The sequence below is a fragment of the Azospirillum thiophilum genome (genome assembly GCF_001305595.1).
GTDB classification, from domain to species: Bacteria; Pseudomonadota; Alphaproteobacteria; order Azospirillales; family Azospirillaceae; genus Azospirillum; species Azospirillum thiophilum.
Genome location: NZ_CP012407.1, coordinates 57,672 through 288,357, shown reverse-complemented (window position 1 = coordinate 288,357; position 230,686 = coordinate 57,672). Strand labels below are relative to the sequence as shown.

Sequence of the window (230,686 nt, the reverse complement as noted above, 5' to 3'; positions counted from 1 at the left end):
CGCCGCTTCTCCCCCGCCGGCCAGAGCACCCAGATGATCGTCGGCGCCGACGCCTCCACCGACCTGTCGGTGCTGGAGACCAGCGACACGCTCTATCGCCGCTATGGGCTGCGCCGGGTCTATTATTCGGCCTTCAGCCCGATCCCGGAGGCAAGCTCCGCCCTGCCGGCCAAGCCGCCGCCGCTGCAGCGCGAGAACCGGCTGTACCAGGCCGACTGGCTGCTGCGCTATTACGGCTTCACGGTGGAGGAGATCGCCGCCGGCGGCGAGGGCGGGATGCTGGATCTGGGCATCGATCCCAAGCTGGCCTGGGCCCTGAAGAACCGCGGGCGCTTTCCGGTCGACGTCAACAGCGCCGACCGCGAGATGCTGCTGCGCGTGCCGGGGCTGGGGGCGCGGGCGGTCGACAAGATCGTCGAGGCGCGGCGCCACACCACCCTGCGGCTGGAGGATGTGGCCCGGCTGTCGTCCGGGCTGAAGCGGGCGCGCGCCTTCCTGATCGCCGCCGACCATCATCCGGGCGGGCTGACCGACCGCACCGACCTGCGGCAAAGGCTGGTGGCGCCGCCCAAGCAGCTCAGCCTGTTCTGAACATGCATCGCGTGGACCTGAAGGACGGCGCCGACCTCGACGGCTTCCGCCGCGCGCTGCGCGGGCTGGTCGCCGCGGGCGTGGAGCCCGATGACGTGGTTTGGAGCGGCGGGGCGGCGCCGTCGCTGTTCGGGGATGCGGCTCCGCTGCCGGCCGATGCGCCGCCGGTTCCGCTGCCCCGGCCGGTGGGGGCGCTGATCGGTACCGTGGTATGCCACCGCGATCCGGAACGCTACGCCCTGCTGCACCGGCTGGTCCGGCGGGTGGTGCGGGGGGAGCGCGACATCCTCGACCACCATGCCGACCCGCTGGTCCATCGGCTGGCGCTGCTCGACAAGGCGGTACGGCGCGACCTGCACAAAATGCACGCCTTCCTGCGCTTCCATGAGGTCCACGATCCCGATGGAGCCGAACGCTACGTCGCGTGGTTCGAGCCCGGCCATTTCATCGTCGAGGCCACCGCCCCCTTCTTCGTCGAGCGCTTCGAGAGCCTGGTCTGGACCATCCTGACGCCGGTGGGATCCCTGCAGTGGGACCGGCGCTCGCTGACCGTCGGGCCGGCGGCTTTGAGGCCGGAGGGGCTCGACCGCGACGACCGCTTCGCCGAGGGCTGGCAGCGCTATTACGAGAGCACCTTCAACCCGGCGCGGGTGAACCCCACCGCGATGCGGGCGGAGATGCCGCGGAAATACTGGGCCAACCTGCCGGAGGCGGCGGCGATCCCGGCGCTGATCCGCTCCGCCCCCGCGCGGGTCCAGGCGATGATCGAGGCCGAAGCCGCCGCCCCCCGCCGCCGCACCCCCGACAGGGCCGTCGCCGCCATGGCCCGGCAGGAGCCGGCGAGCCTCGCAGAACTGAACCGCATCATCCTGGCCGCGGATCCATTGGTGCCGGGAGCGACGAAGGCGGTGCTGGGCGAGGGGCCGGAGGGGGCCGCCATCGCCATCGTCGGCGAGCAGCCGGGCGACCAGGAGGACCTGGAGGGCCGTCCCTTCGTCGGTCCGGCCGGGCAGCTGCTGACACGCGCGCTGGAAGAGGCCGGCATCGAGCGCGGCGGCGCCTACCTGACCAACGCGGTGAAGCACTTCAAGTTCGCCGCCCGCGGCAAGCGCCGCCTGCACCAGTCGCCGACCGCCGGCGAGGTGAAGCATTACCGCTGGTGGCTGATGAAGGAGCTGGGCTTCGTCCGCCCGCGCCTGGTGGTGGCGCTGGGCGCCACCGCGGCACTCGCGCTCACCGGGCGCAGCGTCTCGGTGCTGCGGGAACGCGGGCCGATGCGGTTCTGCCGAACGGGATCGGAGGGGTGGGACGGCTTCGTCACCGTCCACCCCTCCTACCTGCTGCGCCTGCCGGCCGGTGACGGCGCGGAGCAGGCCTGCCGGGACTTCGTCGCCGACCTGCGGCAGGCGCGGGGAATGGTGGAAGGACCGGGGTGATGCGCCCTGCCGGCGTCAGTCCACGGTCCAGCGGCTCATCTGCGGGAAGGGGGGCAGGCCGTTGTTCCAGGCGGCGCCGACGATTCCGGAAAAGCCGGTGATCCCGGCCTGGGCCAGCATCACCGGGCCGAAATGGGTGCCGCTGTCCAGCCAGACATGGGTGGGATGGTCCCCCTCGTAAGGCTCGTGATAGTAGGAGCCGGGGAAGAACACGCAGGCCGGCGAATAGCCGAGATGCAACGCTGCGGCATAGGACCAGGCCTGCGCCATCAACTCCCCGCTTTCCGCCGCCCGCCGCAGATGGACGGCGGCGGGATCGCCGGCCTGCTCGGCCGCCGCGACCTGGGCCCGGGCGTCGCCCTGGAGATCCCTGTTCAGCCGCGGCCAGTATGCCCGCGGCACAACGGCGATGTGTCCCGCCTCGTGCAGCACGTCGCCCGACCCGACCAGCGTGTCGGGATCGACGTGGATCACCCCGGCATGGATATTGACGCCAGGCAGGAAGCCCTCCTTCGCCCCTTCGCCATACTCGACGCCGATGCCGATGCTGCGCAGGAAGCCGACCATAGGCTCCAGCGCCTCCACGTAATACATCCACCCTCTCCGATTGCATGATCTCCTGAAAAATCATCGCGAAACGGGAGGGAAGAGGCAATAGAATGCTTCATATGTGCGGCATCATGAGCATCTTCATCGCCGGGGAGCCGGAGCGGGGACGGCACGATCAAATCACCCCCCGGCGCCGCAGTTCCCCGATCACCTGGGCGAGCATCTCGTCGGTGCCGTGTTCGCCGCCCTTCAGCGTGATCTCCGGCGCTTCCGGCGGCTCATAGGCGCTGTCGATGCCGGTGAAGTGGGGAAGCTGGCCGGCACGGGCCTTCTTGTAGAGCCCCTTGGGGTCGCGGGCCTCGCAGACCTCCAGCGGCGTGTCCATGAAGATCTCCAGGAACTCGCCGTCCTCCACCAGGGAGCGGGCCATGCGGCGCTCCTCGCGGAAGGGGGAGATGAAGCTGACCAGCACGATCAGCCCTGCCTCCACCATCAGCTTCGACACCTCGGCGACGCGGCGGATGTTCTCCACCCGGTCCTCGTCGGTGAAGCCCAGATCCTTGTTCAGGCCGTGGCGGACATTGTCGCCGTCCAGGATCATGGTGCGGCGGCCCTGCCGGTGCAGTTCCTGCTCCAACCGGTCGGCGACGCTGGACTTGCCGGAGCCGGACAGGCCGGTGAACCACAGCACGCAGGGCTTCTGCAAGTCCCCCGCCCGCGCCGCCTTGTCCACCTTCGAGGCGTGGCGGTGGATGTTGGAGGCCCGGCGCAGGGGAAAGCGGATCATGCCGCAGCCGGCGGTGGCGTTGGTCAGCCGGTCGATCAGGATGAAGCTGCCGGTCTCGCGGCTGTCGGCATAGGCGTCGAACGGGATCGGCCGGTCGAGCGCCAGATTGCAGAAGCCGACGTCGTTCAGGTCCAGATGCTTGGCGGCGGCATGCTCCTGGGTGTTGACGTTGATGGCGTGCTTCAGCTCGGTCACCTGGGCGCCGACCGTCGCCGTGCCGGCCCGCAGCAGATAGGAGCGGCCGGGCAGCAGCGGTTGCTCGTCCATCCACACCACATGGGCCGCGAACTGGTCGGCGACCTCCGGCCGGCCGGCGGCGGCGGCGATCATGTCGCCGCAGCTGGCGTCGACCTCGTCGGCCAGCACCAGGGTGACGGCCTGGCCGGGCACCGCCACCTCCAGCTCGCCGTCCATGGTGACGATGCGGGACACCCGGCTGGTCCGCCCGCCGGGCAGGATGGCGACGGCATCGCCCGGGCGCAGCGGGCCGCCGGCAACCGTGCCGCAGAAGCCGCGGAAATCCTGGTGGGGTCGGTTCACCCACTGCACCGCCATGCGGAAGGCGCCGAGCGTCTCTTGCGCCGCGGCGTCCACGCTCTCCAGATGGCCGAGCAGGGTCGGGCCGCCGTACCAGCCCATGGAATTGGATGGCTTGGTGACGTTGTCGCCGGTCAGTGCCGAGACCGGGATGCAGGTGACGCCGGCGATGCCGATGCGCTGGGCGAACACGCGGTAGTCGGCGGCGATGCGCTCGAAGGTCTCGCGGTCCCAGCCGACGGCGTCCATCTTGTTGACCGCCAGCACGACATGGCGCACGCCCAGCAGCGAGACGATGGTGCTGTGGCGCCGGGTCTGGGTCAGCACGCCCTTGCGCGCGTCGACCAGCAGTACCGCGGCATCCGCGGTCGAGGCGCCGGTGACCATGTTGCGGGTGTACTGCTCGTGGCCGGGCGTGTCGGCGACGATGAACTTGCGCCGTTCGGTGGTGAAGAAGCGGTGGGCGACGTCGATGGTGATGCCCTGCTCGCGCTCCGCCGCCAGCCCGTCGACCAGCAGCGCCAGATCGAGCTGGCCGGCGCCGGTGGTGCCGAAGCGGCCGGAGTCCGTTTCCAGCCCGGCCAGCTGGTCCTCGAACAGGCAGTGGCAGTCGTAGAGCAGCCGGCCGATCAGCGTCGACTTGCCGTCGTCCACCGACCCGCAGGTGATGAAGCGCAGCAGATCCTTGCCGTCGTGGCGGGCCAGATACGCCTGCACGTCCATGGGAGCATCGGGAGGGGCAGGGAGGTCGGGATCCTTCGGCATCAGAAGTAGCCTTCCTGCTTCTTCGCTTCCATCGAGGCGGCGGCGTCCTGGTCGATCACCCGGCCCTGCCGTTCCGAACTGGTGGACAGCAGCATCTCGCGGATGATCTCGGGCAGGGTGGCGGCGGTGCTGCGCACGGCTCCGGTCAGCGGGTAGCAGCCGAGCGTGCGGAAGCGCACCCAGGCCATCTCCGGCGTCTCGCCGGGCCTGAGCGGCAGCCGGTCGTCATCGACCATGATGAGGGTGCCGTCGCGCTCCACCACCGGGCGGGGCTTGGCGAAATAGAGCGGCACCACCGGGATGCCCTCCTGCTGGATATAGTGCCAGATGTCCAGCTCGGTCCAGTTCGACAGCGGGAAGACGCGGATGCTCTCGCCCTTGCCGATGCGCCCGTTGTAGAGGTTCCACAGCTCCGGCCGCTGGTTCTTCGGCTCCCAGCGGTGGGTGGCCGTGCGGAAGGAGAAGATGCGCTCCTTGGCCCGGCTCTTCTCCTCGTCGCGCCGCGCCCCGCCGAAGGCGGCGTCGAATCCGTGGGCATCGAGCGCCTGTTTCAGCGCTTGCGTCTTCATCACGTCGGTGTGGACGGCCGAACCGTGGCTGACCGGGCCGATGCCCCGGCGGACCCCCTCCTGGTTGACGTGAACGAGCAGGTCGAGCCCGAGATCCCGCACCATGCGGTCGCGGAAGGCGATCATCTCCCGGAATTTCCAGGTGGTGTCGACATGCAGCAGCGGGAAGGGCGGCCTGGACGGGTGGAAGGCCTTCATCGCCAGATGCAGCAGCACCGAGCTGTCCTTGCCCACCGAATAGAGCATGACCGGCTTGCGGAACTGGGCCGCCACCTCGCGCATGATGTGGATGCTCTCCGCCTCCAGCCGCTGGAGATGGGAGAGGGGGGAGGGAATGATCTGCACGGGCGCCAGGCTCTCCGTTAGGGACGGGACGGGGCGGGGGGCGGGAACACCACTCACCATATGGATGAAAGTCTTTATAAGACGTAACGCTTGCTGATTGTGGAGCGGGACTTTCGCTTGAACGGTGCCGGAGCGGGGGTTATGGTCGGCCGGCCGCAGACGGGGAATACTTAAAATTGCTCAGCTCTCAGTCGGGAAACCCTAAGGTGGCGGGTTTCGGCGCCGGTCCCTTTGCCCTTTTCCAGGCCGCCTGGCACCACAAGTCGCTGATCATGCGGCTCGCCCGGCGGGAGATCGACGCCCGGTACCGCGGGTCCGTGCTGGGCATCGTCTGGGCGGTGCTGAACCCGATCCTGATGCTGGCGGTCTACACCTTCGTCTTCTCGGTGGTGTTCCAGGCGCGCTGGGGGGCAACGGGGGGGAGCAACACCGAATTCGCCCTGCTGCTGTTCTCCGGCCTGATCCTGTTCAACGTACTGGGCGAATGCCTGAACCGGGCGCCCGGGCTCCTGCTGGAGAATGTCAGCTACATCAAGAAGGTGGTCTTCCCGCTGGAGATCCTGCCGCTGGTGTCGCTGGCGGTAGCATTGTTCAACGCCGGCATCGGCTTCGTCATCCTGCTGGTCTTCCATCTGCTGGTGGCCGGGCTGCCGCCGCCGACGGCGCTTCTGCTGCCGCTGGTGCTGGTGCCGCTCTGCCTGACTACGCTGGGCTTGAGCTGGTTCTTCGCCGCGGCCGGGGTGTTCCTGCGCGACATCCGGCAGGTGGTCGGGGTCGGCGTCACCGTGCTGATGTTCCTCAGCCCGATCTTCTACCCGATGACCGCGATCCCGGAGCGCTTCCGCGCCATCCTGCACCTGAACCCGATGACCGCGATCCTGGAACAATCCAAGGATCTGCTGTTCTGGGGCAACATCCCGTCGCCGGTCGACTGGGGGCTGGCGACGCTGGGCTCCTGGGTGGTGGCCTGGCTCGGCTATCTCTGGTTCATGAAGACCCGCCGGGGGTTCGCCGATGTCGTCTGAGACCGATACCCCTGTCGTCATCTGCGCCGAGGGGCTGGGCAAGGCCTACGCCATCTTCAAGCGCCCGCAGGACCGGCTGAAGCAGATGCTGGTGCGCGGCCGGCGCAAATATTACGACGAGTACTGGGCGCTGCGCGGCGTCGACCTGGAGGTCCGCCGCGGCGAGACGGTCGGGTTGATCGGCCGCAACGGCTCGGGCAAGTCGACCTTCCTTCAACTGCTGTGCGGCACGCTGACGCCGACCTCCGGCCGCATCACGGTGGACGGCCGCATCGCGGCGCTGCTGGAGCTGGGCGCCGGCTTCAACCCGGAGTTCAGCGGGCGCGAGAACGTCTATCTCGCCGCCTCGGTGCTCGGACTGTCGAACGAGCAGATCGCCGAGCGCTACCAGTCCATCGCCGAGTTCGCCGGCATCGGCGACTTCATCGAGCAGCCGGTGAAGCTCTATTCCAGCGGCATGTACGCCCGCCTCGCCTTCGCGGTGGCGGCCCATGTCGATGCCGACGTCATGATCGTCGACGAGATCCTGGCGGTCGGCGACGCGTCCTTCACCCAGAAATGCATGCGCTTCATCCACCGCTTCAAGGAGCGCGGCACCCTGTTCTTCGTCTCGCACGACACCGGACAGGTGGTGAACCTGTGCGACCGGGTGGTGTGGCTGGACAACGGCTCGGTGCGGGCGATCGGCCCGGCCAAGGAGGTCTGCCACGACTATCTGGCCGCGCTCTACAGCGACCAGGACACCTCGCGCGGCTTCCGCATCGGCGGCGCCCGCCAGGCGCTGCCCCAGACCAGGCGCGAGGAGCCGGTGGAGGACGCCCGCGCCGAACTGCTGAAATCCTCCCAGCACCGCAACACCATCGAGCTGTTCGACTTCAACGACAGCGGCCCCTGGTTCGGCAACCGCGGCGCCACCATCACCGGCGTCTCGATCCTCGATGCGGAGGAACAGCCGCTCGCCGTGCTGGAAGGCGGCGAGGTGATCGTCCTGAAGGTCGATTGCCGGGCCGAGCAGGAGGTCCACCGCCCCATCATCGGCTTCTACGTCAAGGACAAGCTGGGCCAGAACCTGTTCGGCGACAACACCTTCCTGACCTACCAGCTCGCCCCCGTCACGGTGCCGGCCGGCCAGGACTTCGCCGCCCGCTTCCGCTTCCAGATGCCCTATCTGCCCAGCGGCGACTTCTCCATCACCGTGGCGCTCGCCGAGGGCACGCAGAACGACCATGTCCAGCATCACTGGGTCGAGGACGCACTGATCTTCAAGGTCCACGCCAGCCATGTCGTGCGCGGGCTGGTCGGCATGCCGATGCTGGCGATCACGCTGGAGGCGGAGGGGGCCTCCGCTCCCCGCTCCACCCCTGCGACAAAATAGAGCCCGCCTTCCGGCAAGCGCCCCGGCCCTCCAACAAGCCCGGAGTGAGGCAGGAAAACCGCACCGATGGCTATTGTGAAGCCCCGCCGGACGGCCCGGGGTCAGCGGCTTGCATTCCGCCGGGGTGTCAGCGTATGTGTGTCGGCGGCTGTGACAGGGCAGTCCGGCGCTCTGCAGTCCGGAAGCCCAGGCTTCCGGACAGGATCGAAGCAGCAGCCGGAAGCCCGGAACGGTCCCGGTGCGGAGGCAGGCAAGACAAGAGGCGACAGGTGGATTCGTTTTTGCAGGACGCAGGTTCCGATACTCTCCGTCGTCTCTGCCGGCCGATCAGCTTCCTTACCCCGGATCTCATCGTCGCCCCGTCGTCCTGGCTCGGCCACACGCCCTTCGCGCTGTGGATCACCGAGGCGCTGCGCCCGCGGGTCCTCGTCGAGCTGGGAACCCACACCGGCAACTCCTATTCGACCTTCTGCCAGGCAGTGAAGCAGCTCGGCACCGGCACCGCCTGCTTCGCGGTGGACACCTGGCAGGGCGACCCGCAGGCCGGCTATTACGGCGACGAGGTCTACCAGACGCTCGCCGACTTCCACGATCCGCGCTACGCCGCCTTCTCCCGCATGATGCGGATGACCTTCGACGAGGCGGTCGTCCATTTCGCAAATTCCAGCATCGACCTGCTGCACATCGACGGGCTGCACACCTACGAGGCGGTGCGCCACGATTTCGAGACCTGGCTGCCGAAGATGAGCGGCCGCGGCGTCGTGCTGTTCCACGACATCAACGTCCGCAAGGGCGATTTCGGCGTCTGGAAGCTGTGGGAGGAGCTGACTGCCCGCTACCCGGCCTTCGGCTTCCTGCATTCCAACGGGCTGGGCGTGCTGGCGGTCGGCGACGATCTTCCGGAGGAGGTCCGCTGGCTGTTCGAGGGCGGCCGGGACGGCCAGACCGCCCAGCAGATCCGCGCCTTCTTCGACCGGCTGGGCAGCGGCGTCATCGAGACCCAGCAGGCCCAGGAACGTGCGCGGCGCATCCTGGATCTCGAACAGGACATCGCCGGCCTGCATCAGGCCGTCCGCGACCGGGTCGAGGAGATTCGCGGGCTGATGACCACGGTGGCCGACCGCGACGGGTCGATCGCCACGCTGCAGGGCTGGGTCGCCGACCGTGACGCCCACATCATCGAACTGGGCGGCAAGATCGGGCAGCTGAACGGACGGATCGCCGCGCTGCAGGAAGAAGGCGACGCACTGCGCCGCAGCCTGGAGGAGGCCCGTGCCGAGGCCGCGCATCTGCACGCCGCCAACGACGAGTTGCATGGGGTGGTGCGCGCCCGCGACCATCACATCCACTCCCTGGTCAATTCCACCTCCTGGAAGGTCTCGGCCCCGGTACGCAAGCTCGGCCGGCTGACGACCGAGCTGCGCCGATTCCACCGCTCGCGCCGCCACGCCGTCACGCTGGAGCCGCTGCACGACGTCGCCCGGCTGGAGGACGGCCGCTTCGAGACGCTGGGGGTCGACCCCGCCTTCCGGCTGGTCTCCGGCCAGGGCCGTTGCCCGGCCGGCTGGTGCATCATCCGCTACCGCGTCGCCGACGCCACGGTGCCGCTGGCCCCGATGCTCTACATCGACTGCGGCGCCGGCTTCGGCGAGGGGGGCATGCTGCGCCTGCCGCCGGTGGTCGATGGCGAGGCGGAGGCCCTGGTGCTGCTGCCCTACGAGACCAAGGCCCTGCGGCTCGACCCGACCGACCGGCCGGCGCGCTTCCGACTGGAGGATGTGACGATCGAGGAGATCGGCAAGCTCCAGGTGCTGCAGCGGGCGCTGAAGACCTATCAGGGCCAGGCCTTCCGCGGGCTGACCTACCTGCGCCAGCACGGTCTGGCGGCGACCAAGCACAAGCTGCTGCAGGATCTGCAGCCGAACACGCTGGTCACCGATTACGAGAGCTGGATCCGGCTCTACGACACGCTGACCCCCTTCGACCGCCAGTCGATCGCCGAGGCCATCGGCCGGATGGCGCGGCGGCCGCTGATTTCCGTCGCCATGCCGGTCTACAACACGCCGGAACCCTATCTGCGCCGCGCGCTGGACACGGTGCTGGCCCAGCTCTACCCGCATTGGGAACTGTGCATCGCCGACGACGCCTCCACCGCCCCGCATGTGGCGGCGGTCTTGGCGGAATACGCCGCGCGCGATCCCCGCATCAAGACGGTGCGGCGCGAGGCGAACGGGCACATCTCGGCGGCCAGCAACAGCGCGCTGGAATTGGCGTCGGGCGAGTTCGTCGCCCTGATGGACCATGACGACGAGCTGCCGCCGCATGCGCTCTACATGGTGGCGGAGGAGATCGACCGGCACCCGGACGCCGACGTCATCTATTCCGACGAGGACAAGATCGACGAGAACGGCCGGCGCTACGACCCCTATTTCAAGACCGACTGGAACCCCGACCTGTTCCACGGCCAGAACATGGTCAGCCATCTGGGCGTGTTCCGCCGCAGCCTGCTGGTGGAGATCGGCGGCTTCCGCGTCGGCTACGAGGGCAGCCAGGATTACGATCTGGTGCTGCGCGCGGAGGAGAAGACCACGGCGCCGCGCATCCGTCACATCCCGATGATCCTCTATCACTGGCGGGTGTTCTCCTCCTCCTCCTCCTTCTCGACCGTGGCGCTGCCGACCGCCACCGACGCGGCGCGCCGGGCACTGCAGGACCATTTCCAGCGCACCGGCCAGCCGGTGCGGGTGGAGCCGGCGCCGGGGGCGGAATGGTACACCCGCACCGTCTATCCGGTGCCGGAGCCGGCGCCGCTGGTTTCGCTGCTGGTGCCGACCCGCGACAAGGTCGACCTGCTCCGCCAGTGCGTCGAAGGACTGCTGACCGAAACCGACTATCCCAACCTGGAAGTCATCGTCCTCGACAACAACAGCGAGGAGAAGGAGACGCTCGACTATTTCGCCTCGCTGCAGGGGCGGGAGCGGGTGCGGGTCCTGCGCTATGACGGGCCCTTCAACTTCTCCGCCATCAACAACTTCGGCGTGCGCGCGGCGCAGGGCGAACTGATCGGCCTGATCAACAACGACATCAAGGTGATCCATCCGGACTGGCTGACCGAGATGGTCGCCCACGCCCTGCGGCCGGAGGTGGGGGCGGTCGGCGCCAAGCTCTATTACGGCGACGACACCATCCAGCATGCCGGCGTCATCACCGGCATCAACGGGGTGGCCAACCACATCCACAAGCATTTCGCCCGCGAGCATCCCGGCCATTTCGCCCGGCTGATGTTGGCGCAGAACATGTCCTGCGTCACCGCCGCCTGCATGGTCATGCGCAAGGCGGTGTTCGACGAGGTCGGCGGGCTGAACGAGGAGCATCTGGCCGTCGCCTTCAACGACGTCGATCTCTGCCTCAAAATCCGCGACGCCGGCTATTTCCTGGTGTGGACGCCGCATGCCGAGCTGTACCACCTGGAATCGGCCTCGCGCGGGTCGGACATGGCGCCCGACAAGATCGCCCGCTTCAGGCGCGAGATCGCCTACATGCAGAAACGCTGGGGCCGGTCGCTGATCGAGGATCCCTTCTACAACCCGAACCTGACCCTGGATGCGTCCGACTTCGGTCTGTCCTTCCCGCCGCGCACGGTCAGGCCCTGGCTGCGCAAGGAGCAGCCGGCGGCCCGCAAAGAGCTTCAGAAGGAAAGCATCTGAGCCATGGACGTCGTCTCCCTCGACATTCCCGACGTGAAGATCATCCGCCCGAAGAAGTTCGGCGACCATCGCGGCTTCTTCTCGGAAACCTACAACAAGAAGACGTTCGAGGCGGCCGGGCTTCACTACGACTTCGTCCAGGACAACCAGTCGCTGTCGGCCGAGGTCGGCACGGTGCGCGGCCTGCATTTCCAGCTGCCGCCGTTTGCCCAGGACAAGCTGGTGCGGGTGGTGCGCGGCGCCATCCTGGACGTGGCGGTCGACATCCGCAAAGGCTCCCCCACCTTCGGCCGGCATGTCAGCGCGGTGATCAGTGCTTCGGAGTGGAACCAGATCCTGGTCCCGATCGGCTTCGCCCATGGCTTCTGCACCCTGGAGCCCGATACCGAGGTCATCTACAAGGTGACCAACTATTATTCGGCCGAGCATGACCGCGGCCTGCTGTGGAACGATCCGGAACTGGGCATCGACTGGCCGGTGCCGGCCGACAAGGCCCGGCTGTCGGACAAGGATCATAAGCATCCGACCTTCGCCCAGCTTGGCGACTGGTTCTGACGGCGCTATTGGATTTCGGCTCTTTTTTGCCCGGTGGGGCTTTGTGCCCCGTTTTTGGCGGTAAGGTGGTTTGATGACGCGCATTCTCGTCACCGGCGGCGCCGGTTTCATCGGCTCGGCGGTGGTCCGCCAGCTTCTCGCCGAAACCGACTCCTTCGTCGTCAATGTCGACAAGCTGACCTACGCGGCCAACCTGTCCTCCCTGCCGGGGGCCGAGGGCAATCCCCGCTACGCCTTCGAGAAGGTCGACATCTGCGACGCCGCCGAGTTGCGCCGTGTCTTCGACACCCACCAGCCCGACGCGGTGATGCATCTGGCCGCCGAATCCCATGTCGACCGCTCCATCGACGGGCCGGGCGAGTTCATCCAGACCAACGTGGTCGGCACCTTCCGCCTGCTGGAGGCGGCGCGCGGCTACTGGTCGGCGCTGCCGGCGGAGGCCAAGGACCGCTTCCGCTTCCACCACATCTCGACCGACGAGGTGTTCGGCACGCTGGGCGAGGACGGCTTCTTCACCGAGACCACCGCCTACAGCCCCAACTCGCCCTATTCGGCCAGCAAGGCGTCGAGCGACCATCTGGTGCGCGCTTGGCACGAGACCTACGGGCTGCCGGTGGTGCTGACCAACTGCTCCAACAATTACGGCCCCTACCATTTCCCGGAGAAGCTGATCCCGCTGATGATCCTCAAGGGTCTGGCGGGCGAGAAGCTGCCGGTCTACGGCAAGGGCGACAACATCCGCGACTGGCTCTATGTCGAGGACCATGCCCGCGCGCTGCGGCTGGTTCTGGAGAAGGGCCGGATCGGCGAGAGCTACAACATCGGCGGCCACAACGAGCGCACCAACCTGGAGGTCGTCCGCGCCATCTGCGCGCATCTGGACGAGATGAACCCGGCCGGCGCCCCGCACGACCGCCTGATCAGCTTCGTCACCGACCGCCCCGGCCATGACAAGCGCTATGCCATCGACGCCGGCAAGATCGAGCGCGAGCTGGGCTGGACGCCGCAGGAGACCTTCGAGAGCGGCCTGCGCAAGACGGTCGCCTGGTATCTGGAGAACCGCGACTGGTGGCAGGCCATCCTGAACGGCTCCTACCAGGGCGAGCGGCTCGGCCTGACGGAAGAAGGAGCCGCGCAATGACGGCGCCGATGAAGATCCTCGTCCTCGGCAGCAACGGCCAGCTCGGCTTCGAGCTGATGCGGGCCGGCTGGGCGCCGGGCACCGATCTGGTCGGGCTGCCCTATCCGGAGTTCGACGTGACCCGGCCGGGCGACGTGGAAAAGGCGGTCGCCACCCACGCGCCGGACCTGCTGGTCAACGCCACCGCCCACACCGCCGTCGACAAGGCCGAGAGCGAGGTCGACCTCTCCTTCGCCATCAACCGCGACGGGCCGGGCGCCATGGCGGCGGCCTGTGCGGCACGCGGCATCCCCTTCATCCATGTCTCGACCGACTATGTCTTCGACGGGACGAAGGACGGGATCTACAGCGAGGACGACCCGATCAACCCGCTGGGCGTCTATGGCGCCAGCAAGGCGGCGGGCGAGGAGGCGGTGCGGGCGGCGACGCCGCATCACGTCATCCTGCGCACCTCCTGGGTCTACAGCGCCTACGGCAACAACTTCGTCAAGACGATGCTGCGCTTCGGCAAGGAGCGCGAGGAGATGAGGGTGGTCGCCGACCAGCACGGCTCGCCCACCGCCGCCGCCGACCTCGCCGCCGCCATCGTGCAGATCGCCGGAACGATCGAGCGGACGGGCGCCGCCGCCTGGGGCACCTACCACCTGACCGGTAGCGGCTACACCACCTGGCACGAGTTCGCCGAGCACATCTTCCAGCGGCTGGAAGAGCGTACCGGCAAGCGGCCCCGCCTGACCGCCATCGGCACGGCCGACTACCCGACCCCGGCGCACCGTCCGGCCAACTCGCGGCTGGACTGTTCCCGCGCCGGGGAGATGCTCGGCGTGTCCTGCCCGCCCTGGCGCGAGAGCGTCGACCGCGTGATCGATGAGCTGTTCACCAACCCGCCGCAGGCATGAGGGCTTTTGAGACCATGAAGGGCATCATCCTGGCCGGCGGCTCCGGCACCCGGCTCTACCCGGTGACGCGCGCGATCAGCAAGCAGCTGCTGCCGATCTACGACAAGCCGATGATCTATTTCCCGCTCAGCACCCTGATGCTGGCGGGCATCCGCGACATCCTGGTCATCACCACGCCGCACGACCAGCCCCTGTTCCAGACGGTGCTGGGCGACGGATCGCAGTGGGGCCTGAACCTGACCTACGCCATCCAGCCCTCGCCCGACGGGCTGGCCCAGGCCTTCATCATCGGCCGCGACTTCGTCGGCAACGATGCTTGCGCGCTCGTTCTCGGCGACAATATCTTCTACGGCCACGGCCTGACCAACATCCTGCGCGCCGCCGGCGAGAAGGCCGACGGCGCCAGCGTCTTCGCCTATGCCGTGCGCGATCCCGAGCGCTACGGCGTGGTCGAGTTCGATGGCCAGGGCCGGGCGCTGAGCATCGAGGAGAAGCCGGTCCAGCCGCGATCCAAATGGGCGGTGACCGGGCTATATTTCTACGACAACGACGTGCTGGACATCGCCGCGGCGGTGAAGCCGTCGGAGCGCGGCGAGCTGGAGATCACCTCGGTCAACGCCGCCTATCTCGAGATGGGCAAGCTGTCGGTCGAGCAGATGGGCCGCGGCTATGGCTGGTTCGACACCGGCACCCACGACAGCCTGCTGGAGGCGGCCGAGTTCGTCCGCACCATCCAGCACCGCCAGGGCCTGCAGATCGCCTGCCCGGAGGAGATCGCCTACACCTCCGGCTGGATCGACGCCGAGCAGGTGCGCCGTCTGGCGGAGCCGCTGAAGAAGAACGACTACGGCCGCTATCTGCTGGGGCTTCTCGGTTGAGTTAATCCTCCTTGACCAGCCGTTCCTCCCAGGCGAGCGCCGAGGCGACGATGGTCTCCAGGTCGTCGTGGTGCGGGGTCCAGTCCAGGGTCCGCCGGATCCGCTCCACGCCCGCGACCAGGGCCGGGGGATCGCCGGCACGGCGCGGGCCGATGCGCATCGGCAGCGGCCTGCCGGTGACCCGCTCCACCATCGCCAGCACTTCGCGCACCGAATAGCCGCGGCCGTAGCCGCAGTTCAGCACCTCCGACGCGCCGCCGGCCTCCAGGTGGCGCAAGGCTGCGACATGGGCGTCGGCGAGGTCGCTGACATGGATGTAGTCGCGCACGCAGGTGCCGTCCGGCGTGTCGTAGTCGTCGCCGTAGATCTGCAACTCGGCCCGCTGGCCGGTAACGGTCTGGGCGGCGATCTTGATCAGATGGCTGGCGACGCGCGACACCTGGCCCGAGCGACCCTGCGGGTCGGCGCCGGCGACGTTGAAATAGCGCAGCGCCACATAGCGCAGCCCGTAAGCGGCGGCGGCATCCCGCAGCATCCACTCCGTCATCAGCTTGGAGGAGCCGTAGGGGTTGATCGGCATCAACGGCGTCCGCTCGTCGATCGGCAGCCGGTCCGGCATGCCGTAGACGGCAGCGGTGGAGGAGAAGATGAAGCGGCCGATCCCGGCCTCCACGCAGGCCTCGATCAGGGCATGGCTCTTGACCGTGTTGTTGCGGTAGTAGGCCAGAGGCCGCTCCACGGACTCCGGCACCACGATGCTGCCGGCGAAATGCAGGACGGAGCCGATGCCGTGGCGGGCGCAGGTGTCGGCCAGCAGGGCCTTGTCGCCGACGTCGCCCTCGACCAGCGGCACACCGTCGGGCACTGCCGAGCGCCGGCCGGTAGACAGATCGTCCAGCACCACGACCGCGCGGCCCCGGTCGCGCAGAGCCAGCACCATGTGGGAACCGATGTAGCCGGCACCGCCGGTCACCAGCACGGTCGCGTTTTCGCTCATGGTCATGGTCATCTCCGCTTGCCCGCAATCGGTTGGTCCAACGCCGCAAGATAGTGGCTCACCCATGCCACAGCTTGGGCTTTTCCGCAGAATGAGCTGCCCCATTCGAACAGCTTCAAATGCATCCACCAGGATCCGTCCGGTCTTATACGGGATGGCAACAGGATTGATCGCTTCCAGAGAAGCCCTAAGTGAATAATATATATTATTAATACCTGGGAAAGAGTCCAATTATAGAAAATAGCTCGGAGTAAATTTATTCACAAACTTCAATTACGGCCGGTTCCAGACAGAACTTCACAACCGATCCGCCCTGCCTGCGGCATCCACGGCCTCCAATCACACCGGTGACTTGGCAGCGCTCACTGGACTTCGCCAGCAGAGGCATTGTAATCCTTCCCCCATTGAAGGGCAGCGGCCATTCGAGGGAGACGACCATTCGTATCGCAATGATCGGCACGGGCTATGTCGGACTGGTGTCCGGAGCCTGTTTTTCGGAATTCGGCGTTCATGTCACCTGCATGGACAAGGATTCGAGCAAGATCGACCAGCTCCTGAGGGGAGAAATCCCGATCTACGAGCCGGGTCTCGACGATCTGGTGGCGAAGAACGTCAAAGCCGGCCGGCTGAACTTCACGCTCGACCTGGAAACGGCGATGAAGGGGGCCGACGCCGTTTTCATCGCGGTCGGCACGCCGACCCGCCGCGGCGACGGCCATGCCGATCTGTCCTATGTCTATGCCGCAGCCGAGGAGATCGCCGCCAACCTCGACGGCTACACGGTGGTGGTCAACAAATCGACCGTGCCGGTCGGCACCGGGCGCGAGGTCGAGGCGATCATCCGCAAGGCGCGGCCCGACGCCGAATTCGACGTCGCCTCCAATCCGGAATTCCTGCGCGAAGGCGCGGCCATCAGCGATTTCATGCGGCCCGACCGGGTGGTCATCGGCGCCGAGTCGGAATGCGCGCGCGAGACGATGCGCCAGCTCTACCGGCCGCTCCACCTGATCGAGACGCCGATCGTCATGACCAACCGGGAGACGGCCGAACTGACGAAGTACGCCGCCAACGCCTTCCTGGCCACCAAGATCACCTTCATCAACGAGATCGCCGATCTGTGCGAGAAGGTGGGGGCCGACGTCCATGACGTGGCCAAGGGCATCGGGCTGGACGGGCGCATCGGCAAGAAGTTCCTGCATCCCGGCCCGGGCTATGGCGGGTCCTGCTTCCCCAAGGACACGCTGGCGCTCGTGCGTACCGCGCAGCAGCACGCGGCACCGGTGCGCATCGTCGAGACGGTGGTGGACATCAACGACAAGCGCAAGAAGTCGATGACGTCACGCATCGCCGCCGCGTGCGACGGTTCGCTGGCAGGCAAGACGGTGGCGGTGCTGGGTGTGACCTTCAAGCCGAACACCGACGACATGCGCGACGCCCCGTCGCTGGACATCGTCCCGGCCCTGCAGGCGGCCGGTGCGCATGTGCGCGCCTTCGACCCGGCGGGCATGCATGAGGCGGCGAAGCTCCTCGGCGGCGTCGACTGGTGCACCGATGCCTACCAGCCGCTGGAGGGTGCCGACTGCGTGGCGATCCTGACGGAGTGGAACGAGTTCCGGGCGCTCGACCTGAACCGCTGCAAGGCCCTGCTCAAGCGGCCGGTCATGGTCGACCTGCGCAACATCTACAATCCCGAAGACATGGCGAAGGCCGGCTTCGCCTATTCCTCCATCGGCCGGGGCACCGGCCAGGGAAACAGCCGGGAAAGCGCGCCGGCCGGCTGATCGGTTCCCGTTCGCCGACGACCCATCCATCCTAGAAGAGAAGCCCCGATGATTTCGCCACGCGGTTACAACAAGCGCATTCTCGTCACGGGCGGTGCCGGATTCCTCGGGTCGCATCTGTGCGAACGGCTGCTGGCGGCCGGGAACGACGTGCTGTGCGTCGACAACTACTTCACGGGTTCCCGATCGAACATCGCCCACCTCCTCGACAACCCGCATTTCGAGCTGATGCGCCACGACGTGACGTTCCCGCTCTATGTCGAGGTCGACGAGATCTACAACCTCGCCTGCCCGGCCTCGCCGGTCCATTACCAGCATGATCCCGTCCAGACGACCAAAACCAGCGTCATCGGCGCCATCAACATGCTGGGGCTGGCCAAGCGGCTGGGCGCGCGGATCATGCAGGCCTCGACCTCGGAGATCTACGGCGACCCGGCGGTGCATCCGCAGCCGGAGGAATATTGGGGCAACGTCAACACCATCGGCCCGCGCGCCTGCTACGACGAGGGCAAGCGCTGCGCCGAGACGCTGTTCTTCGACTATCACCGCCAGCACAAGCTGTCGATCAAGGTCATCCGCATCTTCAACACCTACGGCCCGCGCATGCACCCCAACGACGGGCGCGTCGTGTCCAACTTCATCATCCAGGCGCTGAAGGGCGAGCCGATCACCATCTACGGCGACGGCCGGCAGACCCGCTCCTTCTGCTATGCCGACGATCTGGTCGACGGCTTCATCCGCTTCATGGCCACGCCGGCCGACGTCACCGGACCGATCAACCTCGGCAACCCCGGCGAATTCACCATGCTGGAACTGGCCGAGAAGGTCATTCGCCTGACCGGCTCCTCCTCAAGGATCGAGCACAGGCCGCTGCCTCAGGACGACCCCAAGCAGCGCCGGCCCGACATCGCCAAGGCCAGGGCCCTGCTCGACTGGGAACCGAAGGTGCCGCTCGACGAGGGGCTCACCCGCACCATCGACTATTTCAAGACCCGCTTCTTTTCCTGAGGAAGACCGATGAGCAACAGTTTGGCGTCGGCGCCCGCCCGAAGCGACGCGGCCGGGGACATGGTGGTGTCGGCGCGGATGGGGCAGGAAGGCGACAGCGTCGTCCTGCTGCGCATGCCCGGATCGCTGGTCCGGCGGATGTGGAAGGCGGCGCTCCTTCTCACCGTGCTCATCAGCATCGTCCTGACGGCCCAGTCGGTGTATGTATCCTTCCGCGACATGCACATCTTCCCGTATTGGGACATGATGTCGTTGCAATATCGCTATTTCCTTGATTCCCTTCCGGATTTCCTGCTCTACCGCGACAACGAACATCTTCCCTTCGTCGCGATGCCCTTCTTCATCGCGGACAACCTTCTGTTCAAGGCGCGCGGAGTCTTTCTGATCGCCGGCCTGCTGGCCCTGAATGCGGTCATCGCCGGCCTGATCCTGGACGAGATGCGGCGGGCCTGGGGAAAGCTCCAGCTGCTATCCTTCGCTGCAGCGGGGACGCTGGTCGTCCTGTCCCTGTTCTGGCTGATCCATTACGAGAACCTGCTCTGGCCCAAACAGATCCACATGTATCTGTCGGCGGCCTTCTTCCTGCTGGCCAGCCGCCTGCTGGCCGGCACCGAGGAGCGGATGAAAGCGGGTTCACCGCCGGACTTGACTGGAGTGCTGACGGCGGGGGCGCTGCTCAGCGCCTCGATGTTCTCGTTCGGCTATGGCGCCATCGGCTGGATCGCGGCCCTGATCGTCGCGGTGAGCGGCCGGTGGCCATGGCGGGCGACCGGAAGCCTGCTTGCCATCTTCGCCCTCAATGCCGCAATCTATGCCCTGTTCTACAAATACGCCACCGCAACGCAGCATTCCAACCCATTGGAATCGTTCGGCTCCCCCTTCAAGCTGGCCGAGTTCACGGTTGCCTATTTCGCCAACCCGGTCTTCAGACTGCTCCACCCCCTGCTGACGGAATGGCTGGCCCGTGGCATAGCGATGCTGACATCCCTGGCCGCCTGCATGGCGGGGCTGTGGTTTCTGCTGCGCATCCTGCTGCTTGGCCGCCGCAGCGCCGGCCGGATCGAGCTGTTCGCAAGCCTGCTGATTCTGTTCGCCTTCGGCTCCGCCCTGATGACCGCCCTGTCGCGCCTGAAGTTCGGGATCGAGACGGCCGGATCGTCACGCTACGCCATCGCGCAGATGCCGTTCTGGATCGGGCTGTGGATGATCGCCATGGCATCGCTGCGCAAACGCCCGGTGCTGCGCGATGCCCTGGTCGCGGTCGCCGGCGTGTCGCTCACACTCCTGCTCGTACCGTCCCAACTCCTCTACGCCCGCGAAACCGAAGCGCTGTCGCGCTACCATTGGCAAGGCGTGCTGGCCATCGTCAATGGCGTGAACGACGACGAGGTCGTTTTGAAGGCTGTCCATCCGATCCGCGAGGAGCTTGCGGTCGTCCCCCCGAAACTGGCCGAACGGCACTGGTCTGTCTATGCCGATCCGCAGCCCTGGTGGCTGGGACAGCCTGCCCGCGATCTGTTCCGTGTCGAAGCGCCCGACCGCTGCCACGGCAGCCTCGACCTGGTCAGCGACCTCGGTCGGCTGAAGGGCCAGAGCTATGTCGCAGGATGGGCCTGGGACAAGAACGCCGGTCACACCCCGGACTGGGTCGTGCTGGTGAACGGTGCCGGCATCGTCCGCGGGCTGGCCCGCAGCGGCCTGACGCGCCCGGATGTGGAACGCGCCCTCTCCGCAGCGGCCGGCAGCGCTCCCGGCTGGCACGGCTATGTCGCCGCCCCGGCGCCGCTGGCGGGAACGGAGGCCTATGCCGTGCTGGCCGATGGCTCCTCGATCTGCCAATTGACCCGCAATGCACCGGCCAAGGCCGGCGATGGAGTCCACTGACATGGAAAAGCCGACGCTCCGGGAAGACGGGCAGGCGACGCTCGCCATCGTCATTCCCGTGTTCAACGACTGGGAATCCGTGGCGATGCTGATCGGCGGACTCGGCCGCTCGCTGGGAAGCGACGAGCGCGCGGTCCATCTGGTGATCGTCGACGACGGCTCGACCGAGCCGGAGGCGGGGCTGAAGGAGGCGGTCGCCGAAAGGCCCTTCACGGGAACCCTGCTGCGGCTGGTGCGCAATGTCGGCCACCAGCGCGCCATCGCCATCGGCCTGTGCCATGCGGTCGAACTGGCCGCCGACAGGGTTATCATCATGGACGGCGACGGCGAGGACCGGCCGGAGGATGTGCCGCTCCTCCTCGCCGGCCTTCGCGACAATCCCCGCTCCATCGTGGTCGCCGACCGCCGCAGCCGCAGCGAGGGACCGAGCTTCACCCTGTTCTACCGGGTCTACAAGAAGGTCTTCTCGCTGCTGACCGGCACGCCGATCTCCTTCGGCAACTTCAGCGCCATGGGGCTGGCGACGGCAACCCGGCTCGCCTCCATGCACGAGCTGCTGCTGCATGTCCCGGCGACCATGATCCGCTCGCGCTGCCCCATCGTCCGGGTGGGCACCGACCGGGGGCATCGCTATGCCGGGCAGTCGAAGATGAACCTCGTCTCGCTGGTGGTCCACGGCCTCAGTTCGATCGCCGTGTTCAGCGAGCGTACCTTCACCCGCATCCTGCTGTTCTCGGCGGCGATCTTCTTGCTGTCAGGGCTGGCGGCGGTCATCGCCGTGCTTCTCAAGATGCTGGGCATGGCGACGCCCGGCTGGACGACGACGGTGGCCGGCATCGTGATGATCGTCCTGGTCCAGAATGCCGCCGTGTCGCTGGGCGGCCTGTTCGTCGTCCTCAACAACAAGCGCGACTTCGCGCTGATCCCCAGACAAATCGCCCCGATCTTCCTGGCGGAAGCCGTCACGCTCGGTGGACGTTCCGAAACACGAAATGCTGGTTCAGAAGAAACGTCAGAATTGGCGATATGACCAGGGTGAGGAACAGCGGGGCCAGATAATGGAGGCCGAGAGTGCCTTGCATTATGTACATCGCCCCGCCGTTGAAGCCCATGATGAGGGAATAGACCAGCAGGAAACGGGGAAGATGGTGGGCGTGCCCGCCCCGGGCACCGAAGGTCCAGGCCCAGTTCCCAAGGTAGGATGTGGCGATCCCCACCACCGTCCCCAGGACGGTGGCGAGCGTCGGGCTCGCCATGCCGATGCCGTCGACCAGCAGGATCGTCGTCCCGGCATGGGCGGCGGTGGCGGTTCCGCCGACAAGGATGAAGCGGACGAGGCGTTGTGCCAAAAGCGCGCGGACGGCTTCCACGAGACGGAGCCTGAGGGGGCGGGAAGCGGTGGACGGCATGATGGAAGGCTCCGGAGGACCAAAGAGGGAAGCGGGACCGCAGGCTCTCCGGCCTGTGGGAACGGCGATCGCCTCATCGCCCCCTGTCCGACCCCGGAAAAGGCTCTACTGCATCGCTCTTTCCGCCGCAACGCGATGTGAGGCGGAAGGAGCGCTTTTCCCCGGCGCTTCCCGGCCTGCGCTGTCCCCTCAGGGCTCGCGGATGCCCTCGTCCAGGACGCGGATGACCGGGTAGAGGAAGTAGGACAGCACCGAGCGGGTGCCGACCCGGATCTCGGCCGTGGCGACCATGCCGGGGCTGAGGCGCGTACCCTCCGGCACCGCCTCCAGCAGCGTGTCGCGCAGCCGCACCCGCGTGCGGAAGACGGCGCCGCCGCCCGGCTTCCGGTCGTCGGCATCCATGGCGGCGGCGCCCCCCCGGGGGGCGTCGTGGGTGAAGGCATCGGCGCTGATGGTTCGGACCTCGCCGGGCAGGGTGCCGTGGCGCTGGAAGGGAAAGGCGTCCAGCTTCACCCTCACGACATCGCCGACGCGCACCAGCCCGATGTCGCGCGACGGGATGTCCGCCTCCACCTCCAGGGCCACGTCGGCGGGGACCAGGGTGACCAGCGGCTCGGCCTCCTTGATGACGGAGCCGACGGAGCGTTTGGCGACCTCCAGCACAATGGCATCGACCGGGGCGGTCAGGGTGACCAGGGAACGGCGGCGCTCGGCCTTGGCGAGCTGCTCGACCAGGGTCGCCCGCTGGCGGGTCTGCTCGACGAGATCCTCCGCCGTCTTGCGCCGCCATTCGTCGATGAAGGCGGCGCGGTCGGCCTGGATGCCGCGCAGCTCGTGCTCGCTCGTCCGCTCGCGGTCCTGCAATGCCACGAGCTCGTCGCGCAGGCGCAGGCGCTCGATGCGCGCCTCCAGCCAGGTCAGACGGGATCCGGTCTGGCGTTCCTGGAGCTGGCGGCGGATATCCTCCACCTCACCGACCACGGCGAGGCGTTCGGCGAGGCCGGCCTGGGCGCGGCGGCCGGCGGCGATGGCGCTGTCCAGCTGGCCGGCCTTCTCGTCCAGCGAGGCGAGGCGGGAGCGGTACTCGGCGCGGCGGCGCTCCAGGATGGCGGCCTGCACGGCGGCATCGGGGTTGCCGGCGGCGGGGGTGAAGTCGCTGCCGTCCAGCTCGGCGCGCAGCCGGCCGATCTGGGCGTCGGTGCCGGCGAGCCGGGCGGTCAGGTCGGCCAGATCCGCCGCCGCGAAGGTGGGGTCGAGCGTCGCCAGCCGATCGCCGGCCCGCACCCGGTCGCCGACCTGGACGTCGACGCTGCGCACCACCGCGGTCTCCAGCGGCTGTGCCACCACCAGCGGGGCGGTGGTCACCAGCCGGCCGCCGGCAGTGACGATGCGGTCGACCTGGGCGAGCGCCGCCCACAGCACCAGCGCCACCAGCAGCCCGGCCAGCACATAGAGGGTGGAGCGCGCGAGCCAGGGCAGCGGCGCATGCTCGATCGCCGCCCCGTCCGGCAGATAGTCGAGCGCGAAGCCGGGCGGCAGGGACGAGGGCGCCGGCAGGGCGGTCCGCCGCCGGGCAAGGGGAGGGGAGGGAGGCGGAACGGGGGCAGGGGGAGTGGTGGGTTCGGCCTTGGCCGGGACGACCTCGCGGCCGATCGCCGCCCGCCCCGTTTCCTGGTCCACCATTTCCCGATCCGGTCCGGGCATGGGGGCGTCGGGCATGGCTCAGCGCCCCCGGTTCTGCTGCTGCCACAGATGCCGGTATTCGGCGCAGCGGTCGAGCAGGGTGGGGTGGGGGGCTATGTCGAGCAGGCGGCCCTGCTCCAGCACGGCGATGGTGTCGCAGCCGGTCAGGGTGGACAGCCGGTGGGTGACGATCAGAACGGTGCGGCCGCGGGCGATGCGGCGCAGGTTGGCCATGACGATGGCCTCGCTGTCGGGGTCGAGCGCGCTGGTCGCCTCGTCCAGGATCAGGATGCTCGGCTGGGGCAGCAGGGCGCGGGCGATGGCGATGCGCTGCTTCTGGCCGCCGGACAGGTTGCTCGCCCCCTCCTCGACCAGCGTGTCGTAGCCGTCGGGCAGGCGGTGGATGAACTCGTCGGCACCGGCCAGCCGGGCGGCCTCGACGATCTCCTCGCGGCTGGCTTCGGGCATGGTCATGGCGATGTTGTCGCGGATGGTGCCGCGGAACAGGAAATTCTCCTGCAGCACCACGCCGATGGAGCGGCGCAGATGGCCCAGATCCAGCTCGCGGATGTCGAGCCCGTCATAGCGGATGGTGCCGTCCTGCACCGGGTAGAAGCCCTGGAGCAGCCGCATCAGCGTGCTCTTGCCCGAGCCGCTGCGCCCGACCAGCCCGACGACCGATCCGGCCGGCACGGCCAGGGTGACGCCCTCCAGGGCCGGCGGCCGGTTGCGGTCGTAGCGGAAGCCCAGCCCCTCGATCTCGATGCGGCCGATCAGCGAGGGGCAGGCGCCGCTGCCCTCGCGCCGCGGCTCGGCCGGGTGGTTCATCACCTCGCCCAGCATGCGCACCGACAGGGCGGTCTCCTGATACTGGTGGATCAGCGAGACGATCTGCACCAGCGGCGTCACCACCCGGCCCGACAGCATCTGGAAGGCGATCAGCGCGCCGACCGACAGCTGGCGGTCGAAGACGTCGAAGGCGCCGACGGCGACCACCGCCACCATCATCGCCTTCTCCAGGAACTCGGTCACCGTGCGGGCGGCGATGGAGATGCGGCCAACCCGGTAATGGCTGGTCACCGCGCGCGCCGCCTTGCGGTCCCAGCTGCGGCGCTGCTGCGGCTCCAGGGCCGACGACTTGACGGTGCGCATGCCGTGGATGGTCTCCACCAGCATGGCCTGCCGCTCGGCGTCGGCGTTGTAAAGCTCGCTGAGCCGGCTGCGGTAGACCGGCACCAGCGCCACCACCACGCCGGCGATGAGGGCTGCGAACAGCAGCGCCACCAGCGTCAGCTTGACCGAATAGAAGAACAGCACCGGCAGGAAGACCAGCAGCACCAGACTGTCCAGCACGGTGGACAGCAGGTTGCCGGTCAGGAACTCCCGGATGCGCTCGACCTGCTGCATGTGCCGCACGGTGACGCCGGCCGAATGCCCGTCGAAGAAGGTGATCGGCAGGTCGAGCAGATGGCCGAAGGTGCGGTTCAACAGGCGGATGTCGATGCGGTTGGCCGCCGCCAGCAGGATGAACTGGCGCAGGAAGCGGAAGGCCGCCTCGAACAGCAGGGCGGCCAGCACGCCGACGGTCAGCACCTGCAAGGTGGCGACGGTCTCGTTCACCAGCACCTTGTCGATCACGATCTGGAAATAGATCGGGACGGCGAGGGCAAGCGCATGCAGGACCAGCGCCGCCGCCACCACGTCGCGGAAGGCCGATTTCTGGCGCAGGATCTCCGGCACGAACCAGCGCAGGCCGAAGGGCTGGTGCGGATCGGCGAGGCCGTGGCGCGGCTTGAGGAAGACCAGTTCGCCGTCCCAGCGCTCCAGGAAGCGGTCGCGCGGCACGTCGATCACGTCCAGCCGGTCGGCCAGCGGATCGACGACGCCGACCATGGGCTCCCCGGCGGGGTCGGCCGGGCGCGACACCCCGACCAGGATGACCGTGTTGCCGTTGACGAGCCGGGCCAGCAGCGGGAAGACGGGGGGAAGGGCGCACAAGGCCTCCCAGTCCAGCCGGCGGGCGGTGGCCTTGAAGCCGGTGGCGGCGGCGATGCGCAGCAGGTCGCCGGTGTCGGGCTCGCCGCGGCCGGGGGCGACGCGGGCGCGCAAGGCGGCCGGCGAGGCCGACAGGCCATGGTGGCGCGCCACCAACGTCAGGCAGCGCAGCGCGGTGCTCTCATCGGCATCGGGAACACCGGGGGAAACCGGGGCGGAGGCGGGACCGGCGGCGTCCGGCATGGCGTCAACCGAAGTTCGGCGAACGCGGCGGGCCGGGCCGTGCCGGAGCCGCAGGGGAGGCCGGCTGAGCCGGGGGCTGGGCCGTCGTCCGGAAGGCCGGAGCCGCGCCGGGCAGGGGCGGCGGGGCGGAGCCCGCCGGCTGCCCGGCACCGCCGGCCCCCGCAACGCCGGCCGGTGGCAGTACGCCCGCGGCCTCCAGCCGCTGGCGCATGCCCTCCAGGGCGGCGAGGCTGGCGAGGAAGCCGGGCAGGCTCATCACCACCCGCTGGCGGATGGCCGGCAGCGGCTGGCCGTTGTCGTCCTTGCGCAGGGCCGACAGGCTGAACAGGTCGATGCGGACCATCCCGTTGCCGAAGCCGATGTCGAAGACCCCGTCGGCATAGAGTTCGGGGATGCGGTCGTCCGGCGGCGGCTCGATGGTCATGATGGTCCCGGCAGCAGAAGGCGGGACGCCGTTGCGGCACCCTCGCATCCTTGTTTTACCGGAAGGCGGCGACCGCGACCAAGCCGCCATTGTCCAAAACCGCAGGAAGACACAGGCGCCGCTTGCGCTTCCCATCTCCTTGCGGTCGATGGGCGGATCAGTTGCGGCCGTAGACGTCCTCGAGCCGGACGATGTCGTCCTCGCCGAGATAGGAGCCGGACTGCACCTCGATGATGGTCAACGGCACCTTGCCGGGGTTCTCCAGCCGGTGGACCGTGCCGATCGGGATGTAGATCGACTGGTTCTCGTAGACCATCACCTGCTCCTCGCCGCGGGTGACCAGCGCGGTGCCGTTGACCACCACCCAATGCTCGGCCCGGTGATGGTGCTTCTGCAGCGACAGGCGCGAGCCCGGCGCGATGGTCAGGCTCTTCACCTGGAAGCGGTCGCCGGTGTGCAGCGACTGGTAGGAGCCCCAGGGACGGTGGACCCGACGGTGGCTGACCGACTCGCTGCGCCCCTCCGCCTTCAGCCGGTCGACGATGCGCTTGACGTCCTGCGCCTGGGACCGGTCGGCGACCAGAACGGCGTCGTCCACCACCACCACCACGGCATTCTCCACCCCGACCACGGCGGTCAGGTGGTTGTCGCTGCGGACGTAGCAGTCGCGCGCGCCCTCCAGCAGCACGTCGCCGACGACGACGTTGCCATCCCCGTCCTTGCTTCCCACGTCCCACAGCGCCGACCAGGCGCCGACATCGGTCCAGCCGATCTCGCAGGGGACGACGGCGGCGCGGTCGGTGCGCTCCATCACCGCATAGTCGATGGAGATGGCGGGCGCCTTGGCGAAGGCATCGGCGTCCAGACGGAAGAAGTCCAGGTCCCTGGATCCATTCTCCAGCGCGGCGCGGCAGGCGGCGAGCACCGCCGGGGCGTGGCGCTCCAGCTCGGCCAGCAGGCGGCCGACCGGGAACAGGAACATGCCACTGTTCCAGGCATAGCCGCCCTCGGCGAGGTAGCGCTCGGCCACCTCCAGCGACGGCTTCTCGACGAAGGCGGCGACATTGTAGGCGCCGTCGGCCTCGTCCATCGCATGGCCGCGGCGGATGTAGCCGTAGCCGGTCTCCGGCCGGGTCGGGTTGATGCCGAAGGTGACCAGCCGGCCGGCGGCGGCGGCGCGGGCGGCGATGCCCACCGCATGGCGGAAGGCTTCGGCGTCGCGGATCTCGTGGTCGGCCGGCAGCACCAGCAGCAGCGCGTCCGGATCGTCGGCCCCGACCGCGAGGGCGGCTAGCGCGCAGGCCGCCGCGGTGTTGCGGCCCGTCGGCTCCAGGATGATGCCGCGCGGATCGCAGCGCGACTGGCGCAGCTGCTCGGCGGCGAGGAAACGGTGCTCCTGGTTGCAGATCACCAGCGGCGCCGAGAAGACGGCCACGCCGTCCGGTCCGCCCGCGGACCGGGCGTCGACCCTCAGCGCGGTATCCTGCAGCATCGTCCGGTCGGAGCAGAGCGGCAGGAACTGCTTGGGATAGAGTTCGCGCGACAAGGGCCACAAGCGGGATCCCGTACCGCCGGACAGCAGCACCGGGACGATCTTCTGCGCGGAATTGCCGTTCATCCTGCCGCCATCTGTTGTGTGGACATCGTCGAAGGCACCGGAAAATTCCGGGGGAAAACCGCCGGCCGGCGCCATGGCGGTTCGTTATAGACCGCGCTCTCCGCGCTCCACAAGCACCCCTCCGAGACCCATCCAACCGTAGCGCCCCTTCCGGGAGAAGCCGGGGGAGGGGGCCAAGGGAGGGGCCGGACAGGAGACCGAGACAAGAGTCCAAACCGGCCCCCCGTTTTCCCTCTTTTCGCCCCCCGGCAGCCCCGCCCGAGCTTGGAGTCTTGTCGCGCCCCCGGGCGGGGCGGGGCAGCAAGGACGCGCGAAACCGCCGGCAGCCGCCATATCCCAGGGCGGGGCGGGGCGGAAGGAGCGCGACAGAACTCCAAATCCAGCCCGCCACGGCGCGCCATTCCGCGATGCCTCCCATCCCTGAAGGGCAAAAACAGGGGCGGGCGAGGTCCGATTCGCCTCCGCGACTCGAAAAAAGCCGATTCGGAAGCGATCCGGCCCCGAAACGGAAATCTCTCCACTGGAGTCTTGTCGCGATGCCTCGGAAATCCACAGGCAAGGCGGACTATCCGCTGGAGTCTTGTCGCGGCAATTCTGGAGTTTTGTCGCGCGACTCGCGATTCTCTACTGGAGTCTTGTCGCGCAAACTATTAACTGAATCAAATAACCGTACAAATAGTTTGAGCGACAAGACTCCAAATTGCTGACACTAACCGGCCGTGATATAGGGTTTTTCGTAAAGTCGTGCCAAGGTCAACTCGCTATGGGACAGATACACACCCTGATCACCCAGCTTGGACGCGACCAGGCGAAGGCGCTCCAGACGGATCCGGATCAGCGTTCGCTAGTCGACGTCGCCGCTGCCGTCCTGGAAGAGGAGCGGCAGGAGCTTGGCATCACCTATTCGGGTTTTGCCCTGACCGCACTTCCTCATCGTCGTCTTCCCGATGACCAGCCCTGGGAACGGCGCGGACATAAGATCCGCTTGCTGATCGAACCTGGACGACTGCCGATCCGTAACGGCGGCTTCAAGCTATACGGCGTTCCGTACGGCAGCCGCGCGCGCATGATCCTGCTCTATCTGCAGACCCGGGCAATCCAGACCGACAGCCGCGAGGTTGAGCTGGGCCGCAGCATGCACGAGTGGCTCGATCGCATGGGCCTGTCGGTGGGTGGACAAACCTACCGCGACATCCGCGAACAGGCCTCGCGCATCGCCGCCTGCAACCTGACCTTCGCCTGGGAAGACGCCCACAGCATCGGGTTCGAAAAGGGCTCGATCGTCAAGGGCGGCATCCATTTCTCGACGAATGCCGGACCGGAGCAGAACCAGGGCTCGCTCTGGGAAGACCGCGTGCTGCTGTCAGAGGCCTTCTTCCGCGAGCTGAAGGCCCATCCGGTGCCGATCTGGGAGCCGGCCCTGCGCCACATCCAGAACAACAGCACCAGCATCGACATCTATATCTGGCTGGCCTACCGGCTGCACAGCCTGAACCGTTCGACCCCCATCACCTGGCCGGCGGTATTCGAACAGTTCGGCGCCGGCTATAGCCGCCTGCGCGATTTCCGCAAACGCTTCATCGAGGCCCTGCAATTGGCGCTCGCCGTCTACCCCGACGCCCGGGTCGACGTGGAGGAACAGGGCCTGATGCTGCATCCCTCGCCGCCGCCGATCCCGGAACGCAAGTTCGCCCAGCTCTGCCGCTGAAACCGGCGGCACCGATCGCAACGACGCTCCCGCATGGGCACCCCCTGTGCGGGAGCGCTGCTTTTCGGGAAAAGCTCCGACCCTGCCGCGACATCGCCTCCCCTGCGACAAGACTCCAAACGCCATGCCCCGGGGCATGGCTCAGGGGCATGGTTCAGGGATTGGCCCGCAGCGCCCGCGCCAGCGGGTCGAGCAGGCGGCCCAACGCCGCATCCAGGGACGCTTCGTCCAGGCTTCCGGCGATATGCAGCGCCTGGGGCGGCGTCACGAAGAAGGGCGGGGAGGCATCGGATCCGGCGCGCTGGAGCGTGGCGGCGAGCGCGAGCAGCCGCTGGCCATCCTCCGCCCGCAGGGTGGCATGGATCAGCAGCAGCAGGGTGGCCGGGGCGGCGATGCGCGCATCGTTGGGGGCAAGCGCCATGACCGCCGGCCGGGAAGCGGTCAAGCCGGACAGCACCGCGGCGGCACGGCCGCAGAGCTCGCCTTCGCCGAGATCCGCAGCAGGCACTCCGCCGGCAACGTCCACCGCGCAGAGCAGACCGACGCGCTCGACCCGCTGGAAGAAGGGCAGGGGCGACATGGCATTGGCCTCCGGGGCATGAAGCCCGATGAAGAGGAGGGCGGCTAGCCGCAACGCCGGACGGATCCGCATCATCGCACCTCTTCCCGCAGGTTTCCCGGCACATCGCCGGCCGGCACGGCGGATTCGTCCGGCAGGAAGCCGCCGACCTGCCGCCGCCACAGCCGGGCATAGGGGCCGTCGCGGCGCAGCAGCCCGGCATGGTCACCATCCTCCAGGATCCGGCCCCCCTCCAGATAGAGGATGCGGTCCATGCCGGTGACGGTCGACAGTCGGTGGGCGATGGCGATCACGGTGCGCCCCTCGAACAGGCCGAGCAGCGCGTCCTGGATCAGGTGTTCCGTCTCGGAGTCGAGGGAGGAAGTCGCCTCGTCCAGCACCAGGATCGGCGCATCCTTCAGGAAGGCGCGGGCGATGGCCACCCGCTGGCGCTCGCCGCCCGACAGCTGGATGCCGCGTTCACCCACCATCGTCCCATAGCCGCCGGCCCGTTCTTCGATGAAGCGGTCGCAATGGGCGCGCGCCGCAGCGGCCCGGACCGCCGCGTCGTCTGCCCCCTCGCTGCCATAGGCGATGTTGTCGCGGATGGAGCGGTGGAACAGGCTCGGCAGTTGCGGCACCTCGGCGACCGCGCGATTGAGCGAGGCGAGGGAGACTCCGGCGATGTCCTGCCCGTCGATCAGGATGCGGCCGCCCTGCAACGGAAACTGCCGGCGCAGCAGCCGCACCAGCGTGCTCTTGCCCGCGCCCGACGGACCGACCAGCGCCACTCGCTCCCCCGGCCGGATGGTCAGCGACAGGCCGTCGAAGACCGCTCCCGTCTTGCCGGAGTTGGGGCCGGCATCGGAGCCGGGATGGGCGAAGCGCAGATCCTCGAAGCGGATGGCGCCTCCGGTCACCACCAGATCGGGGCGGCCGGGCGGATCCGGGATCCCGTGCGGGCGGACAATCAGCTCCAGCGCGCCGGACAGGATGCCCAGCTGTTCGAAGAAACCCAGCATGCGGGTCGACAGGCCCCAGACATTGGCGCCGACGATGCTCGCCAGCGAGAAGACCATGGCGAAGTCGCCGACGCTCATCCGGCCGGCCGTCGCATCCGACACGGCGATGCCGATCAGGGTGATCTGGAAGACCAGCAGGACGTTGAACAGCCAGAACCACATCTTCGTCAGGAACCAGCGCAACTCCTTGGAGCGGGCGATCTCGCCGGTCAGCGCATCGGACAGGCCGGCCAGCTCCTGGCGGCGGCGGGCGAAGGCGCGCACCAGTTCGGCATTGGCGATGATGTCGACCATGCGGCCGGTGGTCGACGACACCTCCTCGGAGAAGGCGTGCGACAGCCGCAGGCAGCGCCGCGCCAGCAGCGCCGACACGGTCAGGTGGGCGGCGGTCCAGCCGACCAGCAGGACGGCGAACAGCGTCTGCGCCGAGGCCAGCAGGGTCAGGCCGATGGCGAGGATGACGACGATGCGGATGATGTCATTGGTCAGGATTTCCAGCAGTTCGATGGAGCTTTGCCCGGCCTGCTTGACCTTCTGGCCCAGGGTGCCGGCGAAATTGTCCTGGAAGTAGCTTGACGAATGGTCGATCAGCTGGTCGAACAGCCGGACCTGGACGGCATGGCGCAGGGCCGGCGAGGTGTGCAGATCCACCAGCTCGCGCAGGCGGTTGAACAGGGCAGACGCGATCCACAGCCCGCCCAGCAGCAGGAACCAGGGCATCACCTCGGCGGTCCAGCCCGCTGTGCCGGCGGAGGTGCCGGAACGCTGGTTGTCCGATAGCCCCGCAAGCGCGTCGACCAGCCCGCGCATCGCAACCGGCTCCAGCCCCATCAGCCCGATCCCGCCAGCGGCGGCGAGGTTCAGCAGGATGACGCGGCAGAGGAAGCCTTCGCGCACGAACATCCACAGGAAGCGCCAGGGGGAGGAGGGCAGGGAGGGAGAGGGGGCGGAAGAGGACAAGGGGCGTCGGCGCTCCGTCGCGCGGTGGGCCGGGCGGTGCCGGCGGACGGAGACCTTATAGGCGCAAGGCGGCGTGGGCGGAACGGATCCTTACTGGGACTTGGAGTGCGATCGGTTCAAGCAAGTCCGCTTGAACCGATCGCGTGGAGAACCAAAAGCTTGGACTCCTTCAGGCAGGCACCAGCTCCCGGTTCGCCAGCAAGCTGTTGACCGCCTGCTCTCCCAAGGCGACGCGAAGCGCCGGCTGGCCGTACAGATCCGGCGGGGCAAGGGAGCGGGCACGTTCGTCGCTGACCACATCCACCAGCAGGACGATCCGCTGCTCGTCGGGAGCGTTCTCCACCTGATGGGGGAAGGTGAAGTCGCCGGCCCACGGCGTGCCGGCCGGATAGGCGGCCGGGCTGTCGCCTATCCACGTCACCGCGGCGGGCGGGGCGATGATCGGCACGATCAGCCGCGCTTCGGGCTGGTGCAGGCCGGCGCCGTCGAAATGCCAGCGGAGCAGGCCGCCCGGTTCCTGCCGGTGAACGTAACAGGACAGGATACGGCAGCCCAGCCCCTCCAGCAGGGCGCGGGCGCTCGGCATCCGGTCGAGCGCCGGAGTCGGCCGGCCGATGGCGCGTCGGCTGTCCGGACCAAGCCCCTCCTCGATCAGGGTGATCGACGACCAGCTGCCGTCGCTGGCCATGAACATGCGCCCCTCCTCCCCCGTTGCCGCGTCGAGGGCGGCGAACTCGCGCTGGAGCCGGGCCGCGTCGGCGCTGACGCTCAGCGGCGCGTGCAGCATCAGACCGCTGCCGACGGTGACCTGCTGCCAGGGATGCAGGGGACGCAGCGGCATCGCTGGCTGCACGGGGAGCTGCATGGAGGACCGATCATCCAGTTGTGTCTGCCTGTGGTCATTAAACTTTTTTGCGGGGATATGCCAGCCGGCTCCCTCATGGGGTTCCCCGATGGGGCAGAGGGGGAGTAAAGGGCGGCCCGCGTCCGCGGGCCTTGGCTTCGCGGGCATGAGCCCGCTCGGCTGCCGTCGCGGCCGATACCAGGTTCAGAAGTCAAAACTTTCTGACCCTGGTCTTATGCATCGACAGCGGTGCCGGATGGTTGCAGGCTGTCGCTCCTTTCTCCGTTTCCCGGGCATTGTCGTTCCATGCGGATCCTGTTCGTTCACCAGAACATCCCCGGCCAATACAAGCACATCGTCCGTCATTTCGCGGCCGACCCGGCCCATCAGGCCGCCTTCATCGGCAAGGCCAAGCGCGAACTGCCGGGGGTGCGCACCGCGCTCTACCGGCCGGCCCGCGAGCCGGGCGACGCCACCCACCCCTATATCCGCATGTTCGAGGGGCAGGTGCTGCACGGGCAGGGGGCGGTGCGTGCCGGGCTGGCGCTGCAGAAGGACGGTTTCACCCCCGACGTTATCTGCGCCCATCCCGGCTGGGGCGAGGCCCTGTTCCTGAAGGATCTGTTTCCCGACGCCCGGCTGATGCTCTATTGCGAGTTCTTCTATCGCGCCGACGGGTCAGACGTCGGCTTCGACCCGGAACGGCCGGTGACGCTGGAAACGCGCTGCCGCATCAGAGCCAAGAACGCCGCGCTGCTGGCCGGACTGGAGGCGATGGACTGGGGAGTCAGCCCGACGGACTGGCAGCGGCGCCAGCATCCGGTCCCGTTCCGCCCGCGCATCTCGGTGATCCATGACGGGGTCGACACCGATGTCTGCCGGCCGGATCCGGCAGCCACCGTCACCCTGCCCGACGGCCGGACCCTGTCGCGCGGGGACGAGGTGGTGACCTACGTCGCCCGCAACCTGGAACCCTACCGCGGCTTTCCCACCTTCATGCGCGCGGCGGCGGAGCTGCTGCGGCGCCGGCCCGGCCTGCACATCCTGGTGGTCGGCGGGGACGAGGTCAGCTACGGCGCCCCGCCCGAGGGCGGCGGCTCCTGGCGCGAGGCGATGTGGCGGGAAACCATGCTGGACGCCGCCGGCGCCCCCCGCCCGGAAGCGGAGCGGCTGCATGTGCTGGGGAAGCTGCCCTACGACCGCTACCTGTCGATCCTGCGCGTCTCGCGCGCCCATGTCTACCTGACCTATCCCTTCGTCCTGTCCTGGTCGATGCTGGAGGCGATGGCCTGCGGCGCCGTCATCGTCGGGTCCGACACGCCGCCGGTCGCCGAGGTGATCGAGGACGGGGTGAACGGCCTGCTGACCGGCTTCTTCGACCCGATGGCGCTCGCCGACCGGGTGGAGACGGCGCTGGACGACCCGGATCTGCGTGCCGCCCTGTCGAGTGCCGCAAGGCGGACGGCGGTGGAGCGCTTCGATCTCGCCGCCGTCTGCCTGCCGGCGCAGATCCGCCTGCTGGAGGATCTCCATGCCGGCAGGCTGCCCGCTCCAACTTCCGAGGGCTGGGAAGAGGAGGATCCGCGCGCCGTCCGTGCCGGCGGATCCCCTTGCCGACAGGCCTTGCATGGGCGTTCATCCTGAATTAACCCGATCCTCAGAAAGCCCCGGTTACGATCGGGGTTCATTTCGGCCCCGATGCGGCGCCCGGCCCGGACCATCCGGCCTGCGGTGCCGGCGGTTTCGAGCGATGCGGCTTCAACGGACGGAACCGGCGGTGACGACACATTCCAGCAAGGCCAGCGATCCCGGAGCACGGCACCCGGCCGCCGGGACCGGTACGGATTCCGCCGCCGGCACCGGGCTGGAGGCGGGCCTGCGCATGCTGGACGGCCGGTCGGTCCTGGTGACCGGCGGCACCGGCTCCTTCGGCCGCCGCTTCGTCGAGACGGTGATGCGGCACGCCAGGCCGCGCCGGGTCATCGTCTTCTCGCGCGACGAGTTCAAGCAGTACGAGATGCAGCAGCGCATGCCGGCGGAGTGGACCTCCACGCTGCGCTATTTCATCGGCGACGTGCGCGACCGCGAGCGGCTCGAACTGGCGATGCGCGGGGTCGATTTCTGCGTCCACGCCGCGGCGTTGAAGCATGTGCCGGCGGCCGAATACAATCCGATGGAATGCATCCACACCAACGTCTACGGGGCGGAGAACGTGATGCGCGCGGCCCTGTCGATGGGGGTGCGGCGTGTCGTCGCACTGTCGACCGACAAGGCGGCCAACCCGATCAACCTCTATGGCGCCAGCAAGCTGGCGTCGGACAAGATCTTCATCGCCGCCAACAACCTGTCGGGCGCGCTCGACACCCGCTTCGCGGTGGTGCGCTACGGCAACGTGGTGGGGTCGCGCGGCAGCGTCGTGCCGCTGTTCCGCAAGATGATCGCGGACGGCGCCGACCATCTGCCGGTCACCGACGACCGCATGACCCGCTTCTGGATCACGCTGCAGCATGGCGTCGATTTCGTGCTGTCCTGCTTCGCCATGATGCAGGGCGGCGAGATCTTCGTGCCGAAGATCCCCAGCATGCGCATCTCCGACCTCGCCCGCGCCATGGCGCCCGACCTGCCGCAGAGGATCGTCGGCATCCGGCCGGGCGAGAAGCTGCACGAGGTGATGATCACCGAGGATGATTCCCGCCAGACCTACGAGCTGGACGACCGCTACGTCATCGAGCCGGCCTTCGCCTTCTGGCAGCACGCCCCCTATGAGCGGCTGAATGCCCGCGCGGTGGCCGACGGCTTCCGCTATGCCAGTGACGGCAACGACGACTGGCTGGACGGCGAGCGGCTGCGCACCCTGCTGGCCGAGGCACCGTGACGGGAGGGTTGCCCTTCCTTCCCTACGGCCGCCAGTCGGTCGAGGAGGAGGACATCGCCGCGGTGGCGGCGGTGCTGCGCGGCGACTGGCTGACCCAGGGGCCGGCGGTGGCCGCCTTCGAGCGGGCCCTGGCCGCGCGGGTGGGGGCGGCCGACGCGGTGGCCTGCGCCAACGGCACCGCGGCGCTGCGGCTGGCCTACACGGCGCTCGGGCTCGGACCGGGCGACGCGGTGGTGGTGCCGTCGAACACCTTCCTCGCCACCGCATCCGCCGCCCGCCATGCCGGGGCGGAGGTCGCCTTCGCCGACGTCGATCCCGACAGCGGCCTGATGGGCGTGGCCGAGGCCGAGGCCGCCATCGCCCGCGCGGCCAAGGCCGGCTGGCGCGTCCGTGCGCTCGCCCCCGTCCATTACGCCGGCCAGACCGCCCCGATGGCGGAACTCGGCGCGCTCGCCCGCCGGGAAGGGCTGGCGGTGGTCGAGGACGCCTGCCACGCCATCGGCACCGTCGAGCTGTCGGGCGGCCGGGAGACGCCGGTCGGTGCCTGCGCCGACAGCGCGCTGACCGTCTTCTCCTTCCATCCGGTCAAGACCATCGCCGCCGGCGAGGGCGGGGCGGTCACCGGCAACGACCCGGCGCTGATGGCGCGGGTCCGCCGCCTGTGCAACCACGGCATGATGCGCAGCCCGGAGCCGGGCGAGGGCTTCGCCGATCCCGGTGCCGCGCTGGACGAGGGGGGGGCGCCCAACCCCTGGTACTACGAGATGGCCGAGCCGGGCTTCAACCACCGGCTCTCCGACATCCATGCGGCCCTGGTGCTGAGCCAGCTCGGCCGGCTCGACCGTTTCGCGGAGCGGCGGCGCAGGCTGATGGGCCTCTATGCCGACCGCATGGCGCCGCTGGCGCCGCTGGTGCTGCCGCCGGCCGCCGTGCCCTGGTGCCGGCCGGCCTGGCACCTGTGCGCCGCGCGCATCGACTTCCACGCCGCCGGCCGGACCCGTGCCGCGGCGATGGCCGCCCTGCGCGATCTCGGCATCGGAACCCAGGTGCATTATATCCCGGTCCATCGCCAGCCCTACTGGCGCAGCCGCTACGGCGATCTCGCGCTGCCCGGCGCGATGGCCCATTACGCGCGGACGCTGTCGCTGCCGCTGTTCCCGGCCATGGCCGACAGCGATGTCGACCGGGTCGTCACCGCGCTGGAGCGGGTGCTGTCCTGACGGGCAGCTCGCCGCCGTTCGGGGTGCCATGCCGTTGCGTCCACGCGAATCCGTTAGCGTTTTGCACAGGATGGACGGATAACAATGACTTCGCCGGGACGGCATAGGCCTAGGTCGAACGGCTCCTAAGCCGAACGGCCGGCTCCGGTCGTCTCCATCACGCCGTTCCCCAGTGTTCCGCGCACGGATCCCCGATTTTGCTTCGCAACACGCTCTGGAATCTGCTCGGCGAAGGGCTACCGATGGTGGCGGCCCTCCTGTCGATTCCGTTGCTCATCTCCGCGGTCGGGATGGAGCGCTTCGGCGCGCTCACCCTGATCTGGGCGCTGCTCGGCTATCTGGGCGTGCTGGATCTCGGGTTGGGGCGGTCGCTGGTGCAGGTCGTCGCCGACCGTATCGGTCATGCGTCCGATCCTGGGAAGGGGAAGGCCAACCCCGGCACGGCGGGCATCGCCGGGCCGGCCATCGCCCTGATGGGCGCGATCGGGCTGCTGACCGGCGGAGCGGTGGCGCTGGGCGCCGGGTTGCTGGCCGATGGTTTCCAGCTGGATACCGGCACCTCGCCGCAGGAGATCCGGCTCAGCCTGCTGGTGGCGGCTGCCATCGTGCCGGTCGCGCTGGTCTCCGCCGGCCTGCGTGGCGTGCTGGAGGCGCACCAGCGCTTCCGCCCGATCAGCCTGGTGCGGATGACGGTGGGGGTGCTGAACTATCTAAGCCCGCTGTGCGTGCTGCCCTTCAGCCAGAGCCTGGTGCCGGTGATCGCCGCCATCGCGGCCGGGCGGCTCATCGGGCTGGTCGGCTACGGGATCCTGGCCGTGCGCCAGGAGCCGGACCTGCTGCACCCGTCGCGCTGGGGCCGCCCGTCCTTGCGCGGGCTGTTCACCATGAGCGCCTGGATGATGCTCAACAATCTGGTCGGCCCGGCGATGCTCTATGCCGACCGCTTCATCCTGCTCAGCCTGGTGCCGGCGGCGATGGTCGCCTTCTACACCACCCCGTTCGAGCTGCTGTCGCGGCTGATGGTGATCCCCGGCGCCCTGTCTCTGGCGCTGTTCCCGCTGGCGTCCAGCCTGTTCCGGCGCGATCCCCCGGCCCTGGCCCGCATCCTGGACGCCGGCGGCCATCTGACGCTGGCAGTGTTCCTGGCGATGCAGGCGGCGACCATCGTCGGCGGCGAGACGGCGCTGGAACTGTGGCTCGGGCCCGCCTTCGCCGCCAACAGCGCGTCGGTGCTGTCGATCCTGATGCTGGGCGTCTTCTTCAACGCCACGGCCTATGTCCCCAACACCCTGATCCAGAGCGTCGGGCGCGTCGACGTGACCGCCCGGCTGCAGTTGGCCGAGCTGCCGGTCTATCTGGGCGTGCTGTGGCTGCTGGCCGAGCGGTACGGCGCCGTCGGCGCCGCCGCGGCCTGGAGCCTGCGCACCGCCGTCGATTGCGGACTGCTGCTGGTGCTGCTGCCGCGGCTGGCGCCGGGCACGGGAGCGGTGGCGCTGACCATCGGGCTGCGTGCGCTGCTGGCCGGGGCGGCCGGGCTGGCCGGCCTGCTGGTCGGCGGACCGGTCGGGGCGGCGATCAGCCTGACCGGCCTGCTGGCGGTCGGGCTGGGGGTGGCCGGACGGCTGCTGCGCAACCGCCCGTGGGAGAAGCTGTCGGGTCCGCTGCGCAAGACCCGTCCGGCACCGCTGATCGACGGGGCCGGGATCGACGGGGCTGCGGCCGATCGTCCGTAACATCCCATCCGGGCGCGGCCGGGCCGTCCGGCCGCGCTCGACCGTCACTCATGCGCAGGTGGTTCCTTTGCCGCCGGAAATGCGCTATGTGAGCGGAAACTCTGTGCAACGCTGGTTGGAGTTCGAAGGCCATGGCCGAGGGTACTGTGGACTATTACGCGATGGTCGAAGAGGCGTGGCAGCTCAGCGACACCGCGCGCGACTATGTGAAGAACGCCGGTCGCGAGGTGGACAACACCGAGCTGTGGGAGAAGATCTTCGCCCCGTCGCCCCTGATCGACCTGGAGCGCACCCGCGCCGAAGGCGGCCAGCCGCTGCAGAAGATCTTCTTCAAGAACCCCTACGGTCTGCAGTATCGCGCCGACCATAAGGACTGGATCCCGTTCCGCCACGGCGCGCTCGATCCGGCCTATCTCCAGGTCATCTGATACCAGGGTCGGAGAGTAAGGCCTTGCCGACGCGGGGCGCCCGGATCTGCGGGCGCCGGCCGCATCCGGCAGCAGCGCCCTTATGACCGTGTGACCGCCGGCCCCGCCGTTCCGGGCCGGCCTTGGTGCCGTTGCCTGCGGCAGGGGTAAGGAGGCGTGCATGGCGCGGCTGGTGGCGGGGCCGGGTTTCGCCCTCGATCTCGACGAGGCCCGGCTGGCGAACGGTTACGTCGCCGATGCCTTCACCACCCGGCCCGACGCGGTGTCGGTCGCCGCAGGATCCGGCAGCCTGACCGTCGCCCGCACGGTCGCCGGACGGGCACACGGCACCATCCTCGATTATGCCGCCACCGGCAGCGGACCGGGCGCCGCCGTGCGCTTCACCGGCCTGACCGACCGTGACCCGGCCGGCGCCCTGCGCTACCGGATCGAAGGACTCGACGTCGCGCTGACCGGCGGCACGCTCGACCGGCTCGGCGCCCGCATCTTCCAGCAGATCGACGGCTTCGCCGGGGCGGACGCCGCCGACAGCGTCTATCTGGGGGTGCCGGGTGGGCGCAGCTTCGACGGCGGCGGCGGGATCGACCGCGCCATCTATGCCGGCGACCCGCGCCGCTATGCCCGGCAGGATGGCGGCTACCGTGCGGAGACGCCGGTGGTGGTGGCGCTCGATGGCAGCGGCCGCCGCTATGCAATGGTGTCGAGCCGCAGCACCGATACGCTGACCGACGTCGAACTCGTCACCATCGACGGCCGCACCGCCGCACCGGCGGCCCTCGCCTTCGATGCCCGCAACTATCTGGCGGCCAACCGCGATCTGGCCCTCGCCTTCGGCACCGATGCGGTCGCGGCGGCACGCCATTACGCCTGGAACGGCCGGAACGAGGGGCGCAGCCTGGGCGGCTTCGACGCGCTTGGCTATCTCGGCGCCAATTCCGACGTGCTGCGCGCGGTCGGCGTCGACACCGATGCGGCCTTGCAGCATTACCTGGCCTATGGCGCGCGCGAAGGCCGCACCGCCGGCTTCGATCCCTACCGCTATCTCGCCTCCAATCCGGACGTGCTGGCGGCAGTCGGCGCCGATCCGGTGGCGGCGCTGACCCATTATGCCCGCTTCGGCCTGGGCGAGGGGCGGTCGGCGACCGGCTTCGATCCGCTCGCCTACATCGCCTCCTACCCCGACCTGATCGCCGCCTTCGGCACCGACGGCAGCGCCGCGACCCGGCATTACCTGACCGACGGGTGGCGGGAGGGGCGCAGCGCGACCTTCGACGCGGCGGCCTATCTGGCGGCCAACCCGGACGTGGCGGCGGCCACCGGCGGCAACATCCAGGCGGCGCAGGGCCACTACATCGCCTTCGGCCTGCGCGAGAACCGGCCGCTGCGCGCCGCCGCTGCGCTGCCGGCCGCAGCGTTTCCGTTCCAGCTTCTGCCCCAAGGGGCGCCGGTTGGTGCGCCGGTCGCGCTGACCGGCACGGCCGGCAACGACACGCTGAGCGGCAGCGCCGCCTATGACGCGCTGGGCAATCCGGTGGCGGATGCGGTCGACGGGCTGGGCGGCATCGACAGCTTCGTGCTGACCGGCGCTCTCGCCTCCTACACCCTGGCCATCGATGCCAACGGCAACCTGCTGGTCAGCGGTCCCGACGGCACCGATACGCTGACCGGCATCGAGATGCTGCAGGCCACCGACGGGCTCTATCCGGTGGGATCCCTGGTCGGCTTCTCGCAACCGTCGCTGACCGGGCTGACGGCCTCGGCCTCGACCGGCGACGACTATCTGGCCGGGACGCTCCAGGGCGATGCGATCGGCGGCGGCGGCGGCAACGACACCATCGCCGGGCTGGCCGGCAACGACACGCTGTTCGGCAATGCCGGCAACGACGTGCTTCTGGGCGGCGACGGATCGGATTCGCTGGAGGGCGGGGCAGGCGGCGACCTGCTGTTCGGCGGGGCGGGCAACGACCTGCTGCGGGGCGATATCATCGACGTCACCGGCAACGACACCTTGCTGGGCGAGGACGGCGACGACTGGCTCGATGCCGGGGCCGGCAACGACTGGCTGGACGGCGGGGCTGGCAACGACACGCTCTATGGCGGGCTGGGCAGCGACGTGCTGCGCGGCGGCAGCGGCGACGACTGGCTGTTCGGCGACGTCTATTCCGACCGCAGCCATGAAATCTCGGTCAATGCCGGCGATACCGCGACGACCTATGGCGACGTGCTGCTGGGCGGGACCGGCGGCGACACGCTGATCGGCGGCTACGGTGCCGACCTGATGGACGGCGGAGGGGGGGCCGACCTGTTCTCGGTCCGCAACATCAACGAATCGACCCTGGACGCCCCTGACGCCATCATCAATTTCAACGGCGCCATCGTGGCCGAGGAGGCGCTGCAGGGTCTCGCCAGCTACGCCACCATCGGCGCCGAGGGCGACCGCATCGACGTCTCGGAGATCGACGCCATTACCGGCACCACCGACAACGACTCCTTCACCTTCGTCGGCACCGCCGGCTTCAGCGCGGCCGGCCAGCTGCGCTACCAGGCCTCCGGCGCGGTGACGCTGATCGAGGGCGAGGTGAACGGCGACGGCACAGCCGACTTCCGCATCCAGGTCAACATCGCCAATTATGCCTTCTCGGCCTTCGACTTCGTGCTGTAGACGGCCATGTTCACTCTCACCAAGGCGGAGCAATTCGGGCAGGAGATCAGGAAAAGCCGCTTCCTGGCCTGGGCCGGGCCGGCCGGCAGCGAGGAGGAGGCACGCCGCTTCATCGTCGGACACAGCAGCCAGGATGCCGGTCACAATTGCTGGGCGTTCCGGATTGGCGACATTTATCGCTTCAGCGACGACGGCGAGCCGGGCGGGACGGCAGGGCGACCGATCCTCCAGGCCATCGAGGGCCGGGAGCTGGACCGGGTGGCGGTGGTGGTCAGCCGCTGGTTCGGCGGCATCCTGCTGGGGGCGGGCGGGCTGATGCGCGCCTATGGCGGGACGGCGGCAAGCTGCCTCGGGGCGGCGGAGCGGGAGCCGATCGTCGTCTGCACGGCGCTGTCCGTCGCCTGCGCCTTCGCCGACGAAGCGCGGATCCGGTCGGGGCTCGGCAGCTTTCCCGGCACCCTGATCGAGACCAGGGGCTTCACGCCCGACGGCGTAGAGCTGCACGTCATGCTGCCCCGTGACCGGATGGACGATTTCATCCGCATGGTGACCGACATCTCCCGCGGTCAGGCGGTCGTCGGGCATCTCGACGACTGATGGCGCCGGGCGACAGCGGTTATTTCCATAACATTCCTTATGCGTTTTATATTTGTAAGCGCAAAGCTAAAATGTCAGTCCCTCGCAACATAGAAGTGTCAGTCTTCCGTCAGGTTTTCGACGGCTGGGAGGCTGGCGATGGGCTGGATCACGATGAGCGAACAGGACTTGCAACGGGTCGAGGTTCTCGGCGAGGTGCTGAGCGGTCGCCGTGGAATCGGATCGGCGGCGTCGGTTCTGGCTTTGAGCGAGCGTCAGGTGTGGCGACTTCTGGCGCGCTACAAGGCTGGTGGCGGCGGCGCTTTGGTTCACCGGGGGCGCGGCCGTCCGTCGAACCGGCGGCTTGGCGATGAGGTGCGGGAGCAGGCGTTGGAGCTGGTTCGCAGCCGGTACGGCGATTTCAGCCCGACCCTTGCGGCGGAGATGCTGCGGGACACGCATGGGCTGACGGTGTCGCGCGAGACGTTGCGCCAGTGGATGGCGGACGCTGGCCTTTGGCTGTCGCGCCGGCAGCGCCGGCAGTTCCACCCTCCCCGGCTGCGCCGCGAGCGGTTCGGCGAGTTGATCCAGATCGACGGCAGCGAGCACCGCTGGTTCGAGGGTCGCGGCGATCCCTGCACGCTTCTGGTGTTCATCGACGATGCGACGGGCCGGCTGATGCAGCTTCGCTTCGCCGTCTCGGAGAGCGCCTTTTCCTACTTCGAGGCGTTGGAGGGCTATCTGAATGCCCATGGCCGGCCGCTGTCCTTCTACTCGGACAAATACTCGGTGTTCCGGGTTTCGCAGCGCAAGGCGAAGGGCGGCCAGGGCATGACGCAGTTCGGCCGGGCCTTGGCGGAATTGAACATCGAGATCCTGTGCGCCAACTCCAGTCAGGCCAAAGGGCGGGTCGAACGGGTGAACCGGACGTTGCAGGACCGGCTAGTGAAGGAATTGCGGCTGGCCGGCATCACCGGCATCGAAGCGGGCAATGCTTTCCTGCCCGGCTTCATCGAGCGCTTCAACGCCCGCTTTGCCCTGCCCCCTGCCCGGCCGGACGATCTGCACCGGCCGTTGAACATCGCGCCGGATCGGTTGCGCCAGGTGCTGTGCTGGCGCGAACAGCGCCATGTCGGGCAGCAGTTGACGCTGTCCTACGAACGCAAGCTTATCATGCTGGAGGAGACGGAGCTGACGCGGGGACTGGTTGGCCAGTATGTCGACACCTACGCCTTCGCCGACGGCCGTCTGGAGGTGCGATGGAAAGGGGTGGCGCTGCCTTATCGGGCCTTCGACAAGGACCAGCGGGTCACCCAGGGCGACGTCGTGGAGAACAAGCGGCTGAGTGCGGTGCTGGCCCAGGTGAAAGAGATGCAGGAGAGCCGGCCGCCACCGCGGGTGAAGACCAACAGCGAGAAGAACGGCTACCGCAAAACAGGCCGGCGCAAGCGGGACAGCGGGCTTCCCGATGGCGCCTGCGCGGCTGATTGACCGCAGGCACTTGCCTCCTATCCGCAAAGCCCCGGTGCGGCCGGCATGTCTGGCAGCAGGATGATGGCTCGGCGATCGGCGTTGCCGTCAAGCCCTGCGCCTGCGGCGCACCGCAAAGCGGCTCCGGGGCTTGACCGCGCCGCCGAGCCGAACCCCAACGCATCCATGCCAGATATGCCGAAGAAGCCCGACAGCCAAACTACACGGCCAAGCCGAAGCTACCTCTCTGACATTCCTATTTTGCGCAATCCACTGACACTTCTACCCGGTCGCAACACATATCATGAAATCATTTTTTTATATGATGATTTCATGCTTTGTAAGCTTGTCGTGCCCTCCCCCTTCGATCCTGCCGCCGATCTGGCGAGCCATCCCGACGTGGCCGCGGCGTTCGCCACCAGCGATGCCGCGATCGAGCTGGCCTATATCCGGCGCAGCACGTCGACCGAGGCGGCAGGCATGGAGATGGCGGGCTTTCCGGCCGAGCGCATGGGAGCTTGCCGTCTGATGCGGGTGGGGGGACTCCGTCGGCCGGTCAGCGTCCCTTGCGGTCGGCCTTCGCCATGGAAGGCAGCGCCACGTCGATCACCAGACGATGGCCGCGGTCCTTGTCCGGAGCCAGGGTGGAGACGGCGAGCAGGCGCAGGGGACCGTCGTCCCCCCTGCCATTCCCCCTGGCCTCCTCGTCGCTGAACAGCAGGCGGGTGCCGGCGCCGCTCCGCTCCACGCTGTAGCCGAGCGTCGTCGCCGGCAGGCGGCCGGACGGAGCGGCCTGCCACAGCGTGCCGGGCAGCGTCACCTCCAGCCGGCCGTCGGGGCGCCGCCCCTGCGTCTCGAACCGCGGCGCCCCGTCGAGGTCGAGCACGACGCGCACCCCGTCCCCGCCATTGGCCGTGCGGATCCGCTCCACATGGCGGGGGGTGGCGGAGGGGGCGGCCTGGAGCCTCGCCGGTACGGCAGGAGCAGGAGCAGGAGCAGGAGCCGGGGGCTCGGGAGCCGGTTTCACGCCGGGCCGCGGAGCCTCCACGGCCGGCTCCGTCCGGATGGCCGGGGCGCCGTCCTGCGGCTCCGGCTTCGTCGCCGGGACAGGCGCGTCCTGGTTCGGAGTTGCCGGCAGCGGAGCGGGTGCAGGGGCGGAGGCGGCTTCCGGCTTGGCCGGTTCCGCAAGGCCGCCACCGCGGCCTTCGGCGCGGCCGTGCTGGACGTAATGGGCGTAGCCGCTGGAGACCTGTCCGTTGCGGACGGCGGCGGCGACATCGGGGTTGGCGGCCAGATAGGCCCGCTCCCGCCAGCCGCTCGGCGGCGCCAGGGTGGTATCGGCGGCGGCGGGGGTGCGCCGCCAGTTCGACAGCAGCGACGACCCGTGCAGGCCGATCCCGTCGGCCGCCAGCGACAGCCAGAAGGGCGTCAGCAGTAGGAGCAGAAGGCGCAGGAGCTGGGGGATCGGCGTCAAGGCGGGGCGGGTCCGGCGAAGGAAGGAACGGCACCGGTCCGGCGGTGGTCCGGCGGTTTCCGCATGCCTACTCCCAAGCGCGGCGTCCGGTCCAGGAAAAGCCGCCTGTCCATTCCCGCTCCCCGCCCGCTCCGGTGGACGGCTATGTCCAGCAGTTCGCCGTTCATACGGGTGGGGGGCGGGGTGACGACAGCCCAGCCGCTGATGGTCATCGTGCCGGAGGACAGCCGGCTGGAGGTCGAGGTCTTCTCCTTCACCAGATACGGCCTGATCCCCGGCCGGCATCGCCGACCCTCTTCGGTCCCCCCTCTCGCGCAGCGCCCAGGAGGCCATGCATGAGCGGTGAGAGCGCGCGGGAGGGGCCCCGGGGCTACGCTGCCAGACCGTGCGTCATGTCGTGGGCATCGGACCAGGGGGACAGACCGTGGGCGGCGTCCTCGACGGTCGGGAGCGCATCCGGCATCCAGTCGGTCATGGAGGTCATGGAGGTCGCGGCGTTGGCGGCGGCGTTGGCCGACACGGCGTGGCCGAGCAGGCCGGCGTCCGCCTGAAGCTGGGCTACCTGCGCCTGCGCGGCGAACAGCCCCTTGTCGGCGGCGACCACCAGCGTACCGTTCCACCACATCCCGCTCTGGCCCTTGACCGTGTCGCGTCCGTCGAGCGCGCCCTTGTCGTAGGTCACCGCCGCGTCGGTGGCGGCATAGCCGTGGCCGTTGACGCTGATGCTGTCGACGAACAGGTTGCGGTCCTGTCCGCCGGCGAAGCCGTCATTGTCGTACCGGATCTGTACCGTGTGGGCGCTGTCGGCGGCGACGGTGGTGGAGAAGGCGTAGGTCTTGGCCGCGGTGCCGACTGTGACGCCGCCGACCGCATGGCCGTCGACCAGCAGGGTGAAATGGGCGTTGACCCCGGCCGCGGCGGTGCCCTTGGCGTTGACCAGGATGGTGGCGGCCGTGACGGCGGGCGCGCCCGTCCCTGCCCCTGCCCCTGCCCCTGCCCCGGTGTCGGTCGTCGTCGGGTTCGGGGTCGCCGTCGGGCCATAGAGATGACCGATCTTCGCCAGCAGCGCCTGGGTGTCGAGGTCGGTATAGCCGGTGCCGCCGACCGGCGTCCCGGTCTCGCGCGCCAGCGACAGGAACTCGTCCTGGGTCAGGGCGCTGCCGCGCAGGGCCACCGCCTCCTGCTGGGCGAGCGCCACGGCGGCGGTCACCGCCGGGGCCGCGAAGGAGGAGCCGTTGGCCGTCACCGTCCGTCCCGCCAGATCGGTCAGCCGGATGTCGGTGCCGTCGGCGCAGAGGTCGGTGATGCCCGGGTTGCGCTGGGACCAGCCCGGCAGCGTCCCGTCGCCGGTGGAGGCGGTGACGCAGATCGTGTTGTGGTCGGCGGCGAAATAGGACACGTCGGCCGCCGTCCCGTTCTGCCCGGCATTGCCGGCGGCGGCCGAGACCAGCACGCGCTGGGCGGCGAGGCCGGCCAACTCGTCCGACAGGATCGTCGTCGCCTCCGACGAGGCGGATCCACCGGCCAGCGACAGGTTGACGCCGACGATGTCGTAGTCCGACGCATGGGCGACGACCCATTGCAGCGCCTGCTCGATCGCGGCGCCGGACGCGGTGGTGGAGCCGTCCGGCATCACCTTCAGCGCGATGATCCCGACATCCGGCGCCTGCGCCAGGATGCTGGAGGTCACCAGGGCGCCGTGGCTGTCGGCAGCGGGGTTGCGGGCATCGGCATCGTTGTCGGCGAAGTCGTGCTGGTAGACCACGCGCGCCGCGCTCTCCCAGGTCGCCGACCAGCCGCTGTCGATGACCACGACTGTCCCATCTTTGCCGCTGTACGGGCTGTTCGCCATGCTGTCCGTCCCTGTCCTGCGCTGCCTGTCGCCGATGAACTTGCGGGGCGGAGTATGACGGGGGACGGTGTGGCCTTCGGATGATAAGGAAGGGGTGGAATGCGGGCAGGGCAGCGGGGGACCATGTCCGCCACGCCATATCACAGCAGCCCCCGACCGGGGCGAGCCCTACCGCCGGCTCAGCGATGCCGTGCTTGCCATGGAGCGCGGCCTTGTGCCGGCGATGATGCTGCTCCGTGGCATCCGGGCCGATCCCCTGCCCGGTCAGAAGGCGGCTCTGCCGCCGCTGGCCCTGGCCCTGGCGCGGATGCATGATCGGAACGGCGAGGCCGGGCGCGCCCTGGCGGTGCTGCGGGACACTGGGTAGGGGACAGGAACCATGATGCGGCTTTATCGGCGGGGCCGGGCCCCGAGGGCTTTTCCCGGCCATTTCCTGCCCGTCCTTCTTCTCGCCGCTCTGCCGGTCGCCGCTCCCGCCCAGGAGCGGGCCGGCGCGCCGGTGCTGGAATTGCCGGTGCGCTGCCGGATCGGGACCGACTGCTTCGTGCAGAACTATGTCGATGCCGATCCGGGGCCGGGAATGCGGGACTTCGCCTGCGGCCGGCTGACCTATGACGGGCATGGCGGGACCGATTTCCGGCTGTCCGACCTGGAGGCGATGCGGCGCGGGGTGGCGGTGGTGGCCGCGGCACCCGGCACGGTGGCCCGCGTGCGCGACGGCATGGAGGATGTCAGCATCCGGCAGAGCGGCGGCGCGCCGGCCGGCTATGACGCCGGCAACGCCGTGGTGGTCGACCATGGCAATGGTTGGGAGACCCAGTACAGCCACCTGAAGCGCGGCAGCGTCGCGGTCAGGCCGGGCGTCCGGGTGGAGGCAGGCACGGTGCTGGGGCAGATCGGCCTGTCCGGCAGGACCGAGTTCCCCCATGTCGATTTCGGCATCCGCCATGACGGCCGCACCCTCGATCCCTATACCGGGACAGAGACGGGTAAGGCGGATGCCTGCGCGGCGGATAGCCGGGCCGTCCCGCCGAACACGCTGTGGAACGCCGACGCCAGCCGGATCCTGGCCTACCGGCCGAGCGCGCTGCTCGGTGCCGGGCTGGCGCCCGAGGCGCCGAAGGCGGAGGTCGCGCGAAACGGCGGTTATGGCGGGGAGCGCCTGCCCGCCGACGTGCCGACGCTGGGCGTCTGGGCCGAGCTGATGGGCGGGCGGCAGGGCGACCGCCTGACCTTGGAGGTGACCGGTCCGGACGGCCGCCGCCTCCACCGCAGCGAGGGCGCGGTGCCGCGCCCGCTGGCTGTGGTGTTCTTCGGCACCGACGTGAAGAAGCCGGCCCCCGGCCCCTGGCCCGCCGGCCTCTACCGGGTGACGGTGACCCTGCGTCACGGTGACGAGACGGCGGTGCGGGAGGAGCGGCAGGTGGAGTTGCGTTGAAATCAGCGAAAACAACGTTGGGGGATGCAAGTGACAACTGCGATGATCCAGGCATTTGTCACCGAATGAACACAGCGCTTTCGCACGAACGCGCATACCAGGAAGGATATCGGCTACCTCGTTATTAAGTATTTCAGCCGTTTGATCGTCCCCGTATGGGCAAGGCGATCCGGCAATGACAGACAGCACGCAGCAGGCTTTCTACGTCGCGACCAACGGCAACGATTCCTGGTCGGGGCGTCTGGCGGCACCCAATGCCGATGGGACCGACGGGCCCTTCGCCACGCTGGACCGTGCGCAGGGCGCGATGCGGGCGACCGGCATCCGCGACACCTATGTCCGCGGCGGCACCTATGCGATGTCGCATGCGGTCACGCTGACGGCAGCCGACAACGGCGTCCGCATCATGGCCTATCCGGGCGAGACTCCGGTCTTCAGCGGCGGCGAGCGGGTCGGCGGCTTCACCGACATCGGCGGCGGGCGCTATGCGGCGGCGGCCTCCGTCACCGGACTGGATCTCTTCATCGGCGGTGTCCGGCAGAAGGTGGCGCAGACCGGCGACTGGACTGCCGGCGACGCCAGATCCGGCTGGTCGATCCTGGAGGCGGCGGCGGGCGGCGCCAGCAAGACCGGCCTGCGCTACGGGGCCGGCGACGGGGCGATGGCGGCGGCCCTGGCCGGCGGTGCCCAGCCCGGCATGATGGTGCAGACCTTCGACACCGAACGGCTGTCCGACACTATCGTCGGCGTGGCCGGGATCGATGCCGCCAGCCGCAGCATCGGCTTCACCCAGGGGGTGAAATACGCCCTGCGCAGCGGCGGCACCTACCGCCTGCTGAATGACGAGTCCTTCATCCGCGACGCCGGCGAGTTCGCCTGGCAGGCCGAGAGCGGCCGGCTGGTGGTGAAGCCGCAGGATCCCGGCACCCTGCTGGGCCAGGGGGCGGTGGTGGCGCGGCTGGGCACGCTGCTGGCGCTCGACGGGGCGAGCGGCGTCACCATCCAGGGACTGACCTTCGCCGACACGAGCTGGGACGGTTCTGCCCTGACGCTGACCAACTCGTCCGGCAACAGCATCGCCGGCAACCGCTTCGTCAATGCCGGTACCGCGATGACGCTGACCGGCTCATCCGCCAACGTGATCGAGGCCAACCGGCTGGAGCATCTCGGGGCAAGCGGGATCAAGGTCACCTACGGCAGCAACGCCAACCGGATCAGCGCCAACAGCATCTCCAATATCGGCGAGGTGCTGAAGGACGTCGCCGGCATCCAGCTGTACGGCGCCAACGACACGCTGATCTCCGGCAACGACATCCGCAACAGCACCCGCTACGGCATCTCGATCAAGAACTGGGACGGCGCCACCGTCAACACCGGTACGGTGGTGGAATACAACCGCATCTACGACACGATGACCGAGACCGCCGACGGCGGCGCCATCGAGATGCTGGGCCGCTCCAACGTCGACACCCGCACGGTCATCCGTGGCAACGACATCCGCACTGTCGGCGGGCTGGCGACCGACGGCTCCGGCTGGCTTGACCGCCACAAGAGCTTCGGCATCTATCTGGACGACATGGCCAACGGCGTCACCGTCCAGGACAACTTCATCCAGAACACCGGCTGGGCCAGCGTCTTCATCCATGGCGGCGATTCCAACAGCGTCACCAACAATCTCGCCGTCCTGTCCAACCCGCGCGAACGCTTCATCCGGCTGGAATGGGTGCCGAGCGCCGGCAGCATCGGGCTGCTCAACAACAACAGCGTCACCGGCAACGTCATCTCCTCCACCACCGGCGTGGATTACTGGGAGTTCTGGACCCCCGGTTCCTACAGCGTCACCGGCAACCTGCTGCAGGGCATCCGCGGGCTGAACGGCGGCGACACGGTCTCGTCGGGCCTGTTCGTCAATCCGGCAGCCGGCGATTTCCGGCTCGGCGGCGGTGCGGCGGCGCTCGGCATCCATGATCTGGACTGGGCGCGGATGGGCAGCGCGCCCCTGACCGTGCCGGCGGTCCCCAGTCCCGGCGGCGGCTCATCCGAAGCGGGGGCTGGAGCGGGGGCGTCGTCGGGACAGCCTTTCTCGCCGTTGGCCTACATCGCCTCCTACGCCGACCTGTCGGCGGCCTTCGGCACCGATGCCGCGGCCGGGGCTGCGCATTACCAGTCCCTCGGCCGGGCGGAGGGGCGGACGGTCAGCTTCGACCCGCTGGCCTACATCGCCTCCTACGGCGATCTCGCCAACGCCTTCGGGGCCGACGGCGATGCGGGAGCCGCCCATTACATCGCCATGGGCCGCCGCGAGGGCCGCGCCATCACCTTCGATCCGTTGGCCTACACCGCGTCCTATGCCGACCTGTCGGCCGCCTTCGGCACCGACCGGACAAGTGCGGACCTGCATTACATCGCCAACGGCCGGGCGGAGGGGCGGACGGTCAGTTTCGACCCGCTGGCCTATCTCGCCTCCTATGGCGACCTGGCATCGGCCTTCGGCACCGACCGGACGGCGGCGGCGCTGCACTATATCGCCAACGGCCGGGCGGAGGGGCGGACGGTCAGCTTCGACCCGCTGGCCTATCTGGCGGTCAACGGCGATCTGGCAGCCGCCTTCGGTACCGACACCACCCGGGCGGAGCTGCATTACCTGACCACCGGCCGCGGCGAGGGGCGGACGACCGGCTTCGATGCCCCGGCCTATCTGGCGGCCAACCCGGACGTGGCGGCGGCCACCGGCGGCGGCCTGGCGGAGGCGATGCGGCACTATGTCGTGTTCGGCCGGCTGGAGGGCCGGGCGCTGAGCCCCGCTGCCTCCACCGCTACCTCCGCTGCCCGTGCGGCGGGCCTGCGGCCGGCCGACGGCCTGCTGGCTGCCGCCGGTATGGGATGAGGGATGGGGTGGGGCGTCTTCCCCTCTTCCGCCTGATCGGGTGACAAGCCGGGCGCGAGCCGTTAAAACGGCCCGTTCGGCGCCGCTGCCTTGCGGCACCCGGAACTCCATGCGGGGATGATGTCTCAGGCTCTTCTCGACCCCCCCTTCGCCCAGCCGGTCCAGTCCGCCGCAGGGCCTGCTCCTGGGGCTGACCTGGGACCGGATCCGGGGCAGGCCGGTCCGGGCAAGCCTGCCGGACGGCGATGGCCGGTGCTGGTCAAGCTGGCGGTGACGGTCGCGATCCTGGGCGCGCTCGCCGCCGGGGCCGACTGGCCGGGGATCGCGGCGCGTCTGTCGGCCGCCGATCCCCTGCTGTTCGCCGCCGGCTTTGCCGTGAAGGCGCTGACCCTGCCCTTCGCCTCGCAGCGGTGGCGGGCGGTCTGCCGTGCCGCCGGCGTCGCCTTGACCCGCTGGACCGCCTTCCGCCTGCAGATGGCCAGCGGCTTCCTGGGGCAGATCCTGCCGGGATCGGTCGGGGCCGACCTGCTGCGCGGCTGGTTCACCTGGCGGCTCGGTCACCCGGCGGGACCGGTGATGCTGGCCTTGCTGGTCGACCGGCTGATGGCGCTGCTGGGCGTCGTGCTGATCGGGCTGGCCGGGCTGCCGCATCTGGCGGCGGTGGCGCCGCCTGCCGTCGCCGGCACCGTCCTGGCCGGGGCGGTGGTCCTGGCCGTGGCCATGGGGCTGTTGCTGCTGGCCAGCCGCATCCCGCGCGACCGGCTGCCGATCCCGAAGCGGCTGCGCGACGGGGTGCCGGTGCGGACCGCCTGGGGAGCGGTGGCGCAGCTGCGCGCCATGGCTGGCAACCCGGCCGCCTGGGCGGCGCTGGGCCACAGCGTCGCCGTCCATCTCGCCACCATCGCCGCCACCATCCTGTTCGCCCGCTCGGTCGGCCTGCCGCTGGGCTGGCTCGACGGGCTCGCCATCGTGCCGGCCGCCATCGTTGCCGCGGCACTGCCCGTCTCGCTCGGCGGCTGGGGCGTGCGCGAGGGGGCGATGGTCGCCGGCTTCGCGCTGCTCGGCTTCGATGCCGACGCCGCCCTTCTGGTCTCGCTGCTGATCGGGCTGTCGATCGCCGTCCTGTCGCTGCCCGGCGGCCTGTTCTGGCTGCTGCTGCGCAACGAGACCGCATCCCTGCCCGGCCCTGCCATGCCCGCCTCCGCCCGGCCCGACGCCTTCCCGACGGATCCTTCCCGATGACCGACCAGCCCCTTCCGACGCTCGACCGGACCGCCACCATGCCGGATGACCCCGCCACCGGCCCTGCCGCCGGAACCCGTCCGCTGTCGCCGCGTCAGCAGCGCATCCGCGGGCTGTTCGATGCCATGGCGCCGCTGCGCGACCGCTGGGCCGAGCGCAACCGCGCCTTCCACGAGGCCGACCGCGCCTACCTGCGCTTCCTGATCCCGGAAGGGGCGACGGTACTGGAGATCGGCTGCGGCGTCGGCGACACGCTGGCGGCGTTGAAGCCGGCGCGCGGCGTCGGCATCGACCTCAGCCCGGCGACCATCGCGGCGGCGAAGGCCCGCCATCCGGAGCTGGAGCTGATCGCCGCCGATGCCGAGGATCCGGCGACGCTGGATGCCATCGCGGGGCCGTTCAGCCACATCCTGCTGTCGGGCACCATCGGTTTCCTGGACGACATCGAGGAGACGCTGCGCCTGCTGCGCCGGGTCGCCACGCCCAAGACCCGCATCGTCGTCAGCTATCACTCCCGTGCCTGGGAGCCGGTCCTGTGGGTGGCGGAACGGCTCGGCATGCGCATGCCGCAGGGCCAGCAGAACTGGCTGTCCACCAGCGACATCGTCAACCTGCTGGATCTCGCCGGCTGGGAGCCGGTGCGCCGCGAATGGCGCCAGCTGGTCCCGAAGCGGCTGCTGGGGCTGGGCACGCTGGTCAACCGCTATCTGGCGCCGCTGCCGGGCATCCGCCGGCTGTGCGTGCGCAACTATGTCGTCGCCCGGCCGCAGCCGGCGGCGGACGGCGTCACCGTGGACGGCAGGCCGGCGTCGGCGACGATCCTGATCCCCTGCCGCAACGAGCGTGGCAACATCGAGAACGCCATCCGTCGCCTGCCCCGCTTCGCCCCCGACATCGAGGTGATCTATGTCGAGGGCAACAGCCAGGACAACACCTATGAGGAGTGCCTGCGCGTCCGCGACGCCTATCCCGACTGGGACATCAAGGTGATGAAGCAGCCCGGCAAGGGCAAGGGCGATGCGGTGCGCGCCGGATTCGCCGCGGCGCGTGGCGATATCCTGATCATCCTGGACGCCGACCTGACGGTGCCGCCGGAAACCATGGGGAAATTCTATCAGGCCATGGTGTCGGGGCGCGGCGAGTTCGTGAACGGCACCCGGCTGGTCTACCCGATGGCGCCGGAGGCGATGCGTTTCCTGAACTTCCTGGCCAACCGGGCCTTCGCGCGCATCTTCTCCTTCCTGCTGAACCAGCGCTTCACCGACACGCTGTGCGGCACCAAGGTGCTGTGGCGCAAGGACTACGAGACCATCGTCGCCAACCGCCACTATTTCGGCGACTTCGACCCGTTCGGCGACTTCGACCTGATCTTCGGCGCCGCCAAGCAGAACCTGAAGATCGTCGAGGTGCCGGTGCGCTATGCCGACCGCAGCTATGGCGAGACCCAGATCTCCCGCTTCACCCATGGCTGGCTGCTGGCCCGCATGGTGGTCTTCGCCTGGAAGAAGCTGAAGGCGTTCTGAGGTCGCAAGCCCGGGGCCGGCCGCTTCAGCGCAGCGTCGACAGGGCGATCTCGAAGGCCCGCCGGTTGATCGCCCAGGCCTCGAAGGCAGGGACGCCGGCATCCCCGTTGGGGGAGAGCAGGATCAGGCAGACCGGCAGGGCACGTGAAGCTTCGCCCAGGACGATGCGGGCCGACAGAACGGTCATCGGGGTGCCGGCGCGGCCGGCCTTGCGGCGGTGGACGGCGATGGCGCGCTCCGCGGTCCGCTCCTCGGCGACCAGCATCGCTTCGGGGGACAGGGTGAAGCCCTGGTTGGCCAGCTTGGCAAGCGTGGTGCGCTCGATCTCCGCGGCCGATGCGGCTGCTGCTTCCCCGGCGGCTTCGGCGGCGCCCAGCACCGCGATCAGGCTGCCGCGGCCCGCAGCGCCGTCCGGTCCGACATGGTCCAGCACCAGCGAGGCACCGTCCTGCGGGGCGTCGCCGCCCGGCGTCACCCGCCACAGGCCGGAGGCCAGGAAACGCACGCTGTCCGCTCCATTCAGCTCGGTCCACTCGAAGCCCTCGGCGAAGGTCTGGCCGGTCGGCTCCGCCAGCCGGAAGCGCATCGCGGCGAGCAGGACGATCTCCTGCATGGCGCGATGGTCGGTGCGTCCGCCCTGCGGCATGCGGCCGTCGATCAGGAACAGGAGGTCGCCGTCCTTCACCGTCAGCAGCCGGTGCAGGCGCAGGACCCCGTCATGGCGGCCGACGGCGAGCGCGTCGCCCATCATGCCGGTCGGCGAAGGGGCCTGGCGGAAATCCAGCTCGCGGTAGTCCTGCGAGCGCATCCAGGCGCGCAGCCAATCCGCGCCATGGATCTCGCGCGGCAGGAAGGCGGCCCAGACCACCAGCTCGATCCCATCCCCGGCCCCCTCTCCGGCCCCCGGTGCGCCGGGTTCGCCGGGGTGGAAGCGGGCCAGCGGGACGATAGGCGCGTCCGGGCCGGGGGCGACGGGCGGGCTGGTCCGCTCCACCGCCCAGCCCCTGGGCAGCGCGATGGAGAAGCCGGTTCCCGCCGGCAGGCCGTCGCGGACCAGGACGTCCAGATAGGTGGCTTCGATCACCGGGCGCGGCGACACCGGTGCCGTCAGCAAGGTCGGCAGTCTGGGGTCCATGGTCTGTTCTCCCGTCACAAGTCCCACCGGGCTCAGGGCCCGGCGCTCCGCTCCCGGCCGGTGTAGCGGGGGCCGATGCTGAGATCCAGATCGGCCTTCAACCCCAGGAAGGCGGCGGCCTCGCCCCCCGCCCCCATATGGTAGCGGCCGGTCTCCAGATCCTTGAAGGCATAGGCCGCCGCACCGGCCCCGACCGATCCGGCCGACGCGCCGCCCTTGCCGCGCAGGCTGAGGGTGTAGTCGGTGAAGGGGATCGGGATGTTGATCTCGCCCTTCAGGTCGCCCGACGCCGCCGCCGCACCGGCCTTGGCGCCCAGCGCGATGCCGGCCCGCCGCCCGTCGGAGCCGATCAGCCCGTCGGCCTTGGCCTCGGCCTGCATCAGCGAATATTCGCCGCCCGCCTCGGCCCAGGGGTTGTTCTGGTCGGTGCCGGCGAACAGCGTCGCCTCTTCCGAGACCATCACCGCCTTGGCCGAGGCGGTGCCGCCGGCGCCATGGACGATGCCGCCGGCGGCCTTCGCCTCGGCGGTCAGGTTCTCCATCTTGTGCGAGCCGCCGACATAGGGATTTCCCAGATGGCCGGCATGCTCCATCTTCACCATGCCGACGCCGACCTCACCCTTGGCCTGACCCAGCAGGCCCTGCCGCTTCGCCTCGCCGTCGGCCATGGCGTAGAGGACGCTGACATTGTCGTCGCCGCCCGCCCGCTTCAGGAAGGCCGGTTTCTTCGGGCAGGGAGCGACCGGCGCGCCCGGCGGCGCGGGGGCGGTCGTCCTGGCCGCGGCCTGCCCGGCCTGTGCGGTGGCCGGTGCCGGCGGCGGGGCCGGGGGCGGAGCCACGACCAGCCGCTGGCCCGACGCGATCATGTTCGGATTGGAGAGGCCGTTCAGCCGCTGCAGCTCGGCCACGGTGGTGCCGTTGCGCCGGGCGATGGCGGACAGCGTCTCGCCGCGCTGGACGGTATGCACGGCAGGATGTCCGATAGCAGGCTGTCCGGTCATGGTGCTGCCTTCGCCGTCAGGGCGGCGGTGATCTGGTCGAGCCGCGTGTCGGCATCGCCCGGCCCCTCCAGCAGGAGGCTCAGCCAGGCGAATTCCTCCCGGTGGGCATGATCCGCCGGGAAGGCCGCCAGGATGTGGGTGTAGCGGGTGATCTGGCGCTCGGTCTCCATGCCGTGGGCCGGTGCCCGGGCAAGCGCCGCGTCGATCCGGACGGCGACCTCGGCGGCCGGGATGTCCGGCGCCGCCTCGGCCATCGCCGCCGCCACCATGCGGCGCAGGCGGGCATGGAAGGCCGCCGCACGGGCGGCCTGGAGCTGGACCTTCTGTCGGTCGGAGATGCGCAGCATCGTCAGCGCTCGCCCGGCCACAGGATGCCGGCCCAGACCAGCGCCGCCGCGACCATGGCGGCAAGCGCGAACAGGGCCATCAGGGTGAAGCCGGCGGTCTGCGCCTGATCGAGCGTCCGGTCGCGCAGGATGGCGTCGGCAACGGCGCCCTTGGCGTCGATCCGGGCGAAGAGGGCGCGCAGCCGGTCCACAAAGCCGGTGACCAGCGCCGGGACCGCAAGGCTGAGCATGCCGCCGCCCAGCCCGACATACAGCGTCTTGTAGGCCCGTTTCGCCAGCTCACGGTCGCCGCCGAACAGCGGCAGCGTGCGCTCCCCAAGGATGGAAAGGCCGATCAGGATCAGGAGGACGAGAAACGCTGCAAGGAGCAGGCGCCCTTCGGTGGAGGACGGAAGCGGTTCCATAACCCTTTGGCCGGTCGGAGTGGAAACGGGCAAGCGGGAGCTTCACAAAAGCAACTGGGCCTGTCCATACCGTTCGCCCGACCGGACGGTCCGGCATCGGGTCGGGTTGGGCTCGGCCTTTCCGCGTCTTATCGACACATAATTGCGTGGTGCAGATAATTTTGTTCCGGTCCGGAGGGTTGCTATACTTTTCCAAACCATAAGGAAGACGTGAGGAGGGTTTCCCTTGTCCCTGGTCTTTTCCGAAGAGGCCTATCTGGCCCGCTATCCGGATGTCGCCGCTGCGGTGCAGGCGGGAGTGCTTTCCAGCGGCCGGCAGCATTGGCTGCAATATGGCGTTTCCGAAGGGCGGATCGGCGCTCCTCGCACCATGGTCGATTCGACCTGGTATCTGGCCACCTATCCGGATGTCGCCGCCGCCGGCATGAATGCCGAAGCCCATTTCCTGACCTATGGGCGGTACGAGAACCGCAACCCGAACGCCTACATCGATCTGGGATTGTACAAGCAGTTCAATAGCGATTCCACCAGGAGCGGTACGAGCGTCTACGATCACTTCATCGCTTTCGGCCAGACCGACAACAGGGCGCTCGGGATCAATTACTCCGAGGATTACTATCTGGCCAACAACAGCGACGTGGCCGCCGCCGTGCGCAACGGCACCTTCATGTCCGGCTGGGACCATTACGTCCAATATGGCCATTCCGAGAACCGGACCTTCAGCCAGGGCTGGGTGTACGACAATATGAGTCTTCGCAAGCTGCTGTTCGGAACCACCGGCAACGACACGCTGCGGCCTGCGTCCGGCGGGGCGGACAATCTTCTGGGGCGTGAGGGCAGCGACACCCTGTATGGCGGGTACGGTTCGAACACCCTGACGGGCGGGGCCGGGGCCGACCTGTTCGTGCTGGGGGCGGGGGGCGGCACCACCACCACCTTCTCCGCCATCACCATCACGGACTTTCAGCAGGGCACCGACCGTATCCAGCTGCCGAGCCTGTCCGGCAGCATCGACAGCGTGCTCGCGACCGCCCGCGACGTGGGGACCTCCACCATCCTGACCTATTATCCGGGCTCCGGCGGGACTGGCAGCGGGACGGTGACGCTGACCGGCTATTCGGGGAGCCAGCTGCACAGTTCCGACTTCATCCTGGCCAGTGCCTGAGCCTTGCCGGCCTCAGACCGCGATGGCTGCCGGAAGGGTCGTCAGTGCCTGATAGCCGTCGCGCTGTTCGGTGAGATTCAGCAGCAGGTCGGTCAGGCTGTCGCGGGCGAAGGCATTGTCGGTGACGGTCAGCTTGCGGCGCACGACGCCGATGAACTCCTCCAGCACTTCCAGATGCAGTGTGGCGGAGGCGAGGACATCCTTGGCGATGGGGGCGGTCATGATGCTGGTCTTTCGCGGAAGAGGGGGCCGGGGTCGGATCAGGCGGCGAGCGCGGTGATGGGCTGGACGGTCGCGAGCACGGCGCGGTAGGTCTCGCGCTGCGCGGTCAGGCCGGACAGCAGGTCGGTCAGGCTGTCGCGGGCGAATTCGCTGGTGGCGCTGTTCAGCTTTGACTGGGCAATTGCGATGAACTCATCGACAATATCCAGGTGCAGAGAGGAGGAATTGAAGATCTCTGCGGCATAATCGGTCTTTGACATGGCGGTGATCCCTGTATTCGTGGTGATGTTTTGCCCGTTTTTGATGGCCTTATTGAGCCACTCTGCCAGTTAACGAGGTGTTAAGATCGCCGATTTGTCCTATGTCGATTGGTGATTACCACTTCCAAGAAGAACGAATTCGGAGGATTTGACAGTCGGAGTACTTCTTTCGATGAGGACATGAAAAAATGCGGCCGGTTTCCCGGCCGCGTCCTTCATCACCCATTCCGTAGAAGGGTTACACCGCCTGCGGCAGGCCGTGGATGTAGCCGACGCCGCCGCTGCGGCGGTTGCGGTAGGCATCGTCGATCAGGGCGGCGACGCTGTCCTTGACCTTGTCGTGCAGGCCCTTCTCCCAGTCGCCGGGGTGCTGGAAGTTGCTCATGATGTAGGAGAAGCCGTTGAGGTCGTCGGCCGCCTGCAGGCCGGTCGACTCCGCACCCACCGGGCAGGACAGGATGCGGGCGAGTTGCTTGCTGTCGACGTTGTAGGCCCACAGGAAGTTGTTGACGTGGGTGCCGCTGTCCTCGCCGATGAACAGCGTGCGCAGCTTCTCGGAGAATTTCAGGTTGTCCGGATTGGCGACCCGGTCGGCGTCGGCAGTGTTGCCGAGCGCGTCCGGCGTGGCGAGGTCGCGGCCGACCAGGGCCGGGACGGTGCTGAAATGCACCGGCACCCAGTCGCTGGCGATGGTGGCGCCGCCCAAGTCGACCTGCCCGCCCTTCATCGGCAGCTGGTAGACGGCGCCGGCGTTGATGGTGTCAACCTTGATGCCGCTCTTGCCGTCGCTCATCGACTTGTACATGTAGGCCACCGCCATGTAGGCGGTCTTGTCCTTGATGTTGACGGTGACGCCTTCCAGCTTCGACAGCGCGAGCGTGGCGCCGGCGACGGGGGCGTAGCGGTGGGTTTCCAGGAAGGCGGCGGCCTTCTCCATGCCCGGCTTGAACTTGACCCACTGGGTCTTGCCGTTGAAGCCGATGGCGGTGAAGGACGGATCCTTCGGGTCTTCCTTCTTCACCTCGACGATGTCGGCGGCTTTCAGGCTGTCGGCCAGCTTCTCGACCTCGGCGCTGGTGGCATGGCCCAGCTTGACCCACTTGAGCGCGAAGGAGCCGCCCTTGTCGAGATCCTTGCCGGGCTCCTGCTCCATCTTCGCGGCGTAGAGGGTGCCGGCCGACAGATCCTTCGCGTGATCGGCGATGAACATGAACAGGCCGCCGTTGGTGGCGTCGTCACCCATCAGCACGGTGCGGTCGTCGGGCATCACCTGCACCAGCTCGTGCGAGATGCGGCCCATGCAATAATGCTTGGTGATGCGGCCGGTGCCGTCCGGGTTCACCGTCACTTCCGGCATATGGCCGTAGTGATAGGGGTTGGCCTTGTCCGGAGCGCCGTACAGGTTCTGGCTGAAGGCGCGGAACTGGTCGTCGATCGCGGTGGCGTCCGGCTCGTATTCCTCGCTCGACAGGTGGGTGTTCCAGGGCGACAGGCTGGCGCCGCAGGTGATCCACAGGCCGTGCGCCGGGCTGGTGTCGACGGTGTGGTACTTCACCAGCTTCAGGGCGCCCGTCTCCTTGTTCTGGTCCAGCGTCAGGACGGCGATCGGCGACGGCAGCTTGCCGTACATCGAGGCATCCTTGGAATCGCGGGTCGCATATTCGAACTGGACGACGGCGAACAGGGTGTTGCCGGTGACGCCCGGCACGGTGGCCGGCATCGGGTTCAGCAGGTTGCAGCCGTCCGGGCAGTCGGAGAAGAAGGGCGCCGGCGTCGCCATCGACCCGTCGAGGATCGGCTTGCCGGCGATGTCGTAATAGCCGCCGGCAAGCGTCGTGCCGCCCTTGCCGTCCGGCACCATGTCGCCGGTGATGAACAGCGGCTGGTAACCCAGCGCGAAGCTCTGCTTGGAGCCGTCGGCCCAGGTCACGACCATGCTGGACTCGACCACGGTCTTCGCCTGCGCCGCGGCGGTGGTCGGGGCGGCCATGCCGACGAACTCGACGGCGACCGGCGCACCCTTGGCGGATGCCGCCTCGGCGCCCGAGGCGAACAGCAGCTCGCCCGCGCCGATGCCGGCGACCGGCAGCAGGGGCAGGCCGGCGAGCGCGCGGAGCACGGAGCGGCGCGACGTTTCAGGAAGATTGGCGGACAGGTTGGTCATGACTGGTCTCTCCCGAACCCTCAACAGGGCATGCGGCTGGCGTGGCCGCATGCCCGGGTGTTCCGGGCGACGCGGCCTTGTTATTGGCGAGCGCCGGGAGGCTACCGCGGGGATGTTACGGTTTGACGGTCGGTCCCCGTCCGAGAGGGACGCTTCTCTCCGATCAGCGCGCGCTGAGCATGCAGGTGCGGTCGGACGGCATGGGCAGGACCACCGGCTTGCCGTCGGCCCCGGTGCCACGCACCTCGCGCCCGCCGGCCTTGCCGCCGGTGCCGGAGCGGTCGGCGATCTCCGGATCGGTCACCTGTCCGGCGACGGTCCATTGCCGGGTCTGCGGGTCCTGGCAGCGCAGTTCGTAGCGCCCCTTCATCGGCTCGGCGGCGGCCGGGGGAGCGGCAGCCGGCAGGATGAAGGCGGCCATCAGGGCGGCCATCGTGGGGAAAGGGGCGAAACGGGCCATCGGGCTTGTCCTCAGATGGTGGTGTGCGGAGAGGCCGTGTCCGGGGTGTGGGGGCGGGACAGCACCCGCGCGATGTCGGCCTGCCAGATCATGCTGACCAGGGCGATCTGGGTCAGCAGGTGCATCTCGCCCCGGCCGATGGCCTCCAGCAACTCCTGTCTCGTCAGGAACAGGATCTCGGTGTCCTCCAGATCGTCGGAGATCGCGGCGGCCACCGGATCGGCGACGCTGCGGCAACCGGTGGCGTGGAACATGTGCGACCAGGCTCCGCCCTGGTTGGCGTTGACGATGTAGGCGCCGAGATCGGTCCAGCCGTCCGCCTCCATCCCCGTCTCCTCCATCAGTTCCCGCTTGGCTGCGGCCAGCGGCTCCTCGCCGGGCGACAGGTGGCCGCCGGGGAAGACCAGGCCGACCTTGCGCGGGCCGTGGCGGTATTGGCGGTAGGTGACGATCCGCCCGTCCGCGGTCTCGGCGAAGATGCAGGCGAAGGAGGGCTGGTCGAACTGGTAATAATCGTCGATCCGCCGCCCGTCCGGTAGCTCGACCGTTTCCACCCGCACCTTCAGGAAGGGATCGGCGTCGAGCAACTCGCGGCTGCCCAGTACGGTCCAGGGGCGGTGAAGGCGGTAGGGGCGGTGTCCGGGCATGGGAGGACCTGTTCTGTGACGGGACCGCGTTCGGCGGCGGGGTGATCGTCGGGGAGAGGCCTACCAGTAGCCGTCCGTCTTCGTCCAGTCTTCCTCATGGGCAGGGATAAAGGGCTGCAGACGCAAGGTAGGAATGTACATTTCCCGGCATTGGACAGGGTATTTCATCCCTGCCGGGTATCGACACACCAAATGCGAGAACATTTTTCAAAAACGCTTCTGAGGCGTGTGTGAAATGAAACAAGATGTGACCAGTTTTTACCAATCATCCATTTTCATTGAGCTGCTTCGGCAAAATGCTTATCGGTTCGCTTTCCAGTTCCATCAAGCTCCATGCAGACCGAAGTCAGCTCCCCCATTCCGCGCCTGATCCATCAGACCTGGAAGACCCGCGATGTCCCGCCGGAATTCCTGGCCCTACAGCGCAGCTGGACCGGGCGCAATCCCGGTTTCGCCTACCGGTTCTGGACCGACGAGGACATCGGGCGCTTCGTGGCGGAGGAGCATCCGGCATTGCTGCCGGTCTTCCAGGGCTATGCCGACCCCATCGCACGCATCGATCTGGCGCGCTATCTGATCCTCCGCCGCTTCGGCGGGGTCTATGCCGACCTCGATCTGGAATGTCTGCGCCCTGTCGATGGGCTGCTGGAGAGCCGGAGCTTCCTTGTCGGGCAGGAGCCGGAGGAGCATGGCCGGCTGGCGAAGGCGGCGGAGCGCGGATTGCCGCGGATACTCTGCCCGTCCTTCCTCGCCTCCGTTCCCGGCCATCCCTTCTGGGATCATCTGCTGTCCCGGCTGGTCGAGGCGCGGCACTGCCCGGACGTGCTGGATGCCACCGGTCCCTTTCTGCTTACCCGCGCCCATGCCACCTATGAGGGGGAAGGCCGGGTGACGGTGCTGGCGCCGGAGCGGCTCTATCCCGTCACCAAGGACGATTGCTGGAGTGGTCGTCTGTTCGATCCGGTCTTCTGGGAGCAGGCGACGCGCGAAGCCTATGCCGTCCATCGCTGGGAGGGGACATGGTTCCGCGGCGCTGCGGAACGCGGCGCCGGGCCGGGCGCCGAACTGCCCCGGCAGATCGCGGCGGTGGTGACCGACGGCCGGTCGGAAGGGGACCGCCCGACCGTGGCCCCTTCTTCCGTGGCGGCGGAGGGGCCGCCGCTGATCTCCTGCCTGATGGTCACCAGGGGGCGGAGCGGCCTGCTCCGCTTCGCCATCGAGGGCTTCGCGCGCCAGACCTATCCCAACCGCGAGTTGGTCGTCGTCTGCGACAGCCCGGCGTTGCCGCAGGACGACCCGCTGGAGCGCGCCATCCACGACGCCGCCTGTCCGAACATCCGCCTGATCCGGGTGGAGACCGGCGGCCTGACGCTGGGCGATCTGCGCAACATCGCCGTCGACCGGGCGGACGGACGCTATGTCTGCCAGTGGGACGACGACGACCTCTACGATCCCTGCCGGCTGGAGATGCAGCAGCGGGTGCTGGCCGCCACCGCCTCCCAGGCCTGCCTGCTCGGCCGCTGGATGATCTGGTGGCCGGTGGAAAACCGGCTGGCGGTGTCCTGCGAACGGGACTGGGAGGGCTCGCTCCTGTGCGAGAAGGCGGCGATGCCCCGCTACCCGGCCCTTCGCCACGGCGAGGACACGCCGGTGGTCGAGCAACTGCGCCGCAGCGCCCGGGTCGTCCGCATGGACCTGCCGCGGCTCTACATCTATGTCGTCCATGGTGGCAACACCTTCACCGCCCCCCATTTCGAAGCCCACTGGCAGGCCGCCGCCGCCCGTTTCGACGGCGGGCGCTGCCGGGCCCTGCTGGAGGAGATGGGCAAGCGCCTGCCGGTGGAGCCATACCGCCGGGTCGTTGTTTCCCCCTCCCCCGTTCCCGCCGCCGCGGCGCGGCAGGAGAGCGTGCTGGTGCTGACTCCGGTGAAGGATGCCGTCGCCCATCTGCCGCGCTACCTGGAGCTGCTCGGCCGGCTCGACCATGATCCGTCCCGCCTGTCGCTCGGATTTCTGGAAGGGGACAGCCGCGACGGAACCCATGACTGGCTGGCCGGATGGCTGCCGGAGCTGCGGCAGCGTTATCGCCGGGTGACCCTGCTGCGCCACGATCACGGCTTCCGGCCGGACGGCCCGCGCTGGGCGCCGGCGATCCAGCGGCGGCGGCGGGAGGTGCTGGCGCGCGTGCGCAACCGGCTGCTGTCCGGGGCGCTTGGGGACGAGGACTGGGTGCTGTGGCTCGACGCCGATCTGGTCGATTACCCGCGCGACCTGCTGGCCCGGCTGCTCGCCGCCGGGCGCGACATCGTCGTCTCCCATTGCGTCCTGCCCGACGGGCGGACCTTCGACCTCAACAGTTTCCGCCTGGATGGGCCGGTGGCGAGGGAGGAGGACCCGCGCCATCTGGTCGACGGCATCTTCCAGCCGCCGCGCGGCGCCGGACGCCGCTATCTGGACGACTTCCCCGGCGAGGAAGCCGTGCCGCTGCACGGGGTCGGCGGCACCGCCCTGCTGGTCCGTGCGGATCTGCACCGGGAGGGCCTGTGTTTCCCGCCCTACAGCCATCGCGGTTACATCGAGACGGAAGGGCTGGCGGCGATGGCGGGCGACATGGGCGTCAGCGCCTGGGGCCTGCCGGGTCTGCGCGTTGTCCATGCCGATCACTGACGGGCGAAGCATCATGTCGACACCCCACTCCCCGACTCCCGGCGGTCCGGAGATCACGGCCAGCATCGTCATCTGCACCCATCGGCGGCCCGAACTGCTCGGCGCCTGCCTCGACAGCCTGATCGGGCAGCGGATGGGGCCGTGGGCTGGCGGCGGCTCTCCCGGTCTGGTTCACGAGATCCTGGTGATCGACAATTCCGCCCTGGCGGAAGGACGGCCGGTCGTCGAGAGCCGGCAGGCCGCCTTCGCCCTGCGGGGCGTGCCCCTGCGCCATGTCCTGGAGGCCCGGCCGGGTGTCAGTTTCGCCCGCAACCGTGGCGTGGCCGAAGCGGCGGGAGCGCTGATCGCCTTCATCGACGACGACGAGCGGGCCGGCGACGGGTGGCTGGAGCGGCTGCTGGAGCCGTTCCAGCGGCTGGGCGATGCCGTCGACATCGTGGCCGGCGAAGTTGAACCGGATTTCGGCGCCCTGCCCAGGCCCGACTGGCTGGCAGACGACATGATGCATTTCTTCTCGTGTCGCTGGGGGTGGGACAGCGAAGCCCGCTTCCTGCGTGAGACGGAATGGTTCGGCGAGGGAAACTGCGCCTTCCGCAAGCGGCTGATGGCCGGCCGTTCCTTTCCGACCGATCTCGGCCGCAAGGGCGACGGGCTGCTGACGAACGAAGGCATCATCTTCATGGAGATGCGCAGCGAGGGAGCAGCCACCTATTACGTGCCGTCTGCGACAGTGTCCCACCTGATCCACCCCGATCGGCTGACGCGACGATGGCTGATGCGGCGGATGTTCTACCAGGGGGTTTCCAACCGCCTGACGCAACGGCGCTATGGGGTGGCGGAGCAGCGCTGGGACTTCAACGTCAATCTGGCCAAGCTGGCCGACGTCGATGTCGAGACACTGGAAGGGGAGAATCTGCGGGCGATGATCCGGCTGTATTACCAGCTCGGCTACGCCTCGGCCCTGGCGATGAACTGAGGCGGCCGGGCTTTCAGGACGCATCCGTTTCTCCATCCCGTTATGCTGCCGGGGCACGTCGTCGTCGTGCGGGCTGTTGTCCTCGAGGATGGGCGGTCCGTTCAGGAAGCAGGGAGGCAGGGGAAAGCCGATGGCCATGACCGGTATCGAACATCGCGTGCTGTATCGCGATCCGCGTTTCTACGCCTCCTTCCCGTCGCTGACCCCGGTGCCGGACGGTTCGGTGCTGCTCGCCTTCCGGCGGGCGCGGGACCATCGCTGGCTGCGCGGGGCGGAATACCGGGCGGGGGAGGCCGGCTTCAACCATGTCGACCATCTCGATTCCCGCTCCCAGACCGTTCTGCTGCGGTTCGGCCTCGATGCGGAGGTGCTGGGGGAGGCCGTCGCCCTGCCCCCCGACCCGCAGGCGGCCGACCAGGACGCCAGCCTGCTCACCCTTCGCGACGGCCGCATCCTGCTGACCGGCTTCCGCTGGTATCCGGTGCCGGCGGCGGAGGGAGAGGCGTTGCGCGCGCTGGGCTTCGGGCTGGCGGGCAGCCCGCAGAAGACCGGCGACCTCTACCTGTTCTGGGGTGGCTACAGCCGGCACAGCGACGATGGCGGTCACAACTGGACTCCACACCGCGATCTGCCCCCCCTGCCCGGCCATCCCGACCTCGTGCCGGGCCGGCGCCCCTTCCATGGCGGTGCGGTGCGCGGCCGGGCGGTGGAGGCGCCGGACGGCACCATCCTGCAGACCGGCTACACCCATCATCCCTCCACCGGCACCTATGCCAGCCATCTCTTCGCCTCCACCGACCGGGGGGAGAGCTGGGTGCACCGGGCGATCGTCGCCATCGATTCCGACGCCAAGGCCGGCTTCTGCGAGACGGCGCTGCATCTGGACGCCGACGGGGTGCTGCACGCCTTCCACCGCACCACCGGGCTGGACGACCATCTGGCGACCTCGCGCTCGACCGACCTCGGCCACAGCTGGGAGCCGTGGCGGCGCCATGCGCTGGTCGGCCATCCCTATGACGCCTGCCCGCTGCCGGACGGCCGCCTGCTGCTGGTCGGCGGTTACCGCCATGCGCCCTACGGCGTGCGCGCCCGCCTCTACGACCCGCGCCGTCAGCAGCCGGACGAGGTGCCGGAACTGGTGCTGCGCGACGATGGGCCGGCGCCGGATCTTGGCTATCCCTGGGCGGCGCCGCTGCCGGACGGCCGCGCCATGGTCGCCTATTACATCTGCGACGCCATGGGCCTGCGCGGGATCGAGGCGACGCTGTTCCGGCCCTGACGGCAGGTGCATCCTGCGACCCGCTGTCCCCTGGACCGGGCGGCGGGGCGCGGGCTACCCTTCGCGACCATGGAAAAGACCTTGCCCTTCGCTCCGGTGAAAGCCGCCCCCGGCATTCCCCCCGCCGCCTACCACGACCCGGAGATCTTCCGGGCGGAGGAGGAGCGGATCTTCCGCCGTTCCTGGGTCTTCGCCGGCTTCACCGACGAGCTTGCCCGGCCCAACGACTACCTGACCCGGCGGATCGGCGGGCTGGACGTGCTGGTGCAGAATTTCGACGGGGAGTTGCGGGGCTTCCGCAATGTCTGCACCCACCGCTTCGCCCTGATCCACCGCACGCCGCGCGGCAATGGCATGCTGCGCTGTGGCTATCACGGCTGGACCTTCGACCGCGACGGCGTGCCCTATGGCATTCCCGGCAACGAGGCGAATTTCGGTCTCGATCGGGAAGGCCGCTGCGGCCATGCCCTGACGCCGGTGGCGGTGGGGGTGTGCGGGCGCTTCGTCTTCCTGCGGGTGGCGGCGGAGGGGCCGGCTCTCGACGACTGGCTGGGCGTCTATGGCGACGTGCTGCGCCATGCCTCGAAAATCTTCGTCCGCCCCTTCGACGAGCAGGCGATGGAGTGGGCCGCCAACTGGAAGATGGGGGTGGAGAGCGTGCTGGAGGTCTACCACGCCGACCTCACCCACCCCACGACCTTCCGCAAGCTGGTAAAGGGCGACTGGCGCTGCGACTATGACGGCGCCCATTCCCGCGGCGTCACGGCGGTGTCGGACAAAAGCGCCCGCTGGTGGGATGGCGTGTCGGAGCGGTTGGGCTTCCGCCCCAGCACGGTATTGCGCGAGTACGACCACCTGCACATCTTCCCCAACCTGGAGATCGGCTTCACCCGCGGCGCGGTGATGAGTGTCCAGACCTACGACCCGCTCGGTCCCGACCGCTGCGCGTTGAACCTCCGCCTGTTCCTGGCCGATCCGGAAGGCGACTCCGGCAAGGGCGGTCCTGCCGCCCGCCGGCTGATCGAGGAGGGTGCGCGGGATCTCAACGTCGCCCTGCTGCGCGAGGATCAGGAGGCATCCGAGCTGGCCTTCCGGGGCTGTCGCCAGACGGAGCGCCCTGCCCTGCTCGGCCTGAACGAGGAGCGCATCCAGCAGTTCCACGCGGTGTGGCGGGGGATGGTGGGGGTGTAGAGCCGTTACGGCTGCGTCGCGGCCGGCGGGACGGTCTTGAACAGCCGCGGGTCGAAGGGAACCTCCTGCACATCGGCGATCCGCAGTTTCCCCGCATCCGGGTGCAGCGGGTTGAGCAGGACATTGTGCACGTCGGGCATGATGGCGCTCGGCACCCGCAGCAGGGCCGACCGGCCGTTCGCCAGCCACGCATCGCCGACGGCGCGCGTCGCCTCCGTCCGCTCTGCCCAGTCGGGGGGAAGCGGCGGCGCATCCAGGGGAACCAACCCGTCCTCCGCCGCGACGGTCAGCAGGCGGTAGCGGTCCGGCAGGGCGGCGGGAGAGGCGATCTCCTGATGGACCAGGATCTCGATCAGGGCGCCGGGCGGCGATTCGGCGAGATAGACGATGGGGCGCCCCCGAGTGTGCCAGCGGGCGCCGGCGCGCAAGCCCCCCACACCCTGCAGATCGGCATGGTTGCTGATCCGCCAGAGCCTCACGCGAAATAGCCCTCGTCGATCTGGATCAGAGCCTCTTCCACCAGACGGGCGCCGATGTCGGTATCGATCAGGGCGATGGCCGCCTCACCGTCGAAGCGGCTGCGGGGGGCATGGAGCCAGGACAGCGCCTTGTCGCGGTTGCCGAACACCGCCTCGGCCAGGGCGACGATGCTGGCGGCGCGGTAGGCGCGCTCGCTCTCTTCCAGCGACAGCGCCTCCCCCTTCTGCCGGCGGTGTTCCAGCGTGCGCCGGGGGATGATCCGCCCCAGGGTGCGGGCATCGAGCCCGGCCGCCTGCAAGGCGCCGACGGCCTGGGGGGACAGCCGGCGCCGCACCATCCGCAGCACATCGAGATCGTCGGCAGGCGGGTGGTCCAACCCCAGGAGGGTGGCGGCGAGCACCCGTTGGCGCTCGGCCAGAGCCGCAGGCGAAACGGGATTCTCCATGTCCAACCTTCCTTGCGCAAATTGTCACCATCAATCTGGCATCTTGCGCAAAAGCTATCAAGTCATCCTATTGGCCTCGTCTGGTCGGCTCCTTTCAGGACGGCAGCCTCAACTCTCCCACGGGTTGACGATCGGAATCCCGCAATCCAGGAAATCAGCCACGTTCCTGGTTGCTAAGGCAGCGCCACGGGATGCGGCGATGGCGGCGATCTGCGCATCGAAGGCACCGGTCGGCCGGCCCTGTTGCCGTCGTCCCGCCGCGATGGGCGCGAAGGCTTTTGCCGCCATGCTGTCGAAGGGCAGCACCCGGCCGTCGAGGTCTTCGGCAAACATTTGCTCCGCTGCCATCAGAAGATCGCTGCGACGCCGCCCCTCCGGCAGCAGGGCGAGGCCGTACAGGATTTCCGCCTGGGTGATCGTCGTCGTGAACAGGGTGGCGGCGGAGTGCCCGGCGAACCAGCGGAGTACGGCTTCGGACGGGGTTGGGCGCATCAGTTCCGAGAGCACGTTCGTGTCGAGGACGATCATCAGTCGAAGCTCGGCGGTGGCCGTAGGGCTTCGCGCCTCACCTCCGCCACCTCGACGCCGCCGAGTCGTGCAAACCGCTGGTGGATGGCCACCCCAAGATCCGTCACCGGTTGGTTCTCTTCCGTGAGTGCCGCGCGCAGAATGTGGCGGACTTCATCCTCCATCGAGCGGCCGTGATGGGCGGCACGGATGCGCAGTCGGGCTTTCAACGGATCCTCCAGGTTCCGGATCGTGATGCTGGCCATCGGTCGCTCCTGAGCATGTCGGGAGGAGAAGGTTAGACAATGATTGCATCGATTTCAATGACAGCGGTCTGGTCTCCATGCGTCGGGATTGGAAGCCGGTGAGGCTCCCACCCCTACATCCACTCCCGCCCGTCCATGTCCTGGTAGACCCCGAACCGGCCGCGCACCTTCAGCCAGTCCTCGGCCAGCATCTCGAAGATGTGCAGGTCGATCTCCTGCCCGTCCTTCACCACCTGGCGCTTCAGCACGCCGACCGGGCGATAGCCGATCATCGGCTGGCCTTTCAGCAGGCGGGGGCTGTTGGTGCCCAGGATGTGGTTCACCACCTTGCGCAGCCCCATGGTGAAAAAGACATGATTCAGCATGTAGGCGAAGTTCAGCGGGGCCGCCCCCATCCGTCCCGCCCGCTCGCCCATCAGCACGCCAATGGTGGCGATCTTCCAGACGGGCTCGGTCACGGTGATGGAGACATGGCCGGCCGGCACGCCGTCGACGCAGAGGATGCGGTGGACATAATCGTCGCGCTCCGCACAGCGGCGCAGCCACGCCTTCTGCCGCTCCACGTCGTAGGCCACGCTGGTCAGCATCTGGCCGGCGATGTCGGGCCGGGTGCGCCAGTCGAGCAGGAGCTGGGCATGCTCCTCCGTCGGCTCGATGAAGGTCAGCGTGCCGCTCACGCTATTTCCCCCAGCTGCCGCAGCATCGCCTGATGGAAGTCGAGAATGCGGCGCTCGCGTCGGCCATAGATGCCGGTGATGTGGGGAAGATCGGCTATGCCGGGCCGGCCCTGCTGGACCGCCTCGCAGACCGGTCGGTCCTCGGCGATCACGGTGCCGGCGGATTGGATCAGGTAGGTGGCGGTGGAGCGGTGGAAGGCCTGCTCGCGCGCCGTCTCCAGCCGGGTGGTGGGCAGGAACAGCTGCCACCGCAGGACCGCGGCGTCGGGGGCGACCGGGTCGACCCGGTGCGGGATCACCGTGGCGCCGTAGAAGGTCGCCAGATAGAAATTCGGGAAGATGAAGGTGTGGCGGTAGAAAGGCTCGTCGGCGAAGCGGCGCATGCGCAGCTTGGCGTCCAGCTTCGCCCACCAGCCGGCGGTGCCGTCGGCCAGCAGCCAGCGGGAATCGCTGTTGGCGCCGTGGCGCTCGGTGACGAGGTGGGTCTGCCAGTCGGGATGGACCGCGGGGTGGATGGTGTCGGGATGGACGGTCGAGCCGTGAAAATCGTCCATCGTGTTCTCGACCAGCGCCTTCCAGTTGGCCTGGAACGGGATGCCGACCGGGGCTTCCGGGTTCAGGAAGTTGGCCGACATCATCGCCAGCCGCTCGCCGTAGGGCGCCAGATGCCGGGCCAGGGTCGGCCCGCCCTCTTGCGCCATGCGGGCGAAGACCAGGGCGCCGCAGCGGTCGATCTGCAGCGGCCGCACCCGCTCTCCGTCGCGGCAGACGCCCTCCATAGCCTCTCCCCTGCGCTGCAGTTCGAAGCGCAGCCCGGCCATTTCGGCGGTCAGGAGGTTGGTGTCGTCGAACACGCCCATATAGAGCCAGCAGCGGCCGAAGACCCGCTCACGCTCCTGGGCGAAGGCCTCTTCGGTCCAGAAATGGCTGTGCGGCAGGAAGGCGCCGTCCTCGGGGATGACAGCGTGGACGTGGGGGGCCGTCATCCAAACCTCCGGGAGAAACCCCTGCCTTTGGGGATGAGGCGAAATAGCCGTTCCATGCCATCAGAACAAAACTTGAACATTGTCATAAGCCCTTCTACATGACAGGAATGCTGAAGCCCGTCGAGGCTGCCTATCGGTTCCGCATCTATCCGACGCCCGAGCAGGAAAACCTGCTGAATCGGACGTTCGGATGCGTGCGTGTGGTCTACAATCGTGCCCGTGCTCTGCGGGAGGCGGCGTGGACGGAGCGCAAGGAGCGGTGCGGCTTCACCCAGACGAACGCCATGCTGACGGCGTTGAAGAAGCAGCCCGAGTTCGTGTGGCTGAACGAAGTGTCGAGCGTCCCGCTTCAGCAGGCGCTTCGCCACCTTGACGTGGCTTATCGCAACTTTTTCCAGCGGCGGGCGCGCTATCCGAAATTCCGCCGCAAGGACGGGCCGCAGTCGGCGGAGTTCACCAAGTCGGGCTTCACCTACCGTGATGGCCGGTTGAAGCTCGCTAAAATGGCTGAGCCGCTGGATGTGGTGTGGTCGCGTGACCTCCCCAGCGAACCGACCACGGTGACGGTGACGCGCGAAGCGGACGGGCGCTGGTATGTTTCCTGCCGCGTCGTCGCCACTGTCGAGACGCTGTCCGGCGGCGGCGACGTCGGCATCGACCTCGGGCTGAAGGACTTCGCCACCCTGTCCACGGGCGAAGAGATCGCCAATCCGTGCCACCTCGCCAAGCGCCAGAAGCGGCTTGCCCGCCTTCAGCGTCGGCTGTCGAAGAAGGAAATAGGATCGCAGAACCGGGCAAAGGCCAAGCTGAAGGTGGCCCGCGCCCATGCCTCCGTGCGTCATGCGCGGAGCGATTTCCTGCATCAACTCAGCACTCGACTGATCCGTGAAAACCAAACGGTTTGCGTCGAGACCTTGTCGGTGAACGGCATGCTGCGGGCAAAGCTCCATAGCCGGTCCATTGCCGATGCGGGCTGGAGTGAGTTCAGCCGCATGCTCGCCTACAAGGCGGTGTGGTATGGGCGGAAAGTGGTCAAGATTGATCGCTTTTACCCCTCCACCAAGAATTGCAGCGAATGCGGTGCCACAGGACATGTGCTGACGCTGGATGATCGTAGATGGAGGTGCCCAGATTGCGGGAGCTTCCATGATCGTGACCTCAACGCAGCGCGCAATATCTTGGCCGCCGGGACTGGCGGTGTCTGCCTGCGGAGCGGGTGTTAGTCTTGGAGTGCTTCGGCATTCTGAGCAGTCCGCTGTGAAACAGGAACCTGTACTGCGAAGTTCAGGAATCTTCCGGCTTTGGCCGTGGGGAGGATGTCAAGCCGGCAGCTCCGCGTCGGCTGTGGCGGGATAAAGGGTGACGGTGCGGGAGAAGCGCTCGCCGGCGCCGGGCGGGGCGGCACTGTGCATAACCAGCATGCCGTCTGGCGCCAGATGGAGGCGCAGGTTGGCCGCCTCGACCCTCTCCCAATCCTCGGCCGGTTCCAGCGCGTCGCCGCGCCGGGGGAAGGCGTCGGACAGGGCGGCCAGCCGGGCGAAGAGGGACGCACCCAGCTCCTCCTCCAGCGACGGACCGTCGGAGGCCACCCGGACGAAGACCAGCCGGCCGCAGCGGGCCAGCGAGGCCGGGTGCAGGGCCAGCCGCCGGCGCCCCTCGGTCTCCAGCTGGAAGTCGGTCGGGTTGAAGGGCAGACCCACCGGCACGCCGTCGGCGTCGAAGCTCCAGCCGTGATAGGGGCAGCGCAACGGGCCGCAGCCCGACGGCTCGCCATGGATCACGGCGAAGCGGTGGGTGCAGACGTTGCGGAAGGCGACCACCCGTCCCTTGATGTTCTGCGCCACCAGCGGCACCGCCCCCACCCGCGTGGTGACGAAGGCGTTGGGGCTGGCGAGATCATCCTCCATGCAGAGATGGAACCAGCGGGTTTCGGGGCGGGTTTCGGGCGAGCCGTTCTGCATCGCAGACCTCAGGCGGTGCGGCCGCCGTCCACCGTGACGATGGATCCGGTCATCCAGCGGCTGGTGTCGGCGAGCAGATAGGCGATCATGTGGGCGATGTCGTCGGGATGGCCGAAGCCCAGCGGCTGCAGCGTGCGCAGATGCTCGTACTGTTCGGCGGTCAGCTTCTGCTTGCCGCGCTCGATCAGCTCGGTCTCGACGATGGAGGGGACCACGCAGTTGACGCGGATGCCGTCGCTCAGCAGCTCCACCGCCAGCCCCTTGGTGGCGGCGATGATGCCGCCCTTGCTGGCGGCATAGACGACGTTGCCCGGCGAGGCCGCCGTGGCGGCGGTGGAGGAGATCAGCGCGATGGCCGCCCGGTCGGCATGGCAGCCCTTCTGCCGCAGTCCGCGGGCGAGCGCGAGCGCGCTGCCCAGATTGGCCCGCATCACCTCGTCGAAGAAGGCGGCGGAGAAGATGCGGATCGGCCGCAGCGTCTGGATGCCGGCGCAATGCGCGATGCCGTCGAAGGGCTTATCGTCGGCGCACAGCCCCTTCACCCAGCCCGGCACAGCTTCCAGATCCGACAGGTCGAAGGGGGCGATGGCGTGGTCCTCGCCCTCCAGGCGATCTGCTGTTTCGGCCAGCCGTTCCTCGTCGCGGCCGTTCAGCACCAGCCTTGCACCGAGCTTCGCCAGCACCACCGCCGTCGCCCGGCCGATCCCGGCCGACGCCCCGGTCACCAGGATGCGGCGTCCGGTCAGGTCCATGGGATTGTAGGCGGCTGTCATGGCGGGAGGGTCCTGGTTGGTGGCGTATCGGGACGTGGACCATAGCACGATGGCCGGCCGACATCAGCGCGTCCAGGGCTGCGGCCTTTTGGTGCGGGGCGTCCGCCCGCATCTCAATCGGCGGAAACGGCGTCGTCGATGTCGATCCTTCGATAAAACATACCATTTCATTGGTGCTTTATTCGAGAAAACCTGTATAAACGCTCCATTGAAGTGGAATGCTTCTCTGAGGCAAGCTGCCATGGGCGACGGTGCAAGCCTGATCGTTCAGATCCATCATCACGGTGCCTGGCACGATGCCGCCGATCTGGCGGTCGCCGATACCCGGGCCGGGATCCGCTCGCCCACCCGGCTCGAGTACGACCCTTTCTATTTCATCGCCTTCGGCAATGCGGAGTTTGCCGCCGGGTGTCCGGTGACCGACTGGCGGGCGGTGTCGGTGCGCGACCGGGTCGATATGGCGGCGCATTGCCGGGACCATTGGCCGCCCTTCCTGCTCGACCTGCTGCCCCAGGGCCATGCCCGCCGCCGTCTGGCGGAGGAGATGGGGTTCGGTCCCGATGACGGGAGCTTCGCCTTCCCACTTCTGCTGCGCGGGGCGGGGAGCCCCATCGGCAATATCCGCGTCAAACAGGCGTATGAGGCCGAGCGGGAGCGTCTGAGCGGTGAAGCGGTGCCCGGTGTGACGCTGGACGAGGTCTTCGACCGCTCCCCCGCCTTCCAGGACATGGCCGGTCGCTTCGCCCTGATCGCTTCGGGGTCGAGCGGCGTCCAGGGCGCATGGCCGAAGCTGCTGCTGACCTGCAAGGACGACGGGCTGTGGTATCCCGATTCCCTGGTCGGGGATGACGAGGCCCGCGACCACATCATCGTCAAGATGTCGCGGGCGAAGGGGCCGGAGGATCGCCTGATCCTGGCCTGCGAGGCGCCCTATCTGGAGATCGCCCGCGGTTTCGGCCTGCGGGTCGGACGTCCGCTTATCCACCGCGGCGACACGCTGGCGATCCCCCGCTTCGACCGCACCGTATCGGCGAACGGTGTGTCGGCGGAGGGCGTGACGCGGTTGGGCCAGGAAAGCCTGGTGTCCGCGGCCGGCGTCGCCGCCTTCGGCCACCAGACGACGCATGAGGCCTACATCGCCGTGCTCCACGCCGTCTGCACCGAGCCGGCCGGGGAGATCGTCGAGTATGTGCTGCGCGACCTGCTGAACCGGGCGATGGGCGACACCGACAACCATGGCCGCAACACCGCCCTGCAGAAGCGCCCCGACGGCTGGATCGGCCTGACCCCGCGATTCGACTTTGCGCCGATGGTGCTGGATCCGGGGGTCATCGCGCCGTCGACCCGCTGGGAATGCTTGCGTGGCGGCGGCTTCCCCATCAGGTTCGAGCGGATTTGCGAAGCCGTCGCCGCCGTCACCAAGGACGACGGGCTGGGCCGGCGGCTGGCCGGGGCGCTGTCGGCGAAGGCCGATGCGGTGGCCGCCCTGCCGGAGGCGGCGCGCGCCCACGGGGTGCCGGAACCGGCGATCGCCCGCGCCTTTGCCGCCTGCGGCGAGCTTGCCGCCGCGCTCGCATCCCTGCCTTCCAGCGATACCGGACTCGAGGACGGCGATGCCGCGCCGTAAGCCACCCAGCCGCGAAGCGCTGCTCGAGGCGCGCCATGCCCTGCTGCGGATGGCGGAGGGGGGCGAACTAGTCTGGGCCGAGGGGGTGCGCGCCATGCGCCGCTGCTTCGGCATGACCCAGGCGGAGTTCGGGCGAAGCTTCGGCCTCACCACCCGGCAGGTCTCGCAACTGGAGACCGGTGCCGCCAACCCGACGGTGGCGACGTTGGAGCGGCTGGCCCTGCCCTTCGGGCTGACCGTCGGCCTGATCCCGGAGCCTGCCGTTTCGGAGCCTGCCGCAAAGGAGCCGGAGCGGTGACGGCGGGGCGATGTGCCGCAATCAATCTTCCGGAAACCAATCCGGCGTCACTGTGCGCTATGGTGCCGGCCACCGATTTCCGAAGAGGCCCCCGCCGGGCCCTTGAACACGCGAAGGACAGGACTGCCATGAAAGCCATCATCGACGGCATCCGGATCGCCGGCCTGCGCGCGGTGGTGCCGCCACAGCGCCATTCCTTCGTCGAGGATCCGGGCCTGTTCACGGTGGAGGAGGCGAAGAAGCTGGCCGCCACCATCGGCGTCCAGGAGCGCCGCGTGCTGCCGCCGCCCTATTGCGCGTCGGACCTCTGCCTCGCCGCGGCGGAAGGGCTGATGCAGCAGCTGGACTGGGATCCGGCGACGGTGGAGGTGCTGGTCTTCGTCTCGCAGGACGCCGACTATGTGCTGCCGGCGACCGCCTGCATCATGCAGCACCGGCTGGGGCTGCCGACCAGTGCGGCGGCCTTCGACGTGCCGCTGGGCTGCTCGGGCTATGTCTACGGTCTGTGGATCGCGGCGAAGCTGCTGGGCGGGTCGACGGCCAAACGGGCGCTGGTGCTGTGCGGCGACAACCCGACCCGCCACCTGCACCCCGAAGACCGCGCCACCCTGCCGCTGTTCGGCGATGCCGGATCGGCCACCGCGCTGGAGGTGGATGCCGCCGCCCCGCCCATCCCGGTGGTGATCGGCACCGACGGCGCCGGCGCGCCGCACATCTTCGTCAAGGCCGGCGGCAAGCGCCATTGCCTGATCCCGCCGGTCGGCACCGCCGGCCGGATCGCCGACGAGGAGGCCGCCGCCCAGCTGGAGCGCGACTCGCGTCTGACCCTGAACGGGGCGGAGGTGTTCTCCTTCACGCTGCGCGCCGTGCCGCCGCTGCTGCGTGAGGCGATGGAGCATGCCGGCACCGACGTCGAGGGCATCGACCGCTTCGTCCTGCACCAGGCCAACGCCTTCATGCTGGAGCATCTGCGCAAGCGCGTGAAGGTGCCGGCCGACCGCTTCGTCATCGACATGCAGGGCTTCGGCAACACCAGCTCCGCCTCCATCCCGCTGGCGATCTGCCACAGCATGGGGGTACAGCTGGCGGCCGGGCCGGTGAAGACGCTGATGGCCGGCTTCGGGGTGGGCTGGTCCTGGGGGGCGATGGTGGCGGAGCTGGGGCCGATGCCGGAGCCGCAGGTGGTGGATCTGCCCGAGGGCTATCCGGTGCTGGCGGTCGGGTAAGGGGGCGGAGACGTAAGCGCTGCCGGTGGGGCTGGCTGGGAGCATCATGACACTCTCTGGCGCGCCAACCATCTGCAGCACGGTCTGGTTTTAGGTAAAGGGCGCCGATGTCGGATGCGCCGAAGGCGAAGCGAATGAGAGGAACCAGATGCAGGTGTCGCTGCGTAAGGATGGTCAAATGATGAGCCGTTGGCCGTGAGCCTCCGCATTGCCCTGTTCCAACCCGAGGGCGCTCCGTTTCCAGATGAGCTTGTGCCGCTGTGCGATGGAATGTGTGCCGCCGGCTGGGAGCTGCGTTCCTGCCGGCTGACGCGGGATGTGGAAGCATGCCGGCCGGACGTGGTGCTGTCACTGGCGGCGGAGACCGGCAAACGCACGGGCCATCCCTGGTTGGGCGTGCTGCATGACGATCCCGGCAGGCTTCGCCGCGACAGGCGGCGGCTGGATGCCGTGCTGTCGCAGGACGGCTGGCTGACACGAACGGCGGAACAGGCCGCTTTTCTGACCGACAGCCTGGTGCCCACGGACCGGCCTGCCCATCTGCTGCCGCTCGACGGCTTGACGCCCCCGGCTCTGGCCGGTTTGCTGGAGGCGATGTGTGACGCGGCCGGCTTCGCCACCCCGGCATCGGGACCGTCGGTCGACTACATCGTTCGTGTGGGCGGGCGGAGCATCGATTTTGTTCGCCGCTGCCTGGACAGCCTTGGCGCCCAGACGGCCCCCGGCGTCGGTGCCATCATCGTCCGCCATGCACCCGTGCCGGGGCTGGATGCGGAACTTGAACGGCTGCGCCCGCGCTTGCGCCGTCTGATTCTGATCGACGGTCCCGCTTCGGCGACGCGCAGCGCTTGCCTTTGGGCCGGGCTTACCGCCGTCGAGGCCGATCTGTTCGGCATGCTGGACGATGACGACGCGCTTCATCCCAACCATGTGGCCAGCCTGGCTCCCTTCGCCCTGGCCGGGTCGCTCGCCATCACCGGGGCGGTGCAGGTTTGGGACGATGCGAGCGGCCCGGTTCCGCCTGCCGATCCAAGGAGCGAACATCGGACTTTCCATGCCATGCCGCCGCCCGACCGCGGAGCCTTGTTCCTCTCACGCATAGCCATCCACTCCAGTGCCTTCCTGGCACCTTCGGCCCTGCTTGCGTCGATCGGTCCCGATCCAGGGCTTGATTTCGCCGAGGACACCTGGCTGATCCGCCGTTTGGCCCGCCTGGCACCGCTGGCCTCGTCCTGGCGGGTTAGCACCGATTTCCACTGGCGTCAGGGCGGGGCGGACAACACGGCCTTCCGGGCTGACGGCCGAGAGGAAGCCATGACCCGCATCGCCGACCGCGAGCGGCTCGATCCCATCATCGCCGCCCTGCGCTGGGGCGGTGGCAACGACCAACCCCTCCCCCTCCCCCCGGCTTGGGGGCAGCCGGCCGACAGGCCTGATCTGCCGTCCCTGTCCCGGCCGCAAGACTTCCATGCCCTACCTGGAGGGCGGCCGCTTTATGTCTATGGCAGCGGCGGCGGTGGCCGGATCGTGTTAGGTGAGGTGTCGAAACATCCGCACCTGACGGTAACGGCTGTGCTGGACAGCAGCCGACCGGGCCTGGCGTTCGGACTGCCCGTGCTGCGTCCGGCCGATTTGCCGCCAGACCATCTGCGGGATGGACTCTTCATCATCGCCAGCGAACATGTGGTGGCGATGACGGCGACCCTGCATGCCCTGGGGGTGAAGCACATCTATGATGCCGGTCCGCATATCCGCCTTTACACCGAGCTGCGCCAGGGCTGAGAGGCTTTCCCGGCCGTCATCACCCGGCACGTCTCGGGCCAAGGCGGTGTCAGGGCAGCGGGGGGTCGGCCTGTCGCCTCGCCATCGCCTCCTGGCGGGCCGCGATGTAGGGATAGGCGTTCACGATACGGGCCGGAGCTATCTGTCCGCGCCGCAAGGTCAGCAGGATGTCGGACACGTATTGCGCGGCGATGATGATGGTGGTTGCCGCCATCTCGGCCGGATCCAGGTCGCTGGGACGCAGCAGGGGCAGGCCTAGCATTTCCCCTTGCCGGCGGCTGTCCAGAAATCCCCGCAGCCGGGTACGGGCGGCCGCAGGCAGCCCGTCATGCACCAGCTCGCCCCCCTGCCCCGCGCCGTAAAGCCACAGGGGCCCCACGGCCGGCAGTTGCTCGAAATCACCGGGGCGCCAAAGGAAGGGCACGCTGGCTGCCAGGGCCGGGTTCAGGTCGTTGATCCCCGTCAGCCGGGGCGGCCGGTCGCGGCTTTCCGGTTCCTTCGCGCCGGGCCAAGCGCGCAGCGCCGGGACGAGGGTGGGAGCGGGCAGACGGAGCAGGGTCAGACTCGGCACGGGCGGCAGGGACAGTTCGCCGGCTTCGGCCAGAGCGGGAGGCAGGTTGAGCGCCAATGTCAGCCAGTCTTCGCTTTCCGCCGCCAGTCCGTCCAGCCGTTCCACCCGGCAATAGAACCCTCCGGCCCGCAACCAGGCGCGGGCCAGCCGCCGCCCTTCCGGGATCAGTCCGTCGTCGGGCGGAGGCAGCGCCAGGGGCTCGGCCGGATCGATGGGAAAGCCGGTCGGCTCCTCGGGAGCTGGCCAGATGCCGGCGGCGATGGCGCCTCCCTCCGCCTCCGCCGCGGCGGCAAGTCCGGCCAGATGCCCCTGATGCCACTCGATGCCTTCCGGCAAAATGGCCAGGGCGTCGATCCCGTCCAGCGCCGCCTGCAGAGTCGCCGGTCCGGCAGGCTCCGCCAGAGAACGGATCGTCAGTCCCGTCGGTCCCGGCGCAAGGTGCGTGCTGTCGGCGCAAAGCTGGGCAGCCGGGATCAAGGCGGTCAAGGACAGGCAGCCTTCGTCTTTTTGTCGGTTCAGGCTTTTCAAACGTTCAGCCAGGTCGCCGGTGCCAGGCAGCAGAACTCCGACATGGACGGGTCGGGATCGGGGGTGGGACCGGTCCCGCGCCAGGGCGGCCAACAGGCCGGGCAGCGGTTCCAGCAGCCTTTCCAGGCAGAGATGGCGGTTGAAGATGGATTGCGCGGCGGCGGCCATGGCCCGGGCTTCGGCCGGATGGGAGCGGATCCAGGCAACGCGATCCAGAATGCGGGCGGCGGTCTCTTCCTCCCCTCCGTCGGTATCGATATACAGCACGTTGTCGGCGAACCAGTGCTCGATGAAGGGGTGGCGGTCGGCGATGATGACGGCGCCGGCGGCAGCCAGTTCGAAAACCCGCATGTTGGGCACGCCGTAGGCGCGGTGCTGGGGCAGATGCAGGCACAGGCCCATGCCCCAATGGTGGGCCGCCCCGATCACCGACCGCCCATCGAAGGGCAAGGGACCCTGGTAGGCCTCGGGAAGGTGCGACCAGCGTTCCTGCGTGCCGTGCAGGGCCAGGGCGTCCGCCTCGGCCAGCCGGCGCAGCAAGGTGGGATAGCGTTTTCCATCCCAGTTGGAGCCGACATAGAACAGGCGGCTGTGCGGCCCCAGGTTGGGCGTCAGGGCGGAGCGGGGCGAGCTGACATGAAAGGGCAGGCAGGGGGGGGATCTCGCCCCAGCTCCGCCATCAGCCCGGCCAGATGGCTCTCCAGCCCGGAGCCGGAGACGAGATAGGCATCGAAGGTCAGCTCGAACGCCTCGCCATGAACCCGGGCCGTGTCGCTCGCCCCCTTCAGCAAAGAGGGAGGATTCCAGTAGCAGGCCAACCAGGGATGATGGGTCAGCTTGGCGGTGACTTGCGGATGCAGGCACAGCACCCCGTCCGGATCCATGGTTTCCACCTGCAAGGATCGGCTGAGGATGGCCGTCTCCCAGCCCAGGCCTTCGATGGCCCGGGCAATGCGCAACGCCAGTTCGCGCTCTGCGACGGGATGGCTCGGATCAATGGGGTTCAATATGGCCAAGCGCGGCCCGGTCCGGCGATCACTCACGGTTCAACTGTAGCTGTTATGGCTGAACTCCGGCCGGTCCGCCCGGACGAAGAACAGATCGACCTGCCACAGCGCCTGGTCATGCTCGCGCCAGAGCGGCTCAGACATGTCGATGACCCGGAACCCCCGTTCGGCCATATAGGCACACATCTCGTGGAATAGCATGGCATCGGGATGGATGTGGAAGACGTAAGTCTCGATGACCACCAGGTTGGTCCGGTCCAGGATGGAAGCCGCGCCTTCCAGGATCGGCCGCTCGAATCCATGCGTGTCCAGCTTGATCAAATAGGGGCCGGGCAAGTCGAGCCGCGCCACTTCTCCGGCCAGAGATACCTGCGGTACCGACCAGGACCCTTTTCCCGGCTCGCTGCTGGCCGCTCCGCCATAGGGGGCGCCGGGATCATTGGTGAACCAGATCTCCCCCTCCTCGGCGCCGGCAGCGGCGATGACATGGCTGAATTGCGGCTCGGCCCCGCACAAAGTCTCCAGCTTTTCCCGCCAGTGGCCAAAGGCTTCCACCAGATGGTAGCGGGCCTGGGGCCAGCAGGGCCGGGCCTTCAGCGACCAGGATCCATCCGAGGCACCGACGTCCAAAACGGTTTCCACCTTCAGCCCGCGGGCCTCGATACGGGCAAGAGCCGAGGGCGTGTCCAGCGTCTCGTCGCGCAGCAGCCAGCGTAGCCGGTTCAGCGCGGCGTGGGCCTTGGGATCGATGCCCACAGCCCGGCTCATGGACCGGATGGCACCCAGGCGATCGCCTTGCCGGTTCAGGCAGCGGCCAAGTTCGACATGACCTTCAGAATTCTCTGGCTCTGCATCCACGGCACGGGCAAACCAGCGTTCTGCCGCCGCTTCGTCTCCCCGCGCCACTGCTGCCCGACCTTCGATCAGCAGACCTGAGAATGTTTCCCTGCCCATCGCACTTCCTTCCGCCCGCCCACGCTAGTTCTACTGTGTCATAAAATCTGGAATGGTACAGAGGTTCGTTGTAATAAGGGGATTCATGCTTCGTTCATGAGAGGCGGTATGGCTCGCCTTGGCACCGCAGACGGCATTGAATCACGGTTCGCGGCGTATGTCGAGCGCTTGGCGCCGGCTTTAGGTCACGCTGATCGCGCGGCGCCATTTCGTGCCTATTGCACCGGATTGATCCTTCCAGGCGAGCGCAAGAGCGTCGAGCCGATGGCGGCGCGGGTGGAGCCGGAACGTGTCGGCGCCGCCCATCAGTCCTTGCACCATTTTGTTGCCAAGGCGGCCTGGGACGATGCCGCTGTGCTGGCCGGGGTGCACGATCTGGTTTTGCCGGCGCTGTTGGAACGCGGCCCGGTCCGCGCCTGGATCATCGACGATACTGGCATGCCGAAGAAGGGGCGCCATTCCGTTGGCGTGACGCGCCAGTACTGCGGCCAGATCGGCAAGCAGGACAATTGCCAAGTCGCCGTGTCGCTGTCGCTGGCAACCGACCACGCCAGCCTTCCCGTCGCCTTCCGGCTGTACCTACCGGAGACATGGGCCGGCGACGCGGAGCGCCGGGTGCGGACCGGCGTCCCGGACGGGGTCCTCTTCCAGACCAAGCCCGCCATCGCGCTGGACCAGATCCGCACGGCCATGGCGGCGGGTCTGCCGCCGGGCGTGGTGCTGATGGACGCAGGCTACGGCAACGACACCGCCCTGCGCGAAGGCGTGACCGCGCTGGGGCTGACTTACGTCGCCGGAGTCCAGTCCTCGCTGACCGTCTGGCCGCCCGGTGTGGAGCCGCTGCCGCCCAAGCCGTGGAGCGGCAAAGGGCGGCCGCCGAAGCTCCTACGCCGCGCCCCTGGACATGAACCGATCTCGGTAAAGGCTCTGGCCGAAGGGTTGGCGCCGGAGGCTTGGCGCTCCGTGACGTGGCGGGAAGGCACGAACGCGCCGCTGACCTCCCGTTTCGCCGCCGTTCGCGTTCACGCCGCGCACCGCGACGAGGAACGGGCGGAGCGTCGCCCGGAGGAGTGGCTGCTGATCGAATGGCCCGAGGACGAAGAGAAGCCGACCAAGTCCTGGTTGTCGACACTGCCGGAGACAATGTCGCTCGACGACTTGGTAGAGACCGTCAAGTTGCGGTGGCGCATCGAACGCGATTACCTCGAACTCAAACAGGAACTCGGCCTCGGCCATTATGAGGGCCGGGGCTGGCGCGGATTCCACCATCACGCGACGCTGTGCATCGCCGCCTACGGATTCCTGATCAGGGAACGGGCGGCGATTCCCCCCTCAGCACCACCTCGCTCCGGGCGCCTCCAAGCGCCTAACCTTCCCGAAAGCTTCCGACCCCGCGGGGCCGCCGCCGACGCGCCCTGAGCGCCACGTCCCGACCTCAATCGCCACCCTGCGCATCGCAATCGCCAGAATGCTCGCCAGAACCCTCCAGCGATGTCCATGCTGCCATCAATCGCGAGCTTTATGACACAGTAGAACTAGGGGGCTCTCGGTAAATCCATGCGTATTTGCGCAAACTTGTCAACGAACCCGCACGCATTGGCCGACCCGTGTCGGCACACCCTTGCGCCCGTCAGGGCACCGTCTTCACGCCGATCCGGCCCGTGTAGTCAATGCGGTTCAGCAGTATGGGGGGGTGAGTGCTGAAGTACTCGTCAACAGCTTGGCGTGCCCCCCGCCAGTGACCGTAATCATCGACGATCAGCACGCCGCCAAGCGCCAGTAACGGATACAACTGCTCCAACTCATGCCGGGTCGATGCGTACCAGTCTGTATCGAGCCGAAGCAATGAGATGCCGGCAGGGGCCGTTGCCGGTATGGTATCCTCCACCCGGCCCGGGACGAAGTGGAATCGGTCTTCCGGATAGCCGGTTGACAGGACGTTGCGCCTGACCTCGTCGAGGCTAGCCAGGCACCAGACGGACTTCGGATCCTGCGGATCCTGTGTCTCCAGCAGGTGGGCTGCGGATTCATTCAGAAGGGACACATCGCAGTCCGACGGCGGCGACATGCCCTGAAACGTATCGAACAGATGGATGGTCCGATCTGTGACCCCCCGTTGCAATAATGCAAGGGCCATTACCATTACGGAGCCGCCACGCCACACCCCGCACTCCACGAAGTCACCTGGAATGCCGGCATCAACAACGTGGTGGACTGCCTTGTACAATGCATACATGCGTGAAGACGAACTCATGGTCGCTTCGCGCGCGACATCGAACACCGGCAGGAACGCCGCATCATAATCCGGTGGCAAGTCCACGGGTCCAGCTCCAGAAGCCATGGGTGGCGCGTGCGGCGAGATGCCGGGTATCGGCATCCGCGGGAATTACCTCACAGTGCCGTTTGAATGGCAAGCTGGGAGGCGTGTGCCCGTCCGGTAGTGGTGTCTTTGGCGGACGGGCTCATGCCCGCGAAGCCAAGGCCCGCGTCCGCGGGCCGCCCGGCGATTGAGGGTCCAGAAAGTACCGACCACAGGTCGGTACTTTCTGGAATTGGTATAAGACCTTGACGGCGATGGCCGTCATCACACTCCGAGGAAATCTCCCGTTTTCCGTGCATGGCGCAGAACGGTCTGGGTGGCCGGGTAGAAGCTCACATAGGAATCCAGGATGAAGCGGCGCACGTCGTCCACGCTGGCCGCGTCATCGCAGCCGTGAATGTCCTGGATCAGCGCCGCCAGGTCGGGGGAGATCGCGACGTTGTCGGTTACGGTCGGAATCAAGGCGCGGAGACGGGCGGACTTCGGCCGGTTGTAGTCTGTCGGACTCAACAGCGGTTTGCCGAGCTTATCAGCAATGGCCGCGTGCTCGGCCGCACCGGCTCCCGGTCGGTAAAGCGGTTGCGGGCCGGAATGGAAGTACGGGATGCCCATCTCCAGCGATAGGATGGAGTGGGTTCCGATCTCGTTGCCGGTGGTGAAACGGGCTCGACGCAGGAAGTTGTACAACCGGGTGGTGAATTCCGGGTCGGCCATGTGGCCGGCGGAGAGGATCGGCAGACCTGCCTCCAGATAGGGCATGTGCCGCCCCTTCAGCAGATCCAGGGCGTAGATGCACACCGAAACCGGCTGAAACCGCTCCGGCAGGGTGCGGAGTTGCTCGGCATAGGCGCTGTGGTCGAACTCCGTGTCAATGTGGTGGGTGGAATGGCAGGGAAAGGCGATTGTACCGCAGGCATCGGCGTCCTGAACGATGCCCTGGTAGCGGCGGTAGCGGACCTGAGGCGCCCCCAGTACCATGATCTTGCGCCCCGGCTGCCCTTGAAGGGTTTTGGCGAAAGCTTCGTGGCAGATAAGGATGGGCAGCCGCGACTCCGTGTACATTCGAAACGGTTCCGGGTCGATCATGGGGCCGTGATGCACCTGGAAGCGCAGTGGGAAGGTTGCCGGCAGCTCGCACATGTCGAGGATGTGGTACCCCAGCCCATACCAGTAAGGCTCGTCGGGCAGGGGTTGGGCGGCAAGCGCTTCAATCTGGCGAAACGCCGTGTCCAAGTCGAATCCCGTGATGCTCATGCCCGTGCTGTGCCTTTATTGTCCGCGCCGTCGTGTCACCGACCGTGATGCATCATCGCCACAGCCAGCCCGCCATTCATCTTCGACATCGAAGTGGAAAGAAAGCGTTGATCGTGACAGTGCCGGGAGGCAGCGTGTTGCATGGAGGTGGAAGAGGCAAAGGAGGCCTCAGCTTCCTCTGGTCGGTCAGGCGATGAGAACGGATCGCGGCGTCCGAGATCGAGCCACCTCGATAGCAGCCCTCTGCCTAGGGCATCCCTCCCATACGTCCAATATGCTGGCTCCGGAACCTGATCTATCGGGTCGCCGACCGCCAACCTGACAGCACCCGTGCTGCCCATCGGTACACAGTCAACGGAGCCCGCCCGCCCGTTCTCTCTCTTGGCGGGCTGAAATGCCTAAGCTAGGATCGATCCCGCAACGCGGGCGACGGCAGTCGCACGAAAGACGATGAAGGTAGGAGCGATGCAAGCTGGGCAGTGGGCACCGACGACGGACGCACAAGGGGCTGAGGGTGCCCTGCCCGATGATCGGTCGCTCGACAGGTGGCGGCAGCGCATCCGCGAAACGACCTTCGGCAACTACCATCTGTGCATGGGGCTGGCCATCGAAGCCCAGGGAGAGCCGCAGGCCGCCGAGGCCCATTACCGCGCAGCACTGCACAATGATCCAGGCTGTTCCGCCGCGTTCATGAGACTGCAAGGCTTGCTCGAGCATCAGGGACGATCGGCCGAGGCGCAGGCCATAGCTGCGCAGGCCGTGGCCATCAATCCTGCCTATCTGGCTGAGGCCGAGTTGGAACTGGCCCGGATCTACCTCGACCTGTCGGATATCGCGGCCTGCGAAGCCCAGTTGAAGTCCTATTTGGGGCGGCCAGGCGCGGTGCCGCTGCCGGCGGCGGCGCTGTTGCAGCGGATCGGAGAACTGCATGCCACGCATGGCCGGTTGGAGGAGGCGAAGCGCTACACCACCCAGGCGATCGCTCTCGCCCCCGACTTGGTCAGGCACAGCCTGACGCTTGCCCGGAAGCTCGTCGAGGATATGCGCATCGACGAGGCGGCGGCGGCGCTTGACTTCTATCTGAAGCAAAATCCCGGCCATGCCATGGCGTGGCATTTCGCCGCCATCGCGGCGCAAATGCAGGACCGCCTGGAAGACGCAATAGCCGCCTCGCGCGAATCCCTGCGCCTCCTGCCACAAATGCCGCCCAAGGTCCTGCTCGGTCTCTCCTTGCTGGCGACAGGGCGGTTGGAGGACGCGGAGGCAACCCTGCGCAAGGCAACCGCGGAGAGCGGCAATCAGTCCTGGGTGACCGCGATCCTCCAATGGTGCCTGATTGCCATGAACCGCCTTGACGCCGCAGCGGCCATTCCCGTCACGACCGAGCGGGATCGCTCCAACATGGCCATTCTGCATCTGCGGGCCGGACGGAAGGAAGAGGCGGTACGGGTTTTGAGCCAGATCTCCGACAGCGACGTCATTTCCTGGCACCGCATCTGGATCCACGTGAATCGGTGCCATGTGTACCTGGAGACCGGGCGCCTTTCGGAGGCCGAGGAGGCCATGCGCGCGGCGGTGTCTATGTCACCCCAGGTTACGCGCTTCTACATCCGTTGCCGGCCATGGGTGGCGGACCAGTTGATGGCTGTGGAGCGCAAGATCACGCGCTGAGCGCCAGAGGCCGGCCACCGGACGAATTATGATTTTGTTAGCAATAGCGTCGTATTGATCGGAGCGCATCGGCAGCGTCGTCCCCGGCTCGCCCGGTCGATCGCTTCCATCCCGCGGAATACATGCAAGAAACGTCATCGATGCGTATTGCCGTTCTGTGCCGTGGCTCCGTTGGCGAAGGGCTGGGGCACCTGTACCGCAGTTTCAGCTTTGCCCAGACGGCGGAGAGGACGGCCTTCGTTCGGGTTTTCGCGATCGCCGACAGCCTCTTCGCCTCCGTCTTTCACGGCTTGAGCCACCCGCCGGCGTTTGAGGCGCGGGAGGAAGACGCCATCAACCGGCTGGTCGCCTTCGCCCCGGATGTGGTGGTGACCGATCTGGTGGAACTGGAGGACCGCTCGTTCGAACGGGTTCGCCGCTGTTGCCGGTTGCTCGCCTCCATCTCTCCTGTGTTTCGGCACGCCGCGCAAACCGACCTCTTCTTCACCCGTGGCCACCCGCCGACCGGTCTGTCGGGACCGCGGGTCTATTCCGGCCTGCGCTACGCCATCCTGAACGCCCGGTGCCGGCCGATCGATCCAGATCGCTTCGGCGAGGCGGTGGCGGCCCCGGTGCTGTCGGTGATGATGTCGTTTGGCGGAGCCGACGCCGACAACCACTCCCGCGCGGTGCTGGAGGTGCTGCGGGATATCGAGCGGCCGCTTCTGCTCTGGGTCATGTTAGGCAACGGTTATCTGCATTCGCAGGACGAGCTTGCGGGCGCGGTGCGCGACAACCACCGCCATGAGATCATCATTGCCCGCACCAACCGCTCGATGTGGAGCGTCGCGTCCAACTGCGCCCTGGCCATCCTGTCCAGCGGGCTGTCCACCTTGGAAGCGATCTATGCCGGGCTTCCCGTCATCTCCATGCACCGGCTGAACGATCCCTCCCGCGAGGTGGTGACCGACTATGATCATCTGTGCCTGGAGGGTGGCCGGTTCGACAATGACAGCCATCTTGGCTTGAAGAAGATCGTTGAAGACCTGTTCGACGATCGCCAGCAATTGCTGCGCATGCGGACCCGGCAACAAGGGCTGCTTGATGGGCGTGGGGTCGAACGGGTCCTCGACGTTATCCTGGAGCATGCCCATGCGGCCGTGACGGAGAGCGCATGGACCGCGTAGGAGCCATCATCCTGGCACGGATGGACTCCCGGCGGCTGCCGGGCAAGGCACTCGCCCGCATCGGGAATCGATCCTTGCTATGGCATGTGGCTTGCCGGCTGCCCCGCCCGCTGTTCGATGCGCCGCCGGTCCTCGCCACGACGAACCGGGCAGTAGACGATCCGTTGGCGGCGGAGGCGGCAGCATTGGGCTTGACGGTGTTTCGTGGCGCGGTGGAGGATGTCGCCGGCCGCCTCCTGGCCGCGGCCGATGCCCAGAGGTTGGACGGTGTCCTCCGGGTCAACGGCGATTCTCCGTTTCTGGACGCCGGCCTGATCCACCGGGCGATGGGGATCTTTCGCCAGGGCCGCGCCGCCTGCGTCACCAACCTGCGGCCGCGCCGCCATCCCTACGGCGTAAGCGTCGAGTTGTTTCGGCCGACGGCCCTTCGCGTCTGCCTGGCGCGCAGCCTGAATCCGACCGACCGCGAACACGTCACGACCTGTCTCTACGCGCATCTGGACGCGACCGACCTGCATGCTCTGGACGGCGCGGACCAGAACCTCGGGCGCGACGACTGGCGGGTACGCCTGACGGTGGACGAACCGGCGGACCTGGATGCCCTGCGCTGCTTCGCCCTCAGTTGCTCCGTTCCATGGGATCGGGTCACTTATAGGCAGGCGGTCGCGAGCGGTCTGTTCCGCCTGCTTCCCGACGATTGGCCAGTCAGCGGTTTGCCCGGAGCGGCGCCGTCGCCCGCGCTGCCTCAGACACTTCGAACGCCCGCACAGCCCGACGGCAAGGTTCAATGATCACCCTATTCAACATCCGCCCCCGCGCCCTGAACGTTGGCAATGACATCATTGCCCTTGGCCTGCGCGCCTTCGTGAAAGAGGCGTTCGGCGACATGGTAAACCTGATCTCACTGCCGGCGACCGCCAAGTATGAGGCGCACGCCAAGGCCGGGCTCGACGCGGCGACCATCTACGAGATCAACCAGTACGGGCACGGCGTCATCGTGGGTGGCGGAAACCTCTACGAGAATGGCGAGTTGCAGTTCGATCAGAACGCACTGGCGGCCCTGGACGCGCCGCTGATGCTGTTCAGCCTGTCTATGGGGCGCATCTATGGACGCCTCGACCGGCTGGTGCGCCGGACCAACGCCATGCCGGACGACCGGGTCCGCGCGCTCAACGAAAAGGCTCTGGTCAGTTTCGCCCGGTGCGGCGCCACCCACGATTACCTGAAGGGGCTGGGCATCACCAAGGCGGCGCTGGGGGGCTGCCCGACCCTGTTCCTGGACGAGCTGGCCGATCGCCTGCCGGATATCCCCGAACCTAGCCGCGGCCAGGTTCTGCTGTCCATCCGCAATCCCGCGCTGATGAGCATCCCCTTGGACGCCCGCTCCCGCGTACGGGAAGACATCTGCGCGATCGTCGATCTGCTCGTGGCGCGGGGCTGGGGTCAACCCCGGCTGCTCTGCCATGACTACCGGGACATCGAGTTCGCTGCGTCGTTCAACGGCCTTGAGTTCATCTATGCAGACGACGCCGCCACTTTCCTGACCTTGCTTCGGTCGGCCCGACTTAACGTCACCTACCGGCTGCATTCCGCGCTGCCCTGCTTTGCCTTCGGCACACCGTGCGTGAAGATCTCCTACGATGAGCGCGCGCTCAGCTTGATGGAGACGGCGGGCTACGGCGACTGGAACATCGACATGGTGAAGACACCCCATGTTGCCGCCGCCGTCGCCGACCGACTGGACCGTTTGAGTGCGTTGCCTGCCATCCGCGCGGCGGCGCAGCCCCGGTGGGCCGCCTTGCGCGGTTCGATGCGCGCCGGCTTCGCCGATTTTGCCGCGGCCGTGCATACCTACCGGGACCATGGAGAAGGAAGTGTTCCGTTCCACGCCCCTCGGTCCTGAGCACATGGCGGCGCAGGACGTCAGCCCACGGCCCGAAGGCCGGAGACTGGCGTTTCGGGGAACTCTCCCAGGACAGGAACGAATCCGCTCCGCTATAGTGAGGCTACGGTGACTGGCGATTCCAAGGATACGGGCATGACCTCTGCCGTTCACATTGTTGCCGAGGCGGGCACCACCCACGAAGGCGACGTTGACACGGCCTTGCGGTTGATCGCGGCGGCGCAGGGCGCCGGCGCGGACTCGGTGAAATTCCAGTTCATCGATCCTGCCGGCCTCTATCTAACCCGTCTGCGCCAAGACGGCGCCCTGGTGGACAACCCGGTGGTGGCGGCTCGGGAGGCACAGCGCCTTTCCAGGGACGAATGGCACAGGGTCGCCGCGTACGCAGCCGAGCAAGGCATTCCGTTCTCCGCCTCCGTGTTCGACGTGGCGTATCTGCGCTTCCTGGAGACGCTGAACCCGCCCTACATCAAGATCGCGTCCACCGACACCAACAATCATGCACTGATCGAAGCCGCGTGTGCCGGTGGCCGGACAATCCTGCTGTCCACGGGGATGTCTGCGCTGGGAGAGATCGAGGCGGCGGTCGAGGTCGTCACTCGGGCCGGGGGAGACTTGGTTCTGATGCACTGCGTGTCGGCGTATCCCTGCCCGGCGGAGATCGCCAACGTCGGTTTCGTCGGCGTGCTGAAAGGGGCGTTCGACGTGCCGGTCGGTTTCTCCGATCACACGGAAAGTTCGGTGGCCGCGGTCGCTGCGGTGGCGTTGGGAGCAACCTGGATCGAAAAGCACATGACCCTGGACCGTGCGGCCAAGGGGTTCGATCACGCCTACGCCATGGAACCGGCGATGTTGGCGGCCTACATCGGCGACATCCGCGCGGCCGAGGCGGCGCTCGCCCCCCGGCACCCAAAGGTGGGGCCGCAGGAGAACGCAGTACGGACGCGGGCGCGCCGGTCCTTGTGGGCTGCTCGCGACCTGCCTGTCGGTCATGTCCTGAGCGCGGAGGACATCCTGGTGGTCCGGCCGGCCGGTCCCCTGGCCCCATCGGACCTTCCGCATGTCTTGGGGCGGCGGCTGGCGCGGCCCGTGATGGAGTCGACCGCCGTCCGGTTCGAGGATCTGGAATGAACCCCTACGGTCCCCTTCTTCCGGGTGGCGGGCACGGGGCACGCTTCGACCCGGCTCCCTTCGCCACCCCTGGGGCATTATCCACAGGGCTTGCGCCCTGCGGTTCTCAGCCAGCCGGCCCCGCGGTTTTGGCGATGGTCGAGCGTGTGGCCGAAAGCTACCGCGCCATGAAGCGCGACCAAGCCGGTCTTCCATTGGCTTGGTTGCCGGCCGGCGAGTGGGCGATCGCGCTCAGAAGTCGGACAGACCTGTACGACGCCTTGTCCGAGGACCGGATCGAGCCTGCCGCCGACATCCTCAGCGGGTTCTGGCGCAATGAACTGGCGCCCATAGTCAAGGAATACGCCACCCACGCGGCCCTGGCCGCCGGCGACGACGAGGCCGCGCGCCGCTTCCTGCACAACGTGGTCCGCAATTGGCTGATCTGGCGCGCCCTGACCAATGCCCCGACAGCCGCCCTGGCTACCCCGCCGGTGGGCAATCCCTGGGGCTGCATGATCGAGGGCACAGTGGTGGCGCCTAAGGCCTCGCGCTACCATCTGATGGCCCGCGAACTCGCTGGAATGGTCGGGTCACTCTCCACCCCGGTCGTCGCCGAAATCGGCGGCGGCTATGGTGGGCTGGCGGAGTTCTTCCTGCGCGATCAGCCCCATGGTGTGTGGCTGGACTACGACCTGCCGGAAACGGCGGTCATCGCGGCGTTCTTCCATCTGGGCAGCCGCGGCGGCGACCGGGTGGTCCTGTACGGCGAGGGACCGACGCCCACCCGGCGCGACATGTTGCGCCCCGGTCTCACATACATCATGCCAAACTACGCCATACGCGACTTGGCGCCGTTATCGGTCGATGCGGCGGTCAATATGTTCAGCCTGTCGGAGGTGGGGCGGGAACCGCTGGCCGCCTATCTCGAGCGCATCGAGGCCATCACCGCCGGCTGGTTCGTCCATCACAACATGGATAGGCCCGGCGTCGTTCAGCATGGCCATGAACGCATTCCGGCATCCACCTTTCGTCTGGATCCGCGTGCGCTGCCCCTGGTCGCCACCGGCTTCGATCCGTTCCACGGCCCGGACGGCGACTATCGCTGGTTCATCCATCGCCGGTCCGAACGCCCATGAACATGCGCGAAGCCGATATCCGCCCGCAGCAGTTCGACGATCTGCGTATGGAGGCGCGCGCGCGGGATGTGGCATGGCTGCGGTCGCGCCACGCCACTTTCGCTGCCGCCAACTGCCCGGCCTGCCAAGGCCGGGCCGACCGCGCCGCCTACGAGAAACTGGGATTCCGCTGGGACCGTTGCGGCGTCTGCGCGACCGCGTTCATGAATCCGCGGCCCTCGCCCGAAACTCTCGCCGAATTCTATGCGCGGTCCGAACTGTACCGGGTCTGGAACGACGTCATTTTTCCAGCCACCCGGGATGTGCGGCGAACGCGCATCTTCCGGCCACGGATGGACCGGCTGCTGGACCTGTGCGTCCGTCATGGCCTCGCGGGCGGTTGCTTGGTGGAGGTCGGCGCCGCCCACGGAATCCTCTGCGAGGAAGCGGGCCGTACCGGGCGTTTTTCCCGGGTGATCGCGATCGAACCATCCGCGGTCCAAGCACAGACCTGTCGCGACCTCGGGATCGAGACACTCGAAGCGCCGGTAGAATCGGTATGCGGCCTCGACGGCGTGGCGGACGTCGTCGCCGCCTTCGAGGTGGTGGAGCATCTGTCGGATCCTGCCGCCGCGGTCCGAGCCATGACCCGGCTTTTGAAGCCGGGCGGGCTGCTCATGCTGAGTACGCCAAACGTCGATGGTTTCGAGATCGCCACCTTGGACTCTGCGTCGGACTCCGTCTATCCCGAGCATGTGACCCTGTTCACCCCCATTGGAATGCGGCGGATGGTGGAAGACGCGGGGCTGGCCCTGGTGGAGTTGTCGACCCCCGGCCAGTTGGACGCCGACATCGTGCGGGGAAAGGCAATGTCCGGAGTCCTCGACCTGTCCACCCAGCCCTTCCTGCACCGGGTGCTGGTTGAACGGTGGGAGGAACTTGGCGGCCCCTTCCAATCCTTCCTGGCCGCGTCCGGCCAATCATCGCACATGTGGTGCGCGGCGCGGCGCGTGGTGTGAGGAGCAGTACGGCATGCGCGTCGCGGTGATCGATTACGGCATCGGAAATGTCCAGTCGGTGCTGAACGCTTGCCGGCGACTGACGGCGACGGCCGAGCGGGTGACCGACGGAGTGGCCCTCATGGCATTTGCTCCCGACCGCATCATCTTGCCCGGTGTCGGTGCCATCGGAACGGCTTTGCAACGCCTGCGTGAGACCGGTCTCGACACTGCTCTGGCCGACCGGGTGCTGGGGGGCGGCACCCCGTTCCTGGGCATCTGCGTAGGCATGCAGATGCTGGCAGACGCCTGCGAGGAGTTCGGCAGCCACCAGGGCTTGGGCTGGATCCCAGGCCGGGTTGTGCGGTTGGGCGCCGGCAACCCAACCCTTCGGGTTCCGCATGTGGGCTGGAACACGGTGCGGGCCTGTCACCCGGACGACCCGCTGTTCGGCCCGTTGGACGGGCGGGACTTCTACTTCGTCCATTCCTACGCCATGGACTGCCCCGCCGATTTCGTTGCCGCTACCACGAAGTATGGCGGGCCGTTCGTGTCGGCCGTGCGGCGCGGCGCCATCCTGGGCGTCCAATTCCATCCGGAGAAAAGCACGGCCGCGGGAGCCGATCTGCTGGCCCGCTTCCTGGAGGACGGGTGATGCACAAGCGGCGGCTGATCGCGGTGCTGTACCTGAAGGACGGCTGGATGGTGCGCAGCGAGGACTTCGCGATCCACAATTTCATCGGCGACCCCGTGGCCCACGTGGAGCGGATGGCGCAGTGGGACGTTGACGAGTTGGTCGTTCTGGACATTGGGGAGGAGGCATCGCGCTTTGACCACCACCGCCTGGACTACCGTTACGCGCCGGTGACCACGGTGCTGGACTTTATCAACCGCGTCGGGGGACAGTGCTGCATGCCGCTGACCTTCGGCGGCCGAATCCGCACGCTGCAAGATGTTGTGCTGCGCATCCAGAACGGGGCGGACAAGGTGACCCTGAACACCGCCCTCGATCAATCGCCCGACCTGGTGACGGATGCGGCGCGCGCCTTCGGATCGCAGGCGGTGGTGGCGAGCATCGACTACCGGATACTGGAGGGCAAGGCGCGGGTCTTCACCGGGGGAGGCATCCAATACACCGGTCATGATGCAGTCGCCTGGGCTCGACGGGCCCAGGATCTGGGCGCGGGCGAGATCCTGCTAAACGCTATGGACCGGGACGGCATGGCCGGCGGCTTCGACCTCGACACCATCGCCGCCGTCGCGGACGCCGTTTCCATTCCTGTCATCGCCTGCGGCGGTGCTGGGCGCAACGACCATTTCCTGGCCGTGCTCAGCCAAACCCCCGCAATGGCCGTGGCGGCCGGCAACATCTTCCACTTCAAGGAAAACGCTTATCCCGTGGCCAAGGCTTTCCTGCGCAGCCACCTGGAGGATATCCGATGACCCAAGAGGGCATTCCCTGTCCGACGGAACCGCCGGCGCTTCGGTGGTGCACGCACTGCGTCTATCCCGCAAGCTCCGCTCTTCCTATGGCATTCGACCGGAACGGCGTCTGCTCGGGATGCCGGGTGCACCGACTGCGCAGCCAACTGGATTGGGACGCTCGGCTGCAGGAACTTCTGGACTTGGTGGAACCCTATCGCCGACCGTCCGGCTATGAATGCGTGATCGGCGTGTCGGGTGGCAAGGATAGCTATTTCCAGACCCATTTCGTCACCGAGAAGCTGGGCTTGCGACCACTTCTGGTGACCTACAACGGCAACAACTATCTGGAAACCGGCTGGCGCAACCTGATGCGCATGAAAGAGGTCTTCAAGACCGACCATCTTGTCGTAAGCCCCTCCGTAGACATGCTGATCCGCATGAACCGGTTGGGCTTCCGCAAGACGGGGGACATGAACTGGCACGCTCATGCGGGCATCCAGACTCTTCCCATGAAGATCGCCACCCGGATGGGCATCAAGCTGGTGTTCTATGGCGAGCACGGCTGGACACTGGTCGGCGGTATGTTGTCGGTGAACGACTATCCCGAGTTCACGGCCCGTTGGCGTAAGGACATGGCATTGCGCGGGTTCGACTGGCACGACTTCGTGGGCGACGAAGAGGACCCCGTTGAGGAGGGGGAGCTTGAGTGCTTCAAGTACCCGTCCGACGAGGAGATCGTGGCCAATGGCACGCGCGGCATCTACATCGGCAACTATGACCGCTGGGATGCCAACGCTCATTCCAAGCTGGTGACCGAGCGCTATGGCTGGCAACCCTCCCCTGTCGCGTTCGACCGCACCTACCGCACCATGTCCAACCTGGATGACCGATACGAGAATGGTGCACATGACTTCATGAAATACATCAAGTTCGGCTATGGCCGCGGCACAGACCACGCCTGCAAAGACATCCGCGACGGCTACATGAGCCGTGAGCAGGGAATCGCCATGGTTCGCAAGTACGATCAGGTTCGCCCCTCGGATCTCGATTTCTGGCTGGACTATGTGGGGCGGACGGAGGAATGGTTCGATGGGATCGCTGATCGCTTTCGCAGCCCGCGGGTCTGGGGCCGGAAGGCTGATGGTCAATGGATCAAGCGCAACATCTGGGAGTCGGCGGCGTGCCCGGTGCCTGAATGAGATCGGATGGACCGTCTGCCGCCGGAGTGTTTAAGGCTTTGTTGGCAGGTGTCGCATAGTCTTGTGCGCACGGCAGCGCGCGACAACCATCCTCATGATGCGGCAGCGTAATCGCAGGCGGTGAAATGGCACGTGTTTTGGTCACAGGAGGGGCAGGCTACATCGGTTCCCATGTGTGCAAGCAGCTGGCGCGCCGCGGGCACGAACCCGTCGTTTTCGACAATCTCAGCCGTGGGCGGCGCGAGTTGGTAAGATGGGGACCGCTGGAGATTGGAGATGTCTCGGACGCCACTGCGCTGGACCGGGTGTTCCAGCGGTATCGGCCGGACTGCGTGATGCACTTCGCGGCTCTCGCATATGTCGGCGAGTCGATGAGCAATCCTGGCCCCTATTACCACGTCAACGTTACTGGCAGCCTGACGCTGCTCGACGCAATGCGCCGGCACGGCGTGAAGATGCTGGTGTTCTCCAGCACCTGCGCGACGTATGGCATTCCGGATGTCGTGCCGCTGACCGAAAGCCATCCTCAACGCCCCATCACCCCCTACGGCACCAGCAAATTGATGGTCGAGCACGTTCTGACCGACTATAGCCGAGCCTACGACATCGCCTCGGTCGTGTTGCGCTACTTCAACGCCGCGGGGGCCGATCCCGATGGAGAGATCGGAGAGTTGCACGATCCCGAAACACACGCCATTCCGCTTCTGCTCATGACGGTGGATGGCCGGATTCCATGTTTCGATGTCTACGGCACGGATTTCCCAACGCCGGACGGCAGTGCGGTCCGGGACTACATCCATGTTTGCGATCTTGCCGATGCCCATGTCCGTGCGCTCGACTATCTCCGCGACGGTGGCCGGAGCGTCGCGCTCAACCTTGGGACGGAACGCGGAACGTCCGTCCTGCAGTTGCTGGAGGTCGTGGAGCAGGTGACCGGCCGCGCTGTTCCCCACCGGCTGCTGCCGCGACGGCCCGGCGATCCGGCGATCCTCGTGGCCGACGCGGCCATGGCGCGGAAGACGCTGGGTTGGGCACCGACGGTCACCGACATCGCCGACACAGTCACGACCGCCTATGCTTGGATGCGCCAACGGTCCCCAGCCATGACCGAAGGGGCGGTCGAGACCACCCCTTGCGCCCTTCATGCAGGCGGCGTGTCCCGATAACGGCCGATCTCCTGATAAGGAGCGCCGTCGCCACGCGGCGCGAGTCCCAGATAGTCCAACTCCCAGGCGTGGCTGTTCTTGGACAGACGCACCGCAGTTCCGTGCACAGAATCCAAGAAGGGGACCAGCCGGTCCAGGCAAGCTGCGCGCCATGCCCGCAGGTCCCGCGGCGCGCACAGATAAGCCTTGCCACCGCCGCACAGGAACAACCGTATGTCGTGCGGCCGGTCGCGCAAATGGTCGAATACTGCATGGGTTACGCAAACGGTATCTGGATTGAAGAAATCGTCCACGCTGATGACGCCGCCATCGGTCATCAGCGGAATGCATAGATCAAGGTCGCTGCGCACGGCGTCATAAGAATGCTCGCCGTCGATGTGCAGGAAGCGGCAGCTGCTCCTGTATGCGTCCGCCAGCCCCTGCCGGCGAACGTGACGGGAACAGGCGGCCAGGAGTTCGATACGGGCCGTCCCGTTGCAGCCGGCGGCGGCGATATTGGCCAGCACCCCATCCCGGTCCAGGTCCCGGTCGATGCCACAAAAACGTTCGCCCGCCCGCAGATTCAGGCAGATGGCAGCAGCGCCTGTGCCGCGGAACACCCCGATCTCCAGTCCGTCGCCGGCAATGCCCTGCTCCGCCTGGGTGCGGAAAATGAAATCCCAGACGCCATAGGAGGTGACTGACATGCCCCCATGGGCCGGAGTCAGCGACAGGATGGCATCGCGTCGGTCCACCATGCTCCCGCCGGGCCGCCGTTCGGGTTGAGGTCGGCTCGGCTTTACCGTGGCCGACGCATGGAGTTCAGCGTACAGGGTGGCGTAGCGTTCGGCTTGGCGCTCTAGGGTGCACTCGCGCTTTACGAAGTCCCGGGCGGCATGCCCCCGGAGTTCCAGTTGTCGGCGATCAGACACCGTGTCCGCCAGGGCGCGGGCCAGATCTCCCGCCTTGTCTCCGGTCGCGAGAAACCCCCGCTCGGTCCCGCCCACCAGATCGATAAGACCGCCAATCGGAAACCCCAGCACCGGAGTGCCGCAGGCCAGGGCCTCCAACGCGGTGTTGGGGTAGTTGTCCTGTCGGCTGGGCACCACCAGCAGATCCGCCATGCTGTAGTACATCGCCATCTCGTCGTCGTTCGTCACGGCGCCTGCTTCGACCACCCGCACCCCAGCCGAATGGGAGACCGTTCCCTGGCCGACCAAAACCAGGACACAGCCGTCGGGACACGCAACCGCACGAAGCGCCTCTTGCAGCATATCCAACCCCTTGCGGGAATCGGTCAGGTCATGGGCGACGAACAGGAGCACGAGGGCGTCGCGCCCAATCCCCAGCCGGTCGCGCAGGGCACCGGCATTGCGCGGACGGAACCGATCGCTGTCGAGGCCATAGGGGATGACATGTACCGGGCGGTCCTGGAACAGGGCGCTGCGCCGCACCTGATCGGCGAGCCAGCGGCTGGGGGTCACCACATGCAGTGGCCCCGTGAAGAACGCCAAGGCCGCGCGCTTGCGGGCCAGCACATGGGCCGACAGATCGTCGCGATCTCTGGACTCCAAAACGGGGCAGCATCCGCAGCGATTTGTAAACCCTACGCAGTCCCCGGTGTAGTGACAACCTCCGGTTAGGGCATGCTGGTCGTGCAGCGTCCAGACCAGAGGCACGTCCGCCGGACGGGCTGCCAGGAAATGGCTCCAATCCACAAGACCACGGGTCCAGTGAAGGTTGATGACATCGGCGGGCATCAATCGCCGTTCCAACAACTCGGCACGGGCCGCACGCTCGGAATGGAACGGTGAAAAAGGCCGTATGAGAGCTGGGTATGCGGCCTCCTCAGCGCGTATCGCCGCTTCACGCTCCTGCCAGTCCGCGATCTCCGCCGGTGTCTCCGGACGGACGACGACGACATCGGGGTGTGGATCGTCTTGTCGCGACACATACAACTTTCGATCGATCCCGATGCGCCCCAACCCTTGAAATAGCCGGTACGCCGCGCGGGCTGCTCCGCCATTGGTATCGAAGGTGTTCAGCAACGCTACTCGCATACCGGGCCACGCCATTCCATTCCTTGAAGCCAAAGAATAGCTGACCTGCTCGATGTTCCGCCATGGCTATCCTTCGGCGAACCGGAGTTGGGACAGTAGCCCGGAGAAGCTCGGCACGCGTCCACAGGCGATCGACGGTGTCAATCGGCTTCCAATTTCCAGCCACGCTTGCGGTTGCAGAACTCGTTGTCCAGGGAGTCCACGGGAGGGGCCTGTGGGCCCCCCTGGGCAACGGACGGGGGGAAGGCTTTGGATCAGGAGCGGTTCTTGAACCGCCAGCTCTCGTTGCCGGTTTCCAGGATGTCGCAGTGATGGATCGTGCCCCTGAGCGTGGTGTAGGACCTGGGTCGCTCATCATGTTCTCCGGCTTGTCTGGCCGGATGGTCAGGCAGCCACGGCGGGCAGGCTGACGAGGGGATCATCGCCGAGCGGGGCGATGGTTTCCAGCGTCATGTAGGGCCACGGTAACGATTCCTTCCACGAATTCACACATCGGCCCGGTCGGTCCGAAAATGCGCCCGCCAAGTCGATGCCGGTGGCGACAAGCCTCTACAGCTTCACGATTTCCAGCAATCGGCACCCCGGTTCCTTGAGAGTGCCGTCGGCGTGGAGGTAGTGGTAGAGCGTGCTTGAGGGGATATCGCCCAGCTCGCGGCAGATCTGGGGAATGCTGCGTGTCTGGTCGGCCATCAGGTGCTGGGCGTAACGCAAGCGCTCGACCGTCATGATGCGCGGTCGTCCGCCCTGGCGGCCACGGGCACGGGCCGCGATCAGGCCTTCCTGGACCCGTTGCCGGATCAGGTTGCGTTCCATTTCTGCAAAGGCGGCCTGGATCTGCAGAAAGGCGCGGCCGGCCGGAGTGCTGGTGTCCATCGGCGTGTTCAGCGCCCGGAAGGCGATGCCTTTCTTCTCCAGGTCCTCGACCAGCCCGATCAGGTCGCGCGCCCGACGGCCGAGCCGATCAAGGTCGAGCACCACCAGAACATCACCGGGGCGCAGGTAGTCCAGGCAGGCGGTTAGGCCGGGACGCTCGGCATGGAAACCGCTTGTCCGGTCCTCGAAAATCCGTGAGCAGGGGACCACCTGCAAGGCATCGCGTTGACGGTCCAGAACCTGACGGTCCTCCCGTGTCGAAACCCGGGCATACCCGATTGCTGCCATGGTGCCCTCCGTCTGCCGGTCACGGCGTCCGGCGCGGTCTGTGTTGGGGACACAACCTCCGCTCCTCCCGATAACCTTTGCCGGAGGAAGGGTTTTCGGCAATAGATTTCTCCGGCTTTCTCGTGAAGCGGATGGCGCGGTCGGCATCGAATGATGCGCTGCGTCTGGAACTCACGACAAAGAGGTGTTTGTCGTGAGTCTCGTCCCCCATGCCCCTGGTCAGCGACACCGCCTACCCTCGTCTGGAGATCAATACGTCCGCGATGGAGGTGGCGCGCTTCACGCCGACGCCGGCGGAAATCGCCTTCGTTCGCCGCCGCGCCCGCCAGGATGGCGTGCGGCTGGCTCTGCTCGTTCTGCTCAAGAGTTTCCAGCGGCTCGGGTACTTCGTCGCTTTCGAAGACATCCCTCCCGTCATCGTCGAGCATGTGGCGGACGCGGTCCCCGGCCTGACCAACCCCGCCACCGTGCTCGCCGACTACCAGACCTCCACCTATCGCAGCCGGCTGACCAGCTTGGTCCGGGAGTACGCCGGGGTCGCCGCCTTCGGCCGCCTAGTTCTACTGTGTCATAAAGCTCGCGATTGATGGCAGCATGGACATCGCTGGAGGGTTCTGGCGAGCATTCTGGCGATTGCGATGCGCAGGGTGGCGATTGAGGTCGGGACGTGGCGCTCAGGGCGCGTCGGCGGCGGCCCCGCGGGGTCGGAAGCTTTCGGGAAGGTTAGGCGCTTGGAGGCGCCCGGAGCGAGGTGGTGCTGAGGGGGGAATCGCCGCCCGTTCCCTGATCAGGAATCCGTAGGCGGCGATGCACAGCGTCGCGTGATGGTGGAATCCGCGCCAGCCCCGGCCCTCATAATGGCCGAGGCCGAGTTCCTGTTTGAGTTCGAGGTAATCGCGTTCGATGCGCCACCGCAACTTGACGGTCTCTACCAAGTCGTCGAGCGACATTGTCTCCGGCAGTGTCGACAACCAGGACTTGGTCGGCTTCTCTTCGTCCTCGGGCCATTCGATCAGCAGCCACTCCTCCGGGCGACGCTCCGCCCGTTCCTCGTCGCGGTGCGCGGCGTGAACGCGAACGGCGGCGAAACGGGAGGTCAGCGGCGCGTTCGTGCCTTCCCGCCACGTCACGGAGCGCCAAGCCTCCGGCGCCAACCCTTCGGCCAGAGCCTTTACCGAGATCGGTTCATGTCCAGGGGCGCGGCGTAGGAGCTTCGGCGGCCGCCCTTTGCCGCTCCACGGCTTGGGCGGCAGCGGCTCCACACCGGGCGGCCAGACGGTCAGCGAGGACTGGACTCCGGCGACGTAAGTCAGCCCCAGCGCGGTCACGCCTTCGCGCAGGGCGGTGTCGTTGCCGTAGCCTGCGTCCATCAGCACCACGCCCGGCGGCAGACCCGCCGCCATGGCCGTGCGGATCTGGTCCAGCGCGATGGCGGGCTTGGTCTGGAAGAGGACCCCGTCCGGGACGCCGGTCCGCACCCGGCGCTCCGCGTCGCCGGCCCATGTCTCCGGTAGGTACAGCCGGAAGGCGACGGGAAGGCTGGCGTGGTCGGTTGCCAGCGACAGCGACACGGCGACTTGGCAATTGTCCTGCTTGCCGATCTGGCCGCAGTACTGGCGCGTCACGCCAACGGAATGGCGCCCCTTCTTCGGCATGCCAGTATCGTCGATGATCCAGGCGCGGACCGGGCCGCGTTCCAACAGCGCCGGCAAAACCAGATCGTGCACCCCGGCCAGCACAGCGGCATCGTCCCAGGCCGCCTTGGCAACAAAATGGTGCAAGGACTGATGGGCGGCGCCGACACGTTCCGGCTCCACCCGCGCCGCCATCGGCTCGACGCTCTTGCGCTCGCCTGGAAGGATCAATCCGGTGCAATAGGCACGAAATGGCGCCGCGCGATCAGCGTGACCTAAAGCCGGCGCCAAGCGCTCGACATACGCCGCGAACCGTGATTCAATGCCGTCTGCGGTGCCAAGGCGAGCCATACCGCCTCTCATGAACGAAGCATGAATCCCCTTATTACAACGAACCTCTGTACCATTCCAGATTTTATGACACAGTAGAACTAGCAGGGTGCGGAAAAAGGCTTTTGCGTCGCGAGGGAGGGGGATTTTCGGCAAGATTAGGAAAGGCCGAAGCAAGATACTGGTGGTATCTTGCAAGGTCTTGACGCGAGATTGCCGGAAAGAACCCGACCGCAGCAGCAAAATGGTTTTTCCGCACCCTGCTAGCGCGCACCGTGGCGCAGGCGGCGGCCGCCGAAGCCGCCCGGATGCGCGACGACGTCGCCGACATCATCAACGCCGTGATCGAGGAGTTGGTACGCCGGCGCTTCGAGTTGCCGGCTTTCGGCACTCTGGCGAAGATCGCCACCGCGGCCCGTGCTGCGGCAAACCGGGACTGCCACCGGCACATCGCCAATACCCTGCCGACCGAGGCACGCCGGCGCCTGAACGAGTTGCTGACGCTGCCGCCCGGTCAGGCGCGCACCGCCTGGGACCGGGTGAAGGCCGAACCGAAGCGGTCGACGCCACACACCACATGCGGGATTTCCTGCACCATCTCGACTGGCTGCGGGCGCAGGGCGCCGGCACCGCAGTGTTCGCCTCCCTCCCGGCCGCCAAAGTCCGCAGCTTTGCCGCCGAGGCGCGCACCCTGACCGCCAACGTCCTGGCCGACATGGTCGAGGCCAAGCGGCTGACCCTGATGGCGGCGCTGCTGCAGAGCCAGATCGCCCGGACCCTCGACGATCTCGCCGACATGTTCGTTCGGCAGATGCAGCGAACCCACGCCCGCGCGAAGGAAGCCCTGGCCGCCGAGCAATTGCAGCGGTTCGGGCACGCCGAGGCTCTGATCGCGCTGCTGCGCGACACCGTGATGGCCTGCCAGAGCGAAGAGCCACCGGAGCAGCGGCTGGCCAAAGTCGAGGCGCTGCTTTTGCCCGATGCCGACGGCATCCTGGAGCGGTGCGCGGCGCATACCTCCACGACCGAGCACGGCCATCTTCCCTTCCTGGCCCGCTTCGCCCGCGGTCAACGCCGGCTGTTCCTGCGGTTCCTGGCGGCCGTGCCTCTCGCCTCGACCTCGCAGGACCGCAGCCTGGAAGAAGCGATCGCCTTCGTGCTGGCGCATCGCGACCGGCGCCGGCCCACGCTGCGCGTCGCCGGGATCGACCTGTCCTTCGTGCCTCCGTCATGGTGGCCTCTGGTGGCCGGACAGAAGACCCGCGATCCGGCGCCGGCGACCGTGAGCCGCCAGCTCTTCGAGCTGTGCGTGTTCACCCAGGCGATGATCGAACTCAAGTCGGGGGATCTGTGCATCCCCGGCAGCGACACCTACGGCGACTACCGCGACCAGCTGGTGCCGTGGGAAACCTGCCGGCGGGAGATGGCCACCTACACCGAGCAGGCCGGTCTGCCGACCACCCCGACCGCCATCGTCGCCGCGCTCCGGGAGCAGCTGTCCGCCACGGCCAAGGCCGTCGATGCCGGCTTTCCCGCCAACGAGCATGTTGTGATCACCAACGGCAAGCCGACCCTCAAACGCCTGCGCGCCCAACCCGAAATCGCCGGTGCGGCCGCGCTGGAGCGCAGTTTGAAGGAACGGCTGACGCCGATCGATCTCATCGACGCCCTGGCCGACACCGAGCACTGGCTGAACTGGACCCGCCACTTCGGCCCGGTCTCCGGGTTCGATGCCAAGATCGACCAGCCGCGGGAGCGCTACCTCGCCACCGCTTTCTGCTACGGCTGCAAGCTGGGTCCGTCGCAGGCGGCGCGGGCCATGAAGACGCTGGACCGGCGGCAGATCGCCTTCCTCAACCAGCGCCACGTCACCGAGGAGGCCCTCGACGCAGCGATCGCCACCGTCATCGATGCGTACGCCGGTTTCCGTCTGCCGCGGCACTGGGGGAGCGGGCGCTCGGCCTCGGGCGACGGGACGCAGTGGGATCTCCACCCGCAAAGCCTGATGTCCGAGTACCACATCCGTTACGGCGGCTATGGCGGGATCGGCTACTATCTGGTCTCGGACACCTACATCGCGCTGTACTCCCGCTTCATGGCCTGCGGAGCGTGGGAGGGCAACGCGATCCTGGACATCGTCAGCGACAACCGGTCGGCCATTCAGCCGGACACCCTCCATGCCGATACCCAGGGCCAGAGCGCCCCGATCTTCGGCCTGGCCTATCTACTCGGCATCCAGCTGATGCCGCGCATCCGCAATTGGCAGGACCTGCATTTCTACCGACCCGACAAGGACACCCACTACCCGCACATCGACAGCCTGTTCACCGCCACGGTGGACTGGACCCTGATCGAAGCTATGCTGCCCGACATGCTGCGCGTCGCCGTCTCGATCAAGGCCGGGCGGATCCGGCCCTCGACGATCCTGAGCCGGCTCAGCACCTACAGCCGCAAGAACAAGCTGTATTTCGCCTTCCGGGAGCTGGGCCGGGTGGTCCGGACGATCTTCCTGCTGAAATTCCTGTCCTCGCTCGAACTGCGCCACCTGATTCAGGCGGTGACCAACAAGAGCGAGCTGTTCAACAAATACGTCCAGTGGGTCGCCTTCGGCGAAAGCGGGCTGATCACCGAGGGGGTGCGGGATGAGCAGCGCAAGCTCATCAAGTACAACCACTTGGTGGCCAACCTGCTGATCTTCCACACTCTTGTCTCGATGACCCGATCCCTCGACCAACTGGCGGCCGAGGGCGTTGCTGTCGAGGAGGAAGCCCTGGCCGGCCTGAGCCCATACCAGACCGAACACATCAACCGCTTCGGGAACTACACGCTCGACTTCACCCGCGTCCCAGCGCCCCTGCCCGCCGACGGACAGGCTGCGGCGCCGGGTTCGGGCCCGGCCCAAGGGCGGCTTCCCGGCGTGCTATCCGGCCATGTGTGAATTCGTGGAAGGAATCGTTACCATGGCCCGCGTGGGCAAGCGCGGTCCTGGAGAAATGCACGCGGCAGCGTTGCCACGTCGCCTGGAAGACGCGGGTAACGGCGGCCTTGATGCCGCCATGGGCGTCGGAGATCACCAGCTTGACGCCGTTCAGCCCCCGGCGTTTCAGCTTGCGCAGAAACTCGATCCAGAAGGTCTCGGCCTCCGACGGGCCGATGTCCATGCCCAGCACCTCGCGCCTCTCGCGCAAGCTTTGCTTGCGCTGACGGCGGCAGGCGAAGCGGAGCTTCGCTGGGAGCCGGCCGTCGGTGTTGACCGCCACGGCAATGGTGACGGCCACCGAGACGATGCGCCCGTTCTGGCGCACCTTCACGTAGGTGGCGTCCAGCCACAGGTAGGGCCAATCGCCTTCGATGGGACGGCCAAGAAAGGTCTTCACCCGTTCGTCGATCTCCTCGCACAGCCGGCTGACCTGGCTTTTGGAGATGCCCGACATCCCCATGGCCTGGACCAGATCGTCCACCGAGCGTGTCGAGATTCCCTGGATGTAGGCCTCTTGGTTCACCGCCGTCAGCGCCTTCTCGGCCATCCGCCGCGGCTCCAAAAAGCCTGGGAAGTAGGAGCCCTTGCGCAGCTTAGGAATGCGCAACTCGACGGTGCCGGCCCGGGTCTCCCAATCGCGGTCCCGGTAGCCGTTGCGCTGGACCAGACGCTCGGCCGAGCGTTCGCCATGCCTGGCGCCGGTCAGCCCTTGAACTTCCATCTCCATCAGGCGCTCGGCGGCAAAGCCGATCATCTCACGCAGAACATCGGCATCCGCGCCCTTCTCAAGCATCGCGCGAAGCGCCATCATCTCGTCGGTCATCGTGGTCACCTTCGGTGGAGGTTGTGTTGTGGTGACCAGACTCTACCGAAGAACCACGATGACCGCCCGCTGTGGATAACCGGCCCGCCTACGCCAGCCATCAGAGGGCGCTGCGGCGGGCCGGTTCCCCACAGCTCCTACACCACCTCGTGGGACACGACCCAGTGATGTGTCAGCCGGTCGAGCAAAGCGGTGGTCATCTTGGCGTCGCCAGCGAACACCGTCGGTCATTCAGCGAAGCTCAAGTTGGTGGTGATCAACACCGAGGTCTGCGAGTACAACTGGCTGAGCTCGGCCATCAGCGCCATCAGCTCATGCCGTTCCATGGCAGCCCTCCCGCACCGCGCGCAGGCGGTCGTAGCGCCCGCAGTCGGCGGCCGGCTCGATGGACAGCGTCAGCGTCGTCGCCGCGGCCCAGGCGGGTCCGCACCGTCGCCAGGGCTGGCGGCAAATCCCAGTCCCGGAACGGCGCCCCGTTGCGCAGCGCCCCCGGCTTGCGGACGAGAACCGGCAGGTAGTGCAGCGGATTGTACCGCGTGTGGCCGTGCCCGAAAGCCCGTGGGTGCTCGGCGACGATCGCGCCGTTGAACCACACCACGATCCGTGTCGCGTAGGCGCGGACCTGCACCGGCTTGCCGGCGGCGACCGCGGCCACGCTGTAGCGGTTGCGGTCAAAGTGGATGAGGCAGGTTTTCGAGCCGCTGAGCGTGGCCTCGTGGAAGCCGTCGAAAGGATCGCTCACGGTGATCAGCGCCGGCCGCTCCGCCTGGAACACCTCCCACACCGTCCGGCTCTTATCCTCTGGATGCGACGTCTGTTGGGCCCAGACGATCACCTCGTTTCCCCACCTTGCTGCGGGTGGGCGGCTCCCCCGGCGGCGCCCGGCCGAAGGCGGTGGTTTGCCGCGACGATCAGAGCGGCGCCCTGATCCATGGCGCCCTGGTGGCGCCGGAGGGCTGGTCGCACTGGCTGGTGAAGTTCCGCGGCAAGGACGATCCGGCGGACATCGGTCCGATCGAGCAGGCCTATGCCGGGATGGCGCGCGCCGCCGGTTTGACCCTGCCGCCCACCTGTCTGCTGCCGAGCGGAAGCCCGAAGACGCCGGCCTACTTCGCAGCGCAGCGGTTCGACCGTGTCGGTCCGGCCGGCCGGCTCCACCTTCATACCAAGTTCATGAAGTTTTGACCTGTGTGGCCCACGGATAACCACAGGTTGATTGAATGCGGTCAGGCTTGTTGATGAGGGAGTTCCTGGCGCGGCAACAGGCGTCGATAATGTGCTTTGTGTCGGTGAACAGGCGGTGCGAGAGGACGGTTTCCCGCATCACCTGCCAGAGGCGTGAGCTGGCCCCCACGGGCTGGACGGCGGAATAGCGTTCGTTGGCTCTGACCGATGGTCGGTTGGTTGTTTTCTATGCGGCGACGGCCGCGGGTGCCGGGGCGAGCCCCGGCACCCGCGGCGCGGAAAAAATTTCGTCGGGGGTTTGGTACCCGAGCGCCTGATGGGGGCGCAACCGGTTGTAGCTGTCGATCCAGCGGCCGATGCCCTGACGGGCTTCGGTGCCCGTGGCGTAGGCGCGCAGATAGACGTCCTCGTATTTCAGGCTGCGCCACAGGCGCTCGATGAAGATGTTGTCCATGCAGCGCCCCTTGCCGTCCATGCTGATGCGGATCCCGGCGGCCTCCAGCACGCCGGTAAAGGCGGAACCGGTGAACTGGGCGCCCTGATCGGTGTTGAAGATGTCCGGCGTCCCGAACCGGGTGATCGCCTCCTCCAGCGCCGCGACGCAGAAATCGGCGTGCATGGTGTTGGACAGCCGCCACGCCAGCACCTTACGGCTGTGCCAGTCCATCACCGCCACCAGGTACAAAAAGCCCTTGGGCATCGGGATGTAGGTGATGTCGGCCGTCCACACCTGGTTGGGCCGGTCGATGACGAGATGGCGCAGCAAATACGGCCACACCCGGTGCTCGGGAGCCGGCTTGCTGGTGTTCGGCTTTTGCCAGATCGCCGCCAGCCCCATCTCCCGCATCAGGCGGCGGACCCGCTTGCGGTTGATGCTCTGCCCCTGGCGCCGCAGCCACGCCGTCATCTTGCGCGAGCCGTAATAGGGCGTCTCCAGGAACTGCCGGTCGATCAGCGCCTTGATGGCCAGATCCTCGCTGTTGTCGTTGACCGGCTTGTAATACAAGGTGGAGCGGCTTAGCCCCAACAGCCCGCATTGCCGCGTCACCGACAGCGTCTGGTGCGTCGGGTCGATCATCGTCTTCTTCTCCGCCCGGCTCAACGACCGAGCTTGCGCGACAAAAAATCGTTTTCGACCTTCAACTGACCGATTTGCTTGTACAACTCGTCGGTCACCGCTTCCGTCGCCTTCTCGGCCCGGCCGCCGCCCTTCTCAAAAACGCCGCATGCGCCGTCCACAAGCTGGCGCTTCCATTCGTTCACCAACGTCTGGTGAATCCCGTACTTGGCGGAAATCTCCGCAACCGTCGTTTCCCCTTGCAGCGCTTCCAGCGCCACCTTCGCCTTGAACGCCGCTCCATGATTGCGGCGCGTGCCCTTGCTCATCTCGTCCGGTCCTTCTCGCGTCGGCGACATCAGAACCAGAGCCAACGGACTTGTCCAGGATACGGGGACCAGCTCAGCGCTCGATGGTATTGAGTTCGGGGCTGTAGGGCGGCAGCGGCAGCAAAGTCAGATTGGCCGGCACCTCCAACTCATTGGCGATGTGCCAACCGGCTCCGTCCAGCAGAACGACGGCGTACCCCTCGTCCGGCACGGCTTGGCTGATCTCGGCGAGCATCAGCGTCATCGCCTCGGTGCTGACGCGCGTCATCACCAAGGCGACGCCGGCGTCGCGCTGCGGGCACACGGCGCCGAAGATGTAGGCCGACTTGAAGCGATGATCGCGCACGGCACGCACCCGGGCGGGCGGCGCCTACAGCCGGGTCAGGGTCCCCTTCTGGCCGACCCAGGCTTCATCCTGGAACCAGACCTCCAGCCGCTTGCCGGGGTGGCGCTTGGCGATGGCGGCGAGTTGGTCGGGGAAGTTTTTTTAAATGCCTCCTGGGCCGCGGGATCGGTCTTGGGGTGGATCGGGCGCGGGGTCTGCCAGGACAGCCCCATCTGCTGGAGCACGTTGTGCATGCCGCCCCGGCTGTAGTCGGCACCGAAGTGGCGCTTGGCCAAGTCTTGGATGTGGGCCAGCCGATACTCGACCACGCCGTCGCGCTCCAGGTCGGGACCTGCGGCGATCAGCGTCGCCAGCTCCGGGCGCAGCTCGTCGGCCAGCAGGCGGGGCCGGCCGCTATGCGAACGGTCGCGCAGGCCGGACACGCCCTCGGCGTTGAAGCGATGCACCCAATCGCGCAAGGTCTGCCGGTCCATCCCGCCCAAGCGCGCGGCGTGGGCCCGGCTGTGACCGTCCAGCACGGCGGCGATCGCCAGAAGACGCGCCGCCACCCGCCCGTCCTCCTCCAATCGGGCCTGCCGGCGCAACTCGCAGACAGAGATGTCCTGTCGGATCGCTATCGCTGGCATTCCCGCTCGCCCGCTGAATAGAGCGGACAGCGAATCACACCAAAGCCGCAGCCTCAATCCCCTGCGACACAACGCGAGTCAGAAATTTCTGGAGGCGGTATGAAACGCCGGTTTGGCCCTTCAATGGAAGCGGGCTGGAGCGGAACACCACCCATCGGCCGGACGCCTGGCTGCGGCGGTTGTAAAACTCCGCTCTCCGGACCGGGGTTGACGATCGGCTGGCTGAAGCAGTGTCCAAAGCGCGGCCGAGCCCCGGTTCCCGGCCTTCTCCCCTCTTTGTCCTACCCCACGATCTTCCAAGACCCGTCGGACTGGCGGCAGGCGGTGCCGAAGGCCTGTTCGGTGCGGCCGCCGACGACGATGGTCTGCTGGAACTCGCGGCAGTAGGAGCCGGAGCCGTCATAGCCGTCGCGCACCGGCACGATGACGCCCTGGTTGCCGGACTGCGGGTTGTTCCAGCTGATCCGCTGGCCGATGGGGGCGCTGTAGGCCTGGGTCGCGGCACGGTCGGCATAGACCTGGTCGGCGCGGTCGAGCGAAGCGCCGAGTTCCCGCCCGGCGAAGGCGCCCAGCAGCGTGCCGATGCCGACCGCCACCAGCTTGCCCGAACCGCCGCCGAAGCGCGAGCCGATCAGGCCGCCGGCGACGGCGCCGCCGACGGTGCCGAACCCCTCCTTGGTGCCCATCGAGCCGGTCTGGCAGCCGGCCAGCGTGGTGGACAGCGCAAGCACCGCGACGGCTGCGATCCGGGGGAAGCTGGTGTGGGCACGCATCGGAGGCTCTCTTCTTTTCCGAGGGTTGTCCCACCGGTTATAGCGCAGGCGGCGCCGTTTGTGCAGCCGCCCGTTCCTGCCCTTCCCCAGCGCCGTCAGGGAGCGTCGTCGACGTCCTTCAGCCACTTCCTCGCGGCTTCCGAGATCATCGCCGGATAGGCCGGCAGCTCCGGGCCGATCAGCGGCAGGGCGAACTCGCCGAGGACACGGGCGAGACCGGCCCCATCCAGCGGATCCAGCCCCAGCCCCAACGCCCGGGCATGGCGGGCGATGTCCATCTCCTGGCCCCAGAAATAGACGCGGCCGGCCCCGGTGTTGGCGGTCATGCGCTGGACCTGCGCCACCCGGCCCGGGCCGTTCAGCGGCATCCAGATGTCGGCCAGCAGCGTGTCCGCCGGGGTGGCCGGGGTGTAGGTCAGCGCATCGCCCTGGACCACCACGATCTTCGCCGCGGCCTCCGCCGGCAGCTGGGCGAAGATGCCGAGCTCGTCGATCAGCCCGATGACCTCCGCATCCTGCTCGATGACGGTGACCCGCGTCACCTCCGGCCGCAAGGCGGTGTTGGCCGCCGCCCACCCCATGCCGAGCCCCATCACCACTGTATCCCCGACGGCGGCGCGGCAGCCGAGCTCCTGGCTTTCGACCTCGCGGGCCGACAGGGACATCCAGGTGCTGGAGCGCCCTTCGGCCTCCTTGCGCGCCAGGACCGCCATGTTCTGCATGAGGACGCCGCCGCTCCAATAGCCGACGCCGAGATTGAGGGGCGACACCGACAGGAACCAGTTGGCGCCCTCGCGCGGCTGGTAGGTGGGCATGAACAGGTCGGTCTGGAACAGGACGGGCATGGTCTGGGACATCGATGTCTCTCTTCGTGACTACTTTCGGCTCTGAAGGGCCGAGCTTCCGCGCCTCGCGACGCGGCGTTCCTGTTTGCGACCGGTCGCCCGGTTCGATCCGCAGGCCAACTCCGGAGGTCCTCCGGTTGCGAGGCCAAGCCTCAGAATGTTCTTTGCGGCGTTAAGATCGGCGTTTTCGACGTGCCCGCAGGCTTGGCACAAGAACACCGACTGGCTGACACGGTTGTCCGCATCGACATGACCGCATCGGCAGCACCGCTGACTGGTATAGGCGGCAGGAATGGCGACGACGCGACTTCCGTGCCATGCCGCTTTGTAGTCCAGCATGGAGCGGAGTTGCGCCGGGGCCACGTCGAGCAGAGAGCGGTTGAGTCCGGCCTTGGCCCGGACGTTGCGTCCCGGCTCATCCAAGGTTCCGGCTGCGCTTGCCGTCATGGTGCGCACCTTCAAATCCTCGACAACGATGACGCCGTGGTTCTTGGCAATCCTCGTCGTCGCCTTGTGCGCGGCGTCCTTGCGCCGCCGCGCCAGACGCGCCTGGAACCGGGCGACGGCCAGACGGGCTTTCTGCTGGTTGCGCGATCCTGTCCCCCGGCGGGCAACCCGCTGCTGCAACGCCGCCAGCCGGCGGCGCTCTTGGTCTGTGGTGCGCGGCAGCAGGACAGCTTCGCCCGTGGACAGCATCATCGGCTTGGCAATGCCCATGTCGATGCCGACCGCCGGTGCCAAATTTGGACGCGCGTCGGCCACGTCGATTTCGCACTGGATGGACACGAACCACCAGTTGGCCTCCCGGCTGACCGTGGCGGTCTTCGGCACCCCGTCCAGCGGGCGATGCCGCACCCATGCCACCCACCCGGCCTTGGGCAGGAAGATGCGGTTCGGTTCGATCTTGACCTGCTTCGGGTCCGGGTAGCGAAAGCTGTCGCGGTCGCCGCGCTTGCGGAATCGCGGATAGGCGGTGCGTCCTGCAAAGAAATTCTTGAACGCCTTGTCCAGGTCGATGATCGCTTGCTGAAGCGGATGGTTCGGCACGTCGCGCAAAAACGGCGCCTCCATCTTCAGCGCCGGGAGGTCCTTGATCTGGTCGTAGCTGCTGAGGCGGCGCGGATCGCTGCGGTGCCACTCCAGGCGTCGTTGCTCAAGGCACAGGTTGTAGACGAACCGGCAGCACCCGACCGTCTGCCGGAACAGCATTTCCTGTTCCTGGGTTGGGTACACGCGGTAGCGGTATGCCTTCAGAGCCTTCATGCTGACAGTATAATAGGTCTGCTGGACAGGGGAAAGGGCATGAACACCGAATATCGTAGGGGTAGAAGTGTGGTATGTGCGCTCCACGTCCATTTGGTCTTCGTCACCAAGTACCGGCGTGACGTCTTCACCGATCGCGCCCATCTCGCCCTTCGGGACACCTTCCTCGGTGTCTGTGCCGAGTTCGGCGTGACGCTAAAGGAGGTGAACGGTGAGGATGACCATGTGCATCTGCTCATTGAATATCCGCCCACCGTCCAGCTTTCCAGGCTGGTGAACAGCCTCAAAGGCGTGTCCAGTCGTCGCTTACGGCAACAGAACTTTCCGGAAGTGAAGCGTAGGCTCTGGGGCGACCATCTCTGGAGTCCGTCCTATTTCGCCGCGTCTTGCGGCGGCGCTCCGCTGGAGATCGTGAAGCAATACATTGAGAAGCAGCGTGAAGAACCAAACGGTAGCGGGAAAAGAGAAAAAATGCGCCTGTCCCGACCCTAAAAGATTGGGTTTGCGGCGCTAGAATTTTGGATCAAGGATTGCAGCAGGGCTCGGACAGGGCCGCCGCCCGGCGCGCGGCCAGGGCACGCAGATCCCGTTCGACCGCGTCGAACACCGGCTCCCACTCCTCCTCGGGACCCTGGCGGTAGAGGCGCATCGACGGATACCAGGGGGTCGTCGCACCGGACATGCCATAGACCCAGTACGGCACATGCTGGAGCAGGACCCACACCGGCACCCCCAGCGAACCGGCGAGATGGGCGACCGAGCTGTCGGTCATGACGACCAGGTCGAGCCGTTCCACCACCGCCGCCGTGTCGGCGAAATCGTCCAGTTCCGGCCCCAGTGCCGTGATCGGCGTGCCGGGAGGAAGGGCGCGCAGCTCCTCCTCCGGCGGTCCTTTCTGCAGGCTGTAGAGGCGGACGCCGGGGATCCCGGCGAAACGCAGGAAGCGCTCCAGCGAGGTGGCGCGGATCGCGTTGTCGGTGAAGGCGGCGCTGCCCGACCAGACGATGCCGACCTTCAGCCGGCCATCGTCGGGTCCCAGCAGCCGCGCGGCCTTGGCCCGCGCCTCGTCCGGGACGGTCAGGCGCACCGGCGGCGGCACGCTGTCGATGGTGGTGCCGAAATGCAGCGGCAGGCTCATGATCGAGCTGTGGACGTGGTAGATCGGCGTCGGCGCCGCATTCTCCGCGATGAAGGCGTCCACCCCGTCCATCGGCGCGAACAGGCGGCGCAGCTCGTCGCGAAGCTCGACGATCACACGCCGCGCGCCGCGCGCCTTCAGCATCGGCAGGTAGCGGGCCATCAGCAGCGTGTCGCCGAAGCCCTGCTCCAGCGTCACCATGACGAAGCGCCCGTCCAGCGGCCCGCCGTCCCAGCGCGGTCCGCGGTGGATGCGGTAATGATATTCCCGAAGCCAGTAGCGCCCCTCGTAATCGACGAAGCCTCGCGCATAGTCGCCCTGGTGCAGGCGGACCTGCGCCCGCCCCCAGGTCAGGCTGGGATTGTCCGGCTGCAGGCGGACCAGACGGTCCAGCACCGTGAGATCGCTCGCGAAGTCACCGGACCTGTACAGCGCCGCGGTCAGGTTGAGGCAGGCGGTCGGGTTGTCGGGAGCGAGCGCCACCGCCACGTGGGCGCAGGCGATGGCCCGGGCGTGCCGGCCCTGCGTCGCCAGGACGATGGCCAGGTTGCTCCAGGCCACGGCATGGTCGGGGGCGACGGCCAGGGCGCGGCGGTAATGCAGGAGGGCCGCCTCGCGCTTCCCTTCCCGGTCCAGCAGGACGCCCAGCGAGTTCAGAAGGTCGGGATCGCCGGGGTGCTCGACCAGAAGCCGCCAGACCTCCGCGAGGGTGGCGGCAGGCTGTGGCTGGAACGGGTGCATGGTCATGGGCTGGCATTCATGGGCTGGCATCCCGCTGCGGGTCCGGTTCGGGCAATGCGGCCGCCAAGGCGATCCGCGGATCGTCGGCAGGGCCGCCCCTGGTGTCATCGACCCTGGTGTCATCGAGGAAGGCGACCGCCAGCCGCGCCTCCGCCGCCAGCGGATCGCCAGCCGGCAGGCGGGCGAAGCTGCCGTCGGCCAAGCCGTAACGCACCGGGGCGCCCTCCTCGATGGCTCCAGGGGCGGCCGGTCGGCGGCGGGCGATGCGGTCGGGATAGGCGAGCGCCAGCAGTTCCCCGATGCGGTCGCAGCCGGCGCGGTCCACCGGCTGGTGAATGCCGATCCGCCACCGCCAGGCCTGCGCGCGCACCAGAATCGGCAAGTCGCGATCCGTGTCGCAGGCCCCCTCGCCTTCCGCGGCGAGCAGCCGGTCGACCCATTCCCGCAGGTCGGTGCCGTCTCCGCCGCCGGGATGGTCCGGTTCCGCCAGCAGGGCGGCCACCGTGCAGGCGAGCCCGCCCAAGCCGATGTCCGCCCCGCACAGGATCAGGCGGGCCAGCCGGGGAGGCAGGCCGAGCCGGGCCATGCGCTGCCCCAGCGGGGTGATCGCCCTGTCGGCGCCGATGGCTCCCAGCAGGACGAGCAGGGAGGATGCCTGAGCGCCAGCGGCGCCAGCGGCGCCGGGGCCGAGGGCGGCGCCGGCGTCCTTTTCCCCCCACGCGGCCAGTTCCAAGGCCAGTTCCGCCGCCGCCGCCGCTGGCGCCGCCGGGTCGCAGGCGGACGGTTCCGGCAAAACACGGGGCGGCGAAAGACGGTAGCAGACCCCCGGCTCATGCCGGCCGGCGGCGATGGCCCGGCGCTGCGCCGCGTCCCGGCCGGCGGGCAGCATGAGCGGGTATGCCATGCCCCGGTTGCGGTCGTGGCACGGCAGCCGGGTCAGGCCGCAATCGACCACGATGCGGACATCGGCGATCCCGAGCCCCGCCTCGGCCGACGGCGTGGCCAGCACCAGCTTGCGCAGGCCGGGCGGTGCCGGGGCGACGGCGGCCGGCAGGTCGGACGCCGCCTCGTCGCACAGCGAGAGGAGAAGGATGTCCGGACCGACCTCCCCCGCCTCCCGGAGCAGGGCGGCGGCCCGGCGGACCGCACCACCGTCGGGCAGGATGGCCAGCACGCCGCCGCGCTCCTCCCGCAGGGCGCGCCGGACCGCCGTCGCCACTGCGGTCTCCAAGGCGCTCTCCAAGGCGGCCCCCGGCACGGAAGCCTCGATGGGGCGGATCTCCACCGGGAAGCCGGCGGCGGCGCAGGTCACCACGGGGACCGGGCCGGTTCCGCCGCCCAGCAGGGCGGCCAGGGAAGCCGGGGCCGTCTCCATCGGTTCTGTCATCACCAGCAGCAGGGTGCGGCCGCACAGCGCCTCGCGTGCCTCCCGCGCGAAGGCGGCACCCAGCAGGCCGTCACCCGGAAAGCCATCGCTGCGCTGTCCGTCGAGGCCGTCGAACAGCACTGCGCCGACATCCGCCAGCTCGGGGGAATCCTGGATGCGGCGCAGGAACAAGGCGGCCGGCAGCAGCTCGATCCGTGTGCGGGGGCCGGCCACGCCGCCCGACAGGGTGTGGAAGCCGACGGTAACGCCGGGCTCCTCCCCCAGCAGGGCGGCCATCCGCAGGCAGGCGGCGCGGGCGGCCAGCCCGTCGGCGGCCACCACGAGGATGTGGTGGCCAGGCAGCCAGGGCTGCTCCAGCAGAGCCAGCGGAATCCGCAGCGTCTTGCCGGCGCCCGGCGGCGCCTGGAGCACCGCGCCGCCGTGCCGGCGCAGGACATCGAACAGGCCGGGCAGGACGGCGTCGACGGGAAACCGGGGCGGAGGACGGGAGGACGGGAGACTCACGGCTGCAAGCGGGCGAGCGGGCGAGCGGGCCGGCGGTCAGGCCGGGGCGCCCGGGGAGGCCGGCATGCCGGAAGGAGCGAAGCCGGCAAGCGGATCGGCGGTCACCGGGATCGCGCTGAGTGCCGCGTGCAGCGGGTGGCCCATCGGAGCCCAGGCCATGTGGAAATGCGGAGGATCGACGGCGGTGACGCGGAAGCCCAGCCGTTCGTAGACCTGCCGCCCGTGCGAGCCGGCGATCGGGGTGGACAGCGTGATCGGCGCCAGCATGCTGGCGGCGGCGGCCTGGATGCCGCGCAGCACGTCGGAGCCGATGCCCTTGCCCCGCGCCCTTGCCAGGATCTGGAGTTCAGACACCCGCCAGTCGGCACGGCCGAGGTCGATCACCAGCCGCCCCACCCGGTCGGAGGATTTTTCGATGACGAGGTCGACATGCTCGGGATAGATCGCCTCCTGCCCGGCGCGCATCGCCTTGTACTGCTGTTCGTACAGGGAGCGCAGGAAGTCCCGGTCGCCCTCCGCCCACGACAGCCAGGGGCGGGCCTCGATGAACAGCTCCAGGAGGAAGGTCTCGTCGGAGGGGGCGGCGAAGCGCAGCGACAGGTTGCCCGGCAGGGCAAAGGATCCGGCGAAACCGGCCATGCGTCGGCAAATCCCTGGTTCGGAACGCCGGACGGTCCGCCGCCGCCCCGGTGGCGGAGCGGCGGCGGGCCGCGGCGTCAGTTGAAGATGATCTGGAACACCGCCGTGTCAGCCCCGGCGGGGGTGGCCGGATTGATCCGCTCCACATAGACGGGGCCGAAGCTTTCGACTGCCGGATGGCCGATCGTGAAGGAGGCGCCGTTGAAGTGCGGCACCTCTTCCGCGGGGCATTCCAGCAGCAGGTCGAAGGCCGTCCGCAAGGTCCCGCGCATGGTGTTGCGCGGATGTTCGTTGCAGGCGACCAGGGTGGCGGCGATCTCCAGCCCCTCTTCCGACACCATCGTGAAGACGGTGTTCAGGTGGGGGCCGAAGAGGGCGGCGGACAGGGCGCGCAGCTCGGTCACGGCCGGTCCGGATACAGGCCGTTCATGGCGATGACGAAGCTCAGCGCCAGATAGGGCTGCATGTTGGAGAACGCCGTGCCGCTGCCGGCCGGCCCCGTCACCACGGTGCCGCCGGTGACGGCGTTGATCGTCACGGTGGCAGCACCGCTGCCGGCAGTGCCGGTGAGCGAGGCGCTGACGCCGGCCAGCGGGACCTGCGTGCCGGCGGGCGCGGCATAGAGCAGGGCGCTCGGCGAGGGGGCGCCGGTCCCGGTCGACACCTGGCCCAACTGGTTGAAGCCCGTCTGGGGGGTCGCCTTGGTGCCGGCGTTGCCGGTGGCGTTGATCGTCACGCCGACGCCCAGATTGCCGGTCGTCGCCGGGATGCTGACGACCTGCTGGCCCATGGTGGGGATGAAGGTTGCCCCATGGTTGTGGGCCGGCAGGTTCTGCCCGCTGAGGGTCGTGGCCACGCTGCCGCCGTTGGCCCCCAGGGTGTAGCTGTAAGGGGGCATGGCGCCGGTGCCGATCGGTGCGCGCCCCGCCAGGTTCGGCAGGTTGAAGTTGGTGCTGCCGTTGCCGCCGAACACCGTGCCCATCAGCGAATAGAGCGCCTCGTACTGCTGGAGGGTGACGGTCTGGCCCTGGCAGAGCTGGTAGTTGTACGGCGCCCAGTTCCAGGGAACCATGAATATCATGCCAAGCATCGGATCCACGGCGTTTCTCCTTAAAGTTGATTATTTACAGGAACGGCAATGGATGGGAGAAAATAGTTTATGAAATACTCTCCGTCCGAGTCTTCAATAATATCAAATCCCTTAGAAGTCAATGCAATCTATGAGCCTCTCCAAATAAGGGAATTTGCGCTCTATTGTTATCTCATTGGATTATAAGTCGCATTTCGACACAACTTTCTGGGTTTTGTCGAAACGGGCGGAACGGTCCACCATCACCCCCGCCATTCCGTCATCCCCACGAAGACGCATCGCGCATGCCCATATGCCGCGGGTCGATAATATAGTGAAAGTAAACAGCTAACCCCGGCATTCCTGCGAAAGCGGGAAGCCAGCGTGAGCAGAATCTGCGGCGGCGTAGCCACTGTTCCGCAAAAGATTCATGTGGCTCGCGGATGCTCGCATTGGATCCTGCCTTCGCGGAGATGGCGTGGATGATCGTTGCTCATCGATATATAGACTTGCTCCCGATGCCCTTCCTATTGCCCCCGCCTCGTTGACCTCGGCCGCGGCGGCCAATGCCGCGCCGCACACGCCTTCGGACCGAAGCCCATGCCGCCGGCCGGGCCGTATTGGTTGCAAAATTATCGGCTTGGCAGGGGAAGATCCATCTGTTTCGGAAAATGTCACAATTTAGCGCATATATGAAAATCCGTTATTAATGATTTTGCGTTGCAATGCACAGCCAGTCCCGGCACCGCCCGCGGCATTACGGCACCTGTCCTCGACCGGATGAGATGACCGCGCACCGGCCCCACCCCCTTCTCTTGCGGGGATAATGGAGGGAGAGAATGTTACAAAGATTTCCCTTTGCGGCTGCCGCGCCGGACGGCTCCCCGTGAAAAGTCACATTTCGACGCATGCCTGCATGTTGTGCCTGACGCCGCTTTCCAATATCAATCTAGAATTGATCATAGAGTGCTAATTCTCGGGTTTCCTACGGGTGCGGGGATGAAATCGATGTTCGGGCGGAAGACGGGTGCTGCGAAGACCGGTGCCGCAGGCGGCAGGGCGGACGGCAAGGTGCTGCGGACGGCGGGCAAGGCCCCGATGGCCTTCGCGCTGGAACCCCGATTCATGTTCGATGCCGCCGGGGCCGCCGTCGCCGACCCGGCGGCGGTGGCGCCCCCCGACCCCGCAACCGATCATGCTGCGGACCACCCGGCGGACACCGGCCCGGATCACCCGGCCGGGCAGCCATCCTCCGAAGCGCCGCAGGCCGCCGCCCCGGTGGCGGCACCCGCAGCCCCGACCGCCCCGGTTCCGCCCCCGGTGGAAATCCGCGCCGCCGACCCGGCGCAGAACGATGGCAGACGCGAAGTCGTCTTCATCGAATCGAACGTCGCCGATTACCAGACGCTGATCGACGGGGCCAAGGCGGGGGTGGAGGTCGTTCTGCTGGACGGCAATTCCAGCGGCGTCGCCCAGATCGCCCAATGGGCGCAGACCCACAGCGGCTATGACGCCATCCACATCGTGTCGCACGGTGGTTCCGGGTTCGTGACGCTGGGGGCCGACCGCGTCGATGCCGCCGCCATCGACGGCCTGCGCGACTCGCTGGCACAATGGGGACGCGCGCTGAGCCCCGGCGGCGACCTGCTGCTGTACGGCTGCGATGTCGCGGAACCCGGCAGCACCGCCTTCCTCGATGCCCTGTCCTCCGCCACCGGCGCCGATGTCGCCGCCTCCAACGACGTCACCGGTGGACGGAACGTCACCGGCGATTGGACGCTGGAAGAGCAGACCGGTTCGATCGAAACCGACACTCCCTTCACGGCGGACGCACGGTCGCTCTTCGCGACCGAACTGAACAGCGGCGCCAACCGAGCCTATACTTTCGATGGCGCAGATGATCGGATAACGCTTACCAACGTCGCCAATGATCTGAATGGTCTTACTGCATTCACCGTCGAACTCTGGGTCAATCCGACGAGCTGGACCAACTACACCACTATATTTAGTTGCGACGTTCCCATAGATAACGATACCGGGGGCTCAGAAACCAGAAGCTTGACCCTATGGTACAATTCCGGACAACTAATCGCCACGTCATCGACAGAAGCCCCGAACGCCGGCGTTGCAGTCACGATACCCACAGGACAGTGGACGCACATTGCCGCTGTCTTTACAGTCGGCGATACGAGCACTGTAAACATCCAAATGGTTGTTGATGGCGTATCCAAGGGCACGCAATCGTTCAGCCCGTCAGCTGGCGGCAACTTCAAAGATTATTCTGGCCTGAGCTTTGTTTTTGGTGCCGATGTAACCGATCAGGGCGGCACCTCCTTCAACGGCGTCATGGACGAAATCCGCATCTGGAACACGGCCCGCACAGCAACCGAAATCGGCAACAATCGCAGTACCGAACTGGCCGGCTCGGAATCCGGGCTTCTGCATTACTACAAGCTGAACGAAACCACCGGCCAGACCGTTACCGACTCGGTTTCGAGCGGTGCCAAGAACGGCGTGCGCGGCGCCGACAGCGGAACCAGCACCGACGACCCCACCATCAACCATGACGGCGCCTTCACCGTCAGCGCCGGTCCCACCGTGTCGTCCGTCTCGGTGCCGTCGAACGCCACCTATGTCCAGGGCCAGACTCTCAGCTTCACGGTCAACACATCGGCCGCCATCACCGTCGATACCACCGGCGGTACGCCGCGGCTGGCGTTGGACATCGGCGGCACCACCAAATACGCCACCTACCAGTCGGGCTCCGGCACGACGGCGCTGGTGTTCAGCTACACCGTCGAAGGGAACCTGACCGACAGCGACGGCATCGCCGTCAGCAGCCTGGATGCCAACGGCGGCACGCTGAAGAACGGCGGCAACGACCTGACCACGACGCTGAACAGCATCGGCGCCACCGCGAACGTCCTGGTCGATTCCGCCGCCCCCACCGCGTCGGTGACCACGGCGACGATCAAGAACAGCGCGGGCGTCGGCACGGCGCAGAGCACGGAGACCGGCACGGTCTATCTCGTGCTGTCCTCCGCCACCATCACCGATCAGGCCTCGCTGGAGGCGCTGGTCACCGCCGCCACGGCGAAGAAGGCCACGGTCGCCACCGCCAACACCAACACCAGCATCGCCACCACCGGGCTGGCCGACGGCACCTACAAGATCTACTCCGTGGACGCGGCCGGCAACGTCAGCGCCGCATCCTCCAACAGCATCACCATCGACACCACCGCGCCGGTACTGACCATCTCCAACGGGACGGCGCTCGCCTACACCGAAAATGGCGCGGCGACCGCGCTAGATTCCACCGCCACGCTGACGGAGGCGGGAACCCCCGGCGGGTCGGTGCTGACCGTGCAGATCACCGCCAACAACGAAGCGGCCGACACGCTGTCGCTGCCGACCGGCACCAGCACCGGCATCAACATCAACGGCACCGACCTGCGGTCGGGCACCACCAACATCGGCACGGTGACCACCTCCAGCGTCACCAACGGCACCACCTGGACCATCACCTTCCTGTCCTCGGCGACGGCGCAGAACATCCAGGACACCGTCGCCGCCATCCGGTACAACAACACCTCCAACAATCCCGGCACCTCGAACCGCACGGTCACCTTCAACCTGACCGACGGCGCCGGCAACGCCGCCACGGCGGCGACCCGCACCGTCGCCGTCACCGCGGTCAACGGCGCGCCGACCTTCACCTCGACGAACACCGCGTCGGTCAGCACCTTCGACGGGACCAGCGCTGCGGTGAAGACGCTGACCGCGACCGATCCGGAAAGCGACGCGATCACCTATTCGCTGGTCAGCGTCAACAGCGCCACCTCGGGCAGCCCGTTCACCCTGTTCTCGGTCAGCGCCGGCGGGGCGGTCACCGCCGGCAACGCCGCCAACCTGACGCCGGGAACCTACACGCTGGTGGTGCGGGCGACCGACGCCAACAGCGCGACCACCGACCAGACGCTGACCGTCACCGTCTCCAGCTCGCTGATCGTCACCACGGCGACGGACGAGGCGGCAGGGACGGCGAGCTACACCACGGAACTGAACGACGGCACCGGCCTGTCGCTGCGCGAGGCGGTGGCCATCGCCAACGCCCAAGCCGGCGGCGCCACCATCTCGTTCAACGTCGGGGGCATCCAGCTGTCGCTCGGCTCGCTCGCCATCTCGGAAAACATCACCTTCGACGCCGATTCGATCAACACGCTGGCCCTGTCGGCGGCCGCCGCCGGCGACACCATCTCGATCGCCAGCGGCAAGACGCTGACCATCTCCGGCGGATCGGGGGACACCCAGTCGATCGCCAACGTGATCGAAGGAGCGGGCAACCTGGCGCGGAGCGGGTCGGGCACGCTGACCCTGTCGGGAACCAACAGCTATTCCGGCACCACCACCGTCACCGGCGGCACGCTGTCCATCTCCAGCGACAGCAATCTCGGCGACGGCAACGTCACCTTGCGCGGCGGTAGCGTCTTCGCCACCGCCGCCAACGTCCTGACCGTCGACAACACATTCGCGATCGGGACCGGCGGCGCCACCTTCCTGCAGACCGGCAGCGGACACCTGACGCTGTCCAACGGGGTTTCCGGCGATGGGCCGGTGACCAAGAGCGGCGCCGGCAGCATGACGGTGTCGAACAACAACGATGCTCTCGAAGGCGGCTGGACGATCAACAGCGGCACGGTCAACGCCACGTCGACGGGTGAAAGTCTCGGTTTGGGGACGGTGACGTTGAACGGCGGCACGCTCGCCATCTCCAACGCCACGGCACTTGACGAAAGCATCGTGGTGAACGGCGCCGCGACCATTTCCAACGGCTCCGCGCTGACCTTGTCCGGGGTGATCTCCGGGACGGGGGCGCTGACCAAGGCGGGGGCCGGCACGCTGACCTTGTCGGGGACGAACACCCACAGCGGCAGCCTGGATGTCTCGGCCGGTACGCTCAGCATCGGTGCGGCCAACAACATCAGCACCGGCACGATCACGCTCAGCGGCGGCTCGCTGGACCTCACCGGCGCCATGACCCTGGGCAATGCCCTTACGCTCAGCAGCGGCGGCACCATCTCCAACAGCGCCGCCGTGACCCTGTCGGGGAACATCGCCGCCGGCACCAACACCCTGACCAAGAGCGGCACCGGCGCGCTCACCCTGTCGGGGACCAACAGCGGGTCGGCCTGGGCGGCGACGATCGGCGCCGGTTCGCTGGTGATCGGCAGCCAGACCAACATCGGCACCGGCACGATCTCGCTGGCCGCCGACACCACCCTGCAGGTGACCGGGGCGGCGACGCTGACCAATGCCGTCGCGCTGTCGGGTGCGGCCACCGTCCGGACCGACGCCGCGGTCACCATGTCGGGCGCCTTCTCCGGCGGCGCGCAGGCGCTGACCAAGAGCGGCAGCGGCACCCTGACCCTGTCGAACACCGGCAACGAGGCCGGGCTGACCGGCGGCGTCACGGTCTCGGACGGCACGCTTGCGGTGGCCGACGACAACGCGCTGGTGGGCGGCACGGTCACGCTGGCGGCGGGAGCCACGCTGGCGGTCACCGGCGCCACCACCATCGACAACGCCGTGGCGCTGTCGGGCAATGCCACGATCTCCAACAGCGCCGCCGTCACCATGTCGGGCGCCTTCTCCGGCGGCGCGCAGGCGCTGACCAAGAGCGGCGCCGGCACCCTGACCCTGTCGAACACCGGCAACGAGGCCGGGTTGACCGGCGGCATCACGGTGTCGGACGGCACGCTGTCGATCGGCAACGACGATCACCTGATGGGCGGCACGCTGACGCTGAACGGCGGCACGCTCGTCCTCGCCAACGTGAACGGCACCATCGACAACGCCATCGCGCTGGGGGCGTCGGGCGGCACGATCAACGTCTCCAGCAGCGGCGCCATCCTGTCGGGGATCATCAGCGGGTCGGGCTCGCTGACCAAGACCGGCGGGCAGATGCTGACGCTCGGCGGGAACAACACCTACACCGGCGCCACCAACATCAACGCCAACATCGTCTACATCACCCACGCCAACGCGCTGGGGACCACGGCGGGCGGCACCACGGTGGCCAGCGGCGCCACCCTGCGCATCGACAGCGGCCTGACCGTCGCCGAGAACCTGACGATCAGCGGCAGCGGGGTCTCGATCTCCGGCTCGGACGTCGGTGCCGTGAAGGTCAACGGGGGCGGCACCGGCAGCGCCACCCTCAGCGGCACCGTCACGCTGGCCGCCGACGCCGGCATCGGTTCCTACACCGCCGGCGACACGCTGACGATCTCCGGCGCGATCTCCGGCGGCTACACTCTGACCAAGGTGGGGGCGGGCACGGTGGCGCTGTCGGGCGCCAACAGCTACACCGGCACCACAACGGTCAGCGCCGGCACACTGTCGATCGCCGGGTCCGGCAACATCAGCAGCGCCGACATCACGCTGAGCGACGGCGGCACGCTGGAGGTGACCGGCAGCAGCGTCACGCTGGCCAACGGCCTGACCGTCGGCACCGGCGGCGGCACGGTCAGCACGGCCGACGCGCTGACCCTGTCCGGCACCATCGCCGCCGGGACCAACACGCTGACCAAGAGCGGCAGCGGCACGCTGACCCTGTCCGGCACCAACAACGCCACCGCCTGGGCCGCCACGGTGACCGGCGGCACGCTGTCGGTCGGTGCGGCCGCCAACCTCGGCACCGGCACCGTCACGCTGAACGGCGGCACGCTGGCCTCCACCGGCACCCTCACGCTGGCCAACGCCGTCGCGCTCGGCAGCAGCCACGGCACCGTCAGCGTCGACACCGGCAACGCCCTGACCCTGTCGGGCGTCATCAGCGGCTCCGGCGGCCTGACCAAGTCGGGCGCCGGCACGCTGACCCTGTCCGCCACCGGCACCTACACCGGCACCACCAGCCTGTCGGCCGGCACCCTGATCGTCACCGGCACCCTGAACGGGTCGTCGGCCGGCGCGGTCACGGTGGGCAGCGGCGGCACGCTGGCCGGCACGGGCACCGTCAACGGCGGCCTGACCGTACAGTCCGGCGGCACGCTGTCCCCCGGCATCGTCGGCACCAACAACGGCGTCGGCACCCTGTCCGTCAACGGGGGCCTGACCATCCAGTCGGGCGGCACCCTGGCGGTCGATCTGGTCAGCACCAGCAGCCATGACCAGGTGGCGGTCACCGGGGCGGTGGACGTCAGCAGCGCCACCCTGAACGCCGGCGGCAGCTACTCCCCGGCCAAGACCGCCAGCGGCGACAGCTTCGCCATCATCTCCAACGACGGCAGCGACGCCGTCACCGGCACCTTCACCGGGCTGGCCTCGGGTGCCACGCTGACCCTGAACAACGGGTCGATCGCCGTCAGCTATGCCGCCGGCAGCAACAGCAACGACGTCGTGCTGACCGGACCGGTCAACCAGGCGCCGGCACTGGCCGGCACCTTCACCACCGCAGGCACCGTCGACGACAACGCCACCACCACGCCCTTCGGCAACGTGACGGTGGGCGACACCGACGACAACACCGGCACCTTCACCGTCCTCATCACCTACACCGCGGCCAACGGCACGCTGTCCAGCGCCGGCGGCGGGCTGACCGGCACCGCCGGCAACTACACGCTGACCGCCACCACGCCCGGCGGGCTGCAGACCCTGCTGCAGGCGCTGGTCTTCACCCCCACCAACAACCAGGTGGTGCCGGGCAGCACGGTGCAGACCACCTTCACCCTGACCGCCAGCGACGGCACGACCAGCAGCAGCGCCAACAGCAGCACGGTCGTCACCGCCACCTCGATCAACGACGCGCCGACCGACATCGCCCTGTCGAACAGTTCCGTCACCATCTTCGACGGCACCAATGCGGTGGTCGGCACCCTGTCGAAGACCGATGCCGACACCGGCCAGACCTTCACCTATACGCTGGTCAGCGGCACCGGCGACACCGACAACGCCCTGTTCAACATCTCCGGCACGGCGCTTCAGGCGAACAACGCCAGCACCCTGACCGCCGGGCAGAGCTACTCGATCCGCATCCAGGTCAGCGACGGCACCGCCACCTATGAGAAGGTGTTCAGCATCAGCGTGACGAACGACCTGACGGTCGACGTCACCGCCATCGACAGCAGCGCACCGGCCGGCACCTATACGGCCGACAAGGCCGACGGCGGCGGCCTGGACCTGAAAGAGGCCATCGCCTTTGCCAACGCCGTAACCGGCAACGTCACCATCCGCTTCGCCACAACGCTGGGCGGCACCATCACGCTGCCCGCCACCCTGACGGTGCGCGACGGGGTGACCTTGGCGATGGACAGCGACACCGACAGCCGGTCGATCACCATCGCCGCCAACGGCTTCACGCTGGGCAACAGCTTCGGCGTCAGCGTCAGCGAGGGTGACACGCTGACCATCGACTCCACCCTGGCCGACAACGGCACCGATACCGCAGCCCTGACCAAGAGCGGCGTCGGCACGCTGGTGCTGGGCGGTACCAACAACACCGCGACCGGCGGCACCAGCGGCACCGGTATCAACACCATCACCGTCAGCGCCGGCACGCTGTCGGTGGCGGGCGACGCCAACCTGGGCACCGGCACGGTCGCGCTGAACGGCGGCAGCCTGTCGGTCACCGGCGCCACCACCATCGACAACGCCATCGACCTGAATGCGGACTCCACCATCACCAACAGCGCCGCGGTGACGCTGTCGGGGGCGCTGTCCGGAACGTCGGCGCTGACCAAGGCGGGCAGCGGCACGCTGACCCTATCGAACAGCGGCAACAGCGGCAACTTCTCCGGCACGACCACGGTCGGCGCCGGCACGCTGAGCGTCGCCGCCGACGGCAACCTGGGCAGCGGGGCGGTGACGCTGAACGGCGGCACGCTGGGCCTGACTGGCACCGGCAGCATCGACAACGCCATCACGCTGGGAAACTCCGGCGGGACGGTCGAGGCCAGCGGGACCGCCACCCTGTCGGGCACGATCTCCGGCACCGGCACCCTGACCAAGACCGGCGGCAGCGCGCTGACCCTGTCGGGCACCAACAGCTACACCGGCGCCACCACCGTCAGCACCGGGGTGCTGATCGCCGGCAGCAACGGCGCCCTGGGGAGCACCGACGGCGGCACCACGGTGGCAAGCGGCGCGACGCTACGCCTGCTCGGCGGGCTGACCATCGCCGAGAACTTCACCATCAGCGGCATCGGCGTCTCGGCCGGGATCGGCGCCATCAAGGTCAATGACGACGCCAACGGACGTGCGACCACGCTCACCGGCACCATCGCCCTGGCGGCGGACGCCGCCATCGGCGCCTACAACGGCACGGACTCCCTGACGGTGAGCGGGGTGGTCTCCGGCGCCTATGCCCTGACCAAGGTCGGGTCGGGCGGGCTGACCCTGTCGGGCGCCAACAGCTACACCGGCGCCACCACGGTCAGCACGGGAATGCTGATCGCGGCGCACGCCGACGCGCTGGGCACGACGGGAAGCGGAACCACGGTGACGAGCGGCGCCGCCCTGGGCCTGCAGGGCGGCATCACGCTGGCGGAGGCGGTGTCGGCCGCAGGGACCGGCGTGTCCGGTTCCGGCGCGATCTACAATGTCAGCGGAACCAACACGCTGTCGGGGGCGGTGACGCTGACGGCGGCGGCGGCGGTCGGCGTCAATGCCGGCGGCCTGACGATGAGCGGGACCATCGGCGACTCCTTCGGCCTCACCAAGACGGGGACGGAGACGCTGATCCTGTCGGGGACCAACGGCTATTCGACGCTGACGGTCTCGGCGGGAACGGTCGGCATCGCCGCCGACGGCAATCTGGGCTCCGGCACGGTCAGCCTGGCGGCCGGAAGCACGCTGCAGGTCACGGGCGCGACCACCATCGACAATGCGGTGGCGTTGACCGGATCGGCGGCGGTCCGGACCGATGCGGCGGTCACGATCGGCGGGAACATCACCGGCAACAGCTACACGCTGACCAAGTCGGGCAGCGGGACGCTGACGCTGTCCGGAACCAACAACAGCTCCGGCTCCGGCGTCAGCGGGATCACGGTGACGGCGGGCACCCTGGCGGTGGGGGCGTCCGCCAACCTGGGCCAGACGACGCTGACGCTGGACGGCGGCACGCTGGCCTCGACGGCGGCCTTCAGCAGCGGCAACGGCGTCACGCTCGGCAGCGGCGGCGGCACCATCGACGTCTCTGCCGGCGCGGTCACGCTGAGCGGCACCGTCTCCGGCACGGGCGGGTTGAGCATCGCCAGCACCGACGGCGGCAATGCCTTGGGCCTTTCGGGGACCAACACCTACACGGGCGGCACGACGCTCGGCGGCGGCATCCTGCAATTCGGCAACGACGCCGCGGTGGGAACCGGGACGCTGACCATCAACGGCGGCAAGGTCCGCGGGTCGGACACCACCGCGCGGACGATCGCCAACAACCTCGTGCTGGGCGGCACGATGACGATGTCCGGTTCGGCGGCGCTGACCTTTACCGGCAGCGTGGATCTGGGCGGCGCGACCCGGACGGTCGACAACACCATCACCGAGGCTCTGACATTGAGCGGCGCGGTGTCGAACGGCGCGCTGACGGTGGCGAACACGAGCACCGGCGCGCTGGTGCTGGGCGGAACCAACAGCATGACCGGCATCACCGTGTCGTCCGGCACGCTGTCGGTCGCCGCCGCCGACAACCTGGGTTCCGGGACGGTGACACTGAACGGCGGCGCCCTGTCGATCACCGGGGCCACCACCATCGCCAACGCCATCGCGCTGTCCGACGGGTCGACCATCAGCAACTCGGCGGCGGCGACGCTGTCGGGCGTGCTGTCGGGATCGGGGGCGCTGACCAAGACGGGCAGCGGCACCCTGACCCTGTCCGGAACCAACACCCACACGGGCGCCGTCACGGTCTCGGCGGGCACGCTGGCCGCGTCCGGCGGTTCGGCGATCGGCGATACCAGCGCGGTGACGGTGGCGAGCGGCGCCACCCTGTCGCTGGTCGTCGGCAACGAGGCCATCGGATCGCTGGCCGGGGCCGGCTCCGTGGTGCTGAGTTACCGCCTGACGGTCGGCGACAACAGCTCCACGACCTTCTCCGGCGTGATCTCCTCCACCAACAGCAGCGGCCTGACCAAGACCGGCACCGGCACCCTGACCCTGTCGGGCGCCAACAGCTACACCGGAGCCACCACCGTGTCGGCGGGTACGCTGGCGCTGACCGGCAACTCGGCCATCGCCGACACCAACGCGGTGACGGTGGCGAGCGGGGCGACGCTGTCGGTGTCGGGCACGGAAACGGTGGGGTCGATCGCCGGAGCCGGCGCTATCGTGCTGGTCGGGACTCTGGAGGCCGGCGGCAACAACACGTCGACGGAGTTCAGCGGCGTCATCAGCGGCTCCGGCGGCGGGTCGCTCACCAAGCAGGGCAGCGGCACGCTGACCCTGTCGGGAGCCAACACCCACAACGGCGGTACCACCATTTCCGCCGGCACGATCATCGCCGCCTCCACCGGCGGCCTGGGCGAGTCCGGCGTCGAGCTGGCCGCCGGCACGACGCTGAGCTTCGCGGTGACGGGGAGTTTCGGCAACTACATCCAACAGAGCGGCGTCGCCACCATCAACGTCGGGTCGGGATACACCGCCACCCTCAGCAACGTCATCTCGGGCAACCACGGATTCACCAAGACCGGAACCGGCACGCTTGCCCTCGCCACCGGCGGGAGTCCCGATCCCGGCACCACCACGGTGTCGGCCGGCACCTTGCTGCTGACGGGCGGCGGCTCCTACGACGGCGCGATCACGGTGAACAGCGGCGCGACTCTCGCCGGCACCGCTCTGCTGTACGGCACGCTGACCATCGACGCGGGCGGCACCCTGGCCCCCGGCGTCGCCGGGACCAACAACGGCATCGGCAGCCTGACCGTCAACGGCAACCTGTCGATGAGCGGCACCCTGGCGGTCGAGATCGCCGGCACGGCGGCCGGCAGCTACGACCAGGTGATCGTCAGCGGCGGCGTCACGCTGGCCAGCGGTTCCAGCGCCGTCACCGTCGCCCGGGTCAACAGCTTCGCCGCCGTCAACGCCGCCACCTACACGGTCATCGACCAGACCGGCGTCGGTGCGGTGTCCAGCACCCTGTCCGGGCTGGCGCAGGGCGACACGCTGAGCACGAACGGCGACCTCTACACGGTTGATTACGTCGGCGGCACCGGCAACGACCTGGTGCTGACCTCGCTGGTCAACCCGACTGTCTCGTCGGTCACCGCCACCACCGCCGACGGCACCTACAAGGCCGGCAGCACCGTCACAATCACCGTCACCTTCACCCGGGCGGTGACGGTCACCGGCACGCCGGCGCTTGCGCTGGGTCTCACCAGCCGCAGCGCCACCTACAGCGGCGGGTCGGGGACGACGACGCTGACCTTCACCTACACGGTGCAGGACGGCGACAACTCAGCCGACCTCGACTATGCCTCGACGGGTGCGCTGACGCTGAACGGCGGCAGCATCGCCGACAGCTCGACCACCCTGGACGCGATCTTGACGTTGGCGGCACCGGGCGCCGCCAACTCGCTGGGCGCCAACAAGGCGATCGTCATCGACACCGCGGCCCCGACGGTCAGCGCCGTCTCGGCGGTGAACGGCACCTACCGGGCCGGCGAGACCATCGACGTCACCGTCACCTTCTCGGAAGCGGTCACCGTCACCGGCACGCCGACCTTCGGAATCACGCTCGACGACGGCACGGTGGTGCAGGCAACCTACCTGTCGGGATCGGGCGGCACCGCGCTGACCTTCCGCTACACCGTGGGCACCAACCTGACCGACGCCGACGGCATCGGCATCGGCGCCTCGATCAGCGGCGGCAGCATCGCGGACCTGATCGGCAACAGCGCGATCCGCACGCTGAACAACGTCGCCGGCATGGGTGCCGTGCGCATCGACAGTGTCCATCCCACCGTCACCAACGTGACCGCCGGCACCGAGAACGGCACCTACACCACCGGCGAGACCATCTCGATCCAGGTGACCTTCAGCGAGGCGGTGACCGTCAACGGCACTCCGACGCTGGCGCTGAACACCGGCCGCACCGCCACCTACAGCAGCGGGGCCGGCACCAACACGCTGACCTTCACCTATACGGTGCAGGCCGGCGACACCGCCGCCGACCTGGACGCGGTCGGCACGTCGGCACTTGCCGGTTCGATCACGGACATCGCCGGCAATGCCGGAGTCCTGACCCTGACGATGCCGGGCGACGTGCGGTCGCTGGGGCTGAACAAGAACATCGCCATCGACACCACGGCGCCGACGATCAGCAGCATCGTTGCGCCCACCGACGGCACCTACGGCGTCGGCCGGACGATGAGCTTCTTTGTCCAGACCAGCGAGGTGGTGATCGTCAACGGTGTCCCGACGATCACGCTGGATGTCGGCGGCCAGACCCGTCAGGCGGTCTACAACCCGGCGGCCAGCAGCGGGACGGTCCTGCGCTTCGACTATGTGGTGCAGGCGGGCGACGCCGACGCCGACGGCATCGCCGTCACCGGACTGAACTACAACGGCGGCAGCATCACCGACCGTGCCCGCATTCCGCTGCCCGCGACGCTGACCGGCATGCCGGGCCTGCAGAACGTCCTGGTCGACACCGTCGCCCCGGCGACCCCCTCGGTCCCGGTGCTGGCGTCCGGGCAGGACACCGGCGTCTCCACCACCGACGGGCTGACCAACCTCGACCGTCCGACCGTCGGCGGCACGGCGGAAGCCGGCTCCACCGTCACCGTGCTGATCGACGGCGTCGCGGTCGGCACCACCATCGCCGGGTCCGACGGCAACTGGAGCTTCACGCCCACCACCCCGCTGGCCGACGGCACCCATGCCATCACCGGCCGGGCGACCGACCCGGCCGGCAACAGCAGCGGCACCTCGGCGGCACTGACGCTGACCGTCGACGCCACGCCGCCGGTGCTGTCGCCCCCGGCGATTGCCGGCGGCATTGACAACAGCGCCAACGTCACCCCGATCGACCGGCCGACCCTTACCGGCACCGCCGATCCGAACAGCACGGTCACCGTCATCATCGACGGCGTCACCGTCGGAACGGCCACCGCCGGCAGCGACGGAGCCTGGAGCTTCGCCGTCACCACCCCGCTGACCAACGGCACCCACAGCGTGGTGACCACCGCCACCGACAGCGCCGGCAACATCGGCCGGTCGGGAACGCTGAGCCTGACGGTCGACACCCAGGCCCCGACGGTGTCCGCCGGCGGGACCGCTCCGACGCTGAGCGCCGGCGGCACGGCGACGCTGGGCTCCGCCGTCTCGCTGTCGGACGCCAGTTCGCTGAACCGGGTGACCGTCACCCTGACCGACGCCCGCAGCGGCGACGAACTGGTGATCGGCGCCCTGCCGGCCGGCATCACCGCGACCCGCGACGGCAACAGCATCGTGCTGACCGGCGTGGCGTCGGCCGCCGACTATCAGGCGGCGGTGCAGGCGATCGGGCTGCGGTCGAGCGCCACCGACCCGAGCTTCGCCGGTGCGGCGACCAGCCGGTCGATCAGCATCCAGGCCCGCGACCTTGCCGGCAACAGCTCGGCCGCGGCGACGGTGACGGTCACGGTGGCCCGTGCCAGCACGACCACCACCAACACGACCCCGGTGACGACCACGCCCGTCACCGTCAGCGGCAACGGCCCGTCGCAGTCCGGCAGCTCGACGACCGGCTCCTCGTCCAACGGCCCGTCCTCCAGCAGCTCCTCGAACAGCCCGTTGGGCGGCTCCGGCAGCACCGGCTCCGGACCGACCCTGCCGGGCGGCAACGGCGGCAACAGCGGCGGAACGCCCGGCAGCTCGTCCAGCACGGATGTCGGCCGGTCGGTCACGCTGAACAGCATCGGCGGCGGTTCGTCCAGCACGGACGCCGGCCGGTCGGTCACGCTGAACAGCATCGGCGGCGGTTCGTCCAGCACGGATGCCGGCCGGTCGGTCACGCTGAACAGCATCGGCGGCGGCTCCCGCGTTGGCTCCGGCAGCGGGCTGGGAGGAAGCGGCCTCGGCGGTGGTCTGGGCGGTGGTCTGGGCGGCGTGCTGGGAGGGAGCGGCCTGGGCGGCGGTCTGAACGGCGGCGGCCTTGGCAGCAGCGGCTTGGGCAGCAATGGCCTGGGCAGCGGCCTCGGCACCGGCGGCACGCCCGGAGGGACCGGAACGGGCGCGGGCACTGGTGCTGGCACGGGTGGCGCGACGCGCAACACCGGCGGCAGCCAGACCGGCCAGGGCACTCCCGGCCAAAGCACCCCTGGCCAGACCGGCACCCAGGACAACGGCCTGAACAACGGACAGGGGCAGGGGCAAGGACAGGGCCTTGGCCAGGAGCGGGGCAATGGCCTCGGCACCGGACAGGGCCGCGGCCCGGCGGCCGGACAGCCGGGGAGCCAGGGTCCGCAGGGCCAGCAGGGTCAAGGTCAGGGCCAGGGCGAGCAGCAGGGCCAGCCCCAGAACCAAAACCAGCCCCAGAACCAGAGCGCCCCTCAGGATGGCGGCGGCACCCCGGCGGACGGGGCCGGACAGCCGGCGGAGCGTGGTACGGACGACCGTGCCGAGATCATGCCGGCCTCCCCCGGCTTCGCCCGTCAGGTCGCCCGCGCCCATGGCGGTCCGGCCGGCGCCACCGACCTGCTGGCGGCACTCGCCAGCCACATCCTGCCCGACAGCTGGGCCGCCTGACGGCGGCCCACTCCATCCCAGTGCTCTTCCTTTCAGAATCGCTTCCTCGTCCAATCCTTTTCCGCCGAACGGAATTGCTCCCGCCATGAAGACCTCGACCGCTCAACTCCGCCGCCGCTTGCTTTCTTCGGTGGTTCCCGTCGCCGTCCTGACGGCATCCCTGCTGGCCGCGGGCTGCGCGGTCAAACCCGAGCCGCTGACGGCCGAGGAAAATCTGGCGCGCGTGCGCAAGGATCTGGGCGTCGTGCTGTCCCCGCAGGAACCGCTGACCAAGGCGGTCTCGATGGACGAGGCGATGGCGCGCGCCATCAAGTACAACCTCGACGAACGCGTGAAGCTGATGGAGGTGGCGGTCGCCACCGACCAGCTGGACCTGTCGCGCTACGACATGCTGCCGCGCGTCGTGGCCGCCGCCGGCTATGTCGGGCGCAACAACGACGCCGGATCGGAAAGCCTGAACCTCGCCACCGGCCGGCGGACGGGCGAGAGCACCACCGCCACCGACAAGCACCGCCGCACCGGCGACCTCGCCTTCACCTGGAACGTGCTGGATTTCGGCGTCAGCTATCTGCGGGCGCGGCAGAACGCCAATCTGGTGCTGATCGCCGACGAGCGCCGCCGCCGCGTCGTCCAGGGCATCATGCAGGACGTGCGCACCGCCTATTGGCGCGCCGTGGCCGCCGAACGGCTGCTGAGGCGGCTGGAGCCGGTGGAGAAGCGGGTGGAGGGTGCGCGCCGCGACGCCCGCACGCTGGAGGCGCTGCGCATCCAGGCGCCGTTGCAGGCGCTGACCTACACCCGCACCCTGGTCGAGACCCTGCGCCAGCTGCAGTCGCTGCGGCGCGAGCTGGTGGCATCGAAGTCGCAGCTGGGCGCGCTGATGGGGCTGCCGCCGGGCGAGCCGTTCGAGATCGAGCTGCCGCCGGCCAGCATCATGAAGGCGCCGCCCAAGCTGGACGTCGCGGTGGAAGCGCTGGAGACCTACGCCCTGCTGAACCGGCCTGAGCTGTTGGAGGAGAGCTACAACCAGCGTATCTCCACCGACGAGACCTGGCGGTCGCTGCTGAAGCTGCTGCCGGGCATCGACGTCAACGCCGCCCTGCGCTACGACAGCAACAGCTTCCTGCTGAACCAGCGCTGGACCGATTACGGCGCGCGGATCAGCTGGAACCTGATCAACCTGGTCTCCGCCCCCGCCACCAAGTCCTACGCCGATGCGCAGGAAGAGCTGGTCGCCTTCCGCCGTCAGGCGCTGAGCATGGCGGTGCTGAGCCAGGTGCATGTGGCGGTGCTGCAGTTCCGCGAACTGAAGCAGGAATTCGCCCTGACCGCCGAGCAGGCCGACCTCGACACCCGCATCCGCTCGCAATACACCAATGTCGGCGAAGCCGGCCAGGTGGGCGAGCTGGGCGTGATCCAGTCGGAGGTGACGGCGTTGCTGTCCGATCTGCGCCGCGACCTGGTGCTGGCCGACCTGCACAACGCCTATGCCCGCGTCATGGTGTCTGCCGGCGTCGATCCGCTGCCCGAGACGATGGCCGCCGACGACCTGCCCAGCCTGACCCAGGCGGTGGGCAAGGGTCTGTCCTCCTGGCAGGAGCGCGCCAACAACGTTCTCCGCGTGAAGGATCTGGTGGCGAAGGACGCGGCCAAGGCCGACAAGACCGAACCGGCCAAGGCGGAACCGGTCAAGCCTGAATCCGCCAAGGCGGCTGTGCCCATGGCGGCCGCTCCGGCCCCACCCCCCGTAGCGGCCCCCGTAGCGGCTGCGGAAGCGCCGAAGGCCGCGGCGGCCGAACCGGCTCCGGCCTCCACGCCTTTCGTTCTGGCGTCTTCCGCAGCACCCGCCGCAATACCCGCCGCGGCTCCGGAATCGGCGCCGGCTCAGGTTGCGGCTCCGGTTTCGGCCCCTGCCCCCGCTCCAGTTGCGACGGCGTCCTTCTCTCCTGTCATCCAGGCAGATCTTGGGGCTTACGCAAGCCACAGGCTTGCCGAGCGGGAATGGGGTATGATCGCCAAACGCCTGGGAACGGGAATGGACGGGGCCGGCGCCCTGTACGTCACCACCCGGCGCAGCGAGGACGGCAAGCCGATCGTCCAACTGCGCGCCGGCGGTTTCGCGGACCGCGCCGCGGCCGAGCGGTTCTGTCATCGTGTGAAGGACAAGCAGCGGGAATGCACCGTTCGTACCCTCTCTGCTCAGGAAATCCAATCCGACAGCCTGCCGATGGGCAGGGTCGCGTCGCTGTGATCCGTCCCGGCGCGGCGGCCAAAGCCACCGCCCAAGCCGCCGCACTCGTGGCTGTCCTGCTGGCCGGGGGCCTCGCCTCCAGCCCGGCAGTCGCCCAGGACACCTCGCAGGGGCAGGTCCGCGCGCTGATCGAGGCCAGGCGGCATGCGGTCCTGTCCTCCGAGATCCCCGGCCGCATCGCCCGCATGAGCGTCGATGCCGGCCAGAGCTTCAAGGCCGGCGACCTGCTGGTCGCCTTCGACTGCGCCAGCTATCAGGCGGAACTGGACGCCGCCCGCGCCCAGCTGAACGCCGCGGATGTGACGGCGCGGGTCAACCGGCGCCTGAACAGCCTGCGCTCCATCGGCGAGGCGGAGGTGCAGCTGGCCGAGGCGAAGGTCCAGGTCGCCCGCGCCGACGTCCGCAAGGCGGAGGTGCAGGCCCGGCGCTGCGAGATCAAGGCGCCTTTCGACGGCCGTGCGGTCGAACGCCGGATCCAGGAGCATGAGTCGGTCGCCGCCGGCGCGCCGCTGCTGGAGATCCTGTCCGACCGCGACCTGAAGGTGGAGCTGATCGTCCCCTCCTCCTGGCTGGTGTGGTTGAAGCCGGGGCAGCGCTTCGACCTGCGGGTCGACGAGACCGGGGTCACCCTGCCGGGCGAGGTGGTGCTGCCCGGCGCCAAGGTCGATCCGGCCAGCCAGTCGGTGAAGGTGACCGCGAAGCTGACCGGCGAGGGCACCCTCTCCGGCCTGATCGCTGGCATGAGCGGCACCGCCATCTTCCCCGAACCGGCGCTGTCGGCGCTGCCGGCCGGGAACCAGGGGGCTTCCCAGGGGACTGCCAAACCCGGAACCGCGAAGCCATGAGCGCCGTGATGGCCCAGCCCCCGCCCCAGCAGGCGGCGCCGCAAGCGGCTCCACAGGCAGCTCCCCAGGGAGCGCCGCAGCCGGTCAACGGCCTGCTGATGCTGCTGGAACTGCAGCGGCAGGCGTGGCGGCAGGCGACGGCGCCGGAGCTGCGCTATCACATCGTCAACCAGACCCGCCGGCTGATCGCCTACCGGCAGGCCGCCTTCCTGACCCTGGCGGACCGGGGCCGGCCGACGCTGGAGGCCGTGTCCAACATCGCGGTCCTGGAGCCGAACGCTCCCTTCACCCAATGGCTGGAGCAGGCGGTGCACACCGTCGCCACCGGTGCTGAGGCCGACGCCGTCCATGTCGTCGATCCCGCCGCCCTGTCCGCCGAGGTCCGCGGCGCCTGGGGCGAATGGGGGCCGGCACAGGTTCTGTGGTGCCCGTTGCGCAAGCCGGAACCCCAGCGGGAGGCCCCCCGTGAGGCACTGCCCGGCGCCCAGGCGGAAAGCCGGGACAAGGCCGCCCCGCCCCTGGCCGGCCTGTGGCTGGGCCGCGACGAGCCGTGGACCGACGGCGAAATCCTGCTGCTGAGCCATCTGGCGGAGGGCTATGGCCATGCCTGGTGGGCGCTGTCGGGCAAGCGTGCCAAGCGGCGCGGGCTGCGCCGCGCCCTGCTGCCGCTGCTGGTCCTGCTGGCCGTCGCCGGCGCGCTCGCCATCCCGGTGCCGATGTCGAGCCTGGCCCCGGCCGAGATCCAGACCAGCAACCCGGTGATCGTCGCCGCTCCGCTGGACGGCGTGATCGAGCGCTTCCATGTGCAGCCGAACCAGGCGGTGGCGGCCGGACAGCCGCTGTTCAGCTTCGATTCCACCGTCCTGCGCAGCCGCTTCGAGGTGGCGCGCAAGGGGCTGACCCAGGCGGAGGCGGAACTGCTGACCGCCTCCCAGGCCGCCTTCGCCGATCCGCAGACCAAGGCCCGCGTCTCCCAGCTCCGCGCCCAGGTGGAGCTGCGCCGGGCCGAGCTGGCGCTCGCCCGCGACCTGCTGGACCGGGTCACGGTGAAGGCCGAGCGCGCCGGCATCGCCGTCTTCACCGACGTCAATGACTGGCTGGGCAAGCCGCTGTCGGTGGGCGAGCGCGTGCTGACGCTGGCCGACCCGCAGGCACCGGAGATCGACATCATGGTGCCGGTCGGCGACGCCCTGGTTCTGGAGCCGGGCTCGCCGGTGGAGCTGTTCCTGAACGTCGACCCGCTCCATCCCCTCCGGGCCCGCCTGACCCATGCCAGCTACGAAGCCGGCCTGTCGGCCGCCGGCGTGCTGTCCTACCGCGTCAAGGCGGCGCTGGAACCGGGCCAGAACCCGGGGGAGGCCCCGCCGCGCATCGGCCTGCGCGGCACCGCCAAGATCCTGGGCGACCGCGTACCCCTGGCCCTCTACCTGTTCCGCCGCCCGCTGGCCCTGCTGCGCCAGTCGCTGGGGATTTGAGAGGCATCCAAAACAACATTAACGGAAAAGCTCGCAAATTCGACAGATGTCGTTGTTGTGGATTAATTCAGAAGGAAATTAGAAATGGCCGATAATCAAAAAGAGGAAAATGAGTTAGCCCACGGAGCCATTGGGTGGTTAATTATATTATCTGTTGCTGGGTGGTACTGGTGGTGCTCCGATGGAATCAGATCTATAAAAAGCATGACCATAGAAACAATGTTCCACGAAAAAACACTAATTGCTCCACGTGATTTTGGATTTTTGAAGGCCGCAGGTTACAACACAGACAAGCTTGAATTTATAGATGCTATCAACAGGACAAATCCTTCAAAAATTTCTTGGTCAAGCAGAGATGTAAAAATACCCCCCACCGATAAGACCATTAGCGTTGTAGACACAATAGTAGACTATGATACTCCATTCAACGGAAACGTAAGAAGAGTTGTTTATTCGTCATTTGTAATGAAAGAGCATTTTTACCATTTCAATCCTACCGTTATGTCTCCGATGTCAGTATCATATCTATATTCAGACGGACGAACCGTTAACTACAATATGGATCACGGGGCAGAAAAAGTTGTCGATTCTTTCACAATTTTATTCAAATAGTTGCATTTAAAATGCCCTTTCAGTTGATAAAATTACTTTGCGTCAACATCACTACTCTTCTGGAAATCGTCCTCCTGTGTCCATAGCCCTCACGCCCCCCGCCGGTCCCTCTGCCAGCCTCCGCGCGGTCGGTTCCGCCCCCGCCGACCCGCGGGCCGCCATGCGGCTACCGGGCCTGCGCGACGATCTGGCGCTGCTGCCGGCGCCGGCGGGGCAGGACGGGGCACCGGGCTGGACCATCCACGATCTGGTGCGCAACCGCTATTTCCGCATCGGGCCGGAGGCCTTCGCGCTGATCGCGCACTGGCACCACGCCAACCCGGCCGCCATCGCCGCGGCGGTGGCCGAGGAGAGCCTGTTCGAACCGACGGTCGACGACGTCATGGGTTTCTACCAGTTCCTGGCGGCCAACAACCTGACCGTCACCGTCGACACCGCCTTTCTGGCCCGTCAGGCGGCGGCGCGGAAGACCGGCTGGTTCTGGTGGCTGGTCCACAATTACCTGTTCTTCCGCATCCCGCTGGTGCGGCCCGACCGTTTCCTGTCGGCGACGGTGGGGCTGGTGGCGCCCTTTTACAGCCGGGCCTGGCTGGCCCTGGTGTTGCTGACCGCGCTCCTTGCCGGGCTCCTGGTGGCGCGGCAGTGGGATGCCTTCCTGCACACCTTCCAGCATTTCTTCTCCCCCGAAGGGCTGGCGCTCTACGGCGTCACGCTGCTGGGCACCAAGATCTGCCACGAGTTGGGCCATGCCTACACCGCCAAGCGCTACGGCTGCCGGGTGCCGACCATGGGGCTGGCCTTCCTGGTGATGTGGCCGGTGCTCTACACCGACACCACCGACGCCTGGAGGCTGGTCTCGCGCCGGCAGCGGCTGGCGGTGGGGGCGGCCGGCATGCTGACCGAGCTGACGATCGCCGTCTTCGCCACGCTGGCCTGGAGCTTCCTGCCCGACGGGCCGCTGCGCAGCGCCGCCTATTTCCTGGCGACGGTCAGCTGGATCACCACGCTGGCGATCAACCTCAGCCCCTTCATGCGCTTCGACGGCTATTACCTGCTGTCCGACGCGCTGGACGTGCCCAACCTGCAGGAGCGCGGCTTCGCCATGGCGCGCTGGAAGCTGCGGGAATGGCTGTTCGGCCTGGGCATTGCCCCGCCGGAGGAGATGCCGGCGGCGCGGCGCCGCATCCTGCTGGCCTATTCCTACGTCACCTGGGTCTACCGGCTGGTGCTGTTCCTCGGCATCGCGCTGCTGGTCTACCACGTCGCCATCAAGGTACTGGGGATCCTGTTGTTCGCCATCGAGATTGGCTGGTTCATCGCGCGGCCCCTCCTGCATGAGGTGAAGGTCTGGTGGTCCTTGCGCGACCGCTTCCGGGTCAACCTGCGCACCGGGCTGACGCTGGCGGGGCTGGCGGCGGCGGTCGGGCTGACCCTGCTGCCGGTGACCACCACCGTCTCGGTGCCGGTGGTCTGGCGGGCATCCGGCTTCGCCACCGTCTACGCCCCCTTCCCCGCCCGGCTGGAGGAAACGCTGGTCGCCCGCGGCCAGAGCGTGGTGGAGGGCGAGCCGCTGTTCCGCCTGACCGCCCCCGACCTGGAGGGCAAGCTGCGCCAGGCGGAGCTGCGTATCGACTGGATGCAGGAGCAGATCGCCCGCCTGACCGCCAGCCGCGAGCAGCTCGACCGCGTGCGGGCGATGGAGGAGGATCTGGCCGCCGCCCTGGCCGAGCGGCAGGGGCTTCTCGACAGCCGCGAGCGGCTGGTAGTGCGCGCTCCCCTGTCGGGGACCGTGCGCGACATGGAGGATGCGCTGACCCCCGGCCGCTGGATCGGGCCGAAGCTGCCGCTGGCGATGGTGGTGGCGCCCGGCAGCGGCGAACTGGTCGGCTATGTCGGAGAGGGCGATTTCGACCGGCTGAGCCCGGGTGCAGGAGCGGAGTTCCACCCCGACGACCCGCTGGCTTCCCGACGTGCGGCGCGGGTGCGCGCGGTCGATCCGGTCGCCGTCTCGGCTCTGGACGTGCCGGCGCTCGCCTCGGTCAATGGCGGCCCGGTGGCGGTGGAGGGACAGGCGGGACCGCAACCGGGCCAGCCACATGGCAGTCCCGGCCGCAGCGCGCTCGCCCCGGTGGAGGCGGTCTACCGCATCACCCTGGATGTCGAGCCGGTGCCCGGGGTTCCCGGTTCCGTACAGGAGGGGCCAGAGCGCGTGACCCGCGGCATCGTCCGCGTGGCGGGCGAGGCCCGCAGCATCGCCGAACGCTTCTGGCGCATCGCCGCGTCGGTGTTGATCCGCGAGACGGGGTTTTGACCGGACGGCCAGCAGGGACTTCCGGGATCATTCCATCCCCACCGCCAGGAGCCCGTCGCCGGCCATGGCAAGGCCGGCCGATTGCGGGCGGACATAGCCGATCGGGTTAGGGCGCAGCTCGTTGCGGCAGTAGGTGATGAAATGGACCAGCGCCTGCTGCTGATCGCCGCCGAAGGCGGCGCTGAGATCGGGGTTGGCCATCAGATAGGCGAGCGCGTTGAACCGGGTCGGACGCCCGTCCGCCTGTCCGGTGGACTGGTAGTGGGCGGTGGCGGCCGCGGTGTCGGTGCCGAAGGTTGCTGCCAGATCCGGGTTGGCGGCCAGATAGCTCAGCGCGTCGAAACCGGCGGCGTCGCGCCGCGGCGTGTTGCCGTAGAGGACGACATATAGCTTCACCTGCCGTTCGCTGCCCGAGAAGACGCTCAGCAGGTCCGGGTTGGCCAGCAGATGGTCGTGGGCGTTGAAGCTGGTGCTGCGGTTCTCCAGCCGGCCGTAGCGGATGTAATGCTCCGCCGCCCGCGTGGAATCGGTGCCGAAGGCGGCGGCCAGATCGGGATTTGCCGCCAGATAGGAGAGCGCGTCGAAGCTGCTGCCGCGCCCTTCCCGCTGGCCGTAGGACAGGTAATGGCGGCCCCCTGCCGCCGGGTCGGGCCCGAAGGCGGCGGCGAGGTCGGTGTTGGCAGCCAGATAGCCCAGGCTGTCGAAGCCGACGCCGCGCCCTTCCTGCCGGCCGTGGGACAGGTAATGGCGGACCGCCGCCGCCGGGTCGAGCCCGAAGGCGGCGGCGACATCCGGGTTCGACACCAGATAGCCGTATCCGTCGAAGCGGGTGCCGCGTCCCTCACGCTGGCCGTAGGTCAGGTAATGGCGGGTGGCGGCGACGGCATCGGTGCCGAAGGCGGCGGCCAGATCGGCGTTCGCCGCCAGATAGGCCAGCGGATCGAAGCTGCCGGCGCTGCGCCCTTCCCGCCGGCCGAAGGCCAGATAATGCCGGGTCGCCGCGTTGCGGTCGTACCCAAAGGCGGCGACCATGTCCGGGTTGGAAGCCAGATAGGAGAGCGGGTCGAAGGATGCGGCGGTCCGCCCCTCTGCCCGGCCGGAGCGCAGGTAATGCTCGCGCGCGGCGGCCTCGTCGGTGCCGAAGACGGCGATGAGGTCGGGGTTGGAGGCGAGATAGGCCAGCGGGTCGAACCCGGCCATCGTCTCGGCCAGCGAGGTGACCCGCAGCGTCACGGTCTGGCCGCTGACCGCACCGTGACTGTCGGTGATGGTATAGGCGAAGGAGCCGGGCGTCCCCGATGTCCCGGACGGCACCTGATAGGTCAGGCCGGCCAGATCGGCTGTGCCGAGCGTCATGCCGGCGGTGACGGGGGTGCCGTTCGCCAGCCGCAGGATGCCGCCGGTCGGCAGCCGCGCCAGGGTCACGGCCATGCTGTCGCCTTCGTCCGGATCGCTCGGCCGATCGATGCCCAGCGATATGGCCGGCCCGCCTTCCTGCACGACCAGCGTCCTGTCCGACTGGACGGCCGGCGGCCGGTTGGCCGGGCGCGAGGCGATGATGAAGCCGATCCAACGGCTCCACGCCACGCCGTTGTAGGCGCGCACCGACAGCTCGTCGAGGCTGGTCAGGGTGGAGGCGGCGAAGGTGACGCCGGCGAAGGCCGCCGCACTCAGTGAGACCGCGGCACCCGTCGCCTGGGCCACCCCGCCGACCATGATGGAGCCGGCGCCCTGGGTGTTGTCGACCACCTCATACTGGGTGACAAGGCCGCCGGCCGGGTCGGTCGCCGTCACAAGGCTGTCGATGTCGATCGAGGAACCGATGAAAACCCGGCCGGTCCGGGCGGTCACCGCCGGGGGCATCAGGCTGATGCGGGTGTCGGCGAACAGGGCGAATTCGACGTCGGTCAGACTGTCGGTGCCTTCGCTGCCGCCGGAGATGGTGGCGCCGTCGGCGGAGACGGTGACGGCGTAGGAGGAGCGGCTGCCGTTGTAGACCGCGGTGTCGGTGCCGCCGCCGCCCTGCAGCGTGTCGTCGCCCGATCCGCCTGTCAGCGTGTCGGAGCCCTCGCCGCCGGTCAGCAGGTTGTTGGCGGTGTTGCCGATCAGGATGTCGTTGCCGCCGCCGCCGATGGCGGTCTCGATGGTGACGCCGTCGGCGATCGCCACATTGTCCACTGCCCGCCCGCCCGAGCCGTTGGGGCCGATGGAGCTGAAGGCGCCGGGCGTCAGGTCGATGGTGACGGCCGACGCCTGCCCGCTGGCGTCGATGCTGTCGGTGCCGCCGGCATCCCAGATGGCCTGGCTGACCGCGACGATGTTGCTGGCGAAGGCATAGCGGTCGTCGCCGATGCGGGTGCCGGTGTTGGTGCCGTACAGGTATTGGACCGCCGCGATGTCGTACAGCGCCGGCCCCGTCGTCAGCCCGTTCAGGCCCAGGCTGGGATGCGAGTTGTAGGACATGAGCGTGTAGCGGTAATTATCCTCGGTCGAGGACAGATAGGGCGGCTCGCCCCCGCCGCCGGTGGCGTTGTAGTTGCCGGGATGCTTCAGCCCGATGGCGTGCCCGATCTCGTGCAGGATGGTCAGGTAGCCGTAGCTGCCCTGCGTCGGGCTGGCGTTGGTCGCGGCGCTGTTGGAAAGATAGATGTCGCCGCCGCCGTCATAGAGCGATCCGGTCGGATAGTAGGCGTAGGCGGCGCTGGAGCTTTGCCGGTTGGTGCCGAGGCGGATCGACCCGCCCTGCCCGCTGTTGGCGCTGTCGGAGGTTTCGACGAAGAAGATGTTGGCGACGGCGCTCCAGGCGGCGAAGGCCTGCCGCGCCGCGTCGCGCTGCGTGGCGGACAGCGGCGCGAAGCCGGTGGTGTCCGAGCCGGAGGCGTAGGACGGCGCCTGCTCCATGAAGCTATAGCTGACCGTCGCCCCGCTGCCGACCCCGCCGCTGCCCCAGCGCGGCGTCCCCGTCGCCAGCAGGGTCGAGATGGTGGCGAAGGAGGCACCCTGCGGCCCTCCTTGCGCGCCCAGCCCTGCGGCGATGGGCGCGGCACTCCAGCCGGCGCCCCAGCTTGTTGCATTGCACAGCAGGCAGGAACAGGCGGCCCCCGGGTCAAGCCGGGAGTCAACCGGGGGGCCGGCCGAAACATCGGACAGATCGGAGAGGGTGGTCGTCATGGCCGGGAGGAAATCCGCGCCGCGGACTGCGGCTCCGCCACTCTACAACCTTTCATTCCCCAATCGAAAGGGGAGGGGGATCCGGACGTTTTTTCTCACCGGACGGCGTCTCACCGGACGGCGCGCTGCGGTTCTCCCTCCCGCTCACCCCTTCTGCGCGATCAGATCCTCTGGGCGCCCAGTTCCTCGAACACCGCCTCGATGCGGTCGACGGACCGGGCGACGGTGAAGTCGCGGGCGCGGTCGCGGCCGGACAGGGCCATGCGCAGCCAGGCGGCGCGGTCCCTGACCAGGCTGCGCAGGCAGCCGGCGAGCGCCTCGTGGTCTTCCGCCTTGAACAGCAGGCCGTCGACGCCGTCGCGCAGCACCTCGCCGCTGCCGCCGGTGCCGCTGCCGATCACGGTCAGGCCGGCGGCCATCGCCTCCACCTGCGAGATGCCGAAGGGTTCCTGGAAGACGCTGGGGAAGACCAGGACGTTGCAGCGGGCGAACAGGTCGGACAGGCCGCGGCGGTCGAGGAAGCCGGTGAAGCGCACCTTGCCGGCCATGCCCTGGCGCTCCACGAAGTCGCGGCAGCGGGCCGCGAGGTCGGCGTCCGGCGCCTCCCCGGCGAAGGTGCAGTCGAAGTCGATGCCCTCGCGGTGCAGGATCGCAAGCGCGTTGACCAGCGTCTGCGGCCCCTTGTAGTTGACGAACAGGCTGGCGAAGGCGATGCGCAGCCGGTCGGTCGTCGGCATCACCGCGCGGTGGAAGTAATCGACGCGGGCGCCGGGATGGATCACCGTGGCGGGCAGGCCGTAGCCGCCGGCGGCCAGCCGCTCCGATACCCAGCCGCTGGCCGGCCCGGCACGGTAAAGGGGGGAGCGGGGTGCCGCCGGCGGCGCGTAGCCGGGATGCTGGTTGCCCAGGCAATGCAGCACCGGCACGCCCATCTGCCGGGTCAGCGGGTCGAGGAACTCGCTCGCCAGCATGTCGAGGTTACCGACCAGACAGGCGTCGGCACGGAAGTCGCGGGCGGTCTCCAGCACGCGGCTGATGTTGGTGCGGATCAGGGCGGCACAATGGGCCGGGTCGTCGTGGGTGAAGGCGCGCCCGTCCTTCCAATATCCATAGAGGGTCAGCGAACGGTCGACATGCCCCTCGATGTCCTCGGTCCCGGCCATGCCCGGCCGGGTCAGGTCGGGCACGTCGGCGGTCAGCACCTTCACCGTATGGCCGCGGCGGATCAGCTCGGCCGAGAACTCCCACAGCTTGCGGCCGTAGCCGCCGAACTCCTGCGGCGGAAACAGGTTGGTGACCACCAGGATGCGGCGGGGCCGCCCGGTCGAGGGAACCGTCGCCTGCCGGAACAGCACGCGGTAACGCTCCAGCGCCGGATGGTCGGCCTCGTTGGAAAGCGCATCGGCGCCCAGGTCGGGAGCCGGATCGGGCAGGCCGGCAAGCCGGGCGGCCCGCCGGGCCTCAGCAAGATAGACGGCAGCCTCCGCCCGCCGGCCGCTGGCCGCGCACAGGCGGGCCAGTCCGATGAGCGCGTCCGGCTGCTGGCGGTCCAGTGCTGCGCAGCGCAGCAGGAAGCGCTCCGTCAGGGCGGCGTCGCCCAGCCGGTTGGCGAGCTGCGCCACCCCCATCATCTGGTCGGCAGTCCGCAGCAGCGGCTCCAGCGCCGCGAGGCGCGCACGCTTCAGCTCCGGCGTCAGCGCCGCCGCGAGGGCCGGATCGGACAGCGAGCGGGCGGCATAGCGCAGGGCATCGGCGCATTGGAACAGGATGCCGCCGGGCTCGGTCGGCACGAAGCCCCAGTCGGCCAGATGGGCGGCCGCTGCGGCATGGCCACGCGACGACAGGGTGGGACAGAGGACAGAGGCGCCGGGCAGCCGGACCATCCACCGGTCGGTCTCCGCCTTGTCGAGCCAGGGGAGCAGCGTCACCGCCTCGTCCCGCACCCGGTCGGGGGACGGCGGCAGCGGCAGCGCCACCGGTTCGGGTATCCCGTCCGGGGCTGCGAAGGCCACGCGGGGCAGGTCGCGGGCCATGGCGCGCAGGTCGGCGGCGAAGCCGTCTTCACCCCCGCCCCGATCCCCACCGGTATGCCCCCCGCCACCATGAACGGTCAGCCGCGACGCCGTCAGCTGCAGCAGCTGCAGCGCCTCGTAGGCGGCGAGGCGGCGCTGGAACCCTATGCCACGCACCGGCAGCGCCCTCAGGCCGCGCCGTTCGGAGCGCAGCTCCAGCGCCGGATCCACACGGTCGTCGAACACGGCGGCGAAGAACTGGGCACGTTTGACCTGCGGGCTGTGGAATTCCAGCAGATGCGCCTGCCCGGCCCGGCGGATCGCCATCGCCTCGTCCGGGTGGTCGAGATAATGGCGCGCCAGTTCCACCAGCTCGTCCGGCGAGCGGTATGTCGCGAGATGGCGGCCGGGGGTGAAGCAGCGCTCCAGCCCGGCGTCCGGCGAGAGCGCGTCGGTGAGCAGGAAGCCGCCGGCCCCCAGCGCTTCGAAGACGCGCAGGTTGAGGTCGCCGTTCAGCGAGCAGTTCAGCGTGACGCGCGAGGCGGCATAGACGTCGGCCGCCCTCTCCGGCTTGGCCCGCATGCCCACCAGCGGCAATCCCGCCGCGTTCAGCCGGTCAAGCACATGGCGCCGCCAGGGGTGGAAGGCGCCGATCTGCCCGACGAAGGTGAGGTCGAACCGGAACTCCGCCGGGGGGTCCGCCAGGATGTCGCGTCGGCGCAACGCATAATCGACCGCCGGGATCCAATAGACCCGCTCGAACCCCGCCTCCAGGAAGGCGTGGGCATGCTGGCGGGTATGGTCGAGCATCACCGCGTCGAAGCTCTCCATCGCGCCATAGGCCAGCAGCGTGCGCAGCGGACCGGCGAAATGATGGGTATCGCCGACCAGCAGAAGCTTGGTTCCGGGAATCCGGTCCAGCCCACGGGGAAGGTTGCGCCGGGTGGCGTCGGCCTTCACCACGATCAGTTCCGGCCGCTGGTGCGCCGGCAGCCGGGCGACGACCGCCGCCAGATCATATTCGCCGTGCGGTGTGTTCAGCGAGGAGAAGCCGTCGCCCGTCTCGACCGTCGGGCAGTCGGGGCCGCAGAACACCTCCCGGTCGGAGAACAGCGGCCGGCGGTAATAGTCGGGCGGTGCCAGACAGCAGAAGAGGGTGACGGGATCGGGCAGGTTCGCATTGGGCATGATGGGACCGGTCACAGCGCGTCCAGCTCCCGCAGAAGGTCGATCAGGCGGCGGGTGGCGGCCTGCCAGCTGAAATGCTCCAGCAGGTGTGCCTGTGCCGGGCGGCGGGTGCCGTCGGGATCGTCGATGACCGCGCGCAGCAGCCGGGCGGCCTCGCCCTCGTCGGGGCTCCACCAGTCCTGGCCGGCATAGGCGGTGATGCCGGGCGTGACGGGGCTGGGGATCATGTGCGCCACCCGGTCGTCGAGATAGGCATGGTAGGCGCTGTGATCGGGCGCCAGCAGGGTCAGGCCCATGGCGCCGGCCTGCGCCATCGGCAGATCCCAGCCCTCGCCGTGCGACATGCTCCAGTAATGGGTCGAGGCGGCATGCAGCCCCATCATGTCCGCGTCGGACAGCTTGCCTTCCACCAGGAAGACCGGGGCCGCCTGGGCCAGCGTCCGGCCGATCTGTGCCGACACCCGCGTCAGCAGGTCGCGCATGCCGTCGGAAACCCCGCCGCCCTTGCCGACCTTCAGCAGCAGGGCCGCGGAATCCTCCGCCCGCGTCGTGCCCAGCCAGACCCGCAGTAGCCCGTCCAGGTTCTTGCGGTCGTTGAAGTCGGAGACGTTCAGGACGCGCACCCGGTAATCGGACAGGCGGCGGCCGGCGCTGTCGACGATGGCCGAGGGGGGGATGCTGCCGGCCTCCACCGCGTCGACGCCGGCGGGGCTGACATGGACGCGGTCCGGCGGATGGCCGGCACGCAGCCACGCCTCGCGCGAGGACCCGGTGGCGACGACGACATGGTCGTGGCGCCGGCTCTGCGCCGCCCACAGGGGCGGAATGTCGAGAGCCTCGAACATGGTGTAATTGATGGTCTTCAGGCCGGGAACGACCTCCACCGCCGGCGGGGTGGTGATGGTCAGCACCGCCTTTGCCCGCACCGGCCGGTCGAGCGTGAACAGCAGCGGATCGATCTGGTCGTCGGGAAGATTGTCGGTGCCGGCATAGTTCAGGTCGACCAGCCGGACCCGGATTCCCGCCTCCACCAGCCCCCGGACGAAGCGGCGGACGGCGAAGGCATAGCCGCTGCTGTCACGGAACACCCCGCGCACCACCAGCCCAGGCGGCAGGGTCCGATCCTCCGCATCCTCGCGCAGGTCGCGGGCGGTGGCACGGCGCTCCAGCGCACGGCGCTGCCGGTCGTCCGGGGTCCCGCTGCCCACCCCCAAGGCGGCGGAGCGGCGAAGAAGCCGGCCCGCCTCGGCCAACCGCCCGCAGACGAGCGCCTCATTGGCCAGACGCGACAGGGAGATGTCGGATGCCGGGTCCAGTTCCAGACTGCGCCGGAAATGCGCGGCGGCCTCGTCGGGTTTCCCGAGTTGCTGCAGGGTGAGGGCGCGATTGAGAAGCGCCGCCGAATGCATCGGCTCCAGCAGCAGCGCGCGCGCCATCAACAGCGCGCCGTCCGCCGTCCTGCCGTCGCGGCGGACCAGCAGGCCGAGCAGGTGCAGGGCATCCGGCTGGGCCGGCTCGAACGCCAGGACGGAACGGTAAAGCGCCGCCGCACGGCCGGCCTCCGCGCCATGATGCAGGCCGACGGCCTTCTGCAGGATGTCTTGGATCGAGGTCATGTCAGGGCTGGCATCCTGGGGAGGAACGGGTGCTGGCGAAGCGGCCCGCCAAGTCCGGGATTTGGATCTCGGGGCCTGGATCGGGCCTGGGACGATCGGGGTTGGAGGGGGCGGGGTTGGAGCGGTCGGGGTTGGAGCGGTCGGGGTTGGGGCGGTCGGGGTTGGGGCGGTCGGGGTTGGGGCCGGGAAGATCGGTGAAATCTTGAGGCTTTGCAACGAGGCAACTTGACCCCTCGCGGGCAAGGGTGCAAGTGAGGTCCGCCCATACGGGGTACCTCTTCGGCAGAATCCTTCGGAACCGCCATGTCCATCCGGATCGAAACCATAGCCGGACAGCAGCTGTCCCTGCCCGATGCCGTGCGGCAGGCGCTCGACTACTGCAATTCCGGATGGCTCGACATCAGCGCCGCCATCTGCGACCGCATCCTGGCGGCCGTTCCGGAAAACCCCGAGGCGCTGCTGGTCAAGGGCATCGCCGCCTACAAGGCCCGCGACCCGGCGGCGGCGGTGCCGATCCTGAGCCTCGCGCTGCGCCGGAACCCGGCCTCCCCCGACACCGCCTATCACTTGGGCATGGCCCTGCTGCTGTCCGGGGATCTGGACCGGGCGGAGCTGGCCTTCAGGAGCGCCATGGGCGCGCGGTCCGACTATGCCGAGGCGATGACCGGGCTTGCCGAGGTGCGCAAGGCGAAGGGAGACGCAGACGGCGTCTATGGGCTGCTGGAACGGGCCGTGGAGTTGAAGAACAACCACTCCCCGGCCTACATCGCCTATTCGCTGATGCGGTTCGACCGGTCGCTGCCGCCGGACGCCCGATGGAACCGGCGGCGGGAGGTGCGGGGCGACCGCCCCTGGCTCAGCATGGCCTCGCTCGGCAATTACGGCCGCTTCGCCCAGACGGTGAACGAGTATGTCGCCGTCCGCCTCTATGCCGAGTCCTACGGCATGGAGTTCCTGACCCCCGACTGGGTCGGCCATGCCTTCTTCGACCTCGACGACCCTCGGCTCGATCCGGCGATCCTGCCGGAATTCCAGGGCTGGCTGCGCTGCCGCAGGGAGTTCGCCGACGGCTTCGCGGAACGGGTGGCCGATCCGCTCCGCGACCGCGACCTGTTCCTGGGCGGCTCGCCGGTCGACGCGATGCTGAAGGCGCGGCGGGCCGACATTCTGTCCTGGCTGACGCCGCGCTCCTGCTGGGACCGCTTTTTGGAGCCGCCGGTGGAGATGCTGCGCCGCTGCGGCCGCACCCTGGTCGCCGTGCACATCCGCCAGACCGACTGGTGGAACCAGGACTACACACCGCTGTCGCTCTATCTCGACTGGCTGGACGGGCTGTGGCCGACGCTGGAGGATCCGGTGCTGTTCGTCGCCACCGACGAGCCGAAGGTGGTGCCGGAATTCGCCCGCTTCTCCCCGGTGACGAAGGACGATTTCCCGGTCCGCTGGGAGGGGCTCGACTATCTGCAGGACTTCCATGTCCTGACCCGGTCCGACATCCTGGCGATCAGCACCGGTTCCTTCGCCGCCACCGCCGCGGCCCTGAACCCGTCCCCGCACCTGCTGCTACGCCCAGCCCCCGGCAACGCCGCCCTGGAAAGGTTCGATCCCTGGAGGTAGGGAGAACGGCGGGAGCGCCTCAGTCCTCTCCCGCTTCCCGCGGCTTGCCATCGCCACCCGCTCCCCCGGCGGCGCGCGCCGGGCTGCGCATCGGGTTCTTCGGATCGAGCAGGCCCAGCCGCTGCAGGATCTGGGCGAAGCTTTCGGTCAGCATGGTGATGCGGTCGCTGATCTCCGCGATCTCGCGGGCGGAGATGACCGGGGCGTTGGCGGAAACGCGGCCATGGGCGCGGTAGTTCAGGCGGATGGCGACATCGTCGGTTTCTCCCTGGATCCAGGAGCCGTGTAGGATCTTGTTGCGCTCCCGCCCCAGCTCCAGAGCCTCGTCGCAGCGGGCGATCAGCGCCTTCGCCTCGTCGGCGGGCAGGCGCAGGGTGGCGATGGTCTTCAGCGCGTCGAAGCGGGCCTTGACCTGCATGTTGGAGGCGATGGGAAGGAAATCGGTATGGTCGGTGCCGAGAAGGCGCGAGATGCACAGCGAAACCATGTCCTCGAGCTGGGCCCAGGACACGGCGATCATGCCGATCGCGCAATACATCTTCACGCTGAGGGGGCCCAGTCGGACCGTTCGCGTTGTCATGGACCAGTTCCGCCATCCACTCTCCCGCTTTCGGGAGCATCGATGGAAAATAAGCTTTCCATCCGGTGCGGCAAAGCGGTCATTGCATGGCGCCCGGTTGACAGGCAACGGTGATCCGTAGGATGCACTGCGCACCGGAATGGAGACCGTCCAGGCCGTCTCCGGCCCCGGCACTCCTCATGCCCGCCCCATATCGTCCGCCTCAGCACAAAGGTGTTCCACCCATGGTTTCCCAGGACCCGGCTTCCCAGGACTCCGCCGCCGCCCTGCACGGCTGCCTCACCGCCGCCATCGATGTCCTGCGGCGCACCATGGACAGCCTGGATCCCGCCCGGGTCGAGGCGGCGATCGCCGCCGTCACCGCGGCGCTCGGCGCCAACAAGGCTCTGCTGGTCTGCGGCAACGGCGGCTCGGCGTCGGACGCCATGCACATCACCGGCGAGCTGGTCGGCCGCTTCCTGAAGGAGCGCCGCGGGCTGAAGGCGATCTGCCTCAGCTCCAACCCGGCGGTGCTGACCGCCTGGAGCAACGACTATTCCTACGACACCGTCTTCTCCCGCCAGACCGAGGCCTATGGCGAGCCTGGCGGCGTCATCCTCGGCATCTCCACCAGCGGCAACTCGCGCAACGTCATCGCCGCCTTCGAGGTGGCGAAGAGCCTGGGCATGACCACCATCGCACTGACCGGCGAGGGCGGCGGCAAGATGGCGGGGTTGAGCGACATCCTGCTCGACGTGCCCTCGCGCTCCACCCCGCTGATCCAGCAGGTCCATATCTGCCTGTACCATTATCTGTGCGAACAGGTCGAAGCCCGACTGGCCTGATGTCCCTGCCCGCCGTTCCCTCCTCCACCCTGCCGTCTTCCGCTCCTCCGTCTTCCGGAGAGGCCCTGAAGCGCCGCGCGCTCGACGCCTTCATGGCCGGACGGCTGGAGGAGGCCGCGTCGCTCTACCGCGAGTTGCTGGCGGAGGAGGGCATGGCGGCCGACCTGTGGAACAACCTGGGCTTCGTCCTGACCGAACTCGGCCGGCCGGCCGAGGGGATGGCGGCTCTGCGCCGCGCCCTGGTCCTCAGGCCGGATTACGCCAAGCCCTGGGTCGGGCTGGGCGGCGACGCCTATAGCAATGACCGGCTGGACGAGACGGTGCGCCTGTGGAGCCGGGCGATCCAGACCGACCCGAACCAGGAAGCCAACCTTTGGTTCAACCTGGGCGTGGTCCGGCAGATGCGCGGCGAGGCCGCCGCCGCCGCCCTGTGCTTCGGCCAGGCCGAAAGGCTGGCGCCCGGCGATCCGCGCATCGCCAGCCAGCGGCTGCTCTGCCTGAACTACCTCGAGCTTCCCGGCGACCGGCTGCTGGCCGAACACCGCCGCTTCGACGAGCGCTTCGGCCGTCCAGCCGCGGCGCCGGCAGCGCATGCCAACCGGCCCGCCCCGGAGAGGCGGCTGCGCATCGGCTACCTGTCGGTCGAGTTCCGCGAGCATCTGGGCGCCTATTTCCTCACCCCCCTGTTCGAGGCCGCCGACCGCAGCCGTTTCGAGATCGTCTGCTATTCGATCCTGCCGGACACCCATGCCGACGCCTACACCGCCCGCTTCAAGGCGCAGGCCGACGGCTGGCGCACGGTGGGCCATCTGGACGATGCCGCCCTCGCCGAGCTGATCCGGACCGACGGCATCGACATCCTGGTCGACCTCGCCGGCCATTCCGGGCTGAACCGGCTGCCGATGCTGGCCCACCGACCGGCGCCGGTGCAGGTGACGTGGCTGGGCTATCCCAACGGCACCGGCATGGAGACGGTCGGCTACCGCATCGTCGACCCGGTCAGCGACCCGGTCGGATCGACCGACGGCCATGCGGTGGAGATGCTGGTGCGGCTGCCGCCGCCCTTCCTGTGCTTCCGCCCGCCGACCAATGCGCCGGCGGTGGTGCCGCTGCCGGCCGGGGCGACCGGGCAGGTCACCTTCGGCTCCTTCAACAAGCTGTCCAAGATCACCGACCACACGGTCCGGCTGTGGGCGGAGGTGCTGAGGCGGGTGCCTGACTCGCGCCTCCTGCTGAAGGACCGGCCGCTGTCCGATCCGGGCACCGCCGCCGGGCTCCGGGCGCGCTTCGCCGCCGCCGGCATCGCCCCGGACCGGCTCGACCTCGTCGGCTTCATCAAGGACGCGGCGGGCCATCTCGCCGCCTACAACCGGATCGACATCGCGCTGGATCCGCATCCCTACAACGGCACCATCACCACCTGCGACACGCTGTGGATGGGGGCGCCGCTGGTCACGCTGGCGGGGGGACGGCACGCCGCCCGCGTCGGCGCCAGCCTGATGGCCTCCATCGGCCTGCCGGAGCTGGTCGCCGCCACCCCCGACCGCTATGCCGCCATCGCCGCCGAGCTGGCCGGCGACCTCGGCCGGCTGATGCGGCTGCGGATGGGCATGCGCGAGCGGGTCCGGACCTCGGCGCTGTGCGACGAGGCGCGCTTCATGCGCAACCTGGAGAGCGCCTACCGGCTGATGTGGCGCCGCTGGTGCCAGGAGCAATCTGGCGGGCAATGCGGTGGACAGCCCACCGCCTGAACCGGCACGTCTCCCGGCGTCCTATCCCGGCGGCCGGCGGCCCAGCCGCTCGAAAAGCCGGTCGAGCGCCGGATCGCGCAGGCCGGCGCGTTGCAGGGTGGTCGCCCCATGCAGGGCATCGTCGTTCCGTCCGGCGAGGAAGCAGCGCAGGGCCTCGTCGAACAGCGGCTGCGGCGCCAGGGCGTTGGGGCCGGTCACCAGCCGCCGCTTGAGGGCGGCATCCTCCATCGCGGGGGCGTAGCCGTCGCCGCATTCCGCAATCAGGGCGTCCACGGCGTCCCCGCAATGGCGCCGGCACCAGGACAGATATTCCTCGTAGCTCGCCCGCAGGATCCACAGCCAGGACAGCCGCATCTCATCCGCACTGTTGACCCACTCCAGCGACGGCTTCAGCGTGCGCACGCCGAAACGCCGGACATCCAGGCAGACGAAGTTTCCCGCCACCGCCCGTTCGGTCAACTCCGCCAGAGCCGGGCCGTTGGCGAGCGAATTCGGCATCGGCACCTCGTGCTGCCGGCGGTGCAGGGCGGAGGCCACCAGTTGCTGTTCCGGCACCAGCACCCGGACCTCCCGCTCCTCGCGCGGCATGTCGAGCAGCGCCTGGCGCGACGGATGGCGCTCGGCCTCCCACAGCAGCCGCATGTCCTCCGTCCGGCCGAAGGAGCAGAAATCCTGCACGAACATGGCGAAGGAGCGCTGCGGACAGCGGACGTTGGTGGTGACGATGCGTTCGCCGAACATCCGCATCGGCGCCGGGATGTCCCGGAACAGCGCCGGATAGGCCAGGAAGCCCGCATGCTCCAGCACCATGTCGGTGCGCAGCTTCAGCGCATAGGGGCGATCGGCCAGCCGCAGGCCGGCCAGCGTGGAGTCCGCCTGCCGGTTGAAGTTGGAGGAGGCGGTCGCGGTGCGATACTCGATGTCCGGATGCAGGAGGCCGCGCAGGTCGACCGCACCAGGATCCGCGTTCAGCAGGACGGTATCCGCGTCTACGGCATGGGCCGGAAAGTCGGGGCCCCCCTTCCACACCGACAGGACGACCTGCGCGCCCGGCAGATGCGCACGCACGCTGGCCAATGCCTGGGGGGTCTGGTCCGGGTTCCAGGGCCCCTGGACCACCACCGAAACGTCGCGGGGGGCGATCATGCGGCGAAGCTCTTGCTGACAGGACGGACGTTGCCGACCGGGACCGGCAGCACCCGCAGCCCCTCGGCGATCACGCCGTTCATCGCCGGGCAGAGGAACAGCGCCCCCTTGTAGGCCAGCCTGTCGGCATGCTCCAGAGAATGGGCGGCGGCGCGCAGGAACAGGGCGGTGTCGCGGAACAGGTAGGTGCCGGCCGAGGCGTGGGAGGAGATCACCCGCTTCTCCGCCGTGCGGACCACCGAGCCGTCGGCGTCGATCTCGGCATAGCTGTAGCAGGGCTCGTCCGACGGGAAGCAGGGCAGGACGCCACCGACCGCCGGATCGGCGAACAGCCCGGCCATCGCCGGACCGTCATAGAGGATGTCCACCAGATCGACGCAGACCGGCGCCGCCGGGCGGGACAGCAGGGCCGTTCCGGCCAGGGCGGACAGCAGGGCGCCGCCGGTCAGGTCGGACAGGAGCAGGGCGCGAGAGCCGGGAAACCAGCCTTGAAGAAAGCCCTGCACGGTCCGCGCCTCTGGAACGTCGCGCAGGACGAACACCAGATCGGCGGGGCCGAGCGTTCCGTCGCGCCACCAGGGGCGGCCGGTGATCGCCCGGCGGACCAGCGGTTCGCCTTCCACCTCGACCAGCGGGCGGATGCCGAAGCGGGGATGGATGAAGTCCGGCCCGGCCAGCGGGATGATGGCGTTCACGGGATGCAGACCTCATCCACACCGGGGCCGCGGGCCAGATAACGCTCAAGATCCTCCGGCGTGCCGAGGCCATGCATGGCGCCGGCGGGGATCTCGAAGACGCCGATCCGCGCCCCGGCGGCGATGGCGTAGTTGTAGACCGGGCAGGTGTAGAACTCGCCGTTGGTCCGGTCGTTGCGGGCGATCATGTCGACGGCGGCGTCGATGAAGATCCGTCCGGTGCGGAAATGGTAGATGCCCACCGTCGCCAGATCGGAGATCGCCACCTTTTCCCGCACCTCGCGGACCAGACCGTCCTCGCCCGGCCGGGCGAACGACCATTTCGGGTCGCGGTTCCTGTCGCGGAACACCAGGATGGAGCCGTCCAGCCCGCGGCGCACGGCATCGTCGATGTAGGAGCCGCAGTCGAAATCGACGATCTGGTCGCAGTTGGCGATCAGCAGCGGCTCGTCGCCGTCGATCAGCCCGCGGGCGAGCAGGACGGTGCAGGCGGTGCCCTCCGTCTCCAGATCGACCGGGCACAGCACCACGTCCGGCCGCGCCTCCAGCTGGGCGGCGAGGTCCGGCTCCGCCTCGAAATGCTCGCGCCGGCCCATCAGGATGTAGCGGGCACCGGGGATCGCCAGATTGTCGAGCACCCGCTCGATCATCGTGCGCCCCGCGACGTCGATGAAGGGTTTGGGCTTGGCATAGCCGACGCGGGCGAAGCGGCTGCCGCGTCCGGCCATCGGGATCAGCACGTTGAGCCGCTTCGGCCCCGTGGCGGCTCCGGCGCTGCCGGCGAGGCGGCGGCCCTGCAGCAGCCGCTCGTACTGCGGGATCAGCGTGGGCGCGTAGAAGCTGTGGTAACGGTCGGCGGAAATCGGGCAATGCCCGACCCGGCGTCCGGTCAGCACCAGCTCGTTCAGGGTGGGGGCGATGTAGAAGGCGCCGTCGATCTGCACGTCGTGGCGGATCGTGTCCATCGCCGCCTCGACGAACAGCCGGCCGGCGGCGAAATAGTAGAAGCCGGCGATGGCATGGCGGCTGATAACGCGCTTTTCCGCCGCCTCCACCACCAGCCCGTCATCGCCAGTGCGGATGTAGGAATAGCGGGGATGGACGGAATCGAAGGTGATCACCGCCGCGTCCAGCCGCTGCCGCCGGAAGCGCTCCACCACCGCGGCGATGTCGGCCTCGATCACCTGGTCGCCGTTGGTGACGATCAGCTCCCCGTCTGTCTCGATATGCTCGATCGCCATCAGGCAGGAGCAGACCGCCCCCCTGGTCAGGGCGCGGAGCGGAATGACCACCGCCTCCGGGCCGGCGATCTGGCGCAGGACATCGTTCAGGTTGAAGCGGCGGCAGTCCTCTTCCTTGACGATGAAGATGAAGCGGGCGTCCGGGAAGCAGCCGCGCAGCGGCGCCACCACCTGTTCGATCATCGGCCGCCCGTCGATCTCGACCAGCGGCTTGGGGAAATGGAACTCGTCGGCGGAGAAATAGCGGTCGGGGGCCGCCAGCGGGATCAGGATGTTCACGGCGTCTCTCCCTGGGCGCGGGCGATGTGCCGGCGGATGCGGTCGTAGGTGACGTCGTACACGTCCCCGACCTCCATCACATGGGCGCCGCTGGCCCTGGCCGCGCGGATGCCATGCTCGTTGTCCTCGACGATCAGGCATTCCTGCGGCGACAGGCCCATCCGCTGCATCGCCGTCAGATAGATCTCCGGGTGCGGCTTGGCCTGCGCCACGTCCTCGTTGGACAGGTAGAACTCGAAATAGGGCAGCAGCGCCGCCTGTCCGAGCATCACCGCCACCGTGTTGCGGATGGAGTTGGAGCAGGCAGCCTGCCGATAGCCTTCCGCCTGCAGGCGCGACAGCGCGTACTGGTGGGGAAAGAAGGGGCGGCAGCGCGAATAGGCCAGCTCGATGGTGCGGCGCTGCTTCATCTCGTTGATGAAGCCGTGCAGCCGGACCGGCAGCTGCCGGCTGGCGCTCAGCATCTCCAGCTTGCGGCGGGTCGGCAGGCCGTCATAGAGCGCCAGATGCTCGTCGCGCTTGATCTCCATGCCGAACAGGGCGAGCGCCTCGTTCAGCGCTTCGTAATGCCAGTCCTTGGCATCGATCAGCACGCCGTCCATGTCGTAGAGGACGGCCTTGATCCGGGACGGGGCCGGCATCCCGGTGGGCGTTCCGACAGGCGTTTCAGGGAGCATCGAAGAACTCGCGCGCCTTGTCGGGGAAGTCTGTGCAGAGGGCCAACATGCAGGGTTCAGCCCGGGTCGCAACCGCCTTCCAGCTTTCCCACGCGGCGGCATGGGGGCGTCCGTGCAGTTCGGGCGAGACGAGGGCGACGCGCTTGCCCGCGGCCAAATGCCGCTCGATCACGGCGGCGTCGATCCAGTCGCTCTCGAAGGCGTCGAGCCAGACGCCGGCTGCCCGCTCGTAGAAGGACGGCTCCCGCTCATATTCGCTCTGCCGGGTGTAGGCGACGGCGCCGCGGCGCAGATAGAGGATGCCGTCGGGCACCGCCATGTCGAACACGAACCAGTCGTCAACGCCATGGCGCGCCAGGGCGTCGAGCAGCGGCCCCTGGAGGCCGTCGGCCTTGATGTTGAGCGCCAGCGTTCCGGCCTGAGACGCATAACGCCCGTATAGATCCAGCAGTTCGTCGACCGTCATCAGGCTGTCGCCTACCGGCGGATCATGGCTGACGACCAGCCCTCCGTTCCGGTCGCGGATGTCGGTCTCGATGCCGAAGCCTTCGCGGAACGCCCGCTCAAGCGCCTCCCGGCTGTTCTTTTCGGCCGGTTCCGTCCAGAACCCGCGGTGCGCCAGTATCGCGATCATGTCTTCCGAGGCCGCCAATATGCCGTCCGCATCGACGGTGCCCATGTTTGACATAAACCGGCGGACGGCGACAAGCGGACAGCGTCGCGCGCCGGCACAGGACAAGCGAAACGGGCGGCCCGGCTTGACAAGCCCGCCCCACGGCTTCTACCGATAGCCGCCATACTGCCCGCATGCTCCCGCCCTGCCCCGCCCACAACACCGGACCGCCGCGATGAGCGAAGCGCCGCCCCCTTCCGCCGCTCCCGACACCGCCTCCGCGGTGCACAGCGGGTCCGCCGACCGCTTCGGCTACGAGTGGGGCCGCTATGCCGAACTGAAGGACATCTACGAGGAGCAGTTCCGCCGCTGGACGCCCTTCCTGAAACCGGAGGACTGGCGCGGCCTGAGCTTCGTCGATGTCGGCTGCGGCATGGGGCGCAACAGCCACTGGCCGATGAGCTATGGGGCGGCCGGCGGTCTGGCCATCGACATCGACGAGCGCAGCCTGGCCTCGGCCCGCGCCACCCTGGCGCCGCACCCGGCCATGGAGGTGCGCCGCCAGAGCGCCTATGAGCTGAACGAGGTGGAGCGCTTCGACCTCGCCTTCTCCATCGGTGTCATCCACCATCTGGCGCATCCGGAGACGGCGCTTGCCAACATGGTGCGCGCGGTCAAGCCCGGCGGCCGGGTGATGATCTGGGTCTATGGCCGCGAGAACAACGGCTGGATCGTCCGCTTCGCCGACCCGCTGCGCAAGGCGCTGTTCAGCCTCCTGCCGATCGGGCTGGTCCATGCGCTGTCCCTGCCGCCGACCGTGCTATTGTGGCTGGCTCTGCGGCTGGGGCTGGACCGGCTGGAATATTTCCGCCTGATCCGCCGTTTCGACTTCGCGCATCTGCGCTCCATCGTCTTCGACCAGATGCTGCCGAAGATCGCCAACTACTGGCGCCGCGACGAGGTGGAGGCGCTGATGAAGGGCGCCGGTCTGGAAGAGGTGCGGCTCGCCTGGGTCAACGAGATCTCCTGGGCGGCCATCGGTCGGAAGCCTCAGGGGTAAGGCTGCGGAAGCGGGAAGGACAGCCCTTTATTGCCGCCTGCCGGGCTCTTGGGGTAAGAAGCCGCGTTTCCATGCGGCGGGTCCATCCGCGCGGACTGGGCTTTGTCGGGGCCGAATCGTTGGGGGTTGCCATTTCCGAGTTCTCGCCGGCCTTCATCGAGGCCTTCAACAACGGCGCCGCCCTGTTCCAGGCCGGACGCTTCGACGAAGCGGCCGAGACCTTCCGCCGGCTGGCCGAAGAGCATCCCGGTGTCGCCACCCTGCACGGCAACCTCGGCCTCTGCCTGCGTGCCGCCGGCCGGCCGGAGGAGGCGATGGAGCCGCTGCGCCAGGCGCTGCGCCTGCGTTCCGCCTATCCGGACGTGCTGAACGCGCTGGGGGGCATCCTGATGGACCAGCGCAACTTCGACCATGCACTGGTCGCCTTCCGGGAACTGGCGCGTCAGAAACCGGATTATCCGGGCGTGCTGCTGACTCTCGGCAACCTGTTCATGTTCACCGGCGACGGAGAACGGGCGCGCGCCACCTACCGGCTTGCGCTCGTCGTCGAGCCGGACACCGCCGTCAACTACAACAATCTGGGCGCCGTCAATCTCAGCCTAGGCCATCCTCATGACGCGGCGCTGCACTACCGCCGTGCGCTCGCCATCGACGTCGGCAAGCCGGAATACCGCAAGAATCTCGGCACCTGCCTGCTGATGGCCGGCGACTATCCCAACGGCTCCGTCGCCTATGAAGGCCGGCTGGAGCAGGGGGTCTGGCGCAAGCGCAACATGCCGGGCGTGCTGTGGCAGGGCCAGCCGTTGGCGGGCAAGACCCTGCTGGTGCATTTCGAGCAGGGGCTGGGCGACTCCTTCCAGTATATCCGCTATGCTGGCGTGCTGAAGCGGATGGGCGCGCGGGTGCTCTACGAATGCCAGCCGGCGCTGAAGCGCGTGCTGTCGACCGCCCCCGACCTGGACGGGCTGTTCGCCTTCGGCGAGCCGCTGCCGGCCTATGATTACCACGTCTCGCTGATGAGCCTGATGCACCGGCTGGGCACCACGCCGGACAATGTTCCCGGCGGCGTGCCCTATATCCGGGCCGAACCGGAGTTGGCGGCCCGCTGGGCGGAGCGGCTCGACCGGCTGGAGGGCGGCAAGCGTCCGGCCTTGCGCGTCGGCATCAACTGGCACGGCAACGAGACCGGCAAGTCGATCCCGCTGGAGTGCTTCGAGGCGATGGGCCGGCTGCCCGGCGTCCGGCTCTACAGCCTGCAGAAGGTGTCGGGCCTCGATCACCTGGAGCGGCTGCGCGACCGGGTGGCGGTGACCGGACTGGGGGCGGATTTCGACGCCGGCCCGGACGCCTTCCTCGACACCGCCGCGGTGATGGCCAACCTCGATCTGGTCATCACCTGCGACACCTCGGTCTGCCATCTCGCCGGCGCCATGGGGCGGCCGACCTGGGTGGTTCTGAAATGGTTCGCCGACTGGCGCTGGATGCGCGACCGGCTCGATAGCCCCTGGTATCCGACCATGCGCCTGTTCCGTCAGGCGACGTCCAACGACTGGGCCGAGGTGATGGCCAGGGTGACGGCCGAGGTGGCAGCGGAAGTGGCAGCGGAAGTGGCGGCACTCTCCGCCCCGGAGGGCGGGCGATGACCGCTGGAACGACCTCCGCCGCATCCTCTGGGCCGCCCCCGGGGACCATGACCATCAATGAAGCGGCGCGGCTGGCGCTGGACCATTTCCGGGCCGGCCGGGCCGCGGAAGCCGAGCGGCTGTGCCGGGCGATCCTGGATGCCGTTCCCAACCAGGGCGAGATCCTCCAGCTGCTGGGCGTGTCGGTGATGATGCAGAACCGGCCACAGGAGGCGGAAAGTATCCTGCGGCAGGCGATCTCCGTCCGGCCCGACCTTGCCGACAGCCACGGCAATCTCGGGACCGTGCTGCAGTCGCTGGGCCGCATGGGAGAGGCACTGGCGGCGCACGACCGCTGCGTCCTGCTGGGCCCCGCCGCAGCGGAAGGCTACATCAACCGCGGTTCGGCCCGGCTGACGCTGGGCGACCGCGACGGGGCGGCGACCGACTTCGCCCGCGCGCTGCGGCTGCGGCCCATCGACTCGCTCGCCGCCGCCAACCTCGGCGTGGCCCTGCGCGAAGGCCATCGCGTGGCGGAGGCCGAGCGCGCGCTGCGCCGGGCGCTGGTCGCCGATCCCGCCCATGGCGAGGCGATGCTGGGCTATGCCCATGTCCTGCGCGAGTTGGGACGCTTCGCCGAGGCGCACACGGCCTACGAGCGGGCGGTGGCGCTGACCCCGGCCAAGACCGAGGCGCTGTGTTATCACCTGTATCTCAAGCAGACGCTGTGCGCCTGGACCGACTACGACCGTCTTTGCCGGATGGTGACGGACACCATCGACCGCGATGTCGGCGTGGTCATCCCGCTCGCCGCCCTGTCGATCGATACCACGCCGGCCCAGCAGGACCGCGCCGCCCGGATGTTCTTCGACCGGCTGATCAAGCGCGCCTCGTCGGTGCCGATGCCGGCGCGGCCGGAGCCGCGACGCGACGGCCGGCTGCGCGTCGCCTATGTCTCGGCCGATTTCCACGAGCACGCCACCGCCTATCTGGCGGCCGAGCTGTTCGAGCTGCATGACCGCGAGCGGTTCGAAGTGCTGGCCTATTCCTACGGACCCGACGACGGCAGCGCGATGCGCAAACGGCTGGTCCAGGCCTTCGACCATTTCCGCGACATCCGCAGCGTGCCGCTCGACGCCGTCGCCCGCCGCATGGCCGACGACGGCGTCGACATCATGGTCGACCTGAAGGGCTACACGAAGCAGACCCGGCTCGACCTGCTGTCGCGCCGGCTGGCGCCGATCGAGGTCAGTTACCTGGGCTATCCCGGCACCATCGGCTGTCCGCACATGGACTATGTGATCGGCGACCGCTTCGTCACCCCGCCGGAGCACCAGCCCTTCTATGCCGAGCGGCTGGCGATCCTGCCCGACGCCTACCAGATCAACGACCGCCGCCGTCCGCTGCCGGACCGGGTGCCGTCCCGCGCCGAGTGCGGCCTGCCGGCGGACGGCGTCGTCTTCGCCGCCTTCAACACCGCCTACAAGATCAGCCCCGCCATGTTCGCCCTGTGGATGCGCATCCTGAAGCGCGTGCCGGGATCGGTGCTGTGGCTGTTCGAGGCCAACCCGCTGGCGGCCGCCAACCTGACGGCGTCGGCCCAGGCCCAAGGCGTCGATCCGGCCCGGCTGGTCTTCGCCCCGCCCCGCCCGCTGCCGGACCACATAGCCCGCTACCGCGTCGCCGATCTGGCGCTCGACACCCTGCCCTACACCGGCCACACCACCACCAGCGACGCGCTGTGGGCGGGCTGCCCGGTGGTGACCTGCCTGGGCGGAACCTTCGCCTCGCGGGTGGCGGCCAGCCTGCTGAACGCCGCCGGCCTGCCCGACACCGTCACCCGCTCGCTGGCCGAGTATGAGGAGATGGCGGTGGCGCTCGCCGGCGATCCCGGACGGCGAGCGGCCTTGCGCAAACGGCTGGAGGATGGGCGGATGACGGTGCCGCTGTTCGACAGCCACCGCTTCACCCGCAACCTGGAGCGCGCCTATCAGGTCATGTGGTCTCTGCACAGCGCCGGCCGGCCGCCGCAGGGCTTCATCCTGCCGGCGGGGTGACGAGAAGCCGGCTGAAGGGAAAATGGGGGCTTCAGCCCCCGCTCTCACCCAGGATGGCGCGCCCCCGCTCCAGCAGGTTGCCGCCGGTGAACAGGTGGCCGGCGACACCGGCCGCCTGCGCGGCGGCCATGTCGGTGTCGCGGTCGCCGATGACGAAGCTGCTGGCGGTCTCCACCGGCCAATGGGCCATCAGGTCGCGCAGCATGCCGGCCTCCGGCTTGCGCCAGTCGGACGCGCGGCGGTAGCGCTCCACCGCTCCCTCCGGGTGGTAGGGACAATAGCGGACATCGTCGGGATGGGCGCCGTTGCGGCGCAGTTCCTCCCGCATCCAGCCATGGAGGGCGTGGATCGCCTCCTCCCCGTAGTGGCCGTGGGCGACGCCCGCCTGGTTGGTGATGAGGAAGACGTAATAGCCGCGATCGTTCAGCAGCTTGACGGCATCCATCGCCCCGTCGACCCACTCGAAATGGTCCCGGCGGTGGACATAGCCGTGATCGAGGTTCAGCACCCCGTCGCGGTCGAGGAAGGCGGCCGGCCGGCGGTGCCATTCGGCCGCGAGAGCATCGGCCCGCGCCAGATCCTGGGGGATGCCGATGTCGATGAAGGCGCCGTCGTAGCAGCGCCCGGCCAGTTCGCCCCGTTCGGCCAGCCCGGGCAGCACGTCGCGTTCCAGCGAACAGGGGCCGGCCGGAATATGGTTAAGGATGCGGCGGTCCATCCAGTAGATGCCACCGTTGATGAGTCCCTCTCCCCCCTGCTCCGGCCGTTCGGCAAAGGCGCGGATCCGCTCGCCCTCCAGGCGGACGGCGCCATAGCGCGCCGCATCCTCCACCCGGCGCAGCGCCACCCGTGCCAGCATCCCGTCGCCGAGCGGCGCCGTCAGATCCAGATAGTTGATGTCGAAGAAGGAATCGCCGTTCAGCAGCAGGAAGCGCTCGTCCAGCGCGTCGCCGGCCTGGACCAGGGCGCCGCCGGTGCCGGCCGGCTCCCCCTCGATCAGGTAGGAGAGCGCGACACCGAAGCGGCTCGTCCGGCCGTCGTCCGTGGCCGCCGCGGCGCAATAGTCGCGCAGCACCCCGCCCCGGTAACCGCCCAGCAGCAGCACCCGCTCGAAGCCGAAGCGGGCGAGGTTGCCGATCAGGTGATCGAGGAACGGCTTGCCCGCCACCTCCAGCAGGGGCTTCGGCGTCAGGCGCGTGCGTTCCCCCAACCGAGTGCCGAGGCCGCCGACCAGGATGACGCATTGGCGGGGAAGCGGCGGCAGGGTGGGGCCGTCAGCGGAAACAGCCGCGGGCGGCGTGCCGTGGGGGGGCATGCTCATGGGGCGATGCGCGTTCTATGTCGGGGGTGGGCAAGGGGTGGGGACGATCCACCTATCACGGCGTCTTTCCGCCAGTCCAGGCCTCATGCCGCCACATGTCCTGGCATGCCGAAGCATACCGCGATGGGTTCGGAGATGTGCGTTGATCGGACGCGGACGCCTGCCCGCGCCGGAAGGTCCGGTGCCCACACAAGCCTTGCGCCCTCAACGGTTGCCGGACTACCAATGCCGCGGCTCGTTCCGTTGGCTTCGCCGGCTTCCGACCGGCCCAGCGCCGTCCGCCTATCCCGCCGCTCGCCGCGTGCCCCCGTGCCGCTGACGGCGGCTGCTCCGTCTTGTCGGTAGAGGTCACATCATGTCCCAGTCCCTGAACATCCTCGTCACCGGCGGTGCCGGCTATCTCGGCTCGATCATGGTCCCGGCGCTGCTCGATGCCGGCCATTCGGTGACCGTACTCGACAGCTTCATGTTCCGCCAGGCGTCGCTGAGCCATGTCTGCGCCCATCCGAAGTTCGATCTGGTCCGCGGCGACGCCCGTGACGAAGCCACCCTGCGCAGCCTGACGAAGACCGCCGACGTCGTCATTCCGCTGGCGGCGCTGGTGGGCGCCCCGCTGTGCGACGCCGACAAGATCGGAGCCGAGACCATCAACCGCGACGCGGTGGTCACCCTCACCAGGATTCTGTCGCCGTCGCAGCGCCTGGTGATGCCGGTCACCAACTCCGGCTACGGGGTCGGGGAACAGGGCAAGTTCTGCACCGAAGACAGCCCGCTGAACCCGATCTCGCTCTATGGCCGGACCAAGGTCGAGGCCGAGAAGGCGGTGCTGGACCACGGCAACTCGATCAGCTTCCGTCTGGCCACCGTGTTCGGCATGGCGCCGCGCATGCGCATCGACCTGCTGGTCAACGACTTCGTCTACCGCGCCGTCAACGACCGCGCCGTGGTGCTGTTCGAGCCGCACTTCAAGCGCAACTACATCCATGTCCGCGACGTGGCCCGCGCCTTCCTGCACGGGCTGGAGAATTTCGAGACGATGCAGGGCCGCCCCTACAATGTGGGCCTGTCCGACGCCAACCTGTCGAAGTGGGAACTGTGCGAGCGGATCCAGAAGCACCTGCCGAAGTTCGTCTTCCTGGAGGCGCCGATCGGCGAGGATCCGGACAAGCGCGACTACATCGTCTCCAACGAACGGATCGAGGCGACGGGCTACAAGCCGGCCTTCTCGCTGGATGACGGCATCCAGGAGTTGATCAAGGGCTATCGCATGATCCGCAACGCGGTCTACGGCAACGTCGTCTGAGCGCCGTAGCACCGTTATTCGGGATGGCATATGGGGACGGCCGGGCTGGAAGATCGGAGCCGGCCGCCCTCACATATTCCCATATTATAACGCTGTAACAAGCCTTTCCCACCTGGGATATCGTCCAGTGACAATGGCAATGGATTATTTGCCGGACAAATGGCAGTCCTGCAGGAACCCTTGATTCATTGTGGAGTGGCAGGGTAAAAGCATTTGGCCTTTGGCGTATGCTATTCGATGTGGCGTGGGATCCGGCGGCGTGCCTTCGACCTTCGGCAAGAGGTCTTTGCGTGCAGCCTCATCATCGCGACTGGATCGTGGCCCCTGTTCATCTCTTCGCGGGATCCGTATCAATGACATCCCAGTATACCCCGGAGACCATCGCTAGGCTGTACCGCTCCCTCTACTTCATCCGCCATTACGAAGAGCGGGTGGCTGCGATCTACCCTTCGGACAAGATCAAGAGCCCGGTGCACCTCTCCATCGGCCAGGAATTCATCTCGGTCGGCGTCTGCGACGTTCTGCGGCCGGACGATGCCGTGTCGGGCACCTACCGGGGACATGCCGCCTATCTGGCGAAGGGCGGCGATCCGGCTGCGATGATGGCCGAGATGTACGGCAAGGCGACCGGCAGCGCCGCCGGACGCGGCGGCTCCATGCATCTGATCGACACCAAGGCCAATGTGCTCGGCGCCTCCGCCGTGGTCGGCACGACGATCCCGATCGCCGCCGGCTACGCCCTCGCCCTGAAGCGGCAGAAGACCGACCGGGTCATCGTCGCCTTCTTCGGCGACGGCGCGTCGGAGGAGGGCTGCTTCTACGAGACGCTGAACTTCGCGGCGCTGCATAAGCTGCCGATCCTGTTCGTCTGCGAGAACAACTTCTACGCCATCCACGAGCCGCAGTCGAAGCGCTGGGCGACCGACCGCTTCTGCGAGCGGGTGGCGACCTTCGGCATCGATGCGCGCAAGATCACGTCCGGCGACCTGTTCGAGGTCCGCGACACCGCGGCCGAACTGGTGGACAAGCTGCGCCGCGGCGAAGGGCCGGCGCTGATCGAATGCCACGCCTACCGCTGGCGCGAGCATGTCGGCCCGAACGAGGATTACGACCAGGGCTACCGTCCGCGGACGGAAATGGAGCCGTGGGAAGCCCGCGACGAAGTGCCGCGCATCGCCGCCCTGCTGCCGGAGGCGGAGCGCGCCGCCATCGAGGCGGAAGCCCAAGCCGCCATCGACGCCGCCGTCGCCTTCGCCGAGCAAAGCCCCTTCCCCGCCGCCGAGGAGCTGTACCGTCATGTCTTCGCCTAACGCCGCGACGCGCCAGCTCCGCTACGTCGACGCCCTGGCCGAGGCCGTATCCCAGGAAATGGCGCGCGACGAAAGCGTCTTCGTCTTCGGTCTCGACGTCGACGACCACAAGGCGATCCAGGGGTCGACCCGTGGCCTGCTGGAGCGCTTCGGGCCGGAGCGCATCTTCACCACGCCCTTGTCGGAAGACGCGATGACCGGCGTCGCCATCGGCGCCGCCATGGCCGGGATGCGGCCGATCCATGTCCACATCCGCATGGATTTCCTGCTGCTGTGCATGAACCAGCTCGTCAACATGGCGGCCAAGGCCCATTACATGTATGGCGGTGCCGTCAAGGTGCCGATGGTCGCCCGGTCGATGATCGGCAAGTCCTGGGGCCAGGGCGCGCAGCATTCCCAGGGCCTGCATTCGATGTTCATGCATGTGCCGGGGCTGAAGGTGGTGGCGCCGTCCAACGCCTATGACGCCAAGGGCTGCATGATCGCGGCCATCCGCGACGACAACCCGGTCATCTTCATGGAGCACCGCCTGCTCTATCCGACCGAGGCGCCGGTGCCGGAGGCCCCTTACACGGTCGAGTTCGGCCGGGCCCGCCGCATGCTGGAGGGCGGGGACATCACCGTCGTCGGCGTGTCGAACATGGCGATCGAATGCCTGCGCGCCGCCGAGCTGCTGCGCGAGGTGGATGTCGGCGTCGACCTGATCGACCCGATCACGCTGGTTCCGCTGGACATCGACACCATCGTGGACTCCGTGGCCCGCACCCGCCGGCTGCTGGTGGTCGACAACAGCTGGATCAACTGCGGCGCCAGTGCCGAGATCACCTCCCAGGTGTCGGAACGTCTGGGCGGCTCCGGGCCGCTGCAGATCCGCCGCATGGGCTTCGCCCCCACCACCTGCCCGACCACGCCGGCGCTGGAACAGCATTTCTACCCCAACCCCTCGACCATCGCCGAGGCGGCCTATGCCATGGCCCGCCCGAACGGCTCGCCCTGGCGCCCGGATCCCGAACACGCACGGCTGGCTTATCAGGCGCAGTTCAAGGGTCCGTTCTAAGAGATCCGTTCCGGGGGAGGCCTTCCAGGGGACCATTTGGGGCCTCCCGCGGCCGATGGTTGCGCGGAATGCTCTCCCCCGTCTTTATCACTCACGTCTGCGGCGCGCGGGGAAGGCCTTCGTCCCGCCGTCCGAACCATCCGGGGATGATCCATGTTCTATGAGCTTGCCGCGCCGACTTGGGGCGAGGAAGAGGTTGAGGCGATCCAGCGCGTGGTGAAGAGCGGGCGCTTCACCATGGGCGAGAATGTCGCCGCCTTCGAAGCGGCCTTCGCCAGCTATTTCGGCGCCAAATACGCCGTGATGGTCAATTCCGGTTCCTCGGCCAATCTGGTCGCGGTCGCCGCCCTGTTCTACAAGAAGGAGCGTCCGCTCCAGCGCGGCGACGAGGTGATCGTCCCGGCGATCTCCTGGGCCACCACCTACCACCCGTTGCAGCAGTACGGCCTGAAGCTGAAGTTCATCGACGTCGAGCTCGACACGCTGAACATGGACGTTTCCAAGCTGGAGCAGGCGCTGACCCCGCGCACCCGCGCGATCATGGCGGTGTCGATCCTGGGCAACCCGGCAGCCCTCGACGTGATGCGCCGCTTCGCCGACGAGCATGGGCTGTATTTCATCGAGGACAACTGCGAATCCATGGATGCCGAGCTGGGCGGCAAGAAGACCGGCACCTTCGGCGACCTGAACACCTTCAGCTTCTTCTTCTCGCACCACATCTCGACCATGGAAGGCGGGATGGTGCTGACCGACGACCTGGAGCTCTACCATCTGGTCAAGGCGATGCGCGCCCATGGCTGGACCCGCGACCTGCCGCACGACACCCCGCTGTACCAGCGCGGCGGCAACGACCATTTCGAGGCCTACCGCTTCATCCTGCCCGGCTACAACGTCCGTCCGCTGGAGATGGAGGGTGCCGTCGGCCTGGAGCAGCTGAAGAAACTGCCGGCCTTCACCGAGGCGCGCCGCAAGAACCTGGCCCTGTTCCAGTCGCTGTTCGCCGGGGATGAGCGCTTCATCATCCAGCGCGAGAACGGCAAAAGCTCCGCCTTCAGCTTCACCATCATCCTGAACCCAAAGCGCCCGCAGGACCGCAAGGCGGTGTTCGCCGCCCTGACCGAGGCCGACATCGGCTTCCGCATCATCACCGGCGGCTGTTTCCTGCGCCACGACGTGATCAAGCATTACGATTACGAGGTGGTCGGCGGCGTCGAAAACGCCAATCTGGCGCATGACCAGGGCTTCTTCGTCGGCAACCATCCCTTCCCGCTCGACGAACAGATCACCCGCCTGCACAAGGTTCTCGACGCGGCCTGCCGCTGAGATCCCCGGTTCGAAATGAAAACGGCGTCCGCTTCTTCAGGAGCGGGCGCCGTTTTCATTTGCGCATGACGGATCAGCCCAGCGTACGCTTCACGATCAGCGACAGCTTTTCCAGCATCGCAGGGTCGCGGTGGCCGGGGGCGGTCATGATGGCGTTGTCGAGTGCGGTGTGACAGCCCTGGGCACAGGGGCCCTCGCGCCGCGCCACCTTCGGCGCCAGGGCCGAGACCAGCGACCGCGCCTTGCCGGCGTTGGCGACCACCACCTTGATCACCGCATCGACCGAGACATGGTCGTGCCCGTCGTGCCAGCAATCGTAATCGGTGACCATGGCGACGGTCGCGTAGCACATCTCCGCCTCGCGGGCGAGCTTGGCTTCCGGCATGTTGGTCATGCCGATGACGTCGCAGCCCCAGCTGCGGTACAGGTTCGATTCGGCGACGGTGGAGAATTGCGGCCCTTCCATCACCATGTAGGTGCCGCGCCGCTGGTGCGGGATGTCCAGCTCGACCAGCGCCTGCTCGATCAGGTCGCCCAGCCGGCCGCAGACCGGATGGCCCAGCGCCACATGGGCGACCAGCCCGCTGCCGAAGAAGGTCTTGTCGCGGGCGAAGGTGCGGTCGATGAACTGGTCGATCACCACGAAGCTGCCGGGCGGCAGATGCTCCTTCAGCGAGCCGACCGCGGAGACCGACAGGATCTCGGTCACGCCCAGCTGCTTCAGCGCGTGGATGTTGGCGCGGAAATTCAACTCCGACGGCGGGATGCGGTGGCCGCGGCCATGGCGCGGCAGGAAGACCAGCTTCCGGCCCGCCAATTCGCCGGTCAGCAGCTCGTCGGACGGGTCGCCGAAGGGGGTCGTCACCTTGACCCAGCGGGTGTTCTCCAGCCCGTCGATGTCGTAAAGGCCGCTGCCGCCGATCACGCCCAAAACCGTTTCGCCAACTGCACCGTTGCTCATGTCCCGCTCTCTCCGCTGAAGCTGGTGGGACTATTCCGAGCACACCGGGAGAAAGCAACAGCGGACCTCGGGCGGAGTGCAGAAAACCACCGGTCGCCGGAGGAGCCCGCAGGCATTTCCCAAGAGGCTTCCCGTGACGCGCAGGATGCTGCATTCGGCGACCGTTGGGCTGCGGCCTCCCGCCAAAAGTGCATTGATGCCGGGCCGTCCACCACCTAATCTCGCCAGCTCGGTTCTGGAACCAGGCCGGTTTTGACCAGTCCGGCTTTTGATGGAGTGTCATGTCATGCGGATCGACGGGGCGGCCTATCGCACCATCTGGCCGGAGGGCGATGGCGTCGTCGCCATCATCGACCAGACCCGGCTGCCGCATGATTTCGCCGTCGTCCGCCTGACCGGCCTGGAGGAGGCCGCCCACGCCATCCGCGCCATGCTGGTGCGCGGCGCCCCGCTGATCGGTGCCGCCGCCGCCTATGGCGTGGCCCTGGCCCTGCGCGCCGACGCCAGCGACCGCGGGCTGGAACGGGCCTGCGCCACCCTGCTGGCGACCCGGCCGACGGCGGTGAATCTGCGCTGGGCGCTGGAGCGGATGCGCGGTCTGCTGGCGCCGCTGCCGGAAGCGCAACGCGTCGGCGCGGCAGAGGCGGAAGCCGCGGCCATCGCCGACGAGGATGTGGAGATCAACCGCGCCATCGGCCTGCACGGTGCCGCCTTGATCCGCGCCGCGGCGGCGCGCAAGGCACCGGGGGGGCCGGTCAACGTGCTGACCCACTGCAACGCCGGCTGGCTCGCCACCGTCGACTGGGGCACGGCGCTCGCCCCGGTCTATGCCGCCTTCGAGCAGGGCATCCCGCTGCATGTCTGGGTGGACGAAACGCGGCCGCGCAACCAGGGCGCCAGCCTGACCGCCTGGGAACTGAAGCACCACGGCGTTCCCCACACCGTGATCGCCGACAATGTCGGCGGTCATCTGATGCAGCACGGCAAGGTCGACCTGTGCATCGTCGGCACCGACCGCACCACCGCGACCGGCGACGTCTGCAACAAGATCGGCACCTACCTGAAGGCACTGGCCGCGCACGACAACGGCGTGCCCTTCTATGTCGGGCTGCCCTCGCCGACCATCGACTGGACCATCGCCGACGGCGTGCGGGAGATCCCCATCGAAGAACGCGACGGCCGCGAGGTGAGCGAACTGACCGGCCGCACCGCCGACGGCCGGATCGAGACGGTGCGCGTCACCCCCGACGGCAGCCCGGTCGCCAACTACGGCTTCGACGTGACGCCGGCCCGGCTGGTGACCGGTCTGATCACCGAACGCGGCGTCTGCCCCGCCTCACGCGAGGGACTGCTGGGGCTGTTTCCGGAGCGGGGCTGAGAGACTGTCCTGAGGATTATTTCCGAGGGCGGCCGCGAAGCATCCGCCAGATCATGGGGATGCGGATTGACCCCATCACTATTGAGTGTTATCAGCGTAAAGGGCAATGTTAGGAAACACCTTGGCGCTAGCCCATCATTTAAACAGAGCAGATTATTATGCGGCAATCGGTAATCGACTTTAGCCCGTCCGTCCCTATGCTGCTGCCGAACGGAAATACCGTGCCGACAGAACTAATTGATGAGTGGGTTGCGAAGTTACCCCAAGGGAAACTCATTCGTGACGCCCAGCAATATTTGCAGCTGCACATTACGGAATGCGGTGGCACGAGTTTCCTAGTAGCGTTCCAACGGGCCTTCCCGGATCGCAACAAACCGCTAACCTTCCAAGAAGAGGTAGATTGGTTTGAGGCACAACCGGAGTCATATCGGCACAATTTGCGGTGGGTGCACATCCACGTAAAGCGGAACATCCTTCATGTGCTGTCCGCAAAGACGGCCGTGGTCAGCATGGTCCGCGACCCAGTTCAAAAGGCCATGAGTTCGTTCTATTGGCAGGTGAAACACCGGGGTCAAGGGTTGAAATGGGTGCTTCCCGACATCGAAGCCGGGATGCCATTCGAGGAATGGATCACGACCCCAAGCGGGCGCAGCAACATCCAGCATGGCACTTTTGCTGCCTGGGTGAAGGTGTTGACGTCTCCGCAGGCCAGATGGGAGACGATAGGCATTGATATGTCCGTTGAAGCCGCGCTCGAAGCCGCTGATCGGCATTGCGCCTTTATCGGGTTGACCGAAGCCTTTGATGCGTCAGTGTTCACTCTGGCTGCGCTGATCGGACTCCCGGCAGCGCCGATGTGGGAAGTCCACTGCTCCAGCACCAGCAGTCGCCGTAAAGAAAATCTGGACACCGAGACGCTAGGGCGGCTTGAGGAAATGCTGGCCGACGACATCAAGATTTATAATGTGTTGCGACAGCGCTTCTATGACCGTTATGGCCCAGCCGTGGAATACTTCAACACCAACGTCGGCACGCTGAAGCGAGCCTAAATCCCAAAGTCTATTTGGGAAGACGTTGAGTTTGATATCTTTGTTGTTAATCAGAGAGGCGGCCCGCAGGCAAACACACTGGGAGCCGCCTTCTTATCAGAGAGCGCCGGCCAGAGCGGCCCGTTCGGCTCGGGTCTGATAGGCCGACCCCTGAGCTGCGCGAGCCGCCTCGTAGGCTGGGGCAGCGCGAGCGACCTTGGCCTCCAGATGGGCTGCAGCAGCCTCCGACCCGAACTCTGCAGACACATCTAAATCCCAAAGTCTATTTGGGAAGACGTTGAGTTTGATATCTTTGTTGTTAATCAGAGAGGCGGCCCGCAGGCAAACACACTGGGAGCCGCCTTCTTATCAGAGAGCGCCGGCCAGAGCGGCCCGTTCGGCTCGGGTCTGATAGGCCGACCCCTGAGCTGCGCGAGCCGCCTCGTAGGCTGGGGCAGCGCGAGCGACCTTGGCCTCCAGATGGGCTGCAGCAGCCTCCGACCCGAACTCTGCAGACACATGGGCGAACCACGCGTCTGGATCCACGACGATGTCGGCCAGTACAGCGCGTTGGTAATCGCTCAGCATTCCAGCCTCCCCGCGAAAGACGTGTAGATCGCACTCGCCGTCGTGCCGAACACCGATACGCCTTTGGTGCCGTTCGAAACCTTGACCCGCATGAAAGCGATGTCCCCGGCGTCCATGTCCACGAGGCGGGAGCCGGCCATGATCACCGCGTTCCCGGTCGCGTCCCGCACCGCCGCCGCATTGATCTGACTAAGGAAATGCAGGCGGTTGCTCGTCTCCAGGATCAGTTCGGCGCGCGTGTGCGTCGCGCCGACGATCAGGCAGACCGTGCAGTCGAACCGGTAGCAGCCGGTCACCGGTGCGGTGAAGATCCCGGTCGCCGGGTTGTGGGCGTTGGTCTGGTCGAAAATCTCGGTATCGCACAGGATGGTGCAGAGCGTTCCATCCCCCGTTGCGTTCAGTTGCTGGGACGACAGGAAGGCCAGGAAGGCGGGCTGTCCGGTGTTCCGTACGGCGCCGCCGAAGGTCGCTCCGCTCAGCCGGGCATAGCGGGCGTCGGCATCGCCCAGGGTGGGGACCGCGTCAGCCGAGCCGGTGCCGAGCGGGCGCTTGGCGAACAGGGTGGAGCCGGTCTGCTCGACCAACCCGACGGCGGTGTCCAGTCCGGCAAGCGCGCCCAGGGCGGGAGCGGCCGGCTGGTAATAGCTGCCCTGCTGTCCGTCGAGCAGGTCGGCGTCGCACCCTGATCCGGCGCCGTCGTTCCCGCCGTGCCAGACAGGATGGCTGTCGACCTGCAAGGCTCCCGCCAGGCCGACGGTTCCGGGCGCGACGCGGTAGAAGCCGGTGGCGACGTCGCCGGCGAAGACCAATCCCGGCGCCGCCGCGGTGCCGGCCGGCAGAGTCACCGTGCCGGTGAAGACCGGCCGCCCGGTCGACGCGCCGACGGGCGCGAAACTGTAGCGTGAGGTCACAGGCTGCCTCCCCGATAGAACGTCACGCCCACTTCGCACGCCTGTGCCGCGCTGATGCCGATGGCGGCGATCCCCTTGATGAAACGCGGCCCCGGATTGAGTTCCGGCGCCCCGCCGCCGAGATCGTCCACCACCGGCACGGCCGCCGGCCCGTCATACTGAACCCAGACATTGGCCGTGGCGTTGACCAGCATCATCGTGGCGCCGGCCGGCACCGGCAGCGTCTTGCCCTGGCCTGGGGCCATCACCAGGGTGTGGCGGCTGTCCGACACGCCGATCACGTCCAGACACCGCCCCATGTCGTCGGTGGCGAGGAGCAATCCCTTCATGGTGGTCCGCTTCCTTTCCTATATGGCGCAATATAGGAGCCTTATCCGCTTTCTGACCGGCATATCAAGATATAATTCCTAATTTTGGCGTTCGCTCGGTGGCCGGCGGAAGCGGTCACTCCGGCATCGCTCCCACCATCTCCCGGCAAAGTCCGTGGATGCGGTCGATGTGGCGGGAACGGAGCAAGGTGTCGATGGGGGCGGAGTCCAGTCCTTCAAGAAGAAAGGCGTAGAAGCGCAGGAACAGGCGCCGCGGCAGCGGCGGTGTGAAGTCCGGTCCTCCGGCTGCCTGGGCGGTAAACCAGCCGGCCGCCACCGCGGCGTGGGCGGAGAGCTGCGTCGCCGGCCTGCCGGCCACCGCGTCCAGAACCGCGGCCAGATTGGCTGGAGCGCCCGCCTCCAGCCAACCGAAAGGATCGCGTGGAATGGCCTCGGCCTGCCACGTTGCCTCGGCGGCCGGCAGGTCGGCCAGCAGCGCTTCGAACCGGGCGAGCGGCCGGGCGAAGCGGGCGAGGGCCGCGTCGTCATGGGTGGTCCGCCATTCGCCGACTTCACCCTTGGCGGCGGTCAGGCGCTCCGTTCCCTGCTCGGCGCTGGTGCGCAGCATGGCCTGGCGTGCCGCATGGAAGCTGGAGCGTTCCAGCGCGCGGACGATCCCGTCATCCGGCCGCGCCTGCCCCAGGTGGGCGAGCACGCGGCGCACCGTCCCGACCGGATCGGCACGCATGCCTTCGAAGGTGACGGTCAGCAGCGGCACCGTCTCGCCGACGGTCAGCCAGAACAGGGTGAACAGCAGATAGGTCTCGGGCGGCGGCAAAAAGAACAGGTTCGGGAAATGGTCGGGCCAGACGTCCAGGCGGTCGAGATAGGCGTGGTAGCCGAGGGCGTGGGCGTAGTTGCGCCGGTACAGCGAATGGATGGCATCGCGCGGATCGCGCAGGTAGAGGATGACGGCCTCGCCCGGCCTGCGGGCAAGATCGAGACGGTGCTCCCACACCACCTCCAGGCCGTCGCGGAAGCGCAGCGGCTCGTCCTGGTGCAGGATGGGCAGGTGCCATTTGAGCAGGCTCAGCGCCGGCTCATCCAGCGTCCAGCCGTCGCCGCATTCCCGCCAGGGGCTGCCGCCGCCCGTGCCCTTGGCCGTACCCCAATGCGTGGTGCGGATGCCCAGTTCCAGCAGCATGTTGACCAGCCAGGCCACTCCGCAGGCAAAGGGCGGGGAGGTCAGGATGGCCAGGGACGGCGCAGCGGCGCCGGTGCAGGCAGCGCCTTCTCCTACACCGGCAGCGGGAAAGGGCAGACCGGCCACACCCCCGCCCGGAACCCGGCCCGCTCGCGCGCGTAGAGTCCCCAGGCCAAACCGAACGACCATGCGTAGCTGTCGGGAACGTTGGCGTAGGGCGTTCCAACCCAGTAATCGACGTTCCGCACATCCTCGAAACCGGCCCGATGCATCAGGTCCAGCAGGTTGGAACAGCCATAGTCGGTGAGCGAGCGCAGTTCCTCCCGCTCCGGCAGGCGCCAGCCGTCCAGCCCGCAATACCCGGCATAGCATCGCGGCACCATCTCCACGGCGGCGTCCCTGGGCATGGCCAGATTCAGCGGCGACGCCCAGGCCAGCCCCATGAGGCGGTCGACCACCACCCGGCCGGCCGAGCCTCCGTCGCGCACCTCGAAGCGGTCCGCCGGCCAGGGCGTGCCAAGGCGCAGGTCGCCATCCTGGCCGCGCCCGCTGCCGTCCGGCAGGGGCTGCGGCACCAGATCGGCGCTGTAGCACAGGGTCTGTCCGGTCTGCAGGATGCGGCTCGGGCCGCTGTTCCGGCCACGCACCGGCAGCACATGATGGGCGCACCACGCCTTGTAGCTGGTGTGGACGTTGCCGCTGTTGGTGAAATGGACGTGCCACGCCTGGTCGGGATGACCGTGGCAGGTGGTCGAACTCCAGAAGTTGCAGTGGGTTTCGAGGTTGCGGAAGCCGTTCTCCATCAGCCAGAAATGGCTATGCGGCACCGCCTCGTTCACCAGGCTGGCCAGCTCGTTGACGTTGGGCAGGCGCCAGTCCGCGTAACCGGCGAAGGCCGCGGCGTTCAGCCCGTCGATATAGTCGAACACCGCATAGCCGACCGGCCGGCCGGAGAGGTCCAGATCGGGCAGCGGCCCGAAGCAGCCGGTGCGCAGCGTCGGCAACTCGGCGGGCGGCGCGGCGAGGGGACCGGACCATGGCTTCCGCCCGCCCGGCACGCCCGGCAGATCGGGCGTGCCGCCATCGGCGCGCCACATCAGGCCGGTATCGGCATCGGTGATGGTGCCGTCTCCATGGTCGATGAAACGCCGGCTCATAACCGTCTTGTTCCTCAAGTCGGGGGATTCTGGAGCGGGGCGGGCGGAGTGCTCCGGTGCAGCGGCCTCACACCGGCAGCGCGACGCGCCCGGCAGCCACCTCTGCGATGTAATGGTCGAGATCGCTTTCGGAATCGACCTCGCCCCAGCCGGGGGCGCTCGGCACCGCCCGGATGGCCACGCCGGCGGCGATCAGCCGCGACAGCAGGCCGGTCATGTCCAGCTTGTCGCGCGCCGCCGGTTCCAGCCCGTCGAGATAGCCGGTGACCTGGGCCCAGCCGGCGGGGGTGAATTTCAGCAAGCCCATGTACTGGCCCTGGATCTCGTCGAGGCTCTGGACCTTGCGGCCGATGTCGACGACCCGGCCGGTCGCGTCGAGCAGGAAGCTCTCGGCGTCGGCCAGCGGATCGGCGAAGCGCGACTGCCACAGGGCCAGCCAGTCGGGATCGTAGCTGATAACGATGTCGCCTTCGGCCGCCATCAGCCGGCACACCGTCTCCGCCGGGTAGAAGATATCGGCGTAGCTGACGAGGCACGGTTCGGCGCTCAGCCACGGGGCTGCCTGGACCAGCGACATGACCATGTTGGTTTCGGCCCAGCGGGGATTGTCGAACAGGGTCAGCCCGCGTCCCTCGAACGCCTCGCCGCGGTAGCCACGCACCACGGCCAACGGGCCGGCGCCGGCACCGGTCAGGGCGGCACGCTGACAGTCCAGCAGGCTGCGCCCGGCGATTTCGACCAGACACTTCGGCCGGTCCTCGGTCATGGCCTTCATGCGGCTGCCACGCCCGGCGGCAAGGATGATCGCTTTCACGGAAGCACTCCAAATTCAGGGAAAACCAAATTCAGGGAAAGCGGGAAGGCGCGGATGCGGCGGACCCGTGGACGGTGCAGCAAGCCCCCGTTACCGATCACCTCCGAAATGACGACGGACCAGATCGAGGTCCACGGCGCGGTAGGGGGCATTGCGTTCGGGATGCCAGAGCATGCCGAACAGCGGCAACGTGTCGTGGCGGACCGCCTCGACCACGCCGTCGGGCGCGGTCGCCCAGGCGGTGAAACCGGGCGGAACGCTCGTGAAGCTCCAATTGTGATAGGAATTCACGGTGTCCGTCGCGCCGTCGTCCAGGACGACCGGATGATCGGTGCCGGCATGGCCCGTCACCCGTTCCAGCCCGGCGCCGAAATGGTGCATCAGCATCTGCAGGCCCCGGCAGACGGCCATCAGCGGGACGCGCCGGGTGACCGCGTGCTCGATCAGCAGGACTTCCACGGCGTCGCGTTCGGGGGCGTCGCCGCCATAGGCCGCCAGATCGTTGCCGCCGGTCAGCAGGATGCCGGCGGGAGCCACCGCCTCCAGCCAGGCCGCCGCGAGAGCGGGCGACGCCGTGTTGGGCATCGCCACGGGCAGCAGGCCGCAGGCGTCCAGGAAGCCGGTCCACCGCTGATCCAGGGAGTCGCGCCGCTCATTGCGGCCGGCGATCACGTCCACCCGCTGACTGACGGCGATCAGGCGCGCGGCCACGGGCCGGACCGTCGTCATTGCAGGACATCCACCCGGCGGGACGCGCAGTCGATGCGCAGGCGGCGGTTGTCCTTCCACTGGTTGAACAGCGTTTCCCCGGCCCCGATCACCGCAGGAAGGTTCAGTTCGCCGGCGCGGATGGCCATGTGGGAATTGACCCCGCCATAGGCGGTGATGAAGCCGCCGATACCGTGGGAGAAGATCCAGTCGAAGCCCGGATCGGCGCTGGGGATCACCACCACCGCCCCCTTCAGCTCCGATGCCGGCGCCTTGTGGGACCGCACGGGCCCCTCCACCGTCCGCTGGGTGATGAAGTTGGGTTCGGTGGGAGGAATGTGGAAAGCCCAGACCTCCTCGGGCTGGCTGATCAGCGGCGGCAGCACGATGCGTTGGGTTTCCGCATAGCGGGCGCGGCCCTGGCTGATGCTGTGGCGCAGCGTCGCCTCGATGTCGCAACTGGACGCGTAGAGATCGTCGATAAGAGAGGCATCGAAGTAGGACATGTCGTCCGGCGACAGTCCATAGCGTTCGCCCAGGCGGGTCAGCAGCGACAGCACCTCGCTCAGCGAACGGGTGAAGACGAATTTCGAATGCTCGCGGCCCTGGATGCCGGCCTGGCAGAAGTCGAACAGGCTGACCACGTCCATTTCCAGGGAGTGCTGGTTCAGGAGGGCGTCGATCCGGCGCATCTGGGGCAGTGACAAGGCGAAAGTCGGCGCCGCGCCCTCGTCGTGCGGACCGGCCCCGTGCTCGGCACCGAGGTAGCGTTCCGGATCCTCGTCGTAGCGTGGCGACAGGATATCGTAGGTCCCGGGGCGCAGGTGCCCGTATTTCTCCAGGAATTCCGACCGGGACAGGGCGCGCAGGTCGCGCGTCATACGGCCGCTGACGGTCTCCAGGCTGGTCATGAAGGCGTCGTACTGCTGCGGCTCGATCGCGCCGACCGCCACCAGCGATTTCAGCATCTGGACGGCGATGAAGCCGGCGCGGGCCAAACCGGCGAAAGGCAGGGTGCCGTAGCGCTTGCAATCCTCCATCAGCCAATAGATGCGGCTGACGATGTCCATGTCGGTGGTGCGGATGGTCCGCTGCCGCTCCTCCAGTATCCCGATCTTCTTGCTGTCGTTGCGCCACAAGCCGGTTTCACGGTGAATGACCCGGTTGGTCAGCCGGCGCAGGCTCTGGGTCAATTCCTCGAGATCGCGCTCCGAGAAGCCGAAGCCGCGCAGACGTTGCAGACGGGTGTCGAGGTCGAAGGTGTAGCAGGAAAAGACGATCTCGAACTCGACCTTGTCGTGGAGCACCGGTGCCGCCGCGAGCTGGTCGATGTAGCAGTCCACCAGACGGTCGGCGAGCGTGTCAGGCACATCGCCCGGAATGAAGGAATTGAAGCTGAGGCGGACGTCGATGTACGGCAGCCCATGGAAGGACCGCATCAGCGGAAAGCTGCGCAGGTTCCGGTAGCCGTAATTGTGGCGCTGGTAGGCCCAGACGCTGTCGGTCACCAGCTGCCGGTACAGCGACAGCGCCAGCGGCCGCGGCCGGATGCCGATGATTTCGGCCGGGTTCCAGTCGGGCATGACGCCGTACAGGGTACGGCGGCCGCGCAGGTAGGGGTGCGGCCGATTGGCCTGGGCGATCTTCTGGGCGATGGCTTCCAGCAGCGGCCGGTGCTCGTCGGTGCCGACGGCCGTTCCGCAGGCGGCGGACAGCGGCCGCACCTGGAACAGGTACAGCTCGCCTGTCGGCGAGAAGGCGAACTCGATGTCGAGACTTTCCCCTCCGAGCAGCCCTTCCAGTTCGCCGGCGAGCGCCACCACCCGGTCGAGGGGGGACGGGCACGGCACCGTGGCGCCCTTCCAGTAGACGAAGGTCTTCAATTCGGCGGCGTGGCCGCCGGTGACCGCGGCGGTGTCGCCGCCCTCCTCGTAATTGACGATCAGGTAGGGGGCGCCGGTGTTGGGATCCCGGGTGAAGGCGACGCCGCTCATGGCCGCCGTCAGCATGGGCTGGACGAAGATCTGATCGGCCGGTACCGGCTCGTCCCCGAAGGAGGCCGCCACCTCGGCGACGGCGGCCGGCAGCCCGGCCGGATCGACGTTTCCGATCGACACGAAATGCCCGGCCAGGGATTGCCCCTCCCGGTCCTCCGCCGCGGCGGAGGACCGGACGATCAGAGGCCCCTGCCTGCCCCACGGCGTGGTGGCGATCCGGTCGAGGATCGCCTCCATGCCGCCCGCGTTCCAATCGACGGCCCGGAAGCGAACCAGATCAAGGACGTGCGCAGTCCTCAAATGCGGCGCGAGGCGCTCCAGGGTTTCGGCTTTGCTGCCGAAGGCGATCCGGAGCGGTAAGGCGGAGGTGTCCATGGGCAGTCTCACCGACGGCGTGCGGACCAGGCACGGGTGCGATAGGTCGTGGTGATCACGTCAAGGCCGGCGATCCGCGCTTCGACGAAGGCCATGAAGGCAGTCCAGCGATCGGGGCCGAGCTGGTGACGCACGTCGTTCACCGAATTCCAGACGCCCAGATACTGTTCGGAGGTCTGGTCGACAGAGTGGCGGCCCTCCAGATAGACCACGTCGTCGAACTGCCGGCTGGCCCACAGCCGCTCGGTCAGGGTCTCGGTGATGCCGGAATTGCCGGACGACACCCGTTTGACTTCCGGAGCCAGGCGGGTGATCTCCGCCTCGATCTCGACCAGCAGGGGATTGGCATCGATCAGTCGCGGGTTCCACAGCGCGACGAAGCGGCCTTCCGGACGCAGGATGCGGTGGAACTCGGCCAAGCCGCGCTCGAAATCGACCCAGTGGAAGGACGAAGCCATGCTGACCATGTCCACCGAAGCGTCGGAAAGACCGGTCTGCTCGCCGGAGCCGACACGGTATTCGATCCGGAGACCGGCGGAATCGGCGATGCCGAGCCGGCGCATGTCGTCGTTGGGTTCGACCGCCGTGACATGGCGGACCCGCTCGGCCACGAGGCGGGTCCAGATGCCGGTGCCGGCGCCGACGTCGGCTGCCTCGATCTCCCCGGCCGGCTTCGGCAGCATGCCGATCAGCGCATCCCGGACCGTCGCTGAATAAGTCGGGCGGTATTTCGAATAATTCTCTGCCAACCCGGTGAAATCACCATGACCGCGCATATGCTTCAAAGTCCCTATTCTATTGTGATGTATGGGGTTCTTTATAGTCCCCGTCTTTGGGGGCTGCAGCCGATAAGCCGATCAGAGCGGTATCGGACGCAATCAATCGGTCCCAGATCAGGTCGGCCGCGCCGTCCGGTGTCATCGTGCCGTAATTGTCAATTACGAGATCGGGGTGATCCGGCTCCTCAATGGAGGTATCCGTCCCGACCATATCCACAGCAGCGTTGCGGTACAAGCCCTTCGGGTCACGATCAGCGCGGTGTTCAAGCGGAACGCGCAAATATATTTCTCGGTAACCTTCTATGTTTTCGCGATTCCATTGGCGGACTGCATGAAACATTGAAATGGTGGCGATGACGACGACCAGGCCCTGCTCCGTCAGTTCCCGGCACAGGCGGGCGTAGGAAAGGGCCAACTGGCGGCGCTGGTCAGGGGTGTGACCGGCATCGGGGGCGATGGCGGCGCGCAAGCGGTCGCCGTCGAGCAGCACCGCCGGCAGCCCGGCTGCCCGCAACCGCGCACACACGCGCAGGGCGACCGTCGTCTTGCCGGCCCCGGACAAACCGGTCAGCCAGAACAGCCGCCCCTTTCCGGACGCGTCCGGCAGCAAGGGCGCCGGACGGCCGCCCGATTCCGGCGCGGTCCCCGCCTGCGTGTTCCTCCCCTGGCCGGCGGCTTCCGTTGCGACCAGATGCCGCAGGCGCGTCCGGCTGCGGCTGACGATCACACCGGGGAGGTGGAACGTCGCGGGATCGGACAGATCGACGGGCCCGAGGGCTTGCGGCAACGCGACGAAGCGGTCCCGGAACAGGACGATGTTGGTCACGCCCAGGGTTTCGATCAGGTGGGGATCCGGCGACCGGTGAGAGAGCCAGCGGTCGATGATCGCCCGGCGGACATCCTTCAGCGTCGCAGCCTCGATGAGGTTTTCCCCCGGTTCCGCCAGCAGGTCTTCCAGATTCCCGGCCCCCTGGTGCGCGCCGTAGTTCCGGCCATGGTACTTGACCAGATTGTAGTCGGTCAGGCTGTCGATCAGGAACGGCGGCGGCGACCGCAGGGAAAGGCGCCCGCTGCTCTGCAACGCTTCGAGCAGCCGCAGCAGGGACGGGGCGGTGACCGCCGGTCCGCCAGCCGTCGGTTCGGCCCTCCAGGGCTCACCCTCCACCCCTTCGACGATGCCGAACCCGTCGATCCGCTGCCGCTGGAACGGATCGGTGAACAGCGTGAAGAACTGGCGGGCCGTCGGCCAGTCCGTGGCATGGAGGGAGCCGTTCAGCGCCCCCTCGGGATCGCTGTACAGCACGTCGATGTCGGTGCCGGCCGTCCACTCCAGGAACCGGTACGCGCCCCGGTAGAACCAGATCTGGAGATCCCCCTGGCTCTCCACCAGGCTCGGGACCTCTCCCGCCTCGAGCCGTTGCCGGAGCCCGTCCAGCGACCGGTCGAACAGGACGCCCGGGCCGTAGAATGGCCAGAGCTGCTCCGGGGCGGCCATCTGGTCGATCAGGCTGACCAGCGGCACGGCCAGGAAGGGCGGGCTGTCCGGGCGGGGCGACAGCAGGAAATGCCCATGGACCACGCCGTGAAGATGCAGCCTGAGCCCAGGCATGCGGTTCCCCCGCAGTGCGCCGGGGACGGCGGCCGGGGCACGGAGCGGCGGCGGTGCCTGAAGGCGGACGCCCTGCAGGAAAGGAGCCGGAACGTCGCAGACATGAAACGGCATCGCGTCCTGCCAGGCGGGGTTCCGCGAGCAGGCGTCGTAGTCCGCGATCTCGGCGGCGCGGGCGGTCAGAACATCGGCGTAACGCTGTTCGAACCCTTTGCGGACGGCGGCGAACATGTTCCAGTCATAGGGGCTGCGCTCGCGCACGAAGTCCTCGAGCGTGTCGGGGATCGACGCCGAGGCGCGCCAGTTGGACGAAGAGCGCAGCCGCCACGGCGGCAGGTCCGGCCAGTCGAACAGCATGCCCATGACATAGAGCGCCGGACCGAAAAGATCGGTCGGCGCAAGAACCGCGAACGCGGTCTCAGTCAGCTCGATGGCCTGGGTGAAATTCGCTTCATCAAGAGTGATGCTCGCCGGATCCGGAGGTAGGACGCCGCTGTAATTCTTTGAAAGGTGGAAAATATTCTTGGTCTGATTGTTGTCGTGGCCTATGTCATGAAGCCAATGAACAAAGTACTCTAACGACATATCATGTTTATCTATCATATACCCGTAAAATTCAGACGGGTTTCCCAGACTATTCTTTCTTGCCCAATAATATGAAGAAACATACCAGTCAAACGGATTTCGAACAAATCCAACATACGGAGCCCCGATTATATTGTGCAGGGCGAAGGCATGCTTCGTCACCGCACATCCATAGCGGCTCTTTATCAGATCAATTTCGTCAGATGTTTTGCTGAGCAGTGCCTCGTACGACATATCGAAACGAAGCCCGTGTCCAAGATGCAGCACCCGCGACGCACCATAGACGCGCTCGACACAGTCCATCAGCGAATCCCCGGCGGCACGGGGCAGGTCGAAATGGATAAACATGCGGCTCTCTTTCATCGGCCACCCCCGGCCTGAATGACCGGGCGGCGGCACTCTACCGGGTGCCGGACCTTTCCAAAACAACAAGGCGAAGGTCGGTCAGCGCATCGTCGATCAGCTGAACGCGGGCCGACAGGCTGAGGAGAGCCGGGCCGCCCTCCGCCGACCTGCCGGAGTCCGCGAGTTCCCCCCGGATGGCCTGAAGCACACGAGCCTGTTCGGCCAAGGCGGCTTCCAGGGACCGGATACGTTTGTCCTGTTCGCTCAAGGCCTGCCGGAGCAGCCGATTCTGCTCACCCACCTCTTCGACCAGGGCCGACAGCTCCTGGTTCCGGCGGTCTCGTTCGGCCATCCGCCTGTCTACCGTGGCAAGGCGCTGCTCAAACATCCTGTTGGACACCCCGTCCCCTCCGCTGGAAAGCGAATGATCTGCTTCTGGCCGGACCCCGGCAGAGCCGCCCCGTCATGCGCGCTGTCTGCGAAGACCCGCCGAGGACGCTGCGCTTGTATCGGAGGTCAAGCGTAGCCGAACCCTCGAGACGACCAGATCCACACGGCCATAATGGGTGAGGCGGATTTCGAACTCGTGCCCGGCGTCGGTGGGCGCATCGTTCAGTTGGAACACCAGCGAGACCAGCGTGGCCGTTTCGGCGAAGTGCTCGGTATTGAACGTCCCGACGGTGGTCGTGCCGTTGCTGATCAACTCCACGTTCAAAACCGGCAGACCCGCTGCGGACGCGCGCTGCCTTGCGCCCCAGATGTCGAGCGTGTACTTGCCCTTGCCCAGCGACAGGCGCGAGCCGTGCAGGAAACAGCCGACCGGCTTGTCGGCGGTGACGCGGATGCCATCGGCACGGCGCTCCGCGATGTCGGTCGGCGTGAACGAGTCCAACAGCTCGGCACCGTTCAACCGGAACTGCAAGCTGAACACCTCCCGACGCAGGCGCTCGCGTTCCTCATTCCAGCTTTGGCTTTCACCCCGCAAGGCGGTGATCGTGTCCAGGAAGTCCGCGATCATCGCGTCCTTGGCGGCAAGTTCCGCCCGCAACTGCTCCAGCATCTGTTCCCGGGCACGGCTCTCCACCTCCAACCGGATCAGGCGCTGCGCCCGGATCATGGAGTCCACGTCGCTCCATGTCGCGGCCTTCAGGATTTCCGGCAAGGCGCGCTGGGCCGGATCCGCCAGGTCGACCGGCCCCAGCGAGGTCGGAACGCCGAAATAGGCGTCGTCATAGGAGACCACGTTGAAAGGCCCGGCCATACCGACCAGAACCGGAGGAGCCTGGACGCCCCGCCGTTTGGAGGGTTGGGAGGGCTGCTGCACAGGAAGCGCCGCGACGGGAGCGGGGGACGAGCCCCCGGCCAGAAGCGCCTCGATTTCGTCGGCCGAGGCTCCTTCGACGATCTGCGGCTTTTCCCGATCCTCCTTCCTGGCCAGATCCACCGGCCCCAGGGAATGCGGGACGCCGTAGAATTTGCCGTCGTAGGACAGGATGTTGTAGGTGGCCAGTTCCCGCACCAGCTTGGTGCCGCCCTGGCCGCGCTTGAAGAGCTTGAAGCGGGGTGACTTCGCCACCTCCTCCTGCGTCCAGGCCGTCAGGCAGGCAGGATCGATGAACTGGCCGTTCGCCGGCGGCACCCCGTTTTCGCGCTCGTGGCGGATGACCGGGTTCTCGGTGAGCGGCATGATGCGACCGGTCTCCAGCGCCTCGAGTGCGGTGGAGGACATGTGCCGGCCATCGGTGGGTCCGATGTAGTTGAAGTCGCCATCCGATCCCGGATGCCACGTGTGGTACAGAAACTCGCTTTCGTGCCAGACCTCCTTCAGGCCCTTGTTCACGAGGCGGAAGGTCAGCTCGTACGGGCCGCAGACATGGCCAAGGTAATCCATGTGTTCATCGGCGCCGCCGATGGCGATCAGGTCGGAACGCCTGGCGCACATGCACGCCCCGTAATTGCGGCTATGCAGCGGATCCTCGGTGTCCCACAGCCCGGTGGTCTTGCCGTCGCGCCAATTGATCGCCCCATCCCCGGTCAGCAGTTCGAACGGCGGATAGTTAAAAGGATAGAAATCCTGCTTGGAATTGCGCACCTCATCAAAGTGCAGGGCAATTTCAGGCGTGCGTTCGAAGGTTTCGATCACCGTCCGAACAAATGACTTCGTGAACATCGCATCAGAATCACAGATGATGACAATATCACCCCGACTCTTTGCAATGCCAATGTTGTACATTAGGTGCTTGTGATAGTATAGGTTGTCCGGCATATTCATAATAACCCAAAGGTCAATAGGCGCCGGACGCCCCTTACCCTTATAGTCAGATATCTTATCGCCTATCTCTTTTGATCTATGAGCGTAGTACTCAATCCAGATGATTTCATAATCATGCCGCGGAACATCCTGATCCGCCAAGTAATCAAGGGAGTGGAAGCTTTCCCGGCATTTCCAATCAAGAAGAACAAAGCTGACTTTTGGAGCCTTCTTAACATTGTTTTTGAATTCTGTCTTGATCATGGAAGCCCTAGGATGCGCGAGGGTTAAAGCAAGAATATTTTCCCACAAAGGGCACGCGGCCGACATGCACTTTTAATATTACGCCGCGGTCCGAATGGAAACATCAATTTTTATCAATAATAGATCGACAAAGTGAGAGTAGCTTCTCTCCTTATTTATTATCCTTAATCAAAATGTAAAATTTACCCGACGGCGTCCGTCGAGGTGATGGAAACTGGGACGATGCGGCGGATGGTCCTTCCACCTTCTTGGATCGGTCGCGCGCCGATGCCGCGAAAGACGCCACCTCATACTTGGATACTCACTCCTGGGCGGGTTGCCTGGATGGTGGCATTTGGATTGCGGTGCGCACAACGGGTCGTTATTTTGCCCTTTACTGGCCAACGGCATTCGCGCCCGGCCGAACGGCATGCCGACGGACAGGAAGGACGCGCCATGGACAGCACGACTGGAACGCAGGCGGCTCCAGCGGTGTATCCGCTTGCCGGAAAACGGGTATGGGTGGCGGGGCATACGGGCATGGTCGGCTCGGCCCTGGTCCGCCGGCTGACGGCCGAATGCGCGCAACCGCTTACCGTCAGCCGCGACGCGGTCGATCTGCGCCGCCAGGGCGACGTCGAGGCATGGATGCTGCGCGAGCGCCCGCAAGCCGTGTTCGTCGCCGCCGCCACGGTGGGCGGCATCCTGGCCAACGACACCCGGCCGGCCGAATTCCTCTATGACAACCTGGCGATCGAGGCCAACATCATCCACAGTGCCTATCTGGCCGGGGTGGAGAAACTGATGTTCCTCGGGTCGTCCTGCATCTACCCCAAATTCGTCGACCAGCCGATCGTCGAGGACTCCCTGCTGACCGGCGCTTTCGAGCCGACCAACCAGTGGTACGCCACCGCGAAAGTCGCCGGCATCAAGCTGTGCCAGGCCTATCGCCGCCAGTACGGCCGCGACTTCATCGCCGTCGTCCCGACCAACCTCTACGGTCCCGGCGACAATTTCGACCTGGCCGCCAGCCATGTGGTGCCGGCCCTGATCCGCAAGATCCAGGCTGCGAAGGCGGCCCGGACCGGACCGGTGGAGGTCTGGGGGACCGGCCGGCCGCGGCGCGAGTTCCTCTATGTGGACGATGCCGCCGATGCCCTGGTTTTCCTGATGGAGCGTTACAGCGGCGAGGAGATCGTCAATGTCGGCTCGGGCGAGGATGTCAGCATCGCCGAACTGACGGAGATGGTGGCCGCGGCGGTCGGTTACGACGGCGGCTTCCACTATGCCGTGGAGAAGCCCGACGGCATGCCGCGCAAAGGCTTGGACGCCTCGCGCTGTCTGGCGCTCGGGTGGCGCGCCAGGACACCGCTGCGCGACGGCCTGGAGCGGACATGCGCCTGGTGGAATGCGCGACAATCCGCCTGATCCCGTTTGCCGGGGAGTCGTGGCATATCATAGCATGCCGCGCCGCGCCGACCTGAACCGAAGGCGGCAATCCTCCATCCACCGGGGCCTGAATAGGTCTTAAGAGATCGTGCGGCGGCATCCGGAGGTTTTCTGGTATAGGGTTTGTCATACTCCTCTATGCTCAATAAATAGTTTCATATTTTTAACATGCCAACCCCGCTCTTCAATGGTTGGCGGTCCGGTTGCTGGTGATATGCACCTTAAATTATTACACAAGATGATTTGTTTTCCCTAGACTACCCTTTGCCTTCGGAATATGCTGACCGACACACTTCTCATGACCCGAGTCTGGCAACAATCCCATGAGTCCGAACGTCGATCTCGTCCTCGTCAACCCTGGTGAACGGACCAAGATCTATCAGTCCCTCGGGTCAACTCTGACGGCGATCGAACCGCCGCTGTGGTGCCGGCTGATCGGCGGCTATGTCCGCGACCGCGGCCATTCCATCCACATCATCGACGCCGAGGCCGATCACCTGACCGCCGACCAGGTGGCGGAGCGCATCGCCCAACTGGCGCCGCGCCTGGTCGCGATGGTGGTATTCGGCCATCAGCCTTCCGCCTCGACCCAGCAGATGGTCGGGGCCGGGCTGACCTGCCGCGCCATCAAGGCGCGCCTGCCCGAACAGCCGATCATCATCGTCGGCGGCCATGTCGCCGCCCTGCCCGAGCGCACGCTACGCGAGGAGACGGTGGACTTCGCCTGCAACAGCGAAGGGCCGGTGACCGTCGCCCAGCTTCTCGACGCGCTGAAGGAACCGGCTCCGCCGCTCGAAACGGTGGAGGGGCTGGTCTACCGCGTGGCGGGGACCGAAGGGGACGCGGATGGCGGCACGATCCGCAACAACCTCGCCCCGGCCCTGATCAAGGATCTCGACGGCGATCTGCACGGCGACGTGTGGGATCTGCTGCCGATGGAGAAGTACCGGGCGCACAACTGGCAATGCTTCGGCAATCTCGGGGCGCGGCAGCCCTATGCCTCCATCTATACCTCGCTCGGCTGCCCCTACAAATGCAGCTTCTGCTGCATCAACGCGCCGTTCGGAGTGAACCGTTACCGCATGCGCTCGCCCGACGCCGTCGTCGCCGAGATCGACCGGCTGTACAACGAATACGGCGTCAAGACCTACAAGTTCATCGACGAGATGTTCGTCCTGAACGAGCGCCATGTCATGGCGATCTGCGACCGGCTGATCGAGCGCGGCTATGACCTGAACATCTGGGCCTACGCCCGGGTCGACACGGTGAAGCCGCACATGCTGGAAAAGCTGCGCAAGGCGGGATTCCGCTGGCTTGCCCTGGGTATCGAATCCGGCAGCGAGCATGTCCGCGACGGCGCGTCCAAGTCCTTCACCCAGGACGACATCCGTGTCGTGGTGCAGTCGATCCAGGCCGCCGGCATCCACGTCATCGGCAACTACATCTTCGGCCTGCCCGACGACGACGTGGAAAGCATGCGGGCGACACTGGAACTGGCCAAGGAGCTGAACTGCGAGTTCGGCAACTTCTATTCCGCGATGGCCTATCCGGGATCGCCGCTCTACGCCATGGCGGTGGAAAAGGGATGGGCCTTGCCGGAACAGTGGAGCGGCTATTCTCAGCACAGCCATGACTGCACCCCCCTGCCGACGGAAAAGATTTCCGCCGCAGAGGTCCTGCGCTTCCGCGATCAGGCCTTTACCGAATATTTCACCAACAAGCGCTATCTCGACATGGTGGCCCAGCGATTCGGCTGGGAAACCCGCGAGCACATCGAACAGATGACCAAGCACTCCCTGTCCCGCGCTCTTCTGGAGAGCGGCATGGAAGTCCTGGCCGATTAGAGTGAGATCGCTTCCGACGGAATCATCTGAAGCGTGAATCTCGCGGAAAATCAAAAGGCTAAGGTCCACAGGCTGCTTCGACGAGCATCCGATGGACGTTAGGGCTCCCCGAAAAGGGAGGAGCCGCCATTCGTTGAGCAGGCCGGACATTCTTGAAGCCGGCGGTCCGGATCAGCATAAGGATATCCGCCTGTGATCATCAGCCGCACCCCTTTCCGCATTTCGCTTTTCGGCGGCGGCACCGACTACCCGACCTGGGTGCGGCGCCATGGCGGAGCCGTGTTCGGACTAGCGATCGACAAATACTGCTATCTCAACGTCCGCAACCTGCCGCCCTTCTTCGAGCACAAGTACCGTCTCGCCTATTCGCGCATCGAGTTGGCCAAGACCATCGAGGAGATCGAACATCCGGCCGTCCGCGCCGTCTTCTCCGAGATGAAGGCTCATCGCGGGCTGGAGGTTCATCACGACGCAGACCTGCCGGCCCGCTCGGGCCTGGGGTCCAGTTCGTCCTTCACCGTCGGCCTGCTGAACGCCCTCTACGCCATGCGTGGGGAGATGGCCGGCAAGCGCGATCTGGCGAACGAGGCGATCCGCATCGAACAGCAGGTGATCGGCGAGAATGTCGGCTACCAGGATCAGATCTGGGCCGCCTACGGCGGTCTGAACCGGATCGATTTCCACACCGACGGCGGTTTCGCCGTCACGCCCTTGATCATCAGCCCGGAACGGCGCGCCGAACTCCTGTCGTCGATGCTGCTGGTCTTCACCGGCCTGTCGCGTATCGCGTCGGAAGTCGCCAAGGAGAAGATCCAAAATCTGGAGCAGCGCGAGCGCCAGCTGATGGGCATCCGCGCCATGGTGGACGAGGGGGTCTCCCTGCTCAGCGATGAACGCGAACCCACCTACCGGCTGGGAGAGCTGATGCACGAGGCGTGGCAGCTCAAGCGCCAGCTCGCCAGCTCCGTCAGCAACCCCATCGTCGACGAGATCTATGCGGAAGCGCGTGCGGCCGGGGCGAGCGGCGGTAAGCTGCTGGGTGCCGGCGGCGGCGGCTTCATGCTGTTCTTCGTCAAACCCGAGATGCGCCGCCGCCTGATCGAACGGCTGAACCGCCTGATCACCGTCAAGTTCGGCATCGATTACGGCGGCAGCAAGATCATCGTCTACGAACCGAGCTATGAGGTCGGAGCGGATTGACCTCCACCCCGGATTTTCACCCGATGCCGCCCATCCTCACCTCCCGCCGCCTTGTCTATGCGAACAGCAAATGGCGGGCTTACGCCGACGACCTGCGCGGCGACTGCACCACCGTCGACGGCTATCTGGTCGTCGAGCCGGTGCATGCCGGCCCCGACATGGTCACGGGCGTGGCGGTTCTGGGGGAAACGGACGGCCGGTTCGCCCTGCTGCACAATCATCGCCATCCGCTTGGACAGCGCAGTTGGGAGATGGTGAAGGGCTTCATCGACGCGGGCGAGAACCCGGCCGATGCCGCCCGGCGCGAACTGACCGAGGAGACCGGTCTGGCTTGCGAACCGGAGGATCTGGTCCCGCTCGGCTCCTTCACGCCGGAAGGCGCGACCATGGCGGCACGGGGCCTGCTGTTCCTGGCCCGCCGCTGCCGGCCGGATACCGCCATCTCCGGCACCGTCCCCGACGGAAACGAGCCGGATGAAATCGAAATAGGCCTCGGCGCCACCACTCTGTTCGACCTGGAAACGGCGGAGCGGATGGCCGGCAACTCCGAGATCGAGGATGCGGCGACTCTGATCGGGATCTACCGCGCCCTGGCATGGCTGAAGCGGGAATGCAGAAAAACGACGCCGAACACCTCTTCGTAACGGGAAACTATACCGGTCTTATCACACTTGGGCGTGACGACCTCTGGCAGCATCATGCCGCCCTCGGCCTGATCGGCCGGACCGACGAAGCCATCGACGGGCTTGGCCGCTTCGACGGCTTCGCCCCCCGTTTCCATGAGGCCGCCGCCCTGTGGATCGCCGGCGACGAGACCGGCGCCGTCGCCCTGCTGGCACGGCTGACCGCGTCGACGTCGGAAGCGCCGTCCTCCTGGCAAGCCCATGCGCGCGCACTGCTGGCTCTGCTGCGCAAGCCGCGGATCGAGGTCCTGTCGATGCTGCCGTCTCCCTCCTCCGGTCCGCATGTGCTGCTGGCCGGCGGGTCGCAGGATCAGAAATTCGCCCTGACCAACATCGGCCACGCGACCGGCGACCGGCCGAACTCCCCCTATGCCTCGGTGCACCGGCTGTGGCGGGGCGGGGAGCCGCCGGATTTCGTCCTGTGCGAAATGGTGGAATGGCACCAGATCCCGCCCGATCTGGACAGCCTGCCCTGCCCGCTCCTGGGCCAGACCGCCGACTACGATATGCACATCCAGGCGATGCTGCCGTGGCTCCGCCTGTTCGACGAGGTTCTGGTCACCGACCATACCGAGCATGCCGGGGTCCGGCCTCTGGTGGATGCACCCGTCACCACCGTGCCCAAGAGCTTCGGCCACCCTGCCGGCCTGCCCCGGCTGCGGCGGCGCGACCGCGACGTCGACCTCTTCCTTTCCGGCACCCTGTTCGCACCCTGGCACCCCGACAAGGCGGCGCTGATCCACCAGATCCTGGGGGGAGGGGGGATCGAGGAGCTGCGGCTGGTCGGCTTCAACGGCTTCCTGGACAACGCGACCTATTACGACCTTCTGTCCCGCAGCAAGCTGGCCATCGCCTATTACCGGCGTCCCGGCGGCATGGTGACCCGCGGGATCGAGGCCGCCTGCATGGGCTGCGTCACCCTGGTGCAGGAGGGCAGCGTGCTGCCGCTCTATGCCGGCAGCGACCACGGGCTGGTCAGCTACCCGGCCACGGCGGACGGGCTGGCACGGACCATCCGCCGAGTGCTCGACCAGTACGACGAGCACGAGGCCCGCGCCTGGCGTGCCGCGCCGCGCCTGCGCCAGGCTCTGGCCCCGGACATCGCCGCATCGCACTACCTGCGGCTCTGCACGGTGCTGGCTGCCCGGCCGCGACCGCTGCGGCGGCCGGGCAGCAAGGTCGGTCTGCAGGAGCGGGTCCAGAAGCGCGTCGTCTTCTGGAAAGGGTGGCAGCCGGGCGGCGGCCGCACCGAGGCGGTCGAGGCCCTGGAAGCCGCCAACATCGCGCACTGGGAAGCCCTGCTGAAACGGTGCGGAACCTGGGACGATCCCGCGGTGGGCCGGGCGGCGAACGACATGGCTCGCGAAATGCTGATCGGGCTGGGATGCCGCCTGATGGCGTCGAGCGAGGAGGAGGGCCGGGGCGGCACCGATCCGGTTCCCGCCGGCTCCGCCGCCGCAGCCTTGCGCACGCGGCTGTTCGCCTTCCAGGATCTGTGGATCGCACGCCGGCCGCGAGACCTCGCGCCACGCTTCAACGCAGTGCGGGCAAGGCTGCATTTCGGCACGGCACAGGATGTCGCCGGCGCACTGCTGGCCATCAAGACCATTCTGGCTGTCAACCCCGACAGCTGGATCCTTACCCCGGAAGACGATGTCCTGCCCTATGACCTGTTCGAGCGCTTCTTCAATTACCGTGCCTACCTGGACCGGGTCGTCGCGGACCTGTCCGCACAGGTGCCGGAAGACCGGCTGCCGGCGGAAGGGTGGCGGTCGGATCTCGTCCGGCTGATCCGCGCCTCGCTGCACCATTATCTGGCCCGTGCCGCGGGCGGTGGAGCCGCGGGGTTCGGCCATGCCCGCGAGGCCGTCCGTCTCGACCCGGACTTTCCGTTCTTCCGGCTGGATCTGGCCAAGAGGCTGGCGGTGATGGCCGGGGAAGCGGAACGCGCCGACACCGTCACCCTGCTGACTGGACTTGCCGGCTCCAGCATGGTTGCGATCGAAGCGCGTGACATCCTGCTCCGCCTTCGGGCGGAGACCCCGCACGTGGTAACCGGAAACCCGGCCGAAGAGCCCGCCCCCAACGCCGCGCGGATCGAGCTGGCGCTGATCGACACGGAAAATTACCGGGCCCGGCTGACCAGCCCCTATTTCCGATCCCAGCAGATCGCCCGCAACGGCTGGCGCGGCCCATGGATGCAGCGGATGACGGCCCCCGCCGCCGCCGCATTGTCGGTGGTGGTGGTGGACAGGGCGCAGAGGAACTACAGGACCCTGTTTGCCGAACTGGACCGCCAGACGGTGAGCCGGGACCGTTGCGAGCGTATCCTGGTCGAACTGTACGACGACGTGACGGAAAACGCGGCGCGGCAGTCCGACCTGGTGATCGCCTGCTGCCAGACCGACAGCGTGCCGCACGCCAGTCGCGGATTGAACGCCGGACTGATCGCCGCGGCGGCCGGCGTCACCGCCCTCATCTCTGGAATTCCAGCGGGCGGCGCTCCGGCGGGCGGCGACGGAATACCCGTCGACTTCCTGGCCCGGGCGCTCGAGCGGCTGTCCCGGCCGGATGGGCAGGCGGAGATCCTGCTGCACCGTTTCTCCGGAACGGGGGGCATCCTGGTCGGGCGGACGCCGGACCTGCTGGCCTGGGGAGGGTTGGACGAGCACGAAGCCTTCCAGGGGAACGCAGACGGCATCGCCGACTTCGCCGCCCGGCTGCGCAGGAACGGCGTGGCGGTGCGGGAACCGGCCACGGCGGATCTGCCGGCGACCGCTCCCGACCCCCTGCGTCTGCGGCTGTGGCCGGGACTTGCCGGTTCGGACCGGCGGCATCCCCTTCTGGGCAACCCGCTGGTCGTCCGACGGGCCGACAGCCTTCGGATGGACAATGGGGGGCTGGAACTGCTGGAGCGCATGGAGCGCAGCATTTCAGTCGACGGCCATGGGAATGCCGGTCCGGTCCGGGTTCCGGTGGATGCGGTGCCCAGCTACGTGCTGCACGGTCCGCACATCAAGCTTCCCGCCGGCGATTACCGTCTTGTGGTGACGGGACGGGCCGAAAGGGTTCGCGCCGCCGACCAGCCCGTGTTGGGAATGGAGATCGTCCAGGACGGCGACATCAAGCTGCTGTCCGGAGGTCTGACCGCGGCGAGCCTTCCGGAGGGTGCAACCATCGGCTTCCGGATTCCCGGCCTTTCCTATCGTCCGGACGGCGGGCTGGAGTTCCGCATCGTCCATCTGGGCAACGCCACGGTGACCGTCGACAGCCTTCGCCTGCACCGTCTGAATGGCGGAGAGAGATGACGGCACCCCACCGGCAGAGGTTTTCCCGGCAGGGGGCCGGCAGGGGCGATGGGAACGCCCCCACCCGATGGCCCCCGTCCATTGCCGTCAGCCGGTCACCATCAGCTTGGGGTTCTTCTTCCACTCTTCCATGATGACCTGCGCCTTGTGGCGGTCCTCGCTGGTCAACGCGGACCCCAGTTCATGGGCCTTGGCCTCCAGCCCTTCGCGCTCGGGACCGGGCTGGGTAGAGGCGGCGGCCATGATGTACCAGACATAGGCCTGGATGGCGTTGTAGGCCTTGCTGTCGCGGGTGGCATAGAGGGCGCCCAGGTTGGTCATGGCACCGCTGTGCCCCTGCGCCGCGGCCTTGCGGAGCCAGTCCACGCCTTCGACCAGTTCGGGCCGCCCACCCCAGCCGTGGGCCAGCAGCAGGCCGAGATTGACCTGGGCACCGACATTGCCCTGCATCGCCGCCTTCCGGTACCAGACCGCGGCTTCGGCGTAATCGGGAGAGCCTGTGAGACCGTTGGAGTGGATCAGGCCCAGGTTGAACTGGGCGTTGACGTTGCCCTGCTCCGCCGACAGGCGGCACCATTTCAGGGTTTCGCGGTAATCCTTGGGCACTCCCTGCCCGCGGGCATAGAGCAGGCCAAGATTGACCTGGGCCACCGGATGGCCCTGCTCCGCCGCCTGACGGTAGAAGGCTGCCGCGCGGGCCGGATCGGCCCCCACCCCGGTGCCATGCTCGTAGACGATGGCGAGCGCAAGCTGGGCATTGACGAAGCCCTGCTCGGCGGCGCGCTCGTACCAGGCGAGCGCCTGTTCGATGTCGCGTTCCACTCCCTGGCCGTTGGCATAGAGGGAGGCGAGCGCATGCTGGGCCACGGCATAGCCCTGCTCGGCTGACTTCCTGTACCACTCGGCGGCAACGGCATGGTCCTGCGGCACCCCCTGCCCGAAGGCGTTGAGCAGGCCGATATGGTGCTGTGCCTCGGCATGGCCGGCCTCGGCGGCCAGCCTGTACCAGTGCAGGGCCTGGGAAATATCCGGTCCAATGCCCAGCCCGTTGGGATAGAGCAGGGCCAGGTTGGCTTCCGCCGCGGCCGGATTGGTCTTGGAGACGGTCTTGTACCAGCGCACCGGCAGCGCGCTCTCCTGCGCTGCGCCCTCGCCGTTGGCGTAGCACAGGGCGAGCGAGAAGCACGCTTCCGTATGCCCCTGCTCGGCCGCCTTGCGGAACCAGTGGGCGGCATCGCCGAAATCGCGCACCACCCCCTGGCCGCGGGCATAGAGCTGGCCCATGCGGTATTGCGCCTCGGCGTGGCCCTGCTCGACCAGCGGCAGCCAGTCGGCGACCGCGGCAGCATAATCCTCGACCTCGAAAGCAGCGAGACCACGCTGGAAATCGGGCTTGCGGGAACCGGTGGATTTGCTTCGCTTCAGCAGCTTGCCGAACAAGATCAGGGCTCCCGCAGGCTTTCGTCGACCCCGCGCAGGATGGGTCGCAGGAAATAGGTGATGATCCGGCGCTCGCCGACCTTGATGTCGGCCGACAGCGGCATGCCCGGAATCAGGCGGAAGTTGGACGGCACGTTTTCAAGCGACGTCGTCAGCAGCTTGATCCGCGCCCGGTAGAAAAGCGACTTGCTCGGATCGTCCTTGTTGGAGAAGGAGTCCTCGCTGATCGTCGCCACCTCACCATCGAGCGCCCCGTGCTGCATGTAGGGATAAGCCTCCAGCTTCACGCGCACCTTGTCGCCAACCTGGACGAAGGCGAGGTCGCGGGCGTCGATGCTGGCCTCCACCTCCAGGGCCGAACCGACCGGCACCAGGGTGAAGAGCGCCTCCGCCTCCTTGGCGATGGAACCGACAGCCACCTTGGGCGACACCTCCAGCACGATGGCGTCGGTCGGGGCGTCGAGCTGGACCATCGACTGGCGCTTGCGCGCCTTGTTCAGCTGCTCGCGCATCGCTTCACGCTCGTTGCGCTGGGTGGTCAGCTCCTCGATGATCTTGCCGTTCCACTGCTGGACGAAGACGTCGCGCTCGGCCAGCAGTGCCTGCAGGTCGTGGCGGTTGCCCTGCAGCTCGTTCTGGTTCAGGACCAGATTGCGCTCGATGTCGATGCGGTCGCTGGTCGCCTGCAGCAGGTTCAGCTTGCTGCCGACTTGCGTTGCCAGCAGCGAGGAGCGCATGTTCTCAATCTCGCGCACCACCTTCAGCCGCTCGTTCAGATGCACGCGGTCCATCTCGTACTTGGTGACGTTGGACTGCAGGCGCGCAAGCTTCTCCTCATAGTTCTGCATCTGCGACTGGTACTGAGCCTGGCGCTCACGCCACAGCGCCTCCTGCAGCCTGCCGAAGCCGTAGCGGTCCTCGAATGGAACATAAGGCTTGCCGTCATGCTCGGCTTGCAGCCGGGCGATCAGCGCATCGGCGTTGGCGAGGCGGGATTCCAGTTGGAGGACGTCGGCCTGGGTGAAGGTCGGGTCCAGCGTCGCCAGGATGTCGCCCTTGCGCACCACGTCGCCTTCGCGCACCAGCACCTTCTTGATCGTCGCCGTTTCCATCGGCTGGACCATGACGTTGGATTCGACCGAGATGACCTTGCCCTGGGCGACGACGATCTTGTCCAGGTAGGACAGCGTCGACCAGGTGATCAGGCCGATCACGAACAGCGCCAGCAGATACAGCGTGAAGCGCGCCAGCAAGGGATCGGGGGCGTTCTGGATCGCCTCCGTATCCTTCTGGAAGGCACCGACCGCCGCCTTGCCACGCGCCCTGGCGCGCTTGTCCAGCGACGGGGCCGGTGTGCTCGGTGCGGCGTCGTTGGCAGGAACGCGCACCGTCTCGATTTTCGCAAGCTTCTGTGCGGTCGGCTTCTGTGCGGTCAAGGAACGCGCTCCTAGATGTGCCGGTTCTGCTGGTGCCAGAGATGCTGGTAGATGGCGCAGCGCTCCATCAGTTCGTCATGCTTGCCGCTGTCCACCACCTTGCCGCGGTCCATCACCAGGATGCTGTCCGACGGCACCAGCGAGGACAGACGGTGCGAGATGATGATCACGGTGCGGCCGCGGGCGATGTTCATCAGGTTGGCCTGAACGATGGCCTCGCTCTCCGCGTCGAGTGCGCTGGTCGCCTCGTCCAGGATCAGGATCTTCGGGTTGGTCAGCAGGGCGCGGGCGATGGCCAGACGCTGGCGCTGGCCGCCGGACAGGTTGGCGGAGCCTTCCTCCAGCATGGTGTCCAGGCCCTTGGGCAGCCGCTCGACGAACTCGTCGGCGCCGGCCAGCTGGATGACCTTCAGGATTTCGTCGGTCGTGGCCCCCGGCTTGGCGGCGGAGACATTCTCGCGGATGGTGCCGGTGAACAGGAAATTGTCCTGCAGCACCACGCCGATCGACGCGCGCAGATGGTCCAGATCGTACTCGCGCAGGTCACGGCCGTCGATGCGGATCAGCCCTTCCTGCGCCCGGTGCAGCCCCTGCAGCAGGCGGGTCAGCGTCGTCTTGCCCGATCCGCTGCGACCCATGACGCCGAGGATGGTGCCGTCGGTCGCCGTGAAGGAGACGCCATCGAGCGCCGGCGGGGCGGTGGGGGCATAGCGGAAGCGGACATCCTGGAACTCCACCGTGCCGCGCAGCGGCGTGCGCAGGCCGCGGCCGGTGCGGCCCTCCTCCGGCGGATGGTTCATGATCGTGCCCAGCATCTGGATAGAAATCGACACCTCCTGGAACTGCTGCACCAGCTGGGCCATCTGCAGCAGAGGCTGGGTGACGCGGCCGGCCAGGATGTAGAAGGCGATCAGGACGCCCATCATCAGTTCGCCGTTCAGAGCCAGATAGGTGCCCAGGCCCAGAAGGCAGGCCATCATCAGCTGGTTCAACGGCTGGGCGATGGTCTGGCCGATGATCATGATGCGGCCCACGTCGAAGCGCTGCTCGGCAGCGCGGGCGACGCGATGGTCCCACTCCTGCTTCTGGCGGGCATCGAGTGCCAGCGACTTCACCGTGCGCATGCCGTGGATGTTTTCGATCAGGAAGGACTGCTGGCGCACCTCGGCACTGTACAGATCCTTCAGCCGCCCTTTGATCAGCGGAATCATGATGCCGATGTTGATCGCCATCAGCAACGAGAAGCCAAGGACCAGGAAGGTCAGCGGTACGCTGTACATGAACATCAGCGGTAGGAAGACGACCAGCGAGACCGTGTCCAGCATCGTCATGAAGAGCTGGCCGGTCAGGAAGTTGCGGATGCGCTCCGCCTGCTGGGCGTTCTTGACGATCTCGCCCGAGGAGACCCGCTCGAAATAGTGCATCGGCAAACCGATGAGCTTGTTGAAGACCTGAACGTTCATCTTCGCGTCGATCTTCTTCGTCGCGTAGAGCATCAGGTACTGGCGCAGGTAGGAGAAGGCCGCCTCGAAAATGATGACGCCGACCATGCCGATCATCAGCACGCTGAGCGTGCCCATGCTGCGGTGGACCAGCACGCGGTCGATCACCAGCTGGAAGAAGATCGGCACGGCGAGCGCGAACAGGCTCATCAGGATGGCCGCGATGCCGATGTCGCGGAAGATGCGCTTGTGGCGCAGGATCTCCACCAGGAACCACTTCATGCCGAAGGGCTGCTCAGCGTCGGCCAAGCCGTAGTCGCGCTTCAGCAGCACGATTTCACCGGCCCAGGCCTGGCTCAGCCGGATACGGTCGACCGGCAGGATCAGCTCCTGCCCGGCCAGCGGATCCTGCAGGATGGCGACCTCGGTATCGCCCTGCTTGCCGAAGCCGACGACAACCATGGAGTTGCCGTTGCGCAGGCGCAGGATGGCGGGGAAGGCATCCTGGAGCTTGCCGAGATCCTCCCAGTCCAGCGTCGTCGCCTCGGCCTTCAGGCCGATCGACTTGGCGATGCGCAGGAGGCGGGCGGTGTCGAGCTCCTCGTTCCCGATGACGTTGCTGTGCTGAAGCCGCTCGGCCGAGACGTCGAGGCCGCGCTGACGCGCGACGGCGGCCAGGGAATGCAGCCCGGTGTGGGCGCAGGAGACTTCCGCAGCGAGTGTCATGGGAACCGCCGTAAAAGATAGGAATTGCGTCGCGAAAGCAAGGTCTTCATACTGTTCGGTCACCCGGTCTCAATCGACCATGCGCTCCTTGGGCCCGGAGGCGCGACGATGCGCGGTTCGCGTCCGCCACTTGCGGACGATGAATGACCACGCGATTCCGCTGGAATAGCAGAAGACGCCCAACAGCGGCAAGCCATCTGTCCCAGTGCCCATCCCCCGTCCATCATATGTCCCCAGTCCATGTGTCTGTTTCGGCACATCCGGGCGCGGGCCCGGCAATGGATGAGATGCCGCTTGCGGACACTGTACGGTCATTGCTATCGACCGGCAGGACGGTTCTTTGCCGACAGAGACTTAACACCAGGCGGTTAGCCCGATGAAAAAGCCTTCACGCAAGCAGGCCAAGGCCAGGCGCCCGGCCTCTCCGGCCCTCTCCCCGCGCGGCACGGTGCCGGCGGAGGCGGTGGACGCCGGCTTCGCCCGCGCGCTGACCCTGCACCGGGCAGGCCGGACGGCGGAGGCCGAGGCCGGCTACCGCGCCGTGCTGACCGCCGACCCGGACCATGCCAACGCCAACAACAACCTCGCCGTCATCCTGCGCGCCCGCGGCGACTGGAACGAGGCCATCGACTGTTACCGCCGGGCGATTGCCCGCAACGCCACCGATCCCTTCGTCCACAGCAACCACGGCTGCCTGCTGCTCGACCTGGGCCGGGCGGCGGAGGCGGAGGAGTCGCTTCGCACCGCCATCCGGCTGAAGCCCGACTATGCGGAGGCACATTTCAACCTGGCCAACATCCTGCGCAGCCGCGGCAACCGCGAGGCGGCCAAGGCCGCTTACGGCGAGGCGCTGCGCCTGAAGCCGGACATGGCGGCGGCCCTGTGCAATCTGGGCGACCTGCACAAGGGGTCGGTCGAACTGGCCCGCGCCGTGGAATGCTTCGTCGCCGCGCTGAAGGCCGATCCGAAATCGGCCGAAGCCTGGAACAATCTGGGCGAGACGCTGAAGGAGATGGGCCGCATCGAGGAGGCGATCGGCGTCTTCCAGAAGGGGCTGGAGGCACATCCGACCCATGCGCTGATGCATTCCAACCTGCTGCTGGCCTTGCACTACACCCCCGCCGTCCCGCCCGAGACCATCTTCAAGGCCCATGCGGTGTGGGCGCAGCGCCATGCCGACCCGCTGCTGCCCGCCGGCAAACGCCACGCCAACCCGCGCGATCCCGAACGCCGCCTGCGCGTCGGCTATGTCTCGCCCGACTTCTGCGCCCATTCGGTCGCCTTCTTCGCCGAGCCGCTGATCCGCGAGCATGACCGCGGACGCTTCGAGGTGTTCTGCTACCACGCGGCGACGCGCTCGGACGTGGTCACCGAACGGCTGAAGGGAGTGGCCGACGGCTGGCGCTCGCTGGTCGGGATCGACGACGCGCGGGCCGCGGCGCTGATCGAGCAGGACGGCATCGACATCCTGGTCGATCTGACCGGCCACACCGCCAACAACCGGCTGACCCTGTTCGCCCGCAAACCGGCGCCGGTCCAGGCAACGTGGCTGGGCTATCCCGACACCACCGGCATGCGCGCCATCGACTGGCGCTTCAGCGACGCCGTCGCCGAACCGCCGGGCGAGGCCGACCGGCTGAGCGCCGAGCGCATCGTCCGGCTGCCGCATGGCTTCCACAGCTACCGCCCCCCGGTGGACGTCGCCCCGCCGGCGGAGCCACCGTTCCGCACCAACGGCCATGTCACCTTCGGCTCCTTCAACAACACCTCCAAGGTGACGGGGGAGGTGGTGCGCGTCTGGTCGGAAATCCTGAAGCGGGTGCCGAACTCCCGCCTGATCGTCAAGAGCGCCCAGATGGGCGACGAGGAGACCCGCCGGCGCTACCTGAACACCTTCGTCAAGTTCGGGATTGATGCCGGCCGCATCGAGCTGCTGGCCCGCATCGACGCCGCCGACGGGCATCTGCGCGCCTACGACCGCATCGACATCGGACTGGACCCCTTCCCCTACAACGGCACCACCACCACCTGCGAAGCGCTGTGGATGGGCGTGCCGGTGGTGACGGTGGCCGGCGCAAACCATGTCGCCCGGGTCGGCGCAAGCCTGCTGACCCATTGCGGGTTGAGCGAGCTGGTGGCATCCGACGAGGCGGACTACATCGCCACTGCGGTGGCGCTTGCCGGCGATCCGGATCGGATGATGACGCTGCGCCGGACGATGCGCGATCGGCTGAATGCCGCCCCGCTGACCGACTACACGGGCTTCGCCCGCTCGGTCGAAGCGGCCTACCGAGCCATGTGGCGCGACTGGGTGGTAGCCGCTTCCCAGGCGTGAGATGATTCACCCGAAAACCGCCGGTCCGGCAGCCGATGCAGACACAGTCGATCCTACAGGAAAGCCGCCATGTCCGTGATCGCCATCAACCTGGAGCTTCCTGACAGGAAGTTGCAGATCAAGCTCGACCTAGACGAGCAATACAGCAACGAAAAGACCATTTCATCCTACGTCCGCAGCGGCCGCTATTATGAGCCTGACGTATCGATGGCACTGATCCGTCTGGTCCGCGACGGCGACAGCGTCGTGGACGTGGGCGCGAATGCCGGGTTCTTCTCGGTCCTTCTGGGCGCCCTCACCGGAGCGGCCGGGCGGGTTCTCAGCATCGAGCCGGGAGCCCACAACCTGTCACGGCTGAAGAACAACCTGTCCCTGAACGGCTTCAGCCATGTGACCGTGTCGGACCGACCGGTCACCGACAAGGAGGGCGAGGTCAGCTTCTTCATCAACAGCGACGACAGCGGCGGCAATGCCCTGTGGGATCCCGGCCAATTCCCCGGCAACCGGAAGACTTCGGAAAATCCGATCGCCCATACGCTGTCGGCCACCACCCTGGAACAGGCGGTCACAGCAGCCGGCCTCCCCGTGCCCAGGCTGATCAAGATCGACACCGAAGGGGCCGAGCAGCGGATCCTGGAGGGTGCCGGCTCCCTGATCAGGGATCGCAAGGTGCCTTACATCGTCGCGGAACTGCACGAATTCGGGCTGAGCAAGATGGGATGCTCGCAGGCCAGCCTGCGGTCCTTCATGAAAGACCTCGGCTATTCGACCTTCCTGCTCTACCCGGACGGATCGCTTCCCAAGCTGATCCCCCCGGGCACCCGGCTCCAGTCGGACTATTTCCTGAACCTGCTGTTCAGCACCCAGCAGGATGTGGCCGCCGCCTGGCCCGTCGAAGCGTATGTGCCGCAGTTGTAATGCCAGCACCTTCTGCGGCACCTCTTGCGGGGGTCACAGCCCCCGCAAGGTGCCGCGGTCGACGTTTTCCAGGAACCAGCGGTAGGTGGTGGCGAAGCCCTCGCGCAAGGCCGTGGGGGCGGTCCAGCCCATCTCCGTCATCCGGCTGACGTCCATCAGCTTGCGCGGGCTGCCGTCCGGCTTGGAGGTGTCGAAGCGGAACTCGCCCTCATAGCCGACGACGTCACGGATCAGTTCGGCCAGCTCGCGGATCGACACCTCGGTTCCGGTGCCGACATTGACGTGCGGCTCGTCCGAATAATGCCGGGCGAGGAAGAGCAGGCCGTCGGCCAGATCGTCGGCGAACAGGAACTCGCGCTTGGGCGCGCCCGTCCCCCACAGCTCGACGAAGGGCTGGCCTTCGACCTTGGCGCGGTGGATCTTGGCCAGCAGGGCAGCAGCGACATGGCCCCCCTGCAGGTCGAAATTGTCGTTCAGGCCGTAGAGGTTGGTCGGCATCGCCGAGATGAAGTCGCAGCCATACTGGCGCCGATAGGCCTGGCACAGCTTGATGCCGGCGATCTTGGCGATGGCGTACCACTCGTTGGTCGGCTCCAGCGGACCGGTCAGCAGGGAATCCTCGCGCATCGGCTGCTCGGCCAGCCGGGGATAGATGCAGGACGAGCCCAGGAAGACCAGCTTCTTCGCGCCCGTCCGGTGGGCGCCGTGGATGATGTTGGTCTCGATCGTCAGGTTGTCGTAGAGGAACTCGGCCGGCCGGGTGGAGTTGGCGAGGATGCCGCCGACGGTGGCGGCGGCAACGAAGACCAGATCCGGCTTCGCTTCGGCCATCCAGTCCTCGACCTCCGATTGGCGGCGCAGGTCGACGCGGTCGCGGCCGACGGTGATCAGCTCGCACGGCTCGCGCTCCAGCCGCCGGACGATGGCCGCCCCCGCCATGCCGCGATGACCTGCCACCCAGACCCGTTTACCCTCCAGGGAGAAAAGCGATTCCGTCCGCACCCTTGCGCCCCATGCCGCTATGAAAAGCCACCGCTGTCGTAGCATCGGGCTGCTGAGGAATCCAGTCCGCTCCGCTCGGCTTGACAAGCGCCGGCCCGGCGCGGGATCTTCCGGCCCCTTGGCGCCCGCTTGGACTGCCGACTTGCGCCCAGAATTGGGGTTTCCATCATGATTCCGAACTTGGCTTTCACCTGGCAGCTCACGGAGGTCCACGGCTGGGGACTGGTGGGTGTGCACACCGCCCTCTACCTCGCCGACCAGGGCCGGCCACCGCTGCTGCTCGAAAAGCCGCTGATGGGCACCCTGCGGCCGGAGAACCGCGCCAGGCTGCAGTCGCTGGAAGGCCCCTGCCAGCAGGTCGCCGCCATGGCCGACAATGCCAAGGGCCACATGCTGCTGCTGAAGGAGTTCGACGTCCTGCACGCGCTGGGCAACGGTTTCACCGCCGGCGGCCCGTCTGGACGCTTCCGCGGCCGGCGCAACATCGGCGTCATCGCCTATGAGGACACCCGCTTCACGCCCGAGGTGATGGCCCGAGCCCGCCAGTACGACCGCATCGTCGTGCATTCCACCTACAACAAACAGCTTCTGGAGATCTGGGGCTTCGACAATGTCGGCCTCGCCTTCCAGGGCATCGATCCGACCGAGATGGTGGAGGTGGAGCCGAGCGGCCGGTTCGGCGACCGCTTCGTGATCTTCTCCGGCGGCAAGCTGGAGTTCCGCAAGGGGCAGGACATCGTGCTGGCCGCCTTCCGTGCCTTCCGTCAGCGCCATCCGGACGCGCTGCTGGTCACCGCCTGGCAGAACGCCTGGCCGGAGGTCGGCATGACCATGGCGGAATCGCCGCTGGCGCCGAAGCCGCCGCGCATCCTGCCCAACAACATGGTCGACGTGAAGAACTGGGCGATGGAGAACGGCGCCGACGAGGAGGGGTTCCTCGACCTCGGCTTCCTCGGCCGCCACCAGATCGCCGGCCTGCTGGCCGACTGCGACGCCGCCGTCTTCCCCAACCGCTGCGAAGGGGCGACCAACCTCGTCGCGATGGAGGCGATGGCCTGCGGCGTCCCGGTGGTGCTGTCCAACAACACCGGCCACCGCGACCTGCTGAAGAGCCGGACCCAGGGCGACGACCTGTGCCTGACGCTGGACCGGCAGGTCCCGGTCGCCGACCGCGACGGCAGCCGCTTCGGCTGGGGCGAGTCCTCGGTCGACGAACTGGTGGAGGCGCTGGAGCGGCTGTATGCCGACCGCGCCGCCGCCAAGGCCCGCGCCGCCCGCGCCAAGGCCTTCATCCGCACCGAGCGGACCTGGCGCGCCTTCGCCGAGGCGTTCGTCAACGCCACACAGTAAGAAGGCCGCCGGAAGCGCGGCGGCCTCCGGTATCCGCCCCCACCACCGGCTGTTTTCGGTGGCGGGGAACGGCTCAGAACAGACGCTTCGCCATACCGAGAAGCTTCTGGAACAGCTCCGATGCCACTCCGAACAACTCCACCAGCTTGTGGAACACGGTCCCAAGCAAATCCGGCAAGGAGACCTTGCCTCCGGTCGAGGGAGCCTCCTGCCTGGGCTGGTTCAGATGGCTCTTGGCTTCGAAGAAATCGCGGTACTGCGTTTCGTTAACCTTGCAGAGTTCATCGTAATCCCGGCTCTTCACATGGAACTTCATGATAAGAGGAGCCATCTCAATCATCATGAAAAGAAGCGTCATGAAAGCGAAGTAGGATCCGATCCCCAGAGGATCCTGCTGCGCCCGCTTGATGAGCGCATTGTGAAGCATCATGAAGTTGCTTTTTACCGAAGAGATGTAACCGTTCTTCTGGTCGAGCGACGGCTTGATCAGCTTCTCCGTTTCATCGATGCTCTTTATAATTTTATCTCTACTGATCTTTTCGCCCGCGATGCTCGCCCGGACAGTGTTGCGATCCGCCTCCATGCTACGGTACTTGGAACCGACGCCGGGACTGCCGGTGAAGGCATAGCCCCCGCAGATCACCTGTCCTTTGACAGCGCGCTTTCCATTCAGGAACCCCGTTCTCTCGACGTCCAGCACCTGCGAAAGGCAGCGTTCGTCGTCTTCGAGCGTTTTGATCCTTCCGTTGATCGCAGCCAGTTCCGCCGCCTTCGTGTCCAGCGTCGACTTGAACCGGTTGGCGTCATTGTCGAACCTCTGGAGACGGCTGTCGTTGTCTAGGGCAGCGGCAACAGCCTCGGCTCTAAACACATAAACCACGACAATTGATGACGCGAAGTATCCCATGGCCATGGCAAAGGCCACGCGCAGGAAGGCGGCCTTCAGCGGGACGACCGCCCCGGCCTGACCGTTCTGCACGCCATCGGGATTGCTGCCGACGATGATGCTGGCGTCGATCAGCACCATGACCATGGCGATGAACAGTGCGGCAATCAGGAAGGGAAGCGCCTCGAGAAAGTTTCCGTCCTTGAACAGCTCACCCTGGATGCTGACCGATAGAAAAGCAAAGTAGCTGAAGAACATGTAAAGGAAAGCAAACAGAAGCGCAATCGATAGCAGGAGCCGTCTGGTGCGATCCCCTGTCGGCGACATGAGGTAAATCTCATAGCGGGTGCCGCTCAGCAGCAAAATGGCCCGCATGAGAGGACTTCCCTTTACAGCGTAGGGAAAGGAGATTCCCTCGAAAGGGTCATGGTGTTTAAAGCGTGCTTTCAAACCGATCTTGGTGAACAGAAGACGAAGGAACGCGATCACCACCGTCAATAAGGCCAACGCGATGACCATGAGGAGCAGGCCGGCAAGGATGCCGCTGACGCTGCCGCCTTGAAGAGTGGTGATTTGTTCCACGAGCAAACGGAGCTCGCGAAACAGCTCTGAGACGAATTTCATTCCAAAAGGATCGCCCAAGGCTCCGCCCCCTTCATAAAAGGGTTTCGCTATGGCGGTATTCATTTTAATTAAAACTACCGCCAGCATAGCAGCTGGGTTCAACCACACCTGCCTTCAATGGCGCGGCGCAAAAAAAACCTTTCATCCCTTGAGGTCTTTACGTCGTCCCGATTTTCGGTCTGCTGATGCCCGGCCCCGCCGTCAGCGCCCCACCCCGTCGAGGGCATCCAGCAGCCGGTGTGCCGCGGCATCCCAGGTGAAGCTGTCCATCAGGTGGCGGGCGGCGTCGCGGCGCTCGCCTTCGGGATCGCGGACGACGCGGGACAGGATGCCGGCCGCCGCGTCCTCGTCCGGGTGCCACCAGTCCAACCCGTGGAAAGCCGGGTAATAGGCGCTGCTGTAGGGCATCAGCGCCGGGCCGGTGGTGCAGGGGATCAGGTGGGCGACCCGGTCGTTCAGATAGGCGGTGTAGGCGCTGTGCCGGGGGGCGATCAGGCCGGCGCCCAGGCAGCCGGCCCGGGTGATCGGCAGATCCCAGCCCTCGCCGTGCGACAGGCTGAAATAATGGGTCGCCATGGCGTAGAGGGCGGCGATGCCCTGTTCGTCGTAGCGGTCGGTCAGCAGCGCGATCGGGGCAGCCTCGTCCAGCCGGCGGCCGGTGGCGCGCATGCCCTGCTCGACCAGCCGGCGAACCTCGCCGGCCAGCGACGCCCCGCCCTTCCCCACCTTCAAGATCAGGATCGCGTCGTCATCGGCCCGGGTGGCGCGCAACCAGACCCGCAGCAGCCCGTCCAGATTCTTGCGCGCAACGAAGTCGGAGATGTTGAGGACGCGCACCCGGTAGTCCATGACCGCCCGTCCGCGCGGTCCCATAAGGGCCATCGGCCGGGCCGAGGCATCCGCCGGATTGGGAGCGATGCCGGGCGGGCAGACGCGGATGCGGTCCTCCGGATGGCCGGCGGCGATCCAGGCCAGCCGCGAGGATTCGGTCGGGACGACCACCAGATCGTGCGCCCGGTTGCAGGCGGCCCAGCCGTCGGGGATCCGCGGTCCCTCGAACATGGTGTAGTTGACGGTCGGCACGCCGGGGATCGGCTCGACCAGCGGCGGGGTCAGCATGCTGAGCGCCAGACGGGGCCGCAGCGGTTCGCCCAGCCGCCGTGCCGCCGCCTGCAGGATCGGGTCGGAGAAGGAGGGGCGCCAGCTCTCCTCGCCCTTCAGTCCGGCCAGCCGCAGGGTCTGCCCGCGTTCCATCAGGCTGCGCACGAAATGCTGGGCGAAATCGCCGTAGCCGGACAGCACCGAGAAGGGGGCGCGCACCAGCATCCCGTCCGGGACTTGCGGCCGGCGCGCCTCGTCGGCGATGCGGCGGTAAAGGCGGGCGCGGCCGAGGATTTCGGTCGCACCGCCGGCCATGGCTGCGGCATCCGCCCCCACTTCCGACAGGGCCTCCTCCGCCAGATCGGGGCGGCCGAGCGACAGCCACGCTCCGGCCAGATGGCTGCGGGCGTCGCCATGGCCGGGATGCCGCGCCAGCACGCCGGACAGGATTTCGGCCGCTTCGGCATAGGCGCCGCTCGACATCAGCGACACCGACAGCAGCACCCGGCGGTTGGGATCCTCGGGCGCCAGCCGGACGGTGTGGCGGAGATGGCGGGTGGCACCCGCATGGTCGCCCAGCCCGTGCAGCAGGCTGCCCAGGCGCTCATGCGCCTCCATCTGGTCGGGGATCAGCGCCGCAACGATGCGGAACTGGGCGGCGGCCTCCATCCCGGCGCCTTTCGTCTGGAGGACGACCGCCAGATTGATGCGTGCCTGCATGAAAAGGGGGTCGAGCGCGACCAACCGCGCCAGCATCCCCTCCGCCTCGTCCAGGCGGCCGAGTTCGTACAGGATGGCGCCGGCAAGATTGAGCGCCCCGGAGTCGGCAGGGTTCCCACGCAACGCCTGCTCGGCCAGGGCCAGAGCGTCGTCGCGGCGGCCGGCCCGGTACTGCTCGATGGCACGCGCGGTGTCTTGACCCATGGTGCTGATATCCACTGACCTGCGGGGGCGGGATGAAGACGGGCGGCGCCGGCTTCCGGTTTGCGGCCATAGCACGGCGGGTTTTTTCGGGTCAACCGAAGGGCCGGCTTCCGGACTTGCAAATCGCGGCGGTAGCGCGCCCCGCCCTGCTCAGCGCTTCCGCGCCGCGAAGATGATCGGCGTTTCCCAGTGCAGGCGCCGGGCGAGCCAGATAGCCGGCTCCAGCAGGCCGGAGCGGTGGACGAAGGTGACGATGCGCTTGGCGACCGACAGCGCCGCCCAGTCGCCGAAGCCCAGCGTGCGCAGACGCTGCTCGAAGACGCTCCAGCCCCAGTCCAGCACCTCCAGCTGGCCGGGATGGCGGCCGAGCCAGCGGTCGAACCAGGGGCGGTCGATCAGGTTGAGGGTGTCGACATAGGCCGGGTCGCGGCCGAACAGCCGGACATAGAGCTTCGCCAGCCCGGCCGGCATCCGCGGCAGCCACAGGATGCCGTAATGCCCCTCCCACCAGGAGCCGTAGTTGGGCACGACGATCAGCAGCAGCCCGCCCGGCTTCAGCACGCGCAGCGCCTCGTCCAGCACCGCCGCCGGGTCGCCGACATGCTCCAGCACGTTGGAGGAATAGACGATGTCGAAGCTGGCGTCGGGGAAGGGGATCGCCTCGCCGGTGGCGTCCCGCACCGCGTCGGCCGGCAGGCCGTAATGGCCGATCAGCCGGCGGCAGACGTCGAGCGTGGAGCTGTATTCGCCCATGCTGGGCTCGATGCCGTGGATGTCGAGCCCATGGGCGGTGCGCCCGCGCACCACGGTCATGCCGCAGCCGGAGCCGACCTCCAGGATGCGGGCCCGGTCGGCATCGACGCCGGCGGCCGCGGCCGTTCGCCGCAGCTCCGCCACCTGCTCGTCGGCGCGCGCCTCCGACAGCATGTCGCGCACCACGTCCTCCACCGGCACGCGGGTGACGCCGCCGATGAAGCCGCTGTCGATGTAGCCGCGGGACAGCAGCCGACCCAGCTCCTCCCAGTCGGGCTTCTCCCGGTCGGGGGGAACCGTTCGGCCCTCCTGCCCCGCCGCCGCCTCAGGCATTCTTCGTCGCCCGGATCACGAAGATCGTGGCGCTCTTCATCCGGCCCAGCCGGTCCTGGATGCATTCGGCCTTGAAGCCGTTGCGCTCGAACAGCGCCACGATCTCCTCGATCGAATAGAAGGTCTTGTAGGGCGGGTAGTACCAGTCCTCGACCTGGGCCTGGATCGACACGTTGTCGGCGCGGCGGTTGATCTCCTGCCCCTTGAGGGCGCAGGCGACCTTGGTCAGCCCGGTGAAGAAGCCGCCGACCAGCTTGCGCCGGGCCGGCGTGTCCATGTAGGCGCGGCAGAAATGGCGCACGCCCTCATGCACCGGCGACAGCCAGGTCTTCAGGTAGAGGCCGAGATAGACGGTGCCGCCCGGCTTGGTGACGGCCATCAGGTTGCGCATCACCTTCATCGGGTCGGGCGCCATCATCGCCACGCCCCAGCACCAGACCAGATCGAACGGGCCGAGATTCGTGTCCAGTTCCTGGAGATCCTGGTGGTGGAACTCGATGTTGTCGCGGCCGAAGCGCTGGGCCTGCTGGCGCGCGGTGGCGAGGCTGTCCGACGAGACGTCGACCGACACCACCGTCTCCGCCATTTCCGACAGGATGACGGAGCAGATGCCGTGGCCGCAGCCGGCATCCAGCGCCCGGCTGATCTGCCGCTCGGTCAGCGTCTCCAGCATGTACTTCTTGGTCTCGTCGTAGATCGGCACGAAACGGGGCCAGAAGTCGTCGTAGAATTCCTTGGTCGCGAGATCCATGGGGCTGCCCTCCCGCCCTTCCGAGGGCGTCGCATTGGTCGTGATGGTGGTGGTCTTAAGGGGTGCCGGACGGGCTCGTCCAGGGGGAATAGGGCCTGATCCGCCGCGCCGCCGCATCCGGTTCGACGAACAGGCGGGCGTTGCGGTTCAGGAGCGCCGCCAGCTGGCTGTAGCCGCTCTGGGCGCTGACGCCCAGCACGTCGGCATTCATCAGGACGTGGAAGTCCTGCAGGAACTCCAGCCCCGTCCACGGCTGCACCGCCCCGTCCTTCGCCAGCCCGTCCTTCACCAAATGGTCCAGCGAAACCGGCCCGAACTCCGCGAAGTCGGCGATGGTCGCCGGATCGTCGGTGGCGATGTAGAGCACCGGCCGGTCCAGCGTCGGCCACAGCGCCTTCAGCCAGTCGACGTACCAGGAGGTCTCGGTGATGGTGTAGCGGAACCAGACGAAGTCGCCGCGGCGGATGTGCAGCGCCACCACCGTGTTACCGCGGGCCTTCAGCGCCTGCATCACCGGATCGACATGGGTCAGCCATTCCGGCCGCGGCCGCAGCCAGGACTGCACCCGCTCGCGCCATTCCTCGCGATGCTCGAACAGGAACAGTGGCGAGAGGATATCGACGTCCGGACGCGGGTCGTCGCGCCGGCCGGTCACCAGATCGTTCAGCATGTGCCGGCCAAAGGACAGTGGTTTCAGCCCGCCCGACGGCTTCGGATCGTCAAGGTCGAAATAACAGCCGCCAACCCAGTCCGGCGTTTCCAGCCGATAGCCGAACGTCTCAGCGTAGAGCCGCAGCAGTACATATTCCAGCACATTGTGGGCGAAGCGCCCATGGGTGGCGAGCGTCGACGAGCAGATGCGCGGCTGCGACGGATCGGGGTTCTCCCGCCGCTCCAGGCGCCGGCCCTGTCGGGCAAGGGTCCGGCCCAGGCAGGCGATCGACTTGACGGTGAAGAAGCGGCTGCCGTGCCACTGCACGTCGTCCAGCATCGCCGCCGCGCGCTCGCAATCGCCGGCGGCCACCCAGCTTTCGGCGATCGCGGTCAGGCAGTCGATGCGGAAGGCATCGGGGGTGGTCGCATGCGGGTAGCGGTATTCGGCAAAGAAGCGTCGCGTTTCCTCCAGCCGGCCCTGGCGGATCAGAAGGGTCGACAGCAGGTCGATGGCGCCGGGCACATCGCCGCCGGGGCTGAGCAGCGCCACGCGCAGGATCTGCTCCGCCTCCGCCGGCCGGCCCAGCTCCATCAGCGCGTAGCCCAGCCGGGGCAGCGCCAGCGTGATGCCGGCCCGGGCCGCCCGCGCATAGCTTTCGACCGCGGCCTCGACCAGTCCGGCGGCATGCTGGGCATTGCCCTGATTGTAGAGCACCCCGCCCTGCTCCGGCTCCAGCAGGAGGGAGCGGTGGAAGCAGGCCATGGCCCCGTCCGGATCGCCCATTTCGATCCGGATGTTCCCGAGATTCGCGCAGGCACCGCCAAAGTTCGGCTGCAGGGAAAGCGCAAGACGCTGACTGGTTTGCGCTTCCTCGAGCGCACCAGTCTGGCGCAATGCGATTCCGAGGTCATGATAGGCGGCGATGCGGTGGGGATTGAGTCTCAGCACGCGGCGGAAGGTCAGGATGGCTATCCCCCAGTCGCGGGGACCGCCACGGTCGCACAGCAGCGCGGCGAGCGCGTTGTAGGCGTCCTCCAGTTCCGGCGCCAGGACCAGGGCACGGCGGTGAGCCGCCACCGCTTCGTCGATCCGCCGGAGTTCGGCCAAAATGCTGCCGAGATTGTAGCAGGCGTCGGCCATCCCAGGCTGGATGTCCAGGGCGCTGCGGATCATCTCCAGCGCCTTGTCCGGGCGGCCCAGCCGGCGTTCGGCCAGCCCCAGCAGGTGCATGGCGTGGGCGTTGCGCGGATCGACCGCCAGAATGCGCAGATACAGCGCGCGCGCTTCGTCGAAGCGGTCGGCGCGATGGTATCCGACGGCGATCTGCAATGCTTCGGCGACGGTGGTCATGAGGATCCGTGCAGTGCGGCCCCGCCCCGATCCCGCGGCCGCACCCCGGCCGGGGCCGCCGGGGACGGCCGGCCCGTTCGGCGCGCACCCTATCGTTCCGCGATAGGCGCTTCAACTCCGTTCATGCCGCGGGCTGCTCCCGGCTCAACTCCCGATCCCGGTGCCCGGTCCCGTTCCTGCGCCGTGCTTTCTCGACCGGGACGCAAGCCCCCTTGCCTTGCCCGGACCCTTTGGGGATAGTGCCCGATCATCAACGCCGTACAGATCAAGGGTCGGTCCTTTGCGCAAAGTTGCCCTCATCACCGGCGCCACCGGCCAGGATGGCGCGTATCTTGCCGAGCTTTTGCTGGGGAAGGGCTATGTCGTCCACGGCGTCAAGCGCCGGTCCTCGTCCTTCAACACGGGGCGCGTGGAGCATCTCTACCGCGACCCGCATGAGGAGGACGTGCGCTTCTTCATGCATTACGGCGACCTGACCGACAGCACCAACCTGATCCGCCTGGTTCAGCAGATCCAGCCGACCGAGATCTACAATCTGGCGGCCCAGAGCCACGTCCATGTGAGCTTCGAGACGCCGGAATACACCGCCAACGCCGACGGCATCGGCACTCTGCGCCTGCTGGAAGCGATCCGCATCCTGGGGATGGAGAAGACCGCGCGCTTCTATCAGGCCTCCACCTCCGAGCTGTACGGCAAGGTGCAAGAGACGCCGCAGCGGGAGACCACGCCCTTCTACCCGCGCAGCCCCTATGCCGCCGCCAAGCTGTACGCCTACTGGATCACGGTGAATTACCGCGAGGCCTACGGCATGCACGCCAGCAACGGCATCCTGTTCAACCATGAGGGTCCGACCCGCGGCGAGACCTTCGTCACCCGCAAGATCACCCGCGCCGTGGCGGCGATCGAGCATGGCCGCCAGGACTGCCTGTATCTCGGCAACCTGGACGCCAAGCGCGACTGGGGCCATGCGCGGGACTATGTCGAGGGAATGTGGCGCATCCTGCAGCAGGATGAGGCCGACGATTACGTGCTGGCGACCGGCGAGACCCACAGCGTGCGCGAGTTCGTCGAGCTGGCCTTCGGCCATGTCGGCCGCGGCATCGAATGGCGCGGCGAGGGCGTCGACGAGGAAGGCGTCTGCCAGAAGACCGGCAAGGTGGTGGTCCGCATCGACCCGCGCTATTTCCGCCCGACCGAGGTCGACCTGCTGCTGGGCGATCCCAGCAAGGCACGCGCCAAGCTGGGCTGGACCCACACCACCGCCTTCCGCGATCTGGTGCGGGAAATGGTCGAGGCCGACATGCGTCTGGCGGCCAACGGGGACGACCATCGCTAAAGTGTGACCGATTCAAGCGGAACCGCTTGAATCGCGAATCACACGGAGAACAAAGAACTTAGAGTCCGTCGGGCGCTTCAATAAGCACCAGACGGACTCCAACCTCGCCCCGCGACGGACAAGGCGCTGTTCATGACCATCGGAACGACGACCCGGAGCGAGCCGAAGACCGCGCTGATATTCGGCGTGTCGGGGCAGGACGGCGCCTATCTCGCCCAACTGCTTCTGGGCAAGGGCTATACGGTCCACGGCACCTCCCGCGACCGGGAGATGTCGAGCTTCTCCAACCTGCGGCAGCTCGGCATCTTCGGCCGGGTCGTCCTGCATTCGGCCGTGCTGACCGATTTCCGCAGCGTGGTCGAGGTGATCAGCCGGGTTCGCCCGGCCGAGATCTACAACCTCGCCAGCCAGGCCTCGGTCGGGCTGTCCTTCGACCAGCCGGTCGAGACGCTGAACAGCACCATCAACAGCACCATCAACATCCTGGAAGCGATTCGCTTCCTGAAGCTCGACACGCGGTTCTACAATGCGTCTTCCAGCGAATGCTTCGGCAACACCGGAAGTCCGGCTGACGAATCGACCCCCTTCCACCCACGCAGCCCCTATGGCGTGGGCAAGGCGGCGGCCTATTGGGCAGTGGCCAACTACCGCGAGGCCTATGGGCTGTTCGCCTGTTCGGGCATCCTGTTCAATCATGAATCACCGCTGCGTCCGGTGCGCTACGTCACCCAGAAGATCGTCCGCGGCGCCGCCGATATCGCCGAACGGAAGACCGACGGTCTGGAACTGGGAACTCTGTCCATCGCCCGCGACTGGGGATGGGCGCCGGAATATGTCGACGCCATGGCCCGCATGCTGGCCCATGACCAGCCCGAGGATTTCGTGATCGCCACCGGCGAGGCGCACCGGCTGGAGGATTTCGTCGAGCAGGCCTTCTCCTATTTCGGGTTGGACTGGCGTCGGCATGTCCACGGCAACGCCGCCCTGCTGCGCCCGTCGGACATCGCCTTCAGCGTCGGCAATCCGGCTAAGGCGGAGCAGCTGCTGGGATGGCGCGCCGAACGCCGCATGGCCGAGGTGGTGGCCGGTCTGGCCGAGGCCGAGATGACACGCAGGGCGCAGCGAACCGATGGCCACGCCCAGTAACGGCGAAGCAGTTACTGACGGCGGACCATCCGGTCTGGCGGCACGGGGCACGGCCAGGCTGGCCGCGGACGATGCGGAGATGGCGGCCCTGGAGCAGATCCGCGGATACGTGCTGCAGGCCTTGCTGCATCAAGGGGTCACGCATCACCAGGCCGGCCGCTGGGAAAAGACGGCTGCCCGTTACCGTGCGGTGCTGGAGATCGATCCCCGCCATGCCGACACACTCCATCTGCTGGGGAAGATCGACAGGCAGCAGGGCCGCCCCTGCCCCTATCCCTGCCCCGGCAGGCGGACCGTAACCACCCGGATCCACCACACCGGCGCATCCAATCCCCCATCCCCTATGGAGTTCCGATGGCCGTCGCCAGCAAGCTCGTCATCAACATCGAGGTGGACGACCGGAGCGTCCTGTTCCCGGACGGCAAGTTCCTGTCCCACATCACCCTGCACGAAGACAAAACGCTCGAAGGCGGCGAAGCCGTCCGCATGGAGGGGGTTTTCCACTTCAACGAAAGCCGGCTGGGACCGGAGATCGCCAGCCTGGAGATCGAGGACGCGCACGAACTGGCGCGGTCGATTCTCGACGCCGTCTTCCAAGGGCGCACCCAGCATGTTCTTTCGCAAACCACCAAGGTCGCGGTGGTCTTCAACCCGAACGGCTTCGTGCTCCGCTTCGGCGAGGGATCGGCCCTGCGCGAGCTGTTCATCGGCTCGCCCGCCATCATTCGCCTTGCCCAAGGCATCCTGCGCATGACCGACCGCCTGTCGGCCATGCTCGCCCACTGATACCGGCGAGCGGAGCCGCTGACTCACTGAGAGCCTGTTTGAGAATTAGCCGAAAACACAATATGTGGTGAAAACGTAGGGGCTCCTACTCCTACATGCTGTGGGTTTGCCGCATTCTCAAACATGCTCTGAGCTGGACTTTGGCCAATTTCGCGATGCTGGGATCAGGCGTTGATCCAGAAGTCCGGGTCATTGGCGACGTAGTCGAGGGCTCTGTCGAGCGGCATGGTGGCGACGCCGAAGGGGCCTGACGCCCCCCAACTTTCGCCGTTCCACCAGAGCACCTTCACTTTGTCCCCGTCACCGGTGGGTCGAAACCTCGCGACGGGGGCACCGTTGTGCCCGCTGAGGAGCGTGTAACCGCGGGCGACCTTGCGTACGATCACGCCGCCGCCTCGGGTGCGATTGAAGCGCTCGATCCGCTCGAGCATGGCGTCCACGCTCATCGTGATCCTCCCGTTCCAGTCGGGTTTACCCAAGGGTTCCAACCAGCGGAGCCCTGTCATGTCTCCCGTTCCAGACAGCATTGAGCGCTGGATGGCGCCCTTTGCGGCGCTGTTCACTAGGCCGACCTGGCGCCATGTCCTGGTGCTGGTTGCCGGAGCGCTTCTCACCCCTGGGCGACGCACCGTGACGGCCGTGTTGAGCATCATGGGACAGCGCGAGACCGGCAGCTTCGCCAACTTCCACCGCGTTCTCAATCGGAACCGCTGGTCGAGCCTCGCTGTCGCCCGGCATCTGTTCACGCTCCTGATCGCCGCCTTCGTGCCGCAAGGCCCGGTGGTCATCGGCATCGACGAGACGATCGAGCGGCGCTGGGGTCCCAAGATCAAGGCGCGCGGCATCTATCGAGACCCAGTGCGCTCCAGCCATGGTCACTTCGTCAAGGCCAGCGGCCTGCGCTGGATGGTGGTCATGCTGCTGGTGCCGATCCCCTGGGCCGGACGGGTCTGGGCCCTGCCGTTTCTCAGCGCTTTGGCACCTTCGGAGCGGTTTGCCCAGGATACCCGACGTCGGCATAAGAAGCTTACCGATTGGGCACGGCAGCTTCTGCTCCAGGTCAGGCGCTGGGCGCCTGGTCGCCCGCTGATCGTCGTCGCCGACAGCAGCTACGCAGCCATCGAGTTGCTCAGTGATCTACGAGCCCACCTCACCGTCGTCACGCGCTTGCGCCTGGATGCCCGCTTGTTCGAACCGGCCCCGCCACGCATTCCGGGAACGAAGGGACGCCCTCGGGTGTCGGGCACCCGGTTGCCCTCGCTTGTCCAACGCCTGAAGGATACAGGCACATCCTGGTGCCGCGTTCGGGTGAACGGCTGGTATGGCGGTGGGGAACGCCAACTGGAGATCAGCACCGGCACGGCCATATGGTATCATCCCGGCAAACAGGTCCCGATCCGATGGGTGCTGGTGCGCGATGTGCAGGGCGCCTTCGAGCCGCAGGGCTTTCTGTGCACCGATCTCCAGGCCGATCCGCTCGATGTGCTACGCTGGTTCGTTCGGCGCTGGGCCGTCGAAGTGACTTTCGCCGAAGTTCGTCGACATCTGGGGGTTGAGACCCAACGGCAATGGTCGGACCAAGCTATCGCGCGCACCACTCCGGCCCTGCTCGGGCTGTTCTCGCTGGTCACGCTCTGGGCCAACGACATCTCCGCGGGGGCAGCGATCACACCGAGGGCCGCGCCGTGGTACCGTAAAGACGAGCCAACCTTCAGTGATGCCATCGCCGCCGTACGCCTCCAACTCTGGCGTGAAATGACTTTTCCAGTATCAGCCCATCACGCGGAGATCGCGAAACCCCCGGACCCTATCCTCAACCGACTGATCCAAGCCGTCTGCTTCCCGGCGTAAATGCGCAAAGTCCAGCTGAGGGGATTCCCAAAGCCAGCAATCTATGATTCGATTCCCCATCGTTATGGGGAGGAGTAAATGCCAGCTGCGTTGCCGATCCGGGAAGACCTGAGCGCGAGCGAATTGCGTGCCCTGGCGCGGCAGGAGAACAAAGGGCGGGTGGCGGCGCGGATGTTTGCCATCGCCCATGCGCTCGACGGGGTGAGCCGGGCGGAAGCGGCGCGGTTGGCCGGCATGGACCGCCAAGCCCTGCGCGATGCGGTGGTGCGCTACAACGCCGAAGGCATCTCCGGGCTCTGTGATCGTCCGCTGCCCGGCCGGCCGGAATGGCTGAGCGAGGGCGAACAGGCGACGCTCAAGGCCATCATCTTGGCCGGCCCCGATCCCAGACAGCACGGCTGCGTGGAATGGACCCTGCCGATCCTGTGCGAGGTGATCGCCGAACGCTTCGCCAAGACGCTGCATCCGGCCAGTCTGTCGCGCATCGTGCGTCGGCTGAACCTGTCGAAGCAGAAGACGCGGCCCCGGCATCCGCAGTCCGACGCCAAGGCCCAGGCCGCCTTCCAAAAAAGGGGCTGCGCGAAGCGCTGAAGGCCGCGGCCGCTGCGCATCCGGAGCGTCGCCTCCAACTCTGGTTCCAGGACGAAGCGCGCATCGGCCAGAAGGGCCGCACCGCGCACCGCTGGTGGGAGCGCGGGCAGCGTCCGGCCGGGCTGTGCGACAAGCGCTTCACCTCGGCCTACCTCTACGCCGCTGTCTGCCCGGCCAGCGGCGCCGACTTCGCGCTGGTCATGCCGACCGTCTCCACCACCGCCATGAGCCTGTTCCTGGACGGCTTCTCCCGGAGCCTAGAACCGGACGTCCAGGCGGTGCTCGTGCTCGACCAGGCCGGCTGGCATGGATCGCGGGCGCTCGTCGTGCCGGACAATGTCACGCTGGTGCCGCTGCCGCCCTATAGCCCCGAACTGAACCCGGTCGAGCTCATCTGGCTGTACCTGCGCGAGCGCTTTCTGTCCCACCGGCTCCTGGACGACTACGACGCCGTCGTCCAGGCCTGCTGTGACGCCTGGAACGCCCTCACCGCCACACCGGAGCGCCTACGCTCCCTCACAAGCTACCCGTGGCTCCCATGTGTCAATGCTTAGGCGCGGCGGTATGATCCCGTTCTTCGGGGCGGATCGCTCGGAACGGCACTCCGACCACGGCTCCTCGCCACCCCAGCGATGGCTGCGGCGGCAGCGGTAAAGGAAAAGGCGGCAGCCGGGAGGACCGGTTGCCGCCTTTTCCTTTTCAACCCTGCCCGTCCCGGCTCGCCGTGACAGGCTTTTTTTTCAAAAGAAAAGGGCGCCCTTGCGGGCGCCCTTCCCTTTTACCGCGATGCTTCGTCGCCGGATCAACCGAGGTTGATGTCGGAGAGCGAGAGCACCGTGCTGTTGTACACGCCGAGCAGGCGCACCTCGGACGAGGCCACCTGACCGTCGCCGTTGGTGTCGACCACCTGGTACAGGCCACTGCTGGTGCCGTTGTTGGCCAGAACCAGCGTGCTCGCACCAGCCGACGAGTTCGTCAGCGTACCGAGAGCCGTACGGAAGTTGGCGAGATCGGTATCCGTCAGGCTGCCGCTGACCGCCGAGGACAGGCTGACCAGTTCGTTGGTCATGCTCACCCCGTTGGTCGCCGCGGTCGCCGTGGCCAGAGCCGCGTCGCCGTTCTTGTCCGCCGTGGTCCGGGCCGTACCGGTCAGCTGCACCTTGTCGGTGCCCGACTGGAAGCTCGACACCGAGATGAAGCCGGTGTTCGCACCCAGCGACGCGATGTCGCTGAAGGACGAGTACACCACCGTATCGGTGCCCGAACCCAGGCTGATGCTGTCGCCAGTACCACCCTGGAAGCGGATCGACCCGCTGGTCACCGTGATCGCATCGGTGCCGGCACCGCCGATCAGCGTCTCGACGCCCGAGACCGACATGGTCACGCCGGTGTCACCGGTGGTGATCACGTCGTTACCGGTACCGCCGGCCAGGGTTTCGATGCCGCGCAGCAGCACCGTCGAGCCGCCGTCGCCGAGGTTGACCACATCCGTGGCCGCACCGCCGACGATGATCTCGATGCCGCTCTCGGCCCGCATGGTCACGCCGGTGTCACCCAGCAGGACCAGGTCGCTGCCCGCACCACCGATCATGGTGTCGATACCGCGGGTGATGACGGTGTTACCCGACGCACCCAGGGTCACGACGTCCGAACCGGTGCCGCCGACCAGGAACTCGACGCCCGTCGCCAGCATCGTCACGCCGGCAGCGCCGGTGAAGACGATGTCGGTGTTCGCACCGCCGGTCAGAGTGTCGACACCCGACACGGTGATCGTGTTGCCCGTGTCGCCCAGCGTGATCACGTCGGTGCCGACGTTACCGACCAGCGTCTCGACCGCACGGGTCAGCAGGGTGCTGCCCACGGTGCCGAGGTTGACCACATCGGTGGCAGCGCCACCGATCAGCAGCTCGATGCCCGAACCCAGCGCCATGGTGACGCCGGTGTCACCCAGGAACACCCAATCGGTGCCCGCACCGCCCGACAGCGTGTCGATGCCGCGGGTGATGACGGTGTTGCCCGAGGAGCCCAGGGTGACGATGTCGGTGCCCGCGCCGCCGACCAGGAACTCGACGCCCGAGGCCGTCATCGTCACGCCGGCCGAGCCGGTGAAGACGATGTCGGTGCTGGCACCGCCGGTCAGGGTATCGATGCCGGTCACGGTGACCGTGTTCGCCGTGTCGCCGAGCGTGATCACGTCGGTACCGACGTTGCCGATCAGGGTCTCGACCGCACGGGTCAGCAGGGTGGTGCCCGAAGTGCCAATGCTCACCACGTCGGTGGCGGTGCCGCCGACCAGAACCTCGACATTCAGGTCCAGGCTCATCGTGTTGCCGGTGTCACCCAGGAACACGACGTCGGTGCCCGCACCGCCAACCAGCGTCTCGATGCCGCGGATGGTGGTGGTGTTGCCCGCCGAACCCAGGGTCAGGACATCGGTGCCGGCGTTGCCGATCACGAAGTCCGCACCCGAGACGGTCAGGGTCGCACCCGCCGAACCGGTGAAGATGACCTCCAGGCCCGTGCCGCCGATCAGCGTCTCGATGCCGAGCGCCAGCACAGTGCCGCCGACCGAACCGATGGTGACGACGTCGGTGCCCACGCCACCGGTCAGGGTCTCGACGCCCGACACCAGCAGGGTGTTGCCCGAGGTGCCCAGCGTGACGACGTCGGAGGCGGAACCGCCGATCAGCGTCTCCAGCCCGCTGACGAGCAGCGAGTTGGCCGTGTTGCCCAGCGTGACGACGTCGGAACCCACGCCACCGGTCAGCGTCTCGATGCCGCGCAGCAGCACCGTGTTGCCGGCCGAGCCGAGGGTGATGACGTCGGTGCCCGTGCCGCCGATCAGGATATCAATCGCCGAAACCAGGGCCGTCGAACCGGCCGAGCCCAGGAACACCAGTTCCGAACCCGTGCCGCCGGTGATCGTCTCCAGCGCATTGGCCAGGAGGGTCGTACCAGCCGAGCCGATGGTGACGACATCGGTGCCGACGTTGCCCGTCAGGGTCTCCAGACCCGAGACCCGCATGGTGCTGCCGGCCGTGCCCAGAGCGATGACATCGCTGCCCGCGCCGCCGGCCAGGGTCTCCAGACCCGAAACCAGCATGGTGGTGCCGGTGTCACCGATGGTGATCACGTCGGTGCCGACATCGCCCGTCAACGTCTCCAGACCACGCAGGATCATCGTGTTGCCGGCGGTACCCAGCGTCACGACGTCGGTGGTAGTGCCGCCGACCAGGATCTCGATGCCCGAAGCCAGGATCGTGTTGCCGACCGAGCCCAGGAAGATCAGGTCGGTGCCAGCGGCGCCGGTGATCGTCTCGAGGGAGTTGGCCAGGAAGGTCGAACCCGTCGAACCGATGGTGATGACGTCGGTGCCGACACCGCCCGTGATCGTCTCCAGAGACGTCGCGGTCATGGTCGTACCAGCCGTACCCAGGCTGACGACATCCGAGCCGGCGCCACCGGTCAGGGTCTCGATCAGCGTCACCGCAATGGTGCTGCCAGCCGAACCCAGGGTGACGACGTCGGTGCCGGCCGCACCGGTCAGGGTCTCCAGACCCGAGACCAGCAGGGTGCTGCCCGAGGTGCCGAGCGTGATGGCATCGCTGCCCATACCGCCCGTCAGGGTCTCCAGCGAGGAAACCAGCATGGTGGTGCCGGTGTCGCCGATGGTGATCGCGTCGGTGCCAGCGGCGCCGGCCAGGGTCTCCAGACCACGGACGATGACGGTGTTGCCCGAGGAACCCAGCGTGATGGAGTCGGTGCCCGCGCCGCCGATCAGGAACTCAAGCCCCGACGCCAGCAGGGTGTTGCCCGTCGAGCCGAGGAAGACCAGATCGGAGCCCGTGCCGCCGGTGATCGTCTCCAGAGCCGAAGCCAGCAGGGTGTTGCCAGCCGAACCCAGGGTGACGACGTCGGTGCCGACGTTGCCCGTCAGGGTCTCCAGACCCGAGACCAGCAGGGTGCTGCCGGCCGTGCCCAGCGTGATGGCATCGGAGCCAGCACCGCCCGTCAGGGTCTCCAGCGAGGAAACCAGCAGGGTGGTGCCGGTGTCACCGATGGTGATCACGTCGGTGCCAGCCGCGCCGAGCAGGGTCTCCAGACCACGGACGATGGTGGTGCTGCCAGCCGAACCCAACGTGACGACGTCGGTGCCCGACCCGCCGATCAGGAACTCCAGAGCCACGGTGGTCAGCGTATTGCCGGCCGAACCCAGGAAGACCAGATCGGTACCGGAGTTGCCCTGCAACTGCTCGATGTTCGAAACCAGCAGGGTGGTGCCGGCCGAGCCGAGAACGATGGCATCGGTGCCCACGCCGCCCGTCAGGGTCTCCAGACCCGAAACGGTCATCGTGATGCCGGAGGTGCCGAGGCGGACCACGTCGGTGCCCGCACCGCCGATGATCGCTTCCAACGACGAAGCCAGCAGCGTGTTGCCGACCGAACCCAGCGTGACGACGTCGGTGCCGGCCGCACCGGTCAGGGTCTCCAGACCCGAGACCAGCAGGGTGTTGCCCGAGGTGCCGAGCGTGATGGCATCGGTGGCGGTGCCGCCGGTGATCGTCTCGAACAGCGAGACCGACGCGGTGTTGCCCGTGTCGCCCAGCGTCAGGACGTCGGTGCCGACGCCACCGGTCAGCGTCTCGATGCCGCGCAGCAGCAGCGTGTTGCCGGCCGAGCCGAAGGTGACCGCGTCCGTGCCGACGCCGCCGATCAGGATGTCGACGCCCGACACCGAGATCGTGCTGCCGGACGTGCCGAGGAAGACCAACTCGGAACCCGTGCCGCCGACCAGCGTCTCAACGCCCGAAACCAGCAGCGTGCCGCCGGCCGAGCCGATGGTGACGACGTCGGTGCCGACGTTGCCCGTCAGGGTCTCCAGACCCGAGACCAGCAGGGTGCTGCCCGAGGTGCCGAGAGAGATGGCATCGCTGCCCGCACCGCCCGTCAGGGTCTCCAGCGAGGAAACCAGCATGGTGGTGCCGGTGTCGCCGATGGTGATCACGTCGGTGCCAGCGGCGCCGGCCAGGGTCTCCAGACCACGGACGACGACGGTGTTGCCGGCGGAACCCAGCGTGACGGAGTCGGTGCCCGCGCCGCCGATCAGGAACTCAAGCCCCGACGCCAGCAGCGTGTTGCCCGAGGAGCCGAGGAAGACCAGATCGGAGCCCGTGCCGCCGGTGATCGTCTCCAGCGACGAAGCCAGCAGCGTGCCGCCGACCGAGCCCAGGGTGATGGCATCGGTGCCCACACCACCGGTGATCGTCTCGAGCAGCGAGACGGTCATGGTGTTGCCAGCGGTGCCCAGACGGACGACGTCGCTACCGGCCTGACCGGTCAGGGTCTCGATACCCGACACCAGGATGGTGTTGCCGAGGACCGAACCGATGGTGATGACGTCGGTACCCTCAGCGCCCGTCAGGGTCTCGACGAGGGAGACGAACAGCGTGTTGCCCGAGGTGCCGAGCGTGATGGCATCGGTGGCGGTGCCGCCGATGACCGTCTCGAACAGCGAGACCGACGCGGTGTTGCCCGTGTCGCCCAGCGTCAGGATGTCGGTGCCCACGCCGCCGGTCAGCGTCTCGATGCCGCGCAGCAGCAGCGTGTTGCCGGCCGAGCCGAAGGTGACCACGTCGGTGCCGACGCCGCCGATCAGGATGTCGACGCCCGACACCGAGATCGTGCTGCCGGCCGTGCCGAGGAAGACCAGTTCGGAGCCCGTGCCGCCGGCCAGCGTCTCAACGCCCGAAACCAGCAGCGTGCCGCCGGCCGAGCCGATGGTGACGACGTCGGTGCCGACGTTGCCCGTCAGGGTCTCCAGACCCGAGACCAGCAGGGTGCTGCCCGAGGTGCCGAGAGAGATGGCATCGCTGCCCGCACCGCCGGTGATCGTCTCCAGCGAGGAAACCAGCATGGTGGTGCCGGTGTCGCCGATGGTGATCACGTCGGTGCCAGCGGCGCCGGCCAGGGTCTCCAGACCACGGACGACGACGGTGTTGCCGGCGGAACCCAGCGTGACGGAGTCGGTGCCCGCGCCGCCGATCAGGAACTCAAGCCCCGACGCCAGCAGCGTGTTGCCCGAGGAGCCGAGGAAGACCAGATCGGAGCCCGTGCCGCCGGTGATCGTCTCCAGCGACGAAGCCAGCAGCGTGCCGCCGGCCGAGCCCAGGGTGACGACGTCGGTGCCGACGTTGCCCGTCAGGGTTTCCAGACCCGAGACCAGCAGGGTGCTGCCCGAGGTGCCGAGAGAGATGACGTCGGAGCCCGCACCGCCGGCGATCGTCTCCAGCGACGAAGCCAGCAGCGTGTTGCCCGAAGCGCCCAGGGTGACGACGTCGGTGCCGGCCGCACCGGCCAGGGTCTCCAGACCCGAAACCAGCAGGGTGTTGCCCGAGGTGCCCAGCGTGACGGCATCGCTGCCCGAACCGCCGGCCAGGGTCTCCAGACCCGAAACCAGCAGGGTGTTGCCCGTGTCGCCCAGCGTGATGGCGTCGGTGCCGGCAGCGCCCGTCAGGGTCTCGAGGCCACGCAGAAGGACCGTGTTGCCCGCAGTGCCGAGGGTGACGACGTCGGTACCGGTGCCGCCGATCAGGATCTCGGCGCCCGAAACCAGCAGCGTGTTGCCGGCCGTGCCGAAGAAGACCAGGTCGGAACCGGCGCCGCCGGTCAGGGTCTCGAGGCCGGCCACCTGGATGGTGTTGCCCGAGGCGCCCAGGGTGACGACATCGGTGCCGGCAGCGCCCGTCAGGGTCTCGACAGCGTTGACCAGCAGCGTGCTGCCGGTGGTGCCGAGCGTGACGACGTCAAGCGCCGTGCCGCCGGTCAGCGTCTCGATGACGCCGACGGTCAGCGTGTTGCCGGTGTTGCCCAGCGTGATGGCGTCGGTGCCGACACCGCCGGTGATCGTCTCGACATCGCGGACCAGCAGGGTGGTGCCGGTGGTGCCGATGGTGAGGACGTCGGTGCCCGCACCGCCGACCAGGGTCTCGACCCCCGACAGGGTCAGCGTGTTGCCGGCCGAACCGAGGAGGACCAGTTCGGAACCCGCGCCGCCGGTCAGGGTCTCGAGGCCGGACGCCAGGATGGTGTTGCCCGAGGAGCCCAGGGTGACGACGTCGGTGCCGGCCGCGCCCGTCAGGGTCTCCAGACCCGAGACCAGCAGGGTGGCGCCGGTGGTGGAGATGGTGACGACGTCGGTGCCCGCGCCGCCGGTCAGCGTCTCGATGGAGCCGACGGTCAGCGTGTTGCCGGTATCGCCCAGCGTGATGGCGTCGGTGCCGGCAGCGCCCGTCAGCGTCTCGACGCCACGGACCAGCAGGGTGTTGCCCGAGGTGCCCAGCGTGACGACGTCGGTGCCCGTACCGCCGACCAGGGTCTCAACCGCCGACAGGGTCAGCGTGTTGCCGGCCGAACCGAGGAGGACCAGTTCGGAACCGGCGCCGCCGGTCAGGGTCTCGAGGCCCGACGCCAGGATGGTGTTACCACCGGCGCCCAGGGTGACCACGTCGGTGCCGACGTTGCCGGTCAGCGTCTCGACAGCGTTGACCAGCAGCGTGCTGCCGGTGGTGCCCAGCGTGATGACATCGGTGCCGGCGCCGGCGGTCAGCGTCTCGATCGCCTGGACGGTCACCGTGTTGGAAACCGCGCCCAGGGTGACGACGTCGGTGCCGACGCCGCCGGTCAGCGTCTCGACGGCGTTGACCAGCAGGGTGCTGCCGGTGGTGCCGAGCGTGATGACGTCGGTGCCCGCGCCGGCGGTCAGCGTCTCGATCGCGCCGACGGTCAGCGTGTTGGAAGCGGAACCCAGGATGATGACGTCGGTGCCGGCCGCGCCCGTCAGGGTCTCGATGCCGGTGATCGTCAGCGTGTTGCCGCTGTTGCCGAGCGTGATGACGTCGGTGCCGGCGGCACCCGTCAGGGTTTCGACTCCCGTGACCGCAAGGGTGTTACCCGCCGTACCAAGCGTGACGACATCGGTGCCGACGCCGCCGAACACGGTTTCGATCCCCGAAACCAGGACGGTGTTGCCCGAGGAACCCAGGGTGACAACGTCGGTGCCGGCGGCGCCGGTCAGGGTTTCGACGGCGTTGACCAGCAGCGTGCTGCCGGTGGTGCCGAGCGTGATGACGTCGGTGCCCGCGCCGGCGGTCAGCGTCTCGATCGCGCCGACGGTCAGCGTGTTGCCGCCGGTGAGCAGGGTGATGACGTCGGTGCCAGCCGCGCCCGTCAAGGTCTCGAGACCGGAGACCAGCAGCGTGTTGCCCGAGGTGCCGAGCGTGATGACATCGGTACCGGCGGCACCCGTCAGCGTCTCGACGCCGGTGACGGTCAGCGTGTTGCCCGAGGTGCCCAGCGTGATGACATCGGTACCGACGCCGCCGGCGATCGTCTCAAGCAGGCTCACCAGCATCGTGGCGCCGGCCGTGCCGACCGTGATGACGTCGGTGCCGACACCGCCGGTGATCGTCTCAAGCAGGCTCACCAGCATCGTGGAACCCGACGTGCCCACGGACACGACATCGGACGTCGAGCTGCCCACCAGGGTTTCCAGCAACGAAACCTGAAGGGTGGAACCGGCAGTCAGAGTGACGAAATCGGTATCGGTCGAGCCGATCAGGGTCTCCAGCAACGAAACCGCGATCGTCTGACCGCCCGTTGCGAGAGAGACGAATTCAGTGCCATTGCTGCCGATGATTGTGTCGAATGTTGATAGGGTTAGAGTTTCACCCGTTGTTAGGGTCGTGCTTCCAGCCATACTGATCCCCTTCAGGTTTGGTTCGCCGGCGGATGAACCATATCTTTTGATGGCTAGCTCGCACATGGCTGAGGGCAGGCAGACTCAGCCCTCCCACGAGCTAGCACACCGTGACCTTGTTATCCGAAGGAACCGACCTAAAGCAACGCGTTTCTGCCAAAGTGGGTAGGACGAAGTGCCCCCTCTCATCAGTGGTCACAAGAACGAGCGATCGAACTTGGTGACTACCCCCAACAAACCTTTGTGATAGCTTGCAAAACGGCCGATATGGCCGATCCGCAACAGGCGGATTGGAAGTTGGCTCCCTCACCATTCGGCCGAGCGTCTGTCCCCTCCTCCGGGAAGGGAAGAGCACCCCTCCTCGAATCGACTGTACAGTGGCGAACATCCGGATGACTTGGCCTCAAGCTCCGGCTTGGCCATTTCCGGGCGCTTTTGCTACAGACTTATAATGCCGACTGTCTTTCGTTCATCACTGCAACGAGGATGGGCTTGGAGAATTCGGCTACACCCGCTATTCCGTTGCGGCGGCCGCCCGCCCAGGGGGGCGGGAACGAGGGCAGGGACGATCGATCCAGCATGGTAACCATTCAGGAAGCGCTCACAGCCGCCGTGCAGCATCACCAGAGCGGCCGGCTTGCCGTTGCCGCGAGGGTGTACCGCCGCATTCTCGAGATCACGCCCGACCAGACGGACGCCCTGCATCTGCTGGGGCTCGTCGCCCGGCGCACCGGGCAGTTGCATGCCGCGCTGCGCCTGCTGGCCCGTTCGCTGCGCATTTCCCCCGACATGGCCGAGCCGCGCCTCAACCTCGGCAACATCCTGCGCGACCACGGACATGGGACAGCCTCCACGGCTTACCGCAGCGCCATCGCCCTGCGGCCGGATCTGACCGCCGCCTATGAGAACCTGGGCGGGCTGTACCGCGCGCAGGGCCGCTCCGCCGAGGCCGAACACGCCTACCGCCTTGCGGTCCGCACCGACCCGATGGCGGCGGAAGGCCACAATGGGTTGGCCAACGTCCTTCAGGAACGCGAAGATCTGAACGGCGCCGTCGCCGCCTACCGCCGCGGGCTTGCCGTCGACCCCACCCATATCGCCGCCTGCAACAATATGGGCATCGCGCTGCGCGGGCTGGACCGGCAGGGCGTGGCGATGGCCTGCCACCGCCACGCCGTGACGCTGGACCCGTATTTCGCCGCAGGCCACACCAGCCTCGGCCTTGCCCTGCAAGAGCAGGGGCATTTGGAGGCGGCGGCGCGCGCCCATGCCCGTGCCGTCGCCGTCGATCCCGGCTTCGCCGGCGGCCATGCCAACCATGGCAATGCCCGGCTGAACCAGAACCGGGTGGACGAGGCGATCGCCGGCTTCCGCCGCGCCATCGCCATCGAGCCGGCCAGCCCGGACGCCCGCCGCAACCTCGGCATGGCCCTGCTGGTCGCCGGCCGCTTCGAGGAGGGGTGGTGCGAGTATGAGTGGCGGCTGCGCTGCAAGGACGCCCCCACCCATGCCGCCATGCCCAAGCCGCGCTGGACCGGCGAGCCGCTGGACGGCCGCCGCATCCTGATGCATGGCGAGCAGGGGCTGGGCGACGCCCTGCAGTTCTGCCGGTATGTCCCGCTGGTGGCGGCGCGCGGCGGCCGGGTGATCCTGGGCCTGCCGGCAGCGCTGGAACGGGTGATGGCCGGGCTGCCCGGCGTGGAGCGCTTCGTCAGCGGCCAGTTCCCCACCGATGCCGTCGACCTGCATCTGTCGATGCTGAGCCTGGGCGAGGTGTTCGGGACACAGATGGACACCATCCCGCATCGGGTGCCCTACCTGACGGCGGAACCCGACCTGGCGGCGCGCTGGGGCGAGCGGCTGAAGGCGCTGGAAAAGGACGGGGGCGGGCTGAAGGTCGGCATCGTCTGGGCCGGATCG

170 protein-coding genes and 4 pseudogenes (2 of these 174 only partly in view) are annotated in these 230,686 nt (G+C 67.7%); 87 read left to right on the top strand and 87 right to left on the bottom strand.

Annotated elements, in window-relative coordinates; genetic code table 11:
• Window positions 1-591, top strand: partial view of a putative DNA modification/repair radical SAM protein gene (locus AL072_RS32455; protein ID WP_045585365.1) — the 3' portion only. Its footprint begins 621 nt before the window's first position; 591 of the gene's 1,212 nt are visible here — the last part of the coding sequence; its start codon lies beyond the left edge, outside the window; it ends in the stop codon at window positions 589-591.
• An 11-nt stretch (window positions 592-602) separates the two neighbouring features.
• Window positions 603-2,027, top strand: a complete 1,425-nt coding sequence (locus AL072_RS32450; protein WP_425388626.1) for a UdgX family uracil-DNA binding protein — start codon at window positions 603-605, stop codon at window positions 2,025-2,027.
• A gap of 15 nt (window positions 2,028-2,042) precedes the next feature.
• Here the strand turns inward: AL072_RS32450 and AL072_RS32445 are convergent, their stop codons facing one another.
• From AL072_RS32445 to cysD, 3 genes are all read right to left on the bottom strand, one after another.
• Window positions 2,043-2,621 carry a hypothetical protein gene (locus tag AL072_RS32445; RefSeq protein ID WP_052710378.1) on the bottom strand — a complete coding sequence of 193 codons (579 nt, stop codon included), beginning with the start codon at window positions 2,619-2,621 and terminating at the stop codon, window positions 2,043-2,045.
• A 130-nt stretch (window positions 2,622-2,751) separates the two neighbouring features.
• On the bottom strand, window positions 2,752-4,665 hold the full coding sequence (gene cysN / locus AL072_RS32440) for a sulfate adenylyltransferase subunit CysN (RefSeq protein ID WP_045585363.1): 1,914 nt from the start codon (window positions 4,663-4,665) through the stop codon (window positions 2,752-2,754).
• A complete protein-coding gene (gene cysD, locus AL072_RS32435; RefSeq protein ID WP_045585517.1) occupies window positions 4,665-5,516 on the bottom strand; it encodes a sulfate adenylyltransferase subunit CysD in 852 nt (283 codons plus the stop codon). The genes cysN and cysD overlap by 1 nt, the downstream gene beginning before the upstream one ends.
• A 269-nt stretch (window positions 5,517-5,785) precedes the next feature.
• On the opposite strand from cysD, the gene AL072_RS32430 reads away from it, so the two are divergent.
• From AL072_RS32430 to rfbA, 7 genes are all read left to right on the top strand, one after another.
• Window positions 5,786-6,604, top strand: coding sequence for an ABC transporter permease (locus tag AL072_RS32430; RefSeq protein WP_045585362.1), 819 nt, complete (start codon window positions 5,786-5,788; stop codon window positions 6,602-6,604).
• Entirely contained in the window at window positions 6,594-7,979 is a 1,386-nt protein-coding gene (locus tag AL072_RS32425; protein WP_045585361.1) for an ABC transporter ATP-binding protein, read from the top strand. Before AL072_RS32430 ends, AL072_RS32425 begins: the two co-directional genes overlap by 11 nt.
• A gap of 269 nt (window positions 7,980-8,248) precedes the next feature.
• Window positions 8,249-11,686, top strand: coding sequence for a glycosyltransferase (locus tag AL072_RS33135; RefSeq protein ID WP_245637095.1), 3,438 nt, complete (start codon window positions 8,249-8,251; stop codon window positions 11,684-11,686).
• A gap of 3 nt (window positions 11,687-11,689) precedes the next feature.
• The gene (rfbC, locus tag AL072_RS32415; protein WP_045585360.1) at window positions 11,690-12,241 is read left to right on the top strand and encodes a dTDP-4-dehydrorhamnose 3,5-epimerase; all 552 of its coding nucleotides are present in this window, start codon (window positions 11,690-11,692) and stop codon (window positions 12,239-12,241) included.
• A 73-nt stretch (window positions 12,242-12,314) separates the two neighbouring features.
• Complete coding sequence (gene rfbB, locus AL072_RS32410) at window positions 12,315-13,382, top strand: dTDP-glucose 4,6-dehydratase (RefSeq protein ID WP_045585359.1); 1,068 nt, start codon at window positions 12,315-12,317, stop codon at window positions 13,380-13,382.
• The gene (gene rfbD / locus AL072_RS32405; RefSeq protein ID WP_342669621.1) at window positions 13,379-14,281 is read left to right on the top strand and encodes a dTDP-4-dehydrorhamnose reductase; all 903 of its coding nucleotides are present in this window, start codon (window positions 13,379-13,381) and stop codon (window positions 14,279-14,281) included. The genes rfbB and rfbD overlap by 4 nt, the downstream gene beginning before the upstream one ends.
• Before the next feature lie 14 nt (window positions 14,282-14,295).
• Window positions 14,296-15,159: a glucose-1-phosphate thymidylyltransferase RfbA gene (gene rfbA, locus AL072_RS32400; RefSeq protein ID WP_045585358.1), complete on the top strand. Its 864-nt coding sequence runs from the start codon at window positions 14,296-14,298 to the stop codon at window positions 15,157-15,159.
• Between the two features lies 1 nt (window position 15,160).
• On the opposite strand, the gene galE (AL072_RS32395) is transcribed toward rfbA, so the two are convergent.
• The gene (gene galE, locus AL072_RS32395; RefSeq protein ID WP_245637094.1) at window positions 15,161-16,162 is read right to left on the bottom strand and encodes a UDP-glucose 4-epimerase GalE; all 1,002 of its coding nucleotides are present in this window, start codon (window positions 16,160-16,162) and stop codon (window positions 15,161-15,163) included.
• 431 nt (window positions 16,163-16,593) lie between these two features.
• Between galE (AL072_RS32395) and AL072_RS32390 the strand changes: the two genes are divergently transcribed.
• From AL072_RS32390 to AL072_RS32375, 4 genes are read left to right on the top strand one after another with little or no spacing between them, the layout of a single operon-like run.
• Window positions 16,594-17,937 carry a UDP-glucose dehydrogenase family protein gene (locus tag AL072_RS32390; RefSeq protein ID WP_045585514.1) on the top strand — a complete coding sequence of 448 codons (1,344 nt, stop codon included), beginning with the start codon at window positions 16,594-16,596 and terminating at the stop codon, window positions 17,935-17,937.
• A 48-nt stretch (window positions 17,938-17,985) separates the two neighbouring features.
• Window positions 17,986-18,945 (top strand): UDP-glucuronic acid decarboxylase family protein, encoded by a 960-nt coding sequence (locus tag AL072_RS32385; protein WP_045585356.1) that lies wholly within the window; start codon window positions 17,986-17,988, stop codon window positions 18,943-18,945.
• A 9-nt stretch (window positions 18,946-18,954) separates the two neighbouring features.
• On the top strand, window positions 18,955-20,829 hold the full coding sequence (locus AL072_RS32380) for a hypothetical protein (RefSeq protein ID WP_045585355.1): 1,875 nt from the start codon (window positions 18,955-18,957) through the stop codon (window positions 20,827-20,829).
• A gap of 1 nt (window position 20,830) precedes the next feature.
• Window positions 20,831-21,859 (top strand): glycosyltransferase, encoded by a 1,029-nt coding sequence (locus tag AL072_RS32375; protein ID WP_052710377.1) that lies wholly within the window; start codon window positions 20,831-20,833, stop codon window positions 21,857-21,859.
• Here the strand turns inward: AL072_RS32375 and AL072_RS33980 are convergent.
• The 5 genes from AL072_RS33980 to AL072_RS32355 form a co-directional block, all read right to left on the bottom strand.
• The gene (locus AL072_RS33980) at window positions 21,792-22,238 is read right to left on the bottom strand and encodes a GtrA family protein (RefSeq protein ID WP_045585354.1); all 447 of its coding nucleotides are present in this window, start codon (window positions 22,236-22,238) and stop codon (window positions 21,792-21,794) included. The two genes, AL072_RS32375 and AL072_RS33980, sit on opposite strands and share 68 nt — an antisense overlap.
• Before the next feature lie 189 nt (window positions 22,239-22,427).
• Window positions 22,428-23,957, bottom strand: a complete 1,530-nt coding sequence (locus AL072_RS32370; protein ID WP_045585353.1) for an HlyD family type I secretion periplasmic adaptor subunit — start codon at window positions 23,955-23,957, stop codon at window positions 22,428-22,430.
• Between the two features lie 3 nt (window positions 23,958-23,960).
• The gene (locus tag AL072_RS32365; protein WP_200909997.1) at window positions 23,961-26,159 is read right to left on the bottom strand and encodes a peptidase domain-containing ABC transporter; all 2,199 of its coding nucleotides are present in this window, start codon (window positions 26,157-26,159) and stop codon (window positions 23,961-23,963) included.
• A 4-nt stretch (window positions 26,160-26,163) separates the two neighbouring features.
• Window positions 26,164-26,583: a hypothetical protein gene (locus AL072_RS32360; RefSeq protein ID WP_045585352.1), complete on the bottom strand. Its 420-nt coding sequence runs from the start codon at window positions 26,581-26,583 to the stop codon at window positions 26,164-26,166.
• 157 nt (window positions 26,584-26,740) lie between these two features.
• Window positions 26,741-28,201 carry a mannose-1-phosphate guanylyltransferase/mannose-6-phosphate isomerase gene (locus AL072_RS32355; protein ID WP_045585511.1) on the bottom strand — a complete coding sequence of 487 codons (1,461 nt, stop codon included), beginning with the start codon at window positions 28,199-28,201 and terminating at the stop codon, window positions 26,741-26,743.
• A 763-nt stretch (window positions 28,202-28,964) separates the two neighbouring features.
• Here AL072_RS32355 and AL072_RS32350 point away from each other — a divergent pair.
• Window positions 28,965-29,909 (top strand): replication protein RepA, encoded by a 945-nt coding sequence (locus AL072_RS32350; protein WP_045585351.1) that lies wholly within the window; start codon window positions 28,965-28,967, stop codon window positions 29,907-29,909.
• Between the two features lie 154 nt (window positions 29,910-30,063).
• Here the strand turns inward: AL072_RS32350 and AL072_RS32345 are convergent, their stop codons facing one another.
• The 3 genes from AL072_RS32345 to AL072_RS32335 form a co-directional block, all read right to left on the bottom strand.
• The gene (locus tag AL072_RS32345) at window positions 30,064-30,564 is read right to left on the bottom strand and encodes a hypothetical protein (RefSeq protein ID WP_245637093.1); all 501 of its coding nucleotides are present in this window, start codon (window positions 30,562-30,564) and stop codon (window positions 30,064-30,066) included.
• Window positions 30,561-32,450 (bottom strand): ABC transporter ATP-binding protein, encoded by a 1,890-nt coding sequence (locus AL072_RS32340; RefSeq protein WP_045585350.1) that lies wholly within the window; start codon window positions 32,448-32,450, stop codon window positions 30,561-30,563. Before AL072_RS32340 ends, AL072_RS32345 begins: the two co-directional genes overlap by 4 nt.
• Before the next feature lie 169 nt (window positions 32,451-32,619).
• Window positions 32,620-33,291 (bottom strand): aspartyl/asparaginyl beta-hydroxylase domain-containing protein, encoded by a 672-nt coding sequence (locus tag AL072_RS32335; RefSeq protein ID WP_045585349.1) that lies wholly within the window; start codon window positions 33,289-33,291, stop codon window positions 32,620-32,622.
• A gap of 309 nt (window positions 33,292-33,600) precedes the next feature.
• Between AL072_RS32335 and AL072_RS32330 the strand changes: the two genes are divergently transcribed.
• The 8 genes from AL072_RS32330 to AL072_RS32295 all read left to right on the top strand — a co-directional run bounded on the left by AL072_RS32330 (window position 33,601) and on the right by AL072_RS32295 (window position 44,279).
• The gene (locus tag AL072_RS32330; RefSeq protein ID WP_082109315.1) at window positions 33,601-34,938 is read left to right on the top strand and encodes a glycosyltransferase family 4 protein; all 1,338 of its coding nucleotides are present in this window, start codon (window positions 33,601-33,603) and stop codon (window positions 34,936-34,938) included.
• Window positions 34,939-35,071: 133 nt separating this feature from the next.
• Window positions 35,072-36,169 (top strand): UDP-N-acetylglucosamine 4,6-dehydratase (inverting), encoded by a 1,098-nt coding sequence (pseB, locus tag AL072_RS32325; RefSeq protein ID WP_200909996.1) that lies wholly within the window; start codon window positions 35,072-35,074, stop codon window positions 36,167-36,169.
• Window positions 36,166-37,389 (top strand): UDP-4-amino-4,6-dideoxy-N-acetyl-beta-L-altrosamine transaminase, encoded by a 1,224-nt coding sequence (pseC, locus tag AL072_RS32320; RefSeq protein WP_045585348.1) that lies wholly within the window; start codon window positions 36,166-36,168, stop codon window positions 37,387-37,389. Before pseB ends, pseC begins: the two co-directional genes overlap by 4 nt.
• Before the next feature lie 194 nt (window positions 37,390-37,583).
• Window positions 37,584-39,122, top strand: coding sequence for a flippase (locus AL072_RS32315; RefSeq protein WP_082109314.1), 1,539 nt, complete (start codon window positions 37,584-37,586; stop codon window positions 39,120-39,122).
• Between the two features lie 131 nt (window positions 39,123-39,253).
• Complete coding sequence (locus tag AL072_RS32310; RefSeq protein ID WP_045585346.1) at window positions 39,254-39,550, top strand: hypothetical protein; 297 nt, start codon at window positions 39,254-39,256, stop codon at window positions 39,548-39,550.
• Between the two features lie 160 nt (window positions 39,551-39,710).
• Window positions 39,711-42,212 carry a calcium-binding protein gene (locus tag AL072_RS32305; RefSeq protein WP_045585345.1) on the top strand — a complete coding sequence of 834 codons (2,502 nt, stop codon included), beginning with the start codon at window positions 39,711-39,713 and terminating at the stop codon, window positions 42,210-42,212.
• Between the two features lie 6 nt (window positions 42,213-42,218).
• Window positions 42,219-42,809, top strand: a complete 591-nt coding sequence (locus AL072_RS32300; protein ID WP_045585344.1) for an IMPACT family protein — start codon at window positions 42,219-42,221, stop codon at window positions 42,807-42,809.
• Between the two features lie 138 nt (window positions 42,810-42,947).
• On the top strand, window positions 42,948-44,279 hold the full coding sequence (locus tag AL072_RS32295; protein WP_045585343.1) for an ISNCY family transposase: 1,332 nt from the start codon (window positions 42,948-42,950) through the stop codon (window positions 44,277-44,279).
• A gap of 535 nt (window positions 44,280-44,814) precedes the next feature.
• Here the strand turns inward: AL072_RS32295 and AL072_RS32290 are convergent.
• Window positions 44,815-45,732: a hypothetical protein gene (locus tag AL072_RS32290; protein WP_045585342.1), complete on the bottom strand. Its 918-nt coding sequence runs from the start codon at window positions 45,730-45,732 to the stop codon at window positions 44,815-44,817.
• Between the two features lie 183 nt (window positions 45,733-45,915).
• Between AL072_RS32290 and AL072_RS35125 the strand changes: the two genes are divergently transcribed.
• A complete protein-coding gene (locus tag AL072_RS35125; RefSeq protein WP_162492072.1) occupies window positions 45,916-46,071 on the top strand; it encodes a hypothetical protein in 156 nt (51 codons plus the stop codon).
• A 31-nt stretch (window positions 46,072-46,102) separates the two neighbouring features.
• On the opposite strand, the gene AL072_RS36160 is transcribed toward AL072_RS35125, so the two are convergent.
• Window positions 46,103-47,584: a carbohydrate-binding domain-containing protein gene (locus AL072_RS36160; protein ID WP_342669620.1), complete on the bottom strand. Its 1,482-nt coding sequence runs from the start codon at window positions 47,582-47,584 to the stop codon at window positions 46,103-46,105.
• Window positions 47,585-47,783: 199 nt separating this feature from the next.
• Here AL072_RS36160 and AL072_RS35075 point away from each other — a divergent pair, with 199 nt between their 5' ends.
• The 5 genes from AL072_RS35075 to AL072_RS32265 all read left to right on the top strand — a co-directional run bounded on the left by AL072_RS35075 (window position 47,784) and on the right by AL072_RS32265 (window position 54,674).
• Window positions 47,784-47,951 (top strand): hypothetical protein, encoded by a 168-nt coding sequence (locus tag AL072_RS35075; protein ID WP_158511122.1) that lies wholly within the window; start codon window positions 47,784-47,786, stop codon window positions 47,949-47,951.
• Window positions 47,952-47,963: 12 nt separating this feature from the next.
• Window positions 47,964-49,022: a M23 family metallopeptidase gene (locus tag AL072_RS32280; RefSeq protein ID WP_245637092.1), complete on the top strand. Its 1,059-nt coding sequence runs from the start codon at window positions 47,964-47,966 to the stop codon at window positions 49,020-49,022.
• 175 nt (window positions 49,023-49,197) lie between these two features.
• Complete coding sequence (locus AL072_RS32275) at window positions 49,198-51,909, top strand: right-handed parallel beta-helix repeat-containing protein (protein WP_045585507.1); 2,712 nt, start codon at window positions 49,198-49,200, stop codon at window positions 51,907-51,909.
• A gap of 117 nt (window positions 51,910-52,026) precedes the next feature.
• The gene (locus AL072_RS32270) at window positions 52,027-53,151 is read left to right on the top strand and encodes a lysylphosphatidylglycerol synthase transmembrane domain-containing protein (protein WP_045585506.1); all 1,125 of its coding nucleotides are present in this window, start codon (window positions 52,027-52,029) and stop codon (window positions 53,149-53,151) included.
• Window positions 53,148-54,674, top strand: a complete 1,527-nt coding sequence (locus AL072_RS32265) for a glycosyltransferase (RefSeq protein ID WP_082109346.1) — start codon at window positions 53,148-53,150, stop codon at window positions 54,672-54,674. Before AL072_RS32270 ends, AL072_RS32265 begins: the two co-directional genes overlap by 4 nt.
• A 25-nt stretch (window positions 54,675-54,699) precedes the next feature.
• On the opposite strand, the gene AL072_RS32260 is transcribed toward AL072_RS32265, so the two are convergent.
• The 4 genes from AL072_RS32260 to AL072_RS32245 are packed head-to-tail and all read right to left on the bottom strand — an operon-like array spanning window position 54,700 to window position 57,561.
• Window positions 54,700-55,809, bottom strand: coding sequence for a hypothetical protein (locus AL072_RS32260; RefSeq protein ID WP_045585505.1), 1,110 nt, complete (start codon window positions 55,807-55,809; stop codon window positions 54,700-54,702).
• Between the two features lie 32 nt (window positions 55,810-55,841).
• Entirely contained in the window at window positions 55,842-56,777 is a 936-nt protein-coding gene (locus AL072_RS32255) for a LysM peptidoglycan-binding domain-containing protein (RefSeq protein ID WP_158511121.1), read from the bottom strand.
• Window positions 56,778-56,806: 29 nt separating this feature from the next.
• Window positions 56,807-57,157, bottom strand: a complete 351-nt coding sequence (locus tag AL072_RS32250) for a hypothetical protein (protein ID WP_045585504.1) — start codon at window positions 57,155-57,157, stop codon at window positions 56,807-56,809.
• 2 nt (window positions 57,158-57,159) lie between these two features.
• On the bottom strand, window positions 57,160-57,561 hold the full coding sequence (locus AL072_RS32245; RefSeq protein WP_045585503.1) for a hypothetical protein: 402 nt from the start codon (window positions 57,559-57,561) through the stop codon (window positions 57,160-57,162).
• A 226-nt stretch (window positions 57,562-57,787) separates the two neighbouring features.
• Here AL072_RS32245 and AL072_RS32240 point away from each other — a divergent pair, with 226 nt between their 5' ends.
• Window positions 57,788-58,726 (top strand): M10 family metallopeptidase C-terminal domain-containing protein, encoded by a 939-nt coding sequence (locus AL072_RS32240; protein WP_045585502.1) that lies wholly within the window; start codon window positions 57,788-57,790, stop codon window positions 58,724-58,726.
• A 12-nt stretch (window positions 58,727-58,738) separates the two neighbouring features.
• Here the strand turns inward: AL072_RS32240 and AL072_RS32235 are convergent, their stop codons facing one another.
• The 5 genes from AL072_RS32235 to AL072_RS32215 all read right to left on the bottom strand — a co-directional run bounded on the left by AL072_RS32235 (window position 58,739) and on the right by AL072_RS32215 (window position 62,479).
• Window positions 58,739-58,948 (bottom strand): hypothetical protein, encoded by a 210-nt coding sequence (locus AL072_RS32235; protein ID WP_045585501.1) that lies wholly within the window; start codon window positions 58,946-58,948, stop codon window positions 58,739-58,741.
• 38 nt (window positions 58,949-58,986) lie between these two features.
• Window positions 58,987-59,208, bottom strand: coding sequence for a hypothetical protein (locus AL072_RS32230; protein WP_045585500.1), 222 nt, complete (start codon window positions 59,206-59,208; stop codon window positions 58,987-58,989).
• A 238-nt stretch (window positions 59,209-59,446) separates the two neighbouring features.
• Entirely contained in the window at window positions 59,447-61,372 is a 1,926-nt protein-coding gene (locus AL072_RS32225) for a PhoX family protein (protein ID WP_045585499.1), read from the bottom strand.
• A gap of 163 nt (window positions 61,373-61,535) precedes the next feature.
• Window positions 61,536-61,832, bottom strand: coding sequence for a hypothetical protein (locus AL072_RS32220; RefSeq protein WP_045585498.1), 297 nt, complete (start codon window positions 61,830-61,832; stop codon window positions 61,536-61,538).
• An 11-nt stretch (window positions 61,833-61,843) separates the two neighbouring features.
• Entirely contained in the window at window positions 61,844-62,479 is a 636-nt protein-coding gene (locus AL072_RS32215) for an NUDIX hydrolase (RefSeq protein WP_045585497.1), read from the bottom strand.
• A 333-nt stretch (window positions 62,480-62,812) separates the two neighbouring features.
• On the opposite strand from AL072_RS32215, the gene AL072_RS32210 reads away from it, so the two are divergent.
• From AL072_RS32210 to AL072_RS32195, 4 genes are all read left to right on the top strand, one after another.
• A complete protein-coding gene (locus tag AL072_RS32210; RefSeq protein WP_045585496.1) occupies window positions 62,813-65,146 on the top strand; it encodes a glycosyltransferase in 2,334 nt (777 codons plus the stop codon).
• 13 nt (window positions 65,147-65,159) lie between these two features.
• Window positions 65,160-66,122 (top strand): glycosyltransferase family A protein, encoded by a 963-nt coding sequence (locus tag AL072_RS32205; protein ID WP_045585495.1) that lies wholly within the window; start codon window positions 65,160-65,162, stop codon window positions 66,120-66,122.
• A 136-nt stretch (window positions 66,123-66,258) separates the two neighbouring features.
• Entirely contained in the window at window positions 66,259-67,401 is a 1,143-nt protein-coding gene (locus AL072_RS32200) for a sialidase family protein (protein WP_245637091.1), read from the top strand.
• Window positions 67,402-67,482: 81 nt separating this feature from the next.
• The gene (locus tag AL072_RS32195; protein WP_245637090.1) at window positions 67,483-68,592 is read left to right on the top strand and encodes an aromatic ring-hydroxylating oxygenase subunit alpha; all 1,110 of its coding nucleotides are present in this window, start codon (window positions 67,483-67,485) and stop codon (window positions 68,590-68,592) included.
• A gap of 5 nt (window positions 68,593-68,597) precedes the next feature.
• Here AL072_RS32195 and AL072_RS32190 read toward each other — a convergent pair whose 3' ends face one another.
• The 6 genes from AL072_RS32190 to AL072_RS32165 all read right to left on the bottom strand — a co-directional run bounded on the left by AL072_RS32190 (window position 68,598) and on the right by AL072_RS32165 (window position 71,953).
• The gene (locus AL072_RS32190; protein ID WP_045585493.1) at window positions 68,598-69,071 is read right to left on the bottom strand and encodes an RES family NAD+ phosphorylase; all 474 of its coding nucleotides are present in this window, start codon (window positions 69,069-69,071) and stop codon (window positions 68,598-68,600) included.
• Window positions 69,068-69,517 (bottom strand): antitoxin Xre/MbcA/ParS toxin-binding domain-containing protein, encoded by a 450-nt coding sequence (locus tag AL072_RS32185; protein WP_052710416.1) that lies wholly within the window; start codon window positions 69,515-69,517, stop codon window positions 69,068-69,070. The genes AL072_RS32190 and AL072_RS32185 overlap by 4 nt, the downstream gene beginning before the upstream one ends.
• A gap of 108 nt (window positions 69,518-69,625) precedes the next feature.
• Window positions 69,626-70,045: a type II toxin-antitoxin system VapC family toxin gene (locus AL072_RS32180; RefSeq protein WP_045585492.1), complete on the bottom strand. Its 420-nt coding sequence runs from the start codon at window positions 70,043-70,045 to the stop codon at window positions 69,626-69,628.
• Entirely contained in the window at window positions 70,045-70,290 is a 246-nt protein-coding gene (locus AL072_RS32175) for a FitA-like ribbon-helix-helix domain-containing protein (RefSeq protein WP_045585491.1), read from the bottom strand. Before AL072_RS32175 ends, AL072_RS32180 begins: the two co-directional genes overlap by 1 nt.
• Before the next feature lie 113 nt (window positions 70,291-70,403).
• The gene (locus tag AL072_RS32170) at window positions 70,404-70,967 is read right to left on the bottom strand and encodes a GNAT family N-acetyltransferase (protein WP_045585490.1); all 564 of its coding nucleotides are present in this window, start codon (window positions 70,965-70,967) and stop codon (window positions 70,404-70,406) included.
• Window positions 70,964-71,953: an RHO alpha subunit C-terminal catalytic domain-containing protein gene (locus AL072_RS32165; RefSeq protein ID WP_045585489.1), complete on the bottom strand. Its 990-nt coding sequence runs from the start codon at window positions 71,951-71,953 to the stop codon at window positions 70,964-70,966. Before AL072_RS32165 ends, AL072_RS32170 begins: the two co-directional genes overlap by 4 nt.
• A gap of 107 nt (window positions 71,954-72,060) precedes the next feature.
• On the opposite strand from AL072_RS32165, the gene AL072_RS32160 reads away from it, so the two are divergent.
• Window positions 72,061-73,176, top strand: a complete 1,116-nt coding sequence (locus AL072_RS32160) for an RNA-guided endonuclease InsQ/TnpB family protein (RefSeq protein WP_045585488.1) — start codon at window positions 72,061-72,063, stop codon at window positions 73,174-73,176.
• A 96-nt stretch (window positions 73,177-73,272) separates the two neighbouring features.
• On the opposite strand, the gene AL072_RS32155 is transcribed toward AL072_RS32160, so the two are convergent.
• Both AL072_RS32155 and AL072_RS32150 read right to left on the bottom strand, forming a co-directional pair.
• On the bottom strand, window positions 73,273-73,914 hold the full coding sequence (locus AL072_RS32155) for a Rieske 2Fe-2S domain-containing protein (RefSeq protein ID WP_052710415.1): 642 nt from the start codon (window positions 73,912-73,914) through the stop codon (window positions 73,273-73,275).
• 8 nt (window positions 73,915-73,922) lie between these two features.
• Entirely contained in the window at window positions 73,923-74,687 is a 765-nt protein-coding gene (locus AL072_RS32150) for an SDR family NAD(P)-dependent oxidoreductase (protein WP_045585487.1), read from the bottom strand.
• 241 nt (window positions 74,688-74,928) lie between these two features.
• Here AL072_RS32150 and AL072_RS32145 point away from each other — a divergent pair, with 241 nt between their 5' ends.
• The 4 genes from AL072_RS32145 (at window position 74,929) to AL072_RS32130 (ending at window position 79,620) form a co-directional block, all read left to right on the top strand.
• Entirely contained in the window at window positions 74,929-76,314 is a 1,386-nt protein-coding gene (locus AL072_RS32145; protein ID WP_045585486.1) for a type II toxin-antitoxin system HipA family toxin, read from the top strand.
• Window positions 76,301-76,612: a helix-turn-helix transcriptional regulator gene (locus tag AL072_RS32140; protein WP_045585485.1), complete on the top strand. Its 312-nt coding sequence runs from the start codon at window positions 76,301-76,303 to the stop codon at window positions 76,610-76,612. Before AL072_RS32145 ends, AL072_RS32140 begins: the two co-directional genes overlap by 14 nt.
• Before the next feature lie 128 nt (window positions 76,613-76,740).
• A complete protein-coding gene (locus AL072_RS32135; RefSeq protein WP_045585484.1) occupies window positions 76,741-77,838 on the top strand; it encodes a 3-oxoacyl-ACP synthase III family protein in 1,098 nt (365 codons plus the stop codon).
• A 195-nt stretch (window positions 77,839-78,033) separates the two neighbouring features.
• Window positions 78,034-79,620 (top strand): glycosyltransferase family A protein, encoded by a 1,587-nt coding sequence (locus tag AL072_RS32130; RefSeq protein ID WP_144428458.1) that lies wholly within the window; start codon window positions 78,034-78,036, stop codon window positions 79,618-79,620.
• Between the two features lie 49 nt (window positions 79,621-79,669).
• Here AL072_RS32130 and AL072_RS32125 read toward each other — a convergent pair whose 3' ends face one another.
• The 3 genes from AL072_RS32125 to AL072_RS32115 form a co-directional block, all read right to left on the bottom strand.
• Entirely contained in the window at window positions 79,670-81,259 is a 1,590-nt protein-coding gene (locus AL072_RS32125) for a glycosyltransferase family protein (RefSeq protein ID WP_060721762.1), read from the bottom strand.
• A 71-nt stretch (window positions 81,260-81,330) separates the two neighbouring features.
• On the bottom strand, window positions 81,331-81,735 hold the full coding sequence (locus AL072_RS32120) for a hypothetical protein (RefSeq protein ID WP_144428457.1): 405 nt from the start codon (window positions 81,733-81,735) through the stop codon (window positions 81,331-81,333).
• 30 nt (window positions 81,736-81,765) lie between these two features.
• A complete protein-coding gene (locus AL072_RS32115; protein WP_082109345.1) occupies window positions 81,766-82,680 on the bottom strand; it encodes an FkbM family methyltransferase in 915 nt (304 codons plus the stop codon).
• A gap of 108 nt (window positions 82,681-82,788) precedes the next feature.
• On the opposite strand from AL072_RS32115, the gene AL072_RS32110 reads away from it, so the two are divergent.
• Window positions 82,789-84,099 carry an IS701 family transposase gene (locus tag AL072_RS32110; protein WP_045585470.1) on the top strand — a complete coding sequence of 437 codons (1,311 nt, stop codon included), beginning with the start codon at window positions 82,789-82,791 and terminating at the stop codon, window positions 84,097-84,099.
• Between the two features lie 211 nt (window positions 84,100-84,310).
• On the opposite strand, the gene AL072_RS32105 is transcribed toward AL072_RS32110, so the two are convergent.
• Entirely contained in the window at window positions 84,311-85,000 is a 690-nt protein-coding gene (locus AL072_RS32105) for a TylF/MycF/NovP-related O-methyltransferase (protein ID WP_052710414.1), read from the bottom strand.
• Between the two features lie 264 nt (window positions 85,001-85,264).
• Window positions 85,265-86,254 carry a hypothetical protein gene (locus AL072_RS32100; protein WP_045585480.1) on the bottom strand — a complete coding sequence of 330 codons (990 nt, stop codon included), beginning with the start codon at window positions 86,252-86,254 and terminating at the stop codon, window positions 85,265-85,267.
• A 465-nt stretch (window positions 86,255-86,719) separates the two neighbouring features.
• Here AL072_RS32100 and AL072_RS32095 point away from each other — a divergent pair, with 465 nt between their 5' ends.
• The 11 genes from AL072_RS32095 (at window position 86,720) to galE (AL072_RS32045) (ending at window position 98,010) form a co-directional block, all read left to right on the top strand.
• Window positions 86,720-87,925 carry a tetratricopeptide repeat protein gene (locus tag AL072_RS32095; RefSeq protein WP_158511120.1) on the top strand — a complete coding sequence of 402 codons (1,206 nt, stop codon included), beginning with the start codon at window positions 86,720-86,722 and terminating at the stop codon, window positions 87,923-87,925.
• 140 nt (window positions 87,926-88,065) lie between these two features.
• Window positions 88,066-89,091: a hypothetical protein gene (locus AL072_RS32090; RefSeq protein ID WP_045585478.1), complete on the top strand. Its 1,026-nt coding sequence runs from the start codon at window positions 88,066-88,068 to the stop codon at window positions 89,089-89,091.
• Entirely contained in the window at window positions 89,079-89,882 is an 804-nt protein-coding gene (locus AL072_RS32085; protein ID WP_052710413.1) for a cytidylyltransferase domain-containing protein, read from the top strand. Before AL072_RS32090 ends, AL072_RS32085 begins: the two co-directional genes overlap by 13 nt.
• Window positions 89,879-90,994 (top strand): polysaccharide pyruvyl transferase family protein, encoded by a 1,116-nt coding sequence (locus AL072_RS32080; RefSeq protein ID WP_052710412.1) that lies wholly within the window; start codon window positions 89,879-89,881, stop codon window positions 90,992-90,994. The genes AL072_RS32085 and AL072_RS32080 overlap by 4 nt, the downstream gene beginning before the upstream one ends.
• Before the next feature lie 135 nt (window positions 90,995-91,129).
• Complete coding sequence (locus tag AL072_RS32075; protein ID WP_045585477.1) at window positions 91,130-92,125, top strand: N-acetylneuraminate synthase family protein; 996 nt, start codon at window positions 91,130-91,132, stop codon at window positions 92,123-92,125.
• A gap of 134 nt (window positions 92,126-92,259) precedes the next feature.
• On the top strand, window positions 92,260-93,243 hold the full coding sequence (locus AL072_RS32070; protein ID WP_045585476.1) for a putative sugar O-methyltransferase: 984 nt from the start codon (window positions 92,260-92,262) through the stop codon (window positions 93,241-93,243).
• Window positions 93,240-94,241 carry a class I SAM-dependent methyltransferase gene (locus AL072_RS32065; RefSeq protein ID WP_052710411.1) on the top strand — a complete coding sequence of 334 codons (1,002 nt, stop codon included), beginning with the start codon at window positions 93,240-93,242 and terminating at the stop codon, window positions 94,239-94,241. Before AL072_RS32070 ends, AL072_RS32065 begins: the two co-directional genes overlap by 4 nt.
• A 13-nt stretch (window positions 94,242-94,254) precedes the next feature.
• Complete coding sequence (gene hisH / locus AL072_RS32060; protein WP_045585475.1) at window positions 94,255-94,875, top strand: imidazole glycerol phosphate synthase subunit HisH; 621 nt, start codon at window positions 94,255-94,257, stop codon at window positions 94,873-94,875.
• Window positions 94,875-95,663 carry an imidazole glycerol phosphate synthase subunit HisF gene (gene hisF / locus AL072_RS32055; RefSeq protein ID WP_045585474.1) on the top strand — a complete coding sequence of 263 codons (789 nt, stop codon included), beginning with the start codon at window positions 94,875-94,877 and terminating at the stop codon, window positions 95,661-95,663. The genes hisH and hisF overlap by 1 nt, the downstream gene beginning before the upstream one ends.
• A complete protein-coding gene (locus AL072_RS32050; protein ID WP_045585473.1) occupies window positions 95,660-96,844 on the top strand; it encodes an N-acetyl sugar amidotransferase in 1,185 nt (394 codons plus the stop codon). The genes hisF and AL072_RS32050 overlap by 4 nt, the downstream gene beginning before the upstream one ends.
• Before the next feature lie 125 nt (window positions 96,845-96,969).
• Window positions 96,970-98,010, top strand: a complete 1,041-nt coding sequence (gene galE, locus AL072_RS32045) for a UDP-glucose 4-epimerase GalE (protein WP_082109343.1) — start codon at window positions 96,970-96,972, stop codon at window positions 98,008-98,010.
• Here galE (AL072_RS32045) and AL072_RS32040 read toward each other — a convergent pair.
• Complete coding sequence (locus AL072_RS32040) at window positions 97,986-100,037, bottom strand: glycosyltransferase (protein ID WP_158511119.1); 2,052 nt, start codon at window positions 100,035-100,037, stop codon at window positions 97,986-97,988. The genes galE (AL072_RS32045) and AL072_RS32040 overlap by 25 nt on opposite strands.
• 561 nt (window positions 100,038-100,598) lie before the next feature.
• A complete protein-coding gene (locus tag AL072_RS32035; RefSeq protein WP_045585472.1) occupies window positions 100,599-101,210 on the bottom strand; it encodes a recombinase family protein in 612 nt (203 codons plus the stop codon).
• 209 nt (window positions 101,211-101,419) lie between these two features.
• Between AL072_RS32035 and AL072_RS32030 the strand changes: the two genes are divergently transcribed.
• Complete coding sequence (locus AL072_RS32030; protein WP_045585471.1) at window positions 101,420-101,797, top strand: DUF4158 domain-containing protein; 378 nt, start codon at window positions 101,420-101,422, stop codon at window positions 101,795-101,797.
• An 87-nt stretch (window positions 101,798-101,884) separates the two neighbouring features.
• Here AL072_RS32030 and AL072_RS32025 read toward each other — a convergent pair whose 3' ends face one another.
• Entirely contained in the window at window positions 101,885-103,195 is a 1,311-nt protein-coding gene (locus tag AL072_RS32025) for an IS701 family transposase (RefSeq protein ID WP_045585470.1), read from the bottom strand.
• Between the two features lie 254 nt (window positions 103,196-103,449).
• Here AL072_RS32025 and AL072_RS33975 point away from each other — a divergent pair, with 254 nt between their 5' ends.
• Window positions 103,450-103,869, top strand: a complete 420-nt coding sequence (locus AL072_RS33975; RefSeq protein ID WP_082109341.1) for a DUF4158 domain-containing protein — start codon at window positions 103,450-103,452, stop codon at window positions 103,867-103,869.
• The gene (locus tag AL072_RS32020) at window positions 103,752-106,112 is read left to right on the top strand and encodes a Tn3 family transposase (RefSeq protein ID WP_052710409.1); all 2,361 of its coding nucleotides are present in this window, start codon (window positions 103,752-103,754) and stop codon (window positions 106,110-106,112) included. The genes AL072_RS33975 and AL072_RS32020 overlap by 118 nt, the downstream gene beginning before the upstream one ends.
• A 25-nt stretch (window positions 106,113-106,137) precedes the next feature.
• On the opposite strand, the pseudogene AL072_RS32015 reads toward AL072_RS32020, so the two are convergent.
• From AL072_RS32015 to AL072_RS32010, 3 genes and pseudogenes are all read right to left on the bottom strand, one after another.
• Window positions 106,138-106,977: pseudogene (locus AL072_RS32015) on the bottom strand (IS256 family transposase); the annotation flags it as partial.
• Window positions 106,978-107,114: 137 nt separating this feature from the next.
• Window positions 107,115-107,267, bottom strand: a pseudogene (locus AL072_RS35070) (ATP-binding protein); the annotation flags it as partial.
• A 17-nt stretch (window positions 107,268-107,284) separates the two neighbouring features.
• Complete coding sequence (locus tag AL072_RS32010; RefSeq protein WP_144428455.1) at window positions 107,285-107,812, bottom strand: Mu transposase domain-containing protein; 528 nt, start codon at window positions 107,810-107,812, stop codon at window positions 107,285-107,287.
• 23 nt (window positions 107,813-107,835) lie between these two features.
• On the opposite strand from AL072_RS32010, the gene AL072_RS32005 reads away from it, so the two are divergent.
• On the top strand, window positions 107,836-108,162 hold the full coding sequence (locus tag AL072_RS32005; RefSeq protein WP_245637108.1) for a HipA domain-containing protein: 327 nt from the start codon (window positions 107,836-107,838) through the stop codon (window positions 108,160-108,162).
• Here AL072_RS32005 and AL072_RS34730 read toward each other — a convergent pair.
• The 6 genes and pseudogenes from AL072_RS34730 to AL072_RS31970 all read right to left on the bottom strand — a co-directional run.
• Window positions 108,149-108,331, bottom strand: a pseudogene (locus AL072_RS34730) (IS630 family transposase); the annotation flags it as partial. The gene AL072_RS32005 and the pseudogene AL072_RS34730 overlap by 14 nt on opposite strands.
• Window positions 108,332-108,388: 57 nt before the next feature.
• Window positions 108,389-109,548, bottom strand: a protein-coding gene (locus AL072_RS32000) for an IS3 family transposase (protein ID WP_425388601.1) whose coding sequence is annotated in 2 segments (ribosomal slippage) — window positions 108,389-109,269 and window positions 109,269-109,548 — 1,161 coding nt in all. Because the reading frame shifts where the segments join, the coding sequence is not laid out codon by codon here.
• A 76-nt stretch (window positions 109,549-109,624) separates the two neighbouring features.
• A pseudogene (locus AL072_RS31985) lies at window positions 109,625-110,520 on the bottom strand (IS630 family transposase); the annotation flags it as partial.
• A 281-nt stretch (window positions 110,521-110,801) separates the two neighbouring features.
• Entirely contained in the window at window positions 110,802-111,293 is a 492-nt protein-coding gene (locus AL072_RS31980; protein WP_045585466.1) for an RT0821/Lpp0805 family surface protein, read from the bottom strand.
• Window positions 111,294-111,388: 95 nt separating this feature from the next.
• Entirely contained in the window at window positions 111,389-112,150 is a 762-nt protein-coding gene (locus AL072_RS31975; protein ID WP_045585465.1) for a hypothetical protein, read from the bottom strand.
• An 18-nt stretch (window positions 112,151-112,168) separates the two neighbouring features.
• Window positions 112,169-113,401 carry an RNA-guided endonuclease InsQ/TnpB family protein gene (locus tag AL072_RS31970; RefSeq protein ID WP_045585464.1) on the bottom strand — a complete coding sequence of 411 codons (1,233 nt, stop codon included), beginning with the start codon at window positions 113,399-113,401 and terminating at the stop codon, window positions 112,169-112,171.
• Window positions 113,402-113,440: 39 nt separating this feature from the next.
• On the opposite strand from AL072_RS31970, the gene tnpA reads away from it, so the two are divergent.
• The gene (gene tnpA / locus AL072_RS31965) at window positions 113,441-113,893 is read left to right on the top strand and encodes an IS200/IS605 family transposase (protein ID WP_045585463.1); all 453 of its coding nucleotides are present in this window, start codon (window positions 113,441-113,443) and stop codon (window positions 113,891-113,893) included.
• 31 nt (window positions 113,894-113,924) lie between these two features.
• On the opposite strand, the gene AL072_RS31960 is transcribed toward tnpA, so the two are convergent.
• From AL072_RS31960 to AL072_RS31940, 5 genes are all read right to left on the bottom strand, one after another.
• Complete coding sequence (locus tag AL072_RS31960) at window positions 113,925-115,286, bottom strand: tetratricopeptide repeat protein (protein WP_045585462.1); 1,362 nt, start codon at window positions 115,284-115,286, stop codon at window positions 113,925-113,927.
• Window positions 115,287-115,296: 10 nt separating this feature from the next.
• Window positions 115,297-117,171 (bottom strand): DEAD/DEAH box helicase, encoded by a 1,875-nt coding sequence (locus AL072_RS31955; RefSeq protein ID WP_052710407.1) that lies wholly within the window; start codon window positions 117,169-117,171, stop codon window positions 115,297-115,299.
• Between the two features lie 36 nt (window positions 117,172-117,207).
• On the bottom strand, window positions 117,208-117,810 hold the full coding sequence (locus AL072_RS31950) for a GNAT family N-acetyltransferase (protein WP_045585461.1): 603 nt from the start codon (window positions 117,808-117,810) through the stop codon (window positions 117,208-117,210).
• A gap of 77 nt (window positions 117,811-117,887) precedes the next feature.
• A complete protein-coding gene (locus tag AL072_RS31945) occupies window positions 117,888-118,214 on the bottom strand; it encodes a DUF6916 family protein (protein WP_045585460.1) in 327 nt (108 codons plus the stop codon).
• Window positions 118,211-118,900, bottom strand: a complete 690-nt coding sequence (locus tag AL072_RS31940) for a phage tail protein (RefSeq protein ID WP_063840399.1) — start codon at window positions 118,898-118,900, stop codon at window positions 118,211-118,213. Before AL072_RS31940 ends, AL072_RS31945 begins: the two co-directional genes overlap by 4 nt.
• 987 nt (window positions 118,901-119,887) lie before the next feature.
• Between AL072_RS31940 and AL072_RS31935 the strand changes: the two genes are divergently transcribed.
• From AL072_RS31935 to AL072_RS31915, 6 genes are all read left to right on the top strand, one after another.
• Complete coding sequence (locus AL072_RS31935; RefSeq protein WP_045585459.1) at window positions 119,888-134,593, top strand: autotransporter-associated beta strand repeat-containing protein; 14,706 nt, start codon at window positions 119,888-119,890, stop codon at window positions 134,591-134,593.
• 85 nt (window positions 134,594-134,678) lie between these two features.
• A complete protein-coding gene (locus AL072_RS31930; RefSeq protein ID WP_052710405.1) occupies window positions 134,679-136,844 on the top strand; it encodes a TolC family protein in 2,166 nt (721 codons plus the stop codon).
• Window positions 136,841-137,689, top strand: coding sequence for an efflux RND transporter periplasmic adaptor subunit (locus AL072_RS31925; protein WP_245637106.1), 849 nt, complete (start codon window positions 136,841-136,843; stop codon window positions 137,687-137,689). Before AL072_RS31930 ends, AL072_RS31925 begins: the two co-directional genes overlap by 4 nt.
• Window positions 137,686-139,164 (top strand): efflux RND transporter periplasmic adaptor subunit, encoded by a 1,479-nt coding sequence (locus AL072_RS31920; protein WP_052710404.1) that lies wholly within the window; start codon window positions 137,686-137,688, stop codon window positions 139,162-139,164. Before AL072_RS31925 ends, AL072_RS31920 begins: the two co-directional genes overlap by 4 nt.
• 84 nt (window positions 139,165-139,248) lie before the next feature.
• Window positions 139,249-139,776 carry a hypothetical protein gene (locus AL072_RS34725; protein ID WP_144428454.1) on the top strand — a complete coding sequence of 176 codons (528 nt, stop codon included), beginning with the start codon at window positions 139,249-139,251 and terminating at the stop codon, window positions 139,774-139,776.
• A gap of 76 nt (window positions 139,777-139,852) precedes the next feature.
• On the top strand, window positions 139,853-142,087 hold the full coding sequence (locus tag AL072_RS31915; protein ID WP_052710403.1) for a biotin/lipoyl-binding protein: 2,235 nt from the start codon (window positions 139,853-139,855) through the stop codon (window positions 142,085-142,087).
• Between the two features lie 27 nt (window positions 142,088-142,114).
• Here AL072_RS31915 and AL072_RS31910 read toward each other — a convergent pair whose 3' ends face one another.
• The 3 genes from AL072_RS31910 to AL072_RS31900 all read right to left on the bottom strand — a co-directional run bounded on the left by AL072_RS31910 (window position 142,115) and on the right by AL072_RS31900 (window position 150,074).
• The gene (locus AL072_RS31910) at window positions 142,115-145,258 is read right to left on the bottom strand and encodes a M10 family metallopeptidase C-terminal domain-containing protein (protein ID WP_052710402.1); all 3,144 of its coding nucleotides are present in this window, start codon (window positions 145,256-145,258) and stop codon (window positions 142,115-142,117) included.
• A 161-nt stretch (window positions 145,259-145,419) separates the two neighbouring features.
• Window positions 145,420-148,473, bottom strand: a complete 3,054-nt coding sequence (locus AL072_RS31905) for a glycosyltransferase family protein (RefSeq protein ID WP_045585457.1) — start codon at window positions 148,471-148,473, stop codon at window positions 145,420-145,422.
• Window positions 148,470-150,074, bottom strand: coding sequence for a tetratricopeptide repeat protein (locus tag AL072_RS31900; RefSeq protein ID WP_052710401.1), 1,605 nt, complete (start codon window positions 150,072-150,074; stop codon window positions 148,470-148,472). Before AL072_RS31900 ends, AL072_RS31905 begins: the two co-directional genes overlap by 4 nt.
• 303 nt (window positions 150,075-150,377) lie before the next feature.
• On the opposite strand from AL072_RS31900, the gene AL072_RS31895 reads away from it, so the two are divergent.
• A complete protein-coding gene (locus AL072_RS31895; protein WP_052710400.1) occupies window positions 150,378-151,691 on the top strand; it encodes a tetratricopeptide repeat protein in 1,314 nt (437 codons plus the stop codon).
• Between the two features lie 19 nt (window positions 151,692-151,710).
• Here the strand turns inward: AL072_RS31895 and AL072_RS31890 are convergent, their stop codons facing one another.
• Window positions 151,711-152,271, bottom strand: coding sequence for a hypothetical protein (locus tag AL072_RS31890; RefSeq protein ID WP_045585456.1), 561 nt, complete (start codon window positions 152,269-152,271; stop codon window positions 151,711-151,713).
• Between the two features lie 224 nt (window positions 152,272-152,495).
• Between AL072_RS31890 and AL072_RS31885 the strand changes: the two genes are divergently transcribed.
• The gene (locus AL072_RS31885; protein WP_052710399.1) at window positions 152,496-153,095 is read left to right on the top strand and encodes a D-sedoheptulose-7-phosphate isomerase; all 600 of its coding nucleotides are present in this window, start codon (window positions 152,496-152,498) and stop codon (window positions 153,093-153,095) included.
• Window positions 153,095-154,846 (top strand): O-linked N-acetylglucosamine transferase, SPINDLY family protein, encoded by a 1,752-nt coding sequence (locus AL072_RS31880; protein ID WP_052710398.1) that lies wholly within the window; start codon window positions 153,095-153,097, stop codon window positions 154,844-154,846. The genes AL072_RS31885 and AL072_RS31880 overlap by 1 nt, the downstream gene beginning before the upstream one ends.
• A gap of 21 nt (window positions 154,847-154,867) precedes the next feature.
• On the opposite strand, the gene AL072_RS31875 is transcribed toward AL072_RS31880, so the two are convergent.
• From AL072_RS31875 to AL072_RS31855, 5 genes are read right to left on the bottom strand one after another with little or no spacing between them, the layout of a single operon-like run.
• Complete coding sequence (locus tag AL072_RS31875) at window positions 154,868-155,992, bottom strand: WavE lipopolysaccharide synthesis family protein (protein WP_045585455.1); 1,125 nt, start codon at window positions 155,990-155,992, stop codon at window positions 154,868-154,870.
• The gene (locus AL072_RS31870) at window positions 155,989-156,687 is read right to left on the bottom strand and encodes a glycosyltransferase family protein (RefSeq protein ID WP_045585454.1); all 699 of its coding nucleotides are present in this window, start codon (window positions 156,685-156,687) and stop codon (window positions 155,989-155,991) included. The genes AL072_RS31875 and AL072_RS31870 overlap by 4 nt, the downstream gene beginning before the upstream one ends.
• Window positions 156,684-158,207 carry a glycosyltransferase family 2 protein gene (locus AL072_RS31865; protein ID WP_045585453.1) on the bottom strand — a complete coding sequence of 508 codons (1,524 nt, stop codon included), beginning with the start codon at window positions 158,205-158,207 and terminating at the stop codon, window positions 156,684-156,686. Before AL072_RS31865 ends, AL072_RS31870 begins: the two co-directional genes overlap by 4 nt.
• The gene (locus tag AL072_RS31860) at window positions 158,204-158,848 is read right to left on the bottom strand and encodes an HAD family hydrolase (RefSeq protein ID WP_014189898.1); all 645 of its coding nucleotides are present in this window, start codon (window positions 158,846-158,848) and stop codon (window positions 158,204-158,206) included. The genes AL072_RS31865 and AL072_RS31860 overlap by 4 nt, the downstream gene beginning before the upstream one ends.
• 25 nt (window positions 158,849-158,873) lie before the next feature.
• Window positions 158,874-159,518 (bottom strand): PI-PLC domain-containing protein, encoded by a 645-nt coding sequence (locus AL072_RS31855; RefSeq protein ID WP_245637105.1) that lies wholly within the window; start codon window positions 159,516-159,518, stop codon window positions 158,874-158,876.
• Between the two features lie 214 nt (window positions 159,519-159,732).
• Between AL072_RS31855 and AL072_RS31850 the strand changes: the two genes are divergently transcribed.
• The 3 genes from AL072_RS31850 to AL072_RS31840 all read left to right on the top strand — a co-directional run bounded on the left by AL072_RS31850 (window position 159,733) and on the right by AL072_RS31840 (window position 164,236).
• The gene (locus tag AL072_RS31850; protein WP_045585452.1) at window positions 159,733-160,557 is read left to right on the top strand and encodes a class I SAM-dependent methyltransferase; all 825 of its coding nucleotides are present in this window, start codon (window positions 159,733-159,735) and stop codon (window positions 160,555-160,557) included.
• Window positions 160,558-160,628: 71 nt separating this feature from the next.
• A complete protein-coding gene (locus AL072_RS31845) occupies window positions 160,629-162,200 on the top strand; it encodes a tetratricopeptide repeat protein (RefSeq protein WP_052710396.1) in 1,572 nt (523 codons plus the stop codon).
• A gap of 47 nt (window positions 162,201-162,247) precedes the next feature.
• Complete coding sequence (locus AL072_RS31840; protein ID WP_045585451.1) at window positions 162,248-164,236, top strand: O-linked N-acetylglucosamine transferase, SPINDLY family protein; 1,989 nt, start codon at window positions 162,248-162,250, stop codon at window positions 164,234-164,236.
• Between the two features lie 31 nt (window positions 164,237-164,267).
• On the opposite strand, the gene AL072_RS31835 is transcribed toward AL072_RS31840, so the two are convergent.
• Window positions 164,268-165,557, bottom strand: coding sequence for an HAD-IIIA family hydrolase (locus tag AL072_RS31835; RefSeq protein WP_082109335.1), 1,290 nt, complete (start codon window positions 165,555-165,557; stop codon window positions 164,268-164,270).
• Window positions 165,558-165,912: 355 nt separating this feature from the next.
• Between AL072_RS31835 and AL072_RS31830 the strand changes: the two genes are divergently transcribed.
• The 4 genes from AL072_RS31830 (at window position 165,913) to AL072_RS31815 (ending at window position 170,550) form a co-directional block, all read left to right on the top strand.
• Window positions 165,913-166,860 carry an NAD-dependent epimerase/dehydratase family protein gene (locus AL072_RS31830; RefSeq protein WP_200909999.1) on the top strand — a complete coding sequence of 316 codons (948 nt, stop codon included), beginning with the start codon at window positions 165,913-165,915 and terminating at the stop codon, window positions 166,858-166,860.
• Window positions 166,861-167,213: 353 nt separating this feature from the next.
• Window positions 167,214-168,170, top strand: a complete 957-nt coding sequence (locus tag AL072_RS31825) for a thiamine pyrophosphate-dependent dehydrogenase E1 component subunit alpha (RefSeq protein ID WP_045585450.1) — start codon at window positions 167,214-167,216, stop codon at window positions 168,168-168,170.
• Entirely contained in the window at window positions 168,157-169,227 is a 1,071-nt protein-coding gene (locus tag AL072_RS31820; RefSeq protein WP_045585449.1) for an alpha-ketoacid dehydrogenase subunit beta, read from the top strand. Before AL072_RS31825 ends, AL072_RS31820 begins: the two co-directional genes overlap by 14 nt.
• A gap of 153 nt (window positions 169,228-169,380) precedes the next feature.
• On the top strand, window positions 169,381-170,550 hold the full coding sequence (locus AL072_RS31815; RefSeq protein ID WP_045585448.1) for a DegT/DnrJ/EryC1/StrS family aminotransferase: 1,170 nt from the start codon (window positions 169,381-169,383) through the stop codon (window positions 170,548-170,550).
• Window positions 170,551-170,623: 73 nt separating this feature from the next.
• Here the strand turns inward: AL072_RS31815 and AL072_RS31810 are convergent, their stop codons facing one another.
• Window positions 170,624-171,511 carry an S-methyl-5'-thioadenosine phosphorylase gene (locus AL072_RS31810; protein ID WP_045585447.1) on the bottom strand — a complete coding sequence of 296 codons (888 nt, stop codon included), beginning with the start codon at window positions 171,509-171,511 and terminating at the stop codon, window positions 170,624-170,626.
• 286 nt (window positions 171,512-171,797) lie between these two features.
• Here AL072_RS31810 and mtnA point away from each other — a divergent pair, with 286 nt between their 5' ends.
• Together mtnA and AL072_RS31800 are read left to right on the top strand one after the other, a co-directional pair.
• Window positions 171,798-172,889, top strand: a complete 1,092-nt coding sequence (gene mtnA, locus AL072_RS31805) for an S-methyl-5-thioribose-1-phosphate isomerase (protein WP_045585446.1) — start codon at window positions 171,798-171,800, stop codon at window positions 172,887-172,889.
• Between the two features lie 197 nt (window positions 172,890-173,086).
• On the top strand, window positions 173,087-173,938 hold the full coding sequence (locus AL072_RS31800) for a sulfotransferase family 2 domain-containing protein (RefSeq protein ID WP_144428453.1): 852 nt from the start codon (window positions 173,087-173,089) through the stop codon (window positions 173,936-173,938).
• A 348-nt stretch (window positions 173,939-174,286) separates the two neighbouring features.
• Here the strand turns inward: AL072_RS31800 and AL072_RS31795 are convergent, their stop codons facing one another.
• From AL072_RS31795 to AL072_RS31740, 12 genes are all read right to left on the bottom strand, one after another.
• Window positions 174,287-174,505 (bottom strand): hypothetical protein, encoded by a 219-nt coding sequence (locus AL072_RS31795; RefSeq protein ID WP_045585444.1) that lies wholly within the window; start codon window positions 174,503-174,505, stop codon window positions 174,287-174,289.
• The gene (locus AL072_RS31790; protein ID WP_045585443.1) at window positions 174,499-175,416 is read right to left on the bottom strand and encodes a C1q-like domain-containing protein; all 918 of its coding nucleotides are present in this window, start codon (window positions 175,414-175,416) and stop codon (window positions 174,499-174,501) included. The genes AL072_RS31795 and AL072_RS31790 overlap by 7 nt, the downstream gene beginning before the upstream one ends.
• Complete coding sequence (locus AL072_RS31785; protein WP_014189879.1) at window positions 175,413-175,745, bottom strand: hypothetical protein; 333 nt, start codon at window positions 175,743-175,745, stop codon at window positions 175,413-175,415. Before AL072_RS31785 ends, AL072_RS31790 begins: the two co-directional genes overlap by 4 nt.
• A gap of 115 nt (window positions 175,746-175,860) precedes the next feature.
• Entirely contained in the window at window positions 175,861-177,054 is a 1,194-nt protein-coding gene (locus AL072_RS31780) for a sulfotransferase domain-containing protein (protein ID WP_045585442.1), read from the bottom strand.
• Entirely contained in the window at window positions 177,021-178,085 is a 1,065-nt protein-coding gene (locus tag AL072_RS31775) for an Lcl C-terminal domain-containing protein (protein ID WP_045585441.1), read from the bottom strand. The genes AL072_RS31780 and AL072_RS31775 overlap by 34 nt, the downstream gene beginning before the upstream one ends.
• A gap of 67 nt (window positions 178,086-178,152) precedes the next feature.
• A complete protein-coding gene (locus AL072_RS31770; RefSeq protein WP_045585440.1) occupies window positions 178,153-178,899 on the bottom strand; it encodes a phosphocholine cytidylyltransferase family protein in 747 nt (248 codons plus the stop codon).
• 90 nt (window positions 178,900-178,989) lie between these two features.
• Window positions 178,990-179,628 (bottom strand): gamma-glutamyl-gamma-aminobutyrate hydrolase family protein, encoded by a 639-nt coding sequence (locus AL072_RS31765; protein WP_045585439.1) that lies wholly within the window; start codon window positions 179,626-179,628, stop codon window positions 178,990-178,992.
• The gene (locus AL072_RS31760) at window positions 179,625-181,979 is read right to left on the bottom strand and encodes a PEP-utilizing enzyme (protein ID WP_045585438.1); all 2,355 of its coding nucleotides are present in this window, start codon (window positions 181,977-181,979) and stop codon (window positions 179,625-179,627) included. Before AL072_RS31760 ends, AL072_RS31765 begins: the two co-directional genes overlap by 4 nt.
• An 8-nt stretch (window positions 181,980-181,987) precedes the next feature.
• The gene (locus AL072_RS31755; RefSeq protein WP_082109353.1) at window positions 181,988-182,662 is read right to left on the bottom strand and encodes a class I SAM-dependent methyltransferase; all 675 of its coding nucleotides are present in this window, start codon (window positions 182,660-182,662) and stop codon (window positions 181,988-181,990) included.
• Between the two features lie 112 nt (window positions 182,663-182,774).
• Window positions 182,775-185,315, bottom strand: a complete 2,541-nt coding sequence (locus tag AL072_RS31750; RefSeq protein WP_245637104.1) for an adenylyl-sulfate kinase — start codon at window positions 185,313-185,315, stop codon at window positions 182,775-182,777.
• A 37-nt stretch (window positions 185,316-185,352) separates the two neighbouring features.
• Window positions 185,353-185,697 carry a hypothetical protein gene (locus tag AL072_RS31745; RefSeq protein WP_245637103.1) on the bottom strand — a complete coding sequence of 115 codons (345 nt, stop codon included), beginning with the start codon at window positions 185,695-185,697 and terminating at the stop codon, window positions 185,353-185,355.
• A 63-nt stretch (window positions 185,698-185,760) separates the two neighbouring features.
• Window positions 185,761-187,812 (bottom strand): glycosyltransferase family 2 protein, encoded by a 2,052-nt coding sequence (locus AL072_RS31740; RefSeq protein ID WP_245637102.1) that lies wholly within the window; start codon window positions 187,810-187,812, stop codon window positions 185,761-185,763.
• 435 nt (window positions 187,813-188,247) lie between these two features.
• Here AL072_RS31740 and AL072_RS31735 point away from each other — a divergent pair, with 435 nt between their 5' ends.
• The 5 genes from AL072_RS31735 to AL072_RS31715 all read left to right on the top strand — a co-directional run bounded on the left by AL072_RS31735 (window position 188,248) and on the right by AL072_RS31715 (window position 196,275).
• Complete coding sequence (locus tag AL072_RS31735) at window positions 188,248-189,219, top strand: GDP-L-fucose synthase family protein (protein WP_045585435.1); 972 nt, start codon at window positions 188,248-188,250, stop codon at window positions 189,217-189,219.
• 344 nt (window positions 189,220-189,563) lie between these two features.
• Window positions 189,564-191,084 carry a B12-binding domain-containing radical SAM protein gene (locus AL072_RS31730; protein WP_045585434.1) on the top strand — a complete coding sequence of 507 codons (1,521 nt, stop codon included), beginning with the start codon at window positions 189,564-189,566 and terminating at the stop codon, window positions 191,082-191,084.
• Between the two features lie 192 nt (window positions 191,085-191,276).
• Window positions 191,277-192,284, top strand: coding sequence for a GHMP family kinase ATP-binding protein (locus AL072_RS31725; protein ID WP_045585433.1), 1,008 nt, complete (start codon window positions 191,277-191,279; stop codon window positions 192,282-192,284).
• Window positions 192,285-192,307: 23 nt separating this feature from the next.
• Window positions 192,308-192,928: an NUDIX hydrolase gene (locus AL072_RS31720; RefSeq protein ID WP_052710392.1), complete on the top strand. Its 621-nt coding sequence runs from the start codon at window positions 192,308-192,310 to the stop codon at window positions 192,926-192,928.
• Window positions 192,895-196,275: a hypothetical protein gene (locus AL072_RS31715; RefSeq protein ID WP_045585432.1), complete on the top strand. Its 3,381-nt coding sequence runs from the start codon at window positions 192,895-192,897 to the stop codon at window positions 196,273-196,275. Before AL072_RS31720 ends, AL072_RS31715 begins: the two co-directional genes overlap by 34 nt.
• A gap of 87 nt (window positions 196,276-196,362) precedes the next feature.
• On the opposite strand, the gene AL072_RS31710 is transcribed toward AL072_RS31715, so the two are convergent.
• Genes AL072_RS31710 through AL072_RS31700 form a run of 3 tightly spaced genes read right to left on the bottom strand, consistent with a single transcriptional unit; the run spans window position 196,363 to window position 201,319 of the window.
• Complete coding sequence (locus tag AL072_RS31710; RefSeq protein WP_045585431.1) at window positions 196,363-197,715, bottom strand: SEL1-like repeat protein; 1,353 nt, start codon at window positions 197,713-197,715, stop codon at window positions 196,363-196,365.
• 2 nt (window positions 197,716-197,717) lie between these two features.
• A complete protein-coding gene (locus AL072_RS31705) occupies window positions 197,718-199,151 on the bottom strand; it encodes an HlyD family type I secretion periplasmic adaptor subunit (RefSeq protein WP_045585430.1) in 1,434 nt (477 codons plus the stop codon).
• An 11-nt stretch (window positions 199,152-199,162) separates the two neighbouring features.
• Window positions 199,163-201,319 carry a peptidase domain-containing ABC transporter gene (locus AL072_RS31700; RefSeq protein WP_045585429.1) on the bottom strand — a complete coding sequence of 719 codons (2,157 nt, stop codon included), beginning with the start codon at window positions 201,317-201,319 and terminating at the stop codon, window positions 199,163-199,165.
• Window positions 201,320-201,695: 376 nt separating this feature from the next.
• On the opposite strand from AL072_RS31700, the gene AL072_RS31695 reads away from it, so the two are divergent.
• Both AL072_RS31695 and AL072_RS31690 read left to right on the top strand, forming a co-directional pair.
• Window positions 201,696-203,654 (top strand): O-linked N-acetylglucosamine transferase, SPINDLY family protein, encoded by a 1,959-nt coding sequence (locus tag AL072_RS31695; protein ID WP_045585428.1) that lies wholly within the window; start codon window positions 201,696-201,698, stop codon window positions 203,652-203,654.
• Window positions 203,655-203,723: 69 nt separating this feature from the next.
• A complete protein-coding gene (locus AL072_RS31690) occupies window positions 203,724-204,572 on the top strand; it encodes an FkbM family methyltransferase (protein ID WP_045585427.1) in 849 nt (282 codons plus the stop codon).
• Window positions 204,573-204,605: 33 nt separating this feature from the next.
• On the opposite strand, the gene fcl is transcribed toward AL072_RS31690, so the two are convergent.
• Entirely contained in the window at window positions 204,606-205,619 is a 1,014-nt protein-coding gene (gene fcl / locus AL072_RS31685; protein ID WP_425388627.1) for a GDP-L-fucose synthase, read from the bottom strand.
• Window positions 205,620-205,742: 123 nt separating this feature from the next.
• Here fcl and AL072_RS31680 point away from each other — a divergent pair, with 123 nt between their 5' ends.
• Complete coding sequence (locus AL072_RS31680) at window positions 205,743-206,924, top strand: glycosyltransferase family 4 protein (RefSeq protein ID WP_045585426.1); 1,182 nt, start codon at window positions 205,743-205,745, stop codon at window positions 206,922-206,924.
• Window positions 206,925-206,997: 73 nt separating this feature from the next.
• Here the strand turns inward: AL072_RS31680 and AL072_RS31675 are convergent, their stop codons facing one another.
• The 5 genes from AL072_RS31675 to AL072_RS31655 all read right to left on the bottom strand — a co-directional run bounded on the left by AL072_RS31675 (window position 206,998) and on the right by AL072_RS31655 (window position 214,301).
• A complete protein-coding gene (locus AL072_RS31675; RefSeq protein ID WP_082109328.1) occupies window positions 206,998-208,521 on the bottom strand; it encodes a DUF4407 domain-containing protein in 1,524 nt (507 codons plus the stop codon).
• Between the two features lie 114 nt (window positions 208,522-208,635).
• On the bottom strand, window positions 208,636-210,459 hold the full coding sequence (locus tag AL072_RS31670; RefSeq protein WP_045585424.1) for a tetratricopeptide repeat protein: 1,824 nt from the start codon (window positions 210,457-210,459) through the stop codon (window positions 208,636-208,638).
• A gap of 150 nt (window positions 210,460-210,609) precedes the next feature.
• On the bottom strand, window positions 210,610-211,545 hold the full coding sequence (locus AL072_RS31665; protein WP_052710391.1) for a class I SAM-dependent methyltransferase: 936 nt from the start codon (window positions 211,543-211,545) through the stop codon (window positions 210,610-210,612).
• The gene (locus AL072_RS31660) at window positions 211,538-212,296 is read right to left on the bottom strand and encodes a class I SAM-dependent methyltransferase (protein WP_045585423.1); all 759 of its coding nucleotides are present in this window, start codon (window positions 212,294-212,296) and stop codon (window positions 211,538-211,540) included. The genes AL072_RS31665 and AL072_RS31660 overlap by 8 nt, the downstream gene beginning before the upstream one ends.
• A 55-nt stretch (window positions 212,297-212,351) precedes the next feature.
• The gene (locus AL072_RS31655) at window positions 212,352-214,301 is read right to left on the bottom strand and encodes a tetratricopeptide repeat protein (RefSeq protein WP_045585422.1); all 1,950 of its coding nucleotides are present in this window, start codon (window positions 214,299-214,301) and stop codon (window positions 212,352-212,354) included.
• A gap of 280 nt (window positions 214,302-214,581) precedes the next feature.
• On the opposite strand from AL072_RS31655, the gene gmd reads away from it, so the two are divergent.
• The 3 genes from gmd to AL072_RS31640 all read left to right on the top strand — a co-directional run bounded on the left by gmd (window position 214,582) and on the right by AL072_RS31640 (window position 217,569).
• On the top strand, window positions 214,582-215,637 hold the full coding sequence (gene gmd / locus AL072_RS31650; protein WP_045585421.1) for a GDP-mannose 4,6-dehydratase: 1,056 nt from the start codon (window positions 214,582-214,584) through the stop codon (window positions 215,635-215,637).
• Between the two features lie 132 nt (window positions 215,638-215,769).
• On the top strand, window positions 215,770-216,783 hold the full coding sequence (locus AL072_RS31645) for a GDP-mannose 4,6-dehydratase (protein ID WP_045585420.1): 1,014 nt from the start codon (window positions 215,770-215,772) through the stop codon (window positions 216,781-216,783).
• A gap of 354 nt (window positions 216,784-217,137) precedes the next feature.
• Complete coding sequence (locus tag AL072_RS31640; RefSeq protein ID WP_045585419.1) at window positions 217,138-217,569, top strand: hypothetical protein; 432 nt, start codon at window positions 217,138-217,140, stop codon at window positions 217,567-217,569.
• A gap of 164 nt (window positions 217,570-217,733) precedes the next feature.
• Here AL072_RS31640 and AL072_RS35425 read toward each other — a convergent pair whose 3' ends face one another.
• Entirely contained in the window at window positions 217,734-218,015 is a 282-nt protein-coding gene (locus AL072_RS35425) for a hypothetical protein (protein ID WP_045580520.1), read from the bottom strand.
• 58 nt (window positions 218,016-218,073) lie between these two features.
• Between AL072_RS35425 and AL072_RS31630 the strand changes: the two genes are divergently transcribed.
• On the top strand, window positions 218,074-219,420 hold the full coding sequence (locus AL072_RS31630; protein ID WP_045582059.1) for an IS701 family transposase: 1,347 nt from the start codon (window positions 218,074-218,076) through the stop codon (window positions 219,418-219,420).
• A 78-nt stretch (window positions 219,421-219,498) separates the two neighbouring features.
• Window positions 219,499-220,565, top strand: a protein-coding gene (locus AL072_RS33950; protein WP_144428452.1) for an IS630 family transposase whose coding sequence is annotated in 2 segments (ribosomal slippage) — window positions 219,499-219,984 and window positions 219,987-220,565 — 1,065 coding nt in all. Because the reading frame shifts where the segments join, the coding sequence is not laid out codon by codon here.
• Between the two features lie 248 nt (window positions 220,566-220,813).
• Here AL072_RS33950 and AL072_RS31615 read toward each other — a convergent pair.
• Window positions 220,814-228,640, bottom strand: a complete 7,827-nt coding sequence (locus AL072_RS31615) for a calcium-binding protein (RefSeq protein ID WP_245637101.1) — start codon at window positions 228,638-228,640, stop codon at window positions 220,814-220,816.
• Window positions 228,641-229,345: 705 nt separating this feature from the next.
• Here AL072_RS31615 and AL072_RS31610 point away from each other — a divergent pair.
• A protein-coding gene (locus tag AL072_RS31610) for a tetratricopeptide repeat protein (protein ID WP_045585416.1) crosses the window boundary here: on the top strand, window positions 229,346-230,686 show its 5' portion. Its footprint extends 843 nt past the window's final position; the window shows 1,341 of its 2,184 coding nt (coding positions 1-1,341); it begins with the start codon at window positions 229,346-229,348; its stop codon lies beyond the right edge, outside the window.

Excerpts from the sequence above, each read along its gene's own strand:
- AL072_RS31830 (WP_200909999.1), top strand. The coding sequence starts at position 165,913 with ATGTCCCAGTCCCTGAACATCCTCGTCACCGGCGGTGCCGGCTATCTC.
- AL072_RS32210 (WP_045585496.1), top strand. The coding sequence starts at position 62,813 with ATGCAGACCGAAGTCAGCTCCCCCATTCCGCGCCTGATCCATCAGACC.
- AL072_RS32260 (WP_045585505.1), bottom strand. The coding sequence starts at position 55,809 with ATGGACCCCAGACTGCCGACCTTGCTGACGGCACCGGTGTCGCCGCGC.
- AL072_RS31855 (WP_245637105.1), bottom strand. The coding sequence starts at position 159,518 with ATGATCGCGATACTGGCGCACCGCGGGTTCTGGACGGAACCGGCCGAA.
- AL072_RS32365 (WP_200909997.1), bottom strand. The coding sequence starts at position 26,159 with ATGCCGGACGCCGCCGGTCCCGCCTCCGCCCCGGTTTCCCCCGGTGTT.
- AL072_RS31670 (WP_045585424.1), bottom strand. The coding sequence starts at position 210,459 with ATGGGTCAAGACACCGCGCGTGCCATCGAGCAGTACCGGGCCGGCCGC.
- AL072_RS31765 (WP_045585439.1), bottom strand. The coding sequence starts at position 179,628 with ATGACGACGGTCCGGCCCGTGGCCGCGCGCCTGATCGCCGTCAGTCAG.
- AL072_RS32065 (WP_052710411.1), top strand. The coding sequence starts at position 93,240 with ATGAACATGCGCGAAGCCGATATCCGCCCGCAGCAGTTCGACGATCTG.
- AL072_RS31645 (WP_045585420.1), top strand. The coding sequence starts at position 215,770 with ATGACCATCGGAACGACGACCCGGAGCGAGCCGAAGACCGCGCTGATA.
- cysN (WP_045585363.1), bottom strand. The coding sequence starts at position 4,665 with ATGCCGAAGGATCCCGACCTCCCTGCCCCTCCCGATGCTCCCATGGAC.
- AL072_RS32265 (WP_082109346.1), top strand. The coding sequence starts at position 53,148 with ATGACCGACCAGCCCCTTCCGACGCTCGACCGGACCGCCACCATGCCG.
- AL072_RS32030 (WP_045585471.1), top strand. The coding sequence starts at position 101,420 with ATGCCCCTGGTCAGCGACACCGCCTACCCTCGTCTGGAGATCAATACG.
- AL072_RS32220 (WP_045585498.1), bottom strand. The coding sequence starts at position 61,832 with ATGGCCCGTTTCGCCCCTTTCCCCACGATGGCCGCCCTGATGGCCGCC.
- AL072_RS31695 (WP_045585428.1), top strand. The coding sequence starts at position 201,696 with ATGAAAAAGCCTTCACGCAAGCAGGCCAAGGCCAGGCGCCCGGCCTCT.
- rfbC (WP_045585360.1), top strand. The coding sequence starts at position 11,690 with ATGGACGTCGTCTCCCTCGACATTCCCGACGTGAAGATCATCCGCCCG.
- AL072_RS31775 (WP_045585441.1), bottom strand. The coding sequence starts at position 178,085 with ATGAGCCGGCGTTTCATCGACCATGGAGACGGCACCATCACCGATGCC.
- AL072_RS31950 (WP_045585461.1), bottom strand. The coding sequence starts at position 117,810 with ATGGCCGGTTTCGCCGGATCCTTTGCCCTGCCGGGCAACCTGTCGCTG.
- AL072_RS32345 (WP_245637093.1), bottom strand. The coding sequence starts at position 30,564 with ATGATGCGGATCCGTCCGGCGTTGCGGCTAGCCGCCCTCCTCTTCATC.
- AL072_RS32080 (WP_052710412.1), top strand. The coding sequence starts at position 89,879 with ATGATCACCCTATTCAACATCCGCCCCCGCGCCCTGAACGTTGGCAAT.
- AL072_RS31935 (WP_045585459.1), top strand. The coding sequence starts at position 119,888 with ATGTTCGGGCGGAAGACGGGTGCTGCGAAGACCGGTGCCGCAGGCGGC.
- AL072_RS32295 (WP_045585343.1), top strand. The coding sequence starts at position 42,948 with ATGGGCTGGATCACGATGAGCGAACAGGACTTGCAACGGGTCGAGGTT.
- galE (WP_082109343.1), top strand. The coding sequence starts at position 96,970 with ATGGCACGTGTTTTGGTCACAGGAGGGGCAGGCTACATCGGTTCCCAT.
- AL072_RS31880 (WP_052710398.1), top strand. The coding sequence starts at position 153,095 with ATGTCCCTGCCCGCCGTTCCCTCCTCCACCCTGCCGTCTTCCGCTCCT.
- AL072_RS31800 (WP_144428453.1), top strand. The coding sequence starts at position 173,087 with ATGCTGCTGCCGAACGGAAATACCGTGCCGACAGAACTAATTGATGAG.
- AL072_RS32350 (WP_045585351.1), top strand. The coding sequence starts at position 28,965 with ATGGGACAGATACACACCCTGATCACCCAGCTTGGACGCGACCAGGCG.
- AL072_RS35425 (WP_045580520.1), bottom strand. The coding sequence starts at position 218,015 with ATGAGCGTGGACGCCATGCTCGAGCGGATCGAGCGCTTCAATCGCACC.
- AL072_RS31820 (WP_045585449.1), top strand. The coding sequence starts at position 168,157 with ATGTCTTCGCCTAACGCCGCGACGCGCCAGCTCCGCTACGTCGACGCC.
- AL072_RS31930 (WP_052710405.1), top strand. The coding sequence starts at position 134,679 with ATGAAGACCTCGACCGCTCAACTCCGCCGCCGCTTGCTTTCTTCGGTG.
- AL072_RS31785 (WP_014189879.1), bottom strand. The coding sequence starts at position 175,745 with ATGAAGGGATTGCTCCTCGCCACCGACGACATGGGGCGGTGTCTGGAC.
- AL072_RS32270 (WP_045585506.1), top strand. The coding sequence starts at position 52,027 with ATGATGTCTCAGGCTCTTCTCGACCCCCCCTTCGCCCAGCCGGTCCAG.
- hisH (WP_045585475.1), top strand. The coding sequence starts at position 94,255 with ATGCGCGTCGCGGTGATCGATTACGGCATCGGAAATGTCCAGTCGGTG.
- rfbA (WP_045585358.1), top strand. The coding sequence starts at position 14,296 with ATGAAGGGCATCATCCTGGCCGGCGGCTCCGGCACCCGGCTCTACCCG.
- AL072_RS31690 (WP_045585427.1), top strand. The coding sequence starts at position 203,724 with ATGTCCGTGATCGCCATCAACCTGGAGCTTCCTGACAGGAAGTTGCAG.
- AL072_RS32165 (WP_045585489.1), bottom strand. The coding sequence starts at position 71,953 with ATGACGGCCCCCCACGTCCACGCTGTCATCCCCGAGGACGGCGCCTTC.
- AL072_RS32070 (WP_045585476.1), top strand. The coding sequence starts at position 92,260 with ATGGTCGAGCGTGTGGCCGAAAGCTACCGCGCCATGAAGCGCGACCAA.
- AL072_RS32020 (WP_052710409.1), top strand. The coding sequence starts at position 103,752 with ATGCGGGATTTCCTGCACCATCTCGACTGGCTGCGGGCGCAGGGCGCC.
- AL072_RS31795 (WP_045585444.1), bottom strand. The coding sequence starts at position 174,505 with ATGCTGAGCGATTACCAACGCGCTGTACTGGCCGACATCGTCGTGGAT.
- AL072_RS32445 (WP_052710378.1), bottom strand. The coding sequence starts at position 2,621 with ATGTATTACGTGGAGGCGCTGGAGCCTATGGTCGGCTTCCTGCGCAGC.
- AL072_RS32305 (WP_045585345.1), top strand. The coding sequence starts at position 39,711 with ATGGCGCGGCTGGTGGCGGGGCCGGGTTTCGCCCTCGATCTCGACGAG.
- AL072_RS32050 (WP_045585473.1), top strand. The coding sequence starts at position 95,660 with ATGACCCAAGAGGGCATTCCCTGTCCGACGGAACCGCCGGCGCTTCGG.
- AL072_RS32025 (WP_045585470.1), bottom strand. The coding sequence starts at position 103,195 with ATGGCTCGCCTTGGCACCGCAGACGGCATTGAATCACGGTTCGCGGCG.
- tnpA (WP_045585463.1), top strand. The coding sequence starts at position 113,441 with ATGAACACCGAATATCGTAGGGGTAGAAGTGTGGTATGTGCGCTCCAC.
- AL072_RS32385 (WP_045585356.1), top strand. The coding sequence starts at position 17,986 with ATGATTTCGCCACGCGGTTACAACAAGCGCATTCTCGTCACGGGCGGT.
- cysD (WP_045585517.1), bottom strand. The coding sequence starts at position 5,516 with ATGCGCGAGGTGGCGGCCCAGTTCCGCAAGCCGGTCATGCTCTATTCG.
- AL072_RS31895 (WP_052710400.1), top strand. The coding sequence starts at position 150,378 with ATGTCCATCCGGATCGAAACCATAGCCGGACAGCAGCTGTCCCTGCCC.
- AL072_RS31900 (WP_052710401.1), bottom strand. The coding sequence starts at position 150,074 with ATGACCTCGATCCAAGACATCCTGCAGAAGGCCGTCGGCCTGCATCAT.
- AL072_RS32330 (WP_082109315.1), top strand. The coding sequence starts at position 33,601 with ATGCGGATCCTGTTCGTTCACCAGAACATCCCCGGCCAATACAAGCAC.
- AL072_RS31810 (WP_045585447.1), bottom strand. The coding sequence starts at position 171,511 with ATGAGCAACGGTGCAGTTGGCGAAACGGTTTTGGGCGTGATCGGCGGC.
- AL072_RS31885 (WP_052710399.1), top strand. The coding sequence starts at position 152,496 with ATGGTTTCCCAGGACCCGGCTTCCCAGGACTCCGCCGCCGCCCTGCAC.
- AL072_RS31845 (WP_052710396.1), top strand. The coding sequence starts at position 160,629 with ATGCGGCGGGTCCATCCGCGCGGACTGGGCTTTGTCGGGGCCGAATCG.
- AL072_RS31970 (WP_045585464.1), bottom strand. The coding sequence starts at position 113,401 with ATGAAGGCTCTGAAGGCATACCGCTACCGCGTGTACCCAACCCAGGAA.
- AL072_RS31825 (WP_045585450.1), top strand. The coding sequence starts at position 167,214 with ATGACATCCCAGTATACCCCGGAGACCATCGCTAGGCTGTACCGCTCC.
- AL072_RS31740 (WP_245637102.1), bottom strand. The coding sequence starts at position 187,812 with ATGATCAAGACAGAATTCAAAAACAATGTTAAGAAGGCTCCAAAAGTC.
- AL072_RS32335 (WP_045585349.1), bottom strand. The coding sequence starts at position 33,291 with ATGCCGCTGCGTCCCCTGCATCCCTGGCAGCAGGTCACCGTCGGCAGC.
- AL072_RS32115 (WP_082109345.1), bottom strand. The coding sequence starts at position 82,680 with ATGGGCAGGGAAACATTCTCAGGTCTGCTGATCGAAGGTCGGGCAGCA.
- AL072_RS32370 (WP_045585353.1), bottom strand. The coding sequence starts at position 23,957 with ATGCCCGACGCCCCCATGCCCGGACCGGATCGGGAAATGGTGGACCAG.
- AL072_RS32140 (WP_045585485.1), top strand. The coding sequence starts at position 76,301 with ATGCCGCGCCGTAAGCCACCCAGCCGCGAAGCGCTGCTCGAGGCGCGC.
- AL072_RS32160 (WP_045585488.1), top strand. The coding sequence starts at position 72,061 with ATGCTGAAGCCCGTCGAGGCTGCCTATCGGTTCCGCATCTATCCGACG.
- AL072_RS31730 (WP_045585434.1), top strand. The coding sequence starts at position 189,564 with ATGAGTCCGAACGTCGATCTCGTCCTCGTCAACCCTGGTGAACGGACC.
- AL072_RS32230 (WP_045585500.1), bottom strand. The coding sequence starts at position 59,208 with ATGTCAAAGACCGATTATGCCGCAGAGATCTTCAATTCCTCCTCTCTG.
- AL072_RS32100 (WP_045585480.1), bottom strand. The coding sequence starts at position 86,254 with ATGAGCATCACGGGATTCGACTTGGACACGGCGTTTCGCCAGATTGAA.
- AL072_RS32075 (WP_045585477.1), top strand. The coding sequence starts at position 91,130 with ATGACCTCTGCCGTTCACATTGTTGCCGAGGCGGGCACCACCCACGAA.
- AL072_RS32185 (WP_052710416.1), bottom strand. The coding sequence starts at position 69,517 with ATGGAGAATCCCGTTTCGCCTGCGGCTCTGGCCGAGCGCCAACGGGTG.
- AL072_RS31940 (WP_063840399.1), bottom strand. The coding sequence starts at position 118,900 with ATGCTTGGCATGATATTCATGGTTCCCTGGAACTGGGCGCCGTACAAC.
- AL072_RS32245 (WP_045585503.1), bottom strand. The coding sequence starts at position 57,561 with ATGGAACCGCTTCCGTCCTCCACCGAAGGGCGCCTGCTCCTTGCAGCG.
- AL072_RS32235 (WP_045585501.1), bottom strand. The coding sequence starts at position 58,948 with ATGACCGCCCCCATCGCCAAGGATGTCCTCGCCTCCGCCACACTGCAT.
- AL072_RS32375 (WP_052710377.1), top strand. The coding sequence starts at position 20,831 with ATGGAAAAGCCGACGCTCCGGGAAGACGGGCAGGCGACGCTCGCCATC.
- AL072_RS31960 (WP_045585462.1), bottom strand. The coding sequence starts at position 115,286 with ATGACCATGCACCCGTTCCAGCCACAGCCTGCCGCCACCCTCGCGGAG.
- AL072_RS31630 (WP_045582059.1), top strand. The coding sequence starts at position 218,074 with ATGTCTCCCGTTCCAGACAGCATTGAGCGCTGGATGGCGCCCTTTGCG.
- AL072_RS31850 (WP_045585452.1), top strand. The coding sequence starts at position 159,733 with ATGAGCGAAGCGCCGCCCCCTTCCGCCGCTCCCGACACCGCCTCCGCG.
- AL072_RS31835 (WP_082109335.1), bottom strand. The coding sequence starts at position 165,557 with ATGAGCATGCCCCCCCACGGCACGCCGCCCGCGGCTGTTTCCGCTGAC.
- AL072_RS32310 (WP_045585346.1), top strand. The coding sequence starts at position 39,254 with ATGGCCGAGGGTACTGTGGACTATTACGCGATGGTCGAAGAGGCGTGG.
- AL072_RS31980 (WP_045585466.1), bottom strand. The coding sequence starts at position 111,293 with ATGCGTGCCCACACCAGCTTCCCCCGGATCGCAGCCGTCGCGGTGCTT.
- AL072_RS31755 (WP_082109353.1), bottom strand. The coding sequence starts at position 182,662 with ATGCTGCCGAAGCCGGCCGGGGAGATCGAGGCAGCCGACGTCGGCGCC.
- AL072_RS31655 (WP_045585422.1), bottom strand. The coding sequence starts at position 214,301 with ATGACCACCGTCGCCGAAGCATTGCAGATCGCCGTCGGATACCATCGC.
- AL072_RS31665 (WP_052710391.1), bottom strand. The coding sequence starts at position 211,545 with ATGCCTGAGGCGGCGGCGGGGCAGGAGGGCCGAACGGTTCCCCCCGAC.
- AL072_RS32280 (WP_245637092.1), top strand. The coding sequence starts at position 47,964 with ATGATGCGGCTTTATCGGCGGGGCCGGGCCCCGAGGGCTTTTCCCGGC.
- AL072_RS31700 (WP_045585429.1), bottom strand. The coding sequence starts at position 201,319 with ATGACACTCGCTGCGGAAGTCTCCTGCGCCCACACCGGGCTGCATTCC.
- AL072_RS32150 (WP_045585487.1), bottom strand. The coding sequence starts at position 74,687 with ATGACAGCCGCCTACAATCCCATGGACCTGACCGGACGCCGCATCCTG.
- AL072_RS35075 (WP_158511122.1), top strand. The coding sequence starts at position 47,784 with ATGGAGCGCGGCCTTGTGCCGGCGATGATGCTGCTCCGTGGCATCCGG.
- galE (WP_245637094.1), bottom strand. The coding sequence starts at position 16,162 with ATGACCATGAGCGAAAACGCGACCGTGCTGGTGACCGGCGGTGCCGGC.
- AL072_RS31840 (WP_045585451.1), top strand. The coding sequence starts at position 162,248 with ATGACCATCAATGAAGCGGCGCGGCTGGCGCTGGACCATTTCCGGGCC.
- AL072_RS31715 (WP_045585432.1), top strand. The coding sequence starts at position 192,895 with ATGCAGAAAAACGACGCCGAACACCTCTTCGTAACGGGAAACTATACC.
- AL072_RS32110 (WP_045585470.1), top strand. The coding sequence starts at position 82,789 with ATGGCTCGCCTTGGCACCGCAGACGGCATTGAATCACGGTTCGCGGCG.
- AL072_RS32205 (WP_045585495.1), top strand. The coding sequence starts at position 65,160 with ATGTCGACACCCCACTCCCCGACTCCCGGCGGTCCGGAGATCACGGCC.
- AL072_RS31680 (WP_045585426.1), top strand. The coding sequence starts at position 205,743 with ATGATTCCGAACTTGGCTTTCACCTGGCAGCTCACGGAGGTCCACGGC.
- AL072_RS31720 (WP_052710392.1), top strand. The coding sequence starts at position 192,308 with ATGCCGCCCATCCTCACCTCCCGCCGCCTTGTCTATGCGAACAGCAAA.
- AL072_RS31760 (WP_045585438.1), bottom strand. The coding sequence starts at position 181,979 with ATGGACACCTCCGCCTTACCGCTCCGGATCGCCTTCGGCAGCAAAGCC.
- AL072_RS31675 (WP_082109328.1), bottom strand. The coding sequence starts at position 208,521 with ATGCTGGCGGTAGTTTTAATTAAAATGAATACCGCCATAGCGAAACCC.
- AL072_RS36160 (WP_342669620.1), bottom strand. The coding sequence starts at position 47,584 with ATGGCGAACAGCCCGTACAGCGGCAAAGATGGGACAGTCGTGGTCATC.
- rfbD (WP_342669621.1), top strand. The coding sequence starts at position 13,379 with ATGACGGCGCCGATGAAGATCCTCGTCCTCGGCAGCAACGGCCAGCTC.
- AL072_RS32225 (WP_045585499.1), bottom strand. The coding sequence starts at position 61,372 with ATGACCAACCTGTCCGCCAATCTTCCTGAAACGTCGCGCCGCTCCGTG.
- AL072_RS31975 (WP_045585465.1), bottom strand. The coding sequence starts at position 112,150 with ATGTCCCAGACCATGCCCGTCCTGTTCCAGACCGACCTGTTCATGCCC.
- AL072_RS31640 (WP_045585419.1), top strand. The coding sequence starts at position 217,138 with ATGGCCGTCGCCAGCAAGCTCGTCATCAACATCGAGGTGGACGACCGG.
- hisF (WP_045585474.1), top strand. The coding sequence starts at position 94,875 with ATGCACAAGCGGCGGCTGATCGCGGTGCTGTACCTGAAGGACGGCTGG.
- AL072_RS32200 (WP_245637091.1), top strand. The coding sequence starts at position 66,259 with ATGACCGGTATCGAACATCGCGTGCTGTATCGCGATCCGCGTTTCTAC.
- AL072_RS31815 (WP_045585448.1), top strand. The coding sequence starts at position 169,381 with ATGTTCTATGAGCTTGCCGCGCCGACTTGGGGCGAGGAAGAGGTTGAG.
- AL072_RS32215 (WP_045585497.1), bottom strand. The coding sequence starts at position 62,479 with ATGCCCGGACACCGCCCCTACCGCCTTCACCGCCCCTGGACCGTACTG.
- AL072_RS34725 (WP_144428454.1), top strand. The coding sequence starts at position 139,249 with ATGGCCGATAATCAAAAAGAGGAAAATGAGTTAGCCCACGGAGCCATT.
- AL072_RS32380 (WP_045585355.1), top strand. The coding sequence starts at position 18,955 with ATGAGCAACAGTTTGGCGTCGGCGCCCGCCCGAAGCGACGCGGCCGGG.
- AL072_RS31860 (WP_014189898.1), bottom strand. The coding sequence starts at position 158,848 with ATGCCGGCCCCGTCCCGGATCAAGGCCGTCCTCTACGACATGGACGGC.
- AL072_RS32300 (WP_045585344.1), top strand. The coding sequence starts at position 42,219 with ATGTTCACTCTCACCAAGGCGGAGCAATTCGGGCAGGAGATCAGGAAA.
- AL072_RS31875 (WP_045585455.1), bottom strand. The coding sequence starts at position 155,992 with ATGATCGCCCCCCGCGACGTTTCGGTGGTGGTCCAGGGGCCCTGGAAC.
- AL072_RS32275 (WP_045585507.1), top strand. The coding sequence starts at position 49,198 with ATGACAGACAGCACGCAGCAGGCTTTCTACGTCGCGACCAACGGCAAC.
- AL072_RS32095 (WP_158511120.1), top strand. The coding sequence starts at position 86,720 with ATGCAAGCTGGGCAGTGGGCACCGACGACGGACGCACAAGGGGCTGAG.
- AL072_RS31910 (WP_052710402.1), bottom strand. The coding sequence starts at position 145,258 with ATGACGACCACCCTCTCCGATCTGTCCGATGTTTCGGCCGGCCCCCCG.
- AL072_RS31920 (WP_052710404.1), top strand. The coding sequence starts at position 137,686 with ATGAGCGCCGTGATGGCCCAGCCCCCGCCCCAGCAGGCGGCGCCGCAA.
- AL072_RS32180 (WP_045585492.1), bottom strand. The coding sequence starts at position 70,045 with ATGATCGTCCTCGACACGAACGTGCTCTCGGAACTGATGCGCCCAACC.
- AL072_RS32155 (WP_052710415.1), bottom strand. The coding sequence starts at position 73,914 with ATGCAGAACGGCTCGCCCGAAACCCGCCCCGAAACCCGCTGGTTCCAT.
- AL072_RS32090 (WP_045585478.1), top strand. The coding sequence starts at position 88,066 with ATGCGTATTGCCGTTCTGTGCCGTGGCTCCGTTGGCGAAGGGCTGGGG.
- AL072_RS32360 (WP_045585352.1), bottom strand. The coding sequence starts at position 26,583 with ATGACCATCGAGCCGCCGCCGGACGACCGCATCCCCGAACTCTATGCC.
- AL072_RS33980 (WP_045585354.1), bottom strand. The coding sequence starts at position 22,238 with ATGCCGTCCACCGCTTCCCGCCCCCTCAGGCTCCGTCTCGTGGAAGCC.
- AL072_RS32035 (WP_045585472.1), bottom strand. The coding sequence starts at position 101,210 with ATGGCAGCAATCGGGTATGCCCGGGTTTCGACACGGGAGGACCGTCAG.
- AL072_RS32355 (WP_045585511.1), bottom strand. The coding sequence starts at position 28,201 with ATGAACGGCAATTCCGCGCAGAAGATCGTCCCGGTGCTGCTGTCCGGC.
- AL072_RS31660 (WP_045585423.1), bottom strand. The coding sequence starts at position 212,296 with ATGGATCTCGCGACCAAGGAATTCTACGACGACTTCTGGCCCCGTTTC.
- AL072_RS31750 (WP_245637104.1), bottom strand. The coding sequence starts at position 185,315 with ATGAAAGAGAGCCGCATGTTTATCCATTTCGACCTGCCCCGTGCCGCC.
- AL072_RS32175 (WP_045585491.1), bottom strand. The coding sequence starts at position 70,290 with ATGGCCAGCATCACGATCCGGAACCTGGAGGATCCGTTGAAAGCCCGA.
- AL072_RS32425 (WP_045585361.1), top strand. The coding sequence starts at position 6,594 with ATGTCGTCTGAGACCGATACCCCTGTCGTCATCTGCGCCGAGGGGCTG.
- AL072_RS31735 (WP_045585435.1), top strand. The coding sequence starts at position 188,248 with ATGGACAGCACGACTGGAACGCAGGCGGCTCCAGCGGTGTATCCGCTT.
- AL072_RS32250 (WP_045585504.1), bottom strand. The coding sequence starts at position 57,157 with ATGCTGCGCATCTCCGACCGACAGAAGGTCCAGCTCCAGGCCGCCCGT.
- rfbB (WP_045585359.1), top strand. The coding sequence starts at position 12,315 with ATGACGCGCATTCTCGTCACCGGCGGCGCCGGTTTCATCGGCTCGGCG.
- AL072_RS32135 (WP_045585484.1), top strand. The coding sequence starts at position 76,741 with ATGAAAGCCATCATCGACGGCATCCGGATCGCCGGCCTGCGCGCGGTG.
- fcl (WP_425388627.1), bottom strand. The coding sequence starts at position 205,619 with ATGCTACGACAGCGGTGGCTTTTCATAGCGGCATGGGGCGCAAGGGTG.
- AL072_RS32145 (WP_045585486.1), top strand. The coding sequence starts at position 74,929 with ATGGGCGACGGTGCAAGCCTGATCGTTCAGATCCATCATCACGGTGCC.
- AL072_RS31890 (WP_045585456.1), bottom strand. The coding sequence starts at position 152,271 with ATGACAACGCGAACGGTCCGACTGGGCCCCCTCAGCGTGAAGATGTAT.
- AL072_RS32085 (WP_052710413.1), top strand. The coding sequence starts at position 89,079 with ATGGACCGCGTAGGAGCCATCATCCTGGCACGGATGGACTCCCGGCGG.
- mtnA (WP_045585446.1), top strand. The coding sequence starts at position 171,798 with ATGCGGATCGACGGGGCGGCCTATCGCACCATCTGGCCGGAGGGCGAT.